Here is a 230,686-nt window from a genome sequence, read left to right on the forward strand (position 1 = left end):
CACCATCGAGTATCCACCCGCATATCCAGCGAGAGATAACACTCCCATTTCTCTGATGTTCGTATGGCATATACGGCAATCTTCATGAAATCAACTCCAATATCGAGACATATAAGTTGGTAAAAGGCCGAGTGCTGGTACGTTATTCAGAAGCACATGTTTCAAGATTTCATTTCTTCAGCTACCAACTCCTATGCTGAGACCATTACATTATGAAACAGATCCTTCTCACGATGCCCTATGTTGAAATCTGTCACCCCTTTCTTTTAGCTGCCTTATTCCCAATTCTTCAGGTCGGGTACACGTACTGCTACGAGGGACAGTCAATCACATGGAACCAAGATCGGAGTTGAGTGTAGGAGGTTCAGTGAGGTTCAGCCATAGGCAAAGTAAGAACAAACACGCTTGGATGTGGGAAAGCCGCTCCTCTCCCCAGAAATGCAAAAAACACACCCCTCGCTTACGCTAGGAGTGTGCTTCACGCCTTTAACAATATGAATACGAACCTGGTAACCAAAACAACTTGCAGATGTTTATCCCTGTACATATGGAATTCGAACAGCCTCCATCGGGTTTCTTAGATCGATCCGTATCACTTCTTCTTCATTCGGATCGGCATCCACTTCCCGTGATGCCGAACCATCGGACCTCCAAGTCCCATATACCAGTTCAATTCCGGACAAATGAGTCAATCTCTGGACAATCTTCAGTGTATCATCGTACGACTGATCATCAAGGACGGTGACACGCACGCGCGTCCCGCTCAGCAGGGCATACCATGAAAGGGCTCTCAAATACCATTCCACCTGCCGCTCATGGTTGGACGTGATCAGCACATAATGCTTAAGCCGCCCCGTTCCTTCACCGGCTCTTCTGAGTTGACGGGCATGCACGATATGAATCAGAGCTACAGCAATCCCGTACACCGCGAGTATCCACAGCAATTGGGCAACCATGAGACTCACCTCCTTCTCTTATCAACAATATATGCTGATCAGGAGGGGACGGTGACAGTGATGTAACCAGAGCCCACACGTAACTTAATGGGAACGGCTCAAACACCGTAAGAAGAACATCTGTCGGGTCGTTACCTTCACAGAAGACAGATTGCTTTTTGAAGTATGTCTTATTGCGATACCAAGAAGGCCTACTTCGAAGTTTATACATGCCTGATATCTTAAGAACAGCATCATCGATGTAAATTCACGAAAGACATACCGCATTCCTAATTAGATTTCCTTGCGATATCAAAAAGACCCCTACTTCGAAATTTATACTTTCTGATATCCTAAGATGGAATAACTATGACACCTTCACGAAAGGCCGACCTCGCTGAATAAGTTCTTCTTATCCTTATCAAGGTTGTTCAGCGTCGCTGAAATCTTATAACTCCATATCATAACAAAAAGGAACCGCCCTTGGCAGTTCCCTCCCTATGTAAGACGCGTCCGTGCATTCGGATCGGCGATTACAACGTCACCCAGCCATATTTGATCGAGTTGATAACCGCTTGCGTACGGTCGTCCACTTCCATCTTCTGCAAAATGCTGCTGACGTGGTTTTTTACAGTTTTTTCACTAATGAACAGGTACTCCCCTATCATCTTGTTGCTCTTGCCTTCGGCCATTAGTCTAAGCACTTCCGCTTCGCGCCTTGTCAATGGGTTATTCTCGCCTGCCACGAACTTGACTCCAGCCTCACGCGAACCGCTCTCAGCCATAGCGCCTGCTTCGTTTACATAAGTCATCCGGCGGAGCTGTTGAATGAGCTTGCCCGTAACTTTCGGATGGATAAATGCATATCCCTCATGTACCGAACGAATCGCATTAATCAGTGACTCGGCTTCCATATCCTTCAGGAGGTAACCGTTAGCTCCCTTACGGAGCGTTTCAAACACATAACTTTCATCGTCATGAATCGACAGTATGATAACTTTGATTTCAGGAAACATTTCACGTAGTTTCTCAGTTGCTTGAACGCCATTTTCGGTGGGCATGTTGATATCCATCAGCACGATATCCGGCTTCACTTCATTACAGAACTCAAGTACTTGAATTCCATCGCCGCATTCACCGATAACGTCAATGTCGTCCTCCATATTCAGTATACGCTTCAGACCCTCCCTAAACAGCTGGTGGTCATCCGCTAATAATACTTTTATAATCGTGTTCTCTTTTTCCAAATGTTCCATCCGATTACTCCTTTCTCTTTTCTACGTTCGTCGGGATATGAATCACGATCTTGGTTCCTTGATTCTCAGCTGAATCGATCTCCATTCTCCCTTCGAGCAGCTCAACCCTCTCCCGCATGCCAATTAACCCAAAGTGGTCCCTGCTTTTCTGCTCCAGCAAATCGACATTGAATCCCAGGCCATTGTCCTGTACAACGATTTTGACCAATTGCGCCTGGTACGTGATTTCAACAAGCACATAAGTCGGGTAAGCATGTTTTGCAGCATTCGAAAGTGCTTCCTGCACCAACCGGTAGATGGCAGCCTCCATCGCAGAAGAGAGACGATGCTCTTTTCCCCGTGTCTCGAAGATCGTGCGGATTTTCGATTTTTCTTCATAATCATGCACGTATTTACGCAACGTGGGGATTAATCCTAGATCATCGAGTGCCATTGGACGCAGATTAAAAATGACTTTTCGCATTTCCTCCAAGCTCGATCGAACCTGGCCCTTCAAATCTACTATTTCGTCCTGCACCATCTTAAATTCCTGCTTGGCGAGCATTCTTTCTACAATTTCCGTCCTAAGAACCAGATTCGCCAGCAATTGTGCAGGTCCATCATGAATCTCTCTGGAAATGCGTTTCCGTTCCTCTTCCTGCGCCAAAATAATTTTGAGACCAATGACCTGTCTGTTTTTCGCAGATTCGATGATTCGGGATACCTGCCCCAGCTCTCCGGACAAGTATTCCAATACCACGCCCATCTGAGATCCGATCGATTCTGCACGCTCCACGGAGTTCTCGACATTACGAACCCGCTTCTGCAGCTCATCTCGTCTTGCCTTCAGATACATTTCCTTTTCCCGGTAGATCATGAGGTCAAGCTGAAGCTGCGTTGCTTTCTCATACGCCTGCTTGATGTCCTCTTCCTTGTACCGGACAAAATCCCGGCTGACCTCGGTCAGCCGGATCCGGGAACGGCGGTAGTTCAGCTCCAGCTGATCTACCTTCTCTAAGGTTTCCGTCGTTTCTTTTAATGTCCGCTGCAGTTCATGATTGAGAGACGCGAGCTCCTGCCGCGACGCCTCCAATATTTCGAACATTTGGTATTTGCTGTCCTCCATCACTTTGATGGCATTTTTTATGACACGGTCGATGGCATCGGCTTGATAATCCACGCACTCTACTCCATTTCTAACGTTTCATATACATATCATACCATATCACGATTCGATCGTAACGGTCTTCGTGTTCTTGTCCCATTTTACTTTAAGGCCTAATTGCTCGGAAACGAGACGAAGAGGGACCAAAGTCCTACCACCTTGAACCATAGGTGCTACAGCCGCCGAACTGCGCTTACCGTTTAGAATGAATTCCTTCTTGCCGACCGTCAGTTCCATGAGCATGCCGCCCCTCAGGACACCCACCCGCTGAGCGGATTGGTTCCAGGTTGCTTGCCCGCCGAACGCGTCGAGCACATGCTTAATCGGAACGTAAGTCGTTCCATTCTTCAATATTGGTGCCGAATCAATTGCCACTTTCGAACCATTCAGCATCAGCGATTTTTGCCCAATGGTCATGACCGCTTTGCCTGTTGGAAGTCCTTCATTCCCGGATAGGGACGGCATCGTGAAGCGGATATCGTCAAAAGAAACAGCTCCTGTCAATGCACGCTCGTCCTGGCCTTCTTCCACGTTTACGACATACAAGCGCTTCATCTGTGCCGGGAATGCAATGTTATATCCGCTGAGATCGATGCTCAGTGTCTTCCAGCCGCTCCAATCAATTGCTTTTGCCAAGTCGACGTACACGGTTTTCCCATTATTGTCCTTGAGCTCGGCGCGCAGCCAGTTCAGGCTGTTATCTCCCTCCACATCGATGGTCATGGCCGTTGCCTGTGTAGGGATCACTTTGCCAGTTGCGCCATTCAACTCGGCGTAAGCGTACATTTTTTGTCCTAATCCGCCTGTCATATCATAAGTCAAGTTCAAGACTTTGGATGATGCTTTTGCTCCGCTACCATTTTGGATCGCTGCCGCCCCGGTAACTGCCGGCACATTGGTCGTGAACTTCACCGGGTAATTCACATTTTCGAAGTTCTCCCACGTGCTCTCGCCCGCCGCCGATAAAATAACGACCGTGCTAAAGCCGTCATAGCGTGCGATGGCGTAACCGACTTTCGTATTGCTGTTCACGGAGGATACGGTCAGGCGGCCGTCTTTCACGCTGCCTTTAAATCCGATAAACTCCCATTTCAGTGCACTGCTCGGAACCTCCAAGCTTTGACCGTTGCCTGTTACGGCCGTCACCGGCACGGAAACGCTCGTTCCAGCCTGCAGCGGTGCGCTTGATACGCCGGTTGTCAATGCAACAAGATCATCCGCGCCCAGCACCTTGACTTGCATCGTAGCTTTCGTGCTGCCGCTTACTGCCGTCAGTGTTGAGGTACCCGGCTTTGTCGCTTTAATGCTTTGTCCGTTGACCGCTAGATTGCCGTTGCTGGACTTCCAAGTCGGTTTAATCGAACCTGCCTCAATTGGATTATAGTAGGTATCATAGCCTTTCAGTTCATACGTGCCGATCTGGCCGATCAGGAGCGTGTTGCTTCCGCTTACTTTTAAGCCCTTCAAGCTGCCCTGAGGTGCCGTGGAGAACACGCCGAGTGCGTTAACGATGCTGCGCTGCGTGGTGCCGTATTCCGTATTGAAGGTCAACTGCGTGTTCATCTCGGCAAGTGGACGGTTTACCATCGTTGTCGATCCGCCGCCGTCCAGGTTCATTCCCTTCCATACGCCAACCTTCGTCATGAAATCCTGAAGCTGCTGCAGTGTCATGCCTTTGCTGTTATCGTTGCTCTCCGTAGCAATCAGGTAAGCGTAACGTCCGTCTTTAGAGTAACCAACGGCTGTACGTGCCCTGCTCCCTCCAATCGAATTCACGTTTCGAGAGAATGAAGTGGCCTTGCCGTTATCCACCAGAATCGTATGGCCGCCAATCATCATTTGGAGTGTAGTTGGGTCCAGTTCTTTACCTGATTTTTTGGACACCAAAGCATAATCGGCTTCCAGCCTCTGTCCAACTGCCAGATTTTGTTTCACGAACTCTGCAGCAGCACCATGGGTTCGTAAGATGTAGCTTCCCTCCGGTATCGCTGTTTGCAATCCTGCCATTACTGAAATATCGGTGATGACCCCATCCGTTACCATAACCTCCGTTGGCGTTGTCGAGCTGTTCTTAGGACGCTCAATAGCCTTCCATGCGCTGGTGTAGATATAAGCTGAATTCGCATGACTATACGTAGATCCGGTGCCCTCAGGAGCATAAGATGTTTTGTTCATGCCCGCGAGTGGGAGTGAGGCTCCATTTTCAGCTGTAATACTCCCCGAGAATGCAAACTCATCCAGAATTGGCGTTCCATCGTTTGTTACTCCAAAAGCATACATGCCTTTCAGTTCCGATGGGGTTGACATCAGCTGACCGTTCGATACTTGAGCACCCATCGGAGCCCCTTCGCTGCCAGTATTAAAAAAGTCACCATTAATAGCAGCTACCGCGCCGTTCTCCTTCGCCATTCCGCCCGTGCTTTGTCTCGTTGTAAATTTATTTCCTTGGCCAGTCATGACGTCCAATTTCACATATTCGTTGTTCAAATCCACCCGAATGACATTCGCCAACGATTTTGCGCCAGTGCTGTTGATATACTGATACTTCATCAATACCGCGCCGGAAGTTATGATTTCCTCACCGAGCTTCTTAGCCGATGTTGATGCCGCATAAGCTACCGAGGATGTTGGTAGATTCCCTATCACTGGTATTCCGCTGCTCAGCACAGGACCCACCCAGATGACTCCTGCCAATGTAATAATCAACCATTTCTTGCCTACACCAGATGTTGTAGACTTCAGTGTTTTCCCCTGACTAACCATGTAATCGTAACTCTCCCATCTCTCGTTCAACACGGATGCCGAACATATAAAGTCTCTAATTAATAGACTTCATTTTTGCGGAAAAGTTACGAATTTGTTATAAAAAAACACTTTCGCGTATCGTACACCAAGTCTTATACAATTTGTAGCGGCATTTTTTAGGAGTCTATGTAAATCAATCCTATGTTACTATATTTTCTTACAAAAGTAACTAGTTTGTCATAAAGTTTATTCCTCGTTTTCCATATATTCATCGGAAAGGCTAATAACGATGACGGGTGATCAGCTTTTTTAATTATTGCATTTTTGTCATTTTCTCCGGTTCAACTGTGTTAAATCTCTACTCATAATTAGAAAGAGAAACAGAAAAAAGGCATGCACCGATTTTTTTCAGAAGAAAAATTAAATCAGCACATGCCTAAATTTTATATCTGTTACATATCTTAAAATTACCTTAGTTTACGCCAGCTTGTTCTTTCAACGCTTCCGCTTTGTCTACGCGCTCCCAAGGAAGATCGAGATCTGTACGACCAAAATGTCCGTAAGCAGCGGTTTGTTTGTAGATCGGACGACGAAGATCCAGCATGCGAATGATTCCAGCCGGACGCAGGTCGAAGTTGTTACGCACAAGCTCAACCAGCTTCTCTTCGCTCACTTTACCTGTTCCGTAAGTATCTACACTAATCGACACTGGGTTAGCGACACCAATAGCGTAGGCCAATTGAATTTCGCACTTGTCCGCAAGTCCTGCAGCAACCAGGTTTTTAGCCACGTAGCGAGCCGCATAAGCAGCGGAACGGTCAACCTTTGTAGGATCCTTACCGGAAAATGCACCGCCGCCATGACGAGCGTAGCCGCCATAGGTGTCCACGATGATTTTGCGGCCTGTCAGACCAGCGTCCCCTTGAGGACCACCGATTACGAAACGGCCGGTAGGGTTAATGAAATATTTAGTTTCTGCGTCCAGCAATTCAGCCGGTACGACAGGAAGAATAACTTGTTCTTTAATATCCTTCTGGATTTGCTCCAGCGTTGCTTCTTCGGCATGTTGAGTCGATACTACGATCGTATCCACGCGAACTGGCGTATTGCCATCATACTCAACCGTTACCTGGGTTTTACCGTCCGGACGCAGGTATTCCAGCGTACCATCTTTACGAACCTCGGACAACCGACGAGCGATACGGTGAGACAATGCAATCGGAAGAGGCATCAGTTCAGGGGTCTCGTTCGTTGCAAAACCAAACATCAGACCTTGGTCGCCAGCACCGATGTTCTCAGTTTCCTTGTCCACTTGGGAAGGATCACGATTCTCCAGTGCAGCGTTTACCCCCTGTGCAATATCGGCAGATTGCTCATTCAGCGATGTCAACACCGCGCATGTATTGGAATCAAAACCGTATTTTGCACGGGTATACCCGATTTCCTTCACGGTATTGCGTACGATGGATGGAATATCCACGTATTCAGATTTAGTGCTAATTTCACCAATGACCAAAACAAGACCAGTCGCCACAGAAACTTCACAAGCTACGCGTGCGTTCGGATCGTTAGCCAAAAAAGCATCGAGTACCGCATCAGAAATCTGGTCACAGATTTTATCCGGATGTCCTTCAGTTACGGACTCAGATGTAAATAAACGTCGCCCTGTTAAAGACATGAGATCAACCTCCCATATGAATAGTATGTGATATATCAAGAGGTCCTACACAAAAAATGAACCTTTTCCGACAGGAAAAGGTTTGAAATGTACAATCCTCAACATGCATATTAACTTATTTGTTACCAGGTGTCAATCCAGTAAGTAAGCTGTTTTTCAAGGATTTTCTTGGGTTTTTCAATCATTTTAATCAAGAATAAGTTCCACTTGTAACTGAAAAACGACTACAGTCTACCGAAGAGACTTTCTTCAGCGTTTCGAACCAAACGTTTAGTGATCTCTCCACCAACGGATCCGTTATCACGGGATGTTAGATGTCCCCATCCAGGACGACGGCTGGAAGTTCCACCTCCGATGGTTCCTAACTCGGAACCAAATTCCGTATCGGCTCCATTGGAACCGCTACCATATCCTACAGGTAATCCAAACTCTGCTGCAATTTCGTATTTCATTTGCTTCAGCATTTCACGACTCTCCGGTACCACTTGACGGTTACGACTGCTGCGTGCCATGAAAATACACCTCCTGTATTGGTTTTTACAGAAGTATTATTTGTCGATTTCAAAGCACTCACACGTATAAAAGGTTGTCACAACTGGCAATAATTATAAGAGGAATAAGCCGGGCAAAAGTCCTCGCCAGACCCACTCGAGGATGAAGCGGTATCAGCAAATGTCTAACGCACCCTAGTTGCCGATCATTACTTAATGGTGTAGCCGCCGCGCACCATGACAATCAGATTACTGGTCTGTCCTTCTTTCACCTGTATGCCGCGACCTTCACGCGGGAAGGAAAGCAGATGGTTCTTAGGCGCTGTTTCACCGTTTAACAGGTCTTTACCATCCGTCAGATCTGCAACGCCGCTAGCGACTTCTGTGTAGATCACAGCATTACCCGAACGCACGATGAACTCCGTTCCTGCGTCGGCAATAAGAATCTTGTCTGGCTTCAGCGCAACGTTCTTGACTTCTTCAGTACTTGTGGATGGTTCTGTGGGATTTGTAGGATTTGTTGGGTTCGTAGATCCTCCACCACCGCCGTTCAGTGCCTGCTGGATTTGTTGATCTACGTAGCTTTTGGTGACGACCGGGTCGTCAGTGGTGCCGGGGGTGGTGCCTGCCCCGTCGGCGGGGGTGTTGAGGATGGAGCCCCCTATAAAACATACAGATAAAATAAAAACCAGAGATATAGTTCTTGTAGCTTTCCTCATTAGTACCTCCTACTTTGAGCTTATTTTTATAAATGAGTATCCTCTGACAAACAAAGGAGCCCATTCGCTGAATGGGCCCCTTCCGGGTAAATAATCAAACTTTTTAAATATTAATATTTACCAGTAGTTTGAATCTCAACGGAATTAGCTGCATTTCCTTTAGTATCAGTTACGAATTTGGAAGATGCAAAGTTAGGACCGGAGTAAATTTCTACCGTTTTGCCAGCAACATCACCCTCAAAAGTGATCGCAACTTGTTTAGTACCAACAGGTGCTACAGATGTTACTTTAACTTCCACTCCACCAACAAATACTTGGAAAGCAGTAGCATTAGCTTCAACAGTCAAAGCCTCGTCAAAAGTCAATGTAGCAGTAGTTTTATCACTAGCTTTCGCAAATACTACAGTGTCTTTTACGTAAGTTGGGCTGATCGCATCAGCGATAACAATATTACCAGATACTTTCAATCCGTTATAGTTAACAGATTGTGGGTTGGAAGACTTGACTCTGAGTTCCAGATCTTTCAAATCAGGTGCAAGAACGTTGCTACCTGTAAGGTCGAATGTAACATTCGCACCATTATGACTTGCAACACTCACATCATAAGTAACACCAGTAACTGTATTCTTAACTTCAAAGTCTCTTGCATCAACATAAGAGAGGTTTCCGTCAAACTCAGTTACGATAGTGTCCTTATCAGTTGCTTTAGCTGATTTGAAGGTAAGAGTTTGTTGTCCTTTTTCTTTAACACTTGTGTTCAAAACGTTACCAGAGATGTAATTTCCATTCGCATCGGCTACGTTGGTAACACGCAAACTAATCGGTTGTTTCACTTGGTTAGGAGCTGTTCCAGTGATATTTACATATCCACCCTCTACAGCCGGCAAGGAGATACGAATAGTTTCTGCATTAACTGCAGTTACCTCAGTGTTTACTGGCAATGGGCCATAAACACCCGATGTAACATCTTTATTGAAGTTGTATTTGTTAGCTTCCAGTGCACTTCCTGCACCATCAAGAGCCATCGGCTTGCTATAGTGAACAACGATATCCAGACCTGCAAAATTAGAATCGTTACCTGGATAAGTCACTTCATAGTACGAAGTAGCAAGAACTTGTGGTCTTTCGATGTCACCCAAGTCAATTGTTGTAGAGTACGGCAACATAGCGTTTCCGATTGCAGCTCTGTCACGAATGTTACTGATTTCCAATGTGTATACTCCGGAAGCCAATTGACCGATCGAAGTGATTTTCACTTTTTTGTTTTGGGAATTTGCTACAATAACAGGTTTATTTACTGGGTTACCTTTAGTAGTGAAACCTTTACCTGTAACAACTTTACCATCTTTATCTTTCAACACATAGTTAGCTGTGTTCTCAACATCTCCGAGATCTACAGCTTCACTAAATTCAACAGTGAACTCATGGTTATTTCCTTTAACTTCAGCAGAAACACCTACAACAGTTGGACGCTCAGTATCAAGCTCAGGAGTTACTTTAACATCGCGATTCGCGCTGTTATTGCTGTAGTCAGTAACGCCTTCCAGGTAAATTGTAGTTTCTGCCAGGCTGAGTTTGTTTGTACCGAAATCAACATATACCTTATTGTCTCTGATTGTAGCTTTACCTGTCTTACCGCTGGAAGTATGGTAAACCTTGCTTACAGATTTAATTGGCTCGTTGAACTCGATAGTAGCGGAACTCAGGTCATACGTAGTAGCTTTCACAACTTCTGGTGCAGTTTTATCTTCTGCAACCGTGAAGCTTTGAGATTCAGGCTGAATTGTGAAACCGGCATAGTCCTTAACATTGCGAACTGTCAATTCATGGTTACCAACAGCAAGCTCAGTGCTGATGATTGCAATGTTAGGGTATTGATATGTTACATAACCACTAACTGCTTTACCATCAACTTGGAAGTTAGAAGTAGAAACCACAGTCGATTGTTGTACTGGCTCAGAGAATACAACTTTAAATGCTTTCGTTCCAAGACCAACTACTTCTTTAACTTCTGGCAGTGTTGTGTCTACTGGAGAGAATTTAAGTGCTTCATTGAAAGTTCTGGATCTGTCAGCGTTTTTAACACCTTTAACATTGATGGTGTATTCTTTTTGCTGGTTCAGAACGCCGCTTTCTTGAGCAATAGTCAGAGTTACTGTTTTACCATCTTCGCTCAATTCAGCATTAGATTCAAAAGTAAGACCAGTGATGGAGTAGTTACCGCCATTCTCAGCAGTAGCTTCATCAACTTCACCGTCAAATGCTACAACAACTTGCTTCAGGTTGTTAGCAGACACACCTTGGATCTTAGTAGCTGCAGTTACAACCCAAGTAACGTTTTCAGTGTACTCGTAGTTGTTATGTGTAAATTTAACTTCTTGAGCAACGTTAGCTTTCAAAGCAGTTTCCAAAGTTACTTTAACAACTTCGTTGTTAGCAAGTTTGAATTCAACTACTTTGCCATCTTCTTTCACTTCGTAAGAAACCACTTTTGGTTTTTGTTGAGCCAGGTAGATGGAGTAAGCAACGTCAACCAGTTGGGAACGGGAAGCGTTAGCTTTAGGGTTAGCTTTAGCGTCTACCAAACCAGCGTTGATTGCCGCTTGAACATAACCTTTAGCCCAGTCAGAAGCGTTGTTGTTAGTTTCTGTTGGGATTTCAAGTTTTTGAGCAGTAACGAGAACCTTCGCCATTTCTTGAATGGTAATTTTACCATTGAAGTCGAAGATCATTTTCGTTGTGTTTTTACCTTCCATCAGACCAGCAGCGTATACTGCTTCTACATAAGGAGCTGGCCATTTGCTAGCCTTGTAGTTTTTGTCTTTGAAAGATGCTTTGCCTTGGATTGGCTCGAGACCCATGATGCCAACCAGAACTTTAGCAAACTCAGCACGAGTCATGTCTTTTTCAAGACCAGCAGTTCCGTCTGGATAACCAGTGAAGATCCCTTTTTCTTTCAGTACATCAAATTTCTGTTGTGTGTTAAGCGCATCGTCACCGAATGCAACAGAAGCAAACATGGAGAATGCCATTGCTGTAGACAGTGCTACGGATAAAATTTTCTTCATAACCTTTTTTTCTCCTCCTTGAATCATCACTTGATTATTTTCTTTAATTTGGTAGCTCTTATCACTCATTTGTCCTGCACCTCCTTTCTCGAGTTGAGCATAAATCATAAATGATGTCTGTGACGATATCACAGAATCTTGTTAACGAGAGAACACTACAAACTAGAATAGATTCCTAATCCTACCTAGGTATTATACAACGAGTCCCCAACACCGTAAAGAACATTTTTCTAATTAATAGACAATCTTCTTGTATCGGATAATCTTGGTTACCTCATTGGGCTCTACATTATAAACGTTTGGTTTTCCAAAAAGTTGCGGTGGTTGCAAAGTTTTTTTTAATTTTTTTTCAGAATTTACTCGTATCCTATAACAACCCCTCTTTTACATATTACGACAACAAAAAAAGACGCCCTCTGGGCGCCTTTGTAGAATACTAGCGAATCTTCATAGCAAGCTGGATAATTCGTGCACGCATCTCTGGATTGCTGTGCAGCGTGCTGTACATCTGATCGATCTCCGTTTTATTCGTACGATATGTCTTATCATGTTTAATTGTAGTATGTGACCATTGGATCAACGCATTCTCAGCCGCTGTCATTTCGTTAAATGAATCATGAAAGCCTGTCTCAACAACGAGTCCCTCCATGACTTCCTGAGTTATCTCATCATGAGCGGCACGAGCCAGCTCAATCTTCTTCTCCATCACTTTGGCTTTTTCCTCGAACTTGGTCTTCGCCTTCATGTAGTCGAGCTGCGCTTTTGATAATATCGGCTTCATAAATTCATCTTCACCCTCTAAAAATAGTATGTGCTTCCGCTATTGTAGCGTATTCTACATGAAATTACAAAACAATAGATATTGGTAAACGGTTTCCTGGCCTCTGATAACACCCATAAGATCTTGCTAATTATGCCATTAATAACCTTATTGATTAAAAACCGCGCATGAAAAAACGAGAGCACTGCCAATAGAAATTGGGCATCTGCTCTCGTTCCTTTTGTCATGCAAGTCCTTGCTTATTCATGTTTCTTACAGCATTTTGAGCTTGCTCATCATGCGTTTAACGACGGTTGCCGTATCTGCGCGATTCAGCACCGCATCCGGGTTAAAGTTGTAGGTTGGTTTTTTCTCTCCTTCTTTCAAGCTGTTCGCTACACCGGTTAGAATACCGGCTTTGCTTACCGCAAGAATGGCTGGATAAGAGTAATTCGACTTGATATTGCCTACATCTTCGAACTGCTTCTGAAGCGCTGCTTTGTCTTTTTCGATTTCACCCATCTTCAGATTCAGTGCGCGTGCAATCATGTTGGCCGCTTCTTCGCGAGTCAGTTCCATATTAGGAGCAAAGCTCCGTGGCGCAATGCCACGAATAATTCCTTTTCTGGCAGCCGTCTCGATGTAACGGTAATCCCACTGCATGCTGTTGACTACACTTTCCTGATAAATGTCATCAAAAGTGAGCTTGTTCTTATCGGTATCGTAATCCAACGGAATATCCAGCAGCTTTACTATAATAGTAGCTAATTCACCGCGAGTCATTGGATCATACACGCCGAATGCATCCGTCTTGGACGCCTTCATATATCCTCTGGCCAGCACCAATTCAATATCGTTGCGGGCCGTCTTATGCGAAATCGCATCAGAGTAGCTATAACGTAAGGATTTAACTGCGTAATAACCAAACCCCTTGAATGGTGCCGTAACAGTTTTCTTCTTGGCGTCTACTTTCCCGCCGATGTTGATCCACGTTCCTTGGGACGGGTTATACCACCAAATGCCCAAGTTGCTGGAAGCCGAGTTCACCAGTGCAGAATCATATTTCAATGTAATTGTACCTTTTTGAGACAGCTCCATCCAATTCTGCGGAATCAATCGTTGATGAAATTCGTTGCCTTTCGCGTAAGGATGTGCTGCTGCCTTTACATTAAAGTCCTCAATGTTGCTGCTGTAGGCATTAAGCGAACCTGCATCCAGCCAGTAGAGTGGTGATGAATATCCGAAATGGGCAGCCGGGGTGAACCGGAACGCATTGTTATTATCCCCTGGAATCAGGGACAGGCGTCCGTCCATTTCCACGCCGTTCTCGATTTCGCCAATCCGGTTGTAGGCTTTAATCGTACGTCCATCAATCTGGTTGGCAATGCCAAACAGGATGTCATGCTCGCCGAGCAGGTTAATCGTAGGCACTTCCGCTGTTGGACTTGATTTCGCCTGTTGAAGCACGGTACCTTTCGGCAAAGACAGCGATACGCCGCCTTTAAACACGGACACTTTGCCTGACTTCGAAATATTCGTTTTAAACTGAGAGCCTTCCGTTGCATCGTCTGTGTACGTTACAACGAATTGCCCGCTTGTCTTTTTGGTGCCTTGTTCGATCGTGAACTTGATTGTGTTTTTGCCGTTTTTCAGGTTCTTGACCTCAAGACGGAAAATGTCGCTGATTTCGGATTTCACCATTGGCGTTTTGCCAATCAGAATGGAGTCAGCTCCTTCAGCCTTGATGCTTACCTCTACAAAGTTCTGTTTCAGCACGCCTTCGTTCGGCAGTTTCGGAGACAGCACTTGGTAAGGTGCACGTTCGCGCGTGATTTCGATAGTATCGGTTGTTGTAACCGACTGATAACGCGAACCGATGCTGATTGCCTGCAAACCAACCTCTGGTAGTGCGAGCTCTTTGAACACCACGCGAGCCGAGCTGGAGTTTGCGCCATTGACAATGGTGAAGTACCGGTCGTAATCCGCCGGATTAATGGGATCCAATTGCGTCTTCAGGGCACCGCCCGAGAGAGTCCAGGTTCCTGCGTTGTTTTTGGTAAAGACTGCAAAGATCGTTGGCGTAGGATGACTGAGGTTCACCGTAATCTCATCGGTGTATTCCACCTCAAAGCGAAGACCCAGAGCCTTTTCATATGTGTTATAGGCATTCTCGGCCGTTTCTCTGAACAAGCCGTCCGGATCAGATTCCGTGGCAGAACCAACCGGGAATGGAATCATGTTCTTGATTACTGAACGCGTATCGCTAAAATAAAGCAGGGTAAGCTTTGTCGAGATTTTCCCGCTCTTGTCAGCGACAACCAAAGTATTCGGACCTGGAATCAACTGCAGGAATGTCGTATCTGCAAAGCTGAACTCACCATTACCGTTCACTGTCAGATCGCGAGTGTTACCATTCAAGGAAATGGTAAGTCCTGAAGTTCCCGTGTAGTTCACAATCCGTCCTGTTACTTGATTGAAATCTGAGCTGTTCTTAAACACCTGATTATTATACAAATTATAAATATCAATATAAGAAGAGGACAAGAACGTCACCGGGATGACTTTGGTATCGGAAACGCCCGATGCATTGCTGACCTTGATGATCAGATTTTGCTGACCTGTCGGCAGGTTCGTAATTTTGAAAACCGTGTGGCCGTTGTAAGTAAACTTCTGGGCAATCGTACCGCCGCCCTTGCTGGATTCAATCTCAACATTGCCTGCATTCACTTGTTCCACCATTAAGTAGACCGGCAGTTCATTCAGGACGGTGTCGTTACCGCTTGGGAAAATGGATTGAGATGTAGCCGATACCGTTCCGCCACTCTCCGTTACGCCGTATAGTTGGTACACCTGCTTGATTGTAGGGGCATTGACATCGCGATAAGTAAAGGTACTTTGCACGTCAAACCCAGAATTAGTGTCTTTTATATAGACCAAATACTCCCCGCTCTGAGTGATGCTAACCGAGCCATTCGTTGTAAAAGGATACATCAAGGTATTGCCTAGTACGCTTGCTGCACCTACAGTTGCAGTTGTGTTCATGATTGGCGTCGTTGACCCCACCGGAAATACGGCTACTTCAAGAGTTGGGGGCACAGCTGGGGTACCGGCAACAGGAGCATCTACGATAACATAACCGGAAATTGTGCCGTTAACATTACCTGTCACAACGGTCTGCCCATCGATATTTGTGCTTCCGATCTTCAGTTGATTGACCGTCAATGATCCTGTCGGATGATAAACAACCTGTCTATTAATAGTCTGGGATTTCGATTCGGAGTTCACTACGATCACGAGATCGTTGACACCCTTCTTCAACTGGATCCCCGCGGAGTAATACGTATCGCCACCGCCGGCATACATGGCCATGCCGTTAACCGTCACGCCTTTGGAGCCGTTGGTTGCTTTTACGGAGATACTAACGGTCTGCGTAGTAACAACAACCGGCTTGGAAGCATTCTCTTCCAGGACACGTCCATCACTGAGCGCTACTTCATAAACAGCCGGTACATCGGAGAACTTCACATAAGCTGTGGCACTCATCTGCTGACCTTGCGTGCTCATACCGGACACGATGATTTTATTCACGCCCTGATTCAATTGGACATTCAGGAATTGGAACGTGTTCGCTGCTTCGTCCAGAATCGGCTTGACACCTGTTCCGCCCGTGGTTGTGTCATCAAAGCGTTTAATCTCATACGAGATGGTATTCGGGTTAATGCCATTGTAGGTACCCGAAACCGTAATGGAATTCCGGTTCTCCGGTGTTGGGGAATTCGGATCCGTACTTAGATTGGAAAAGTGAAAATACAAGGCTCCATTTGCAGCTGAAGCCGGTAATGCCGGAATTAGGGAAAAGAACATAGCAATGGCCAATAACAGGCTTGCTATTGTACGGAAATTTTTCTTCAACGGTTGTGCCTCCTTGATCATTCGGACGTTGGAGTCCGTTTTGGGTGTTATGTCGTTCACTGGGTCCCCTCGCTTTCACTGACAGATTGGTTCTAACGCATAGTTCATATATCGGTCCCAAACATTCAATTATTTAGAAAAAATCACAAAAAAGCCTCACCCTTTTTGGGTGAGGCTGGCATGTCCGATCCGGACACATCATGAAAAAGAATAAGTTCTATTTGGTGCGGCTTTCGGGATTTGCCTTCATTCGCATCCGGTTGATCAGACCCAGAATCGGCCGTTTGGTCTTGCCGACCAGACCGATAATTTCAGCACCGATCTGCATGAAACACATCATGACGCAGATAACGACGAAGGTGACCCAGTTTGCTTCATACATGGCAGCCGAAGATTGAATGACGGCCAGTACGCCGAAAAATGCGGCAATCACGTAAATGATCAACACCGTCTGACGGTGACTGAATCCAAGCTCGCGCAGACAGTGATGCAGATGCCCCTTGTCCGGAGCGAAGATCGGTTTCTTCTGGATTTTACGACGGATGATAGCGAAAAACGTATCGGACAACGGAACGCCGATAATAATCAGCGGCGTAATGAAGGATACAATCGCAATCTGTTTAAATCCAAGCAGGGACAGCATCGCCAAACAGAATCCAAGGAATAACGAGCCCGTATCCCCCATGAAAATCTTGGCCGGATGGAAGTTGAAGAACAGGAACCCGATAATGCTGCCGAGAAGCAGCAGACATAGCAGAGCTACGGTGGTATTGCCCATCAAGACGGCCATGACCAGAATTGTGCCGATCGCAATGCCGGAAACACCAGCTGCAAGTCCATCCAGTCCGTCAATGAGATTAATCGCGTTGGTTACGCCGACAATCCAGAAGATTGTCAGTGGGATCGATACCCAGCTCTCCAGCATGGAGTACCGGTCCTGGAACGGTATATTTACAAAGTCCACGGTAATATTAAATCCGAATACAACTACGCAAGCAGCTGCAATTTGTGCCAGAAACTTCACTTTGGCCGAAAGTTCAAATCGATCATCCAAGGCTCCGATCAATACGATCATGGAACCGCCGATCAGAAATGCCTTCATAAAGTTGGCATCGCGAGCCGACAGGCTATCCGGAAGAAAAGGAAGAACTGCAATCAGTCCAAGAATAAAAGCCAGATAGATGCCGAGTCCCCCGAGTCGGGGCATGATCCGGGTATGAACCTTGCGGGCATTAGGAACGTCAACGGCACCAATCTTAACCGCAAACTTCTTCACAAGCGGCGTTAAGAGCAGGGCGAGCGTCAGCGATACGATAAACCCGATGATGTATATCATTAACATGTAATCATTCGACCCCCAATATTGTCTACCGGTTGAATTATACTCCCTTCGGGTCCAAAAACCAATACCAATTTCCGGTGAAATCCCGGATTTCCCCCACAGAAATGAGCCATTTAGCTCGATTTCGTTACGTTTTCTTTCTCGCGCAGCACTTTCACTATGAATTTCGGCAGCGCAAGCATTCTTTTGTAACGGGTGGGCTCCTTCAGAAGGCGGTAAAACCATTCGAGACGAAGCTTTTGGAATACTTTCGGCGCACGCTTCAGTTTGCCGGAGATAATATCGAAAGATCCCCCGACTCCCATAACAACCGGAACTTGAAGCGCTTGTTTATGCTGCGCAATCCAAGGCTCTTGGTTGTCCGCACCACGGGCGACAAACAAAATATCCGGTGAAGCTGCCCGAATCTGCTCGATGACGGCAGCATCTTCATCAGGTCCAAAAAAACCGTCCCGGTAGCCGCATATAATCGCAGCCGGATATTGCATTTGTAACCTTTCGGCAGCTTCCTGAATCACTTCGGCAGTAGTTCCCAGCAGAAAGAACTTCCATCTATAGGTTTCCCCGACCTTCAACAATTCATGTAACAGCTCAAAGCCGGTAACGCGCCCCTCCAGCGGTTCGCCGCCGACACTGGCAGCCCAGACGATCCCCGTCCCATCCGGAACGATGATTTCGGCACTTTGCATCATCTGTTTATATTCCGGATGGTTTACGGCCGTCATCACCATGATCGGATTCGCCGTTATGACATGGTGGGGCTGCCTTGACTGAACAGCCTCTGTCAGGAATTTCACCGTATCTTTCATACTAAGCTTGGAAAAAGGAATCTCAAACACCGATACGGTAGGAAATGGATAGGTCTGTTTCATGTTTATCATCCTCTATGGCGTAAATATTGGGCAATGTGGCGTGCAGGCAGCGCGGCCTCTTGTTTCAATACAGTAATCTGCTCGCCGTGCTCCGCTTTCCATGCGGCTGCATCGTCCAGCAGCTTCAGCATCTGATCCTTTAACGCATCTGCGTCAAGTGATTCACTGCTTCCCGCAGGTTCGCTGCCCAGCCGCTTCAAAAAGTGATTGATTTTCGGATCATAGGAAATTCCGAGCAACGGCACACGCTGATTCGCGGCATAGATCAGGCTATGCAGACGCATGCCCAATATCATATCACAACAGCCAACCTCTCGCAGCATATCCTGCGGCTGCTTCTCATCACGGTAGAAACTGATTTTCGAACCATTTTTGGAAATATCGCCAATACCGCTAGCAATAAACTGCGAAGCCTCAAGATCATCCGGCTGATGAAAAGGGAGAAAGCGAAGATGTACCGGACGCTGTGCGGCTAATGCCTTTAAACCTTCCGCAACAGCCTTCAGCTCTTTGCGTTCCGGATGCCAATATCGAACCGAAATACCGATAACCGGCAGAGGTCCTTCCCCTTCCGTGTCGCGATTTGATAATGAGGATTGCACTAAAGGTTCTTCGAATGATTCACGATGTTCTTCTATAGAAGAAACTGATAAGACATCGTTCTCTTCTAACCCCGATCCCGGGTTGAAATCACGCTGAACATCCACAACTTCTGGCAGCGGCAAGCCCATCACCGGATCGGGTACGACGTGAATGGCTTCCCCCGATATTCCCATCGACTGAAGCAGTTCACCTGACTGAATGTCACGCACCGAGATAAAGGTGCATTTTCGGAAGATCGAGCGAATCATCGGATAAAACAGCTTACGGTTGACCGGACCTACGCCCTGCGCATAAATAAACGTCGGTTTTCCGAGCCACTGCGCGATCTTGAGAACGCCCAGATAATACGGGATTGTCTTTGGGCTGGTAGCGTCCTGCAGCAAGCTTCCTCCACCGCTAATCAAGCCGTCACTGTCCTTGATTGCCTGTCGAACTTCACCCAGCTTCATTCGGTGTACGGACTTTACCCCATATGCCGCTGAGGTCCATTCCGGGTCAATGGAAAGTACCACGGTGTTTATATCAACTCCCGCAGCCTTTCCTTCCTGTTCCAGGGCCGTCAGGATGGATTTCAGGACCGCTTCGTCACCGCTATTTTTGAATCCGTAGTATCCGGAAATGACTATTGTCTTAGAAGTGGAGACCATCTTTTCCAGATCCTTTCTGCCACTTGCCATACCAATATCGCGATCAATCCGATAATCAAGCCGAGTCCAAGACCCAGTACAACGCGAATGGCCGAAATATAGAGTGGCGTGTGAATATGCGTGAATGTTCCGACCATCGACAGCTGCCCCATGACACCGATAATGAGCAGATAAACGGCATGACGGTATTTAAAGGACAGGAACACGCCGAGTACCATCATTGGATGAGCCAGCAAGAACTCCTTGTTACGCGGTCGTACGCCAAACGTATTTTCCAGGAATGTACGGAATGCCATTTCGATCGACGACACAGAGCCTGCATTACCTGTACGAGTGAGATAGTACCAACCGACAATAGCCACAATACCGGCTGCGATGACCCATGTCAGCGAGATCGGTGCTTTAAGCAATTTCAGGATTGAGCTATAAGTCGATCCGCCGCGATACAGAACCACGTAGATGGCAATGAGCCCAATCGGTGCCGCAGCCAGCAAGCTCACGCCTCGGAACTGATCCAGAACAAGCATGTAGGTTACATTGTTCAATAACGCCACAACGATCGGTACAGCTGCGAGCGACAAGATTGAGGTCTTTACCAATAGAACGATCGAATGGGTCACCCTTCTGCCAGAACTCATGTCCGGTATGCTCTGCTGCGTTTCATTGACTTTGCGAATCGCCAGAATGACGGCTACCGTTGGAGCACTGATCGCCGCAAATAAAGCCAAGGCCTGTTCAAGCAATGTTGGCTTCAATACATACAATCCCGCACTGCCCAAAAGCCCGATCACAAAAGCGGCAATCGTAAGGAACGGAATGTAATAGGAAATCATGAGCGTAATCAGAGCTACGGCTCCGACGACAGCCCCAAGCTTGAAGTAACGCTGCAAGGAAGAGTCGGTCACCTTAAACGGCTCTGCAGGACCCATGGTGAAACCATTGTCCTCGATCTGCTTAATGGCCTGCCCCATACCTGTCAAACTGTCAATCAGATTATCCAGCGGGTGAGTAACGGATGCTTTGGTCATATCCCGGCTTGGCTCCGCGTTTAAATAGAACATTCGAATGTTACGGTCTTTGGAAGCCAGAGCAAAACGTTCTCCAATAACCTCAGGCTCCAGATTAGCATCCCGCTCGCTTAAGGAATAAATACGGGCTACATTGTAATCTGTTAAAAAAGCAAGCTTCGTAAATCCTTTTTGCGGACGCTTGATATTCTCAATCGCCACGAGGCCGATACCGTGTTGATTCAAAAGCTCGCCAAAGGAATCCAAACTTTTCATGTCTTCATTATCGTTGAAGCCTCTTGCGGAATCACCTTCAAACAAAATTCGTTTTACGCCGTTGTCCGCAAAGTACGCCATCAGCTTCTCCATATACGCCTGGTCGTACGGAAGACTGTCCGACAGACGCGGCACAATGTTAAAGCCCTTCTCTCGCAGCATGCCAATGGTAATCGGGTCTGGAGACAGCGGTTTAATGACCGCATTGGAACGCGGAGTTTCCAGCACCAACCCATCCACTCCACGATCGAACTGCCAGGATCTTACCGGAATACCCAATCTCGTGTAGGTTTCTTCGATAATGGGTTTAATTAAAGTCGCGCTTTCCTCGTTCAGGAATGAAACATACGTAAAATTCTCGTTCGGGGAGACCGTCGTACCTGTCAGATCAGCGACCTGCTGCCCGTCATATACCGATATTCGCCGCGATTTCACCAGCTCGTCCAGCGTGCTTTCATAAAGTGCCATACTGATTACGCCAGCTTCTTTCAGGCGATCCAGCTGCTCAGATACAAAATCCTGCGGCTTGGATTGATACGCCGCGACATCCAACAAATCCCGATAATCAAACACCAGCTCTACATTCTTTGATGTTGATTCTGTTTGCAGTCGGTCATAACCTACCGGCAGGGCCGCTGCAACGCCAAGAACAACCAGAATCCACAGCCACTTGCGGGCTGCTGTGTTCCAGCGTTTCCAATTCTGAACCACGAAAGTACCTCCTCATCGAACCTATGGAAATTTACGATGGAGGGCAACAGCTCTTTTGGGCCTTGCAGCAACCATCGTAAATTCCCTTCGTTCTCTTCTCTCATTCAATGTATCTATGTTTAAGCGTCTACCCGGGCCATGACTTGATCCGAGAGCGATTGAATTTTGCGATTCGCATCGGCGAGGGATTCGCCGCGCACGGCAAAATACACTTTGATCTTCGGTTCGGTACCGGAAGGTCTCAGGCAGAACCAAGATCCGTCTTCAAGCAGATACTTTAACACATTTTCCTTCGGCAACCCGTCCAGGCCTTCGGCATAATCAAGCACCTGCTTAACCGGCACGCCTCCGACTTCTCCAGGTGGATTGTCGCGCCAATCGGACATCTTCGCTTGAATCTGGGCGACGCCATCCTTACCCTTGAGCGTCCGGGATTCCAGTGTCTCAAGGAAATAACCGAACTGCTCATACAGCTCCTGCAGCACATCGTACAGCGTCTTGCCTTGTCCTTTATAATAAGCGGCTGCTTCGCATATCAGCATCGAGGCCAATACGGCATCCTTGTCGCGGGCATAATTGCCAGCCAAATAGCCGTAACTCTCCTCATAACCAAACAGATACGTATGGCTGCCGGACTCCTCGAACTGGGTCATTTTCTCACCAATGTATTTGAAGCCTGTCAATGTATTCAAGACGGTGGCACCATAATGCTCGGCAATCGCCGCCCCCATCTCACTCGTTACGATCGTCTTGATAACCGCACCATTATTAGGCAGCTTGCCCGCTTCCTTCAATTGCCCCAGCAAATAGTGGATCATAATCGCGCCGGATTGATTGCCAGTCAGTACGACGTATTCGCCCTGGCTATTCTTCACGACAGCCCCCATACGATCCGCATCGGGATCTGTTCCGATCAAAATGTCAGCTCCGACTTTCTCGCCAAGCTTCATCGCGAGTGTAAAAGCTTCCCGCTCCTCCGGATTCGGGGATTTGACGGTGGAGAAGTTTCCATCCGGCTCGGCTTGCTCCGGAACGACATGAATATGCTTAAAGCCGATGCTCTTAAGCACGCGCTCTACAGGTGCTTGCCCTGTTCCATGGAGAGGCGTGAATACGATATGGATATCTTCGCCCAGCTTGGATTCGATAAGATCCCGGTTCACGCTGACACTCGCCACCGTATCCGCAAAAGCCTGGTCCTCCGCTTCGCCCAGCCAAACCAGCAGGCCTTGAGCCTCTGCATCAGCTTGAGACAGCCTCTTGACCGCAGAGAAGGAATCCACCTCCTGTATCCGGGCAATTACGTTCTCTGCTTCGTCCGGTACCAGCTGGCCGCCTTCACGGTTGTACACCTTATAACCGTTGTATTCCGGCGGATTATGGCTTGCCGTGATGACAATCCCTCCGGTAGCACCCAAGTGACGCACGCTGAATGACAATTGCGGCGTTGACCGCAAGGAAGGATACAGTTTCGCTACAATCCCGTTTCCGGCCAAAACCAAAGCAGCCTCTAACGCAAATTCCGGCGAGAAATGCCGGGAGTCATGGGCAATGACAACAGAAGGCTTGCCCTCCGCGGTGCCGTGAGCCTCCATGATATATTGTGCAAAGCCTTGCGTTGCGCGGCCTACCGTATATTTATTAATCCGGTTGCTGCCTGCACCGATAACACCGCGCAGACCGCCCGTGCCAAATTCCAGATCACGATAAAACCGTTCCTCCAGCTCTTTGGTGTCGTGCTCGAGTGAACGCAGTTCCTGTTTCGTCTCCTCATCTACATATGGATCATTCAACCAACGTTGTACCGTATCGATTGTTCTCTGACTCATCTCTGACATGAAAAAAAGTCTCCCTTCCTCATCCAAACAAGAATAGTCTGAAAATTACTCCTTATCCGCGAGAGCAAATATAATTTCTCCCTCGGCAACTACACGTCCATCCACTGTAGCGGTTGCTTTCCCTTTACCGATCATGCCCTTCAAACGAATGATCTCGACTTCCAGCCGCAGCGTATCACCCGGGACCACTTGCCCACGGAAACGGAAACCGTCAATGCCCCCCAAAAAGCCAAGCTTTCCCCGGTTGCTCTCTACATTAAGAATTGCAACAGCACCGACCTGCGCCAAAGCTTCTACAATCAGGACTCCCGGCATAACAGCATATTCAGGGAAATGGCCGACAAAAAAAGGCTCATTGATCGTCACGTTCTTGATGCCGACCGCTCGTTTGCCGTCCTCAATCTCCACAATTTTATCGACCAGCAAAAACGGGGGGCGATGGGGAATAATTTCTTGAATTTGTTTGATGTTCAACATAGTATTAAAATCCTCCTTATGTACGTACCCGCCAAGCATAGCGTTTGAAAAGGGTTGTTCGTTCCATTCGCTGCCGCTGTGCCGCTTTCTCAAGCCGCGGGAGGTATTATTTACGGCTGTATCATGCATTCTCTTGAGGTTTTCTTAACGAATTTCAGATCATGTGCATAAAAAGAAGGATCTGCGGAAAAAATGATGGATATCCTTCACCGCTGCAGAAGTGAAGGTTTTAGATAAGGGGCTTTCTCCCATCGGACACTTGTGTACGAGGAGAGGGCCCTTTTACATACATCCGTCCATTGTCATGAAATGACAAAGTTAATACGCAAGTCCCATCCCATTATACCGTTTAACCCCAAAAAAAGAAAACTCCCTTAAAGGGAGTTTGGCATCTTATCTCAAGACATTGTGTTCACCTTGACCTCTCGTCAAGGTGCAAAAATCAAATCAAAAACATGCTTCCATGTGCCCCATTCAAACACTTCACTGAGCTCCTGATCGCCGAGAACAACATATCCGAAGACCATGCCTCCGAATAATGCCAATACGAGCAATACAGGAATCATGATACGGACAGCGATTTTCCATCCGGATGTCTTGGATCGTTTTTTGGCGTTTGATTCACTCATGATGCCCACCTACCCTCGCATTGTGTTGGCAAGGTTCATCATGGTATCGCTTGAACTAAGCGCACGTGCCGTCAGCTGGTAGGCCCGCTGAACTTCCATCATTTTGGTCATTTCATCGGTCAAATTGACATTCGATTGTTCAATAAATCCGGAAAGCACCTTCGATTTCGGAGGCTCGCCTGGAGCCGACGGTGTCAAATCGAACACATCGCCTTCCGTCAAGCCGCTTCCTACGACGAACAGGTTATCGCCGACAGCAACCAAGCCCTCCGGACGCTCAAGCTCAACCAGCTTCAAGGTTGCATAAGGAGCCGTTCGACCCGTTGGGGTCTCCACGATAATCTGCCCTTTCTGGTTAATGGCAACTTTCCCCTTGGCCGGAAGCGAGATTGGATTATTGTTCACGTCAAGTACTGGATAGCCTTGTGAATTGACCAGCAGCAGGTTGTTTGGGTTCCGGGCATCCGGAGATACATGAAATCCGCCTTCGCGGGTATATCCAATTGCACCATCTCCCTGAACGGCAAACATGGCTTGTCCATGAATCATCAGATCGAGCGGATTACCGGTTTCCTTCATGCCCCCCTGCTCCATGTTCTGCACGACGGAAGATAGTCTCATGCCATACCCGAGTGTATAGCCAAGCGGTGTCGCGCGGCCCGTCCGGTCGAAGTCCTTATGATGCTGCTGAACCTGCGTCAGCACATCTTCAAAGGATCCCTCCTTTTTCTTATAACCAGCCGTATTGACGTTTGCTATATTGTCCGCAATGACATCCAATCGCTGCTGGAGGGCATTCATCGACACCATGGCGCTAATCATCGAGTTGTTCATCACTTACCTCCCGTGGGCTCACATTTTCATACAGCAGTTGTGCTGCCTGCCTACTTACAAACACGGCTTAGACTCGGCCGATCTCATTGACCGCCTTCTCCAGCGTTCTGTCGTAGTACTGAACGATTTTTTGGTTCGTTTCATACGCGCGCAGCGCAGCTGTCAATTCAACCATCGATTGCGTCGGATCCACGTTGGACCCCTCGATAAATCCCTGGCGGATGACTCCGTTATCACCGGGTGCCATAAAACGAACTTCCCCGTCCGGATCGGCCATTCGGAACACGCCATGACCTTCACGAATCAGTCCATGAGGCTCGCTCACGATACTTACTCCGAGAATGATGCCTGTCCCATTGCCTTCTGCGTCCATGATTTCTCCTTGCTCATTCACTGTAAAGTTACTCGCCGAGCCTGTCAATACAATCGGTCTGTTATTGTTATCCAATACCTGATAGCCGCTCTCGCTCAACAAGTTGCCTTCGGGGCTAACCCGGAAGCTGCCGTTACGGGTGTAACGGATATCCCCATTCTCATTCTGAACCGTAAAAAAACCTTCCGGCCGGTAGATCACCTCGCCGTTCTCATCCACGTATCTGCCGGAAGCATCAAATGGATAAGGTTGGCCCGTTGCCGGATTCTGTACCGCAAAAGAGGATACCAGCGCAAAGTCTGTTGTCTTGCCCGTTTCACGGAGCGCGCCTTCGGTATAAAGCGATATGCTCTCCTCAGCGTAAACACCCGTGTTGAACTTACCCAGCTTCCGTCCCGCATTCGTCGAATCATTGCCGCCGATCATGGAGACAAGCACTTCGGGGAACGAACGCTGCACGCTGTTGGTTGCCTTGTAGCCTGTCGTGTTGACGTTAGCGATGTTCTGCGTCACCGTATTATGTCGCTGCTCCTGGGTCATCATCCCTGAAGCCGCTGTATATAGACCTCTTAACAATGAAGGCACTTCCCTTCCATTAACGAATCATAACAACCTTAATCGATATAACGACCGCTACGATGACGGATTGTACTTCCAATCGCTGTTGTTTTTGGATTTCTTGTTACCATCTTGGATATGGTTGAAATCCAAAAACAAAGGCGAACGCTTCGCTTTTCCATTACAATTCCGCCCTCTCCGCTGTTATCAGCGTGTATGTAATGCGGAGCAGATCGCTAATTTCATCGTGGTGATTATACCGATTCATATCCATATTCATGTTGTTCCTATCATCTATATCGGAAGGTTAGAACTTTTTCTTTACGACCTTGTCCAAATTATCCAGCATAATTCCCGTTCCCTTAACCACACAATGCATCGGATCCTCCGCAACAAGCACCGGCACCCGCAGCTCGTCCGTCAACAGCTCGTCCAAACCATGAAGCAGTGCGCCACCGCCGGTCAATATGACGCCGCGATCGATAATGTCCGCCGACAGCTCCGGCGGGGTCCGCTCCAAAACGGATTTGGCTGCGAGTACGATCGATGACACCGGATCCCACAGAGCTTCCTGCACCTCTGCCGAAGACACCGTTACCGTAAACGGCAGTCCCGATACCATATCGCGTCCGCGAATATCCATCTCAGCTTGTCTACCGCCTGGACGAACCGTTCCGATAGCTACCTTCAAATCTTCTGCCGTCCGTTCTCCGATCAGCAATTTATATTTATGCTTCACATACTTCGTGATCGCCTCGTCGAACTTGTCCCCCGCCATTTTAATCGAAGAAGCGGTGACGACATCGCCCATGGACAGGACGGCCACATCCGTGGTGCCGCCCCCGATGTCCACAACCATGTTACCGCTCGGTTGGAAAATATCCATCCCTGCGCCAATTGCCGCTGCCTTCGGTTCTTCTTCAAGGAACACATCCCTTGCGCCGCTGCGCTCAGCCGCTTCCCGGATCGCCTTCTGCTCTACCGAAGTGATGTTCGTCGGTGCACAGATGAGGATTCGGGGCCGGCTGTGCCAACTGCGCGCGCCCACGCGATCAATAAAGTACTTCAGCATGGCTTCCGTTATTTCGAAGTCGGCGATGACCCCGTCCCTCAGCGGGCGGATCGCCGTAATGTTGCCGGGAGTGCGCCCGACCATGCGCCGTGCTTCCTCACCGACGGCAAGGACTCGTTTGGTGTCGGTCTCAATAGTGACAACGGAAGGTTCGTCTAACACTACCCCCTTCCCCTTTACGTGAATGAGCACGTTCGCCGTTCCGAGATCGATTCCAATATCCTTGCTCAACATCATGAAAAGCCCCCAAAGTGTTATTTTATGGTAAAAGAGTCTGTTCGCTGTACCGAACCATCCTTCGACATAATCTAGCAATCGATGATGATCTTCGGCAAAACAGGTCCCATATTTCGATCCTATACCAGCTTTTAACATATCATACTTTAGGGGAGGGATTCAACGTCAATCTAGTGACCTAAGCCCTAAAAATCAGGATTTCGCCGTGGCCACCGGTTCGCGGTTGCTGCCGGTTTTTTTGTACTTGATCTTGGTAGCTTCTCCGCCTCTCAGATGGCGGATGGATTTGTGGTATTCGAGAATGTGCTTCACCTGATCCGCCAGGTCCGGGTTGATCTCCGGCAGACGTTCGGTTAAGTCCTTATGCACCGTGCTTTTCGACACGCCAAATTCTTTGGCTATAGTTCGAACCGTATGCCTCGTTTCCACGATACAGCGTCCGATCTTAATGGTCCGCTCTTTGATGTAATCGTGCACGCTCCCGCCTCCCTACTGTGTGGATAGTTTGGTACATTATATGAGGGGCATGACGGGATATTCTCGGTTTCAAGGGGTGACAAGCTTACTTGGACCCATTTATTTTCTGGACATGCCCGTGACGGACAAGTCCAAAATGTCCAAAAAACAAGGCCCGGCAAGGGTTGGACTTGCCGTCCAAAACCGCAACAAAAAAAAAGACAGGATCACAAGATCCTGCCCTCTTCAAGTGCGCGGTGGGCGCATGGCTACAAAGAAATGAAATTATTTTTGCGGAAGTACGCTCACAGGGTTGACCAGTTTCCCGCCCTCATACACTTCGAAGTGCACATGGTTGCCGAGATCCTTCTCAAACTCACTGCGCCCGGCAGTCGCGATGGAATCGCCCTGCTTCACTTCAGCGCCTTCCTTCACTTTCACTTCGTTCAAGCTTTGGTACACGGTTTTCGTGTCACCTGACGTAATTTCCACAACGTTGCCATTAACCGGGTGATTCTCAACCCGGGTCACTTTACCAGTCAGTGCGGCACGAACTTCAAACATCGTGTCATCCGCAGCAGCCAAGTCGATTCCCATATTCGGCGTAAAGGTGTCATTATACTGCACCATTGCCTCTTGATGCGTTTCCGGGTTCGTCTCGTCAAAGTAAGGCTTGACGATGCTGACTGCCACGTCGTCGGCTACCGGCCAGATCATCGATTGCGCATTGGCCGTCACTTCTACAGCTTCTCCGTCATTGCCTTCGGTTGCAGCAGGCTTCTCCGAGCCTTGAACCGAATCCGATACGGTGGTTGCTTCCTCTTGTGGGTTCAGCGTCTTTTGGCTGGCGTCCTGGTAGACCCACACGAGGGTTAGTATAATTGCCGCTGCTGCTAAGTATGCTGCCGGGAACACCCACCGTTTGGATAATGCTTTCTTCCACGAAGATGACGGTACCGCCGAATCTCCTTGCACAGTTTTAGGAGTTTCTTCGTGGGGTTTACTATTTTTGTTCTGTTCATTCATTTGCAATCACCTCAGTAACCATTGTTACCGGGGGCAACTCTTTTATACGTTATCTAACTATTATTTTTTTGAAGAGAGAAGATTTGAAGTTTTGTCAAAAGAAATATTCGTATAGTAGTGCGCCAGAATCTCTTTCGCTTTGTATCCTTCGCGGGCCATGCCCTCTGCTCCGTATTGGCTCATGCCCACGCCGTGACCGTTGCCGTAGGTCGTTATCTCAATCTCGCCGTCTTTCATATGAAGGGTGAATTGGCTCGAACGAAGCCCCAGCTTCTCTCTCACCTCGCGACCGGTGAACTTTTTGCCGCCAACCCGTACGCTCTCAATTCGATGACCTTGCGTATACGAGAGTACTTTCAAAAAAGAAGCCCCCCCATCCCCGCCTGCCGATACCGGTACGGCTCCATCCGCCAGACCAAGCTTTCCTATGAATTCTGAGCGGGGCATCGTGATCGTTGTCTTGTACTTCGGTGAAATCTGTTTATCCCATGGACTCTCCACACTGCGCAGGTAGGGAATCTCGTTCTTCCAATAATCCTCTGAATTTTCGGTATAACCGTTACTGGTGGAGAAAAAAGAAGCGGTAATCGGCTGACCCTCATATGTCATCACCACTCCTGACGTTTCCTTTACCGCTCGCTGGAGCTTCGCCAGCTCTGCTTCCTTCCCGAGCCGCTGCCATTCCTTCGTAAGTTCGTCTTGGGCGATGTAAGCCTGGTGGCTGACCGTATCGGTCACCACGGCCTTGCCGTCCGGCACGCCGCTGCGGTCGCCGGACGCCAGCCGCTGCACGATATACGTCCGTGCCGCAATGGCCTGGGCCTTGAGTGCCTCCAGCTGGAACTCAGCCGGCATCTCGGCGGCCAGGACGCCGACGAGGTATTGTTCCAGCGGCAGTTCCTCCACGGTATCCGTCTTGGTTACGTAGACGGATACCGTGGGCTCTTCCGCCGCCTGCGGCTCGGCGGAAGGCAGCGGGCCAGACCCCGGCGGAAGCGGCTCTGGTGCGTTGTTGCCGGGGGCAACCACCAGCAGGGGCAGCGCCAGCGCCAAGGCCAACAGCACCGCCACCGCCCAGACGGCAGGGTGCACCCGCACCCGCCGCCTTCCGGCGGCCGGGCGCCGCGAGGCAAAGCCGCGGCGCCCCCAGCGCGCAGGCCGCACACGGAACGTGCGGCCGCCGCGCGGCACGCGGCCCGTTGCCGCTGGCGCGAAGCGCTGCGGCTCGGCCGCGGGATGCGGGCCCTGCGGCATGGCCGCCGGCCCGCCGGGGGCTGGCGCGGCGCCGTGCGCAGGCGCGCCAGCGGGGCTTCCGGGCGGCGGCGTATGGGCCGCCCGGGAGCTGTGGCCGGACTCGCCGAAGGCGTCCGGCGCTCTCCCCGGGCCGCGGTGCCCGCGCGGCCCTTCCTGTATATCCTTTTTATCCGGATTCGAATCACGGTTATGTTCTTCAGTCGATCCGGCTTTCTTCTCAAGTTCTCCGGGAAAGTCCCACTTCAATACGGGAGCAGCCGATCCTTCGGATGGTACCTGGTATGATTGAGGATTTCCTTCTTTCAAATCGTCTTTTGAATCAATCGCCCGTTTTTTTCCTGCAGAACTCACATTCACCCGAACCTTTGAATCTTTCATTGCACTTCCCTCCTGTGCCTTTTCCCCTGGTATATACTCTTGTACATGCTCCTACACGCTCTACTTATACTTATGAGACATGGGCATTTAATAGAACTATTCTAAGAGAAAGGACAAAATGCACATGGAGAAAGAACGCGGTCACTGACTGCAAGCAAGCTAGCAAAGAGTCTTTCATTCAAACGGAATCTCAACATAAGAGAATGAATGATATGCGCTATGGTGATGCATTACAAAAAAAGAAGGAGCTTTGCCTTATCGGCAAAGCTCCTTCTCCTGTACTCTATTGTGGTCTATCCTGAGTCGCCAGATTCATCGTGTTGTTTACACCCAGGTAGGTTGAACTTTGAAAACTTTTGCGTCTTCTGTTTCGCCTGCCACTTTTTTCGAAACCTTCTCCGAACTCTGGTCCTCCGTTGAAATACGCCAGATATCCGCGCCAAGTCCAGACAGCTTTTCCGCTAAATGAACATAACCGCGATCGATATGCTGTACGCCGCCAACTTCGGTAGTCCCTTCCGAGACGAGCCCGGCTAATATCAAGGCAGCCCCTGCACGCAGATCCGTTGCGGTTACTTTGGCTCCTTTAAGCTTAGCTCCGCCCGTAACGATCGCAGAACGTCCCTCAACCTTAATCTCCGCATTCATCAGCTGGAATTCATCCACATGCATAAAGCGGTTTTCAAATACCGTTTCCGTAACAACACTTGTACCTTCGGAAACCAGCAAAAGCGCCATCATCTGGGACTGCATATCCGTTGGGAAGCCAGGATAAGGCAAGGTTTTCACATCAACCGACTTTAATGGTTTGTCGGCGATAACGCGAATCCCATTCTCGTCCGGTTCAATGGTAATCCCCATCTCTTCCATCTTGGAAATAACCGGGCCAAGGTGGTCCGCAATGGCTCCTTCCACATATACATCCCCGCCCGTGATCGCAGCCGCAGCCATGAAGGTGCCTGCTTCAATCCGGTCAGGAATCACGTTATGCTTGACGCCATGCATCTGCTCAACGCCCTCGATCCGAATCACACCCGTGCCCGCACCGCGAACTTTGGCACCCATCGCATTCAGGTAATTCGCTAAATCGACAATTTCCGGCTCTTTCGCCGCATTTTCGATTACCGTAATTCCTTCAGCCAATGTAGCGGCCATCATAATATTTTCAGTAGCACCTACGCTGGCTACGTCCAAATAGACCTTCGCCCCACGCAATCTGCCATTGCTTTTAGCTTCAATATATCCTTGTCCGAGGCTAATCTCTGCCCCGAGAGCTTCAAATCCTTTTAGGTGTTGATCAATGGGTCTTGTGCCGATAGCACATCCCCCGGGAAGCGAAATCCGGGTTCGTCCACAACGTGCCAATAAAGGCCCCATGACCAGAAAAGACGCCCGCATCTTCCGCACCCATTCATAAGGCGCTTCACATGTCGTTATGTGCTCTGCATTCACACGTATCACTTCATCCTGATATGTAATGCCCGCACCAAGCGACTCCAATACTTTACTGATTGTAATTACATCGTCAAGAGGAGGCGCGTCAATAATAACACTTTCCCCAACTTCCCCTAGTAGAGAGGCAGCGATGATCGGAAGAACTGAATTTTTTGCTCCGCTGACTTTGACGCTTCCGGTCAGTCTTTTGCCACCGCGGACGATAAATTTGCTCATCATGGTTTCCCTCCGCGTCCATAATTGTCCTTATTGCGTGTGTTAGTAATTAGTTGTTGCTAATTCCCTAACTTTCATCTTAACATTAGTGATTTCCGCTAAACAAGCGATTTTTGAACTATTTATTACATCTGATACGGTGTCTACATCAGGAACCAGAAATCCAAGATGTGACCTTATGAAGCATCTGTTAACCGCAGTATGGACCTACGAAAGGTACCATGACCGACCAGCACTTGTCAATGCGTAACAATTACCGGGTGAACATTATAGTCCGGAAGTCATATCGTCCGCCCGATCAAATTCTTAAGATAAGTGTTAACATAATAAAATGCGTTTATTCGACATCTTCTTCCGAAGCAACCTAACAGAGATATAACCAATCATACCGCAATTAAAACAGACGAGTAAAAATCGCCAAACACATAACCTCATACAATAAATGCCCTAATCACTAGCTGCAAACACTTCGTGTTATGTACGGCGCTCATTCCCCGCGCTAAAACATATATCGGATCATTTGACTCCATGTTATATAGTCAATTAGGAATTCAGCTACAAATCGTCCAAGCACCACAGCCAGCAGCAAATGCAGCAGCTTTCCCTGCGGCCCCTTCGGATGACGGACAACCAAATCCAGCTTTACTTGTTGTAATGCCCACCAAGCCAGTGCAATACAGATCAGCGAAACGACAATAGACAGCAATCCGTTAACACCGACGGCACTGATTGAATTAGATAAATCCTGGTTCATACTCCCTCCTCCTTCATAAATTATCCTGTCCTGTTCAGGACCGACTCTTCTATAATACTTGGCTGGAGGCTAAGAATCCAGCACTTTCTATACGACATTTCCTCGGAAATAATAAAGTTTATCGACATTGCTCCAAAACGATCATAAATACGCTATTATAAGAAGTTTAAATCACCACTTCTTTCGCAACAAAAAATTATCCGGAAGCCATGAATCACTATAGTTTTGTATCTCAAGCTTCTATCTTATACCGATTTAATAACAAAAAAAAATCGGACTCTGAAATGTACAGTCCGAGTAAGTTTTAAATAAAAATTCACGTTTACTGCTGCGGAGCTTTTTTAGAAATCAGATGTTGCCACTTGAATCGTTCCGAAAGCCGGCAGTGCGCCTGTCAACAGAGCAGCAACCAACAAGAGCTCTACCGATAGCGTGAGACTGTTTACAGGTGGAATGACATAGGTGACAACCGGTGCATTAACTCTCGTTATGACCAAAGCAACAGGCCCGTCCGAGAAGTTGTTGACGGTTACGGACGCATTCACGCCACCAGCCAAATTCTCGTAATACGATTTACCGACTTCAGGTGCCAATGAGAAAATTTGTGTCGGGAGTAGATTAGCCATAAGGATGACCTCCCTTCTCTCTTTGATACTATATGTTATGCCAGTGAATCTATTAAAGTTCTAGATAGATGACATATGATAATCGGACATTTAATAGAGTAGCGACCTGCTGAATGCTTAATACACCTCAATTCAGGAGCTGCTATAGCAAAACGATTCTAGTATATTGCGTTAATGTTAAATATAAGAAAAACGAGAATCGACGTACTTTCACAGTAGACAGACCGCATGTAGAGGTAGTTTTCCTTACGATATTGTATCGTTCAGCTTCGCTGAAACCCTATGCATTCCGTAAACTAAAAAAAGACAGCTTGGCTGCAAGAATGCAGCAAGCTGTCTTGGTTTACCTATTAGTTCCGAGTCACTTTAATCCGGTTCATCGCTCTTTGCAGAGCCATTTCCGCGCGACGATGGTCAACTTCATCTTGTCTTCCCTTCGCATTCAGGCGGGTCTCCGCTCTTTCCTTCGCGGCTTCCGCACGCTCCAGATCGATTTCTTCCGCTTTCTCTGCGCTTTCCGCCAGGATGACAATCTTATCTTTGCGGACTTCGACGAAACCGCCTTGTACCGCAAACGGGGTTCTCTGGTTACCGATCTTCACATAAACTGGCGCTATCTGAAGCGGCGTAACAAAGGAAATATGACCAGGTAAAATGCCCAGTTCTCCCTCGACCCCACGCACCGTAACACTATTCACCTGCTCTGAGTAGACCAGGCGGTCCGGCGTTACGATTTCCAACAAAATGGTGCTCACTTCCATCCCTCCTCACCGTTTTCCGCAGAAAACTCGCGCAGCAGACCTCACAGACTCGCAAAAAGTACTGTTCCGGTCTGCCGATCACGGAGCGTCAGCTTACAATGTTTTTGCTTTTTCAACTGCCTCTTCAATCGTACCTACGAACAGGAAAGCCGCTTCCGGAAGGTGGTCATACTTGCCTTCCAGAATCTCTTTAAAGCTACGCACGGTTTCTTTAACCGGTACATATTTACCCGGGATCCCGTTGAACTGCTCGGCAACGTGGAATGCTTGGGAAAGGAAACGTTGAACACGACGAGCACGTCCAACAATCGCTTTATCTTCCTCGCTCAGCTCATCCATACCGAGAATCGCAATGATATCTTGAAGCTCGTTATAACGAGCCAAAATTTTCTTAACGCCTTGAGCAACGTTATAGTGCTCTTCACCAACAATTTCCGGAGCCAAGATACGGGAACTGGATGCAAGCGGATCTACCGCAGGATAAATACCCATCTCGGAAATTTTACGCTCCAGGTTCGTCGTTGCATCCAAGTGAGCAAACGTTGTAGCCGGAGCCGGATCCGTATAGTCATCCGCCGGTACATAGATAGCCTGGATGGATGTAACGGAACCTTTTTTGGTCGAGGTAATCCGCTCTTGCAAGCGTCCCATTTCGGATGCCAGCGTTGGCTGGTAACCTACCGCGGAAGGCATACGGCCGAGAAGGGCGGATACTTCGGAACCCGCTTGAGTAAAGCGGAAGATGTTGTCGATAAAGAGAAGTACGTCTTTACCTTCTTGATCACGGAAATATTCCGCCATCGTCAAACCGGTCAACGCTACGCGAAGACGGGCACCCGGAGGCTCGTTCATTTGACCGAATACCATCGCGGTTTTGCTGATAACGCCGGAATCGCTCATCTCGTGGTAAAGGTCGTTCCCTTCACGAGTACGCTCCCCTACGCCGGCGAATACGGAAATACCGCCGTGTTCTTGGGCGATGTTGTTGATCAATTCCTGGATCGCAACGGTTTTACCTACGCCGGCACCACCAAAGAGGCCGATCTTACCGCCTTTTTGGTATGGAGCAAGCAAGTCGATTACCTTAATACCCGTTTCAAGCATTTCTGCTTGCGTGGAGAGCTCATCATAAGCAGGAGCCTCACGGTGGATCGGGTTATTAATTTCGGATACTACGGCACCTGCGTTATCGATCGGCTCACCCAATACGTTAAATACACGGCCAAGTGTAGCGGAACCTACAGGAACCGTAATCGGTCTGCCCAAATCCACGGCTTCGATACCGCGAACGAGACCATCCGTGGATGACATCGCGATACAACGAACCAGATTATCACCCAAATGATTGGATACTTCCAAAGTCAAATCAACCGAGCGGCCGCCTTCCAGCGTTGCTTCAATCTTGACAGCATTAAAAATCTCGGGAAGATGACCGCGCTCAAATTCAATGTCAACTACAGCACCTGTAATGCTGACAACGCGTCCTTTTTTCATTGATTCGTTTTCCCTCCTACCCGCTCACCTCTAGCGGTGAACGATGATCGTAAAAGCGGCTTATTCATGACATGGCCGCATATCCGTAAAGTACTAAATTAAGAATTCAGAGCCGTGCATTATTGCTGAGCGTTTGCTCCGCCCACAATCTCGGAAATTTCCTGCGTAATGGCAGCCTGACGAGCACGGTTGTAAGTAAGGTTCAACTCGTTGATGATCTTGCTTGCATTCTTCGTTGCAGCTCCCATAGCAGTCATCTTCGCACCCAGCTCACTTGCCTTCGCATTCAGCATCGCACTGAAAATCAATGTTTCCGCATATTTCGGAAGCAGCACCTCAAGCACGCCTTCAGGAGACGGTTCATACTCATAACCCGTCAGGTTCTCGGCGCTACCAATGTTCTCCATCGGCAGAAGCTTGGAGATCTCCTGGAGCTGAGTCAAAGCATTCACGAATTGGTTATAGCACACGTATAACTCATCGATCTGACCCAGCTCATATTGATGAACCGCCGCGTTAGCGATGGTCTTAATATCTGCATAGGTCGGACTATCGGATAAATCGGTGAGTTCCTCAACAACCGGAAGTTCACGACGGCGGAAATAATCCCGTCCTTTACGTCCGATCACAAACAGGCAATACTCATCCTTGGACTGATGGCGTTCTGCGATGAAGTTCGATACTTTTCGCAAAATGTTGGAGTTTGATGCACCAGCAAGACCGCGGTCGGAAGTGATCACCAGATAACCGGTTTTCTTCACTTCACGCTTTTCCAGCATCGGATGGCTGATTCCTTTGGTTCCAGCAGCAATGCTGCCAACCACTTCTTTCAGCTTCTCGGAGTATGGAAGTGCGGAGGTTGCCTTCTCTTGAGCTCTTCTCAGCTTGGCGGCAGCAACCATTTCCATCGCCTTGGTGATCTGCCTTGTGTTCTGAACACTCTTGATCTGCCGCTTAATATCACGTAATCCTCTTGCCATGTTTTCACCACCTTAAAGCTTTGGCGAAGCCAAAGCTAACTTCGTAAGCAATCACCTAACTTTGGCAGAGCCAAAGTTACTTCGTACGCGTAGACTAAGCTTTGGCTAGGACCAAAGCCGTACCTTTTGTAAAAATCACTTTGGTCACAGCCAAAGCTACATTCCATATGATGAAAGAGGATGCCGGGCTTACCCCGGCTCCCCTCCTATTACTTACCTGAGGAGCTTAAACCGAAGCGGCAAAGCCCTTCTTAAATTGATCGATTGCCGCTTTCAATGCGTTTTCGTTGTCGGACGTCAGATCCTTCGTATCCGTAATGGATTGAAGAATTTCCGGTTTATTGCTTTCAATAAACGAAAGGAACTCGCTCTCGAAACGACGCACGTCAGCGATCTCGATATCATCGATATATCCTTTAACGGCTGCGTACAAGCTAACCACCTGTTGTTCAACGGACAACGGCTGGTTTACACCCTGTTTCAGGATTTCCATCAATCTTGCACCACGGTTCAAGCGAGCCAAGGTTGATTTGTCCAGATCGGATCCGAACTGGGAGAACGCCTGGAGCTCACGATATTGCGCAAGATCCAGCTTCATGCCGCCCGCAACCTTTTTCATCGCTTTGATCTGCGCGGAACCACCGACACGGGATACCGAAATACCGACGTTAATCGCTGGACGTTGACCGGAGTAGAACAACTCAGACTCCAGGAAAATCTGTCCATCCGTAATCGAAATTACGTTGGTTGGAATGTAGGCAGATACGTCAGAAGCCTGTGTTTCAATAAATGGCAGTGCGGTTAATGAACCACCACCAAGCTCATCGTTGAGCTTCGCTGCACGTTCCAGCAAACGGGAGTGCAGGTAGAAAACGTCACCCGGATAAGCTTCCCGACCCGGAGGACGACGGAGGAGCAAGGACAACTCACGGTATGCTGCCGCTTGTTTCGACAAGTCATCATAGATGATGAGTGCATGCTCGCCTTTGTACATGAAGTATTCACCCATTGCGCAGCCTGCGTATGGAGCGATGTACTGCAGCGGAGCCGGCTCAGAAGCCGAAGCCGTAACAACAATCGTGTACTCCAGTGCGCCATGACGGCGAAGAGTTTCAACAACCTGTGCTACAGTGGATTGCTTTTGCCCGATAGCTACATAGATACATTTAACGCCGTTGCCTTTTTGGTTCAGGATCGTATCGATCGCAACGGTGGTTTTACCCGTTTGGCGGTCACCGATGATCAGCTCGCGCTGTCCGCGGCCGATAGGTACCATTGCGTCAATCGCTTTAATACCTGTCTGCATAGGCTCATGAACGGATTTACGGTCGATAACGCCTGGTGCACTGCTCTCAACCGGACGGAACGCAGTCGCTTCGATCGGGCCTTTGCCGTCCAGCGGCTGACCCAGCGGATTAACTACGCGTCCAAGCAGAGCTTCACCTACAGGAACCTCCATAATACGTCCTGTACGCTTAACCTGATCGCCTTCCTTGATTTCGGAGTATGGTCCCAGGATAACGACACCGACATTGCTCTCCTCAAGGTTAAGCGCCAGGCCGAACACGCCGTTCTGGAACTCCAAAAGTTCCCCGGACATCGCGTTCTCCAGGCCGTACACGCGAGCAATACCGTCACTTACTTGAATTACCGTACCTACTTCAGAGACAGTGATATCGGATTTATATTCTTCAATTTGACTTTTGATTAAAGTACTGATTTCTTCAGGTCTGATACTCAACGTTTTCACCCCTATCTACTATGCTCGTCTATTAAAAGACTTTTCAAGACGTTCCAGCTTCCCGGCAAGGCTTCCGTCATAAAGCTTGTCGCCAATGACAACTTTCAGGCCGCCGAGCAAACTCTCGTCCACAACATTGGTCACCCGGATATTCTGATGTGCTAACTGCCCGAATTCCGAAGCTACCTGTTCTTTTTCCTGATCGCTAAGCGGGTAGGTGGAGTACACAGTGGCGTCCGCCAATCCTAAGCTCGCACCTTGTATCTTCACATAACTGTTCAGCAGTTCAGCGAACATTTCTGTACGCCCTCTGTCGAGAAGCAATTCGATCGTGTTCAATACAGGCTGCGATACCTTCCCTGCCAACGCCTGGCTGATTACGTTCATCTTCACGGACTGGGGAATATTCGGCGTGGAGATGAATTTCTGAATGTCGGCATCGCCTTCAATGGCATGCACAACAGCGCGCAATTCCTCTTCCACTTCCAGACCCTTCTGCTGCTGAGCCGCCACTTCGAACAGCGCCCGCGCATACCGCTTGGCTGCTACTGTATTTTGGCTCATGGTCTGCCTCCTACCTCTTTAAGGTATTGATCCACCAGTTCTTCTTGAGCTTTATCATTCTTTACTTCCCGTTCAATCAGCTTGGTAGCGATCTTCACGGAAACACTGCCGATTTCATTGCGAAGCTCTTCGACAGCTTTCTTCTTCTCATTCTCGATATCACGAACCGCCTCGGATTTCAGGCGAACCGCCTCTTCCTTAGCCTGTTCCATAATTTGCTCTGCTTGTTTGTTGCTAGTTTGTCTGGAACGCTCGATGATTTCGTGAGCATCTTGACGCGCTTGCTCCAGTGCCTTCTTCTGCTCTTCTACATAAGCAGTTGCCTGCTGACGAGTCTGTGCCGCTTCGTTCATCTGGCTCATTACCAGCTCACGACGCTGCTCCATGATGCCGAACAATTTGCTGAACGCAAACTTCTGAAGCAAAAAGTAAAGAATAAGAAACGCAAGAATAGTAATTACCATATTTTCCCATAGAATTGTCATTGAGGTCACTCCTTTCCATCAACACGAAGTGCGGTGCCTAACAAAACGAAGGCGCGGATGGCATCGGCCCTCCCCGCCAAACCGTTGTATTGTTATTAAGAGAACATGATCAAGAACGCGATTACAGTAGCCGCCAAAGGAATAACCTCTACGATACCAACACCGATAAACATCGTTGTTTGCAATTGACCACGTGCTTCTGGTTGACGAGCGATAGACTCAACTGTTCTGCTTACGATCATACCGTTACCCAAACCTGCGCCAAGGGCGCCCAGACCTACTGCAATAGCTGCTGCCAAAAATTCCATTGTTAAATATCCTCCTTAAAATTGTTTCAAAATTGAAATTTGGTGAAACTATAGAAAATATCTCTTTCGAAAAACACCGCTGTTACGGCGGATTCGTCCGAGTTGATCAATGCTCTTCGTGAATCGTAGTTTGCGAGATGTATACCATTGTCAAAATCGTAAAGATAAACGCCTGCAATGCACCAATGAAGATACTGAAACCTTGCCATGCAGCCATAAACGGAATGCCCCAGAAGCCGGTTTTCAGAATCACCGTGATCAGTACCTCGCCGGCAAAAATGTTGGCATAAAGCCGGATTGCCAGAGCGATAGGTTTTGCCAAGTTCTCAATGATATTGAGTGGCAGGAAGATCGGGAACGGTTCGATGTAATGCTTCAGGTAATGCTTGCGATTCAGCTTCAAGCCCAGGTAGTTCATGAGCACGAACACAACGATCGCAAGACCGGCCGTAACGGAAATGTCCGCTGTTGGCGACTTCCACCACAATACGTGGGCGTAGTGGCCATGTTCAAGTCCGAGTGTAGCCAGAATTGGCTGACCAAAGACTTCGAAGTTCTCCGGCAAGTCGGTGATAATTGAGAACGGCAGGCCCAGCAAGTTCGCTACAAAGATGAACAGGATCAGAGTAAGCCCCAATGATATGTAAGCTTTCCCTTTCTTCAGATCCATCGCACTCGCTACGACGCCTTGCACAAATTCCACTACCCATTCCATGAAGTTTTGCAGTTTGGAAGGGTTTTCGACAGATAGATTACGTACCGCCAGTCGACATAATACGAACACCACCACGCAGGTGACGAGAAGCATTAATACCGCTGAAAGATCAATATTCAATCCGCCAAGTTTGATAATCGGTGAATCATGCATAAAATTGTTTTCACCCCTTTCCAAGTTAGCGCTGATCAATGATTGTTTCTCAAACTGAACACAATGCTGACAGGAATGGTCAACAATTGGGGTATGAACAGACCGGCAATTGCACCGCCGAGGGATACCTGTTCGAGTTTTACGGCGAAGATTACAATCAGAAGCCCGATGCACAATCTCGTAATGAAGCCGAAGTTGTACTTTTTCGGTTCCGGATCGACAGCCAATTGCGCCAGCTGCTGCACTTTCATGGAGAGGAAGCGTACATTAAACAATCCCGCCGCCGTGCCCATGATCAACCCCATCAATATCGGGCGATATTCCGGATAGAGAGCCCATCCGAGAAACAAGGCAGACAATAAGAGTAAGGATACTCTAAATACAGCGTTCACAATGGAAGTCAAATCATTCACGCCTGCGCCCCCAAAAACTTTTTAATGAGAAGAGCGATATTCAAAATCCCTACAAAGAGCCCCGAAAGCGTACCAATGGCAAGCCACACTCTGGGCCCGTCCAAATGATTCATGAGCCATCGCCCGGTAAAAAAACCGATGAGAATGTAAGCGGCAAGCAAACCGCCTGCCCCGCTAATGTATAGCGCTATCAACCAAGGGTTATCTTGACTTTTCGGATTTTTCATATGAACCTCTAATCCCAACTCATTTTACTGAATATAACAAGAGTTTGTCAATGAATCGATTTGATGGATTTACCGTGTAAAATCGGCGTTTTGAGCAGTCTAAATTGCGCAAAACGCCGCGGTAACCGTACAGTTCAACTGTATGCTGTCCCCTTGCTCATCAGAATACGGTAAACTATACCTTTGTGAACATTCTGTGAAATTCTTCTGGACGCTCTTTTCGGATGCCGAAATGGTGCAAAATCGCATTGACAATTCGCTGTGAAGCTTGTCCATCGCCATACGGATTAGCAGCTTTGCTCATCTTTTCGTAGAGCTCCTGATCGGTCAGAAGAACCTTAATGCGTTCATACACATTCTCCTCCTGGGTGCCTACCAGCTCCAGGGTGCCGGCCTCAATGCCCTCCGGTCGTTCGGTCGTATCCCGAAGCACCAGCGTCGGCACGCCGAATGACGGAGCCTCCTCCTGCATGCCGCCGGAATCCGTAATGATGAAATGCGTATGGGTGTAGATATTGTTCATATCCACGACATCCAGCGGATCAATCAGCTTGATGCGCGGGTGATCCCCCAGAATGCGATGAGCCGGCTCTTTAACAGCTGGGCTCGGATGTACAGGATATACGATGGCAATATCCTCAAATTCATCGGCAATGCGCTTTACCGCTTCAAATATTTGACGATGCGGCTCCCCTTGGGATTCGCGCCGGTGTGCCGTCATCAGGATCAAGCGCTTGCCCTGCGCCCAGTCCAGAACCGGATGGGTATAACCTTCACGCACCGTGTACTGGAATACATCCGTAGCCGTGTTACCCGTTACATAAATGCGGGAATCCGGCTTGTTCTCCTTGCGGAGATTCTCGGCGGACCAGTCCGTCGGCGCAAAGTGAAGATCAGCAAGCACCCCGGTCAGCTGACGGTTCATCTCCTCCGGATAAGGGTTCAGCTTGTTCCATGTGCGCAGTCCCGCCTCCACATGGCCGACCTGAATCTGCTGCAGAAAGGCTGCATAGCTGGCCAGGAACGTTGTCAGCGTATCGCCGTGCACCAATACAATATCCGGCTTGGCTTCACGCAGAACAGGCTCAAGACCCTCCAAAACGCGCACGGTGATCTCGTTGAGCGTCTGACGGTCCTTCATGACATCCAAATCATAATCCGGAACAATCTTGAACACATCCAGCACCTGATCCAGCATTTGCCGATGCTGCGCAGTAACACAAACGACCGATTCGATATGCTCTGGGTGACGTTGAAGCTCTAGAATTAGCGGCGCCATCTTGATTGCTTCGGGGCGGACCCCAAATATCGTCATCACTTTCACTTTTGACATGTTTGAAAATACCCCTCTTTGCTTGTTTTCAAATATTCAAGACGTACGAGTGACTGGCTTGGCTCTTATTTCGTGCCGTACAGCCGATCCCCTGCATCACCAAGGCCCGGTACGATGTAACCATGGTCGTTAAGACCCTCATCGAGAGCAGCAACATAAATGTCCACGTCCGGGTGGGCATCATGGACAGCTTTCACACCTTCCGGTGCAGCCACGAGGTTCATCATCTTGATCTGGGTACAGCCGCGTTTCTTCAGCACGTCGATAGCAGCGATAGCGGATCCGCCCGTTGCGAGCATCGGATCAATGACGATCAATTCCCGTTCCGTTACATCGGTTGGAAGCTTCGTATAATATTCAACAGGCTGAAGCGTTTCGGGGTCACGGAACAATCCGACATGCCCTACCTTTGCCGCTGGAAGCAGCTTGACAACTCCGTCCAGCATGCCCAGACCGGCGCGAAGGATCGGAACCAAGCCGAGCATGCGGCCGGAAATGACTTTCCCTTGGGTTTCAGCGACCGGCGTCTGCACGGATATCGATTCAAGAGGAACCTCTCGCGTAATTTCATAAGCCATCAAAGTCGCGACTTCGTCTACCAATTCGCGAAAGTCTTTTGTGTTAGTCCGCATATCGCGGATAAATGTAAGTTTGTGTTGAATCAACGGGTGATCACAAATCACCAATTTTCCCATGTCTGGTCCCTCCGGTTTGAGTACAAATGTTATTTCAATATGGGCGTTAAATATTTGTGAGCTCCATAAATCCTGTCTATTATATCATTCCCTCTAGTCAATTGACACCTGCACGGGTCATGTTTTATTCCATGAGTTTTTGACCTTATAACGGAATCGGATCTTCTTCTGCCCTGAACCTAGGTTTTCCATTCTCGCCTATATTGATGCTAACCGCGAAAGGGCCTGACTGGGAAAATGAGAGCATAGCAATCTGGCCAGAATGTTCATAGCTCCTAAAAGGACCCCACCTGCATCAGGCGGGGTCCTCTTATCATAGGCTTCTTATGCGAAGGAAACTGTGATTAATATTTCATTTCAGCATAGAGAGGATATTGATCTGTAAGCTCAGCCACCAAACGGCCTGCTTTTTCAAGCGTTGCCTCGTCTTTCGGCTGCTTCAAAGTCATGGCAATAATTTTCGCGATGGTAACCATCGCTTGCTCATCCATACCGCGGGAAGTAACCGCAGGGGTACCAATACGGATACCGCTCGTTACGAACGGGCTGGTCGGATCAAACGGGATGGCATTCTTGTTCACGGTAATTCCGATGGAGTCCAGAACTTTCTCCGCGTCTTTGCCGGTGATGTCCAGATTACGGGTATCCACCAGCATCAGGTGGTTATCAGTTCCGCCGGAAACGATGTTCAGGCCTTCCTCGATCAGGGTATCGGCCAGCACTTTCGCGTTCTTCACGACATTCTCTGCATACGTCTTGAAAGACGGATCCAAGGCTTCGCCAAGCGCAACGGCTTTGGAAGCAATCACATGCATGAGCGGGCCGCCTTGGGAGCCGGGGAATACCGCTTTATCAATCGCTTGCGCCCAAGCCTTTTTGCACAGAATCATACCGCCGCGAGGTCCGCGAAGGGTCTTATGCGTCGTTGTCGTTACAAAATGGGCATGCGGAACCGGATTCGGATGAAGACCAGCCGCAACAAGTCCCGCAATATGAGCCATGTCAACCATGAACAACGCGCCTACGTCGTTGGCGATGGCTGCAAGCTTTTCAAAATCAATAATGCGAGGATAGGCACTTGCACCCGCCACGATCAGACGAGGGCGATGCTTGAATGCCGCTTTGCGGACTTCGTCGTAATCGATCAGGAACGTGTCTTCTTGCACGCCGTAGGCAACGAAATTGTACAGAAGACCGGAAGCGTTAACCGGGCTTCCGTGAGTCAAATGGCCGCCATGGGCCAGGTTCATGCCGAGCACGGTATCTCCAGGCTTCAGGGCTGCCAAATATACCGCCATGTTCGCTTGGGCACCGGAGTGAGGCTGAACGTTGGCATGCTCGGCTCCGAACAATTCTTTGGCGCGGTCACGGGCGATATCTTCCACGATATCCACACGCTCACAGCCACCGTAATAGCGTTTGCCAGGGTAGCCTTCCGCATATTTATTCGTCAGCACCGTCCCCATTGCTTCCATAACCGCTTCGCTGACAATATTCTCAGAGGCAATCAGCTCAATGTTGCTGCGTTGACGCTTCAGCTCCAAATCCATCGCTTCCAATACAGCCGGGTCACTCTTCCGCAAATGTTCCATCATGTTCATATCCTCCCATAATCAATCGTTATTTTTTCTTGCAAACTTAAAACTACAAGTAATCATCATTAAAAAAGCGAGTTCTCATTCGAATCAATCGCACAACGTGGAATCATCCGTCTGCTCAAGCCGGTACACCGCACGCTCTCCGCCAATCAGCTTCGGGCGGGTATATGCCGCAGTTACGCGCGCCTCCCCGATATAACGCTCGGTCGGCCGGAACGGAACCGCCACTCTCCGCAAATGCATGCCGATCAGCGTCTCGCCGATATCGACACCCGCATGGGCTTCAATCGATTCCGCAAGGCAGGGCTCCTTCATGCGGCGGTAAGCTGCGGAAGCCATCGACCCGCCCGCACCCGGAATGGGAACTGCCGCCACTTCCGTCAAGCCCAGCCGCTCGAGCAGCTCGCGTTCCATGACAAGCGCACGGTTCAGATGCTCACAGCATTGATAGACCACCGCGAAACCGAATTCCGTTTGAACCTCGGCAATGCCCTGAAGGAGCTGCTGAGCCGTTTCAAGAGCGCCGCCTGTACCGATCCGGCGTCCGACCACTTCACTGGTGCTGGCTCCGATGACCAGCACTTTACCCGGGCCTAAGACGGCCGCTTCGGCCAGTTCGCGGACAATACGCGCTGTCTGTTCGTTCAAGGAAACCTTGGAGATATCCGTCATGTCACAGTCCTCCCGATGATTTTTTCACAGAAGATGCTTCAATCCCATATCACGATAGCCGCAGCTGTATTACGCGTTCACTTATCGCGATACATTCTTCAGGTAACGCTCCTCTATGGCCTTGATCTTGTTCACGCGGCCGACATGGCGCTCGCCATGACTGAAATCCGTAGTCAGCCATGCGCTGACGATTTCGGCAGCAAGTCCAGGACCGACGACACGCTCACCGAGCGCAATCACGTTGCTGTCGTTATGCTCGCGCGTCGCTTTGGCCGAGAACACATCATGTGTCAAAGCGCAGCGAATGCCCGGCACCTTATTGGCCGCAATACTCATGCCGATCCCCGTACCGCAGATCAGAATGCCGCGGTCCGCTTCACCCGAGACGACCTTCTCGCACACCGGAAGGGCATAATCGGGATAATCCACGGAATCGGAACAGCCGCAGCCCAGATCCTCCACCTCGTGGCCAAGACCCCGAATGACTTCCACGATCTCCTCTTTCAGACGAATGCCGGCATGATCCGTACCCAATGCAATTTTCATCTATGAAAAACCCCCTCGTATGTTCGCTTTTGCGTTTTAGCTTGTTTCATTATAACCCAAATCGGGCGCAAAAGACGAAAAAAGAGCAGTCGGCGCACGTATTGTGCTCCAAATGCTCTTTGCCCAGGCGACCGGCCGTATATTCCGATGCTCCATCGTGGTTTCATCCACTTCGTCGCCAGTTACACCGGATCATTTGTTTTTCACCTTCATCTTAAAGCAATACCATGCGAAAGGCAAGTGGCTTTTTAGCCCAATGGCAGGCTTCATATCTCTAAAGGCAAGGCTTAGTTATGCCGATCCGCTTCCAGCTTGTCCAAAAGACGGAACAACGCCGTCCGTATCTCTGCGGCCGTGGCTTCATATTCCTCCCGCGAGCCCCCGAAAGGATCGGAGATATCGAAGCTTGGGATGCGCTGACGCAGCTCGATCAGACGCTCTCGGTCACGGTCGCTGACATCGCGGCCCAGAGATCTGGCCAGCTCAAGCGCGGCATACAGACTATCCTGCTCCCGCAGATCCTCCAGCACCCGGCGGTCATCCTCAACAAACTCTTTCAGCGTGTGCATCTTGTCTGCGGCGTGCGGGAACTGCCTTATAGCATACTGCTTATGCGACTGGGTCAGCGTCAGAATCAGGTCTGCCCACTCCACCAGGTTCGCGGTCAACGGTTTGGACACCAAGTGTTCCTGGATATCCTGGTCTCGCAGTATGGATTCCGCATGATGGGACATCGGCATTCCATCCACGGCCGAGACACCGGCGGACTTCGTTTCCAACGGGACGCCCCGTTGTTTGGCAAGCTTGCGCAGCATGCCTTCAGCCATCGGACTGCGGCAGGTATTTCCCGTGCAGACAAACAATATATTTTTCACGGTCCCATTCCTCCCGTTCGTAGGTCTTTGGGGTTATTGTAACAAATATTGCGTCAAAAGATAAACATGATGCCAAAGATGACCAAAATCAGTCCGCCCAGCATTTCACCGTACTCCCCCAGCTTATTGCTTACCTGACGGCCAAGCAGCAAACCGAGAATGGACAGCAAACCGCCCACGACCCCGAAGGAAATTACGATTAACAGCACATCATCCACAAACATTCCGAGCGAAACGCCTACCGAGAAGGAGTCGATGCTGACGCTAAGCGAAAACAGCAGCATGCCTAAAAATGCGGTAGGATGGATTCGCTGTCCCTCTCCGCCCCGCAGGGCGTTATACATCATATGCCCGCCCAGTAAAAGCAGCAGCCCGCCAGCAGCAAGCCCTGTGACGTGGCCCAGTAACATGCCAACATAGCGGCCGGCAAATAAGCCCAGCAGCGGCATCAGCATGTGAAACAACGCGATCATGAAGCTGATGCCCAGCATATGGCCTAAGCGCATACCGCCTCTCATTCCAACTCCGATTCCAAGCGAAAATGCGTCTAACCCGAGTGCAACCGCCATCAGCAGAATCGCCGCAAGCTGTCCCGATTGGACAGACGCCTCCAGCATGCCCATTCCCCCAAGTCCCATGGTCTTGTACACCATATGCGGACAAGGGGTAAATGATGCCAAAAGCCTTCAGCCGCAGCTCAATTCACGTCGATGATGTGGTGTCCCGCGGCCTTCAGCAGCCGGTTCATGACGGCTGCTCCAAGGCCTTGCTCCGGGCACGCTTCGGCCAGAATGAAGGTTGCGCCTTCGTCATCGAACCGGCGCAGGCCGGCATACAGCCGGCGGGCCGCTTCCTCCGGCGCGACCAGGCTGCCGAGCGAGACGGCAACGTCCGCGCGGTAGTGACCGATGTGCTCGTCGAACGACAGCACGCCGGTCACCTCCCCGCGTCGGGCGGCCGCCTCAAGCTCGGCCGCGATGCGTGCCGACACCGCGTCGGCACGCGGGCCCTGCACCACGCACATCGCACCCTTCGGTGCGTAGTGCGTGTACTTCATGCCCGGCGAGCGCGGCGCCGGGCTCTCCGCCTCCCCGGCGGCGCGATGCAGCGCCGGGTCCATGCGCACGCTTGCCGCAACGGAGGCAAGCTGCTCGGCCGTGACGCCGCCCGGGCGGAGCACCGTGACGGCGCCGTCTTCGCCGACTTGCACCACCGTCGACTCGACCCCCACCCCGGCAGGGCCGCCGTCGAGAACGCCGTCGATCGCCCCGGCCAAATCCTCCAGGACATGGCTGGCCAGCGTCGGGCTTGGCCGACCGGAACGGTTCGCGCTCGGCGCAGCCAGCGGACGCCCGGCTGCGCTGATCAAGGCCAGCGCCACGTTGTGATCCGGCATCCGCACGGCAACGGTATCGAGCCCTGCCGTCACACGAGGGGATACAGCACCCGGTTTAACGGGCAGTACCAGCGATAGCGGCCCAGGCCAGAACCTTGCCATCAGCGCCCTTTCTGTCTCATTCACATGACGGACCAAACCGTCAAGCTGAGTAAGCTCCGAAATATGCACGATCAATGGATTGTCCGACGGCCGGCCCTTCGCAGCAAAGACACGCTCGACCGCTTCCGTATTACCGGCGTCTGCGCCAAGCCCGTAGACTGTTTCCGTCGGAAAGGCCACCGTTCCGCCCCGCTCGAGCACCTGCCCCGCTTCCTCCAGCGCCTGCTTCGCCTCCTTCTCCAAACTCAAGCTCTCCCTGGAAAGCGAGTTCGATACATGCCACACTTCGGTTGAATTTACAGCAGCCTCGCGGAAGCCGTTATCCCGCTGCTGGCTAGGTTCCATGCCATTCCCGTTCTGTTCCATTCCTATCCCAAACTTTCTGTATATGAATTATATAAACTCTAACGCATGTGTTGCCTATGCCCCAAAATAAAAAGCGCTTTTCGTTCTTCAGTCCCGTGCCGGTTCCCATTCAAACCAGTCGCGCCAAAGAGAAAGCACTCTTCTAGAGGTTGTTCAAAAAGTCCGCTTTTGATAAGAAAACCAATCGAGGTCAATTCAAGGACGAGCGACATCGATTTAAAGGTAGGTTTTCTTGCGATACAGAATTTCATCAGCGTAGCAAGATAACTTATAAATTCTATATCTAACACGAAGCGAATCAGGAAGCAGCTCGGCATCGAATCTTGAATTCAGCCGGGCCTAAGTGGATGCTTACGAAGTCATGTTTCCTGCGGAAACATCTTAGGTGCTCACGTACCCAAAACAGCAGATGCTTTCGAAGGCGTTTTCTGCGAAAACGTGTAGCTCCGCTCCTCACTCCCTAGCTTCATCCAACTGAAGCGTTTTGAAAAAACGCACATCGGAAGCATAAACTTCGGTGCTGAAAATCCGACTTTTTGAACTCGCACTTCTACATCAAAGTTTATCATACCCGCTCAGGATTGAAAATCAACTCGCTTATAATCCTAAAACAAGCTTACCACCCAGTTCCAAATGCCAATGAACATATCCCACAAGAAGAAGCGGACCTCCGGTTCACTGTCGCCTGCATTCTTCGGCGTTTCCTCTTGGGAAGCCTCGCCGCCGGCCTCTGCTGAAACCGTTTGGATACCTGTGTCAACAGGCTGCGCCGCCGCATCCCCGCTGCCACCATCGATGAAACAAAGCGGCGGGAACAAGACGCACCACCAGTTCTGCCCTTGACCTTCGCCTAAAGTAATCCGCAGCGCATCGTAATCGCCGGCCGGATACACCGTGCCTCCGTATAACTTCGTCGGGAACGGCACGACGCCAAGCTCTACGGTGTAACTGTACGTAATCCCTCTTTTCTTCAACTCTTCACCCACCAATTGGCGGATTTCCGGAAGATGCTGCCGGGTTAATTCTTTGGCGTCTTCCAGACTTTGCGGGTTCTCCAGCTGCAGGACCCAGAGCTGCATTTGCTCAACGACCGAATCACGAATCTCTCGTTTGACCAGTTGATCGGACGGGCTATCGGAATTCGCGAGTATGCGAAGTCGTATCGATTCCTGAGGGATCGGACCGCCAACTACGGAAGCATCAATCTGCTGTCCTTCCCAAGCCATGATGACCATAAACATACAGGATAAGAGCACAACCATTTTTTTCACGATAATACGGAGGGTTTCACTATAATTTTTCATCTCGGACAACCGCCTCTCTATGAACGAAACTCTATGATGCTATCAGTATGTCCGCAGGTAAAAGATATAAACGTTAGAATCTAGCAATTTCGATAAAAAATCATAGATTGGTGCAGCATGAACCAAAAAAAGATGCGATCCCCATTCGGAATCGCATCTTCGGCAAGATCGGTTATTCAGTTCGTCTCATTTCCATACCCCACATTTTTTAACTAAAGATGGGGGGATTATTGAGCTTCCCGCAAAGGAAAGGTTACGCCTGCTTAGAAGCCGCCGGGCGATAGGCATGCGGATCCGGCATATCTTCCTCCACTTCCTGGCCATGCAGCTTGACGCTCATGGCGACCCCGAGACTCGCCATACTGATCACAAGGGACGTTCCCCCGTAACTGATGAAAGGCAGCGTAATCCCCGTCAGCGGCATTAAGCCGATAAACATGCCGATGTTCTCGAAGATCTGATATAGGAACATGGCCACGATCCCTATAATGAGAAACGGCCCCGCACGCTCCCGGGATTCCAGGGAGATCAGGATCAGCCGATGGATCAGGATGAAATATAACAGAAGCAGAACGGAAGATCCGATAAATCCGAATTCCTCAGCAATCTGCACAAATATGGAATCGGAGTAGGCGTAAGGCACTCTACCAGACTGGATCGACGATCCCTGCATGTAGCCCTCGCCGCTCATGCCGCCCGAAGCGATGGCAAGCTTCGCATTCGTTGTATGATAGCTTGCCTTGGCGGTCGCTTTCTCCGGATACAGCCACGGATCAATCCGTTCCACCCAGTGCGGCTTCAGTATTTTCGATTCCAGCAGCTCATCATGATAATGAATATAGGCCTGTGCGCCGCCGAAGGCCACGCCTGCCACAAGCGCAAGCCCAATGAGCGCATGGGAGAACTTGACGTTCCCGATCCAGAGCAGCCCCAGCAAAATGACGACATAACTGAGCGCGTTACCCAAATCATTCTGGGCCATGACGAGCACAAAAGGCACGAATGCCAAGAGTCCGATCGGAACTACGTCCTTCCAGAAGGACAGCAGCGGTTTGTTTTTGCGCACCAATACAAAAGAAAGGAAAATAATCAGGATCAGCTTGAACAATTCAGCAGGCTGTATACTTAAACTGCCAATGTAAATCCAGCCTTGGGCGCCGTTGATATCCTTACCGATAAACATAACGAGGACCAACACGGCCAATCCGCCCAAGTAAATATATTTGGCGTATTTAATCAACAACCGATAATCCAGCAGGCTTATGCCAAAAAAAGCAATAAAGCCGACAATGTAAAAGGCAACCATGCGGAGATGAGAGCCCTCAAATTTGGTGTCAACGGTTGTGCTGTATATCGACGTAATGCTGATACCCATCATCAAAACCAGTACGAAAACAATAACGTAATCCATCTTCTTAAATTTCTGAAGCATGCTTTATGGTCCCCCTGTGCCCGGAGCTGATCGCCCCCGGTTTGCCTATACAGGCATATAACGATTATTCGAAAAGAAAGTTTGACGCTGCTTATCGTTGATACAGACGATATCCGTTAAAAAAGCCTAACGGCAGCACTGCAATGTAGCGTTTCAAGGAGTATGCCTGCTAGCCCCTAATGATTTATTCTAAAAGATTTCCTCCTCTAATACAATTCACGGGCCCTCCTGTAGTTACCGGCAAAAAATACAAAAGAGATGCTGCTTTCAATAGCATCTCTCTGATTCTAAATCCCAATAAACCGAATCAAGCCTGTTTGGGCGGAGCGGAACGGTACGTTTGAGGATTAGGCATATCCTCCTCCACTTCCTGTCCATGCAGCTTCACACTCATGACGACTCCGAGACACGCCATGTTAATGATGAGTGAGGTTCCGCCATAACTGATGAAGGGCAGCGTAATCCCGGTCAAAGGCATCAATCCAATAAACATGCCGATATTCTCAAAGATTTGATACAGCAGCATGGCCACAATGCCAATGATTAGAAACGGACCCGCTTTGTCCCGACTTTCCAATGATATCAAGATCATCCTGTGAATGAGTATGAAATATAACAACAACAGAACGGAGGAACCAATGAAGCCATATTCCTCTGCAATTTGCACAAAAATCGAATCCGAATACGTATAAGGCACACGTGAGGATTGTACGGAGCTCCCCTGCAAGTACCCTTCCCCGCTCATACCGCCTGAAGCAATGGCCAGCTTGGCGTTGTTCGTATGATAACTCGCCTTCGCGGTAGCTTTCTCGGGTACCAGCCATGGATCGATCCGTTCCATCCAATGACCGCGGCTCTCCATGATTTTCGATTCTTTAATTTCATCATGATAGTGGATATAGGCCTGAGCTCCACCGAATGCAATCCCTGCTACAAGCAGCAGTCCGATAAGAGCGTGCGAGAACTTTACATTACCGATCCATAATAACCCAAGCAAGATGACAATATAACTTAGTCCATTACCCAAGTCATTCTGAACCATGACAACGGCAAACGGGATAAACGTCAACAGCCCAATCGGTACGATGTCCCGCCAAAAAGACAACTTCGCTTTGTTCTTACGGATAAGAATATAGGTGATAAATATGATCAGCACCAGCTTAAACAGCTCCGCAGGTTGGAAATCAACGATACCGAGATTAATCCAGCCCGTGGCATTATTTTTGGTCTGACCGATGAAGGAAGGCAGCAAAAGGGTTAATAACCCTCCGATGTATATGTGCAGCGCATATTTATTCCATAAACGATAATCAATCAAACTGAGCCCGAAAAAGGCTGCGAATCCGAGGATATAAAATATCGCCATCTTGATATGGTGTTTTTCGAATCCGGTGGTGTCGAGCGTGGCACTATATATCGATGTAATACTGACAACCATTAGCATCAACAGTACAAAAACGATAACAAAATCAATCTTCTTGAATTTCTGAAGCATGCTTTGGTCCCCCTGTGCCCGGAGCTGTAAACACTGATTTGCCGATTGAGGCCATGTAACGATCTGAACGACAACAACCCGTTTAACCGGCTCAGCCCATCATCTATTTTAAAAGATATTCATCCAGAACACAATTAACGGGATATTCCCAAGACATGCCTGTCAATGCCCGCCAAATCCGGCACCGTGACGATTTCCTTCCAGTGCCCTGCGCTCCGTAAAAGCTCTGCCACATCCCCGGCTTGGCCCATGCCCAGCTCAAAGGCAATCAGCCGCGGCGGCACTGACAGCAAGGGCAGCTGCTCCATCATGATCCGGTACGGATTCAAACCGTCCGGCCCGCCATCCAGTGCCGTTCGCGGTTCATAGTCGCGGACTTCGGGCTGAAGCCCCTCAATATCTTCCGCCGGAATGTAAGGCGGGTTGGAGACGAGGATGTCCGGCGTCATGCCGGCGAACGGCTCCAGCAGGTTCCCCTGCCGGAACTCTACATCGGCATTCAGATGCTTTGCATTACGCGCAGCAACCTCCAGCGCATCAGGCGAAATATCGCTCGCAAGCAAATCCCACGCCGTCTCCTGCAATGCCAACGTAATGGCAATGGCCCCGCTGCCGGTGCCGATGTCTATGGCCTTTAACCTTTTTGATCGCGGAGTGAGTTCCCGTCCATACTCCAGCACCGCTTCCACGAGCAGCTCCGTTTCCGGACGCGGAATGAGAACCGCCGACGTGACTTCAAACGGCCGGCCGTAAAATTCCTGCTCGCCGATAATATACTGCGCAGGGATGCCCTGCGCCTTGCGATTGATGACGTCCTCCAAGGCGTGGCGCCGGTTCGCCGGAAACGGCTCCGCAAGCGCCATATAATATGAGGTTCCCGACAATCCCAGCACATGCTCCAGCAGCAGCTGCGCATTCCGCTGCGGCTCCATCACCCGCATGCCATCTAAAAAAGAAGAAGCCTCCACAAAGGCTTCTCTTATGCTGCGCTGCGGCGTTAATTCAAATCTCGTCCGCTTCAAAGCGTTATACTCCTTTTTCCATCGCTTCAGCCTGCTCCGCAAGGGTCAGCGCCGAAACGATCTCTTCAATCTCCCCGTTCATCACTTGATCCAGCTTGTGAACGGTAAGTCCGATCCGATGATCGGTTACACGGCTTTGCGGGAAGTTGTACGTACGGATCCGCTCACTGCGGTCACCAGTACCTACTTTGCTCTTCCGCTCACCGGCATACTTCGCTTCTTCCTCTTGGCGCATCATATCAAAGATACGGGCCCGAAGCACCTGCAGCGCCTTCTCCTTGTTGGAGTTCTGCGATTTGCCGTCCTGGCACGTAGCCACGATCCCCGTCGGGATATGCGTTACGCGTACCGCCGACTTGGTGGTGTTAACGGACTGACCGCCTGCACCACTGGAGCAGAAGGTATCCACGCGGATGTCCTTGTCATGGATCTCGATGTCCACTTCTTCCGCCTCCGGCATGACCGCCACGGTGGAGGTAGAGGTATGGATACGACCGCCGGATTCCGTTGCCGGAATCCGCTGAACACGGTGCGCGCCGCTCTCGAATTTCATTTTGCTATATGCGCCGCGGCCATTAATCATGAAGATGACTTCCTTGAACCCGCCCAGATCGTTCGTGTTGACGTCCATCAGTTCAACCTTCCAGCCTTGAGTATCCGCATAACGGGTATACATCCGGTACAGGTCGGAAGCAAACAGCGCCGCCTCGTCGCCGCCGGCTGCGCCGCGAATCTCGATGATCACGTTCTTGTCATCATTCGGGTCCTTCGGCAGCAGCAAGATCCGAATCTTCTCCGCCAGCTCTTGCTCGCGCTGGGTAAGCTCCTCGATCTCCATTTTCACCATTTCGCGCATTTCGTCATCCAACTTTTCGCCCTGCATGGTTTTGGCAGCTTCGAGCTCTTCAATAACATTTTTATATTCAACATAAGCCTCATAAGCAGGCTGTAAATCGGATTGTTCTTTGGAATAATCCCTGAGCTTCTTGGAGTCATTAGCGACATCGGGATCGCACAACAGCTCACTTAACTTCTCGTAACGGTCCGCAAGGGATTGTAATCGGTCCAACAAAGGAATTCACCTCTCTAAGATATATTCCTGAAGATATGCCTTTTTGCACTCCATTTCGCATCAACAATGAAGTGTAAACGACTTTTTATTTTACCATGAAACGACGCATTTGACTAGCAGGCAGTTGACCGGGCTGAAAGGTTCTCCTCTTCAAAAAAACCACGGTCCCATGCACAAAGTGACATGGAGCCATGGCCTTTGAATCGTTCAATTGCTACACATTGAAACGGAAGTGCATCACATCGCCGTCATTAACAACGTACTCTTTGCCTTCCAGGCGTAGCTGTCCACGTTCTTTCGCGCCGTTCATCGATCCGGCCGCAACGAGGTCATCGTAAGCTACGACCTCCGCACGGATGAAGCCCCGTTCGAAGTCGGTATGGATCACGCCTGCCGCTTGCGGAGCCTTCGTTCCTTTGCGGATCGTCCAGGCACGCACTTCCTGCACGCCTGCCGTAAAGTAGGTGTACAATCCCAGAAGACTGTAAGCAGCCTTGATAAGACGGTTCAAACCGGACTCTTCCAGCCCCAGTTCCTCAAGGAACATCGTTTTGTCCTCGCCCTCAAGCTCGGCAATTTCGGCTTCAACCTTCGCGCTGATCGGAACCACGATCGCGTTCTCCGCAGCCGCGAAGTCACGAACCTGCTGTACATAAGGATTGCTATCGGCTTCCGCAACACCGTCTTCGCTCAGGTTAGCCGCGTACAGCACCGGCTTCAATGTCAGCAGGTGCAAATCGCGAACAATCAGCTTCTCATCATCGCTCAGCTCCACACTGCGTGCCGGTTGATCGTTGTAAAGAGCTTCCTTCAGGCGCTCCAGCAGTTCTACTTCCTGAGCATACTGCTTGTTGCCGCCCTTCATGTTCTTCTTCGCGCGGTCGATCCGCTTCTCCACGCTGTCGAGATCCGCAAGGATCAGCTCCAGATTAATCGTCTGGATGTCGCTGACCGGGTTCACTTTACCGTCAACGTGGGTAATGTTCTCGTCTTCAAAGCAGCGGACAACATGAACGATGGCATCCACTTCACGAATATGGGCAAGAAACTTGTTCCCAAGGCCTTCCCCTTTGCTCGCGCCGCGAACCAAGCCCGCAATGTCCACGAATTCAAAAGCGGTTGGTACCGTTTTGTTCGGTTGAACCAGCTCGGTCAGCTTGTCGAGGCGCTCATCCGGCACTTCCACAACACCGACGTTAGGATCAATCGTACAGAACGGATAGTTGGCCGATTCGGCGCCCGCTTGCGTGATCGCATTAAACAATGTTGATTTGCCGACGTTTGGCAAACCGACGATTCCTGCTTTTAAAGCCATTTATGTGACAACTCCTTATCAGGTTTACTTCTATATTTGTAAGTATTACACAGCTTCGGTTCTTATCGCCGAAGCTACTAGTCGTAAGCTAAACAATCTTATTAATTATAGCAGATACCCGATAGACTTCAACACGAATATACTGCCATCGCTTTAATGTAAATCCCGCCAATCACCCTGGCCATTTAAACGCGAATCAGCCGTTTGGTTGATTTCAGCGCATCGATATTCCCTGCGCCGATTCCGAACATCGCCGTCCGCAGCTCCAACTCCACCTGGGCAAGCCGCTGATCCAGCGCTTCCACCGATTCGACCGCTGATCCCAGGAGTCCACGCCCGAAGCCTGCCAGATCGGCGCCAAGGGTGAGCGCTTTAGCCGCATCGACGCCGCTCTGCAGCCCGCCGCTGCCGATAAGCGCACAGGTTGGCGCGGCTTCTCGAACCTCCACGATGCATTCCGCGGTAGGATTGCCCCACCCGGCGAAAGCCTCAGCCGCAGCGCGGCGAACCGGATCCTGGCTGCGGAATTTTTCAACCTGGCTCCATGAGGTACCGCCCGCACCAGCCACGTCGATGAAGGCCGCCCCTATATTGAGCAGGTTCCGCGCGGTTTCACCATCGATGCCCCATCCGACTTCTTTAATGCCGACCGGTACCGAAAGCGTACGGCACAGATCCTCAATTCGTCCAAGCAAACGGCCAAACCGGGTATTCCCTTCCGGCTGAAACACCTCTTGAAGTCCGTTTAAATGAAGGACCAGCATGTCCGCCCCCGCGATATCCACCGCCCGCTGACAATCGTCAAGGCCAAAGCCATAGTTCAGCTGCACCGCTCCAAGGTTGGCGATAACCGGAACGCTCGGCGCACTCTCCCGGACACGGAACGTGGGAGCAAGCTCTTCCTTCTCCACCGCGGCGCGCACCGAGCCTACCCCAAGTGCCCAGCCGCGCCGTTCCGCTGCTTCAGCCAGACGTCTATTGATCTCTCCGGTGGCTTTGCTTCCCCCAGTCATGGAGCTGATCAGAAATGGGGTTCGTACGGAAAAATTAAGAAATGCAGTGTCCAGCTTAATATCGCCAAAGTCGATTTCCGGCAGTGCGGAGTGACGGAAGCGGTAACGTTCAAAACCTGTGGTTACTCCCTCGGAGCCAACTTCTTCATTCAGGCATAAGCGTACATGCTCTATTTTCCGCTCGCCCGTAGGCACTTCCGGCATCAGCCTGCCCTCGGGGCTTTCCAAACCTCTGCCTGAAATGGTTTCAGCTGGTTTACCCGCGGTCTCTTTATGTTCTGAATTCATCCCGTACCTCCTTATCCACTTCGCTCATCCTTTAGATAAGCCGTATATAAGCATATCATTGGCATCAGGTTATTCCGCCGCATGACATGCACATCATCCATTAGCAAAAATATAACCGACTCGGTCTTGACCCATTCTACCGCATGTTTTGAAAAAACAAACCCGAATATCATTCTACCCCGGCTTCCTAGGGTCAACTCCGTCTCCATATCTCACACTTGCTGAATTGCAGAAACGAAGAGTGCGTCAGAACGGGACTTTCATGTTAATTAACGGTATACGACAGCGATAGGAGGATGGGCTATCTTGGGTTTCCGCCATTTCATTCATAACCGCAATTCAGAAAATCTGCCTACAACCGACGCAGGCAATCCAGGGACGCAGCTCATACCAGGGAAACCGAATACCAAAAGCTCCCGAACGCGAACAACGATTTTCATCTGCCTTGTCCTACTTATACTATGGCTCATCGGCGTGATGATCTATCAGACTCATAAGCCACTACCGAAGGGGATCTCCTATGAAAGCCCGCTGTACCAGAGCGACGTTAAAATGTGGACCGACCTGACGTACCCCGGACCGGACGGTCAACCGGTACATGATCGCGAAATCGGACCCCGCATCGGTCAAATTATCGACGAATCCCGAAAATTCCTGGTTATCGATATGTTTCTGTTCAACGGCTACACCCATAAAGGTCAGGAATTCCCCGAAGTCAGCGAAGAGCTTGCCCATCGCCTTGTTACCCATAAGAAGAAATATCCCGACATGGATATCTTCTTTATTTCCGATGAAGTGAATACCGGGTATGGCTCCTATTCGCTGCCGGAATTCGAGGCCATGAAGGCTGCTGGCATTCATGTAATCATGACCGATGTCGACCGGCTGCGAGACTCTACGCCCGCCTATTCTGCCGTATGGCGCACATTCTTCCAGTGGTTTGGCCAGTCGGGCCAGGGGACACTTCCCAATCTGATGGCAAGCGAAGCACCCGATATTACGGTGCGCTCCTATCTGAAGCTGCTGAACGTGAAGGCCAATCACCGTAAAGTTGTCATCAGCGAGAACACCGCGCTGGTCACATCAGCCAACATCCATGACGCCAGCGCGTTCCACTCGAACATCGCCTTCGAAACGAGCGGGGACATCATCGGGGATATGCTTGCAGCCGAGCAAGCCGCCGTTAACCTTACAAGCCCGATCAAACTGCCGGAGTATGAGCCGGGCTCTAAGCCAACCATGCAGCCTTCAGGTCAAGCTAACGATGTCGATGTTCGTTATTTAACGGAAGGGAAAATTTATAAATATGTTCTGGAGGCCATTGAGCAATCACAGCCTGGGGACACGCTCTGGATGGGAATGTTCTATCTGGCCGACAGCAAAGTCATGGACCAGCTTCTAAAAGCCTCGGACCGCGGCGTTGATATACGCATCATCCTGGATCCGAACCAGAACGCCTTCGGCCGGGGTAAGATCGGCATCCCCAACCGTCCGGCTGCTGCTGAGCTCATCAAGAAATCCAAGGGGGATATCTCCATTCGCTGGTACAACACCGGTACGGAGCAGTATCATACCAAGCTCATGTACATTGCCAAACCGACAGGCAAGTCCGTGATTACCGGCGGGTCAACCAATTTCACCAAGCGGAATCTGGCTGATCTCAATTTGGAAAACAACTTGTGGATAGCCGCACCTAAGGATCATCCGCTTACCCGGGACCTGGACCGATACTTTCATCGGATATGGTTCAACGAAGGTGCAGCCTTTAGTCTCGAAGCCGAGGCTTACCAAGGAGAAACGACATGGATGAAGGATATCCTGTTTAAACTGCAAAAATGGCTGGGTTTCACAACCTTTTAACAATTCCTTCAATAGTATGTATGTACGCGCATGAAGGGCCGGTCTAGGCCTGAATGGCCAACCTCCGCTTGGCCTATAGCAGAGGTGACATCAGTCGGGCGGCCGACTCCAGCAGCCGGGTCATGATTCTCTTTTTACGGGTATGATTGCGATCGTACAGGAGGGCGGATTCCAGGTCCTGCTCGAAATCGGATACCAGCCTGCCCACACTTTCCGTATGAACGAGTAAAGCATTAACCTCAAAATTAAGGTGGAAGCTCCGCATGTCCATGTTAGCCGTGCCAATGGTTGCAACCTCGCCGTCAACGATCAGCAGCTTCGAATGCATGAACCCTTTTTCATATTCATATACCCTTACCCCGGCGTCCAGCAGATCCGGAAAATAGGAATGGGAAGCCAGGAAGGGCAGCCATTTGTCCGGCTTCGACGGAAACAGAATCCGTACATCAAGACCGGACAGGGCAGCAACTCTGAGCGCGGTGAATATGTCTTCATCCGGTATAAAATACGGCGTAGCCAGCCAGACCGACTTGCGAGCCGACACAATCATGGAGAAGAAAATGTTCTTCAGGGCTCTTCGCTCATTGTCCGGTCCGCTTGCGATTATCTGAACGGCACCGGCACGACTCTCCAGTAAATCCGGTGAATAATAGATCGGCTCACTTGGCTGCTCTCCCGTCATGTACTGCCAATCCTGCAGAAAGACAACCTGGAGCGTTCTGACAGCCTCTCCTCGAACAAGCATATGGGTATCACGCCAGAAACCGAATGCCTTGCTGCGGCTTAAATACTCATCCCCTACATTCAATCCGCCTACGAATCCGACACTCCCGTCAATCACAACGATTTTGCGATGATTGCGGTAATTTACACGGCTCGTGAAGAAAATCGTCTTTGGACTGCCGAATACGGCGACCTGTACACCTGCATCCCTCATCTCCTGCAAAAAGGAAGGCGGCAGCTGCAAGCTGCCAACGGCGTCCACCATAAACCGCACGGCAACCCCCTCTCTCGCCTTCCGAATTAATATTTCCTGGATCTGCGTTCCGATCGCATCCGGACGGTAAATGTAATATTCCATATGAATGTGATGCGCCGCTTGTTCCAGCTCCGCAATCAAGGCTGCAAATGTCTCTTCCCCGTCGGTCAGCACCTTGGTATCGCTTGAGAAGGAAATCGGCGTGCGTGCCAGGCGGGTAGACAGCTGAAGGAGCTGCTGCACTTCGGGCTTAAAGCAGGAGATGTCCGGGGTGTTCTTGCGGAGCACTTCGCTGGTGTATACCAGAACGTCCTTACGTGCCTTTTTGTCGTATTTTCTTCGCTTGAAATAGTTCTGTCCAAACAAAAAATAAAACACAAGCCCCACGATCGGGACTAACGCCAAGAGCAGAATCCAGGCCATCGTGCTGGTGGGATGACGGTTCTCCATAAAAATCATGAAACCGATGGATACTACGGTTAGCGTGGAGAATATCCCGATAATGGTCCCGGTCGTCTTCCCGAAATAATCCAGGCCGAAATAATAAAACGCGAACAAAAGCGCGGTAATCAATACAGCCTGTATTCCCTTTCTCATATCGTATACCCCTTGTTATCGTTAATGTCTCTATGTATGTACGATGCTGGTCACACCATATTCTACATGATCTCCCTCAGGAACTAAAGACTGTTCTCCGCGAGCTGACAAGGAGCCGATGCCCCAAAATAAAATATTGACAATGGAAACGCCATTTGTTAAAAACATAACTAACGATCGTTAGTTAGGGGGAATGTTATGAGTGCCGCCGATATTAAGCAAGCCGCCCTTGCCCACTTTGCCAAAAACGGTTACGAAGGGGCATCGCTGAAACATATTGCTGACGACTGCGGGATCAAAAAACCGTCGATATACGCCCATTTTTCAAGCAAGAACGACTTGTTTCTGCAGGTGCTTCAGGACGTATTCCAGCGCCAAGAGCAATCGATGGTGGACTATTTCCTCGATCACGCGGATTGGTCGCTGGAGCAGCAGTTGCATGGATTTCTTGAAAGCCGCCTCCAAGCTTATCGCCTGGATGATGAAGTACGGTTCTTCTTGCGAATGGCCTTCTTCCCGCCAAGCGCGCTGTATGACGAAGTGATGGGGTTGGTATATCCATTGCTGGACCAGCAGGAGGAGAACCTGTCCAAACTGCTTGCCGCTGGCTGCCCGGTACACGGACGCATCATTCGTTATCCGCGTAATGCCGCGATTGCCTATATGACCTTGCTGGACGGAATTCATCTGGAAACCGTGTACGGCGGAGAGGAACGGGCTTTAAGGCGGCTTGTGGCCTCATGGCCTGTGTATTGGTTAGGTGTAACGAAACCAGGATTTAACCAGAAGAGTTAAAGTTTCCTGTTCTACGCATGATAAAGAGGCTTAAGAAGAATAGGAATCGGTAACCGTTAAGGGTTACTGTTGTTTTCATAAAAGGAGTGACATCATAATGAATCGCAACTGGATTTATGTGCTGCTTGGCGGATTGGTTGAAATCATATGGGTTATGGGTTTGAAGCATTCCTCCAACATCTGGGAGTGGCTTGGAACCGTAGCCGCCATTGCAGTCAGCTTCTATCTTATTATCGCGGCAGCCAAACGGCTGCCGGTCGGAACGGTATATGCCGTATTCACGGGAATCGGCACAGCCGGAACGGTCGCTTCAGAAATGCTGTTCTTCGGAGAACCGTTTAAACTGCTCAAGGTGCTTCTGATCTGCGTGCTGCTGGCAGGTGTGATCGGCCTGAAGCTGGTTACGGCTGATCATGCGGAACCGGAGGTGAGTAAGTAATGGCTTGGATTGCTCTTGTATTTGCCGGATTATTCGAAATCGGCGGCGTCATCGGCATCAAAGGCGTGTCGGAGCGCAAGGGATGGCAATATGTACTGATTTTGACCTTATCTTTTGCCGCCAGCTTCACCCTCCTCTCCTACGCCATGACCGTACTGCCTATGGGGACCGCTTACGCAATTTGGACGGGAATCGGGACGGTGGGCGGCGCCATCACAGGGATGCTCCTGTTCGGTGAACCGAAGGAATGGCGGCGGGTTCTGTTTATAGCCATGATCCTGTGCTCGGCCGTCGGCCTGAAATTGATCAGTTAATTACTTTTGTAAAATTTCATAAGTTTTCAGAACCTAACGTAAAGGACGACCGTAGTAAAGTTGAAACGGTCGTTCTTTTTCATATATAATAATTATTGACCTCATGGTCAATCCAAGAACCGAAAAGTTCTCAAGCGAGGTGAGCTATTGATTGGCTGATAAAACGGCAGAAAAACGACAGCAAATTCTCATCACTGCGATGCAGCTGTTTTCCGCGAAGGGCTCTTCGGTTACCTCCATGCAGGAAATCGCCGAAGTATGCGGGATGTCGAAAGGCAGCCTCTATCTTCATTTCAAGTCCAAAGAGGAACTGGAAAAGAGCATTTACGAGCATATCGCAAGCCGGATTAAAGATGAGATTCTCCGGGTCGACCACGATCCGCTTCTCGCGCCCAAGGAGCAGCTGCGCAAGCAGACGGAAGTGCTTCTGATCCATTTTCTGGAGATCCGGGAATTTCTCCTGAAGCAGTTCCATGATCAGATGCCGGGGAAACCGCCCTTTGACAAGGAAAACATGCGGCAGGAAATGCTGGCTGCATTGCAGTGGTTTAACAATAAGCTGAAATCCATTTATGGGCCCGAAGTAGAGCCATACACATTGGAAATCGGCATGTTTATGGGCAGTATGCTGGGTTCGTATATCCGCTTCCTGTTCATGCCCGGGTTCCATTTGAATGTGGGAATCACCGCTGATCACCAGATTCAGCTGCTCGATGATATTGTGGAAAGTATTCTGCGCAGACGGCCCGAGCCCCTGATCCCGATGGAGGCGGTGGGGCAATTGGGCCAATTATGCCAAACCGACATTCGTACAACTCGTCACCCGCTCATCGTCATTAAGGCGATGAAGAATGAACTAAAGAAGATTCAGGTAGAGACGGATGTCCGGGAAGATGCAATGGAGTCCCTCCATATTATGGAGAAGGAACTGCTTGCCCTCCAGCCCAGCCGGGCCGTTCTGAAAGGAATGCTTGCTAACTTGGAGGAGATCGAGGAACTTGAAGCCTTGTTTACGGAGCTGAAGGGCACCATTGTTACCGTGCTCGAAAGCTATCTGACACCCGGTGGAATGATGCAGGGAAATTAGTACAAGTTAGAGACATAGAGTTTTGGAGAGGAGAGAGAATCGCCTAATGAAAGGAATTATCAATTTCTCGCTGCGCAACAAGTTTGCGATCTGGCTGCTGACCATCATCGTCAGCTTCGGTGGGTTATACAGCGGACTGACGATGAAGCAGGAAACCATTCCGGATATTAATGTCCCATTCTTAAGTGTCACCGCGATCTATCCGGGCGCAGCCCCTGAAGGGGTTGTGGAGGATGTCACCAAACCGCTTGAGACGAGACTTCGCAATATTGACGGCGTCAAAACCGTAACCTCCACCTCCATGGAGAATGCAGCCAATGTCATGGTTGAGTTTGATTATGGTAGTGATCTGGACAACGCTACAGCTGCTGTTCGTGAAGCCATTAACGAGGTAAAGCTGCCTGATGACGCTCAGAAACCTACCATATCCAAATTCAGCATGAGTTCCATGCCGGTTGTCTCCCTAAGTATTGCGAACAAAGACAACATGGCATTGGATGAATTGACACGCATCACAGAGAATGACATCGTTCCGGAGCTGGAGGATTTGGACGGCGTTGCTTCCATCCAGGTAGCCGGACAATTCGTGAACGAGGTACAGCTTAAGTTTAATCAGGACAAACTGAACGAGCTTGGCTTGACGGAGGATACCGTCAAAGGTATCGTGCAGGGTTCCGCGCTGTACGTTCCGCTCGGCATGTTCGAAATGGACAAATCCCAGAAGGCCGTTGCTATCGATGGCGGCATTATCGGCATTGACGACCTGAAAAATATCGCTATTCCGGTTATTCCGGGCGGCGGTGCAGATGCAGCTGCCGGGGCCGGCGCTCCGAATGCCGGGGCAGGTCAACAACCATCGCAGCAGCCTTCCGGTGACGCAGCTGGGACCGGCCAACAAGGCGCTCCTGGAGCCGGTGCTGCTGCAGGCGGACCAAACGGTGCGCCTGCCGTTCCAACCGGCATTCCAACCGTAAAACTCAGCGAGATTGCCAAAATTGAAGTTATTGGAACCTCGGAATCCATCTCCCGCACCAACGGGAAGGAATCGATCGGTATCCAAATCGTGAAAGCCAACGACGCCAATACGGTTGACGTTGTCAATCAGGTGAAAGACAAGGCAGAAGAATTGAGAGGCCTCTATCCTGGCATGGATCTGACGATCATGCTGGACCAAGGCAAGCCGATTGAAGACTCTGTTCATACGATGCTTTCCAAGGCATTATTCGGCGCATTGTTCGCCGTTCTGATCATAATGGTCTTCCTGCGCAACATCCGTTCGACGATTATATCGATTATTTCGATTCCATTGTCCTTGCTGATTGCTGTGCTCTGTCTGAGACAAATGGATATCACCCTGAATATGATGTCACTCGGTGCCATGACCGTTGCCATCGGCCGGGTTGTCGATGACTCGATCGTCGTTATCGAGAATATCTACCGGCGCATGTCCCTCTCGACCGAGAAATTAACGGGCCGTGAGCTCATCAGCGCCGCTACACGTGAAATGTTTGTGCCGATCATGTCCTCCACTATCGTAACCATCGCGGTATTCCTGCCGCTTACCCTGGTCAGCGGTATGGTCGGAGAGCTGTTCATGCCTTTTGCATTGACGATGGTCTTCGCACTGCTCGCTTCTCTGGTCGTGGCGATTACGCTCGTGCCCGCTATGGCGCACAGCCTGTTCCGCAAAGGCTTGAAGAACAAACATGATCATGCGGAGAAACCGGGCGCAATGGCCCGCGGGTATCGTTCCATTCTGAAATGGACGCTGAATCACAAAGCCATTACATTCCTGGCAGCCATCGCGTTATTGGCAGGAAGCTTGTTCCTGACGAAGTACCTTGGCGTTAGCTTCATTCCGGAACAGGAAGACAAATATGCCATGGTGACTTATTCTCCTGAGCCTGGCGTGATGCTGGAGGATGTGGAGGAACGCGCATTAAAAGCGGAGAAATTGATTCTGGATCAACCTGGAGTCGAAACGATGCAGTACTCCATCGGCGGAAGCAATCCGCTTGGTATGGGATCAGCGAATTCCGGATTGTTCTATATTATGTATGACCCGGACACGAAAAACTTCGAAGATGTCAAAAAAGCGCTTGTCGAGGATCTTGCCAAGGAAGTACCGGACGGTACCTGGTCCAATATGGACATGGCAGCCGGCGGCTTTGGCGGCAGCCAGTTAACGGTTAACGTCTTTGGCGATTCTCTGGAGCAGATCAAGCCGGTGGCTGATCAAATTGCAGAGCTTGCCAACAAGGATACAGCCACCTTCGAGAATGCAGAAACCAGCTTATCCGAAGCGTTCGAGCAGTATACGCTGGTTGCTGACCAAGAGAAGCTGAGCTCCCTTGGCCTGACCGCAGGACAATTGGCAATGAAGCTGTCTCCCGTACGGGAACGTCCGGTCTTGACCGAAGTCAAAATTGAGGACAAGACTTACAATGTTTACATTGAGACGGACAGCAAAACCTATAAGAGCATCAAAGAAATTGAGAACGAAACCGTCACCTCTCCACTCGGTATCGAAGTGCCGATCAAGGATGTCGCCAAGGTGGAAAAAGGAACGACTCCTGACTCCATTATGCGCATCGACGGGAAAATGGTTGTGACCGTCACAGCCGATATCCTGTCCAGCGATGTTGGGTCGGCCTCCACCAACCTGGAGACTGAAGTGAACAAGCTTGAGCTTCCAGACGGCGTATCCGTCCAGTTCGGAGGCGTTACCGAGCAAATCAACGAAACCTTCGGACAGCTTGGACTCGCCATGCTGGCAGCCATCGCGATTGTATACTTTGTGCTTGTGGTTACATTCGGTGGCGGTCTCGCACCGTTCGCCATCCTGTTCTCGCTGCCGTTCATTGTCATCGGAGCCATTATCGGCTTGCTTGTTACAGGCGAGACATTGAACGTGTCTGCACTCATGGGCGTACTCATGCTGATCGGTATCGTCGTGACCAATGCGATTGTATTGATCGACCGCGTGATCCATATGGAACGCGAAGGCATGAGTACCCGCGAAGCCCTGCTTGAAGCCGGCGCTACCCGTCTTCGTCCAATTCTAATGACGGCACTCGCAACGATCGGCGCTCTCCTGCCACTCGTATTCGGTTGGGAGAACAGCGCAGGCATCATTTCGAAAGGACTCGGCATCACGGTTATCGGCGGTCTGATCAGCTCGACGCTGCTCACACTCGTGGTGGTACCTATCGTGTACGAGTTCCTGATGAAGTTCAGCAAGAAAAGAATCGAAGATTAATTAGAACATCAAAGCCCCGGCTTCCTACATTAGGAGGCTGGGGCTTTTTTTTGGATGACTATGATATTGTCCTGACTCGCTAATGTACCAGCACAGCTTCCCTGGAATGCTTCCACGTCTTCAGCATGTTCAGATCCTGTGCGAGGAACTCCTCGAGCAGACTGAATACCGACTGATAAAGCGGGCTTTCCGTGGAGCCCTTTAGATCCTTGCAGAGGGATGGCACCCATGACAACAGATGCTCCTCCAGAAACTTCTCTTGAACCTCCATCAATTGCAGCATGCTATGTTCACAATACGTATTGTTCAGCATACGGTCATGAAGCAGTGTCATAAATTCCAGTTCAATGGCTATATGATCGTCCGCTTCCCCGTGCAGTTTATTAAAGGCAACACCGACGGATGCATAACAATCGGCTAAATCCTGAGCGCATCCATCCTTCGTGTAATGAGACTTTGCCGCTTGACGCTGTTTGGACTGCTGAAGCAATCGGCGGTATTCCGCCCCTTCGTATTCGCAAATCCGAACCAATTCCTCAGGTGAGCGTCCACATAAATAGGTCATCAGGTCCGTACCGGCCTTCGAACACTCCGCAGCCTTGCTAATTCCGCTTCCGCGGCTCCATTCCGCAATCATAGACAAGCTGGGCCAATTGCCCAAAAAATCGATGAGCAGCTCGTAGACCGTACCCCGGTTTTCAAGCCATCTGTGACAGACGTCAGGCACCTCCAAAGTTTGAACAGGTGATATCGCCATATCGAACCTCCTATTGGTAACCTTTCTTGTTGGATGTGATATCCTTGACAGTATATCTTAGATGAACGTCTAATGAAAGCAGTTTGAAATGATTTCCGAAAATTTCGGAAAAATCAGGAAACTTTCGGAAATCTAGAATGTCACTACTCGCTTTCAAGGGGAGAAAGCTTTTGTCCACAGCTTCAATATACTGGATCCCGAAAGCGTTTTCTGTGATTCTTCTCACAAAAGAATGGCCGTTTTGCCGCAGCTTGTCCTGCCGGCATGACTCAAACGGTGCATTGACTCCCGTTCAGGGAATGGCTACAATGTGACCATGCATGCTATAAAGGGGGATTTCCATGATCGAACCGCTTAAAGATTCTTTCGGTCGGGTCCATGATTATATTCGTATCTCAGTGACGGATCGATGCAATCTTCGTTGTGTCTATTGTATGCCGGAAGAAGGGATGGAATTCCAACCACCCGATCAGATTATGAGTTATGAAGAGATCGCAGCGATCATGCGCGTCCTTGCCCCCATGGGCGTCTCCAAAGTACGCCTTACCGGCGGCGAGCCGCTGGTACGCAAGGATCTGGAATCCTTGGTCCATATGATTGCTTCCATTGAAGGAATTCAAGATATATCCCTGACTACCAACGGGATCATGCTCCCCTCCAAAGCTCGCCTGCTTAAGGAAGCCGGACTTACCCGAATCAACATCAGTCTGGATTCGCTTCATGAGGATCGCTACGCGCGCATTACGCGCGGCGGTCAAGTGCGTAAAGTGCTGGAAGGCATTGAAGCCGCTTATGAAGCTGGCCTGGATCCCATCAAACTGAACATGGTGCTAATGAAGGGCTTCAACGAAGACGAAATTCGCGACTTTATCGCGCTGACGCTCGATCGTCCCCTACATGTCCGCTTTATTGAATACATGCCGATCGGGCAAGCGTCCGATGCCTGGCGAGATTCGTATCTGCCGCTCAGCCGGGTATCCGAAGTGTGCCAGGAGGCGGGTTGGACTATTCAGGAAGAGCAGGGGCCATCCGGCAACGGACCTTCACGAAATATGAAGGTGGTTGGAGCTACAGGAACCTTCGGTCTGATCCATCCGGTCAGCGATCATTTCTGCGATTCCTGCAACCGCCTCAGGCTGACGGCTGACGGCCACATCAAGGCTTGCCTGTACTGGTCCGACGAATTTAACGTGCGCCGCGTCGTCGATGATCCTTCCGCGGTGGCAAACCTGTTCCGCAAAGCGCTGGGTTCCAAACCGTTGAATCATGAAATGGCGCTCGCGCTCGAGAAAAAAATGCAAAGCCATACCCCCACCGTCCGGCGTATGTCACAGATCGGCGGATAAACCGTCGGCTGTGCGTATAATAGCCGAAGGCAGTCATATGGTTGATATTAAAATCCCCGCCAAGCATTTAGCTGGCGGGGTTATTTTTTTATGATGAATACCGTTTCGTCGTGCTTTTGTACACCTTTATTCAGCTATAGAAATCTACTATCTATCCTCAGGCAAGTCCGCATTCATCAGGCCGGCTGCTGCCTCGTATTCCCCAGGCGTGTTCATATTAAATAAAATTTTGCGCGGATCAAGACCCGTAATTGCCTCTAATTGCTCCTCGTGCACGAAGACGGCATTCAGCTCCTGCACCCACTCCACCATGCGAAGTTGTCCCTTGTTCAGCCTGCGTTCAAGGCCTTCTACGATTTCTTTGCGATATGCCGCCAGCAGCGGATGCACCCTGCCTTCTACAACAGGAATTACAGCATCGGCTGTGAGCTGCTGATTCGCCAGATTCAGCAATCCCCGAAGGAAACGCTCATGGATATGGGGCATGTCGCACGCAGCGACCATATTCCATGTGCTTTGGGATGACTTGAGCGCTGCATGAAGACCCGCCATCGGGCCTTGCCCGACATAAAGGTCGGGAACGCATTCCAATCCGAGAAATTGATAAGACTCGGGGGTATTGGTGGATAGGATGACGCGGCCGCTAACCCCGTCAAGCGCCTGGACCGTTCGCTCGATCAAACTCATTCCCTGCATGGGCAGAAGCGCCTTGTTTCTTCTCATTCTCCGGGAGGCCCCGCCTGCAAGTACGATACCCGTCACCTGATCCGGCGAAAAGCCGACATCTATGGGTTGACCGCTCATATGTTCTACCCCCCTTTCTTACACGTTGTAAAAAAACTTGATTCAGTTTATAGGTTAATAAGCAGAATAATGGAAAATCATTTAAAAGATGGTTTGTATCCCTTTTCAATGCGTGATACATTGAAAGGGAAAGCGGCTTTTTTTCGATGCCGCGATTGTGGATTGTATTCGGTTTGAAAGGAATGACCTACTTGCGGAATATGGACAACGCCCAACCTTCGCTGATATCGCTCAAGCTGTTCAACTTCTTCATTTACGGAACCATGGTCATCTTCACCGGTTTCTTCCAGTTATATTTGCAAGACATCGGCATGAGCAAAATTGAAATCGGCAGCCTGATGGCGATCGCGCCATTTGTGTCCATCTTCGCCAATCCGTTCTGGGGATTCTGGGGTGATCGGGCGGCAAACATCAAGCGGGTGCTGCTGATCATGATGACCGGTACGCTGCTGCTGGTTCAACTTGTATTTCAGGCGAACACCTATGCAATGATATACATGACAATGATTTTCTTTTATTTCTTCCAGACTCCGATGTTCTCGCAGACAAATTCGCTGATTCTAACCTATATTGAGGGGACGCAGCAAAAGTTCGGCTCGTTCCGGCTATGGGGCTCGCTCGGATGGGCGCTGACGGCTATCGCTGCTGGGCCTGTCATCGACCGGCTCGGGTCGGGGCGCATCGCCATCGTGTTCTCGATTATGCTGCTGGTGGCGGCCGTGTTCATGTTTACGCTGCCCTCCATCCAGAAGACGACAGCATCGGCATCGGTCAGCCTTAGAGGACTCAGCAGGCTGTTCCTGAACTCCTATTTTGTCTGTTTTATCCTGTTAGGCATTATGGTATCCATTCCGAACACAGCCAATAACACTTTTATGTCCCTATACATCCTGGAGCTTGGCGGTACCAAGCAGATGGTGGGCCTTGCGATTTTCTTCTCGTCGATATTTGAAGTGGTGATCTTCATTCTGTTTGACCGCTTCCTGAAACGGAAAATCAATGTCCTGGTCGGCTGCTTGACGATTGTCAGCCTGCTCTTCGCCCTCCGCTGGCTGCTGATGGCGGAAGCCAACAGCGCGCTGGAGGTAGCCTTCATCCAGCTCCTGCACTGCGTAACCTTCGGCGGCTATTTCTATGTCGGCGTGCAGCTGACGATGCTGTTTGTGCCGACGCCGTATCGCGCTTCCGGACAAGCGATCTATACCTTAAGCTGGAGCGGCATATCCGGCGTCATCGGCGGTCTCGCCGGCGGCTGGATGTTCCAGAACTTCGGGGCGCAGATCATGTACCGGACCGGCACGATGCTTGCCATTGTGGGTGCCATCGGCTTTGGCTGGATGTGGTACAACCTTCGCAAGCACGGATATCAGCCGCTGCATCCGGACGATCCCGATAGCGACGAGATGGAGGAGTACGCTGTGAGTTAGATCGTGGTCTGTACGCAAGCCATTCAACAAGATGGTATCACCGTAAATATAACAAGACTCGAATGAATCCTGTAACGGGAATCTTCGAGTCTTATTTGCGTTATAGAGCATAGGAGACGTCTTCTACGCCGCCTATGCCGTTATCTTGATTTAGTTCTTCGGAAGCTGGAACGAGCTCTTCAGGGAGACCACGCGATTAAATACCGGACGTCCTGGCTGCGAATACTTCGAGTCGACGTTGAAATATCCGTGGCGGAAGAACTGGAACTTGTCCTGTGGCGCAGCATCCTTCATATTCGGTTCCACGAATCCCTGCACGATTTGCAGCGAGTTCGGGTTGATGTCGTCCAGGAAGGACTTCTCGGCACTTGCTTCTTCCGCTTCGCCTGCAACCTCCTGCATCAATTCGGCTTCTTCCTCTTCGTCCTTGAACAGCGGTTCGAACAGGCGGAATTCGGCAGGTACGGCCTGCGTGGCTTCCACCCAGTGAATCGTTCCTTTCACCTTGCGTCCGGTAAAGCCGCTGCCGCTCTTCGTCTCCGGATCATACGTGCAGTGGATCTCGACGACCTTGCCGTTCTCGTCTTTGATCACGTCATTGCACTTGATGAAATACGCATGTTTCAAACGGACCTCGTTGCCGGGGAACAAGCGGAAATATTTGCTCGGAGGATCTTCCATGAAATCCTCCTGCTCAATATAAATCTCGCGCGAGAACGGAATCTGCCGAATCCCCATCTCCGGATTCTCTGTGTTGTTCTCGGCATCCAGCCATTCGATCTGACCTTCAGGGTAATTCGTAATGACCACCTTCAGCGGGTCCAGCACAGCCATCGTACGCGGCGCCTTCAGCTTCAGGTCCTCACGGATAAAGTGTTCCATCACTTGGCGGTCCACCGTGCCGTACGCCTTCGAAATTCCCGTCTCAAACACGAAGTTTCGAATGGCTTCAGGCGTATACCCCAAGCGCCGAAGTCCGGAGATCGTCGGCATGCGCGGATCATCCCAGCCGTCCACCACATTCTCGTCGACGAGCTGCTTCAGTTTGCGCTTGCTCGTAACCGTCTGCGCCACGTTCAGACGACCGAATTCGTACTGATGCGGCGTGCTGTCCATCTCGCATTCCGTCACAACCCAGTCATAGAACGGACGCTGATCCTCAAACTCCAGGGAGCACAGGGAATGCGTAACCCCTTCAATGGCATCTTCCAGCGGATGAGCAAATGCGTACATCGGATAAATGCACCACTTGTCGCCTGTATTGTGATGATGCGCGTGAGAGATCCGGTAGATAACCGGATCCCGCAGATTAATATTCGGCGAAGCCATGTCGATCTTGGCGCGCAGCACGCGCTCGCCGTTGGCGAATTCCCCTTTGCGCATCCGCTCGAACAGATCCAGATTCTCTTCCACGCTGCGATCCCGGTATGGACTATTATGCCCGGGCTCGGTCAGGGTTCCGCGCGTTTCGCGGATTTGGTCAGCGGATTGGTCATCCACATAAGCTTTCCCTTTCTTAATCAGCAGCACGGCACGATTGTACATCTCTTCAAAATAATCGGACGCGTACCGCAGCTCTTCCCAATCGAATCCGAGCCACTTCACATCCTCCTTAATGGAGTTAACATACTCAATGTCTTCCTTCACCGGGTTCGTATCATCGAACCGCAAATGCGTCCGTCCGCCGAATTCATCGGCCAGTGTGAAATTGATCCATATGGCCTTGGCATGTCCAATATGCAAGTAGCCGTTCGGCTCCGGCGGAAAGCGGGTAACGATTTCCTTGACTTTACCGGACTTCAGGTCTTCGGTAATAACATTTTTTATGAAATTGGAGGGGGTGCCCCGATGGTTCTCCACGTTGATCAACCTTTCGTCCTGTAATTTCTGTCTATCTCCTGTATAAACGTGTTTCCCTTAAATATACCTGTAATGCCGCGATTGTTCAAGGAATTCGGCACCTCCGTGCCGCAAGTTGCCAGCTTGCGATGAGGATTCCGGCAAGCAGTCTGCTCCCAGCATCTAACCTGCGCACAGAGGATTCTCCCACAGCCGAAAATGCCGGCGAAAATCGTTTTGACGGGGGCTGGTCAATAGGGTAGCATGGAGAGAAAAACAGCTATGAAGGAGGCCTGCAATCATCTTATGAAACCTACCAAATTCCCTAAAGAACAACGCGAGCAGCTGATTGGACTGGTTCAGGAATACTTTGAGACCGAGCGCGGCGAAACCCTCGGCCATCTAGCCGCAGAGGGTGTTCTTGATTTTTTCACGGAGACCCTAGGGCCTCATCTATACAATCAAGCGCTCAGCGACTGCAGAACGGTTGTCAGTCAGCGTATGATTTCCCTTGAAGAAGATATTTACGCATTGGAGCAAAAAGTGAAGCGGACTCGTTAAAGTTACATACACTTCACGAGAGAACAAAGGAGATACCTTATGTTTGGATACACATTAGATGACCATGTTGAACTGCGCCCGCTTGCCATAGAGCATGCACGGGCGATGTTCGAGATTACCGATCGTTCCCGGGACCGCCTCCGCAAGTGGCTTCCGTGGGTGGATGCCGTCACCGAGGTCAACGATACCGTCAATTATATCAAAGGCGCCATGAAGCAAGCGGCCGAGAACGGCGGCTTCTCGGCCGGCATTTGGGTCCGCGAGGAGCTGGCAGGCACCATCTCGTTCCATGAGATCGATTGGAACAACCGCTCGGTCAGTATCGGATACTGGCTGGATCAACATTTCACGGGGCAAGGCCTGATGACAAGCGCATGCCGCGCGTTCACGGATCACGCGCTGATGCGCATGGGCCTGAACCGGGTCGAGATCCGCTGTGCAACGGCTAACCATCGCAGCCGGGCCATTCCGGAACGCCTGGGGTTTGTGCTGGAAGGAGTCATAAGGGAAGCGGAGAAGCTGCCCCAAGGCTATGTTAACCACGCGGTCTACGGCATGATTCAGAGCGAATGGAAGCGGATGAGGTAGCCTTTATATCCTGAACAAAACCGGCTTGAATCCCACGATAAGGACGCAAGCCGGTTTTGTTGTCTGTATGTGTTCTAGAATATAGGTCGACCATGGCCTAGAAGCTGGCAAGAACCATCGTCTCACTCCTGATTCTCCAGCAGGGTCTCCAGCCACTTGCCGAATTGCGTCTTCAGGCTAGCTGACAGCACATCGATCTCCAGCATGCGGGATAATCCGCGTTCATCCTTCCGTCCATCCTTCATCATTCGAAGCACGTCCAGCACCGTTATGCGGGAAGCATGGGACTCAAGCTGAACGATCGCAGAATCGGCACGTACGTCCCCTTCCTCCAGGACTCGAAAGTAAAACCCGCTGTAGCCCGTATTCAGCACTCTTGCCGGCATATCTTTCACGCCATGCTTTTGCGACAGCTTAAAGCAAGGATATCGGGGCTGGCTGACCTGTACCACAGCGTCGCCTATCCGGTATACATCCCCGATGTAGACCCGATCCTCCAGCATCCCCCGCAGCGTCAGGTTTTCGCCAAAGGCAGCATACTCCATCTGTTTGCCCAAGGAGTGTTTCCAATAAGGATAATGCTCGGAGGGGTACGCGCACACTGCCTTATCCACGCCGCCGTGATTGACGAGATCTGCCTGACCATCCCCTTCGAAATTCAATGAACTTAGGAACAAGGGACCCTCCACAGGCTGCTTATAGATTCCCGTGGACAGGTCCTTTCCCTGGTAATCAACCGTTACAGGCTTTCCCACATTCAGCGATACAATGCCTATGGTCATGGAAAATAACCTCCGCCTTCTTTTCTTTTCATCTACTATATGCAATAGCGTGTGCCCTTGTCCAGAAGCCGTTATAAGTGGCGGGCCAAATAACATAAGGCCAACCAGAAATCCCTGATTGACCTTAACATACGAAACAGCCCGGCAAGCTGCCGGACTGTTCAACCCTATGACCTTCATCTCTCTGCCGCTCGGTAACCGGCCTAGAGGGATATCATGATGTGGTCAATCATGATAAGAAGCAGCACATTAAGATATCATCGACGTAACGTCCATCCACATAAAACTCCTGAATCAGCCTGCCCTCTTCCTGAAACCCGCAGTTCCTGTAAAAAGCGAATGCGCCAGGATTGCTGGACAGCACCCGCAGCCTCAGCTTCGAAATGCCCTCCACGCGCGCCATATCCTTCACGGCATCGATCAGACGCTGCCCGATGCCCTGCCGTTGATAGGCAGGGTGAACCGCGATGTTCAGCTCCAGCACATGACGATTACTATGAAGGCTTGTGGGCGACCGGAATCCGATGTAACCGCACAGTACCCCCTCATGCAAGGCCACGAGCTGTGTGCCTGGCGGACAATGCAGAAGATAATGATCTCTTGAGTTCCACTCCAATGGGGCAGGGGCCGTATTGCGATCCCATACCAGTTCGTCGAGTTCCATGAGTGCAGCAGCATCCTTCATCTCGGAGAACCGGATGGTCAATGTCTCTTGACCGGTCTTCATCGCCATCCCTCGCTTTGATAACCATTCCCTCTATTATATCAGACCGGTTTGCTTCTTGCAGACGAGTTTCACGGGGTCAAGAATTATTGTTCATGAATACAGATGTAAATATCCACGACGCAACCGGTGTCGCCCTCTCCGGCCAATCGTTTGAAATCCGCGCCTGCAATACGAACGCCGCCTGTGCGATATCGGTTCCGGATCGTATCCGCTGCTACATCCTGCCCGTTAATCGTAATACGGGACCGCTCGGAATGATCCACGTGATAAATGAACGTTACCGCCACCCCCGCGTAGTTGAATTGGAACTCCAGGCCATCCAGCGTCTTCGGCAGGACCGGATCAATCACCAGGTCTCCTCCCGCTTCGCGAATGCCAAGCGCATTGGAAATCAACTGATTCATGTAGATCCCCGGACCGCTGGAATAAATCCGCCATCCGCCTTTGACAGGCACGCTTCCGCTCCGCAGCGCATCAAACGATTCCTGCGCTTCATAGCGCGTGTTGAACTTCCCGTCCGAGCTGCTGAAATACGCATTGCTCTGACGCAGCTCCGCATTCGACACAACCTCGGCAATGCCGATCGGGTTGATGCGCTCAAGCCCGCTCCAAACCTCGCTGCTCTTGCCGAGCTTGGCCATCGCCTCTACATAACGGATGTGCGCATGTACATATTGAAGGCCAACCTCCCGGCCAAAATTCGCCGCCTGCTCCGCCCGTTTAAAGTGCGTGCTGACTCCGCCGGCATATACGGCTGGACGGTTCATCAATCTCACGCCGTCCGGACAGAACAGCTGCTCACGGATAATCTCATAATGGCTTGCTGCCTGCTCCGGCGTCAGCAGCTCGCTGATCATGCTGCGCGTCATCGGAAGCAGCCGGTACTGGATTCCCGTTTCCTCATCGGACGGATGAAGCAGGAATTTGCTCTGCTCTTTGCTCTCCATATAGACAAAGCCGGGAATCACTTCAGAATTCAAAATATACGTATTGAAATCCCGCTGAATTCCTTCCGCGAGATCCCCCACGGCATCGGACATCGCTTGGTCCACAGGCCCCATGACCTGGGAGAACTGGTTCAAGGTCTGATAGGTCAAAGCCACCGTCCAGCTGCTGACCATGAACTGCTTCAGCTGCGCGTTAGCCGGCTGAAGCGTATCATCCCAGTCTCCGTCTCCATAAGAAGACAGATAGGTATCATGAAGGAAATGATTTTGAATATAGGCCATTTGCTTCTTCACATGCTCAAGCACGGTGTACGTCTGCTTCGTAAAATCGAAGCTGTGCTTTCTCGTGTATGGAACGGCCGACTCCAGGATGCTGTAATCGCTAGTAACGGCCAAATAATCGCCCAGCACCTTAAGCGGCCATACGATAATGTCGCCGTGGCTCTCTTCCTGCTGGATATGGGCGTACTTATCAAACATGAACCACTGCGGCCAGTTTCCGTCATCTTCATATTGGTGAGTGTATACCTCAAGCAGGATATCGCGAACCTGCTCGTATTTATGCGTAGCCATGAAATATTCAACAGGCCCTTGGCATACATCGCGTGTTCCCCACGCTGCGCCGCCATATTGTTCCAGGCCGTGCGGTACCGAATAGTGAACGAGCATGTTATGCGTATACCACCAGGCCAGCGCATTCACCTTGAACAAGCCGTCTTCCTGTCCATTCTTCAGGCTCAGATGGAACCCGTTCATGACTGACGCATAGAATGAGCGGTAACTTGCAATCTCTTCATCGGCTTCCCGCACCGCAAGCGGAGCGTTCGCTGCATCAAGGCTGCCTTGTACCGTCATGTTCCATTCCGCGCTCTCGCCAAGCTCAAGTACTGTTATGGAGGCACTGCCAGGCGCGATGTTGTTTGCCAGACAAGTTTCGTCCTTAACCTGCATATCGGCTCCCGTCACGCCAAGACGATAATGCAAATCTGTGTACACAGAAGCACTGAGTGAAGACGAATCGGCACGGAACGTCAGGCTACCGTCTTCCTGAATCATATGATAAGGAACTTCGTATTCGTTGACATCCATCGTGATCTGCATGGTGACCAGATAACGATAAGCCCTTCCACTCTCGGAACGAACTTGAAGCGTAACCTCCGGAGCCGCGGCAGACGTGAAGTTCGTAATGATTAGCATGTCACTTCCGGTCTTATAGTACCACCGTACATAGTTGAAGCCGATCTCGAACACGGACGGCATCGTCAACAGGCGGTACTCTCCGTCCATCTCCACATAAATCCGCTGACCAGATGTCTTAGGCACGTTCAGTGCATTTCGTGCATGACTCATCATTTTGTTGAAATTCGTGTTCCCCGTCACCAGCTGGGAATTAAACACGCCGTACATGTAAGAGGTTGTCGTGATGACAGGACTGCCCAGCTTCACATTGTTGCCGCTCATCAAGATATGGCCGTGCGGACGCTCTACGCGGAGCTCCTTCTCCTTCATGACGATATGCTCATAAGTATCCGTGAAGAACGAGAGCAGTTCTTCCCCGTCACGCTCCTCTTGGCGGCGTACAGGGTACAAAGCGTTCAACTCGTCTTCCGTCAGCGGCAATGTGCGCAGAGGCTCCCCGAAGCGCTCGGATCGCTCGATCCGAGGCAGGGAATTGCCCGTCTCCGTCAAGCGGCGCGCTTCAACCCGCTGCCACGCAGCCTGAAGCTCATCCTGGAATTCAAGCGTTGTGACTGCATCCGGATGATTCTCCTTAAACAGGCCGTAAAATACGAACCGTGCCGTGCCATTCAGCGTTACGCGAGGGGACTGCAGGGCGGTATAGGCAAACTCATATTGATATACCTCATTCGGCAGGCCCTCCTTGGATAAAGCCTCAGCCTGGTTCGTCTCTTTATAAGAAAGGCCAAAGAACTGAAAGCCATCCGTTCCATACCCCACCGTAGAAGTCAGCGCTCCTTGTTGAAGATAGGGGAATACGTCTCCCTGCGGCTGATTTTGACGGGAGCACACAACATACCCCAGATCTTCCTGCTTGAACACAGCATGGTCAATGTACTGGGACAAATAGGCCTCATTGTTACGAACGGCGCCCGGATGGGCGATGCCGATATCCTGCCCATACACGACGTCGGCTTGAATCCCTTCCCCCTGGAGCTCGACGTCCCAGAACCATGCGCCGGTATCCGTTGGGGTAAACAGAACCTTATAATCTACTCCCTTGACGCTGCCTTCCCATATCATCCGGTTATCCGCATGAGTGACCACGCTGTTGGAGTGCACCCCGAGCATAGGAACGGCCTCGATGCCGCTTTCGGTATGGATTCTCAGAAACAAATTGTTGAGGGCGCCATCAATCGAATTCGAGAGCAGCTGATTGATCATCGTCGTGCCGTAAGTGGCTTGATAAAGATCACCGCTAGGCAAAAAAGAAAACGTCAATTCTCCCGCCTGGAGTACCATCTTTGCATCGTTCATTACATGATTGGCTGTCACAAGTTTCACTTCCTATTCTGCATAAATGATGTTAGTCGTGTTATTTCCGAAGCCGAAAACGTCTGGTCTCCGTATCCCGGCTATTCTTTCCGACCATGATGTCGAACTCGCCCGCATCGCTGGTGAAAGACAAATCCGAGTGATGATAACGCAGCTGTTCTTCGGTCAGCGTAAACGTGATTTCCTGTCGTTCGCCCGGCTGCAGCAGCACCTTGCGGAAAGCCTTTAGCTCCCTGACAGGCCTAACGACCTCTCCTGATCGGTCGCGGACGTACAGCTGGATCACTTCTTCACCGGCCATATCGCCGGCATTCGTCACCGAAACCGTAATTTCAAGCGGCTGATCCGGGAACATTTCATCCGCCGACAGCGTCATCTTTCCGTAAACGAATTCCGTATAACTGAGGCCGAATCCAAACGGAAACAGCGGCTCATTCGGAATGTCCAAATATTGCGATACATAGCGTACCTGCGCATCGGGCGCATCCTTCGGACGGCCGGTATTAAAATGGTTGTAGTATACCGGCACCTGTCCCACGGAATAAGGGAACGACATGCTGAGCCGGCCGGAAGGATTCGCCTCGCCCGTCAGAAGTGCAGCTATGGCCGCCCCGCCTTCACTTCCCGGGAACCAGGCTTCCAGCACGGCCTCCGCTTCGTCCAGCACCCCATGCAGATCCAGCGGACGACCGTTGAACAATACGGCAACCATCGGCTTCTCCAGCGTTTTCAAATGCTGAATCAGCTCGAGCTGCGGTTGTGGCAGCGTTATAAACCCACGGCTGCCCGCTTCGCCGCTCATCTCGGAATCCTCGCCCAGCGCAAGCACAATCACGTCGGCTTCCTTTGCTGCCTTCATCGCCTCTTCCAGCTGCTGCCTGGTCATGGCGTTCACGCCGCAGCCTTCGGCCACCGTCAGCGCGCCGGAAGACAGCTTGGAGCGCAGTCCCTGCTCCAGCGTTACCGCGTCTTCTTTTGAGCCTGTCCAGGACCAGGGGCCAAGAATATCGCCGCTGGCAGCGAACGGGCCGATCAAGGCAACGCGCTGCCCGCCGCCCAGCGGCAGCAGGGAGTCGTTCTTCAGGAGCACGCAGGATTTCGCCGCAGCTTCCCGGGCCGCCTGTCGATGTTCCTCGCAGAACACAATCTCCCGTTCCGCCTGCGGATCAGCCCCCCGCACAGGGCGCTCGAACAGTCCAAGGCGCTTTTTCAAAGACAGAATACGCAGCACCGCTTCATCAATAAGGCTCTCGTCCACCCGTCCATCGCGTACCATGTCTGGTAAATGATGAACATAGCTGGACGTCATCATCTCGATGTCCACGCCCGCTTCAATAGCTCTTAACGCTGCCTCTGCCTCATCCTCCGCTACCCCGTGTGGAATTAGCTCTTTGACCGCTCCCCAGTCGGAGATCAGCACGCCCTCAAAGCCCCATTCGCGGCGCAGCAAATCGCGCATCAGCCGTTTATTGCCCGTAGCCGGTATGCCATCCACGGTATTAAAGGCGGTCATGACCATCTCGACACCCTCATCCAGCGCAGCCTTGTACGCAGGCAAGTAATATTCCCGCAGCTGACGCTCGGACATGTCCACCGTATTGTAATCGCGGCCACCTTCGCCTGCTCCATATGCGGCAAAGTGCTTCACGCAAGCAGCCAGCCGGTTAAGATCCCCGCTCAGATCATCCCCTTGGAAGCCTCTGACAAAAGCTCTGGCAAATTCACTGTTTAAGTAAGGGTCTTCACCGGTCGATTCCATCACCCGTCCCCAGCGGGGATCGCGCACCAGGTCCACCATCGGTGCAAAAGTCACATGCAGGCCGGATACCGCGGCTTCGCGCGCAGCGATTTCCGCACTCCGCTCCGCAAGGCCAGGGTCCCACGAGCTCCCCATGGCGAGCGGCACCGGAAAGATTGTTTTAAAGCCGTGAACGATATCGGCCATCATCAGCAGCGGAATTTTCAATCGATTTTTGCACAAATGTGCTTCTTGTACGGCTATCACTTCCTCCGCACCCGCCAAACCTAGCACGGAGCCGGCATTACTTACGATGTCATCGGTGATGCCAAGCGACTCCATCGGTCCTGTAATCTGCCCCGATTCTTGAGCACCTTCGAAAAAAGGGACGGCCAGTTGTATAAGCTGCGCAATTTTTTCCTCCAGCGTCATCTGCTCTACCAGAGAAAGTAGTTGTTGATCTGCCATTTCCCATCCTCCTTTGTCATTGCCATTCACTTTACAGTTAATTCGAAACGTTTTGATTTCCCCGAAAGCGATCAAAGAATCCCTGAAAATCATATATCTTATAAGTGTTTTAACTTAAAAATCAACAATTTTAAAAAAGAGGAAATCAGCACTTATCCGCGTATTAAATCGAAACGTTTCAATAAATGCGAACAAAAAATTCAGGGCAGGGGCAGCCAATCCAGCACCCGCTGAATTTTGCGATCCCAATATCCCCACTCATGACCACCGGGTTCTTCCTCGTAGGTGATATGAAGCCCCAGGCTGTCCGCATAGTGTCTAAAGGTTTGATTATCGTTATACAAAAAGTCTTCCGTTCCGCAGCACTGATACAACATCGGTTTATGGCCTGTATATGCCGCGAATTCCGAGGCTAAGAACAGTAAATCGTCCCGGCTTCCTCGCAATCGATCGACGCTTCCAAACAGGGTACGGATTTCTGCCTCCTGAAAGCCCGGTCCTGCAGCGCGGCTGGCGAGATCCAGCCCACCCGATAGGCTTGCGCCTGCCGCATAACGATCCGGATAACTCATGGCCAGCTTGAACGCTCCGTAACCCCCCATCGAAATTCCGGCGACAAAGGTATCTTCCCTTCGCCCGGACACCGGAAAGAACGACTGAACGAGCCGTGGAAGCTCCTCGCTCAGGAAGGTAAAGTAAGGCAAGCCGTTTGCCATGTCCATATAATAGCTTCGTCCGACTCCCGGCATCACGAGCGCGATGCCTTTATTCTCGGCATATCGTTCGATGGACGACCTGCGCATCCATTCGGTCTGATCCGCTCCTCGTCCGTGAAGCAAATAAAGCACCGGCAGTTTCGAAGAAGAACCGTACGGCAGCAAAGCGGCTTGCGGCAGAAAAACCTCTATGCCGGTAGACAGCTTCAGTGCTTCGGAATAAAAATCACACGTGATCCATGCCAAGTTCCTCATCTCCAATCCGGTCCATTAATTCTCTACTTTGCTCTTCCCTGCAGATGCCCGTTCCATCATTTCGGTCGTCAGCATATAAGACTGCTTCACGGATTCGCCGGCCAATATCTGAAACAGCAAATGGGCTGCAAGCGAGCCCGCCTCGCTCTTGGGCTGCTTGATCGTGGTTAGCGGCGGATTCACGTATTCGGCTAATTGAATATCGTCATATCCGATGACAGATACATCATCCGGCACCGATATCCCGCTCTCCTCAAAAGCCTTCAACCCTCCAATGGCCATCTCGTCGTTGCCGTAGAACACCGCCGACGGGAGCGCCCCCTGCATAATCATCATCTTGGTCGCATTGTAACCGCCCTCGCGCACGAAGTTGCCGCTGAGACGCCATTTCGACTGTTCCTCCAGCCCTGCCTCGGCAAGTGCCCGTAAATACCCCTGATAACGCAAATGGTTATCGTACGAATCTGACGAACCGCTGATGTATGCCACATGCCGATGACCGTTCTCAAGCAGATACCGGGTAGCCGTGTATCCTCCTTGTTCCCCATCGACCAGCACATTGACCAGGTATTCGCTGCACAATGGACGATCCATCACGACAATCGGAAATTGGGGACCCGAGGTCTCGATCAGAACTTCATCCCGGATATTAGGTGCAAGTATGATGGCACCGTCCGCCCTTTTCTCTCTCAAAAATTTAACCGCCGTTGAATCTCTGCCACCCATCGAACTGCAGGCGATCAGATCATATCCGTTGGTTAAAGCTACCTCCTGTACGCTTCGAATCAGCTCGGAATAATAAGGCCCGGATAGATCCGTCAGAATAAGAGCGATTGTCTTGGTGCGGCTCCGCTTCAAATCCATGGCAAATCCGTTCTTCCGATAATTCAACTGCCTTGCTGCCTCGAGCACCTTTGATCTTGTCTTGGAACTCACTCTGCTGTCGCCGCTTAACGCGTATGAAGCCGTTGACAAGGCGACTCCAGCGAGCTTTGCCACATCCTTAATCGTTGCCATTTCCTTACGCCCCTTCTACTACTTAAAAAACTCTATCTATTTTATTTCATGCCAGAGATCGTATATCCTTCAATAATATGTTTTTGGAAGAAAGAAAATACGATGATAATCGGAACAACCATAAATGCAGCGCCTGCCATCTGGAGGCCGAAATCAGATCCGTGCTGTCCTTTCAGAAGCTGCAGACCCACCGAAAGCGTATAAAGCTTTTGGTCATTTGCCATGATGAGAGGCCACAGGAAACTGTTCCAAGCGCCGATGAAGGCCAAAATCCCCTGTACCGCAAATACCGGCTTCGTGATCGGAACGATCAACTGGAAGAAAATCCGCAGCTCTCCCGCTCCATCCAGCCTCGATGCTTCAATCAGATCCGTAGGGATCGTGGACATGAACTGACGGAAGAGGAAAATACCGAATGCTCCGACCAGGCCAGGCAGCACAATACCCGCCATCGTGTTAGTCAATCCCATGGCATTAATCAGCAGGTAGACCGGAATCATGGTAACCTGTCCCGGAATCATCATCGTTGCCAGCACGAGATAAAACAGCTTCTTGTTGCCGGGGAACTCGTATTTAGCGAATGCATATCCTGCAAGCGCATTGAGGAACAGACCGACAAAAGACCAGAACACAATGATAAGCGTATTTTTCAGGTATACGATAAAGTCCAGCTTCGTAAATAAATCCACATAATTTTCAATCGTAAATTCTTTCGGTAATAACGTCGGCGGAACTGCCGTAAATTCATTTTCCGGCTTGAATGAGGACGTGATCATCCAGATAAACGGAATCATCATCAGCAGTCCTCCTGCAATGAGCAGCACCGTCATGACTGTTTTCTCAATTCTTTTAGCTGCCATACCCTGAGCCTCCTTCAGTTACGATACGAAAACATCGGTTGAACCTGAATCTTAATATTCGACATCTTTTCTCTTGACTGCGAATTGTACGACCGTTACAGCGATAATGATGATGAAGAGCACAAACGATCCTGCAGCCGCATAACCAAAATTGCTAAGCTGGAAGCCATTGTTATAAATAAAGAGGGCCATCGACATCGTGGAGTTCAGCGGTCCGCCCTTGGTCATAACCAGCGGCTCCTCGAAGAATTGAATCCAGCCGATCAGCGTCGTAATCGTGACAAAGAAGGTAGCAAAGCTAAGGAGCGGCACCGTGATGTACAACAGTTTCTTCCACTTGCTTGCACCATCGATCTCCGCCGCTTCATAATAGGAGCGTGGAATGCCCTGCAGCGCAGCAAGGAAAATGATCATATTGAGACCAATCGATTTCCATACGGCAAGAAGAATCAGAGATAACTTGGCAAGTGTAGGATCATTCAGCCATTGCTGTGCGGGAATACCAAACCAGGATAACATATGGTTAAAGAGGCCGTAATGGCTGTTATACAGGTATCCCCAAACAACCGCGACCGCCACAATATTCGTAATGGAAGGCATATAATAAACAACGCGGAATGTCTTAAACAACCATCCCGTGCCATAGTTAAGCAGCAATGCCGCACCCATGGCAAGCATAACGACAAGCGGAACACCGATAATAACATAGAACATGGTGTTAAACATCGATTTCAGAAAAACCGGATCTTTAAATACATTCATGAAATTATCGAAGCCGACGGCTTCAATATTGGAATAGTTGGCGAGACCCGCCAGGTCGATATTCGTGAAGCTGATGACAAGCGCAATGATGATCGGAATGATTGAGAACGTCATAAGCAGCACCAGTGCGGGCGCAATAAACATATAAGGATACTTATATTGGTTAAAGCGCTTGATAAAGTTCTGCAATGTCATTCACCTCCTGCAAGTGTGGGTTTCTCAATATAAGAATAACGCTCTTTGGAAGCAGTCAGGCTTGTTTCATCCTTCGAAGAAACAAGCCGGGCTGCGTTAAGACGCACTCTTATTTTTTGTTTAGAATTTCAGTAGCTTTCTGATTCAGAAGATCCATTTCTGCTTTGATGTCAGCGCCGCCAAGCGTAATTTTCTCAAATGCGGCAATGGCTTCTTGGGAGATAGCATCCCACTCCTTAATGAACGGAACAGGCTTAGCGCTTTCGAGCTGTTTTCCGAAGGTAGCAAAAATCGGATCTTCAAAGCGTTGGTCTTCCCATGCACTCTTAACAGCAGGTAGGTTTTTGGCCACATCATAGTTGGTCAGCTGCGATTCTTTTTCACTCATGAAGGATATGAATTTAACGGCTTCATCTGCATTTTCGGTTGTGTTGAATACCGACATGTTAGCTCCGCCGAGGAACGATGCATTGTTTTCTTTAGCTGGAAGTGTCGTCGTAGCCCATTTGCCTTCAATCTCAGGCGCTTTGTCTTTAACGCCCTGAATCATCCAAGGACCGCTGATAAACATCGGGAATTGCCCGTCTTTAAATGCGGCAAACAGATCCAAATCGCTGGCAAGCGGCGTCATACCCGTATCATAGAAGCTCTTCAGGTATTCCATGGCTCCCATGAATTCCGGCTCGTTAAAATGCGGGGTCCGGTTCTCATCGATCATATCGCTTCCATTCTGCCAAGCAAACATGGACAGATAGTTCATATCTTTAGCATCAATGGTGATTGCGTAATTGCCGTCTCCTCTAGCTGCCAGTTTCTTACCGGCATCCTTCATTTCATCCCAAGTCTTAGGACCTTCCGGATAGCCTACTTCAGCCAAAATGTCCGTACGGTAGAACAGTACGCGCGTTTCCACATACCATGGGATGCTGACAACCTTGTCATCATAACTCATGGTTTGCACAGCACCATCAAAATAATTTTCTTGCTTCAAGTTTGGATACTGTTCAAGATACGGCGTCAGATCGAGCAAAGCTCCAGCCTGAGCAAATTCCGGAATCCAGGTTGTTCCCATCTGCACGACGTCCGGGCCGCTTTTGGATGCAACCGCTGTAAGCAGCTTGTCATGGGCACTGCCCCAAGGAATCAATTGAACGCTTACCTTAACGCCTGGATTCTTCTCTTCATATTGCTTAATCAAGGTTTCGTCAGACGTATCACCCATCAGCCAAACTTTTAGTTCCTTCTTGCCTCCACCGCCTTCGCTACCTCCATCTGCTTTCTCAGACCCGCCCGAGCATCCGGCTAATACGACGGAGAACACCAGCAATGCTGCCAACGTCCACAATATTGATTTTTTTCTCATTCTACATTCACCCCGTTTTTAATGTTTACCACCATGCGAAACGTAATGCAAAACCCAATTGAAAGCACTTACTTCGAAACGTTTCGATTTTATTCGAAAAAATAAAGACGCCGGATAAAGGTTGCTTCTATAATCCTACTGTCTCTTCATTCCCCCTATAAAGCACCTTTCCATGGTTATCCTAGGGATAAACAGGCTGTTTTGTGTTCATAATAAAAAGATTGCTTGCTTAATTACTTTAAAAAACGCATTCTGTTTTGAAACGTTTCGACAAGTTCATTATAGCTCCCCCTGAGAGCGATTTCAATATCCTTTTTATTTTTTTGTAAGGCGTTTCTTTGACAAGTGGTGTAAGCCTTAAACTGTAGACAAAAAAAGCAGTAAGCCCCGAAGAAGGCCTGCTGCTTAATCCTATATCCTGAAATTATATCAACTATTAAAACTTCGACTATGCGTTAAGGTGACCTGCATTCTTGTCATGAGCGTCGTGATGAAGCGAGATGTACTTACTAATCCGGGCATGTACGGCAAATGACAGGAATGACAACACGGCAACACCTACAGCCAACCATGCCACCGGCGTCAACCCGCCGGCGTCATACATCGATCCCATCGCATAAGGCCCAATCACCCGGCCTGCGGCACCCATGCCCCCTGTCACGCCGATATAGAACGGAGCCGCTTGTCCTGCACGCTCCGAGATAAAAGCCGGAATCGCAGGCGAAATCAGCATCTCCCCCAATGTGGCCAGCACCATCGCAAGGATCATACCCGGATAACTGTGCACCGTCACAATGACGACATAAGCTGCCAGATAGAACAAAGCGCTTGCCGTCATCTGACTGCTCTCCGTACGGGCCGCCCAGCGCTTGATGGCATTCGTGAGCGGCTGCGCGGCAAAAATCAGGATCCCGTTCAGCGTCCATAAATATCCGTAAGCCGTCTTGGACATCCCCTCCGAGATGATGAACGGAGACACCCCTGTGTTCCAGATGGAATTACCGAACCACAGGAACAGAGAACCCAATCCCATAAAGAGATAGATTCGGGTGTTCCCGAGCAATGCCCAAGCCCCGGGGCCCGCCGGCAGCGGATTCTTGGGCTGGGGATGATGGGACCCTTGCGATACGCCCGTTCCGCCCAGTTTCGTCAGGTAGGACAGGAAGAAAATCGCAAATCCGAAGGACGTGACGCCGTTTAAGACAAAGCTTAAATGATACGATATCTCCGCCAGGAAACCGCTCATAGCCGTTCCCAAGGCTACGCCGATATTATTCGCAACATATATGACATTAAACAATTCGCCCCGCCGATCGGCAAACCGAAAGCCGATAAACGCTTGAATGGCCGGCATCGATATCGCGTTACAGAATCCGATGAAACCCATCATCGCGATGAACAAGCCCCATAATCCATTAATGAACGGAAGGGTGAACAGTCCGAGGGCATTCAGCAGCAGCGAGCCCACAATGAGCTTTTTCACCCCAACCCGGTGGTACAGCGCACCGCCAAGGAGTTGACCGGCAATTCCCCCCATGGACTGAATCAGTATGACAAAACCCGCATCCTTCATGCTGCGTCCCAGTTCATCGAATACATACATCGTTGTCAGCGGCCACATCAGGGACCCGCCTGCCGAGGCAACGAGACTTGCAACAAGAAAACCTTTTACTTCCTTAGGGTACTGCTCCAACCATTTCATGTTTATTATCTCCCAGCAGCCTCGCAGCAGTATATTTACGCATATAACCTAAAATAGCCCCACAAAGTGGAGCCTATGCTCCGATGCTTATTCCAAATACTTTGCGGGGACCCCAAAAAACTTTATAAATTCTAATATGTTAAAAAAAAGCCCGTGCGGGCTTTTTCTAATTATTCTTCAAAAAAGAGGCGAGCGCCATCTTTTTGCTGTCCCTATAATCCTGTAAGAATGAACATTGCTTGTCACTTCTTATCGCCCAAATCCTAGTATCGCTTGAGAGATCCATTTTTAGCAAGCACACTCATTGACGCTTTACCATAACAGCGAATGCCGGCCGCTATTCGTCATATTGACCCTTCCCTAACGAATCTCGGACACTCACTCGGATTTCCCGGCTGCAAGCGGCGAGGCCCTTCTTTAAACACGTTCGGAAGAAGGGCAGCTCGTCGAGGTATATTAGCATTACTGCCGCTTCACCTCGACCACCGTTGAGAAGAAGGTAGCCCCTTCACCCATATCCGACAGCCTGTCGGGTGTAAGGGCATTGGCGCGCTGCTTACGGCCCTCGCCTTCCCACCACAGGCCTTGGCTGACTACAGTGCCCGGCAGCATTTTATCCGTTACCTTGGCCCGAACTTCATAGGTTCCGCGGTCGTTGTATACCGTAACCATGTCTCCGTCCTCTATACCGCGTTCCTCTGCATCCTCTGAATGGATCTGCAGGGCTGGCTCCTTCTCCAGCTTCTGATGCTTCTCCACATTCGCAAAGGTCGAATTCAGGAAGTTGTGGTTCGGCGGCGAAATGAACATGAGCGGGTATTTGTGCCCGCGGCCGCGCCTTACCCCGTCATAACCTTCCTTGAGCGGCACGTAGGTCGGAAGAGGCGGAAGACCTGCTTCCTCCAACTGCGCGGAGTATAGCTCGATCCGGCCCGAAGGCGTCGGCAAACGATCCAGATATGTTTCAAGCGGCGTCATGTCAAGCTTCACATAACGCTGTTCCTTTAGCTTGTCCAGCGTGACGCCGTTCAGATAAGGATTATCCGGGAAGTCGAGCGCTCTTGCCATCATCTCCTCTTCCGTCTCATGGAAGGCCGGGTCAGTGAACCCCATAGCCCGCCCCAGCATGGAGAACAGCTCTACATTGCTCTCGCTCTCCCCAAGCGCCGGAATGACCGGCTCCTGCAGCTGAATGTACTGATGCCAGTAGGAAGCGAACAGGTCGGTATTCTCGAATGAGGAGGTTGCCGGGAGCACGATATCCGCATATTTGGCCGTATCCGTCAAAAACAGGTCATGCACAACCGTAAACAGATCCTCCCGTGCAAACCCTTCCCTTACCCGCTCGGTGTCGGGAGCTACAACCAGCGGATTGCTGCAATAGACAAAGACCGACTTAATCGGTTGTTCGGTCATGGTAAGCGCCTCGCCGATCCGGTTCATGTTAATCGTCCGGGCATCCGGATTCGGCCGGAGATCGGGACGTTCGAGCGCGTCGCTGTCCATGCTGTTGTAGCCGCCATTCGATTTGGCGGCCCCTCCGCCCCGCTTCAGCCATTGTCCGGTCAAGGCCGGAAGCGCCGCGATGCTGCGCACCGTCAAGCCGCCATTGTCGTGATGCTGAAGGCCGTTACCGATATGAATATAGGAAGTATCTGCCCGGCCGTACAGCTCGGCCAGCTTCTCGATATCCTCAACTGGAATTCCGGTAATGGAGGATACATGCTCCGGTGTATAGTCTTTCACATGCTCACGCAAGGCTTCATGACCGATTGTATACTGCCGGAGGAATTCCTCGTTCACCATCCCGTCACGGAACATGATGTGCATGAGACCGACGGCCAGTGCCGCATCCGTGCCCGGAAACAGCGGAATGAACCAATCCGCCCATTGCCCCGTCTGGTTCTTATGCACGTCGATTACAATGACCTTGGCACCGGCCTTGCGCGCTTTCTCTGCCAACACCACCTGATGCATATTGGTGCTGACGATGTTGCCGCCCCAGACGATGATGACATCGGCATGGACGGTATCCTCCGGGACGGTGCCTCCATTAAACCCCATAACGGATTTCCAGCCCTCATTGCCTGCGGAATTACAGATCGACTGCTTCAGGCGGCTGGCGCCCAGCCTGTTGAAGAATCTCCGATCCATGCCGTCCACGCTCAATATCCCCATGTTGCCGTAGAAGCTGTAAGGCAGAATGCTCTCAGAGCCATGCTCCTCGATCAGCTTCTTGTAGCGTTCGGTAATCTCCTGAATCGCTTCATCCCAGCTGATTCGCTCGAAAGCCCCCTCGCCCTTGGGCCCTATCCTCCGCAGCGGATAAAGCACGCGCTCCGGATGATACACCCGATGTGCCATATTGCGGACTTTATTACAGATGGCTCCCTGCGTAATCGGATGATCCCGATTACCGGTAACCTTCACGATTTTTCCGTTCTCTTTATGCAGCAGCAGGCCGCAAGTATCGGGACAATCCAACGGACAGACCGCCGGAAACACGCCGTTTTCCTGATGTATCATCGCTTCAGTCATTTCGTTCATTCCCCCTTGTACACGCTGAATCATATCCCTTTATCTTAAAAGAAAATCAGATCTCCAGTAAAGTCTTACATTTTTTTCTGCATCAGTGATTCACTCTACTTCCTTCCGGGTATATTCCTATCAAGAGCAACGAAGAGGAGCCCAGACCCTTTCTCTTCCTTGCCGAATCATGGACCACTCCCAAAAAATTCGCCATGCCCATGTCTCCTCCCCCGAGACCGGCATGGCGAATTTGTTTGTACAGCATTACTGTATCGTAGAGATATGATTATTACGACGGTGCCTTACCATTTTAAAAAATAGCGGGCTTGTTCCCTGCGACTTATACAAGGAATCCGCTCCGCCAACAACGTTAAAAAAGCTGCGATCATCCGATCCCTATTCTTAAGGGAGCGGTCGATCGCAGCTTTTTTTCTCCGCCTTTGCTTACCAGGCTTCTGGATATCAAGAAACATTTTGCGCAGAATGAACCTGTTGAGCAGTGCCGGTAGCTGGCGAAGACGACAGCGCCGCATCTTGTTCACCGCGAGGAATGTCCTCAACCTTATCATTCTTCTTCAAATATACGGTCCCGTAGGCAGCTCCCACAAACAGCGCGCCTCCGACGAAATTGCCAAGCCATACCGGAATAAAGTTTATCAGATACTCACCCCAGCTGTAATACCCTTCAAATATCGCTGCGGGAATGAGGAACATGTTGGCCACCACGTGCTGAAAGCCGATGGCTACAAACGCCATCGTCGGAAACCAGATCCCGAGAATTTTGCCGCTCATCTGGTCCGATCCGTAGGACAGCCACACGGCGAGAGCTACGAGCCAGTTGCAGCCGATACCCGACAAGAAAGCCTGCAGGAAGCTGTCATCCAGCTTGTGTCCCGCCATGTCCACCAGCTTCTCCAGATAAACGCCGCTGCCTGTCAGACCGGTCACATGACCGAAGAAGTAAGCGACGAACAACGCCCCCGCCATATTGCTTACCGTGACGAGAGCCAAATTCCGCATCATCTCCATCGTGGATATCCGCTTCTTGAACCTGGCCAGGGACACGGCCATCATGTTGCCCGTCAACAGCTCTCCGCCTGCGAGCAATACAAGAATCAGTCCGACAGGAAATATCGCCGCGCCTATAAAACCGGCGATGCCTCCCCAAGCCTCAGACGCCCCGGAAATCACGCGAATATCCAGCAAAAAGCCGAGCGCGATAAAAGCACCCGCCAAAAATCCTAATATCATAACGTTCATGGCGGAGTTATGTGCTTTTTTTACCCCGTTCTCCACGGTGATCTCCGCAATGCGATCAGGTTTGTAATAGGCCATGGCCGCTCCCCCATTTCTCCCGCATTCCGTCCTGAGAATCTCTCGAATGCAGCTTCTGATGTTTCTGTTACAGTTACCCATATTGTACCGCAGCCTACTAAGCAAGAACGTGAATTATATCACGACCATGTGCGTCAGGTTCGGACCTCCTTGTATCCTGGCTGGTTGATCACGTTTTAGATCGAGCATTCGTTCGATCCGAGCCAGCGGTACATATAAAAAAATGCGGTGCCCGGAGATAATCCCGACACCGCTTGGTTGGTGCTTTTACCAGCCCTCTTGTTCTAAACCAGCAAACTTATGCCAGTTTACAAGCAACACGTTCTAAACCAGCAGCATATGCCAATTTATCAGCAACATGTTCTAACCACTATCCCTATGCCTCGGCGACAGTCTCTACCCTAACAGGCGTTTCCTTTTCCTGAGCCGGAACGTTCGAGATCGGAAGCTTCATGCTAATCAAGGACGACAGCAGGAAGAGCGCGCCTGCCGTAAAATACACAACCACAATGGAGGTTACCGACATATACCATCCCGTAAACCCGGAGCCGATGAGCAGCATACCGGTAAACATCGGCGTCATCACGCCATTCAGCCGACCGATGAATTTCTCTTCCACCTGCTGCATCATCACGGCCATCAGAACCGTCTGCGCCATTGCCATCAGCACCCCGGTTGCGAAGCGCATCGTGCCGGTCAGGATCGGCCACTGGGACAGCACCTCGACAAAGGTCGAGAGGCCAAGGAAGGCAAGCCCGGCGAACAACAAGTAGTTGCCTTTCACTCTCCCCGCAATGACAGCAGCCAGCACGCCGCCAATTAACATGCCTAGGCCCTCTAGCGCAGTAAACCACTGAACGCTGGACATTGACAGCTGTAAACGCTCCGTGATGACAAAGATATCAAGCGGCTGAACAAGTCCACTGCCGAGCGCCAATAAAACGTAGACCACCAGCAGCACCTTCAACAGCCGACTGGAACCGATATAAGTGAAGCCGGCCTTCATGTCCTTCATAAAGGAACCGGTCGATTCCGAATTGTTAGAGGGTTCATCCACACTGGAAGGAAGAAACATTAGCACAATCGCCGAAGCGCCGAATAGAACCAACAAGCTGATTAATGATGCCTGCAATCCAAAAGCTTGATAAATCGTCGTACCGACCATCGGTCCCAAAATGATGAACAGCGACATCGAGGTCTGGGACAAAGCCGTGGCCGCGGGCACATGCTCATCCGGCAAGCAGCGCTTGATGATCTTCATAGACGAAGGCTGCGAGAATTGGGATACGACAGCCGAGACCAGGGTCACCGCAAACACGGCCTGCCAATATCCCGCATACACAACAAACAGGATAAGCAGTATGGAGAAAAAGCTTAGAATGTCTCCCCAGATCATCGTTCGCTTGGGGCGCCAACGGTCCGCCAGCACGCCGCCAACCATAGAGATCACAAAGATCGGCGCGTATTCAATTACGGTAAGCAGCGATACGGCGATCGGGTCATGGTTGCTCTTTTCCATAATGAAGAACAACAGTGCCATGTTGCGGATCCAGATCCCGATATTTTGCATAAAATCCGAAACCATCAGCAGCACGAACGCGCGGTTGCCAAACAAATGCCTCATGTTTCATCCCCCTAAGAAAACCGACTATTCGGTTTAATTATATATGCGGAAACGCCCACCCGCTTGCAATCAACAGAAGCGTTTCCGATAAATCCTTCAAACACTACGATCCTTGGCTCGATAAGACACCGTTTAAAAATAACGCAACTCCCTTGTGGTATAGCTGCCTTGATTCCTCCTGAGACCGTTCGTAGTACGAAACCGACAACCCGTCCAGTAGCGATCCGAAGATAACGGCTATTTCGTCGATATCCTCTGCCGCTATCCGTCCCTCGTACGCTCCCTCCGCTAGAATCTCGCGGTAGAGCGTACGCGGACCTTGAAAGATCGTCAGGATCTCACCCACAATCGTTTTATTCTCCGGCTGATTGATATAGAATTCCTCCGCGATCTTAGTGAGCGGATTCTGGAAGTCATCGACCATATGATCGGCAATGCCATACAGCTTCTCCTCGAAGCTGGCGTAACGGGCTTTTTTATCATTCCAGGCTTCCATCCATTCCTGATTCTGCTTCGCCAGCAGCTTGACGAACAAATCTTCCTTGCTCTCAAAGTGATAGTAGATGCTTCCCTTACTGGCACCCGTATACTTGACCAGTTCATCCATGGATGTTGCTGCATACCCGCGCTGGATGAACAGTTCCTTTGCTTTATCCAGAATCATGTCCCGCTTTCGCTGCGCTTTTTCTGAAGACATCGACGTAAGCACTCCTTGCTTGGAAATAATAGTCCGGAATTCACGTACCAAAACCTGATTCTCTTAATAAACATAAATCTGTGAAGATGATGAACACCGCTCACAGCTAAAAAACCGACTGTACGGTTTAATCATACTGAAAACATTCCCGCATGTAAAGCAGCGTCTTCACAATCACATCGAAAAAAGGACCTTGCCTAAGCAAAATCCTTTCATCATTCGTACATCCGAAACCAATATTATTTTTTTATTCCACTGCCCAAATGGCTCTTCCTTCTTTCATCGGATCGCCATAACTCAGCTGCAGTCCCTTAACTCCCTGCTTCACTTCGTACGGTATTTCACCTGTCAGCTCGCCGCCTGGGGCAATGGTACCGTCCAGCATTTTCACGTCATCCGTAATGGGAACCGTATAGTTAAGATCGCTCGAATCCGTCAGGGAAAAAGATAGCGCCGAAGAGATGACCAGCGGCTCCTGGCCATTGTTCTTCACGGTAATGTCAACCACCTTAAACGTATGGCCGGGCTGGGGCTTCAAGTATTCATCGCCTTCGGATTCGCGTACGCCGTTCAGCGTAATGACCGTGCCGTGATAATCCACCGTATCGCCCACCGCGGCAGGTTCGCCGATCGGCTTCACCTCTGCGTTGTCGGCCGGTTGGTCCTCATCTTGGGTTGGTTCCGCAGGCGGCTGCTCTTCAGACGTCCCCGTCTGAGCTGTCCCCTCACTGTCCACAACAGCCGGCGGAGTCTCTGCGGGCGGAGCAGCCTCATCATTGGAACAAGCCGCCGTCAGCAGCATGGAGAACAATACAGCCGAGGCCAGCATTACTTTTTTATTCATACTTTATCCTACCTCCTGAAAGTCGATATCTACATGTCCGGATATTTTCCAATTCGCTGTCAAAATCCATAATCCTTCAAAAACAAGAAAAAGACCCCCTAATCAGGGAGTCTTCTTGGTAAAAGGATTACGAATGTACCGGTGTTTTCGTTTCGACCGCCGGCAATGCCTGCAGTCCAGCCGTGTTAAGGAAATTCCACGGTTTGTTGTAATGCGGCTGGAAGAAGAAGTCGATGAATGCCAATTGATCAATCGTCATCCGATTCTGTATGCAAACCGACAGCGTGTTAATGGATTGCGTCATATCCACTTTGGAAATGACCTGTGCACCAAGCATCCGGCGGCTGTCTTGCTCATATACCACCTTCAGCGTAACCTCTTCGAAGGTAGGCATGAATTCCGGACGGTAATGATCCGTAATAGTAACCGCCTCCACCTTCAAGCCTTCGTCCTTGGCGGCTCCTTCGGTTAATCCCGTCGAGGCTATGTTGTGTTCGTATATTTTCAATCCCGACGTACCTTGCGTTCCCATATATGGGGTTGTCGGCTGCACAAGGTTGCGTGCAACGAGCGTGCCCATCCGGACTGCGTTAGTAGCCAGTGGAATGTACATCATTTTACCGGTCGGGTTATAATGCACAGAGCAGCAATCGCCTGCTGCATATACATCCTGCTTGCTGCTTTGCATATATTGATCGACGACGATGGCGCCATTTTTCAGCATCTCCACCTGCCCCTTCACCAGCTCCGTATTCGGACGGAAGCCGATGCAGAGGATCACGAGATCCGTGTCGATCTCACCTTTGTCGGTGATGACCTTGTTCACCTTACCATCCTCGCCTTGGAAAGAAGTCACGGTTTGACCCAGGGCCATCTCAATCCCTTTTTCACGGAAGGATTCCTCGATCTTGCCGCTAAATTCAGGATCCAGATATTTGTTTAGAATGCGGTCGGCACTATCAATCAGCGTAACCTGCTTCCCGTTCTGCTGGAAGGCTTCAACCAGTTCCACGCCGATATAACCGGCGCCGACAACCGTAATGTGTTTCGCTTCCTGCGCTTTTTCAATGATCGCATTGGAATGATTGTAGTTTTTGCAGAGCAGAATATTATTCAGATCGATGCCTTCAAGCTTCGGTACGATTGGCCATGATCCGGTTGTGATAATCAGTTTATCATAGGCATCATCAAAAATTTCCTGTGTGACCAGGTTCCGAACTTTCAAGCTTTTCTTATCCGTATCCACCGAAATGATCTCATGCTTCATCTTGGTTTCAACACCCAGCTCGTCGAGCTTCTGAGGCGAAGAGTAGAACAGACCGTCAGGGTCTTTCACAACGCCTCCAACGTAAAGCGCGATGCCGCAAGACAGGAATGAGATGTTATCATTGCGTTCATAAACGGTGATCTGTGCTTCCGGGTAAAGTTTGGCGGTATTCACGATGGCGGACGTTCCTGCATGGGTACAACCGATAACTGCTACTTTCATGGTTTTTCCTCCTCCAAGTATGAAGCTGTATATTTGATTAAGATGAGCTCTTTTGCCTGGATTCATGCTTGGTAACGCTTGTTGAGCATGAATGTGGTGACTGGTAATATTATTTGTGAATGTTTTCACTTCATGCCTTTATTATAATGTGATTAATTTCACAGTTCAATAGGTAATTGCATTATTCACACATTGTTCATAATTTCACATAGTTGGAATGATAAAAGATATTGACCTAAAGTTTATGATGTTCTCATCGCTAATACTAAGATTAGATCAAGAATACAGGTTCCGTATCAGGGTAAGCTATAAGAGTCCAGCCTCATGAAATTCAAGCATTCACCCTATCCTATACGTTCTGCCTTGGAGGATCTTGCTTAGACTGGTCTACCGGAATGTGCCATGAAAATAAAAAAAAGACTGTTCTCCCCAGAGGAATATCCCCGAAGAAAACAGCCCTGTTGATGTAATCGTTACTTTCTGCCACTAGCCAAGCAGAGATTCAATGGCGCCCTTCATCGATTCCGGCGTATCTCGCGGTTCGAATCGCTGAACCACCTTGCCCTCGCGGTCTACCAGAAACTTTGTGAAATTCCAAGCGATCTCTCCGCCTTCGTTCGGTCCTGGCTGCTCGGATTTTAAATATTGAAATAACGGATGCGTTTCTTCCCCGTTCACGTCAATCTTCGCAAAGATTGGGAAATTCACGCCATAATTCAATTGACAGAATGATTCGGCCTCTTCACTTGTACCCGGCTCCTGTCCGCCAAACTGATTGCACGGGAAACCAAGAACCTGCAGTCCTTGCTGGCTATATTGGTCATACAGCTGCTGAAGCTCTCCATATTGCGGCGTAAGTCCGCACTGGCTTGCCGTATTTGCAATAACCAGAACCTTGCCCGCATACTGATCGAGCGAGACTTCCTGACCCTTGGTATTTGTTGCATGATATTCGTAAACTGACATCTTCGAATCCCTCCCGGCTTTGTTTTGAATGGATGGCATGCTTCCAAGCTCTACAGCCTAGCCAATCTCCTTCCATCATATCGAATAAATCGTCTTAAACCAAATTTTAGCCCAACGCCTCTACCCCACAGCCCGGAAATCCATTATGATGAATGTATAACCTCTTCAAACAAAATTTACATAGGCTAATAACAGCTGTTTAATCAGCAAGTAAGCAGGGTAATGATTTAAGGTTTGGAGACATATTGCAATATTCCGTAATTCAACAATTGTAAGTGAGGAAAAGAAATGAAACTGTATCCCGAAATGTTTATATCCCCATGGCATCTCATTGTCATTGTGCTGGCACTGATTGCCTTCATCGGCTTAATCAAAGGGGGGTATGACCGAAAGACCGTGCTTCGCAGCACAGGGTTATCGACGCTGGCCTTCTATTTTATACTGACGATCCCCATTGGTCTTATCACCCAGGAATCGCTTTACAAAAAAGAAACGATGCTGACCGATTTGGATCAGAATTTTGAGGACAAGAAGGCGGGTTCCGAGCTCCAAAGCTTTGAAGACTACATCGTGGTCCATGCTGGCGCCTATAAAAACGAGGATGATGCGGATATTGAGATCTATGCCGGGAACTACCATGAGAGCCAATCCTTTCATGGTCACATCACCCTTTTCGTGTACGATAAGAACGATGATGAAGTCTTCACCGAGATGTACAAGAACGTGACCCTCGCCCCCGGCGAGAAGAAGAAGCTCGACACCGCCTTTACCAGCCAGCCTATGGAAACCTACAGATACCGATACGAAACGCACCCCCAAATGTGAAGGGTGCGTTTTCTCGTTTTCGTATTAAGTTGACAGATGGTCTCCGGGCTGGATCCCCGGCTTATCGTTTTCAGGAAGAGGCTGATACGCCCCCGGCATCGGCGGCAGATTCTTTGCATCCCGACCTTTGCGCACATGCCGGATACCCAGATAGAAGAGACCGACCACAGGCAGTGACAGCATCGCTATAGCAAGGAGTATGCTGGACATTTGGTACGAGGGATCCGTTTCGATCTCGGAAAAATCCAAAAACATAAACGATATAAAGGTAATCAACGAGAACATGATGATCTGGAGCCAGCGCATCCATTTCACCAGGAAGAAGAACAGGATCGCGGAGATTGCAACAAGTAAAATGGGAACTAACGGCTGTTCCGGGTCTGCGTTACCCAGCTCTGCCTGGCGCGTCAGCCAATAACCGATAGCGAACTGAACCGGAAAAATCAGCCAAGCCAGCAAACCGGTTCCACGGAAAGCCGATCTTCGCTTTTGCAGCGCCTCTTCGTACTCGAGGAGTTTCATCTCGTATTCCAGCTGATTAAGCTCCTCTTCCGTCAATTCCCGGTCTTCCTCCTCATTTTCCTGTACCAGACGGTCCAGGTAAGGCCGGAATTGCCGCTCCATATTGCCATCAAATTCAGCACGCTCTAAATCCTCGTCCTCGCGAAGCAAAGACGCAACCGATTCATCCCCAAGATCATGAATGATGATAGAAGTCAGATATAAAGGAATGTCCCTTCTGCCAATAACCTCCAGCCACCGGTTGGCCTCCATCGGATCCGTGAAAGGAATGGCCACCGCCCGTTCCGTCTGCCCTTCTCCCGCGACCAGATACATAATCGGCATTAACTCCGCCATAGGCACGGATTCGGTCATTTTGCTCTTCTTATAAGCATAACTGAATTGAAAGATGTATCGACCATAGTATATTTCCTTGATGTCACCGATTCTAAGGCTCCCCTTCAGGGAGTCTTTCGTTTCCGGGTCCCATCTCTCATATTCAATAAAATCTTCGTATAACAAATACTCGTCCAGATGCGTATTGTTCCAGATATGCCCTTTCAGGCTTCTGGACAGACGAATCATCATGAAGATACCGGCGGGTATGGCAACCAGACTCATCCAGGTCCAGACATTGGCCCAGAGGTACAGCAGCATCAAGGGACCCAGTGTCAGCGCTAGGCCAAGCAGTATTCCCAGCACGTGCATTTCAAATGTAATCACCCAATAAAAAGGCTGCATCTTGGGCTTTCTCTGCTCATGAATCACCAGAGACATTCAGGCAACTCCCTCCTACTATTCTTTCATTTGTTTCTATGGCTCACATGTAACGAGGACATTGGGGATCAAGATTGGAGCAGTTCGCAGGATGTACCAAATAGTATGTTAGGCCAACGATAGAGCGTGCGTCCGGCAGTGCGACAAAAGAGCTGTAATTGCAAGTCTTGCCGGGCGATGGAGCGGCGTCCCGCGTTCACTCGAAGTCTAACCTAACGGACTCAGGAGACCTTATTTCGCAAAAAATGGGGTTTTAAGCGAATCGAACGGACAGGAGATCCGTTATTCATCTGGAAAGACGATATTTCGGCTGTTTTCAGGCCAAATAACGGCTCTGGTGTCCGCTATAACGATAAATGGACCTCATTACAGGGAAATAACGTATCTGATGTCCGTTAGCCTCGGCGTTCAGTGGGGTTCTGGTCATCGTCATAGCGATTACGTTACACCTAGGTACCATTTGGATTGCACCTAGATACCATTTCATTACACTCATATACCATATCGTTGAACTTAGATACCATATCGTTGGATCAGATACCATATCGTTGGACTCAGATAGCATTTCATTGGACTCAGATACCATTTCATTGCACCTAGATACCATAACATTGCCCCAGATACCATATCGCTTGCGCACCTAGATACCACATCATTGCACCGCACCTCGATATGATACCGAAGGCGGAGGCGAATCAGCACGTCTAGCTTGCATGCATATTATGTATTGAAATTAATATCCACCCCTACATTCCTACTTCCCTACATCCTTACAAGTATGTTAATTACTACTCTTGAACCCAAAAATCCTTCCACGGCAAGTCAGCCGGGAAGGATTTCCATCTCACGCTTTGCCTTATTGAGCCGTTCGTTTCTGAGCCAGCTTCACAAGCAGATGAGCCAGCTGATGCTGCTCCGCTTGGGTTCCGACCTTCCATAACTCCTGAAGAAGCTTCTCTTCGGAATTACGGGGCTCCTCGTTTGCAGCCAGATAACCAGCCACCTTTTCTGCTGCCTGCGCCAGCTGCTCTTCTTTCAACCCAATGCTCTCGGCAAGCTGAATTCGCTTGTTCAAATAGGATTGGAAGGCATCAAAATCGGCCAGGATTCTCTCCTTCTCCCCATCATCAATCCGGTCCATTGCGTCACTGACCTTACTCACATCCAGCTCACCTTGCTTGTTCACTACATGATTATGTTCAGACATGGTAACGCCTCCTTGTCATTGACTGGGTAACGCTCTCTACTTAAACGGGATCTTCCGGATTGAAACAGATGCTTCCTGAAATTTTTCTGGAACCCCTAGCGGCTGCGCCCACCGCGCCGGCCACCACTCTGGTCTCTTGCTGCGCGTCCTTCAGAGGATCGGGTACCGCCCTGTCCGCCGCGACCGCCTTGATTTCCACGACCCTCGGTTCTGGACGGTCCACGGCTGCCGCCGCCGCGTGTTCCGGCCTGTGATCCACGGCCTTCGCCTGCACGTCCCCCGTCACGACTGCCACTGCTGCGACCTGCAGCCGACAATGGTCCGCGTTCCTCGCCTGCACGCCCGCCGTCACGGCTACCACTGCTGCGGCCTCCAGCCGCAGATTGTCCGCGACTCTCGCCTGCACGGCCGTCCCGGTTTCCTGCCCGTCCGGTCCCACGTTCATCTCTGCGTGACGATCCGGCCCTTCCTCTGCTCTGCTCGCTGCCGCGGCTCCGCCCGGAACCCGTACCGCGATCCGCCCGGCTTCTGCCTTGGCCGCGTTCCTGATCGGCTTCAAGCGAAGAGATGTTTCTTGCTTTTCCCGGTCTGCCTGTATCTCTGCCTGAGCCGCCCGTGCTTTCCCGAAGGCCTCCAGCACTGGAATCATAGCGGACTCGCTTCAAGCGCAGGGAAATTCCTTCCTCGATGCGCTGTAGATCATTAAGATCCTTACCGGCAGCAAACGTGATAGCCATTCCGTTTCCACCGGCCCGTCCGGTCCGTCCGATACGATGGATGTAACTTTCAACATCATGAGGCATATCGTAGTTAAAGACATGCGTCACGCCCTCTACGTCAAGCCCTCTCGCGGCAACGTCCGTTGCCACCAGCAGCTGCAGCTTGGCTTCCCGGAACCGCTTCATTACCGCTTCCCGCTTCGCCTGGGACAGGTCACCGTGCAGCTCGTCCGATTGATACCCATGGGCAAGCAGCGCTTCATTCAATGTTGTTGCTCTGCGCTTTGTCCGGCAGAAGATAATCGCGAGAAATGGGTTATGCTCCTCGATCATCGCACGCAGGGCATCCTGCTTGGAACGGTCCGTACACTCGACCACAACCTGCTGGATCTGCTCCAGCGGAATCGGGGAAGCCCCCTTAATGACGATATCGACGGGGTCTTTCATATAGTTGCCGGCAAGCTGCTTCACGCCGGCAGGCATCGTCGCCGAGAAGAGCATCGTCTGGCGCCGATACGGAAGTGCATGCATCAGTGCTTCCACCTCATCCAGAAAACCCATGTGCAGCATCTGGTCGGCTTCGTCCAATACCAGCTGTTTGACGCCGCCCAGCTCAAGCGTGCCCCGGCGTAAATGGTCCAGCAACCGGCCCGGTGTTCCGATGATCAAATGTCGGCCGCCTTCGAGCTTGCGCAGCTGTTTCTCCACGTCCTGACCGCCATAGACCGCCAGAATTTTGATCCCGTCCGGCTCGCCGGCCGTCAGCTTCTTGGCTTCTTCCGTAATCTGCAATGCCAATTCCCGTGTCGGCGCAATAATGAGCGCCTGCGGGTACGCCCGCTTCGGATCGATATGCTGCAGAATCGGCAGCATGAAAGCCAGCGTTTTACCTGTGCCGGTCTTTGCCCGGGCGATAACGTCCTTCCCTTGCAGCAGCAGCGGGATACTCTCTTGCTGTACCGGAGTCGGCACCGCAATTCCCTGCTCTTTCAGTTTCCGTACTCTTTGTTCGTCAATGCCCAGCTGTTGAAAGTTCGGCAAACGTTCCACCTCATTTAAATTATTTAGCATCTGTTGCGTCAAATCGATTGGATTTAGCAAACAAACATACTTACATATAAGTCCGACAAAATGTCGATCGAATTCGTTCTAAGAAGAACGAACGTTGTCGTTGTAATTCTTTTCAACTGACAAAAGATCCTGACTTTGGTAATGTCAATGATATAGATATCCAGTTTACACCAGATAAAGGAGGTGTCCCCGATATGCATACCATGCAGATCATACTGTCAGCACTCATCCTGATGATTCTGTTCGGCCTTATCAATCTGATGATGAATTATATTTCAAGACGCGACGGGGAGCCTATCGTACCCTTACGGAAGAAGCTGTGGCTTGTCCCGCTGTTGTCGGCCTTTATTATTATACCGTTAGAACTCTTTGCGATGTTATACGCCCGGTGGTTCCCCATATCGGATCCATCCGGATCAGGTGAAATCCTGGCTTACGACGGTCAAGGCGTATGGCTCGGCTTCTCGCTCACCATCCTGATTGGGTTCCTGGTCTTCGAAGGAATCCTTCATCCTTTGGTTATCACCCTGCTAAGGCTGCTGCTTCGCAAGGATACCTCCATCTATATCAAACAGGCGGTTACCGTTGTGACCGACACGGTTCTGCTGTACATAGCGTCTCTGATTGTGCCCGGCATTCCTGTCGGCGGCTGGCTGCAAGCGCTTCTCATTGCCCTATTCTTTCACCTCATAGAATGGATCCTCATCGGGGTCCAGACTTGGGTACAGCAGCGCAAACGGGCAAGAGCCGAATCTACCTAGAACCTGCCGGATTTGAAAATGGCATATAGCAGCCATGCAACCATGAGCAAGGCTACAATGAATCCGACTTCAATCACGGGGAAACTCCACAGCATCATCGGCTCTCGACTGAGCGATGAACCGATAATCAGACCTACCATGATGATGCTGAAGGCCAGAAGCACAATGCTGAAGGAGAGCCGGTTACTGATCTGATCCAGCTTGCGCATCAGGGTTTGCAGTTCGGGAACACTGATCTCCACCCGCAGTTTCCCCTTGCTGATCAGGGCCGACAGCTGCCTGGCCTGTCCGGGCAGATCAAGCAAACTCTCGGCAAGTCCGCTTACCCCGTCCAGCACCTTCCTGCTGATCCGGCGGGTATTATACCTCTTCTTCAACAGCTTTCGGCCAAAAGGCTCCGCCATATCGATAATGCTCAGACTCGGGTCCAGCATCTCGATGACCCCTTCGAGCGTCAGCAATGATTTGCCAAGCAGCGTCATATCCGGTGGCAGCATAATCCGGTGCCGCTGAGCAACGGCAAACAGATCCGTCAATGCCTTACCGATACGCACTTGAGCGAAAGGCACATCATAATACTCTCCCCGCAGCCGATCCATATCTGACCGGAGCGAATCCATGTCGCAATCATCCGGGATCAGTCCCATTCTGGAAATCGCCCGGATCATCCCTTCCGAATTCCGCCGCATCAAGGCAATAATGAGCCCGGACAGATGGTCCTTCATATCTTCGCTGAGGTGACCCACCAGCCCAAAATCCAGAAAGACCAGCTTGCCGTCCTCTCGGACAAGTAAATTCCCCGGATGAGGGTCGGCATGAAAAAATCCCTCAATAAAAATCTGCTGCAGCATGCCATCGATCAAATGTTCAGCGATCGCCTTCAGATTATGTCCCTTGTCCACGATCTCCTGCCTCCGGCTTAAGGTGAGGCCATCGACATACTCCATCATCAGAACTTTAGATGATGTGTACTCCCAATAAATCCGCGGAATGCGGATATATTCATGCTCCGGCATCTGGGAGGCTATCTTCTCTGCGTTTCGGGCTTCATGGCTGTAATCCAGCTCGGCCATCATCGCTCTGGCAAATTCGTCAACGATCCGGTCCACGCGGTACTGCTTTACCCATTCCCAGTGGCGTTCGGCAATCGAGATTAAATCCCGCAATATCTCCAAGTCACGGCCGATCATTCGGGCTACCCCGGGCCGCTGAACCTTGATCGCTACATGCTCTCCGGATTTCAGCTTCCCCGCATGGACCTGCCCAATCGAGGCGGCAGCCAGCGGTTTGTCTTCAAACTCACTCAACACTTCATCGATCGGCATACCCCACTCTTGCTCAATCAGCTCCCTTGCGCTCGTAGAAGAAAATGGAGGCACCCGCTCCTGCAGCTTCACCAATTCCTGGATAATATGGTCCGGCAGCAGGTCCGATCTTGTACTCGCCAACTGTCCGAGCTTCACAAAGGCAGGCCCAAGATCCTCAAGCACTCGCCGAATGCGTTCCCCGAGCGTAATCGTCTCCGGCTGTTCCCTGGAACTCCAGCGGACAGGCAGCGACAGAACATGAAACAGTCCCATCTCCTCCACCATATAGCCAAAGCCATGACGCATGAGCGCCATGGCGATTTCCCGGTAACGTCCGGCATGTCGGATTCGGACCGCCATCTATTCCTGCCGCGATCCTTCCAGTTCTACAACCTTCTTCTCCAGAGTAGCAATGCGCTGTTCCAGGCTGGCGACATCACTCTCTTTGGGAACATCCAGATCGGACAATACACGCTGCACCTGTTCATAAATATAGTTCTTGATCTGCGACTGCTCCTCTTCGCCGCGTTCGACGAGACGGTTCACAAGCGCTTTGGACTCCGCAGGAGCAAGCTCCCCGCGTTTGACCAGATCATCCACGATTTTCTCTACTTTTTCCTTGCTGACCACGGTAAGGCCCAATCCTAACGAGATGGCTTTCTTAAAAAGATCACTCACGGTACATCCCTCCCGGTCGTTGTCTGGTTCCATTATAACCTTTAACGCGGGTAAAAACATCTATCCTTGGACTTGCTTTCATAAGTATAGGGAAGCTGCCTTATCAATTTCCCCTGATTTCACATGAAATATGAGGGCAATCCGGAATCGGATACAAGAAATTGCACTCCAGCCATGCTTATTATGTAAAATGCAATTAAAAAAGCGAACATGCGGGAAAGTAAATGATCCCGCATGTTCGCTTTATGGTGTTATCTCATGCAGAAGAAGAATGGCTTAGTCGTCATCCCCGTCATGATCGTCGCGATCATCATGATCCCAATCATCATGGTCATCATGGTTATCGTGGTCATCATGGTCATCATGGTCATCATCGTCGTCATCATGGTCGTCGTATTTCTCATACTCTGCCTTGATCACTTTACCGCTGATCGCATGGACTTCTACGTCGGATGATCCGTTTGCTGTCTTCACTTCGACGTCATACACCCATCTGCCGTCATCTTGGTCCAGATCCACTTCCACAGCCGTACCGCCCTTAGCGTGTTTAACTGCGATAGCGGATGCCTTGCCGGCACCGATCAGATTGCCTGGAAGGTTATCACGATCATCATCGTCATCCCGGTCCACTCTTACACCAAGGGATTTGCCGGTATAGGCATCAATCCATACATCCACGTCCCGGTTATTCTGCTGGATCTCCACATCGTACACCAGCTTGCCCTTTTTCCGGTCTATATCAATGCTCTCCACTTTGCCGCTGGCAGCAGCCAGTGCCAATTGTTCCGCTTTTTCCATTCCGATCAGCTGCTGCTGTTGCTTCGCTGCTGCCTGAGTTCCCGCTGCAGGCGTCTGTCCTGATCCCGCCGCCTGTACAGCGTTATAACCGTATACTCCACTCGCCGCGATAGCTACGGACAGTGCGCCTGCCCACCATATTTTCTTCTTCATCATCTTACGCCTCCTCATGATTCTCTCCTGTTGATCTCTACAAAACCAATATACCGTCTCAACATGAGAGCTTTCGGAGAGAAAGATTAGAAAACGATGAGAAAACGCGGACAAGACCTCTCATTTATTCATCGTCGTCCTCATCATCCCAAGTCACCGTCATGATCTTACCGGTAATGGCATGGACTTGAATGGTCGCTTCGCGCCCGTCCGCTCTCTCAATCTCCACCAGATAGTAACGGCTGCTCTTACTCTCGCGATATTCCACATCCTCCACCGTTCCCGGTACTTTCTCTAAAGAAAGCTTGATCGCATATTCTTTGGTAATCATCGTTGCAGGCGGTTCCGAAGTGCCGCTTCCGTTTCCGCTTTCCCTGCCCGCAGCTCCCTCCCCTGCTCCCTTGCCACCGTTATCCGTTGGCTCGGAAGGAGGAGTGTCTGGATCCGGTTCCGTTGGCTGATCCGGCTCCCTTGGCCCACCCGGTTCAGGATCTGGCTTCACAGCGGTCTTATCCCGCTGCTCTATGGACACGATATCGCCTTGACGGGCATCCACCGTCATCTCATACGTTCCGATAGCCGACTGAAGCTCTAATCGATACACCCCGCCGTCCAGCGCGGTCTTCGTTATTTCGCCGCCAGGATATTGGGAGAGCACCTCCTCCACCACTTCATCCATTGACATAGCGGAAGTAGAACGGCTAAAAGGACTCCATACCGCATTCACAATAATCATAACCGCTACCAGCATTACGATACCCAGCAGCAGACTGACTTTTTTACGCATCGAATCACCTCGGATACAATCTGTCTTTACCGTCAGTATAGCGCAGCATGGTTAGAATACGATGAGAAAAAGGAACGTTTTAGCCTTTTATTCCGATTCTTGCAGCCGGATCGTGGCGGTTGTACCGACACCCGGCAGGCTATCCAGCTCAATCGAAGCCGAGATGGCCTCAGCGATATCCTTCGCCAAGGATAAACCAAGACCGGCCCCCCCGCCCCGGCGGGTACGAGCCTCGTCCACCCGGTAGAAACGGTCGAACACGTGCTCCAGCTCCTCCTTGGCAATGCCGATTCCGCGGTCGATGACCCGAATATAAACCTCTGATGGCTTTCTGCCAACCTGAATGACAATATGTTCGTCACTGTACTTGCGCGCATTATCCAGTAGAATGAACAAGAGCTGCTTGAGCCTGCGGCTGTCCGTCCAGCCGAGAACCTCGCCATCGGCTTCAACCTCCACCGTGCGGTTATAGGCATCGCGAAAGGCACGCGCGGAAGACTCCGATAATGCCACGAGATCCACCTGCTCCATCTCGACCTGCCATTGATCCTGATTGCGGGCAAGCAGAAGCAGCTGCTCCGTCATCTCCTTCATCCGGATCGCTTCCGAATGGATCGCTTCAACGGATTCCATGAACAGCTCCGGCCGGTCCAGACCTCGCCGCTTTAACAAACTTGCGTAGCTCTCGATGATGGTAAGAGGGGTCTTTAACTCATGGGAAGCGTTGGACACAAATTGCTCCTGCCTCGCATGATTGCTCTCCAGCAGCGTTATCATGTCGTTGAACGCAGCCCCCATCTCCACCAATTCATCCTTGGATTTCTCCTTCAGCTCGATTCGCCGGAACCGTCCGCTTTGCCGGATCTCTCGCATCGTACGGATCAAAGCCGTAATCGGCTGGACGATCAAACGTCCCAATATCCGCGTCGAAAGGATGACCGGAATCAAGGCAATCGCGGTTACGGCAACCAGTACGATGCGCAGCACTTGGAGCGTCTCCATCGTAGCGGCAAGACTGCGGGCCACCTGTATATTAACCACGACCCCGTCTCTCCAGATGATAGGGAGGGAAACCATCGTATATCGGATATTATCATACTCGACGACCTTCACCTGCTTCTGCTTATCGTACGGCAGCTTAAGATCATCCATATCCTCCCCGGAGGAAGTCACTGAAGTGGACGGATAGCCTTCATCCGGCCCGAGCAATTGAATCTTCCCGTCCAGAGGGACATAGCTTCGTAGAAGATCGCTCGCCGGGATCGTATCCGCGGCTTTGGCCATTTCCCGCGAAATTCTGGAGTCCTCCGCTTCCGCTTGCTCCAGCTGGCTGTCCACCGTCATTTTGCTGAACACATAGTACACGGATAAGTTCATGACTATCAGAATGGCCGCCATCAGCACCGACGAATAGAGGTGGATTTTACTGCTCAGCTTCATGGGGTCTCTTTGAGCACGTAGCCGACGCCGCGGACGGTGTGAATGAGCTCATATGCGCTGTCATGATCGATCTTCTTGCGGACATATCGTATATATACATCGACGACGTTGGTGTCGCCGTAATAATCGTATCCCCATACGGCAGCGAGAATCTGCTCGCGGTTCAGCACCTGCCGTTTGTTCTTCAGTAAATAGACGAGCAAGTCAAATTCACGCGGCGTCAGATCGATCCTTCTGCCATCGCGAATGACTTCCCGCGTACCTTCGTTCAATTTCAAATCCGCTGCCGTAAGCCACTCTCCTGCCGCCTGCTCTTCCGGATCCTGCTTACCCTGAAGCCGCAGCGCAGCACGAATCCGCGCCAGCAGCTCTTCGATCTGAAACGGCTTCGTTATATAATCATTGGCTCCTAGATCAAGCCCCGATACTTTATCCTCAACGGAGCTCTTGGCTGTCAGCAGCAGCACGGCCGTGTGGGAGTCATGGGCACGGATGCGCCGCAGCAGCTCAATCCCGCTCATCCCGGGGAGCATGACATCCAGCAGAATTAAATCCACGTCCTGACTGCGGTATGCCTCCAGCGCATCCAGCCCGTTGTCTGCCTTGGTCACCTGATATCCTTCACTCTCCAGCTCGATTTCAAGCAAACGGGATATTTTCGCTTCATCCTCAACAATTAATATCTTCCCGCTCAAGCGCGTCCCTCCTACCGATCCTATCGAAATGGCTTCTTAACCTGGAACGCGTGCAGCCCACTTGGCCGCTTGCGTAATCATCAAACGCAGCTGAGGCTTGAGAAAGGACGGCTCGTGGTGGCCCGGCATCAAGAAAACCACGCGTCCGATGCCATACGTATGGCACCAGGCGGCAGGCCACTGCTTGCCTTCATATTCATAATGCAGCAGCACGGTTTTTTCCGTAAACGGACTGAATATGAAACGGTAAGGCTCCTCATCGAGCACAAAAGGCTCCACGCCTTCCGTAATATCGTGATCGGTCTCCCCAGGAACGAAATACAGCTTCTCCATGGGCGGGTGTCCGTCAAAACGGGCGCCGATCAGCTGCGCCAGCTCATAACGATTGGCCAGCGTAACGCCGTTATGAATCACGAGCAAGCCGCCGCCTCCGCTTACGTAAGACAACAGGCCTGCGGTCTGGCGGGGCGAGACGCGCTCATCCCATAGGTCGCTGTAGGCGATGCAGAGCTCGTAAGGGTAGAGATTGCTTTCATGCAGCATTTTATGATTTTCCGTGCACTGCACGGTGAACATGTCGTTCAGCAGGTGTGTCACTTGTTTATCGATGCCTTGCAGCGGATGAAACTTCGGGTGGGTGTAGCTGCCAAGCAGCAATGCTTTTCTCTTATCCATCGGTCATCCTCCTATTTACTACTCAATATTTCACATGATCCTTATGAACATGCATGAAGAAGCTGGCATGGAATGAAATCTCCCCAACTTCATTACGCTATATCATGACATTATTCTTGGCTTTGAGCAAAGTAGCGGCCAAGCGCCACCATCATGCTGCCCATTCGCTCTTCCTCGGGAACCACCATGCGTTCAATGCCTTCCTCGCGAAGCCCCTGTGCCGTAACCTTACCGACAGCGGCGGCCAGAACCGGTCCGCGGAATGCCTCAAGCACAGCCTCCAGCTTGCCGTGGGCACGTGCATAATCCGCAAGAAAACGGAACTGGGGCGCGCTTGTAAAAGCAACCGCATCAACCTTCCCGCCCACAATTTCGTTCACGAGCTGCGAAACATCCTCCTCCAGCGGCGGAATGTGCTTATACGGCAGGATCTGCTCTACTACCGACCCGCGACTCTCCAGCCACTCCACCAGCTTAGGGGCAGATTCGCCGTGCAGCTGTAGAATGACCCGCTTGCCCGACAAGTCATGCGGCGCAAGTGACCGGATCAGTCCCGACGTACTGCCATCATCATCTCGGACGACCGGCGCCAACCCGCGTTTTTTCAGCGCATTTGCCGTTTTGTACCCTCTTGCCGCAATCGAGGTGCGCTGCAGCGTTTCATTCAATGTATCCAAAAGGCCCATCTGTTCGGCCGTATCATAAATGGCCTCCAGGCCGATTCCCGTCGTAAATATCGCCCACGGTGCAGGCGCTTTGAGCCAAGCTTCGATCGAACGGCGCAATACTTCATCATCCAAAAATACGGTTCCCTGGGCCGGACGAAGCAGCGCGGTTCCTCCCATCTTCTCCACCAGCTTAGCCATGTCTGCCGCCTTGCGCGGACCAGCCAAAGCGACGATCCGATCTTTCATATGCTGTGCCATGTTATATGCCCCACTCTCATCATTTCTAGCTTGTGGATCCGTTAATCTTACGCTTCTAGCAGTTGACTCCAGTATAAAGGCCCTGCTCCTATAGATAAAGTCACTTTGGTCTTATTCTTCAAAAAGCCCCCCTTTCCTGCCATAAACCAAAAAGCAGCAAAGGAATATAAGTTCCTTTGCTGCTTCAACATGAAATATTCGAGGCATACTTCACGCCCCGGAAACTCTTAAATCTTAAAGCGTTTCACCATCTCCTGCAGTTCTTCCGCTAGCCGGCTTAAATCTACAGCAGACGCGCTCACCTCTTCCATGGAAGCAAGCTGTTCCTGAGAGGCAGCCGATATCGTCTGAGTCTGGCTGGACGTTTGCTCCGACACCCCGCGGATATCTTCAACGGACTTTTTCGTGGAAGCTGTATCTTGAGCCAATTCCTTAGCCGCTTTCGAAGTGGTTCTTACCTGGCCGGACACCGTATTCACGGCCTTTTTGATACGAGAGAAGGAACGTCCGGTCAGATCCGCTGCGTCAACGCCGTCCGACACCTTCTGCCTGGCGGCTTCCGTCACCCCCTTGGTTCGTTCCACTTCCGCAAGTATCCCTGCAATCAGCCCTGATATGTAATCTGCTGAGCTTTCCGACCTTTGGGCAAGCTTACGGATTTCGGCGGCCACAACCGCAAATCCTTTGCCCTGCTCCCCGGCTCTCGCAGCTTCGATCGAGGCATTCAGCGACAGTAGGCTCGTCTCCTTGGCAATGTCGGTAATGGCCGAAGCGATTCCGCCGATCTCCTCGGTCCGCTCAGACAGCTGATGAATAACCCCATTCAGATCGTTCATCGCATGATCGATATCCTGCATCGTCGCTGCTGCGGTAATCACCGTCTTGTTCCCTTCCTGGGCCAATTCCTCCGTCTGGTTCATGGCGTCTGTAACCTTCTCCAACACTTCCGCAATCTCATCCGCATGCCGGGATACTTGAAGAATGCGCTTCAGAATCTCCTCCGCGGCGTTCAACTGGCGTTCGCTGCCAGCGGCAACCTCCTGAATGGAAGAGGTGACATGCTCGACAGCGCTTGTATTTTGCAGGGCGCTTGCGGACAATTCCTCGGAAGATGCGGAAACATTCTCCGTCATAGCCTTGACCCCGTGAACCATGTCTCTGAGACTGTCCACCATCTGCTGGAAGTGATCGGCCAATTCGCCAATCTCATCTCGCTTGAAGCCTTTCATGCGAAGCGTCAGATCCCCCCCCGCTTATGACTTCGGTCGCTTGGCGCATACGCCGGATTGGCTTGATCACTGAGCTTACATTCCAAGTCACCAGAACTAAGGCGGTTAGCAGCGACACGGTCATGACCACAATCATCGTATGGCGGATGCCATTAACCGCGTCGTCGACTTCCTGAACATACATGGTCCCGGCAATTTTCCAGCCGGTTCGTTCATTTGTAATGTAATTCAATTGTTTCTCCATGCCGTCATGAACATAGTGAAAATGACCGGTCGGCTGCTCATACATCTTGGAGATCCAGGTTTCCTCGGCCAACGCGTCCGTCCCTGCTTCATAATCGGGGTGAAACAAATATTTGTAGTTTTGATCCAGCACCATCGTGTAGCCTTCTTTACCTACCTGTACCTCGACCAGACTCTGGATGCTGCGGAGGTTGAGATCAATGCCCACGACGCCTTTGCCGTCAGGCAGCATCTGGGCGATCGTTACAACAATCAGTGAGCCTGCATTCGAAGCATAGGGGGCTGTAATAATCGGTTGGCCCGATGCATTCATTGCCTCCTGGTACCAACCGGTTTGTCTAGGGTCATAGCCCGGCGGCAGCTTTTCACTCGATGCCTTGATAATTCCAGCCTGCGCCGTACCGATAAATACGTCCACCGTCTCCGGATGAAGTCCCAAGTACTGCTTCAGTGCATTAATAGTTGAACCTGCTTGCGCTTTAAGCTCCTTGTCGATTTCCGTGGACTTCATCGTGGTGCTTAAATAATTCAGGTCATCAAACTTGGATTGCAGCGTGTGGTTAATAATCTCATTCGCCATATCGACGCTCAGCGATGCACTGCGCAGAATTTCATCCTCGATCGTTCCCTTGGCGTCACGGTAGGTGATAAAACCGATTGCGCAACTGGGCACAAGGAGCACGAGGAGAAATGTGAGGATCAGATTTCTTCGAATACGATTAGCACTTTTTTTCTTCATGGGTTTCTTTCCTTTCTAAACTGCAGTGAATCTCGCCTGTCTTCTATAAAAATACTCCCTTCAACTTATCGGCATCTCTTGGACCATTCATTATGCAGTGTGTATAGGTAATTAATTCCATAAAAAAGAGGGATACCCCTGTTAAACGGGTACCCCTCTTGTCGGCAATCCTAGATCACCGTTTATATAAAGGCCATCCATCCTGCACAGCGAAAACAAAGATGGCTGGCTCTTATAAGTTCTGATTACGTTACTTCGGCTGATTGGAAGGTATGAATGCGCTCAGGTCTACACCAAGCCCTGCAGCGAGTCTTGCGCCATACTCGGCGTCCGCACGGTAGAAATTGCATACGGCACGAAGCTGAATATCGGATTTGACCTGACTCAGGTCATCAACCAGATTGCGGATCAGATGATCCTTCTCCTGCTCGGTAAACGAACGGTATAACTCTCCGGCCTGTGTGAAATCATCCGTTTTCTCGATACGCTGGCGAACGACACGCCCGATGAGCGGTGCCTCGCTTTCACTTACAGACGGATCTTCCACAGGTCCTGTTGTATAGCTGTTCGGCTCATAGTTGACCGGTGATGGATCTTGTTTCACATTCATCAAGCCATCGCGTTGATGATTACGTACAGGCGCATATGGGCAGTTAATCGGAATTTGCAAATAATTCGCACCCAGTCGATGACGCTGCGTATCCGGGTAAGAGAATAACCGGCCTTGCAGCAATTTATCCTCCGACGGCTCGATGCCAGGCACCAACGCACTTGGGGAGAAAGCGACCTGCTCCACTTCGGCAAAGAAGTTCTGCGGATTGCGATTCAAGGTCATGGTGCCGACCGTTACGAACGGGAAGCGATCCTCCGGCCAGGTCTTTGTAGGATCCAGCGGATCAAAGGACAATTCATCCATTTCTTCCGGGGACATCAACTGCACCTGCAGACGCCATTTCGGGAAATTCCCGTTTGAGATGTGCTCATGAAGATCACGGGTGGCGTGATTGAAGTCCTTGCCCTGGACTTCGACCACTTCATCTGCATTCAGCATATTCACGCCTTGTGCGGACTCCCACTTATATTTAATGTAGGTCACTTTGCCTTCGCTATTCACCCACTTGAAGGCGTGAACGCTGAAGCCATCCAACTCGCGATAGTTCGCCGGTGTGCCGTGATCGGAGAACACCCAGGTCATCATATGCGTGGATTCCGGGGACAGCGTCATGAAGTCCCAGTACCGGCCGGGCTCCTGGATGTTGGTCTCCGGCGAAGGTTTCAAGGAGTGCACCATATCGGGGAATTTGATCGCGTCCCGAATAAAGAAGACAGGGATATGGTTCCCTACAATGTCATAATTGCCTTCCTCGGTATAGAACTTCACGGCAAATCCGCGCGGGTCGCGTGCTGTTTCGGGTGACCCCGTTCCATGAATAACCGTGGAGAAGCGAACGAACACAGGAGTTTCTTGACCGATTTCCTGCAGGAATGCCGCTTTCGTATATGGCTTCATGTCATTCTCCACAACAAATGTGCCGTGTGCACCTGCCCCACGCGCATGAACGACGCGCTCCGGAATCCGTTCACGGTCGAAGTGGGCGATTTTTTCGATCAGATGGTAATCCTCAAGCAGCGTTGGTCCGCGGCGTCCCGCCGTTTTGGAGTTTTGGTTATCTCCGACCGGAGCCCCTTGATTGGTTGTCATTCTATCCATATATGAACCCTCCATCATTTCTATAATTGATTTTAGACTGAATCTAAATTTATGAATTGATTGTATCATTGGAGAATCCATTGGATCATGATTGTCGGATGAGTGTTATATGACCCTTTTATGATCGTAATATGAAGTTCGGATGAACCCTTCTAGAGTGCGGTGAATGAACAAAAAAAAGAGAGGGGGATTAGTCCGCCAGGCGGTATCCCACTCCTCTAACCGTTGCAATATAGCGCGGGGCTCCCGCGTTGTCGCTCAGCTTTTTACGCAAGCTTTTGATATGGACATCGACCACATTGCTGCCGCCCATAAAATCCGTATCCCAAATTTTGCACATCAGGTCCTCACGCGTGCATACGGCTCCTTCGCTGTCCAGCAGGAGCATCAGCAAATGATACTCTGTCTTGGTCAAATGGATCGGAGTGCTGCCCCGGTGGATCGTCATTTTATCCCGATCAATGGATAAGTCTTTATACACGAGGCCTCGCATGACCTCTTCTCCACCTGACAATCCGGCAGCCGGTGAGAACAATCGGATGGTTCGCTGCACCTGATACATCATCGTCTCTTTGGAGCGGGCAGGCCATACCATGAGCTCTTCGTTCAACAGGCTTGAGCCCGCATTGCTCATTAATTCTTCCCCTACAAGGTACAGAATCGGAATAGAGGAATGCTCGGGCAGCAGGAGCTCCTTCTCCTTGTTGAACGCCGCCATATTCCGGCAGCCCGTCATATCGGCAATAATCAATCCTGTATTGAGTGCCGACTGAAGACGCGGTTCCCATTTGCGGAACATCATCACCTCAAAGCAGTTCTCGGTCAAGGTAATGAACATTTCATTCACCCGTCCGGGAGAACGGCTTAATAACGCAGCCCGCAGGGTTGTGGGACAAGCATCCCCTATCGCCATCGGCGTCGTCGGACGTACATACAGGTTGCCGGTCTGGAAATCAGGAAACGAATAGACCGTTCCCAGTTCCGTCATTTCTTCCGTTTGGTTTGACATTCTGGACACACCCCCCCGAATACGACGTGAGCATGATGGATGACGTAATTGGTTTCACTGGCTACCGTAGCAGCCCAATCCTCTGGCACCTCCGTCATGACCTCGTCCACTTTACCGCAAACTTCACAAATAATATGTTGATGCTCGTCAGTACGGGCGTCGTACCGGCTCGCGCTCTCGCCCAGCTTCAATTCTCGAATCAGCTGCTTATCCGTCAAATAACGCAGGGAATTATAAACCGTCCCGTACGCCAAATTATATCCTTTCTCCACCAGCCGGTTCATGATATCCGCAGCAGTCGGATGATCATGCGATTCCCGAAGGACATCGTACACCGCTTGGCGTTGTGTCGTCAGATTTAAAGATTTCAAGGTATTCACCCTTTTAATTTATTTTTAGATCAAGTATAAATCCTATTCTCCTCAAGGTCAACATCCCTTGCCGAAATTGCCGCTGGTAATCTTTAAGATTTCTTTAGAATCAATTAAAAATTCCTTTAGCTTGTATGGTTAGAATTAGAACATACATAAACGATGAAACGTATAGCCCGCCAAAGGAGGCGATCGACCGCCATGGAATCCATATCCCAGCATCCCCGTCAAGTACCGTCATCCCCTGAACGATCCCGGCAGCAAACCGGCACGATTCGAAACAAACGAATAAAGCGCCGCAAGGGAAGAACACGTTTAGGTCTGCTCCTTCTGCTGTTTCTCGTCATTCTGTTGGTCGTGTTCATCGCGAAGATATTTATTCCGCCTCCCATTAAAGCGAGCTCGGCCATCCTGATTCATGCAGATACCGGCCGCGTGCTCTATGCGATGCATGCCGATCTCCCCCTTCCTCCCGCAAGCATGTCCAAAATGATGACGGAGCTGCTGGTGCTGGATGCCGTTCGTTCCGGGCAGCATGCTTGGGACGAGAACGTGCCGATTAGCCGATATGCCGCAGAGGTGCCCGGTTCGGCCATCGGCATGCGTGAAGGCGAACACTACACGCTGAGGCAGCTGTTCGAAGCGCTCATTATTCATTCGGCCAATGATGCGGCTGTAGCTATTGCAGAGCATCTCAGCGGGTCGGAAGCCCGGTTCGTGGATACCATGAATGCCCGGGCGAAGGAAATCGGCCTTTCTGACCGGACCGTATTCGCCAATGCATCTGGTTTGCCTGCCGCCGACCTGGCTCCTTTTACCGAAGCCGCCTCCGAAGGGGATACCGTCATGACGGCCAGGGATTCGGCCATGCTGGCCAGATGGCTGGTGAACAAACATCCCGATCTGCTCGAGGTAACGAGTCAGCGCGATTTGCCTGTACCGCAGAAGAAGCTTTCCCTGCATACCACCAATCTCATGCTCCCTGGCGAGCCACATTCTTACGAGGGTAATGACGGATTTAAGACCGGGTATACCCGCTCTGCCGGGTATTGCTTTACTGGAACGGCGTCGCGTGGTGGGAACCGACTGATATCCGTCGTGATGGGAACCGGGGATGCCGATCAGCGGTTTAAGGAAACCCGGAAGCTGATGGATTACGGATTCGATCGTCAAGGCATTTTATCGAATCTCGTCGCCGGCCTTTTTAAATGATTATTGTACGAAAAACTCGCTATTTTTGAAGACAAAGCTGCACTTTATGCGGTTGATTTAGGGTACACTGTTCGTATGGAATCATCGTTTCCAATGGATGATTTACTGGAGGATATCACAATGAGAAGCGTATTAATCGTAGATGACGATAAAGAAATATCCGGGCTAATCTCCATTTATCTGGAGAATGAGGGTTACCGCGTAATCCAAGCCCATGACGGGGAGGAAGCACTGCTGGCGATGGCCACGCACGGTGGTACGGTGGATCTCGTGATTCTCGATGTCATGATGCCAAAGCTGAACGGGATTGACACCTGCCGCAAAATCCGGGAAACCTCGTCCATACCCATCCTGATGCTGAGCGCCAAGAGTGAAGACATGGATAAAATACTGGGGCTGATGACCGGCGCGGATGACTATATGATCAAACCGTTCAATCCGCTGGAGCTGACGACTCGCGTCAAAACACTGCTGCGGCGCTCCACTCTGTACAATGCCGAACTGCTTCGGGAGGACAGCGACCGGATCCAGATCGACGGGCTCGACATTAACCGGACAACGCATGAAGTAACGGCCAATGGCAAAGCGATCTCTCTGACGGCTAGAGAATTCGAGATTCTGTATTTGCTTGCCCGCCAACCGGGGAGAATCTTTAGCGCCGAGGATATCTTCCAGCAGGTCTGGAAGGAGAAATATTACGTCTCCAATAATACGGTTATGGTGCACATCAGCAACCTGCGGGACAAGCTCGAGAAGGAGCTGGGTTATAAGCTCATTCAAACGGTATGGGGCGTCGGGTACAAAATCCATGCGTAAGCTGCAATGGAAGATCATCACGCTGTTTTTTGTCGCTGGTGCCCTGACCCTGTCCATATTGTTCTTCGCGCAGCAGATCATCCGATTGATCGGCCGGGAATACTGGAAGGAGCCCTGGGTAAACACCCTATTCAGTGTTGATCGTATTCTGGAGGATTTCTTCGGTTTTCCCATCATCCCGACGATCATCGGCATCGTGCTGTTTATCTTCATGGTATTGCTCCTGAGCCAGGGCACCATTCGTCAAATCAATCACTTAATGGAGGGAACCAAGCGTTTGGCAAAGGGCGAATTGGATCAAGAGATTATCGTTAGCTCGAATGACGAACTGGGCCAGATGGCAACGCAAATCAATCAAATGGCCAAGCAGCTGAAGCTATCACTGGCAGAGGAGCGCATGGCGGTCCAGTCCAAGAATGAGCTGATCAGCAACGTATCGCATGATCTGCGTACCCCTCTCACCTCCATCATCGGGTACTTGCGGCTGGTCAATGAAGACCATTACAAGGATGAGGTCGAACTCCGGTATTATACCGATATCGCGTACGATAAGTCGCTGCGCCTGGGCGGACTCGTGAACGATTTGTTTGAATACACCCGGATGGGGTACTCCCCGATAAACCGGGTTGACATTAATTTGGTGGAGCTGCTCGCACAATTGGCCGTGGACTTTTCGCTAACCGGGCAGCAGGAAGGAGTACAAGTCATCTTCACGCCTGAAACGGAGAAAATCATAATCTCCTCGGACGGGGATAAGCTGATGCGTACCTTCGAGAATCTGCTGTCCAATGCGGTACGGCACGGGCGAGAGGCCGGGGTGGTGGACTTGAAGGTATCAAGTGATGCGAAGTTTGCCATTGTACAGGTAATCAATTACGGTCCCCCGATCCCTCCATATGCAATCCCCCATCTGTTCGAGCGGTTTTACCGAGCGGACGAATCGCGCACTGATCAAACCGGCGGCTCCGGGCTTGGCCTGGCCATCGTAAAAACCATCGTGGATGCCCATAACGGCACGATTCAGGTAACCAGTAATACGGAACGGACGATGTTTGAAGTTCTGCTGCCTTTAGAGGCTCCTCCAAAATTAACAAAATAAAACATTTAATATTCGACATACAATTCCATTTTCCGATAAAATAAGGGGTGAATGTCTTCATCGCCTTGCCGTCTTGCGCAGGGTACATGAAAGGAATGATCCCCCATGACTAATATACTGTTCACCAACTTTTGTATATTTGTGACTTTCCTTTACCTATCCGGACTGCTGTCCAAAAAATATGTGGCCGGCGTTGTGACGCCGTCTATCAACGTTAAGATCAACGCAGGACTGCTCTTTGGCATTTATGGGATCATCCTGATGTACTATTCGTTCCCGATTGACCCCCGGTTTTTCGCGGATTTGCGGCATCTGGCCATTGTCGTGATTGCCAGCTACTTGGGCTGGCTTCCGTCTCTGATTGCCGGCGTGCTGATTGCACTCGGGCGGCTGCTTCTGTTCGGCATGTCCGCTTCCTCTGCCGTTGCAGGAGCCGGCATGCTGCTGATCGGCATCATCTGCGGGATGCTTTCTCGTCTCCATTGGGAACGTTTAGGCAAAATGCTGCTCATGAGTGTATCAAGCATGCTGGTGCTCCTATGTATTATGTGGATGAATATCCCGGACCACCACAAGGTGTATACCGTCTTCACGCAGCACCTCATCATATCGATGCTCGCCACGGTGGTCATCTACATGCTGACCGAGTATATTAACACGTCCAATCAACTATTTCTGCAGATGAAGAAAAATGCGGAGACGGATTACTTGACCAGTCTTCATAATTTGCGCCAGTTCGAGCAGCTGTTATCAGAACGTTTTCTCGAAGCCCAGCATTTCAGCGAACGGTTGGGTGTTCTTGTCGTGGACATTGATCATTTCAAAAAAATAAACGACACCTACGGCCATTCGGCCGGAGATGCCGTTTTGCAGCAGCTCAGCAAAGTGCTGAGGGAGCATTCCCGTTCTTTTGACGAAGTTTCCCGCAACGGCGGGGAAGAATTCTCGGTGCTGGTCCCGGAAGCGACCATCGACGAGACGGCCGCTATTGCGGAACGAATCCGGGCCGCCGTAGCGGACCATATCTTTGTCCTGGAAGACGGAACCAAGATTCAGATCACCGTGTCGATTGGAGTTGCTGTACACCCCGATACGATTCGGTCGAAAAATGCCAAGGTGCTGCTTCAGCAAGCGGACCGCGAGCTGTACCGCGCCAAGGACAGCGGGCGCAACCGCGTATGCTCCGCTCCAGAAATCAATGACCTGATCCTTTCTTAATTCGGATCCGCCTTCAGTATTTCTTCAATGGCAGTCAGCGTATCCGGAGACAACTTCATGCCGGAGGCCTTCACATTCTCTTCCACCTGCTCCGGACGGCTGGCACCCACCAGCGCACTGGCTACGTTGTTCTGACGCAGAATCCAGGCTAAGGCCAATTGGCCGACGGTCATACCCAGCTCGCTTGCAACGAGACCCAGAGCCTGCACCTTCTGAATGCGGTCTTCACTCATTTTGAGCCGGTCGGCTCCAATCTTCGATGCGCGGCTGTTCTCCGGCACGGCTTGCTTGGAGGCATACTTGCCAGTCAGAAGCCCTTGAGCTAGAGGAGAATAGACCACTTGTCCAATGCCCTTCTTCTCGCCTAAAGGAATGATCTCCTCCTCGATCTTGCGCTCGAACATATTGTACAGAGGCTGATTCACCACGATGCGGTCCAGCAAGTACCGGTCCGCAACGGCCAAAGCCGCTTCCATCTGGGCCGCAGTCCACATGCTGACTCCGATGTAGAGCACCTTACCTTGCCGGACAAGGTCATCCAGCGCCCTCAGCGTTTCCTCTAGCGGTGTTTCTTCATGATATCGATGGCAGTAATAGATGTCGACGTAATCGGTACCCAGCCGCTTCAGACTCGCATCGCACTGCTCTCTGATATGTTTGCGGGAAAGTCCCTGATCATTGGGTCCGTCCCCCATCTTGCCGAATACCTTCGTGGCCAGGACATAGGATTCCCGTGGGAAAGCTCTCAAGGTTTCCCCGACGACCACCTCAGCCGCCCCCTGGGCATACACATTCGCCGTATCAAAAAAATTAACGCCGAGTCCATATGCGGTTTGAATCGACTTCACGGCATTCTCCCGTTCCACATATCCCCCGTACGTCAGCCAGCTCCCGAGACTGATATCGCTAACCTTCAGTCCGCTTCCGCCCAATCTTCTAAATTCCATATGTGAAACCTCCTTCATACAAGATAGATGCTTTCTATATTGTAACATCTTCCTGTACGATAGACAGATATGCCTTGTCTAACGTTTATACCCGGTCGACTTTATCCTTAACCTGACCGATACATTAAACTTGATATGGGGGTAAATGGCACGCCATTCCTCCATCTCCGTCTGATTGTTCCAGTGCGTACCTCCATATCGGAGGCCGAAACCCAGCGGGTCCAGGCCTGTTTTTTGAATCTTCTCCAGCAGGTTTTTTACCGATTGGGAAATTTCCTTGCTAAATTGCTCTTCGATCTTACGCAGAGCCTTCGGATCCAGTTGTTCGGGATCCTCCTTCTCCTCCAAAATCGCCGTGATCCGAATCTTGTAGTCAATGGTTTCTTCCCCAGATTTATCCGTTATGATCTTATATCTAGCCCGGGTCCTGTCCGTATTCACTTCAAGCAATTGGCCCTCAACCTTCGTCCCGAAATTGGTGCTTAAGTTCCGAAGATCAAGCAGGTTATACAGCCTGGTTTCCTCCTGATTCAGAATCACCTTCACCTTGTTCTTATCCATCAAAGCTACCTTGTTGATATTCAGAACTTGGTCGCCGCTCGTTTCCACGACGGGCATAACCGGATCTTCCCCTTCCTCCATCATTCGGCGGGTCAGATCGAAGGAGTATGTCTTGGTAATGAAAGGGGATTCTGTCCCCTCTTCACTGAGCGCCAGAAATATCGCGTTTCCGGCGATCCGCTCCGTTGGGGGATCAGCCTTTAATATAGCTTCTGCCGTAGGGATGGCAACCGCCGGATACATCAGCAGCTGCATGTCTCGCCTCCGAACAGTCCAGTCTTGAATTTTACTGATATTTTCCCGGGCATATGCTTCGCCGTACATGACCCCCTTGCAATGTCCAAAGTCAAGCTCCTTATCCACTTTGGATTTGACCTCCCTGATCGCTTCGGCTATGCTTGTCGCTTCCTGCGTAATAAGGATTGACTTCTTATCCCCGGTCTTCGGGTCTCCCGAAGGAATCGCGATTTTGAAGCTGAATCGGTTCATGTCGGGGTTCTCCTTCGAGACATCAATACCGATAGACACGACAAAAAGTCTGAGATCGATATCCCTAAAATCACATCCCGACAGTAACAAAAAAGAGCAGCACATGAGCCAGACCAGCCATCGTTTCAGGTCCTTCATGCCTTCTTCCTCCTTTTCCTCCATACCGCATAGAATAACAGGGCAATGAGCAGGAACTCCCCTGCGAACCGGACATCCAGAAAGACAATCGCCATATCATTTAGTATGTATTGATTCACGATAAACGACGTGCCGAAGGTAATCAGGGAAAAGAGGAGAATCACCCACCATTCGATTTTCCTCCTTTTCGTCATCGCTTCGCCCTTATCGACCTTTAATCCGAAGCTTCCCAGAATCAGTTCCTTACCCACATGCCAGTGAATGATGGAATTCACGAGGGAGAGGCACATATACACCACGTAGAAGACATAAATCATCCGTTCAATGATGAAATAACGAATCCGTAGCGAGTCTACCGTCGAGAAGGCAGGGTACACGTGTCCACCGGCGCCTGCAGCGCCCAATATGCCGATGGGTGCAAAGATCGAAACCAGAAGGGTAAGCAAACTGAATACTACAATAGCCCATACATGACGCACTCTGAATCGGTGAAATATCCGATTGAATACCACCATGTTCACGTAGCCCGTAAAAATAAAAGTTGCCGCCGCCACCGTTTCATAATTGGGCATATTCCACGCATAGGTAATGATTTGCCTTACGGCATCCCAGCTGAAATAAGGATTGCTGAAGATACGCCATGACATATAGGCGATAATAGGCACACAGATGTACAGAATCATCTCCAGGGCATAGAGAATCGACTCGGAATCCAGCCTGGCACTAAGTCCAACCACCACCAGAAATCCCATCAGAACAATATAGGGAGATACATCCGGACTAATGTAGCGGGAGGTAATATCAACAAAACTGACCAAGGTGATCACGCTGGAGAAAAACCACGCGAGTCCGTATAAAAAAAGCAGGATGCCGGATATCCACTTGGACATAACCGAGTGGAAAATCTCCGGCAGCCCTTGTCCCGGAAATTTCTGAATCAGTTTCACGAAAGTAAACAACAGGAAGGCGCCAATTGGAATGGACACGAGAATCGACATCAGCGCACCGTCAAAGCGATCCGTAATCAAGATGCGAGGGACATAATTAATCAGGTTGATGGTTGCATTGAGCAGGAAGAGGTAATAAAAATATTTATTTCTAACCACTTCGCTGATCTCCTTTCTTATTCCAGTCCACAGCAAACATCTTCAAGTATGGTTTGCCGAAGGACCTGAGGCTCGTAAGATACATGATCATGGCCACCATGCCTAAAACGATGCCGACCAAGCCGAAGAAGGTGGCCAGTATAATGAACAAATACTTCGTGACACGGATGCCTGAGCTCATCATCGTTATCGGGATCACGAAGTTTGTTATTGCAACCGCGGAAACCAGAATGATCATGATGTTACTAACCAATCCCGCCTCCGTAGCAGCGGTTCCCAGAATGAGACCCCCTACCGTGGTAGCGGTCTGACCAATCGCTTTGGGCAGCCGAACACTCGCCTCCGTCAGAAATTCCATCGCGAGCAGCATGAAAATCACTTCGAAGAAGGACGGATACGGCACCGTAGCCCGGCTTCCCGCAATAAGCAGCGTAACCTGCATCCTCAATATTTCCGGATTGTAGGAGGTGAAGGCCACATAAAGACTTGGCATCAGCACGGTGATAAACAAGGCGATATACCGTATTCCCTTGAGAAACCAGCCGATTGGAGGAAGCTGTATTTTGTCATCCATCGCCGTGAAGAAATCATTGAATATGGCCGGCAGCAGAAGCGCATACCCCGTTGAATCCATCAACACCGCAATCTTTCCTTGAGATATATTCAATACGGCCCGGTCAGGGCGTTCGGTTAGCATGAGTGTTGGATACAAACGAAACTTAGGGTGCATCGTGTGCCTCTCAATTTCGGAGGCCGATTGCACAATATCTGCTTTGAGCTCGGACAATCGCTTTTTAAGCTCCTGTAATACCACTTCCTCCACTTTGCAGGCATCGTACATAATGATGATTCGGGTCTGTGATATTTTACCAACGGTCATGAATTCCGTCTTTAAATTGGCGGTTTGGTAACGGTGACGAATCAGGTTCAGGTTCACCTCGATATTTTCCGTAAACGAATCATCGGGACCCTGAATGACGTTCTCCGTACTGGCAGGCTGAATGGCGCCTGCATTAACCAATACGGCGTCAAACAGAAGCACGCTGTCCCGGAGAAATATGGCAACGCAGCCCCTTAGTATATTACGGAGCAATTCCTGTTCATCTTTCGGTTCCACGCTTGAGGGAAAGGACCGGAGGAATTGGTCATATAGATCCAAAGATTTCAGCTCATAAAAACGGTTTATCAAATTTTCGTTAATCATGATGGGATCGCACATGCTCTTAAGATAAATCAATAACGCGTGCTCACCTTCATTCTTCAGCTCGCGCTGCTCGATGTCCCCGACATTACGGAGATGTTCTTGCAGACACTTCTTGGCATCCTCCGCCTTTAAATATGGTCCGCTGGTCATGTTACCACCCCTCATTTCACTAAATTCCGAATCTCACGCTGTTTCCTTAGGTTCTGCACAAATGTCCCAAATTATTTACAATCATCCAGAAAACGTAAGAAAGCAGCGAATCGAAATCAGCTCGTTTCTAATCATTCCCATGTGGTAATAATGAAGACAGAGTCTGAGTTTAAGGGCAAGACCCCTAGAAACTGAGGAGGAATCGTGAATGAACCCATCCAATTCATCGTACCAAGGGCTACCGCAATACCCGGTGTCGCTGTGGAGAGCGACTACCGAACTGCCCGACTTCCCACGCTTGGCCGAGGATATTGAAGCGGATGTGGCCATCGTCGGAGCCGGCATAACCGGAATCACCACAGCCTATCTGCTGGCGAAGGCAGGTAAAGATGTGGTCGTCGTCGATGCAGGCCGCATTCTGAACGGAACAACAGGTTTTACAACCGCGAAGGTAACGGCACAGCATGGGCTGATCTATCATGAATTTTTGAATCATTTTGGAGAGGAGAAGACAAGGCACTACTACGAAGGAAATCGCGAAGCGATCGAATTCATTCGAGATATTATTGGCGGAGACGAAGGGAAATTCGGGCTGAAGCTGGAGGATGCCTATATCTACGCACAACAGGAGGACAAGTATCTCACAAAGCTCGAGGATGAAATCAAAGCTTATGAGAAGCTCGGCATTCCGGGAGAATGGCAGGACAGTCTTCCTCTGCCTATGCGGATTCGGGGAGCCATTAAGATGCCTGGTCAGTATCAATTCCATCCTCTGCAATATCTTAAACATTTGACCGAACAATTTCTGAAACTCGGGGGGCGGATCTATGAGAACACGACCATGGATGAAAAGGCCGAAACCGATGGACCGATTACGCTGCTAACCAAACGGGGCGGACATCGGATCACTTGCAATCACGCAGTGTCGGCATCTCATTTTCCGTTCGTTGACGAGAAAGGATTGTTCTTCACGCGGCTGCATGTGGAACGCTCCTACGCCATTGCTGTCAAACCCGAAACCGCCTATCCGGGAGGGATGTATCTAAGCGTAGACCAGCCAACGCGTTCCTTGCGGTCAGCTTCTTATGACGGTGAGGAGCTGGTTATCGTCGGAGGTGAGAATCACCCGACGGGCCGCAGTATCTGTACCCATCAGCATTACGAAAATCTGGAGCTTTTTGCAGGAAAGCTGCTGGGCGCTTCTGCCATTCCGTATCGCTGGTCGACTCAGGACCTGATCACACTGGACAATATGCCTTATATCGGGCCGATCACGTCCAATCAAGACCGGATCTTTGTTGCGACAGGCTTCCGGAAATGGGGAATGACGACTGGTACGCTAGCCGCAAAGATCATTAGCGATCAAATTCTGGAGAAAGAGAACCGTTACTCCGAGGTGTACAGCCCGTCCCGCTTCAAAGCGGATCCGAGCATCAAAACATTCGTCGTCCAGAATGCCTTGGTTGCGAAGGATTTTGTGGCCGGCAAGGTGGAATTATCCCACGCCGATATAACCGAGCTAAAGGCCGGCGAAGGCGCAGTCGTCCGCCATAACGGTCAGCGCGCCGGGGCTTACAAGGATGATCAGGGGAATCTCCATCTCGTGGATACGACCTGTACCCATCTCGGCTGCGAGGTGGAATGGAACGAGGGCGAACGCTCATGGGATTGCCCATGTCACGGATCACGCTATCGCTATAACGGCGAGGTGCTTGAAGGGCCGGCCATTGAGCCGTTGAAGCAGCTGGACCCGGAGAGTTGAGCTGAAGCGCGATCCCTCAATGGCGCCTTACCTAAAAAAGAAGTGAAGCCCATCCGAGCTTCACTTCTTTTTTATAACATGGGGCAACACACCAGAAACAACCTAAATCCAACCAAAAATAACATATTTCTGGTATAAGCTTACACATCGTTTACAGGAGGGACAGCCAATGGTTCTAGGCCCTGAGTATTTGGATCGAATTGAAGAGGACGTCTCGGAGAAAAAAGCGCAGGAGAAGCTGCGCGGTATCCGGCAGCAAAGCCTGCTTAGTGATTTTTTAATGACCCTTGCCGCTGCAGGTGCCTTCATTGTGGTGGCTGCCATCTTTGGTTTTATTTTGTATAACATACGATATTAGAGACCCTTCAACATGCCTCCAAGGTAGTAAATCACGGATGTTTATAGTTTCTTACAATTGCAAAAAGGCACCCTGACGGGTGCCTTTGTTATGTTATGACCTGGATCTGGATTACCTTTGCAGGCCTAAGCGATTTCCGGCGCCAGCTCCTCGCGGTATGCCGCAAGCGACTGATCCACGATGACCTGTATGAAATCGGGATCGATATCCTGGATCCAAGGCATGGCGTTATTCCAAGCATTTTCCTCGATTTGAAGCGCGAGCTGCCTCTGATCCCATTCATCCACCGTTCGATCCATCCGGTCGCACAGCTCTGTCAGGGTCATGTCCATTGAATGGCCCAGCTCATGTGCGAATACCACCGCAAAATAGGCATGAAACGGCTCAAGCGTGCCAAACAGCTGCAAACACTGCTGGCGTATGACTTCGGTATACATGGTCACGCTGTGCGAATGCATCACATATTTTCCGCCGATTAACCGGCCCCCTGGAAAATACGCCTCCATCTCCACGGTGACACTGCTGCCCGACCGACGTAGAAGCTCTTGCGTAATTCGGTTCAGTTCGGACTTATTCAATAATGATCATGGCTCCCTTTAAAGATATAAACATAAACATCATTATAAAAGAACCATATGAAAATGCAATAACAAATATGCCTGCCGGCTTACTCCGAGCCTGTCAAAAGCCTTAAGCGGCGCGGCTTGACGGATACGGCCGCAGGCGTTCATATCTATTTCCCCGTCCGTGTCGGCCTTCATGGGCCGATCCGTTATCAGCTTGATGGAGGCGGCCTTTAGTCAAAAAAAGAAGACCCGCTTCATTCGAATGGGTCTTCTTGTTATAACATTCCTTGCCTCGCTATCCAGCCTCATGCTGGTCGCTGAATTGACTGTTATACAGGTCCGCATAGAAGCCGCCTTGAGACAGCAGCTCTTCATGGGTTCCCTGCTCGATAATGCTGCCCTTGTTCATGACCAGAATCAGGTCCGCATCCCGGATCGTGGACAGTCGATGCGCTATGACAAAGCTGGTGCGGTCCTTCATCAGCTCATTCATCGCTTTCTGGATATAGAGCTCCGTTCGGGTATCCACGCTGCTGGTTGCCTCGTCGAGGATCAGAATCGATGGATTAGCCAGAATGGCACGCGCAATCGTAAGAAGCTGCTTCTGCCCCTGCGATATGTTGGAGGCCTCCTCGTTTAATACGGTATCGTAGCCGTCCGGCAGTGTCCGAATGAAATGATCCGCGTGAGCCGCTTCCGCTGCAAGGATGATCTCTTGTTCCGTGGCGCCTTCGCGTCCATATCCGATATTCTCCCGGATCGTACCGTTAAAGAGCCATGTATCCTGCAGCACCATCCCGAACAGGCTGCGGAGTTCACCGCGCCGAAGAGCCGTAATATCCGTGCCGTCTATCGTAATCTTGCCCTGATTCAGCTCGTAAAACCGCATCAACAGATTAATGAGTGTGGTTTTCCCGGCGCCGGTCGGTCCGACGATGGCGACCGTTTGCCCGTGCTTCACGTCCACATTCATATCCTCGATCAGAAGCTGGTCCGCTTTATAGCCGAAGCTCACATTCTCGAAAGACACATCGCCAAGCGGCTTCTTGAGCGCTGCCGGAGCTGTGTGCTCGGACACTTCTTCTTCCTCATCCAGCACTTCAAATACGCGCTCTGCCGATGCGACGGTGGATTGAATGACGTTTGCGATATTCGCAAGCTGGGTAATCGGCTGCGTGAATTGGCGTGAATATTGGATGAATGCCTGAATATCCCCGATCTCAATCGCTCTGCGGGTAACCAACACCCCGCCGACGACACTGACGATCACATAACCGATATTTCCGACAAAACCCATCAGCGGCATAATGGTACCCGATATAAACTGGGCTCTCCAACCGGCATCATAAAGCTTGTCGTTGACCTCATCGAATTGCTCCATGGACTGTCGTTCGCGGCCAAAGGCCTTCACCACTTTATGACCCGTGTACATTTCTTCCACATGTCCGTTCAGCTCACCCAAATGCTTCTGCTGAGCCACAAAATGCTTCTGCGAGCGCTTGGCAACCACAATCGTGACCACCACGCTAAGCGGCAAGGTCAGAATAACCACCAACGTCAGCAGCGGACTGATCGTGAGCATCATCACGATGACGCCGACCAGCGTGACAACGGAGGTAATCATCTGCGTCAGGCTCTGCTGCAGCGTACTGCTGATATTGTCCATATCGTTGGTCACCCGGCTCAGCGTTTCCCCATGCGTCCGAGCGTCAAAATATTTCAGCGGCAAACGGCCGAGTTTATTGTAAACATCCTTACGCAAATCATACACGGTCCGCTGGGCCACACCAGCCATAACATATTGCTGGATGTATGCAAATAGAGAGCTTAAGAGATATAAGCCTGCAAGCCAGAGCATGATCGTCCGAATAGCGTCAAAGTCGATCCCGGCACCCGGAACGCCTTGCATCTTGGCCATGAAGCCTTTGAACAGGATCGTGGTCGCATCCCCTAATATTTTCGGGCTCACGATGCTGAATATCGTACTGAGAATAGCTGCAATCAAAACGATCAGCAGCTTGCCGGTATGCGGTTTGAGATATCGCGTTAACCGGCGAAAAGTGCCTTTGAAATCCTTGGCTTTCTCCCCCGCCATTCCGGGCCCGTGCGGGCCGCCAAAGGGACCGCCAGGTCCCCGGGGATGTCCTCCCCGTTTCTTCTCACTCATGCGATCTCCTCCTCTGACAGCTGCGAGGTAACGATTTCGCGGTACACATCGCTGGAAGCCATGAGCTCCTCATGCGTGCCGATGCCGGCAATGCGTCCCTCATCCAGCACGATAATCCGGTCAGCGTCCATGACGGTGCTTACCCGCTGAGCGACAATCAGAACGGTAGCTTCCGTCGTTTCCTCGCGGAGCGCTGCCCGAAGATTGGCATCCGTCTTGAAATCCAGCGCCGAGAAGCTGTCGTCAAACACATAAATCTCAGGCCGTCGAACCAGCGCCCTAGCAATCGAAAGCCGCTGTTTCTGGCCGCCGGATACGTTGCTGCCGCCTTGCGAAATCTCGGCATCGTATCCGCCCTCCATGGAGGCGATGAAATCGGCGGCCTGAGCAACCTTCGCTGCATACCGGATCTCCTCGTCTGTTGCATCTTCTTTACCGTAGCGGATATTCTCCGCGATGGTACCGGTGAAGAGCAGCGCCTTCTGCGGCACGAATCCGATTCGGCCCCGCAGGTTCTCCTGCATCATGTCCCGGATATCCGTACCATTGACGAGAATCCGCCCCGAGGAAACGTCATAGAAGCGAGGGATCAAGCTGATCAGCGTCGATTTACCTGAGCCGGTTCCGCCGATAATTGCGGTGATTTCACCCGGACCGGCACGGAAGGAAATATCGGATATGGCGGGCTCCTCTGCACCCGGATAATAGAAGGTTACATCCTGAAATTCGATCGAGCCGTGCTCCACGCCGGTAACGGCCGGCTGCTTCGGATCATGGATCTCCGGCATCATGTTCAACACCTCATTGATCCGAACCGCCGATGCCTGTGCACGCGGAATCATGACAAACATGACGGATAACATGATGAGAGAGAACATGATCATCATCGCGTATTGGAGAAATGCCATAAGGTCGCCGACCTTCATATACTCGCCTTCTATGCGGTGGGCTCCGAACCAGACAATCGCCAGCGTGGCAAAGTTCATGACCAGCATCATGACAGGCATCATCGCCCCCATGATTTTATTGACTTTGATCGAAGTGGCCGTCAGGTCCTCGTTCGCGTCGTTAAAACGGACGGTTTCATGGTCCATCCGGTTGAAGGAACGGATGACCCGGATTCCGGTCAGATTCTCCCGCAGCACGCGGCTCAGCGTATCAATCTTTACCTGGATCGCTTTGAAGAGTGGAATCCCTTTTTTGGCGATGAGGAAAATAGCCAGTGCCAGAATCGGCAGGACGATTAGAAGAACCGTAGTCAGTCCCGGGTCTCTTGACACGGCCATCACAATGCCCCCGATACACATCATCGGTGCTATCGCCATCATGCGCAGGATCATGATCGTGACCTGCTGTACCTGCGTAATATCGTTCGTTGTACGGGTAATCAGGGATGCCGTACCAATCTTATCGAATTTCTGCAGCGTGAAGTTCTCCACATGGGAGAAGACGCGTCCCCGAACAATTTTCCCGAATCCCGTAGCGGATTTGGATGCCAAATAACTCGCGGCAATAGAGCACACCATGCCCCCTGCTGCTACCAGGAGCATAAAGCCGCCCACACGCCAAATGTAAGGCACATCTCCCTCAACGATGCCATAATCCACGATGTCCGCCATCAAGGTCGGCAAGTACAGATCAGACAAACATTGGAAAAATGTGAACAGCAGGACAAAAATGACCGCGGTCCGGTACGGTTTCATGTAGTGAAACAGTTTTAACAAATCTCCCACCCCTACTCGTTGTCTGATGTCGTTTCATTCGTTTTGCGTTTTTGCTCGTGAAAATGATACACCTTCGTTAACAGCTCCGTCAGTTTGACGCTGTCCTCTTCTCCCAGAAAATCCACCAGCTCGTTAAAGTTGTTCTTGACGTTCTGATAGGTTTCCTGGACAACGCGGTTCCCTTCCTCGGTAAGCTGTACGCGCACCGCACGTCGATCCTGTACATCCATCACCCGTTCCACCAGACCTTTGCTCTCCAGAGCGTTAATAAATTGGGTGATCGTGGGTGACGTAACATTCATCATGCTGCTGATTTCGGACACTTTCATACCGGGGCCGTCAGGCTCGATATGATGTTTGAGTCCCATCAGAACGCGGATCTCGCCGGGCGTATAGCCGGAAATCAAGTGCTGATCCCATTCCTGCTTGTGGAACATGCGAATGCTGTACAAGAGCCTGCCGGCGACGCTATCCTCTCGCCTGCCGCCCTTCATGCACAGCCCTTCTCGCGATTCTCTTTCCTCTTTCCCGTGGTTCTCATTATGTAAATCTGGATGTTTATCCTCTGCCATGGTCCACCTCTTTTCTGCAACCACTTCAATAAATAGATAGTCTGCCAATTTATTTGGTTACCTAACTATATACCTGAAAGAAGGCCGAAGTCAAATCGACTCCGGACCTCCCGTAACATCCATTATTCGTCATCGTACAGGAGCTGCTGGAACGCCCCCTTTCGGTCTCTGTCGCTCTTCCGTGAGGTCTTGCCTGAACTCTTATTCTGACGGCGGGTGCTGACCCTCTCTTTACGGGCGATATGGGCCATTTCCCGCTCCGTCTTCTTGTAATTCGCGTATCGTTTCGGATCCAGTGTTCCGTCCAGGAGCGCTTCCTGAACCGCACAGCCGGCCTCCGTCTCATGACGGCAATCATGGAACCGGCACTGCTGGGCGAGCGTGGCAATGTCCGCAAAGGTTGCCTCAAACCCTTCCTCCGAATCCCACAGCTGCAGCTCCCGCATGCCCGGCGTATCCACCATAATCGCGCCTCCCGGCAGCACAAAGAGCTCTCGATGCGTCGTCGTGTGCCGTCCCCTAGCGTCCTCTTCGCGTATCCCTTGAACCCGCTGCATCTCCTGACCTGACAGCCAGTTCAGGAGGGTGGACTTACCGGCCCCGGAGGTACCCGTAATCGCAACCGTCTTCCCCTGCACCAGATAAGCCTGCAGCTGCTCCTTCCCTTGATCCATCAAGGAGCTCACCGCATGAACCGGCACGCCCGGTGCAACAGCCTCTACCTGCGCGACATAATCTTCCGGCGATTCACATAAATCCGCCTTGGTAAGCAGAACGACTGGTACGGCTCCGCTTTCCCAGACCGCAATCAGATAGCGTTCAATTCGGCGAACATTAAAATCCTTGTTCAGCGCATTAATGATAAACACAGTATCCATGTTTGCGGCAATGATCTGCTCATCCGGGACGCTTCCCGCTTCCCTGCGTGTCACCGCGGACTTTCGGGGGAGTAGCTGATGAATGACGGCACGGGATTCCCCTTGCAGCGGCTCCACCATAACCCAATCGCCAACAGCGGGAAAATCGCTTTTGCTGGCTGCTTCGTATTCGTATTTGCCCGTGACCATCGCGGACTGCTCTCCCTCTTGCGTAATAATGCGGTATTGCTTCGAGAATTGGGCTGTGATGCGTGCAGGTACCAGGGCTTTATCCTGCTGCGGGATCTGCCCGGCCATCAAACTCCAATGTTCATTCCATCCATAGGCTTGTAGCATGGTCATGTCTTGTTTAGTCAAATTCGTTATATCCCCTTATCGTTATTGGATTGGTTGTTATCAAACACAAAAAAAACCGCAGATTTGTATCCGCGGCTGATCTGAATCTATGCAAGAAGAAGGCATTAATCCCCATACAGCCAAGCCGTTAAAGGTCATTCCAAGCCCCTTGCATAGACACAAAAAACCCGCAGGATACCAAGCACGGTCTCCTGCGGGGCTCTTCAGTATGGAGTTAAAGACAAGTATAGCTACATGCCTTATACCCCTATACCATTAGAATTTCCCGTCCAAAGAGACCAACGTCAATGCGACCCATCCACTATGCATCATAACCATCTGACATCAGCCTCCTTCAGCTTAATTAATATATCCGTATTATAGAGTTCGTATTTCCAAGTGTCAACATCTCAAGAAAAAATTAGATGCGCCTGTAATGCCTCCACTCCTCCGGCAGCAGCATTCCGTACTGGCGATTCAGAAAGCGGTCATCCACGAGCGTCAGCGTCCCGCTGTCCTGCTCCGATCGGATCAAGCGACCTCCGGCCTGCAGCACTTTGTTCATGCCCGGGTACACATAGGCATAATCGTATCCCCTCTTGCCGGTGCGGTCGAAATAATCCTTGATGATATCATTCTCGAAGGATAGCTGCGGTAATCCAACACCGATGACCACGACGCTCGAAAGCCGTTCTCCCTTCAGATCGATGCCTTCGGAGAAAATCCCCCCCATCACGGCAAAACCGATCAGCGGATCTTCCGCATCCGCCTGGAAGGCATTCAGGAATGCCTCCCGCTCCTCCTCGCTCATCCCATGCCCCTGGAGCAAGGTACGCGCTCCCGGATTCATTCGGGCAAACGCCTCATGAATATCCTGCATGTAGGGATAGGACGGCAGGAAGATCAAGGTATTCACCGGCTTTTCCTGAACCAGTGCACTCAGCATCCGGACGATGGCCTCGCTATTGCGCTCCCGATCCTTGAAGCGCGTCGATAACGGCAATATTCGAACATCCAATTGCTCGGAAGAGAAGGGGGAGGGAATCGAGAGGCTGTAGTCCTCTTCCTCCGCTCCCAGCATGTCGCGATAATATCCGAGCGGCATGAGTGTTGCCGAGAAGAATACGCTGGAGCGGTAGTTTTTTCCCGCTTGCTGGAGCAAATAAGAAGGGTCCAAACAAAACAGCTTGAGAAACACCTCGCTCTGACTCATCTCCGCATACGTGACAAAACGGTCGTCATACAGCTTGGAGATGCGCAGATACCCCTGCACGGCAAAATAGCACTCCAGTAGCGCATCGGCCTCATCCCCGCTCTTGCCGGTCATCAGTTCGGCCTCCGCCTGGAGCGAGAAATCCTCAAGCAGCTCAACCATCATCTCTGGCTGCTGGGACCCGACAATCCGCTCTTCCTCCCTACTAACCTTGCGCAGCACTTTAAAGCGGTTATTCACCCGCTTCGCCGCGTTGTATAGTGCGGGATTGCTCTCTTTGTAAGCTCGTTGCAGCTCCAGAAAAGCCGATTTATTCAGCTCGGCCGAGAACATTCCCCGCGCCCGATCTACCAGATTGTGAGCCTCGTCAATAAGCAGCACGCTGCGTTTCTTCACTTCCTCCGGCATTCGCTTGAAGGATACGCGCGGGTCGAATACATAGTTGTAATCGCAGATGACGGCATCGGCTGCATACGCGGCATCCAGTGAGAACTCAAACGGGCACACCGTATGCTTCCGGGCGTACTCTTCAATAACGGGTCTCGTGATCAATGTTTCATTCGAGAGCAGATCCAGTACGGCGCCGTTAATCCGGTCATAGTAACCCTCCGAGAAGGCGCAGCCCATCTGACTGCAGCCTTCCGCTTCACGGAAACAAATCTTGTCCTTCGCCGTCAGCGTGACCGTGTGCATGCAGAGTCCTTGACGCTCCATACGCGCCATGGCTTCCTCCGCGGCGGTTCGGGTGATCGTCTTGGCCGTCAGATAAAAAATCCGCGACAACAGGCCCTCGCCGATCGCTTTAACCGAAGGAAACAGCGTGGATATGGTTTTCCCTATGCCCGTCGGCGCTTTGGCAAACAATCTTCGACCTTCCCCGATACTTTTATAGACGGCCCCGGCCAGCTTCCGCTGCCCCTCGCGGTAGGCGGGAAAGGGAAACTTCAATTCGCGGACGCTTTGATCCCTCCGCTCGCCATGCTCCCGCAGCAGGTTGGCATAAGGCGCATAAGCCGCCACGATCTCCAATACAAAGGATTCCAGCTGAGCCAAGCTCCATTCCTGTTCGAACTGCTTCCGCTCTCCGCTCGGGACTTGGAAGTAGGTTAATCTCACCGCCATCTTCGGAATCCCCTGCTGCTTCGCGTACATATAGGCATACATTTTGGCCTGCGCCCAGTGAACCGGGTACGTGTGCTCCGTAATCTCGCCCAAATCGCCGGAGGTCGACTTGATCTCGTCAATCATCATCCGCTCTTCCTCTTGAATCAGACCGTCGCAGCGACCTTCCACCACAAAGAGAAGATCCTCGTAAGGAATCTCCACTTCAAGCTGAACTTCCTTCTGATCGTTCTCACCATAGTCGCGCTGCACCTGTTGATGCGCCCGGGTCCCTTCGGTCAGGGATGTCGCCGTGCGAAAACCCGAGGTAATGCTGCCGCTGCGAAAGACGTATTCCACCAGCGGCCTGACGGATATTTGGATAGTATGAGGCATGATGGTCTCCTTCGTTCATGTTCTATGAAGGATATTATACCAAACATTCGTTCCTGAAAGCGAAGCATCTACCTTCATTCAGCAACAAAAAGCGTGCAGACGGCATCCTGACAGGATGGCGTTCTGCACGCTGTATGCAACATATGCTTACGGGGCTTTCTTCTGCATCTGATCCAAACTCTTGAACTCGTACCCCCGATTCCTGGCTTCGTCGATGATCCGCCCAAGCGCCTCGGTGTTGTCCTTGGAGATCGAGTGCAGCAGGATCACAGCGCCCGGGTGGAGCTGCGCGGTGACCCTATCATAAGCATACTGCGCACCGCGCTGGGACTTCACGTCCCAATCCATATACGCGAGCGACCAGAAGACATTGGTATAACCCAATTGTTTGCTGGTGGCCAGCGACCGCTCATCGAAAATGCCGCGCGGCGTACGCAAATATTTCATATCCGGCTGGCCGGTTATGCGCATAACCTCTTTCTTCACCCGCTCCAGTTCCTCGGTCAGCTTCTCTGCCGAGATCGTGGTCACATCCGGATGATTCCAGGAATGGTTGCCGATAATATGGCCTTCCGCCGTCATCCGCTTCAGCAGATCTTCCTGTGTCTTTACGTAGTGTCCGGTCACGAAAAAGGTGGCGGGCACCTTCTTCTCTTTGAGCGTATCCAGGATACGCGAGGTATATCCGTTCTCGTATCCGTTATCAAACGTAAGATAAAGCTCCTTCTGCTCGGCATCGCCCATGAAAATCGCGTCGTATTTTTGCAGGAGCTCCTTAAAGCCCTCCTCGTTGATGGAGGGCAGCTGGCCATTGACGCTTTTTTTGAACCCAAAATGAAACGGGCCGCTTCCGCCCGCCAAAGCCGCTCCGGCGATGGACAGCATGACCGCCAAGCTCATAAGAAGCATAAGGGCCGGACGAAGGATACCACGTTGCTTCATATCCGTTCTCTCTCCTTCATTGTTGTGATATGGATCGACTCCCCTGATGAAAGACCTGCCAAGGGTAGCATCACCTAATATCCCACAAATCGGAGCAAACTATGTGTTGGCCAGCGAGGACTCGAATACCGGATTCAGCGGGGTCTCACGTGATCTTGATCAATCGGCCCTTCTGATGACTCTGCAATGCATACTCGATCATGCGGATCACATTGCGGGCTTCTTCAGGCTGGACGGGTAACGGGCCATCCTTCTGAATCGCTTCGGCCAGTCCCTGATAAAAGGCCTGGTAGCGGCCCGGCAGCGTCTCAATCTCGCCCTGAACCGCAAGCCCGCTCAGCTCGGTAGCAAGCTCCCCATACTGATCCGGCTGATCTTCGCCCCAGCCCGCATCCCCCGGGTGCATCCCCTGCTTCAGCTGGCCTTCCTGAGGGTCTGTTCCATACTTCAGGAAGCTTCCTTTATCCCCGTGCAGCTCGAATTTCGGGCCGGCTTGCCGGACCAGCGAACCGGAATGCAGAATAACACGAAACGTTTTGTAACCCAGCACCAGATGAAAATAATCATGGGTTTTGGACCCTTTGCGCTCCGTCCTCAAATCCGCCCACAGCGTCTCCGGCAGACCGAACAGGAACAGCGCCTGATCAAGCAGATGCGAACCTAAATCGTACAGAATGCCGGACCCGGGATTTCCCTGTTCCCTCCACCGCTCCGTTTGCACCTCCGGACGGTAGCGGCTGAACTGCGCCTGATAAATGGAAAGCTTGCCGAGCGCCCCCGTCTCCAGCAGATTGCGGACGGTCAGAAAGTCATTGTCCCAGCGGCGGTTATGATATACCGTCAGCAGGACTCCCTTCTGCTTGGCAAGATCAATCAGCTGGTCCGCTTCGGCGGATGTTATGGTAAACGGCTTCTCGACGACCACATGCTTACCAGCCTCGATGGCTAACCGGGTATATTCATAATGCGTTGCATTCGGACTCGTAATGATGACAACATCAATATCCGGATTAGACAAAAGCTCATCCACGCTATCGACAACTGCCGCATCAGGCAAATCCTTATGAACCTTGTCCGGATCTGATGACACAACCGTGTGGACTTCGTAATCCGGCACGCTTCTCAGGATAGGTGCATGAAACACCGACCCGGACAGGCCGTAGCCGATGATTCCCGCTTGTATTGCCATAAAGCAAGCCTCCTCTTCCCATGGTTCTATGTTGATTCGATATGTATCGTTTTGATTCCTTGCAACATCTTAACATTCCGCAAATATTTTACAACCTCAAATGGTAAAGCCGCCTGCACATTAATCACTGTGCAGGCGGCTTTCTTTATTGCCATAGTTAAATGATAACCTGGAGACCGCTCTCGACCTAGCGAATTTTAGTAAGGATCCGCCTCATGGCCCATGCGATTTGCATCCTCTACCGCCTGCTCCCGTTCGTTCTCGTTCGAGCCCTTTCTGGCCTGCTCGAGTCCTTCCCGCACGCGGCGTCCATAATCCTCATCCGCATTCGTGAAATATTCCACCATCTTGTCTTGAATCCGAATATCGCATTGGATAAGCGCACCCACCAGGTTGCTAATCAATTCGTTTCGCTCCCATTCCTCAAAGGCTCTGTACGTATCCCCGGCCTGCTTGAAGTCCAGCGTACGGTCCAGCTTCTGCCGGACGAGGTTGGCATTATAATGGGGCTGATGCGGCTTCGCCGTCTGCGCGGCTTCCACCAGACCGTCGGTCATGGACGGCTCGTAATCCACATGCGGGCTTTGCCCTGGTGCCTTATCCACGTAATAAGACATCTGCCCGCCGCGCTGATTGGTAGCGACCCGCTTCTTTGGCGCATTGATCGGCAGCTGCAGATAGTTGGTGCCCACCCGATGCCGCTGGGTATCCGAGTAAGAAAATGTGCGACCTTGGAGCATCTTGTCGTCCGAGAAATCGAGCCCATCCACCAGCACGCCCGTGCCGAAGGCCGCTTGCTCCACTTCGTTATAGTAGTTTTCCGGATTACGGTTCAGCACCATTTTGCCTACCTTCAGGAACGGGAATTGATCTGCCGGCCACAGCTTGGTTGCATCAAGCGGATCGAATTCCAGCTCCGGATGCTCATCATCGCTCATAATTTGAACGCATAGCTCCCATTCCGGATAATCCCCGCGTTCAATGGCCTCATATAAATCCTGTGTCGCGTGGCTGTCATTCATGGCCTGGATCTTGTTTGCTTCTTCCTGGGTAAGATTCTTAATGCCTTGCTTGAGCGGCTCCCAATGGTATTTGATCAGCACGCTATTGCCCTCTGCATTGACCCATTTGTATGTATTCACACCAGAGCCCTGCATTTGGCGGTAGTTAGCCGGAATGCCCCATGGGGAGAACACAAACGTGATCATATGCGTCGCTTCCGGGGAACGGGAGACAAAATCGAACATGCCGACAGGACCCGGAACGTTGGATGCTGGATCAGGCTTGAACGCATGGACCATATCCGGAAATTTGAGCGGATCGCGGATAAAGAATATTTTCAGGTTGTTGCCGACCAGATCCCAGTTGCCTTCTTCGGTGTAAAATTTCACGGCAAACCCGCGCGGATCCCGAAGCGTTTCCGGTGAGCCGGCACCGTGGATGACGGTTGAGAACCGGACAAACACCGGTGTGCGCTTGCCTTCAACCTGAAACAGCTTGGCTCGGGTATACTTCGAAACAGGCTCGTCGCCCACTTTCCCGTAAGCTTCGAAGTAACCGTGAGCTCCAGCACCCCTTGCATGCACGACGCGCTCCGGAATGCGTTCACGGTCAAAATGCGTGATTTTCTCCAGATAATGATAATTCTCCAGGGTCATCGGACCCCGATTCCCTATTGTTCTCACATTCTGATTATCCGAAATAGGATGTCCCTGACGATTAGTCAGCGTATCCTCCCGCTCCGTCTCGCCCCGATTCTCGGCGTATCCTGCCCGTTCTTGGTTTATTCCGTTATTAGCATCATGATCTTGGCCACTCACGAATGACATTCCTCCTTGGATATAAGGCTTGTAAAATGGGTTCTCTTTACTATGGATATTATGTCCAAGGAGTGAAAATGTATGAAATGCCCTTCAATTTATAACAAAGTTATTCATGCTCGCCCAGGAGGGAACGCGTAAAGCTGATCCATTCCCTGACGGCAAAGGACAGGTACCGGTCCTTCCTCCAGATCATTCCAAGCTGCCAGGGGATCGAGGGATTATCCAGCGGTAGTATCGTCACGCGCGAAGAATCGATTTCCTTACAGATCGTCTCCGGGAGCAATGCAATGCCCAGATTGGCAGCCACCATGCCGCTGATGAGATCCCACTGCGAGCTTTCATAGACCACCCTTGGCTCGAAGCCCGCGCTGACGCATTCGCGGATAATCCGGTCATGCAGCGTAAAGTCCTCTCGAAACAACACAAACGCCTCGTCGGCAAGCTCATTCAGGTGCACATGATCTCTGCCTGCCAGCCTGTGGGATGGATGGACGAGCAAATTCAGCTTCTCTTTCACAAAGGAATAATAGTGGAATACATCCTCATTGACCGGCAGCACCGCGACGCCGATATCCGTCTGACCGCTTTCCACATCCGCTTCGACCTTCTTGGCGCCATCCTCAATCAGCTGAATGGTAATCTTCGGATATTCCCGGTGGAACTGCCCGATCACCTCCGGGAAAAAGCTGGAACCTACCATAGGCGGAAGCCCGATACGGAGATGGCCGCGCTTCAGGTTCATGAGATCCTCCAGCTCGGCCGATACCCGCTGAAAGGAATCCACCATTTGCTGCGCCTGCTGATACATGATATGACCCGCGTCCGTCAGCTCAATCCGCTTGCCCTGCCGATAAAACAAGGTTACGCCCCACTCGTCCTCCATGTTGCGAATCGTTTTGCTGATCGTTGGCTGCGTAATATACAGCTTCTCGGCAGCCTTGGTGAAGCTTTGGTTCCTCGCTACCTCAAGAAAATACTCCAGGTGCCGTATATCCATCCGATAGTCCCTCCGGTTTCTTCTATGTATAGATAAATGGAATGCACATCATTCGATATATGCATTTTACCTATGAAAATTATCGTTGTAAAATTTCATTACCAATGAAAATAAAGGAGGCCGGTCATGATACACATGATGAAAGGAACGCTCCAAGTGGCCGGTTTCATGCTTCTCTCCTTAGGGATGGATCAACTGGCCGCTTGGCTGAATATAGGAATTCCGGGCAGCATTCTCGGAATCGTTGTTGTATTCATACTTCTCGAAACCAAAGTCCTCCGCCTGGAGTGGATCGAACTTGGCGCCAATTGGCTGCTCGCCGAATTGCTGCTGTTCTTCATCCCTGCTGCGGTCGGCATCATGAAATATTTCCCTATGCTGGAGGCCGAAGGGCTCCAGATTCTAGCCGTGGTTTTGTTCAGCACCGTCATTGTGATGGTTAGCTCAGGACTAACCGCCGGCTTCATCTCATCCAGAAAGGAGCGAAAAACACCATGAACATCCTGTTGACGGTAATTCTCGGTTTATTGTTAACGATCGGGATTTATGGGGGGGCCAAAAGACTTTATCGCCGCCTGCCAAAGGTCTATTTATCTCCGCTCCTTATCACCCCTGTACTGATTGTAGTGATATTGACACAAACGGGGGTATCATACGAATCATACAATGAAGGGGCGCAGTGGATCAGCAAGCTGCTTGGACCGGCTACGATCGCTTTTGCCGTGCCTTTGTACAAAAACTTCCAAACCCTTAAGAAGCATGCAGCCGAAATTATGCTCAGCGTGCTGACCGGATCGGTACTCGCGATGATATCCTCTGCATTTCTCGCAAAATGGATGCACCTGAACAGCTCGCTGGCGACCAGTCTCGTGCCGCGCTCCATAACAACGCCCATTGCCATGAACGTCTCGGAGGTCATTGGGGGGGTGCCTAACATGACCGCCGTCTTTGTCATTATGACCGGGATTCTAGGCTCCATGATCGGACCGGCGGTCATGCGGATCTTCCGGATTCGGGGCGATATCGCAAGAGGCGTGCTGTTTGGAACCAGCGCTCATGGAACCGGCACCTCCAAGGCATTCGAATTCAGCTCCCTTTCGGGGACGATCTCCAGCATTTCGATGATCGTCGCCGCTCTCTTCACCCTCGGAACCGCGCCACTGATTATGTCCTTTCTTTATTAATATTGCTAAAACCCTGACAAAACCGGCGATGGCCGGTTTTTTTGGCTGTCTATTTCATGTTGTTATAAGAAGCTTGGGACTTACTTTAACTCTTTGACAACCTCCTCCGAAGAGGTCATAATTAGTTCTGTTCATTAGTTTTGTAAAATAAATGGTATACGGAATGTATATCAACAGTAAGAATAACGTCTATCGATTCTTAAATAACGAATGGCCGCTGGAGTTTTAGAATTAGGTATACCGCGGCATTGAAAGGAAGGCGATACAGGTGTTCTCCACCTCGCGGTTTCGGTTAACGATTACGAAGCCTTTTATATTTTTCTCTGTCATTATGCTGCTCAAAAGCTACGTAGCCTGGATGGTCATTTTTGATGATGTCATGCCATGGAAGCCGCTCATTACGGAAATTCCTTTTATTTGGCTTGTGTTCAGCTTAATCGAATGGTTCGCTTCCAAGCGAAAGCTCGCTGCCTATATGAGTGTTAACTTATTGCTGACCGCCATATTCTTCGCAGCCATTATGTATTATAAATACTACGGTGTCATTGTTACGTATCACGCGCTGGAGCAGGTCAATCAGGTAACCGCGGTAAGCAATAGCGTATTCTCCTTAATGGACCCTTACTATCTGCTGATCTTCACGGATATCATCGGTATGTTTTTTCTATTATGGCGCAGTGACCGCGTCAAAAACTGGAAGGTTCGGCATGCCAAGAAAGAAAAGCGCAAGATTATCCCTATTGTTTTCGTTGTCTCTTTAATGCTGTGCCTGTTCCAGATTATGCCGAACCGCGCAAGCATGAACGAAATCGTCAAGGCGCAGGAAATGGGCATTCTTAACTATGAGGCCTATACGATTTTCCAGCAGGAGAACAAAGAGCTCGTGGATGCCAAGACCATCACGCAGGATAAAATCAACGAATTGAAGGGCCTCGGAGCGGCTGATCAGGAAGCCTTGCTCTCGGGTGCAGCCAAAGGGAAGAACCTGATCATTATCCAGATGGAATCCTTCCAGGAGTTCTTAATCGGATTGAACATTGATGGCAAAGAAATTACGCCTAACTTGAACAAACTCGCCAAAGAGAGCCTATACTTCCCGAATTTCTATCAGAATGTCGGCCAAGGTAATACCTCGGATGCCGAGTTTGTGGTGAATACATCCTTCTACATTCCGCCACGGGGAGCGGCTACGCAGCATTATGCGGACAGAGTTCTGCCGAGCCTGCCGAGATTGCTGCAAGGGGAAGGTTATGATACTGCCACTTTCCACACCAATGTGGTGGAATTCTGGAACCGCGGGGAGCTGTACAAAGCCCTCGGTTTCAACCGTTATTACGATAAAGCATTCTTCGGTGATGAAGATAAGCTATTCTTCGGTGCATCGGATGATGCCCTGTATTCCAAAACCGCCGCCGAGCTGAAGAAAATGAACGAAGCCGATAAACCGTTCTATAGCCATGTCATTTCCATGTCGGCTCATCATCCGTTCACGATTCCCGAAGGCAAATATCGGATGACGCTGCCGGAGCGATATGAAGGCACCTTCGTCGGCGACTACATCCGCTCGCAGAATTACGCCGATGATGCGCTTGGTAAGTTCATTGAGCAGCTGAAGAAAGACGGCGTGTGGGATAACAGCCTGGTCGTTCTGTACGGCGACCACCTCGGACTGCCGATTTATTCCTTGGACAACAAGGATAAAGAGCTGATGCACGAAATTTATGGCCGTGATTATAACTCCGGCGATATGATCAATATTCCGCTTTTGATTCACGGAGAAGGCATTCAGCCGGAAGTGAAGGAGCAAGTCGGCGGACAAATCGACCTCTTGCCGACAGTGACCAACCTGCTCGGCGTATCGATGGACAATCAGCTTCATTTCGGTCAGGATCTGTTAAACAACACCGAGAATAACTTGCTGCCGGAACGGTATTACCTTCCTTCCGGTACCTTTATTAACAATACGACCCTGTACATTCCGGGAATCGGCTTTGAGGACGGAACCAAGCATCCGCTTCCGAACGCGGACGAGAAGAAGATCCAGGCGACCAAGGAAGAGTTCGAACGCGCACTGCAGTTGCTTCATCTGTCGGACAGCTATATCAGACAGCTGCCATACCATAAATAGCCCGTTGCTTAATGGGACAACTCTTTCGGATCATCGGAGGGTTGTCCTTTTTTGTGCTTGGCAGAGAATCGCCGGCAACCCTTGATGCATAAGGCTTTATACACCCGAGGGCGACGGTTATTTGACATAGTGGCTTACTTTTTCTTATGATTAATAAGAAAAACTCTATCGACGTACTTTCACAGTAGACAGACCGCGTTTAGAGGAAGTTTTACTTGCGATTATCGAATTTGTTCAGCTTCGCTGAAAACTATAAATTTTATAATCTTAGCAATATACCTTGTTTTGAAACCCGCATTCGTGGTGAAATTACGTACAACAACTTAAATGACTCATACTCATACGCTGACAATTAAGCCATATATTTTTATGAACAAATCGATTATGAATTGTAGGAGTGACGATCCGACTTGGACCCCATACGAAGGATAAACAGAATTATATGTTCAACACTTGGCCTTCTTCTGATTGCTTCCTTTACGCATGTTCCCCTGGTGGACATCACCGATTCCGCTACGGCTACGCAGGGAATGGAAGCGTCTGAAGGGACTCTTCCATCGCCAACGCCGGTACCCAAGAGCCCGGAACCCGTTCGGTTGATGCTGGAGTCGAAACGCCATGTGTCTCTGCTTTCCTTGCATAACGTTACATGCCGCACGGATACCGATATGTTTCTGCTCCTCAAGCACATGATGCTAGACCCTTTAAAATTCCGGTCGAATTATGTTGACAGCCATGCATAGTAAGTGATGGTTATTAAAAAACTAATTCGGATCAGATAAAAAAGGATGTGTTTTGTTTGGATGACAGTATAGGCTTAAATTTATTCTTAGTCGCTGTGCTTATCGCAGCTACCGCTTTTTTCGTTATGACGGAATTTGCTATCATAAGACTTCGTCCCAGCCGGGTAGACCAATTGGTAATGGAAGGGCGTAAAGGCGCGCTTGCCGTCAAAAAGGTCACTTCGAATCTGGATGGATACCTGTCCGCGTGTCAGCTGGGAATTACCATTACGGCACTCGGTCTCGGCTGGCTCGGGGAACCGACCATCGAGAAGATTCTTCACCCGGTGTTTGATAACTTTGCAATTCCTGCGCCCATCGCATCGCTCATCTCGTTTTTGCTTGCATTTATTATCATGACTTATATTCACGTCGTTATCGGTGAACTTGCGCCGAAGACGATTGCCATTAATAAAGCGGAAGCCGTGTCGTTCCTCTGTGCGACACCTATTATCTGGTTTAACCGGATCATGTACCCGTTCATCTGGTTGCTGAACGGATCCGCCAACAAGATCGTTCGTCTGTTCGGCATGCATCCTGCCAGTGAGCACGAAGAAGCTCACTCGGAAGAAGAGCTCCGCATGATTCTGAGCGACAGCTATGAGAGCGGAAAGATCAATCAAGCCGAATACGGTTATGTAAGCCGAATTTTTGCTTTTGATGATATGCTTGCCAAGGAGATTATGGTACCCCGTACCGATATGATCTGCCTGTATGTCGATAAGCCGCTTGCCGCCAATCTGCAGATCATCAAGCGCGAGCAGTACACCCGTTTTCCGGTTGTACGCGGTGACAAGGACCAGATCGTCGGCATGGTGAACACCAAGCAGTTCTTCCTGGAGTTCGATGACAATTCCAACATCGACTTGACCAAGCTGATTCATCCGGCCATGACGGTATCCGAAGCGATTCCGATCAAGAAATTGCTTCGGAAAATGCAGCAGGAAGGCACGCATATGGCCATCCTGATCGATGAATACGGCGGCACCTCCGGGATGATCACCATCGAGGATATTCTGGAGGAGATCGTCGGCGAGATCCGCGACGAATTCGACGAGGATGAAGAACGCGAGTTGACCCAGCCTGAGCCGAACCGCATTATTGCCGACGGCAAGGTATCCATTAACCGGATCAACGACCTGCTTCACACCGACCTGAGCACCGATGATCTGGATACGATCGGCGGCTGGCTGTACGGACATAACTCCGAGCTTGCTAAGAGCGATACATGGAGTTACGGTGACCTGACGTTTACTGTCATCGAGAAGAAGACTCACCGCTACACGAAGCTCCAAATCGTTAAAGAAACAGCTGAGGCAGCTGCCGAAGCAGCAGCGGAAGAAGCAGCTGCCGTCGCGGCCGCAAGCGAAAACAACGAATAGATACCAACTAGCCAAGCCGCCATGCAGCCCTTACCGGGTTATGCATGGCGGCTATTCGTATGACGGAATAACATTTTAACACTTTAATAAGTTATAACTCTGCTGTAATATAGAAATAATCTAATTTCATACATATGGGGGGCAGCAAGTCATGAATCGTCAAATCGCTATCATTGGAAGCAGCGGCGGCAATCTGTACAATCTCGGCGGCAAAGACCCGCTCAAGCTGCTGGATGAGATATTGATGCAGCTGGAGAGCGCAGGCCTGTCCTGCGGGGCACTGCAGTTTATCGCTGCCCAGGTCTCCATGGATGCAGCCAAGGATACAACCCCTGCTGCGCTTTACAGCTGGAGCATTTCTCAAGGGGAGCCGGTCGTTATCGCGGAAGGTACGCTTCGGCAGGTCAATCAAGCGGCTGAACGGCTGGACCGGGAGATTGCCGAGCAGATTGAACTCGGCGAAATCGACGGCATTATCGTTATGAGTGCCGACCCTGAGGGCAGTAACCGGCACGCCATCGAGGCTGCTGCCAAGTTCCGGTTGCCCGTGACCGGTACTGGCGGAACTTCCATGGCCATTATACAGACCAAAGGCGCGCATGTCATCGCCGCCTCGGGTACAACCGGAACCACCAACCGAACCCGCGCGGTCACCTTTGTTACTTCCCTCAGCAAGCATTGGCGGCTTACATACCGGCCGGTCATCGGAAATGCAGCCGCGAACCTTCACGGGGCGTCCGGAAGCTCGTCGCCATGGCGGAGAATCAATATTCGAGGCACTATGATGGCATCCCTCCCCGGTTTCATCGGCATGGCCCTGATCCTGGCAGTCAGCAAAATCCCGGGGTTATCCTCGCTGACCGAGGTGTTTGATCTATTGATCAAGGCGCTGCCGGTCATCGTCGCTGTCATCGCAGCCAAACAGGTATCCGAACTGGACGAGGTATCCATCGTGGCAGGCATCGTCGCAGGCGTCCTCTCCGTAGAGGGGGGCATTATCGGAGGCATCATTGGCGGAATTGGCGCAGGAATCATCGTCCATTACATATTCCGTCAGTGCGTGGAGTGGCGTTTCCCCGCAACCACGGTCAACATTGTTGCAGGCGGTATATCGGGACTGATTGCCGGTCTGCTCGTTTATTTCCTCATTGCACCGATTGCGCTGAGTGCAGGGCAAGGCATCCGCTTCCTGATCGAAACGCTTGTCTCCTGGAGCCCGGCTATAGCCGGATTGATTGCAGGCCTGCTGATCTGGCCCGCGATCATTGGCGGCGTTTATCATGCGGCTATCCTGCCGATTGTACTGCTGGAGATGGAGACAACAAGCAACAGCTTCCTCGGCGCGGTCGATATGGTCGGTCTGGTGATGGTGTCCGCAGGAATCACGCTGGCCAATATTATCGCCCCGCGTGATAAGGGAGAAGCAGCCGTAGCGGCTCCCGGGTTTGCCATCAATATGGGTTTTGGCACCTTCGTTGAAGCCGCCTATCCCTTCATGTTTTCAAACAAGCTTGTGTTTGCTGGAGCGATTGCTTCCGCAGGTCTTGGCGGCATGCTCGTCGGTCTATTCGGCGTTCGGGGAACCGCTTACGTGCCGTCCTTCATCGGTCCCATCACATCGAATAACACCGTTGGCTTCTTGATCTCCATGGCAGCCAGCATGCTCTGCTCGTTCCTGATTACGTTCTTCGTAAACAAACTGTCCGGTTATCGGGATGCGAAAAACACCGTGAGCATGTAGGATATGGTCAGTTCCAATATGCAGGATTTTAGCTAACCAATTGGCCCGAAAAAGAGTTTATAATAATAGATAGGCTCCTATTTAGATGCCTATACCCATTCGGAAAACGGAAGGAGGTTATTATGATCGTGAAATTCAGAAGAATATCGCTGTTCGCACTGACAAGTGTCCTGCTGGCCGCTTCGCTAGTCTGGAACAGCGAACAAGCAGCCGCTAACGATGCAGAGGACTATTCCGTGAAGGCGGCAGGCACCCCCATGACAAACGTTCTTGTTCACAAAGGCAAAGCGTACGTTCCGCTCAAGTCCTTAGCCGATGCAATGGGGTATGAAATTTCCTATACGCTGAAGGAAGAGTTGGACAACTTTCATCAATATGACGTGAAGGCTGCGAACAATCCCCCGGTATCGATCTGGGGCAACGACAGATGGGGGTATACGATCGTTCGGCGGGCAACGCAAGAGATGAACGTGAACGATATCGACATTTATAAGCCGGCCAAGCTATGCCCCGAGGAATCGGATCATTGCAAGCTTGATGAGAGCAAGTATAACGGCCCTCTTTTCATCAAGAACACCCTCTACGTACCTGTCCGAGACATGGCCACAGCCTTAAATCTGAAGCTGACCATGAAGAAGACCCAGAAAGGGCGCATCATTCATCTGTCCCAGCGCTGAAGCTCCTATTCCCCCTAACGAATAAAAAAGCCAGGCAGAGTCACAAACTCCGCCTGGCTTTTAATCGGAATAGAGGTCATCCAATCCTCCAATTTTTCCATACTCCTCATTCCAGTCCTCTGATTTCAATGTCATCCGTGGACGTGATTTTCGAAATATCAAACTCTCTGAAAATATGGGTGCTCTGTTTCCCGTTCATATCCAAATCCTGCTCTAGCTTCTTCACACGGTCCGGCGTCTTCAAATCCGCCCCATAATATTCAATGTGAAGGTCCGTCTCCCCCGGCACCGTCACCGAAGGCAGCCGCCGAATCAGCTCCAGCACCCGTTCCTTCTCCTGCGCCAGATTGTCTGCCGTCAAATCCGCGAATACGATTAATCGGATATTCTGACTTACATTTCCACCGGCATTTGCGAGTTGGTTATAATTACGCTCAACCGTGTCGATATCGGCGTTGACAAAGGCATCCGCAAACGCCTGATCCGGATAGAGCTCAGCCAGCAGAGGTTTCAACCGGTCTCTCAGCTGCTGTCCCCAAAGCAGATTCAAATATGTATCATTCGATATGCTGGGAGGGCTGGCTTCATTACTGCTAAGCGTGAATTCCAGCTCAGGCGACTGTACCGGATGGGCTCTCAGATTGTATGAGCCGATGGCCCAGGTATAGTCCACGTCCGTTACCTTAAAGGGTTCGTTATACTTCTCCTCCAGATAGGACTCTGCCGCTTCTTGAACCACCCGTTTCTCCGCGGCCGTCTTCATGAAGGGAGCCGATCCATAGGTATACCCTGCGTATACGGCCCCGGCGAACAAGGCCAGTCCGATCACCGTCCGCACGATGATTTTCCAAGGAGAGGAGAGTTGGCGCCTCCGCTTCTCGTCGAACATCGGTTTCTTGGGCGATCGGTAGTTGAAGTAAATAACCGGTATTATCAGACCTATAATATGAAGCCCAATAGCTATCGGACCAATCAGCATGCCCAAAAATCCCAATGTCATGAAAAAAATAAACAAAGCCGCTCCCTGAAGCGCCATAAGCAGCGTTCCGCCTATAATCATGCCCGGCGTCCCGATATAAAACATCCCGAGCCCGGTGCAGATCAGAGAGAGCAGCGTGGCAATCCATTGATGTTTCTTCAAGTTATCATCCGTCCTTCATGCAAATGGTTTGTCAATCATGGTTAATATCCTGACACCCTATTATAACCGCTGCGGAGCTTGGAAAAAGAAAAAATCTAAAAGACCAAAACCCATTTCACCGTGGTGAAATGGGCTGGGGTCAACCGAGGCGTGTTTTCCGATCAAGCTCCAAACATGAGCCCTTACTCCTTCGGATGGATCATTTCTTCCGGACGAACGATCCGGTCAAAATCCTCTCCGCTTAACAGCCCGCTTGCCAGAGCCGCCTCGCGAAGCGTTGTCCCTTCTTTATGCGCTTTTTTTGCGATGGCCGCTGCATTCTCATATCCGATATGCGGATTCAGCGCTGTCACCAGCATCAGCGACCGCTCCATATTCGCACGGAGAACGTCAAGGTTGGCTTCGATGCCGACCGCGCAGTTCTGGTCGAATGAATCCATCGCATCCGACAGCAGGCGTACGGACTGCAAGAAGTTATAGATGATGACCGGTTTAAAGACATTAAGCTCAAAATTACCCTGGCTTGCTGCAAAACCGATCGTGGCATCGTTCCCCATCACTTGGCAGACCACCATCGTCAGTGCTTCGCTCTGGGTTGGGTTCACTTTCCCTGGCATAATAGAGCTGCCCGGTTCGTTGGCAGGGATCGAGATCTCGCCAATCCCGGAACGAGGACCGCTTGCCAGCCAGCGGACGTCGTTGGCAATCTTCATCAGATCGGCAGCCAATGCCTTCAGCGCCCCATGGGCAAATACAATCTCGTCATGGCTGGTCAGCGAATGGAACTTGTTGCTGGCCGACGTGTAGCTTTTTCCGATCTGCATGCTGATTTCAGCTGCCGTCATTTCTCCGAATTTCGGATGCGCGTTAATGCCGGTGCCGACGGCAGTACCGCCAATAGCCAGCTCACGCAGCGGTTCTACGGCGGAAGCCAGCATCAATTCACACTTCTCGAGCATCCGATGCCAGCCGCTGATTTCCTGTCCGAGGGTCAGCGGTGTGGCATCTTGAAGATGCGTGCGGCCGATTTTGATCAGGTCCTTATATTCATCGCTTTTCTTCTCGAGCGTTTTCTTCAAGCGGCGCAGCGCGGGCAGCACATGATCTTCCACGGCCACGACCGCGGCCATGTGCATCGCTGTCGGAAACGTATCGTTAGAGCTTTGGGATTTGTTGACGTCGTCGTTGGGATGAACGCGCAGGGCGCTGTCTTTTTGCTCAAGCAGCTGATTGGCCCGATTCGCAATGACTTCGTTCACGTTCATATTGGATTGCGTGCCGCTGCCGGTCTGCCATACCACCAGCGGAAAATGCTCATCCCACTTGCCGGCCACAATCTCGTCGGCGGCGGTCGTAATGGCATCCACTTTATCTGCGTCCAGCTTGCCAAGCTTGCCATTCACAATGGCCGCGCTTTTCTTCAATATCGCAAACGCCCGAATGATTTCCTTCGGCATCGTTTCGGTTCCAATCCGGAAATTCTCGGAACTGCGCTGTGTCTGCGCTGCCCATAGCTTATCCGCAGGCACTTTAATCTCACCCAGGGTATCCTTCTCAATACGATAATCCATCCCAACTTCCTCCTTTAACTTCCTTGAATATAAGCGCTTAATATTCCATCCCCCCTATTATGACATAGACTTGCCCAAGAAAAAAACAGACCGGATGCACAGCTGCGACTTTCATACGAACAGCCTTGACTCGGCTGCCTTCTAGGCTCGCTTGCTCGCCGTCATCTCACATGAAACAATGGCAGGTATCACACGATTCGCTGTGCTTCTTCAATCAAGCTAACGTTACTATTCCGGCTTCACAACAGCCACTGGAACCAGCGAGCATGCCCATCCGTCCGCGCGACCGTAAACTCGCTTCGCACGCCCCCGAGGATATAGTCCGCATGAAGATCGCCATCCTGCATATTGTTGTAGACATGCACGATATCGCGGACGCTTCCGATTTCATTCAAGTGATGCAGCAGCTTTTGCTTGGACGCCTCCGGAATCTGATTGGCCACATGCGTATGAAATACGCAAATAACGGCCCCCTCCGGGATGCCCTTCACGATATCGGGAAGTAGCGCGGTCCCATCCCCTTCCAGGAACTGTATCCCGGCCTGCTGCTTCAATACCTCCGCCGCATGCTCCAGCATGGATACCCTGTCGTGATTACCCGGCCAGATTAAAGACCGCAGCCACAAAAAGTGCTCCGGATTCCGCACGTCATTCACATGCAGATCGATCCCCATCCGATAGACGACCGGGGGAATGGAAGCTGGCAGGAACGGCGTCCGACCTCCCCTGATCTCCGATGTAATATGAACCTTCGACCCCGCCAGGCCGTAACGAACCGCGTCTCCATAGGAGTAGCTGTACTGATCCCACAGCAGCTGCAGTCCGGCACTGGTGCCTAGCTCCACCAAGGCAAGCGGCTTACGGACCTTGTCATAGATCGAGCAGAACACCGGATACAAATACGCACAGCGGCGGACTTCGTTTGTCTGCACCCGTTTACTCTCCAGAATCCTGATAATAGCTGCCTGATGCTGCAGCACAAATGAACGAAAATAGGGATAACAGGAGCTCATTTCCTTCGGATGCTCCACAATACCGGGGTAATACGCCCTCAGTTCCGGCCCCTCACCCTGTAGCAGCAAATATTGAACGGCGCCAAACAGCATATTGGGGACAGGCTGGCCTGCAGGAACAAACGCAGCGACTTGCAGCACCTCTTCATCATCGGCTATATGGCGAGCCAAGTACTCATAGAACACACTGGATCCCGGACATTCCCGTTCAGCAAAATGATGAAACACGTTGACCAACTGTTTCGATTCCATCCTACACCACACCCCTAAAGTTGTAATTAACCCTTTATCCTGCTTAAGACTAATGTTACATCTTTCCAGAAGGCGCGTGGATTCTGATCTTTTATCAGGCTTATAACAAAAAAAGAAGGCAACAAAAAGAAGAACCGCTCTCCTGAAAGGGCCGGTTCTTCTGCAGGCAAATCGCTATGGCTGTTTATATCGCCGGACGATCCAAACGGTACAAGTTCCGATACCGCGGATATCGCTGCATCAGCTCATCATGGGTACCCCGCATGACGATTTGACCGTCTTCCATGAAGAGAATCTCATCCATTCGCTCCACGCCGACCAGATGATGCGTCACCCAGATCAAGGTCCGGTCCTGCAGGCTGGCGAATATGGTGGACAGCAGCTCCCGCTCGGTTTTGGGATCCAGCCCGACCGTAGGCTCATCCAGAATGACAACGGGTGTTTTCTGCAGCAGGATTCGGGCCAAAGCCACGCGCTGGCGCTCTCCTCCGGAGAAACGCTGCCCGGCTTCCTGCATGCGGGTGCGAAGACCTTCCGGAAGGGAAGCCACCAACGGTTCTAGCCGTGCCAAAGCAACCGCGTCCCGTATTTCCGCTTCCGTGGCATCCGGCTGTCCGAGCCGGATGTTGTTTGCTAGCGTCGTATCGAACAAATGCGGACTCTGGTTCAACACCGAAATAACGGAAGATATCTCATCGCCAAACCGCACTGAATCCACTCCGCCTAAAGTCAGACTGCCCCCTGAGGGTGCCAGCACACCCTGAATCAGCTGCAGCAGGGTGGATTTACCGGCACCGGAGCGTCCGATGATGGCTACTTTGGCGCCGGGAGCAATATCCAGGGATACATCCATTAATGTAGACCCATCCCTACTCACACCGGATCGATACAGTCCGGATTCGCCGCCTGCTGCCTGATCATAACGGAAGCTGACGCCATCCGCCTTCACATGAACACCGCTGCTTATGACCGATTCGATCTCTCCCTTATTCAGCTGTTGCCCCCGATTCCGCTTCCCTTCAGATGTTTCGGCGCTTTCGATTGCCTGAAGTCTCGCGACCGATTGGCCGTACTGCGGAATCCGCTCCACGGCTTCGGATACCGGCAGGAATGCGTCCATTAACGGGAACACAACCAGCACAAAAGCCGCGATTAGCGTAACATCAATCGAGCCGTCCGCATACTGCCTTCCTGACCAATACACCATCGATACCACCGTCACGGCAACCACACATTGGCCGATAAAAGCCCGAAGACGCGACCAGCGCTTAAGCGAGCGGTCGGTCCGGTCGACCTCGGCTTCATGCGCCTCATAACCGGTCAGGAATTCCGTCTGCCGGCCGCTGACGTACCATTCATGAATGCCCAGTACCGCGTCGGTCAGCTTTTGGTAGAGGTTGCTGCGGGCCTGCTTCATCTCCCGGTTTTTCCGTTTGGTGAGCAGCAGGGAGACCAGCGGCAGTACCAGAATCAGCACCGCTACATATAGCGCGAGCAGAAGGGCAAATGCCGGGTCAAACAGGCCGACGGCCAGAATAACCCCGGCGTATAACACAAGCGCCACAATCGATGGAAAGACCGTTCGGATATAGACGTCCTGCAAATACTCGATATCATCGGAGAGCACGCCAAGCAGATCCCCGGTGCGGTACCGGGAGGACAAGCGGAGGGCTTGCGGTTCGAGAATACGGTACAGCCGCAGGCGCATCTGGGACAGGATGCGAAGAATCGTGTCATGCCCCACCAAGCGCTCCATGTAATGGATGACCGCGCGTCCGATGCCGAAGGTACGAACCCCTACGGTCGGCACGTATACCATTAGGATATTTTCCGGTCGCAGGGCAGACTTGGAGATCAAATACCCGGAGGTGAACATCAGCATCCCGGCGAACAGGATCGTGAGCACGCCAAGCATCACAATCAGCAGAAAACGCCAGAAGTTTGCCGTTACGTAAGGCCGAAACCACGATTCCTGCTTCATTGTAATCCCTCCATCTGCGATGTAATTAAGCCGTAATAGACACCCTGCAAGGCCATAAGCTCCTCATGGGATCCCGTTTCCGCCACCCGCCCCTGATGCAGAACGAGGATGTAATCCATATCCTGCATCCAGTGCAGTCTGTGCGTCGCGAGGAATACCCACTTATCTTGAAAAAGGGAAAGCATTGTCTCCTTCAGCTCGTATTCCGTCTCAATATCCAAATGGGCCGTTGGCTCATCCAGCAGCAGAACCCGCCTGCCGCCGAGCAGCGCTCTGGCCAAGGCCACGCGCTGTGCCTGACCGCCGCTTAAAGCGCGTCCGCCGCCGCCGATCATCTCCGCGAGTCCGCCGGGCAAGCTTTTTACCAGCTCCGACAGGCCGGCCGCCTCTACCGCCGCTTCCACTTGAGCCCTGGACGCCTCCGGCGCATAAAAGCGCACGTTCTCCTCCAAGGTTGCCCCGAACAAATACGGCTGCTGCGGCATGTAGGTGACCTCCGACCGCCACTCGGGCCGGTTCCAGTCCTCCAGCCTCACGCCGTTCAGCGCCATCGCTCCCGATGTTGGCACCATAAATCCGCCTAACAGCTCGATCAACGTGGATTTGCCGGCCCCGCTCTCCCCGACGATACCGATTTTGCGTTGACCCGGTATCCGGAAGCTGACATTCTCCAAGGAAGCCGGCCCTAACTTTTCGTGTCTGAGGCCGATTCCGGACAGCTCCAGCACGCTGCCCTTTTCCCATCGGAATGGTGGCTGCGGTCTGCGGCTGGGATCAGAGAAATTATTTTGAATTTTAAATGTTAGGCCCGTTGGGGTCCGTTCCATCGTTCCTGCTGCCGAGGTTTCAAACGCTTCGGTCGGTTCGAATGGACCCGCGTCGTTGACCGAACCCTCCGCAGCAACAGGCCCCGTGCTATCTTCCGATTCCGAACGCCCCTTCCGGCCCTCCCGAATCATGGATTGCATCGCCTCCCCTGCCTGCTTGCCGTCCAGCGTGGCGTGGAAGTCCGCTCCGACCATGCGCACCGGCAGGAAATACTCCGGTGCCAGGATCAGGATGAGCAGTGCGGGCAGCAGCTCCAGGCTGCCGTTAATGAGGCGCAAGCCTAAGTTTACCGCAACAGATGCCACGGACAGCATCGTAAAGAAATCCAGCGCGAAGGACGACAGAAAAGCCACGCGCAGCGTCCGCATGGTAGCTGCACGATACCCCTCGCTGACCTGCTGTATGCTCTCGCTGTGCTTGCGGCTCTGTCCAAGAAACTTCAGGGTAGTCAGACCTCTCAGGGAATCTACAAAATGATTGGACAGCATCCGGTAGGATTCCAGCTGCCGCTCGGTCTGCTTTCTCGCGGCAAGTCCCACGAGGATGAGAAATACGATCAGGATCGGCATGGTCACCAGCAGAATAATGCCCGAAATCCGGTCCGTCATGAACACGTACAGCCATACCAAAGCCGGGGTAATGCCCGCCCCCATCATGCGCGGTATGGTCAGCTCCGCATATTTGCGGAACTTGCCGATGCCCTCCAGCACAAGCGTAACCACATTGCCTGTTCCTTCCGACCGGACAAAGGACGGCCCATTCCGAAACAGCTCATTAAGCAGCTGCTTCCTCAGGCTCGTGCCCGTCTCCTCGGCAAAGCGCTGCGCGATTCCTTGCTGCACGGCCGAAATGCCGTGGCGTGCCAGAAATGCAAGCAGGAACAAGGAAATGGTCTCCCCCTGCTCCTGCAGCGTTGATCCCGCAAACAGGGCGGATACGGCTTCCGCCAGCCACTTGGCTTGCAGGAGGATGGCCATGCTCTGTGCCAGGGTACATACGGCGACAAGGAAGAATACCGTCTTGGCGCCTTTGTATCCCAGCAGATCTTTTCCCATCAGTACTCCAGATGCTCCTTCTCATGTACCCGTTTGTGGAAAACGAAGTAACTCCAAATTTGATAGCCTAATACGAATGGCAGCAGCGTTACCGCCACAATCGTCATAATCTTCAGGGAATACGGTCCGGAGGCCGCATTATAAATGGTCAGGTCAAATGCTGCATTGATGGAGCTGACCATCACGCGCGGGAACAAGCCCACGAACACGGACGTTACCAGCAGGGCGATAACCGCCCCGGTCATCCCGAAAGCCCAGCCGTCCCGCTTGATGTTCATGAAATATCCGCCCAGCAGGAATGCGAGCAAAGCCAGCACCAGCAGCACGGTTAACATCACGCCACGCTTCTCGAAGATATCGGTCATGAAATACGTCATCACCCCGAATGCCACGAACAGGGCCGCTACGGGAAGCAGGAGTCTCCGGGCCATACGGCGCGCCCGTTCCTGAAGATCCCCCATCGTGCGCAATGTTGTGAACATCAAGCCATGCAGCAGGCAGAGCATCACCATCGTCAGTCCGCCAACCACAGTATAGCCATTCACAACATCAAACAATCCGGCATGCAGCTGCATCTCCTCGTTAATGGGGAGCCCCTGAATCAGGCAGGCAAAAACAACGCCGAGCAGGAATGGCGGAAGCACGCTGCCGGTGAAGATCGCACCGTCCCACACCCGTTTCCAGCGGACATCGCCCACCTTGCCGCGGAATTCAAAGGCCACCCCGCGTCCGATCAAGGCCAGCAGAAGAAAGACAAGCGGAATGTAGAATCCGCTGAACAGCGTAGCATACCAGTTCGGGAAGGCGGCGAACATGGCGCCGCCTGCCGTCAACAGCCAGACCTCGTTGGCGTCCCAGAACGGGCCGATCGAGTTGATCAGCACCCGGCGCTGGGTATCATTTTTGGCCAGCAGCTGCGTGGACATCCCGACCCCGAAGTCGAAGCCCTCCAAGAAGAAGAACCCGATAAACAATACGGCAACGAGCACAAACCACAGTTCGTTAAGAGACAGCATTGTAGCCCTCCTTATTAAACGGATCGCTTGCGTGGTGGTCATCTTCCTCCGCCGCATACGGTCCTTTCTTAATGACTTTGATGAACAGATACGCCATGACGGCTGCCAGCACCGCATAAATAGCGGTAAACATGATGAGCGAGAACAGAATCGAGCCGGCGCTGACGTTCGGTGAAACACTGTTCTCCGTGGTGATCAGTCCGAATACCGTCCAAGGCTGGCGGCCGATCTCCGTCATGATCCATCCCGACGTATTGGCAATGAACGGCAGCGAGATGCCGAACAGCATCAGTCTGAGGAACCACTTACCGGCCTTCTCGACCTTTTTACGCAGCATCAGCCACGCTCCGTACAATCCCAGCAGAATCATGATGCTGCCGGCGGCCACCATAATCCGGAAGCTCCAGAACGTAGTACGGACCGGCGGGATATAGTCTCCAGGGCCATACTCCTGCTCATACTGTGCTTGCAGCTCCTTCATTCCGATGACTTCCCCGGAAAATTTGCTGTAGGACAAAAAGCTGAGCAAATACGGGATTTTGAACTCCATCGTATTCTCCTGCTTATCCGGATCAATGGCCGCAATGACCGTCCAAGGCGCAGGATCGTCACTCGTTTCCCACAAGCTCTCGGCTGCGGCCATCTTCATCGGCTGCGTATCCACCAGATACTGCGCCTGCTGGTGACCGAATACTGCTACCAGAATGGAGGTGATGAGGCCAATCACGATGGCGATGTGAAATGATTTCTTAAAGAAATCCAAATCCTGCTTCTTCAACAGCTTGTAGGCACTCACACCTGCTACGAGGAACGCCCCGGTTGCCAAGGCTCCGAAGATCGTATGCGGGAACTCCACCAGCAGCTGACCGTTCGTAATCAGTGCGAAGAAATCGTTCATCTCCGCCCGCCCATTGTTCATCTCGAACCCGACGGGACGCTGCATGAACGAATTCGCAGCCAGAATCCAGAAGGCGGACATCAGGGTCCCGAAGGACACCAGCCAGATACTGAGCAGATGGACCTTCTTCGATAAACGGTCCCAACCGAATATCCACAGTCCGATAAACGTCGACTCGAGGAAAAACGCCAGCAGAGCTTCGATGGCAAGCGGTGCGCCAAACACGTCTCCGACAAAGCGCGAGTAATCCGACCAGTTCATGCCGAACTGGAATTCCTGCAGAATCCCTGTCACAACCCCGACCGCAAAATTAATCAGGAACAGCTTTCCCCAGAACTTGGCCATTTTCTTGTAGACTTCCTGACCTTTAACAACATACATCGTCTCCATGATGGCAATCAGAAACGCCAATCCGATGGACAACGGTACGAAAATAAAGTGAAAAATGGTTGTCGATGCGAACTGAATTCGCGCCAGCATAACCGGATCCATATCAGATACCCCTTCCTTTAGCTCACGTGATCACTTCAAATTTGATTCTTTTTGTATTGTCGCAGACCACGTCACAAAGGATTGTGATAAACATCACAATACCAGGACTGAAACCGGGGCAAAAAGTTATAAATTTGTGACGAAAATCACTAAGTGAACAACGGTATAACTGAGTACCGAAAAAATGGAACCCGCTCGCTTTCTCTGCCCGCGGCCAAAACTTTGTATTTACAAAAAAGCAGGTTCGCCATCAGGCCAACCTGCTTCGATATATCTGCACCCTTATTGAACCGCGCCAATCTCGGTCTCGATGAGCTTGAATTCCGTTACGTCCGCGATCCCGCGGTTGGTAATGCGAATTTCCGGAATCACCGGCAGCGCAATGAGCGAGAAGGTCATGAACGGGGCATGAATGAAGCATCCGAGCTCCTTCCAAGCCTCCTCCAAAGCAGCGACTTCCTCCGCTACGATCTCAACCGGACGGTCCGCCAGCAAACCGGCAATCGGCATCGCCACCTTCGCCAGCACCTTGCCGTCCCTTACCACGATCATGCCGCCTCCGCACGCCGCCAGCTCATTCGCCGCGAGTGCCATATCCTCGGCATTCGTGCCCATCACCAGCAGATTGTGACTGTCGTGCGCTACCGTGGACGCAACCGCGCCGGACTTGAGTCCGAAGCCGCTCGCAAAACCGAGTGAGATTTGCCCGGTTGCGCTGTGGCGCTCGATGCATGCCAGCTGAACCACGTCTTGATTCAGGTCCGGCTGGATGACGCCCTGCTCCACGGAGAGCACCGCGGTCATTTTGGCGGTACGGGCGCTGTTCTCGATGACGCGCACCACATTCACTTCCGTGCGCGTTGCATTGAATTTGCTGCGCAGCAGAAAGTCATCCGCAGTAAGCGAACGCTGCAGCCGAACCGAATTAAAGGCTTTTTTCGGGTATTGATATACCGGGAACGCCTTCACGAGCCGGCCGTTCTCTGCAACCACTTCGCCATCCGTGATCACAACAGAAGGTACCATGCTCAACAGATCATCAATCAGCAGAATATCCGCCGTTTTGCCAGGTGAAATGCTGCCAAGCTCCATGTCCATCCCGAAATAACGAGCGACGTTGATCGTTCCAAGCTGGATCGCCGTAACCGGGTCCACGCCCTCTTCCATAGCGCGGCGGACTACATGGTTCATATGTCCGAGTCTCAGCAGCGTCTGCGGATACACATCATCCGTAACCAGAGAAATATTGTCTGTACGAACCTTATCTTCCGTTATGACCTTAACAACTTCCTTCACATCCTGCCAAGCCGAACCCTCGCGGATCATCAGGTGCATGCCGAGGCGAACCTTCTCCAAAGCCTGCTCTCGGGTTACCGTCTCATGATCGGAGCTTACGCCGGTTGCCATATATGCCTGCAGCATCCGGTCATCCTCGGCCGGAAAATGCCCCGTCACCGTCTTGCCCGCACGCAGCGTGGCCTCGATCTCTCCGCTCATGGTCGGATCGCCGTACACGACGCCCGGAAAGTTCATCACTTCGCCAAGCCCGGCGACACCGGGCCAAGTCAGTCCTTCCTCAATGTCGGCTACGCCCAGCTGCGCCCCTGCATCCTCCAGATCAAACGTCGCCGGTACGCAGGAAGGAATGGTGGTGAACACCTTCATCGGCAGCTGCTGCCCTTCCTCGTGCATCCAGCGAACACCCTCCATGCCGAATACGTTGGCAATCTCATGGGGATCCATATAAACCCCGGTCGTTCCGCTAACGATTGCCGCCTTGGCAAACTCGGTCACGGTGAGCATTGTGCTCTCCACATGCATATGACCGTCGAGCAGACCAGGCGAGATAAACCGGCCATTCGCTTCGATCACCTGCGTCCCTTCCCCAATCGTATGATCGGCGTTGCCGATATAAGCGATGCGCCCGTACGCCATCGCCACGTCCATCCGTTCCTGAAGCTCGCCCGTGAACACATTGACCAGCGTGCCGTTTTTGATGACCAGATCGGCTGGCTCTTGTCCTAACGCAACCTTCCCCAGCTGCCGGCTGACCTCGTATCGTTTCTGTCTCTGGATTGAACTCATGATGATTGCACGCTCCCCTTTTATAATTGAACGGTAAGAATACAAAATCGATCCGCTGTATAACACGCCAAACACCCCGGGCAGCGTATCTGCCCGGGGTGCCTGTACTTATATCCATAGAGGAAGAGAAGTCCCGTGCATCAGCAATGGTATGCTATCTAGTCTGCACATCACCTCATCCGTTAAAACCTGCTGGATTCCAATCAAGATGATTTTCTAGCCCGGCTTCAATAATTGCGAAGCTGGGCTAGGTGGTGAGATTCTCATACCTTCATGTAGTCAAGTCATTTACGGTAACCTGGTAGAAACGCCTGGGCCCTATTCCCCGGCATATACATCAAGATTTGATTTTGAAAAAAACGTACCCTTCCATTCTTTTCGTTTCATTTGTTGTATGAATTATAATCCTCCTGCCCGAGAAGTCAAGCCATTGGAAGGAACTGTACATCTCACCCCTGCCGCTCAAGCCAATTTCTGTCCCATTCTCTGTACACGCTCAAGCCAATTTCCGTCCCATTCTGTGTACACGCTCAAGCCATTGCTTTCTTGCCACTTCAGGCATTTTGCGAAGCTGTGTAATGTTCGTGGCACGCACACTGCCTACGCCGCAAAACTTCAGAATGGAATGTTTCATCATTTGATGCCCCGGCTGGCCGAGATAGAAACGGTAGTAGACGTACGGCGAATCCATCGTGACGATCAGACGGGCCGTTTTCCCTTTGAGCAGCTGCTCCGGCAAGGGCGAGTTCCGGCGGTACTTAAAGGCAAAGCCCGGCAAAAACACCCGGTCGATGAACCCCTTTAGCAGCGCCGGCATGCCGCCCCACCAATTCGGGTACACAAACACAAGGTGATCCGCCCAAGAGATCAGTTCCTGCGCTTTTTGCAGATCCGGCTCCAACGGTTGTTCACCCTTATAGCCGCCGGAGAGATTCAGGTCGAACTCCATCTCCGCAAGCACGAGCTCCCGCACCTCCGCCCCGGATTCGGCCGCCCCCCTCGCATAGACCTCTGCCAGCTGGCTGCCATAGCTGTTCGCAATGGGATTGCCTTGAATAATTAAAACCTTTTTCATATGTTTCTTCCCCCTCATAATTTGGTTAACAATCACTAACCTGATGGTAAAAAGAAAAGGTCACGCCGGACCTTTTCCCAAACCTGTTAATGCCAATAAATGCGCCGTCACTTCAGGTGCCAGCGGCGACAAAGGTTCCTCCAGCTCCCCTTGCATCGTTGAGATTGCCAGCTGGCTGAATGCACCGATGATCAACACAGCGGTTAATCGCGTATTCTGCGGCGGAATATCCCGCTGCAAGACCGCCTGCTCAAGCAGATCATGCAAGGCGTCCAGCGGCTGGCGTCCTCTGCTCTTGAGCACCTCCGTAAACAGCTCGTGATGCTGGGATAAGAGCAGCAAGCCGTATTTATCCTCGTCATACGAAGCCAGTACCCGGGTGACGAGGGCCGACAGCCGGTCTGTAAACAAGCCGGGGCGGGACGCATAATCATCCACCAGACGCGTATAACTGCTGCAGTATTCCTCGAACGCCTCCGCTGCCACGGCATCCTTATTCGTAAAATGCTTATAGATCGCCGCATCCGTTACGCCTGCCGCCGCGCCGATCTCCTTCACCGATACGCCGTCCACGCCCTTCTCGGCGAAGAGCTTCATGGCAGCCTGCAAAATATCCTTCTTCTTGCTATCGAAATGTGGTTTCTTTTTCATGCTCATATCATAAGTCAACACTAACCAAATTGCAATAACCAATGCAAAAAAGAGGCCCCCCCCCTTACCTGGAGTGCCTCTCCATTCATATTTCTTAAGCTTCCCGTCGCCTAAAACGCAAGCTCAGCCTTTTTTGGCCATGGGCTCAATCTCATGCCATGCTAAACTCCGGCTTCGACGGGAGCCGCCTTTACCTTTTTGCCGTACAGCAGCATAAGCGGGATGCTGATCCCAAATGCGCCGGCAACTAGCAAGAACGGAATTCTCGGATCGACACCATATGCCCAGCCGCCAATGATGCCGGATGGCGAAATGACAATAAGGATGAGCACCTGGAGCAGCGCGAATATTTTGGCGCGGTTCTCATCGTCTATGGCATTGGCCACCGCAGTCTCCAAGTATGGGTACGTCATCATGGTGCCGATTGCGGCAATGACGGTGCTCAAGCTCAGCACCAGCAGATCCCCTTGCGGCGCAAACACCAGTATGACATTGGACAATACCGATATAACGAACCCCCATACCATCGTCCGGTGCACATGCTGCTCCCCGATTCGGGGCATGATCCACCGCATGAATATGAGCATAATAACGGAGGAGAATGCCGGGAAGACCGAGATCAGGCCGCTGCCCAAATGCAAATATTCCACCATGAAAATGGAGACGTAGGTTGTCTTCACCGTCATCTGAAAATTAAATAATATATACACGCCGAAGATCATTAGCAGCAGCGGATTTCCGAGCATGCTCTTCATCACCGAAGCATAGTCGGACATCCCTTCCCGCAGGCTCATTGCCTTCGTTTCTTTCATCTTGCGGTAACCGATATCCGTCTCCCTTGTCGCATAGTGGCGCCCGATGAACTGGATCGTCATCAGGATACAAGCCAGCACGAACATGATGCGCACCCCGGGCACCAGCGTGAAATGATACACCAGCAGCCCTCCAATCGGTGCAAACAAGCCGCCGACAACACTAATCAGCTGCAGCAGCGTAAAGACATAGGTCCGCTCCTTCGGCGCGGTGTCCTCCACCAGCAGACAGTAAAAGGCGGTATGCGGCACCTTCTGAAAGCCGTTGATGACGGCCGCGACCACAAAAAACCAGAAGTTCTGCGAGACCGCCCAGAGCAGCGTAGCCACGGTCCAGCTTAGTACGTCGAAGTACAGCAGCGCTTTTTTTCTGCCTAAACGGTCCGTTAAATACCCGCTGAGAAACGAAGAAAGCACCTGCACAAGCAAACCGATGGAGGTAATCCAGCCGATTCCCGTCTCGGTTACCCCAAGTTGGTACATGTAGATCGAGGTGTACGTCGTGAACATGCTGTAAGGGATAAGAAACAGCGGCTCGTAAACGAGACAGCCTCGCGCATTGCCAGTCAATTGCCGAAACGAAGTAGAACCCATAATATCCTCCGGACCTGAAGTGTAGTCGTTGCTTAGCCATTATAGCGCAACCGGGCCTGCAGCAGGATAGGAATGTTGAAGGATTTTTGAGGCGATTCGGGAAATGCCGATCCAATCAGCAAGGTTACTCCTTGCCGCGCTCAGCAGCCCCCTCACCTTCTTGTATGGAAGCCTCAGGCAATAGTACGGTGATGGTTGTTCCTCGGCCCACTTCAGACCACACATTTACCCGGCCCCGATGCGCTTCGACAATCGCCTTGGCGATGCTCATCCCGAGTCCCGAGCCGTCCATGCTCTCTTCGGTATTCGTTCCCCGGTAGTAACGCTCGAACAGATTGCAGCGGGTCTCTTCGTCCATCCCCACGCCTTGATCCGCAACCACGATCGCCGCACCGCCGGGACGTCTCTCCACCCGGACCTCAACGTTTACCCCATCCGGATTATGCTTCACGGCATTCGTGATCAGGTTATCCATCAACCGCTGCAGCCACTTGGCATTGCCGTCGACGAGCAGCGCCCCTTCGCCGCCGATATAGTTAAAATTCGCATCCAGCGTGGCATCATTGACGTATTTCAGCACGCAGCGGCGCACCAGCTCATTCAGGTCAAGCCGGGTCAGCTCCTGGGGGCGGATCTCGCTTCTCAGACGGAAGACGAGCGAGAAATCATTGATCAGCTCCAGCATGTAGTCCCCTTTTTCCCGAATCACCGTTCCCATCTCCCGCAGTTCCTCCTGACTCCAATCCTGCGGTGCATTCTCAAGCATATAGCCGTAACCCTGGATGGAGGACAACGGCGTACGCAAATCATGCGATATCCCGGACATCCATTCTTCCCGATTTCGATCCAGCCGCTCCCGTTCCCGTTCGGTTTCGGCCAGCTGCTCCGCCATTTTATAAAAGGAATGGATTACTTCCTTGTACAGCCTGTAACGAGTACGCAGCTTCCCGTTCTTCCGGAACACCCGCTTCCGGTCCTTCGGCGTCAGCACTTCCTCGTAGTCTCCGCTCCCCATCCGCTCAAACCACCCGGTAAACAGCAGCAGCGGCCGGCTGTACCGATATCCATGCCATATGGCGACCCCTAGTGACAACACAAGCACGCAGACCATCGTCCATAACGCCACGCGGATCAGCTCGTTCATCAACGGCCTTTTCTCCAGCGCCTCGTCCTGCGGCGTATGATATACCCAGGTGTTGCCGCTGGCCGTATCGCGATAGACCGCGATATGCGTGGAATACGTGCCCGGCTGCTCCTGCATCGTAATGATCTCCAGCGGGTGGTAGCTTACCTTATCGTCCGAATCGGTTCCAATCGCTTGGACAACGCGGCCCTCCCGGTCAATGACATGCAAATAACCGCCTAGACCAGCCAACTCGCGTCCGAGCTCCTCTTCATCCTCCGGCCTCACCCTGCCGCCGTCCTGATAATGCGCATACCATTCCCGAAGATGGTCCGAACTCACATCGATACGTCCGATCAGATACAGCAGCGGTTCTTCATAGGTCAGATCCATCTGCCAATCCATCGTGTACTCGCCGAGACGGCGTTCCTCCTTGATCTCGAGCAAGGTGCTTACCGAGTAATCCGACGGAACGTCCGGAGCCGTATTGGTGGAATGAATCACGTTTCCGTCCATATCCACCACTTGCAGCCACATATCCTTCTCTTGAAGCAGGAGCTTCCACTGTTCCTGCAGCAGAACCTTCCCTTTCTCTGTTACCGTCTCCGTCACAATGCCTTCCAATACGCCTGCAGTAAAGTTGCGCTTGATCTCTTCGTCACCGATATGTTTGATCAGGAAGAATAAGAGCACGATCAGGAAGCAAAACATAAACGCCGAGAACGCAATTAATTGGTACGTAAAATGAAAGGCCAGCCTTCTGCGCAGCCTCATCGGGCTTTCTCCTTAACCAGCTTGTAGCCGAGCCCCCGGACCGTCAGCAAATATTGCGGGTTGCTCGGATCCTCCTCGATGCGTTCACGGATGCGACGGATATGTACCATGACGGTGTTGTCCTCGCCCATGCCGTCGATGCCCCACACGGCTTCGTACAGCTGCGACTTGGAGAATACGACCCCCGGATGCTTGCAAAAATAAAGCAGCAGTTGAAAGACCTGCGCCGGACAAGGCATAGGCTCTCCCAGCACCGTAAGCTCCCCGGCGGATTCATCGACCTTAAACCGGCCGAAATCCCATGCGCGCTGTATCACCGGCTGCTCAGCCGACACGGTTGCCCCGATGCCGCCACGGCGCAGACGCGCCTTGATCCTTGCGGCGATCTCCAGTGGATTAAAGGGCTTGGTGACATAATCGTCCCCGCCCATCGCAAAACCGGTCAGCACATCCAGATCCGACGCTTTGGCCGTCAGAAACAGGATGTGCGGACTGCCATAAGAACGGATCTGCGGACAGAGATCAAATCCCGTGCCGTCCGGCAGCATGACATCGAGCAGCACGATATCCGCTCCGTGTGCAGCGATTTCGCTAAGCGCCTCCTTACAGCTGGAAGCCGTATATATGCGGTTAAAGCCTTCCTTGCGCAGCACCATCTGCAGCATTTTCACAATGGAAGGTTCGTCATCTACAATTAAAATTCGTGTTTGATCCATTTTATCCTCACCCGACATTTATGCTAGCACAACAACCTTAACAGGAGTTAAACAAATGCGGGAAGAGTTAAGAAAAAGTTAGGTTGCCGTTTCCGAGTTATTTCATTTCGAGCTTTATACTTGGTGTCAGAGGTGATTGACATGAATTCAAATAAACGTTCCACGGCCGTGGATGCGATACGCGGCTTGAGCTTGCTCGGCATCTTGATGGCCAATATGCTTATTTTTCAATACGGCATGTTCGGCAAAGATGAGCTGCATTTCTTCCAGCCATCCACGCTGGATCTGATTAGCCATGACATGCTGAAAGTATTCGTAGAGGGCAGCTTCATGCCGATCTTCACATTCCTGTTCGGTTACAGCATGATCAAGATGCGGGAAAGCCTGATCGGCAAAGGGCTCAAATACGGACGCAGCTTTTTCCGCAGGTCCGTGCTGCTGATCGTTCTCGGTTTGCTCCATTCAACATTCATCTGGGAAGGCGATATTTTGCTGTTTTACGGAGCGATCGGACTCTTCCTGGTGCTGTTTGTGAAACGGAAGGCCAAAACAATCCTGATCTGGGGGATCCTCTTACTCGCGCTGATGTCCCTCCTCGGATATGGCTCCATGGAGCCTACGGCAGGTGAAGCCGAGCGTATGGAGAATTATGTGAAGCAGTCTATTGAGGTATACGGTAATGGCACGTACAGCGAGATTCTGAGCTTTCGTTCAACTGAGGAAATGCCCATCGACCTTCCGGACTGGCTGATGCTGCTGGTCATTCTGATTGCTCCGCTAATGAGCGCGCCGATGTTCCTGTTTGGTATGGTCGCTGCCAAACGCGGGCGCTTCCTCCATCCTTCCATGGAGATCAAGCTGTATTTAAGATGGTCACTGCTCGTACCGGTAGGGCTTGGACTAAAGACCGCAGGGGTTATGCTCGGCTCCACCCACGGCTGGAGCGGCATCTTTACGATGCTTGGCGGACCTCTGCTCGCGCTGGGTTATATACATCTGTTCGCTTCCCTATATGCCTTCTCATCTAAACAATCGGTCATCATCCGGGCGTTTGAAGCGGTTGGGCGGATGTCGCTAACCAACTATCTGACGCAAAGCGTTGTGTGTGTACTGATATTCTACGGATTCGGGCTGGGCATGTTCGGCAAGCTCGGCGTGCTGCAAGGAGCGCTGCTGGCCATCCTGATCTATGCTGTACTGGCAACGGGCAGCCTGCTCTGGTTGAAGCGATTCCGCAGCGGCCCGATTGAACGGCTGCTGCGCATTGGCACCTATTGGTCATGGAGCGGCAGGGCGAAACCCAAAGTCATGACGCCGGCTGCCGCCGTACCTGCGGCAGAGTTTCCGGCAGAAGGTCCTCCGGTGACTTAAGTATGCCGCAGCTTTGGCTTGAAGCCGGGGAGCCCCGGCTACGAGGCTCTTGTGGCTCTTGTGGCTCTTGTGGCTCTTGTGGCTCTTATGGCTCTTATGGCTTTTGTGGCTCTTGTGGCTTTTGAGGCTCCCTAGCTCCTAAGATGAAATCGGCCCTTCCGTTCAGGTATAATGGACATACAGGCAAGGGGTTAGACATTTTTGGAATTTATCCGGTCGTTATCGAAGGAGGAATCTAGCATGCTGGTTGTTACAAACTCGATTAAGGTTAAACCGGGCTTCGGACAAGAAATTGCGCAGCGATTCGCTGAAGCGAAGGGTGTCCAGGAGATTGAGGGATTCGTGCGGATGGAAGTATGGCACGAAGCCAAAGAAGGCGCAGAGGCAGAGGAACTGAAGGTCTCTACGGTATGGGAAGACGAGGAGGCGTTCAAACGCTGGACTTCCAGTGAATCGTTCAGGCAATCCCACGGTCAGGGCCGGAATGAGAATATTTTGGGCGCTTCCTTGAACAAATATGAGCTGTTGATCAGTCATAAGTAGTAACATGGAACGGGTTTTCACCATAAATACCCCGCCTGGGCGATTGCCTGTGGCAGGGTATTTTTTTGCCGTGATATGACAATTGCCTTCTCCATTCATTCCGTTCACGATCCCTGTGAAACAATAGGGACATACCTCAAGGCTCCTGATCGTTTATCATGTACCCCGGCAGCAATTCAGGGTTGTGGGATCGACCCAGCTCAATCATGTACTTGTTCAGATCGTTCAACTCGGGACCCGCCAGTACATACGATTGTCCATCCACCTCAAACTCGTTCGCCACGCGAACCTCCTGCTCGCTCTGCACGACGTCCATAAAGAACAGAAATCCCGGTTTCTCGTTATCTGTGATCCGCTTGGCTTGAAGATTGTCCACTCGCTCCATAACCGGTTCTATGTCCTGCTTCTGATCCAGCACCATCCGTGTGCCATCCCCATAAACCACATGAATGGCCTTCACCTTCGCCGCATCCAGCATCATCAGTTTCTTGACGGAGTACAGGCTCTTGTCTTCAGACCCCGCATCCTCGTCGAATCCGCTGCAGCCGACCATACCCAGAACAACGATAATACCAACCATCATGATGAACGCGAGCTTACTGGACATCCCTTCATCCCCCCAAACGGAAATCTCACCATCTGTATCCATTCCAAAGTCACCAAATATGATCACAACGAAATGGTTATATTAAGCATGATCAGGCATTGCCTTACATTCTGAGCAAAAGGAGCTTACGTCATATGGAAAGCACTCACGATTTTGTGGAAAAAATGAACGAGAATGCGGAAAAGGCCCGCCGCAACAAGGAAAATCACGGCAAAGGAACGCCAAGCGACAAGCTGCCGACCAAGCAGCACGGCACCAAGAAGTAAAAATGACGCATACCGCGATCCTCACAGGATCGCGGCTATGATATCAGCAACGGTTCGAACACCGGTTATCTGTGTTTCCCTATTACATACGATTTACAGTCCGTCGGATGCCTGCTTCAGCAAGGAGCCAAGCGCATCATAATCGACCTGCTGCCCGGACGAAATTTTGATGGTCCTTCGCTCAGGCGGTCCCTCAAACAACGCTTCAGGCCAATCCAGGCCATCCGCATTGAAAATGGTAAAGCTCACAGCTCCCTTCGCAACGCTGATCACGGCTGCATATTTTCCGTTTTTCAGAAAATGGGGCTTTTTGTATTGAAGCCGTTCCGAAACGTCCGGAATCGTGCTGTGCACAAGCTCCCGAAGCCGCTCGCTGACCTCCACCTTCCAGGTATCACTGATGGCTGCAATGTAATCCGTAACTTCTTGATTCATCTTATTGGCTCCCTCTTTATCGTAATATGGTATTTTTCCAACTCAACCCTGATGAACCATCTGCCAGGTCATGCCGTACCGGTCCACCACTTCACCGTAGTAGGCTCCCCAAGGCTGCAGGGCAAACGGATATTTCTCGGTCCCCCCATCGCTAAGGTGGCGATAAGCGGCGCGGGCGTCTTCCTCGTGATCAAACGTGATGGCCATACCCATGCTCGTGCTCTTGCCGGTTTCCTGAAACGCATCGGTGAGGATCAGCTTATTGCCGCCAGCCAGCGTTAACGACATGTGCATAACCTTATCCAGATGGGCTTCCGGTATGCCCGGCATGTCCTTGAAGGTAGTCAACAAATCGATCTCTCCACCCAGCGCTTGCATGTAAAAATTCGCCTGACCTCTTGCATCCTCCGAAATAATAAAAGGTACCATTTGTGCTTGCATGTTCATCTTCCTCTCGGTTTTATTTGTCAATATCTAAATGACGAACGAGATTTTATGTAATCGACACAACTTCATATTTATTTTAAAAATTATTCCGAAAATTTTCTTCAGTTGTCTTAGGACTCCGCTGACAGGCAATCTGCCGCACGGTTAAGCAGCAGGGCACGTTCCCTCATGTTATCCGTCAGCGATGCGGCCAGCTTGAACTCCGCGCAGGCTTCGTCCAGGCGCCCCAGCTTGAAGAGCAGGTCTCCCCTTACGCTCGGGAGGAGATGGTATCCCTTCAAGGCCGGCTCGCCACCTAAAACATCCACGATCTCAAGCCCGATCTCCGGACCGAAAGCCATGGAGAGGGCCACGGCCCGGTTCAGTTCCACGATGGGCGAAGGAGAAACCTGAGCCAAGGCCTCATATAACGCGGAGATGCGAATCCAGTCGGTCTCTGCCGCAGTGGGCGCTCCGGCATGACAAGCGGAGATGGCAGCCTGTATGGCGTAAGGTCCCGTCATTCCACCCAATCGCTCGATCCGATCCAGAGCGGCAAAACCGCGCCGAATCAATAAATAATCCCACAAGGCCCGATTCTGATCCATGAGCAGGACAGGCTCCCCCTCCGCATTGACCCGGGACTTGAACCTAGAGGATTGAAACTCCATTAAGGCAACCAATCCGTGCACCTCGGCCTCCGTCGGCGCGATCTCTGCCAGCACCCGCCCGATCCGAAGCGCTTCCTGGCACAGCAGCGGACGAATCCACTGGCTGCCCGAAGACGCTGCGTACCCCTCATTAAACATGAGGTAGATGACCTCAAGGACCGACGACAACCGCGGTTTAAGCTCGGCTCCCTGAGGAATCTCGAATGCCACCCGGGTCGCCGACAGCGTCCGTTTGGCACGAACGATTCGCTGCGCAATCGTCGGTTCTGGCACAAGATAGGCGTGAGCAATCTCCGCTGTCGTTAATCCGCCGAGCAAACGCAGCGTCAGAGCTACTCGCGCCTCAGGGGAAAGAACCGGATGGCAGGTCATGAAGATCAGCCGCAGAAGATCATCGTTCACTTCCCCCGCCTCCGGTACCTCCATATCCGAATCCATCCGGGAATCCATTTCGCGTCCGAGCAGCTCATACTTCTGATCGCGCACCTTATTCCGGCGCAGCAGATCCAGCGCTTTGCGCTTCGCAGCGGTCATGAGCCATCCACCGGGATTATCCGGTATTCCGTCTATCGGCCAGTGTTCCAGCGCAGCGATTAGCGCTTCCTGAGCAAGATCCTCAGCGATCCCGACGTCACGAACCATTCGAGTCAGGTAGGCAATGATTTTGGAGGATTCGATTCTCCAGATGGCATCGATCGTACGATGGGTATCTGCCGCTGACATTACGGATTCTGCCTTTGAATGTGCTCACGCATTTCGTATTGTTTAGCCTGCGCTTCCGGATCCTGCGTCAGCTCTGTCGGTTCAAAGACCTGGCGGAGCTCGATCTGGCCCGCACCGAAGCCGTGTGGATCCGGCATGCGTTTAGCCCACTCGATCGCCTCTTCCCTCGTCTTCACTTCGATCAAGGTATACCCCGCGATCAGTTCCTTCGCTTCCGTAAAGGGGCCATCGGTAATTTTCGGCTTGCCCCCCGGCTCCGGATAAGATATCCGGATGGCGCCTGAGCTTGGATGGAGGCCATCGGCAGCAAGCAGCACGCCCGCTCTGGCCAGCTCCATGTTATACCTCATCATGGCATCCAGCTGCTCTGCGCTTGGCAGTACGCCTGCCTCGGAATCCTCGGTTGCCTTTACAATCATCATAAATCTCATCCTTATTCCCTCCTGGTTATCAAGACTAAACTTAAAATTTTCGTTCTATGCTTAACCAACGAATAGAGTGTCCCCTAATCGACAAAGGCGTCAACATTTTCAAAAAAATAATAGGTTACAACCATTTCGTTACTGGACCGTGTATTCCTGTTAAAAAAATTCAGCTCCATGAAAAAAAGACCAATCAAGGCAAAACGCTTGATTGGTCTATGGAGAAGATCATGTATGTTATGGAAAGTGGCTGCTCGCAAGCCGCCCCGCAGCTCGCGTGCCAAAACCAAATCTTCATATGCAGCAGAACATCCAGCCCCGGATTGCCGAGCAAATTACAGCATTCTTCAAGCTGCTCCGCGATTCGCCACAGGATGCTCTGTAATTTTCACGAATATTAGAACAGGAGATCGCCGTATCGGCACCGAAATGATTAGCTACCATTTCTCATGAATGCGGTGATCTTCTATGGATACTAACATTCCGAACCGGATCCATATTATCGGCTCCGTCGGAAGCGGTAAAACGACACTTGCCAGGACGCTGTCCGCCCAGTTGCACATTCCTTATTACGAGCTCGACAATGTGGTGTGGGAGCGAGCCGAGCCGGATGATATTCGGAGGAGTGAAGCAGACCGGGATGCGATGTTACTAAGTATCGTCAACAAGAAATGCTGGATCATCGAGGGCGCTCACCTTAAATGGGTCAGTCCCAGCTTCCGCCGTGCAGATCTTATCGTATTCCTGAAACCGTCCTATTCAACAATAACCTACCGAATCATCACAAGATTCATCAAGCAGCGACTGCGACTTGAACAGGCGCACTACACCCCCACCTGGGACATGTTCAAAAAAATGTTCGAATGGAGCGCAATTTATCAGCGGCAAGGCAAATATCAGATTCAGGGTACGCTCGTTGATTATCCCGGCAAAGTAGTCGTCGTAAAAGACCTCAAACAGCTGAAACAACGTCTCGAACAGTGGAGGTCGTCAATAGAACAGCAAGAAAGGACCTCCGGTTAACCGGAGCTCCTTCTCACTTAGAAAATATCCATGCTCAAATACCGCTCTCCCGTATCCGGGGCAATGCAGACAACCCGCTTCCCTTCCCCCAGCCGCTTCGCTACGCGAAGAGCAGCGAATACCGATGCGCCGGAGGACGGTCCTACCAGAATTCCTTCCCTGCGAGCCAATTCCCGCACCGTTTGCAAGGCATCCTCATCGGCGATCTGGATGATCTCATCATACACGCCCGTATTCAGAATCTTCGGTACAAAGCCTGGACTCGTGCCCACCAGCTTGTGCGGTCCAGGCTGTCCGCCGGAGAGCACGGGTGAGCCCTTCGGCTCGACTACCGCGATGTGCAGGTTCGGCAAGGACTTCCTCAGCTCTTCCCCGGTTCCGGTTACGGTACCGCCCGTTCCCGCCGTCGCCACGAAGGCGTCAAGCCGACCTTCCATCTGCTCTAATATTTCCGGCGCTGTAGTCACCCGGTGAATGTCCGGGTTGGCCGCATTCTCGAACTGCTGCGGAATGAAGCTTCCGGGAATCTGCTCCTTGAGCTCCAGCGCCTTGGCAATCGAACCCGGCATGCGTTCGCTGCTCGGTGTCAGCACGACCTCCGCCCCGTACGCCTTCAATAGATTTATCCGTTCCTTGGACATATTGTCCGGCATAATCAGGATAGCCCGGTAACCCTTAGCGGCCGCAATCATCGCCAGGCCAATGCCGGTATTCCCGCTTGTTGGCTCAATAATGGTACCGTTCGGCTGGAGGAGTCCTTGTTCCTCCGCGGTATGAATCAGATTGTACGCCGCGCGGTCCTTCACGCTGCCGGAAGGATTGAATCTCTCAAGCTTTACATAGACATCGGCAGCGCCTGAAGGCACTAGGCGCTGAAGTTTCACCATTGGCGTCTGACCGATCATATCCACCACACTGTTATAAATCTCCATGATGTTGAAACTCTCCTTTATATATGAAGTGAAAGCATTCTCCACTAAACTGAATTTCTATAAAGACAATAAGCTTACTCGGATTATAACAAAAACGTCAATCGACGTACACTCTCAGAAGACAGACCGCCTTTAATTGATGTTTTTCTCGCGGGCCAGGCTCGCCGCTTCCGTATGAATGTATGGTATGCTATCCAAAGAAAATAACGATCGGGCTCCGCCCGGAAGACAAATTCTTCCACGGCCTTGTGCACGATCCGCATGTTAGAGGAGGCGCAAGAAAGCGTGAATATTCCGCTGTCACTACCTGAAGATCAACCCGTTCTGCTGCTCGACCGGACCCATGATTTATCGCATCAGGACGTACTGTCCCATTTTGCGCTGGACGAGCTCCTATGCAGGATGACCGGAGATGGCGGGCCAGCCATCTGTCATCTGTGGCGGCATCCGCGCGCTTTTGTGATGGGCGTGCGCGACAGCCGCCTCCCTTATGCGCCGCAAGGAGAAGCCATGCTTCGCTCTCTCGGCTATGACACTGCCGTCCGCCATTCGGGCGGTGCTGCCGTACCCTTGGACGCTGGCGTGGTGAACCTGTCCCTCATCCTCCCCTTTTTCTCTACGGGACCCGCGCCTGACTTTCATCAGGACTTTGAAATCATGGTGGAGCTGATCCGGGAAGCCCTCCGCGGCACCGGACAGAACGTAGATACCGGCGAAATTGCCGGTGCTTTCTGCCCGGGAACGTTCGATTTAAGCATAGGCGGCCTTAAATTCTGCGGCATTGCCCAGCGGCGGCAACGTAAAGCGTTCATTATCCAGGCTTTTATCATCGCCGAAGGTTCGGGCAGTGAGCGCGCCCGGCTGGTTCGTTCCTTCTATGATATTGCTGCTGCGGGAGCAGAACCCAAGCAGTATCCTCTGGTAGAAGCTAACAGCACCGCCAGTCTTGAAGAGCTTACGAGCATCGGCACCGGCCAGAACGCCGTGCACACGTTTATAGCCGCGGTCAAAGAGGTCATCCGCAGCTGGCAATCTGGCAAGGAGCTGACAGAGGCCGCTTCCAAGTTTACGATGCCAGGCTCTGAGGAGATCCGTAATATGGCTGAGCAAATGCGGCAGCGCTATAACCTTAATTAAACATAATAAAGAACCATATAGGCTAATTAATCAGTCTATATGGTTCTTTATATTCTTTTATTTTGCAGTACTGACGGGAGCATGCAACAGTTCTTGCATTTCTTGCAGATACTCAAGAGACGAATAAACAAATTAATGGACACTAGATCCGTTATTCCGAAAAAAACAGCAACTTTCCCCATACTTTCGGACTCAGAATCCGCTATCTACTATAAATACCACGATTAACAGCCATATTCTATGTAATAACGAATCTGGTGTCCTCATTTAACCCCAAACCCACCAATCGAGACATAATAGCGGAACCTCTGTCCTCAAATCATTGCAACAGTCAACACGCTTATGCAGCGCCTGGTATTCCGCGGACAAACAAACCTCGCCCTATCGATACAATCCGTCCATCAATCCATTCGCGTCCTTCGATTCATTCTATCCGTTCGACACAGTAGGCTGATCGTTACGAATCGGTCGGTCGATCCACACAATCCATCCATCCATCAATTCAATCCAATCCATTCACCCTAAGACCCAAATAACTGAATCTGTTCATTTTGGCACCATCACCTGGAAGTTAGGCCAAGTTATTAAGATTAGAACCGTGTATCACACCAAGATTACTTTATTTTTACAATTACACCATTCACCGATGATATTCCCTTAACACTTCCCCTATAAACTTGTCCTGATGGCAATTTATACATTAGGGGTGGATAAGCTTGAATAAAACGATGGACCGCAAAACGTTTCTGTCTTATCTGGGTACGGGCGCAACCGCATTGGCAGCCGCTTCCGCAGGCTTAGGTGTACTGGAAGGGAAGGCTTCCGCCATGTCCGGAACCGCAAATCATCTGTTCGGATTCAAAACGAATCGGGTCAGCGGCTACTTCGAGCCAATCGAACCAACCAAAGCAGACCAGCTCGTCCTGCCCAAAAACTTCAAATATGATGTCATTGCGGCTTTCGATGACGTAATCAATCCGGCTGGCGAAAAATTCGGCTCCGGCTGCGATTATAACGCATTTTTCCCGATTAAGGGCTCCAATGTCCGCGGCCTCCTGGTCAACAATCACGAGTACTCCACCATCTTCTCGATCGGACCTGTGAAGGACGGGAAGATGACGGCAGATCAAATCCATAAAAACCTGTATTACCAAGGTATGTCAGTCATTGAAGTATACCGCGACGAGAAGGGTGTATGGAAAATGGACACCACCTCCACCCATGCCCGCCGTATCAATGGCTTCAGTAAATTCGAAATCACCGGCCCGGCCAAAGGCATCCCTGCCCTGAAAGGCGCAACGACGGCTACAGGCACGTTTGCCAACTGCTCCGGCGGCGTGACGCTCTGGAACACGGTCTTATCTTGCGAAGAGAACTTCGAGGACACCGCGGCGGTTTCGAACCTGCCGGATACGCATTACGGCTGGGTCGTCGAAGTCGACCCATTCGATAAATCCTTCCTGAAGAAACACACCGCCCTCGGCAGATTCAATCATGAGAATACCGCGATGGGGCTTGCCGCAGACGGCCGGGTCGTTGTCTATATGGGCGACGACAAGAAGGATGCCTGCGTTTATAAATTCATCAGCAAGAACAAATATGACAAGAGCAAAGGCCGTGCCAATTCCGCGCTTCTGGAAGACGGAACCCTGTACGTTGCCAACCTGAAATCAGGCAAATGGATGCCGGTCACCTTGGAAGCTGTAAACAAGGCCGCCGCAGAAGATAAAGAGGCCCAAGCTAAATTCAAATCCCAAGGCGATGTGGTCACTTACTGTCAGGAAGCTGCGCGTCTTGTCGGCGGAACACCGACGGACCGTCCGGAGGACATCGAAATCTCACCGTTTGATAACACGGTGTTTGTCTGCCATACGAACAACGACAATCATGGCAACATTCACGGCCATATTACGCGCATTTTTGAAGCGGGCAACGATCTGGGCGCTATGGAGTTCGACTTTGAAATCTTTGCAGCCGGCGGACGCCAATCCGGCTTCAGCTCGCCGGACAACCTGGCGTTCGATTCAAACGGCGATCTGTGGGTCGTAACGGACATCTCCAGCAGCAGCCAAAACAAAGGTGTTCACAAATCCTTTATGAACAACGGACTGTTTGTAATTCCAACAAGCGGGCCGGATCAAGGGGTCGCGCTTCAATTCGCCTCCGGTCCGGTAGAGTCCGAGCTTACCGGTCCCTTCTTTACACCCGACGAGCAGACGCTCTTTCTGTCCGTTCAACACCCGGGCGAGAATACGGAGGACCTCAGCAAACCAACCAGCACATGGCCTCACCGTTCCGGCGAAAACATGGCGCGCTGCGCTGTCGTAGCAATTAGCGGCTTCAAACTGGAATAATACCAATCGAAAGGAGCGAGGATCATGCCGTTTGGCAATATCGGAATTGGCGGTTTAATTCTTATCTTGATTATCGCACTCATCATATTCGGTCCATCCAAGCTTCCTGAGCTCGGTCGCGCATTCGGGCGGACCTTAAGCGAATTCAAGGGCGCAACCCGTGGCTTGATGAACGGAGACGACGAGAATGGAAAAAAAGACGATGCTCCGCAACCTGCTGCAGCGGTCAATAAGCAGAACAGCTAATCCGAACGACCAGAGCGCGATCGAGCATCTGGAAGAAATGCGGAAGCGCCTGATCCGCACCCTGATTGCGTTTCTCGTCGCGATGGTGGCTGCCTTCATCTACGTCGAGAAGATCTATCACTGGCTGGTACGAGGCATGGACAAGCAGCTCGTTCTGCTCGGTCCCTCCGAAGTAATGTGGGTGTATATGATCATAGCGGGCGTTGTGGCCGTCACCGTCACACTTCCCATTGCCGCTTATCAAATATGGCGGTTCGTGCAGCCGGCGCTGCCGGATGGGACTCACCGCTCGGCCGTGCTGCTCATTCCCGTGATCAGCGTGTTATTCATTGCCGGCATCTGCTTTGGATACTTCGTGCTGTTCCCGATGGTGCTGCAGTTCATGCAGCGTATGGCCGAAGGGGCATTCCAAACGATGTACACCGCGCAAAAATACTTCACGTTCATGATTCATATGACCGTTCCATTCGGATTCCTGTTCGAAATGCCCGCCATCGTCGTTTTTCTGACAAAGCTAGGCATCGTGAATCCGCATCGGCTTGCCAAGATGCGCAAATCAGCCTACTTCCTGCTCTGCATCGTGGCCGTCACCATCACGCCGCCGGATATCATGTCCGATTTGATCGTGATCGTCCCGCTGTTCCTGCTGTACGAAATCAGCGTTTCGATCTCCAGATTCATCTATCGCAAGCAACTGCAGCTCTCTCAAGCAGAGGGCAGCGCAACCTAACACACGTCCGTTTCCCCCGAAGTAGGACGGAACCTTGAAGAACCCGTGACTGACAACCTAAGCAAGCAGGTTGTCAGTCACGGGTTCTCTTTTGTATTCATCACGTTAGATAATGTGACACCTATACTGAGATATCTAGTAAAAATGGATTGACACCTTGGATACATTGCTATAGTTTTACTTTATAGTAAAGAATTCATCTTATATATCACGATGATTATGTATTATATCCTAGGGCTTCTTCCATATTGAGTATAATTTGTAATATATATGTTATGAATAATTACATTTGAATCATCTGCCGAAATCCCTTGGCTCCATCCTTTGTCTCTCCTATTCATCTGCGTCCATGGGCTCGTTACATCAATCCCTGAGCTGAGACTTTTGGCATGATTCCACTAATTTTTAGAAATGATCCATTGATTTATTAGTCGAGTTCTCCTAGTATTTTTAGTAGAAACATCTAACGGTTTGGCATTTGGGCCATCACTTCGCCATCATTTATGATAGCGCTACCAGTTTCTACAAGAAAGAACGACTATCGACTTTCATTCTAGAGAAGACAGACCGCGTTTAGAATGTTGTTATTCTTGCGATATCAGGTAGGCCATGTCTCTGAGTTTATACCTCTGATATCTTAAAGAAACACGTCTATTAACGGACTTTACAAAATACAGACTGCGATTAGAGGAAGTTTTTCTTGCGATTATAGAATTTGTTCAGCTTTCAAACCTTATCATTCTATAATCTAAAAAACGGGAGGTTGCAGATATGAAATGGAATCACTTCAAGTCCAAGCTTCTGCTTAAATACACACTGTCCTACATCTCCATTTTTCTGATACCTCTTGTTATATTAACTATCATTATTTATCACAATGCCGTGAATACGCTCCGTTCCGAGATCGAGCAGACCAACGTCAATCAGTTGACCCAGGCTAAAACGGTCATCGATGAGCGCATGAAAGAACTACAGGACATTGCCTTTCGAATCGCCTACGATGAGCAGTTGACCCGTTATTGGACTCACCATCCTTATTACAGCCGCGAATCTATCGGGGCCTTGGTCAAATACAAAGCCACCAGTTCCATCATTGATGAGCTGTTCCTGTTCTTCCGCGGAGATAACAGCATTTATTCGTCACAGGGCTTTGAGAATCTGAACGTCTTCACCGACCGCTACAAATTCAACAGCTGGAACGAAACGGAGATGGTTCGTGATTTAAACTCCGTCCCGATTCCGACCATGCGTCCGGCGGAGCAAGTGGTTCAGGGAACCAAAACTCAAAATTCCATGCTGGCATACCTTGTGCCGATCGCACCTAACAATACGCCCGCTCATGGAACCGTCATGTACCTGATTCATGAGTCCAATCTGACCGGATTGATCGACTCCATCCTCAGCGACTACCATGGGATGACTTATATATTCGATAACTACGGGCAAGTGCTGGCCGCCAACTACCAAGGCGAAACCATTACCGAGCAGGAAGTCAGCGCACTGTTCGCGCTTGAGCCCGGAACGCACAGCCTTTCCTTGAACCAAGAGCCGCATTCGGTTGTATCCGTCAAATCCGATGCGGGCTGGACTTACGTCACCGCGATGCCAAGCAACCAATTTTTCAGCCGCATCGTTCATATTCGTACCTTTGTAATTCTGGTATTCTCCTTTGTGGTCGTGATGGGCACCATTCTGGCGATAATGCTGGCCCGCAGACAATACCATCCGATTTCAGACTTAATGGAGTTCATCCGGTTGAAGAATGACCCGGAACCGTCCACATCCAGCAACGAGCTGGAATGGATCAAGAAAACGCTGCACGACTACAGCCAGCGTGTCGATCTGCAAGAGCCCTATGCGCGGAATCATATTCTGCTCATGCTGCTGAAGCATGGCCATACCGGTGAATTCCCCTCCGAATTCACCGAGAAGCTGGGCATCCGCTTCAGCCGATCCCATTATTTTGTCGTGACCATGGGGTGGGAGTCGCACGCCCTTCCCATTGGCGACAATCCGGAGCGGCGGCCCGTCATGCAGTTCATGAACGATGTGGACCTGCCGGCCTTCTCCGCCTATGCCTTTGGAGTGGAGCTCCCACAGCCCGATCAGCTGGCCCTCATTGTCGGATTCGATGCGGAAACCGGGCATGAAGCGAGCCTTAACGCCCGTATGGAGCCGATCGCCCTGGCCTTGCAATCGATGGCGGCAGAGCACACAGGCGTCTCTCCTGCGATCGGGGTAGGCAACCGCTACAGTTATCCGGAGCAGCTGAATCAATCCTTCATTGAAGCATCAACCGCTTTGGAGGCATCCATGCTGCACGGACAGGGCAGCAGCACCTTTTTTAACGCGCTTTCCGGTTCCGGCGCACAGGATTCATCCTTCTGGGTCCCTAAGGATGTGCTGCTGAAGCTGGTTCAGAGCTTGAAGCAGGGCAGTTACGACGTGGCGGTTCAGATGGTATCCACCGCATTAAATAACCTGAAGACGGAAATGCCGTCCGTACCGCTGCTGCGCTGCATCTGCTTCGATATTCTGAACACGATGCTGAAGACGGCTTCGGAGCTTGGCATCCATCATGTGGTCAATCAGCTGCCGCGTGTCACCTCCTATGACTCGCTGGAGGATTTGGAGAAGAAGCTGGCAGGCCTTGCCGCTGAAATCTGCGCCCATGTCGAGGCGAAGAGCGAAACGGAAGAAAGCTCCCTGATGGACGAAATCGTCGCTTATATCGACGCCAATTTCACGGATTATGACCTCAGTCTGGGTACGATCTCGTCTAAATTCTCCATCTCTTCATCGTATTTCAGCCGCTCCTTCAAGGAGAAGATCGGCATGAACTTTACCCAGTACATCTGGCAGAAACGGATGGACGAGGTGATCCGGCTGCTGCTGCACACCACCGATCCATTAAAGGATATCATCACCCGGGTCGGTTACCTGGACACGCCAAACTTCATCCGCAAATTCAAGAAAGAGACGGGATACACGCCCGGTCAATACCGCAAAATGCACAGCCCCGACAGCGCCGCCGTTTCCACGGATGACGACGACGAGGAGTACATCGGCTAACGTTTTCGTAAGTCGGCGTCGGCAAGCCCGTCGGATTAGTTACGCCTGATAAATAGAAACCTCCCCTGAGAATGATTCAGGGGAGGTTTTCGTATGACAAAAGTTTGTAAGTCCATCAACGAGCAATCTGATCGTTTGCTTCACATACCGCCAGCTTTTCCTATTTCCCGGCCGAATTGTCTTGAAGTCCTTGATGCATAGCATCCAACAGGCGATGAGTTGAATCACACCCGTATTCCCAGAACATGATCCCAGCCAAGCCTTGTTCCTTCACATAATCGCATTTGCACTGAATCGATTCCTCATCGTCATATGAAATCAGGCTGGAGCCATTAAAGAGGTACGGTGCACAAGCTTCCTCATCCCAATAACGAATGTAGCCGTTCTTGTTGATGTAATCCGCAGCCAGCTCGGCAAAGGCCGGACCATAGCCGCCTGTGCTGCCGGCCATTTGGTGAAGGCCGTGGTTCCGGTCCGGAACCTCGTTCCATACACGGGAATAGAATGCGGCACCGATGACGATCTTCTCCTTCGGAACACCCGCGCGAACGAACAGGTTCACGGAAGCATCCGTGCTGATTCGGAACAGATCACCGGTTGGCGTGTACAGATTCGTATGATGTCCGGTCAGAACCTGAAACCCGCCGCGCATATCATAGGTCATCAGCTGGACGAAATCGAGGTACTGCTGCACCTCAGCCATCTCCGTGCCGTCTACATAGTACTGGTCAGCCCCTGCCGCTATCGTGAGCAGATAATGACGGCCATCCCGGGAGCCCTTGGCATCCAGCACCTCCCGGATCGTCTTCAGCAGCAGGGTGAAATTCCGTTTATCATCAGGACTCGACCCTATGCCGGCCTCACCGTAACAAGGATACTCCCAGTCCAGATCGATCCCGTCAAAAGGGTATTCCTCCAGCACCCGTACGGCGGATGCGGCCATGCGCTCCCTTCCGCCTTCGGTTGAGGCGGCTTCAGAGAATCCACCGGCGCTCCAGCCGCCAACAGACAGAAGCACCGTAAGATTCGGGTGATCCCGTTTGATGTTCCGGATAGCTTCGCCATTCTTCAAATGCTCGGTGGTGATCTCATCATTCTTGACATGACCGAAGGCTACGTTCAGATGCGTTAACTTCAGCAGATCCTCATGCGTCATGTCGGGAAGAACCGAATCGACGGCGTAACCCGCCACAATATACTTCGTCATTACTCTTCACTCCGATCCCTTCTAGGGTTGTAATATCGCGGTCGCAATCTGCAGGGCTTCCTTCCCGGTGCCGATCTTATATCCGGAAGCCGAATAACGGATTTGATCCTGACTGTCCAGGACGAACAGATGAGGATAACCGGCTTCATGGGCTGCTGGATTCGGGATGAAGCCCGACAAGGAAGCATAACTGGAATCCCGTACAAAAACGGTGCGTGCCGGCAGCTTCGGATAGCTGGCCGGATCAAAGGAAGCCGTCCATTCCGCATCCCCGATCATCAGCACAATCGGCAAGCCCAGCTTATCCAGCGGCTCGGCCAACTCGCTGAGCTCGCGGAGCAGATGCTTGGTCGGCTCCCGCTCCGGTTCGATCCAGGCAGCAAGAGCACCCTCGGATCCCAGAAGATCCTTAAGATTGGCTCCCGCTCCATCCAATCGGGTAAGCGCACTGCCCGGAGACAGTGTACCAAGCACCGGAATGTCGACCGCCGTCTCACGATAGGTCAGCGCCACGCGCGCGGTGTCTCCGGCACGCACGGTAAAGTACGTGAAGCGCACTCTTACCGTTCCGTCCTTCAGCCGGATGCCCGACGTTAGGCGGTACGAGCCCGGCTCAACCTCATACGGCTCATCGTAAACCTCGGTGCTGCCATAAGGATACACCAGCGTTTTGTACACGCCGTCTTCCAGGCGGGCGAAGGTAAAGTTCTCGGCATAGGATGCAGCCGGCGTGTCCTGCGAGCCTTTCGGGTCCCTGAGGAGCTGCAGCATCCCCCAGCTTGAGCTCTCCTGATTCCGCGGCAAGTTCAGACGGAAGATTGCATCTTCCCAGCCTCCAGCACATAAGTACTGCGGCTTCTGCTCGCTCGGATGCAGTCGGGCAGGAATCCCCAGACTGCGGCATACCGCCACAAACAGGATGTCCAGCGACTGCTCGTCTCCCTTCATGAGACTGTATGTGCCTGCCGGATTTCCCTTCCCCTTCAGGTTAGGAAGATCGTCTGCATATATATAACCCCTCTCCAAACGCCCGGCAAGCGCAGAAGGATCCTTCCTGAATGCCGCTGCCTCCGCAGCCGTAAAGGCATCACCGAATACGCGTCGATACGGAACCAGCATTTCATAAGAAACCCGCGGACACAGAATGTACTTCACGAAGGTATCCTCATCCCACTCTCCACGCTGAGCGAGCGCACCCATCAGATGATCATCCAGCGTCTGCCGGAAGGTATCAATCAAATCCTTTTCGTTCAGCGACTCCAGCAGCCGAAGCGGCCACTCGCCATAATCGCCGGCACGCTCCTCCAGGATCGCGGCGATTTCCCTGCTGTTGCCCCTGGCTTTTCGAATAACGTCCCACACCCGCTCCGGAGGCAGTCCTGATGTCTGGGCCATTGTGAATGCCTCTTCTTCGCTCAGGAATGTACCCTCATATTCGGTCCGGACCTTCGTCCCTTCCTCCAGACGGCGGTTATGAGCCCGGATCTTCTCTTCCGGCAGCGCAGACGCGACATCTCCTTCTCCTTCCGGCGGAGGAACCATATCGAAATCCACGGTCCCTGACGGCTGTTCGGATGAATCAAGCACAAATTCGATATGTTCGCCGTCCTGGGTCTTGAACAGGACTTCACTCCACTTGCCGCCGCTGACCACGCGAACCAAGAGGTCGCCATAACCGGTTTTAAAGGAAGCCTTCCCTTCCTCATCGGTCTTGATTTCGGCAATCGGGTAAAATTCAGCCATATTATACAGCTCAAATCGAACGCTTGCGCCGGATACGGGCTCTCCCTGCTTATCCTTCACGCTGACGTAAAGGGTGCGGGCCGGCGCATAATTCTCCAGTAAATTAATCTCTGTAAATCCCTTTTCATTGAGGGTAATATCCTCCGGTCCGGGATAATCGGCAAAAATTCGCGTATTGATCAGCATCGCCCTGCGTGCCGGCGGACTAAACCAGCCTTGATTCAGGCGTGCTTCCGGTTCACATGCCCCGATGTAATACCACTGGCCGTCCGCCCATGCTTCTACCCAGGCATGGTTGCTGTCACAATGTGCCCAGCGCGGCGTATAGACCTGACGCGCGGGGATCCCGATGCTTCGAAGAGCGGCCACCGCCAGCGTGGACTCCTCGCCGCAGCGTCCGCGTGCGTTTCGGATCATCGTCAGCGGTGAAATCGTCCGCAGATCACTGCCGATGTAGGTCGCCTTCTCATGACACCAATAATTAGTTTCCAGAATGGCATCCGCCATCGATAACTTCGCCGTCCGTTCGGCCAGTTCGTTGAAGAGAATACCGCGGAAATCCTCAATATTCTCCGTATTAACCCGGTACGGAAGCACAAAATGCAGGAACAAATGATCCGGCACACGCTCGCCCCAAGGCACTCGCTTACGGATGTCCAATGCTTGACGCACATGACTCAAGAACAATTCCCCATCATAGTCGGCCATGTCGTTTACCGGCATGTAGGCAAACAAATATTTCAGGGCCCAAGTTTCTTCTCCAGTCAGCTCCTGCTCAAAAACATGAAACAGCTGATCTTTGCGGGCTTCAGCAAAGACTACCTTCTCCTGGAACTTTTGCTCGATCCGCTCCATTGTCAGCGAATCCAGCGAGAACACCGCGGTTTGGCTGGTCATCCTTAAGCTCACTCCTTCCATAGCTTTCCGTCTTCCCGAATGCAGATTAGAGCCGTACCGTCCGACGAAGGGGCGCTAATCTGGAACAGGCTGCGGGTCGTTTCAATCACAGGCTGGATGCTCCATGAATCCTCGCCCATGAGCTGCTTTGCATCCTTCGTAAATTCACCGTGGGCTTCATAATAATTTCGCTGCCGGTAATAGAGCCTCCGCAGCTCCCACTTGATCCGTTCGTCTTCCGGAAGCGTGAACGGCTGGCGTTCCTCGCCATCGGCGAATACGACGTAACCCCACAGTTCCGGGTAATGCATATTGATGATGCCCATAGGCGACCATACCCAATTGTCCTCCGGATAAGGCTGGCCTGTCTCCGGATTCAGCACCTTGCGATATTCGCCGTCCTGTACCTCGGTCTGCCATTCCACGCGCGAGAAGTTGACGCGCCAGAACTCACCCGGCGCAGGACGGCGCCCGCCTTCGGCACATTCCTTGAGACTAGCCCAAGGAATCGCCACCTCCACGCTCCATTTCCGGTTATCGGCGCCCGGTCGGTTCAGTTCTCCGTCGATAAACACCGCCGTCTTAAGACCGCTGATGTCCCAGCCGTTGACCGGAGGTCCGCCATCCCGGTACGGTTTCACGAGCAGCAAGTCCCACACCGTGTTCAAGGCATTGATCTCGAATTCATAATATTGATGGCTGTCTCCGTCCGGATCAATGAATATTTCAAAGTCATTATCATAAAAAATAACCGAATCGCGTTCCGTCAGCGTCGCCCATATCTGATCCTCGATCAGCTCCGCGGCAAAATAGAAATACTCGTCGTCCCACAGCATTTTGACCCGGGTCCGTTTCCCCGGCTTTGGACGAAGATCCCCTTCAATATCAACGAAATCGTCCGTCCACTCCGCCGCATCCCAGAACGCCTTATCCACGCGGCCGTCCAGCACGAGCGGCTGCCCCGCACGCTTGCATATATAATGCTTGGGAGCATACTCAATCCTTGGCTCCGGCACACCACTTCTGTTCATGTCATTCTCTCCGCTTCATAAGGGAGGCTTAGCACCTATTAAGGCGTCCCTCCCCGTGATGGTTAGTTATGCGTGACAACGGCTCCCGAGCCGCCATACATCTCCAGCTCTTCGTCAAACTCCAGCTTAAGAACCGTCACCTGCTCATGCGCGTCTTCAGGAGTCATCTTAATCCACGTCGTCCCCGGGATGTTGAACCAAGGCACGCCCCCATGGATCTCGTGTGCAAGCTCCTTGCCCGAATGCAGCACGGTAATTTTCTTGATCGGGTTGCACAGCCCCTTGATGCACACATTCTCTTTCGGATCGTCATAGACAAACAGGTACAATGTCTTTCTGTCCTCGGAAATCGTGCTTCCCCCCAGATAATAGCGGGTCATAATGCCTTCGCCCGTTCCGAATACAGCCTCCTCGTGGGTCCGGATCCACGCGCCCAGCCCAAGCAGAATGTCCTCCTGCCTTGGATCGATGGTGCCGTCCTCGCGCGGACCGATATCCAGCAGCATATTGCCGCCCATCGAGATGCAGTCGCAGAACATCCGAATGATCTGGTTCAATGATTTGTATTTATGATCGGTCGGCACGTAGCCCCACGAACTGTTGATCGTTGTGCAGAATTCCCAAGGTCCCTCCGGTCTCGTGATCGGAATGCCCTGCTCCGGCGTTTTATAATCACCGTGGCCCTGCAGCCGTGAGTTGATGATGATATCCGGATTGAAGGATTGCAGGTAATGCTTGAACTCCGGCAGTTTCCACTGCTCGGCACTCCGTTCCCAGTCGCCGTCGAACCACAGCAGATCCACCTTCCCGTAATTCGTCAGGATCTCCCGCAGCTGGTTGTTATTAAACTCCAGGAATTTCTGCCACTTCTCCTGATCCTGAACACCGTCCACGGGACTGGTGTGCGGGTTGACGCTGCTGAGATCCTCCGGTACCCGTCCTCCTTCAAACACGCTTGGATAATCCGGATGCGACCAATCGATTAGAGAGAAGTACATCCCCAGGTGAATACCCTTCTCCCTGATCGCTTCCGCATACTCCCTCACGATATCCCGATTGGCCGGCGTCCGCTTGACCACGTTGAGATCGCTGTACTGCGTATCCCACAGCGCAACGCCATCATGGTGCTTCGTTGTCAGCACGGCATACCGGGCGCCGGATTTCTCGATCAAATCCGCCCATTTCTCCGCATTGAATTTCGATGCCGTAAAACCGTCCAGCTGCTTCATGTACTCGTCGTACGTGATTCTCCCATTATAGAAGGACCAAGATTCCGAGACTCCGTCCACGGCATAGATGCCATAGTGAATGAAGATGCCCAGCTTGGCTTCTTCGAACCATTTCTGCATATCTGTCCACACCTCTTCTTGAAGTCCTTGTAAGTGAAAAATATGTTTATATAACCCGCCTCTTAACGAAACCGCAATACATGCGCGATCGGCGCTAGCCCCTGACGCTCCTGATCCGGAAGACGGACCGCGACGCCATCGTCCGTGCGGCGATAATCCAGCGCCTCCTGACCCCCGACCAGATCAATGCGGCCGAACGCCGTCTGAATCGGAATGTGTAGCTCCTCAGGGACGGCTTCTTGCTCATTTCGATACAGATAGATGGCGTAGGTCGCATCGCCTTTTTGGGTAAACTGGACCGCGCCGGAGGAATACGGCTCGCAGATGCGTGTGCCATAGATGGCCTCCCCATAGACTTTCAGCCACTCTCCCATGCCCTTCATTCGTGAAATGGCCGTCTCGGGCAGCCTTCCGTCCGGCTGCGGGCCCACATTGAGCGCTAGATTTCCGCCTTTGGCCACGATCTCGACCAGCAGGTGAATGAGCTGACGCACCGTTTTATAACGATCCTCGTAGCGGAAGGAGAAGGAGGTTCCCATCGTGATGCAGCTCTCCCAAGGCACATGAAGGGCACGCTCAGGAAGGGTCTGCTCCGGCGTGATCAGATTCTCGTAAGGCCCGCCGACCGTGCGGTCCGCCGAGAGAAGCCAAGGCTGAATCTCACGCGCCTTCTCTACCACTTCGCCCAATCGGATATTCTGGTCCCGGTAATCGTTCACCCAGCCTGCATCCAGCCACAGCACATCGATGCGGCCGTAACGGGTCATCAACTCCATGATCTGCTCATGGGTAAACTGGACAAACTGCTCCCACAGCCAAGGATATTTCTTCGGATCGTAGCTAGGGCCGCGAGAAGTGAAGCTCCCCGCTTCCATTCCCGGCGCCCAGTAGTATGGGGTATGCCAATCGGCCTTGGAGAAATAGGCAGAGATGCCGAGCCCCTTGGCACGGAATGCATCGAACAGCTCCTTCGTGATATCGGCGTGTTTATGCCTATGGAACGGACATTCCGGTCCCGTAACACGGTAATCGGTCGTATGCGTATCCCACATGCAGAATCCGTCATGATGCTTGGTGGTAAAGTTCAAATATTTGAAGCCGTTATCGGCTGCCAGGTCAGCCCACAGATCAGGCTGAAAGCGAAGCGGGTTGAAGGTCTTGTTCAGATCAAAATACTGCCGTTTAAGCTCCTCCGCATCGATGTCCCAGTCAATGCCGTCACGCGACCAGTCCGCGTCTTTATCGCTCAGCGCCCACGATTCAACAAGGCCCAGCTGGGAATACGGCCCCCAGTGCATCATCAGGCCCAGCTTCTGGTCCTTGAACCATTCCAAGCGTTCCAGAAGCAGCGGATCCTCCGGCTTGACCCATTTGTCCTCACTGCTGAAATTGTGCACGCCCTGCTCCACTACCGCTTGCTCTTCCTCAACCAGCTTGTTCTCTGACATGGTGTACCTCCAATAGTCATTTGTCATAACGATATCTTTAAAGATCATTGGAACGGGCTTCGCCTGCCCCTTAAAAACAATAGCCAACCCCCGGTCATGAAGCGACCGGGATACGTTGGCTCTTTGTTTTTCATATATGCATCTAATTATTGCTCGGCGTTCCAGCGATCATATGCGCCTTGGTAAAGCTCGACGAGACGGTCGCTGCCCATTTTCTTGACTTGTGCGACGTATTTATCCCAATTCTCAAGCGGCTCTTGGCCTGTTACGAATTTGGCTTCCATCTGTTTCACGTACGTTTCCAAATCGGACAACAGCGCAGTTGCCTCGCTCTGCTCTTCATTCGTCAAATAAACGTTAGGGAATGGCGATTTTCCGATCGGTACCAGCTTCTCTTGATTCTGCTGATCGATCCACTCATCGAATTCGGTGCGAAGACCTTTCGCAACATCCGGATCATTGACGCCAGGTGTCAAAATACCGTAGTTCGGCGTGATTTTGCCGCGATACTCCTCACGATCACCGCCGCCCGGCACTGGGAGCCATTCTTTCACGCGGTTTGCCTCATCCTTGAATTTCCACAGGGTGCCTTCCGGTCCTTGGTTAAACAGCGTGGCGCCTTCATAGCTGTACAGGTAATCGATCCAGCGCATGGTCGCTTCCGGAGCTGGGTTGCTGCTCGAAATGGCGAATGTGCCTCTTGCCGACATACCAGGATGCATGCCGTATACCGGAGAATCGGCGATTTCACTCTTCACCGGCGTCATGAGCGGATGCTCGCTGCTAGGCTCGCCGCCGAGCGTGAAGTACGCATGGTAGTCGTTAAACAGGGCCAGCTGATTGTTCTCACCCTTGGCTTTTTTCTGATCGCCTGTTTGCGAGAAGGTTTCATGATCCAGCAGCTCTTCCTTCCATAGACGGTTCATGAACGTCAGATAGCCTTTGTAACCTTCTTCCTGATAAGGGTAGTGCACTTTCCCATCCTTGTCGGAATAGATTCCTTCGTTGTACATGCCCCAGAAGCCGAAGAAGTACATGCGCAGGTCATCCAGCTTGACGGAAGTCAGCGGAATCTCGTCTTTCTTTCCGTTTCCGTTAGGATCTTCTTCCTTGACGCGTTTCAAGAATGTATATAATTCTTCAGTAGTCTTAGGTTCGGACACGTTTAGCGCTTTTAGGAACTTGCCGTTGTACCACATCGGGCCTCTGTACCATACGGCGGCCTTGTCGACGAATGGCAGGGCATACATATGTCCATCCGGGGTCGTGAAGGATTTGCGGACATCTGGGTTCTCGTCCAAAATCTTTTTGATGTTCGGTGCATAACCTTCGTCAATGTACTTCTCCAGCGGAATGAGGATACCTTGGCTGCCGTAGGTCACCTGCTCAGCCGGCTTCAGATCGGCCGCATAGAACATATCGGGCAAATCGCCGCTCGCAAACACCAGATTTTTCTTCGTTTCAAAGCTGTCAATCGGAGAAAGCTGATATTCCAGCTTGATGCCTGACAATTTCTCCATCTCTTGTAGTACGGGCATCGTATTCCAATCGGCTACACCGGCATCCTGTGACATGACCGTCAGCGTGATCGGCTCATCCACAATCGGGAAACCTTCCTTCTTTACCCCTTCCGTGCTGGCTGTCCCGGACGGTGCTGTAGCAGCGCCATCTCCTTTAGGTGAACCACAGGCTGCAAGCATTGTTGCTGAGAGGGTGAGGCAGAGTAAAATAGATGATGCCTTGCGAAGCTTTTTCATGACAACAACTCCCCTTTTTTGGTGTGGATTGTATGGTTTAAGATCAGCCCTTAACGGAACCAATCATAACACCCTGCACAAAGTAACGTTGAAGAAACGGGTAAACTGCAATAACCGGAAGTGTCGCAACGATAATGACCGCATATTTGACCAGTGCGGCAATTTCCGCTTTGGAATTCATCGCTGCTGCGGATGAGGCGTCAATCGCCCCGCCGCCCTGTGCTGCCATCTCCTGAAGAACCAGGATTTGACGAAGGAAGAGCTGAAGCGGGTACTTCGCGGCATCATTCAGATAAATCATGGCACTGAAATAACTGTTCCAATGTCCGACGCCGTAGAAAAGTGCCATGACGGCAATAATCGGCATCGAGAGCGGCAGTACGATTTTGATGAATAATCGGAAGTTCGTACAGCCGTCGATATGGGCCGCTTCCTGAAGCTCCTTCGGAATGGTCGATTGGAAGAACGTCCGGGACACAATAATATTCCAGATGGACGCAGCTCCCGGCAGAATTAGTGCCCACATGCTGTTGACCATGCCAAGATCTTTAACGAGCAGGTAACTTGGAATCAGTCCCCCGCCGAAAAACATCGTAACCAGGAACACCGCCATAAAAAATCCTCTGCCCACAAAATCGGAGCGGCTTAGCGCATAGGCTGCAGGCAGCGTAACAATCAGATTCACGATCGTACCTATCACTGTATAAATAATCGTGTTCTTGTAGCCAATCCAAATGTTGGCATTCTCAAACACCCGGGCGTATCCATCAAAAGTGATCCCTTTCGGAATCAGCCACATTTCACCTGAGCTTACGTACTTCGGATCACTGATCGAGGCGCTGACAATGTACAGCAGCGGGTACAGTACGATGATCAGTGCAATCGTCAGATAGATGTAGTTGCATAGCAGGAATAATTTATCCCCTTTGCTTTCCCTTACCGTGGATGACATATGTTATTCCCCCTTCTACCACAGGCTGTTTTCGCTGGTGCGACGAGCGATTTGGTTCACCGCAATCAGCAGAATCGCATTAATGACCGAATTGAACAATCCGACGGCGGTAGAGAAGCTGTACTGTGCGTCAACCAGACCGGAACGATAAACAAAAGTCGAGATGACATCGGAAGAGCTCATATTCAGCGGGTTCTGCAGCAGCAGGATTTTCTCGAATCCGACACCCAAAATGCTGCCCATGTTCAGGATCAACAGGATGGTGATCGTAGGTACAATCGCCGGAATGTTAATATGCAGAATGCGTTTGAATCGGCTCGCACCGTCCACGACAGCAGCTTCATGCAGCTGCGGATCGACACCCGACAAAGCAGCCAGATAGATAATGGTACCCCAGCCTGCGCTCTGCCAGACGCCAGACAGCACGTACACAGTCTTAAACCAAGCGGGATCTGTCAGGAATTGCGGCGGCTGAAAGCCCAGCATTTCCACAAAATTTACGATCATGCCGGACGAAGGCGACAAGAAGGTAATGATCATACCGGACATAACAACGACTGATATAAAATGCGGCGCATACGTGACGGTCTGTACCGTACGCTTGAAGAATGAATCCTTCACTTCATTGAAGGCCAATGCCAGAATGATGGGCAGCGGAAACCCGATGGCCAGCTCATATAAGCTGATGCTTAAGGTATTCCATAGCAAGTCCCAGAAGTAATAAGAGTTAAAGAAGCGTTCGAAGTGGTCGAATCCGACCCACGGACTTCCCGTTATTCCCAAAGTCGGAATGAAGTTTTTGAAGGCAATTTGGATCCCGTACATCGGGCCATAATGGAAAATGACAAAATACAGAAATGCCGGAGCGATAAACAAATACAGCTCCCAGTTTCGAATCATCCTCCTCCATAATGTATTTTTCTTACGATTCGGCATCGTGTTAACCGATAAGCTTTGCGTCAGGGCGGATTGACCATCTTGCTGCATAGGTTGCCCCCTCCTTTTCTAATGAAAATCCGGCCATTTTTTTTCGGAAAAGCACCCCTGTTCAATGTAAAAAGAAAGAGCCTTCCTGACCACACATGCCTTAGCGTGCGGCTTGCCCGCTTCGGAAATGTTAACGCTTACATCCCAAGTGTATGGACTGCCGCATGATCCGTAAATATGTCATTTCTATTGTCTGTTCAAAACAGCTCAATGTACTGGTATGACGGGCTTTTTACGTCCCTCCCACTCTTGCCATTGTCGTTTTCAAGCAGGAAAACATGTGGTTTTTGACCCCTTCCCCTCCGGTAAATTGTCATCCAGGCCAATGGGATGAGCCTTGACAGATGTCATATCTGACCGTAAGTTGGAAAAATAAACCGCAATAGCAAAACTGACATATTCTAAAAGAAATGAGGTATTACGCATGCAGCCATCCTCCTGGATTTTAGCCGGTTACGTAGGGCGCAAGGTCTTGTCCACAATCACGACCGAAGATGCCAAGCGGCTCACTCACTTGAATATCGCTTTCGCCCATATCCAAGAAAACAAGATTACGTATACCGATACAAACACCATTCACGAGATCCGGCGCCTGAAAGCCGTCAACCCCCGGTTAACCGTTCTGCTGTCCGTTGGCGGCTGGGGCTCTGATGGATTCTCGAAAGCTGCAGCCACGCCCGAAGGAAGACAAAGCGTGTGCGAGTCGGCGATCAAGCTGCTACAAGAGTTTCCTTTTGACGGCATTGACCTGGACTGGGAGTATCCATGCTACTCGATTGCCGGAACGGCCGCATCACCAAGCGATAAGGAGAACTTCACGCTGCTCCTGAAGGAGCTCCGGGAAACGCTGGATCAGTACGGACGAGGCAAGACGCACTATCTGCTCACGATCGCAGCCGGGGCGGATCAATATTATATCGATGGCACCGAGATTAGCGAGATCCACCGCTATCTCGATTTCATTCAGCTGATGACGTACGACATGCGCGGCGGATTCCAGACGCTGACGGGCCATCACACCAACCTGTACACCTCAACTGGCGATCTGTTCCGAATCAGCGTCGATGCCTCTGTCCGCCTGTTCACGCTTGCCGGCGTGCCGCGCGAGAAAATCGTGATCGGGGCCGCATTTTACTCCAGAAAGTGGAAGGACGTGCCGGATGTGAACAACGGTTACCTCCAGATCGCTCCCTCCACCGGTGGTTATGGTCCGACCTATACCCAGCTCGCAGCCGAATATTTCAATAATCCTTCCTATAAAAGGTACTGGGACGACGAAGCCAAAGCGCCTTATTTATTCGATGGCAGCAGCTTCATTACTTACGATGATGCTGAATCTTTGACTCATAAATGCAAATACATACAGGATCAAGGCTTGGCTGGTATTATGTTCTGGGAATACAGCTGTGATGCGTCACACAGCCTGCTGGATGCCATGTATAAGGCATTCCACTCTTAAACAGAGTGGGGACCTGCCTGAGTTGTATCGGTTTCACTCCCCTTCATGTGTCTTTATTTCGCTATTCGTTCGGACTCTTTTCTAATGGTGAAGGAGTCCTTTTCATTTCATTGCTTACGCAAAACGAGGATGTCGACAGATAACACGTTATGTTTCCTATCATGTCGCTAACTTCGGATTGCTGCGCTGCAATGGCTTGGCTTTATTCTAGGAGTTCCTTCCGAACTCCGTAAATATGTCGTTTTTATCTTTAACTATAGAGCATGCAAAGCCTCATAAACACTGGAAATTTCATACTGTATATGTTGATCTTGCACCTGACATGAGGATTACAATTCACTGACAATCTTGGATTTTGGACAGAAAAAAAGCCATTCCTGAACACGGAAAGGCTTTTTTATCTATGAGGGTATGGATATTTCTCAAAAACTATGTCATTTTTATGTGAATAAATATAACTTATCTAGCTGTATTTCGGTCGTCATTCGTAACATCACCAAAGAAGCGGATCGAGTACAATGCACACAGACCGACAATCGTATAGATGATGCGGGAGCCGATGGAGCTCTGTCCACCAAACAATGCAGCTACCAGGTCGTATTGAAACAGGCCGACCAGAAGCCAGTTAATGCCTCCAACAATCAATAACAGCAAAGCTATTGTATTAAATGTTCTCATCGTTTAACCCTCCTTACGTCCGATTTTTACATCATTCGTTACATGTTTGTTCATCTATGATTTTAGTATCTATTTTTAACCAATTATTGCGTATGTAATCATGTCCGAACAAAAAAACATCCCCTTAACGGGGAAGCTCTTGCACCGGGATCGTTCTCTTCCTTTAGACCCCCTTGGGGAAACCGCGTTTATGATGTAAAAGCTCGAGAAACACCTCTACAGCCTTGGTATGATAAGGTGTCTTCTGTGTAATCCATGAGAACTGCCGTGCCACCGGTCTGCCATTCGGTACCAGCATATGCAGCGTTCCGAGCTGTACCTCCTTACGCACTGCCCATCGCGACAGCAGCGTGACGCCAAGGCCTGCCTCCACGGATTCCTTGATCAGCTGGGTGCTTCCGAACTCCACGATATGCTGAGGGCGAATATGATACCGTGAGAACATCCGCTCCGTTGCCTCGCGGGTGCCCGATCCGGCTTCCCTGACAATCCAGGTCTCATCCGCAAGCTCGGAGAGCGATAGCTCCTCCAGATGATCATACCGCCCGTCCCGGGGAACCATCACCAGCATCTCATCCTCGGCAAAGGCCTCGATATGCAGCTTATCATCCTGATAATCTCCCTCCACGATGCCGATATCCGCCTCATGGCGCAGTATCATCTCCGCCACCTCCGTGGTGTTCCCGATCATAATCGATGGGCGGATCAAGGGATAATGTTCCCTCATATAAGCGATCAAATGCGGCAGCATATATTCCCCGAAGGTGTAGCTGGAGCCAATGGACAGATTGCCGCTCGCCCGATGCATCAAATCATCTACAAGCGTGTTCATGCGGGTGTACAGACCCAGAATATCCTTCGCATGATGATATACAATCTCTCCGGCTTTCGTAAGCCGGACATATTTATTGCTTCGCTCCAGCAGCTTGGTGCCCACAGACCGCTCGAGCGCTTGAATATATTGGCTTACCGCGGGCTGTGTCATCAGCAGTTCCTCCGCTGCACGGGTAAAATTCCCCTTCTCTACCACCGTAACGAATACCTCCAATGGTTGATCCACGCTTTTGGCCTCCTTCGTTCGCAATATCCACGAATGGTTATGAGTTATATTACCATAACATATCACTTATGATGATCATCATAATGATTTATTTTTCTTATCCAACGGAAAGGGATACGATGGGTTCAGACCAACCGAACGAATCGGAGGTTACATTTTATGACAGAGCCAGCCTATTCCAAATCACAAGAACACGTCCATCGTCTGGTTCGATGGACACAGCATACGCTGCCCGCCGCAGCAGGCGGCATTGCCTTTACCTTTGTCATCGCTCTCATCGGTTACTTATTAGCAAGCGTACCTGGCCTTGGCTACCTCGGCCAGCTTGCCTGGGCGATTCTCATCGCCGCGTTATACCGGCAGCTGCGCGGTTACCCGGAGAGACTGCGTGTTGGAATCCAATTCACGGCCAAGCGGCTGCTGCGTCTGGCGATCATTCTATATGGCTTAAAGCTGAATATCGGCATTGTGTTCCAGCAAGGCCTCGGTTTAATGATGAGGGATGTTATCAGCGTCGTGTTTGCCATCGGTCTTACGCTGCTGATTGCCAAATGGCTGAAGGCCGATATGTCCTTGTCCCTTCTGCTCGGTATTGGAACCGGCGTATGCGGTGCGGCAGCTATTGCCGCCGTATCCCCGATTCTCAAGGCGAAGGAGAAGGACACTGCGCTTGGGGCTGGACTGATTGCCTTTCTTGGAACCATCGTCGCGATCGGCTATACCGTCGTCCAGCCGCTTCTTCCTTTAACGGACACCCAGTATGGCGTTTGGTCGGGCGTCAGTCTTCATGAAATCGCCCATGTGGCCCTGGCAGCTGCTCCGGCAGGTGAAGATGCCCTTGCGATTAGTCTGCTTGCCAAGCTTGGACGCGTATTTCTGCTCGTACCGCTCAGTATCGCGCTTATGGTTTGGATGAAGCGGACCGGGCGTCTACAGAGCCAAACACGGATGGAGTTTCCCTGGTTTCTGCTTGGTTTCATCGCAGCGAGTTTAGTGGGAAGCTGGGAATTCACCGGACAACCGATCATTCCCCTGCCGATCAAGGATTGGATTTCTCAAGCGGCCTCCTTCATTCTTGCCATGGCGATGGTGGGACTTGGCCTCAATGTCCACTTGAAGGATATACGCGGTGCCTGGCGGCCGCTGCTGGCCATGTCCATCACCACCGTGCTGCTGATCCTGCTTACTTATGTCATGTCATAAGCAAGCGGGACGCAGCCCTTGTGTACAAAACGGAAAACCATCCCCTGCGACAGTTTCCCGGCAGGGGATGGAGTTTTTGTGGTGAATAGCCTCATGCACCATTCCTCTATCCTCTAACGTTGAATTCAAGTCATATTAGGATGGCTGCCAATACGACAACCCCTGTCTTTTTCTTTCCATTTTAGGGTAAAACTAAATGTAAGCGGTCGGCCCATTTCGGGTGGAAGGTTTAACTCCCCTGCTTTCTTGGGTATTTGAGCTTAGTATGCAGTAAACATGCAGAGCTATCATGATAGAGGAGATGGAAGTATGCAACGAAATCATACGATTATGCAATTCTTCGAATGGCATGTTGCAGCCGATGGCTCGCACTGGAACCGACTCAAGAACGCAGCCCCGGAGCTGAGCAAGGCGGGAATCGATGCGGTATGGATTCCGCCGGTGACAAAAGCTACGTCCGCAGAGGACAATGGCTACGGCGTATACGACCTCTATGATCTGGGAGAGTTCGATCAGAAAGAAACGGTTCGCACGAAATATGGAACCAAGCAGGAATTGATCGATGCCATCGCTGCCTGCCACAAGAACGGAATTGCCGTCTATGTGGATCTGGTCATGAACCATAAGGCGGGCGCAGATGAGACCGAGAGGTTTCAAGTTGTACAGGTCGACGAGATGGATCGGACCAAGGATATATCGAAGCCATTCGAGATTGAGGGCTGGACCAAATTCACCTTCCCTGGCCGAGGGGATCAATACTCCTCGTTCCAATGGAATTTCACTCATTTTAACGGTACCGATTACGACGAAATCAGCAAACGCTCAGGCATTTACCGGATCGTCGGCGAGAATAAATCATGGAGCGATAACGTTGACAATGAATTCGGCAATTACGACTACTTGATGTTTGCCAACCTTGATTACAGCCATCCGGATGTACGCAAGGAAATGATCGCATGGGGCAAGTGGCTGGTGGATACGCTGCAATGCAGCGGATTCCGGCTGGATGCGATCAAGCATATTAACCATGACTTCATTAAAGATTTTGCCACTGCCATGAAGAAAAAGCGCGGAGATGATTTTTACATCGTGGGCGAGTTTTGGAATCCCGAGCTTCAAGACTGTCGAAACTTTCTGGATACGGTGGATTACAAGATCGATCTGTTTGACGTGTCTCTTCATTATAAACTCCAAGCGGCTTCCAAAGCCGGCCGTTCCTTTGATCTGCGCACGATCTTCGACGATACACTCGTGCAGTCGCACCCGATGAATGCCGTCACGTTTGTGGACAATCACGACTCGCAGCCGCAGGAATCGCTCGAATCCTGGGTGGAGGATTGGTTCAAGCAGAGCGCTTATGCGTTGATTCTGCTGCGAAAAGACGGTTATCCTTCCGTTTTCTATGGCGATTATTACGGAATCGCCGGCGATAAACCCATTCCCGGCAAAAAGGAAGCGATTGACCCGCTGCTGTATGCCAGAGCGAACCGGGCGTACGGCGAGCAGGATGATTATTTTGACCACCCGAATACGATCGGCTGGGTCCGCTGCGGCATTCAGGAAATCGAGCACTCCGGCTGTGCGGTGGTCATCGCCAATGGCGAAGCCGGGGATAAGCGGATGTTTGTCGGCAAGCATCGAGCCGGAGAGGTATGGGTAGATCTGACCCATACTCGGAAGGATCGGATTACGATCGGCGAGGACGGTTTCGCTCTTTTTCCGGTGAACGGCGGCAGCGTATCCGTCTGGGCTCACCCGGATATTCCCGTAGAAGCGTAAGCAGCGGCATTTTACACAATCGAAAAAACCGAAAGGATCGGTTTCGCCAGGCACTCCTAATGTGTAGGAAAGCACCTGGCGCAAACCCTCATCCTTCCGGTTTTTCGTGTTAACGGCCACGCACCGATCAGCCTTTCACCTGATAACGACGGCGCAGGCCTTCGCCTAACAGGTTAAACGTGATGATCAGCAGCATCATGGCAAATGCGGGATACACAACGAATTGGAACTTCCCTAGCCAGATGTCCGCCCGATGCTTGGACAGAATCGTGGCCCAGTTATACCCGGTCTCCACGAATTCCATGACATAATAGTTAACTTCCTTCCACTCATGACCAAGAAAGATGTTCACGATCGCAAGCTGGCCAAGCAGGAGCATGACCTTTCCCATATCCAAACAGAAGTTGACAATCACCTCGGGGAACATGACCGGAATATAGTAATTTTTCGTCAATGTCCTCGTGCGGAGTCCTAACGCGGTTCCGGCCTCCATGTAAGGCTCGCTTGCCATCTTGTGGGCATGCTGCTGAATCGTAATCGCAACCCGGCCGGCCTCAACGCTGGCCAGAATCAGAATGGCCCAGCCCATCCGCTGCTGGGAGAAGAGAAAGAATGGCAGTGCAAGCAGCAGAGCCGAAGCGAATACCGGCGGCAAATAGGAGCACAACTGGTTCCAAAAGGTGATGAGCCGGTGGGTGAACCCCTTTTTCTTGCGGGCAATCAATCCCAGGGGCACCCCGATCGCATATCGGACAGCCGTAATCGCGAGCACCAGCAGGATCGTATCCTTGGCGGTCACCACCAGTTTACTCAGGTTATCGACCCCCCTCTTATCCGATCCAAGCCAGTTCTTTGAGGAAGGCTTATAGGGCGGGAGGGTCAGCTTCTGCTTCCCGTCCTTCATCACCCATCTGGAGGGTTCCTTCTTCAAATCCTTATCAATGAAGGGCATGTAAGGCCCCGCCAGCATAACGAAAACAAAGAAAGCAAGCAAAATACCGCCTATCCATAAAGGGACATTCTTCAAGACGACTCACCTCGTATCTTTATCGTGGATCAAAGTACTTTCGTGCCGAATGACTGATCCATTGGACGATCATGAACAGCACCATGAAGGAAAATGCGATATAAATAATGACACCCGGTTCATAATTGCCGCCGGTGCCGCTGAACGTATTGAAATCCAGCGCCTGAAACAGTCTCCACGCCGCCCCTGGATAGTTGCGGTAATATTCCACCACGAGCAGGTTGGACAAGATGAAGACGAGCAGGCCCGGAAGATGGGTCAGGATGGTCGCGATGCCGTTGCGCAGCATATGTTTGTAGACAACCTTTCGGTCGCTAAGCCCTTTGGCTTTAGCCAGCAGTATGTACATCTTGCCCTCCTGTGCGAGCAGCGAGGCCGACGTGATCCGGGCTATGAAGAATATCGGGTAAATCGAGACGAGCAGCGAAGGCAGCACGAAGGCCTCCCAGCCGTCAACCGCAAAATAACGGATAGCCGGTACATGCTTAACGAGCACCCACTGGGCGATCAGCATCAGGAAAAAATCCGGAACGGATTGGAACAGCCATGTCGTCCAGTGTCCCAGCACGCTAAATTTGGTCTTGGACAATTTGTAGTCCAGGACTCCCTTCAGAATACCTAACACGAATCCTATCAATAAAGCAGATACAATAACGAGCAGGCTTTTGCCGACGGCTCCGAAAGCAGCTGCTTCCGAGGACTGGTCGATATACCGCGATTCTCCCAGCGTTCCGTTCTGAATGGCATTTGCAAAATAATCGCGAATATACGTAACATACTCACCCAGATCAAAGGAATAATTCGTCACCCACAAATTGCTGTCCAGCGAGAGATTCAAATCCCTTGGAACCAGGACAATGAGGACGATAAATATAAATGCGAGCAGGCCGGTTACCGTCGTTTTGAGCATTTGTGTTCTTAATCTCATAAAGTCCTCCCACACATAATTTCAACAGTACCCTCTTGTCTTATTTGCTTACATACTTATTCTACTACTACCATATATCTCCTGAATTCGTCCAGATGAAAGCATAAAATTTCACTCCTTATATTTCCGCATCATGTATTGCATTCCAGTTTTTGTCATAAATATAACATATAACTGCCGCTGCGGTTTCTATCAAATTGCAATCCATAACGAAAGAATATACTCTGATTGTATATACATCTCATTGGAGGAGGTTCTACGGCGATGTCCATCTATGAATATGAAGTAAAAACGATACGCGGCGAGTCCCAAACGCTTGAGTCTTATAAAGGCGACGTCATGCTCATTGTCAATACAGCAACCAAATGTGGCTTTGCCCCTCAATTCGACGGTCTGGAGAAGCTGCACCAAACCTACCGCGATCAAGGATTGGCCGTTCTCGGCTTCCCCAGCAGTCAGTTCATGAATCAAGAGCTGGAGGAGGACTCCGCGATCGAGGAAGCCTGCAAGCTCAATCATGGCGTCACCTTCCCCTTATTCTCCAAAATTGATGTGAACGGCACGAGTGCCCATCCGCTCTACAGGCATCTGACGAGTGAAGCGCCCGGCACACTCGGCATTAAAGCGATTAAATGGAACTTCACCAAGTTTCTTGTGGACCGCAGCGGCAAAGTGGTCAAGCGCTTTGCGCCAACGGATACTCCGGAGAAAATAGAAGCGGATATCAAGAAGCTGCTATAAATGCATGGAAACACCCATCCCCATATCCTTTGGAGCTGGCAGTTCGAATCAAACCGGAGACCCCGGCAAATGCAGGCAGCCGATTCGGATAAAAAAAGGGCCTGCCCGAGGTCTATCGACCTTGGGCAGGCCCTTTATGTTATGTGGTCCGGCATTCTTAATGCTTTCCCATTGCATCCTTTGTATGCTGGCTCCTCGGTCAACTCCCTATTCGGGAGAGCCGGGCTGTACGATCTTATACCGTGTGCGGCAGCTCGCGCACCCAGACGGCCATTTCATTCTCGCCGCGGTTGCCCCATAAATAGTACGGAATAGCCTTTAATGATGCGGGAAGCCTCTTTTTCGGAGAGGAACGATACAGTTCATCACCCCAATCATCAGATTCTTCAAGCCATCCCTCCCCTTCAATGACAACGGCTCCGCCAAGAAGATCCGGATCGAACCGGGAATGAAGCTTCGGATCGCCTGCGAGCGACAGCGAGGATACCGGCGCTCCATGATCTACGCTCTCCAAGCAGTATACGAGCGGCCCGCGCTGAATCGCGGCCTTGCCAGCATTCCCCCGTATGTTAGGATTGGCTCTTACTTGATGGATCTCCATGGAGAATGCCATTTCCACGGTGTCCCCCGGTGCCCACACTCTCTTCACGTAGGCATAGCCGTCTTGGGCAATATCCTCCACGGTCACCTCTTGCCCGTTCACCCGCATAACGGCTTTGCCGCGCGACCAGTCCGGGATGCGAAGAGCGACGGTCCACTCGACTGCCTGCTCAGGCTGAATCGTAAGCATAACATTCCCATCCCATGGCAGCGCGCTGGTCTGGGTTACCTTCACCGGCACGTTCTCGAACCGGACCTCGGCTTCGCCGCCGATGTACAGATGGGTATATAGCGTATCGTCATTCATCGTATACACGTATTCACCCAGCGACGCCAGCAGTCTCGCCACGTTCGGCGGGCAGCATGCGCAGGCGAACCAGCCCGGCCGAACCGGCTTCACATGGAACTTGCCCGGATTATGACGGCAGGCCGTAGGCCATACCTCAAGCGGATTTACATAGAAGAAATGACGCCCGTCCTGAGCCATGCTGCCAATGACCGTGTTGAACAGCGCGCGCTCCATCACGTCCGCATACTCCGATTTGGGTGACAACTGCAGCATGCGCTGGGCAAAAAAGATCAGCCCGATGGATGCGCAGGTCTCCGAGTATACGGTATCGTTCGGCAAGTCATAATCCGTGGTAAACGCCTCGCCGTGATGGGTGGAGCCGATCCCCCCGGTGATATACATCTGTTTACGGACCATGTTATGCCACAGGGTAACGCAAGCTTCAAGCAGTGCGGGGTCTTTCGTTCTGGCGGCTAAATCCGCCATCGCCGTATACATGTAAACGGCACGGACCGAATGCCCAACCGCCTCCTTCTGCTCCCGAACGGGCAGATGGCTCTGATGATAAGCCAAATGCGGTGCGTGCAATACCGAGCGATAGAAGGATTTCTTCCCGCGTTGTTCCCACTCTTGAAGGAAGAAGTGGGGTTCTGTCCCGCGCTCATCTATGAAATACTGACTCAGACTCAAATATCTCGGCTCTTGGGTTACCTCATACAATTTGACAAGTGCCAGCTCAATCTCCTGATGGCCGTCAAACCCATGAATTTTCCCATCCTCGGGTCCAAAGACGGTATCGATGTAATCCGCCAAGCGGCACACCACATCCAGCAGCTTTCGCTTGCCCGTCGCCCGGTAATGCGCAACTCCGGCTTCTATCATGTGGCCGGCGCAGTACAGCTCATGGCAATCCGTCAGATTGGTCCAGCGCTTCTCCGGCTCCTTCACCGTAAAATATGTATTGAGATAGCCATCCGGCTGCTGGGCAGCGGCCACAAGATCGATCAGTTCATCTACCTGCTCCTCCAGCTTCGGATCCGGATGAATGGCAAGCGAATAAGCCGCAGCCTCAAGCCATTTGGCGACATCGCTGTCCTGAAACACCATGCCGCCATATTCCCCCTCGTCCCTGCCGGCAGCAATTCGAAAATTGGACACGCCATAGCTCGGTTCCACGCCCGGAATTCGGTCATGGAGGGCTTCATATTGGTATGGGATCACCACTTCCCTTACCAGCTCTATGTAACGGGACCAGAAAGAATCCGTCAGTTTCACTTGCTTAAGGGGGACGGCAGCTGAACGTGAAGTAAGAGTTATCATCTTGGATATACACTCCTTTTGGGATTCGAATGATAAAGCCTCGACACTTCCCATTCTACGTTCTATGATAGGATGAAAACGATAACAAAAATGACCTAATTTCTTATACAATCTCACACTGCCTTGGAGGTGATACCGTGACAGAACGGAGCACTCTTTCCTTTCCTTCTCTGCCACTGCCCTTCTTCCTTGAATCAGGCAAAACACACTATATGCCGGGAGAGTTGCATCCCAACCGGAGAAATCTTGGCGTCTACGATCTCATCCTGGTGCAAAGCGGCTGCTTGTTCTTGGCGGAGGAGGAAACGCAGTGGACACTATGTGCGGGGGATATGGTCGTATTATTGCCGGATGCTTACCACTACGCGGTACAGGGGTGCCAGGAGGAGACCTCCTTCTATTGGCTGCATTTTCAGTCCGCGTCATCGAGCACTGCCGATCATGAGTCGATCTCACACAATATCAAGCTGCCAAGACAAGGTCCTATCCCTTATCCGGAGCAAGCCTATCAACTGTTCGATTCCCTGCACCTGCTGGCAACGGAACCGAGGTCCACGGCATTTTGGAGGGAACAAACGCTGTTTATCGAGCTGCTGGAGCTGCTGGACCCGTCGAGATCGGATCAGGAACAATCGCGGGTGCGTAAAATCGCGGAGCAGGTGGAGTCCTATATCAAAATGCATTACCGTGAGCCCATCAGCAACGCACGTTTATCATCCGACCTGCATTTCCACTACAATTACTTGACGCGCTGCATGAAAGAATCGCACGGCGTAACGCCAACGGAATATCTGCTGCAATACCGCCTGGACCAGGCGAAGCGGCTGCTGCTGACCACCCAGTGGTCCATGGCTCGAATTGCGGAACATGTGGGGTTTCAATATCCGCCCTATTTCTCCCGCCGCTTCTCCGCGCGTTTCGGCCTATCGCCGTTGCAATTCCGAAAGCAGTACACAGAGTAAGAAGTAGTATGGAGCCTCGGGATGCGTATTGCCATATTCTGCTGTTCAGATTAGCTGTTGGGATCCGCATGTCCTTATTCGGGGATCATCGAGCTGACGATGCGTTGTCCGCGCAAAAAAGAGACGGACCCTTCACGGGCCCGTCTCTAATGAATCGATTGCGTAATGTTACGCTTCATTCGGCAGATTAAGCTGCCATGATACGCCGAACTTGTCTGCGATCCAGCCGAATTTTTGGCTAAAACCATAGTTATCCAGCGGCATCATCGCACCTCCGCCATCAATTAATGCCCCATACATCTTATCGATCTCCGCTTCCGATTCGCAAGTCAGGTAGATGGAGAAGGAAGGCGTGAACGTGAAATCATGCTTCACATTGCTGTCGATACACATGAACGTTTGCCCCTTCAACGAAAAGGTGGCATGCATGACGCTTCCCTCGGTTCCCGGCTGATTAGGGCCATAACGGGTGATGCTGGTTATTTCGGAATCCTCAATAATGGAAATGTAATGGTTCATGGCTTCTTCGGCATTACCTTGGAACATTAAAAACGGGGTTGCACTCTTCATGGACAAAACACTCTCCCTTGTTCATCTGATTAGGATGGATAGTTCATCTTTCCTGTCTCAAGCAGCTGCTTCAATCCCTCAAACATATAACCCCATCCATGTTCGGTTTGGGTATGATATTCCGTGAGCGCCTTCTCGATATCCTCCGCGGTCCATTCTTCCTCGTGAGGAACAACGATCTCTTGCGTGAATGTCATCTCGCATCCCGCATCCACGGCTTTGAACTCGACCGTGATTTGGTCCACGGTTTCACTGAACTGGGGCATCCTGAAGGTAAGCACCAGCTTGTGAGGCCGATCTATTACAAGGTACTCCCCAATGGCCCGGTACTCCTTGCCTTCCCGAACGTCAACAATCTCCCAAGTTCCGCCCACGCGAGGATCATTACGGGCGATCTTATTGGTCGTTTCCAGCGTAAACAACCATTTGCGCATCATGTCGGGGTTTAACCAGGCATCAAATACTCGTTCCGGCGCTACCTCAAACAAGCGTTTCATGACCAGCGTGGTTGTAGAGGCATTCTCCAATGTAAATCATCCTTGTCGTATTAAAAGTGGTATTAGGTTCGACCTGTTTCCCTACGTTCTCATCGTTGTCCAGTATGTTCAGCCGTATTCCTGTTAATGTTCCTCCTTCTTCGCTTTGTTCAGCTCGCGTTCCAATGCATCAAATTGCCGGGTCCAGAATCGCTCGTAGAATTGCAGCCATTCCAGCGCCCTGCTCATGACGCCCGGATTGAGACGACAGGTATGTGTCCGCCCCTGAATGGATCGATCGAGAAGGCCAGAACGCTCCAGCACCTTGATATGCTTGGAGGCTGCCGCAAGCGACATGTCAAACGGCTCAGCCAGCTCGGATACGGTCATCTCTTGCGCCGCGATCATGCGCACCATCTCTCTTCGGGTCGGATCAGCCAATGCGTGGAAGATGTGATCCAGTTGTTCTTCGTTATTATGCTCAACCATATGGTTAACTATAATGGATGGAACTCACAAAGTCAACCATTCGGTTGAATATTTAGCAATAAAAAAAGCCAAACCCTCCTACTTAAAGGGCCTGGCCGCGATAATTCTTTAACTTAGTCCTGCTCCGATAACTCTTTACGCTCGCCGCAGCATGTTTTATCCGATAACCTCATCAAGCAGCCGCTCCAGCTCGCCATAACTCGCAACGGTATGCTGCGGTTGATGCTCCGATTCCGGTCCAACGCTCCGGTGATTGAACCAAACCACATGCCAGCCTGCAGCCAGTGCGCCAACCACATCATTGCGCCACGAATCGCCGATGTAATAGGAGCTCTCCGGCTCCGTGCCGGTCAGCCGGTTCACATGGTGGAATATCCGCGGATCAGGCTTGTCCCAGCCCACGGCTCCGGATACGAACAGCCGCTCCTCCGGTATAAGGTCACCCAGCTGCATAGCCGCGATTTTGTTCATCTGGTGTTCTGCCGGACCATTGGTGATCAAGCCAACGACATGCCCGGCATCCGTCAATTTCTTAAGAAGCTCCCGGGCGCCTTCAAACATCGTGATGTTATACTGCCGGTCCAGGTAGGTTTGCTGTACCGCCTCAGCCTCCTTGAGAGTCAGCTGTATGCCGAATTCGGCCAACGCGAATTGGAAACGGCGCCTGCGCATATCCTCAACCGCTTCCACATATGCCGCCGTGCCAGCCCCTCCGAGCTCTACAGACAGCTTGTCGCTGTAATAACGCATCCGGTGATAAGCGGCTTCATAAGGAAACGCACCATCAAGGCAGGCAACTTTCTGAACGGCATCGCGAAAAGGCGCCAGATGGTCATACAATGTATCATCCACATCGAAGAAGATTCCCTTCGGTGAAATTGGTGTCTTCATATGCATCCCTCTTCCTCGTTCGATCTCTCTATTGTACCCGCATCGGCACCACCCGGGTCAAGCCTATCTGTTAATAAGTTCCTTTCCTATGATATGATGGAATTAGAGCGGCAGGACACATCAGGTGGAGCATGCATCCTGAGTCGCAGCAGCCAAGACCTCCAATTGCAAGGCCCGATTTATGTACCCGGATAAGGAGATGAATAATGATGACCAAGGATATGACCGAAGTGTGGAGTAAGGATTTCGTTCCCGAGGGCAACCGTGCCAGCAACGTGGACCGTTTCACCGGCTTTGAGGATACCTATGATCAGCATCGCCCCGAAGCTCCCCAGGAGGTTGTCGCCCTGCTGACAGGATATTTGGAGCGCAAGCCCTCTCTCGTTGTCGACTTGGGATGCGGAACGGGACTATCCTCGTTTGCATGGAAAGACGCAGCGGACCAGATCATCGGCGTTGAGCCGAATGACGATATGCGGGGCAAGGCCATCGCCAAACTGCAGTCGCTGCAGGAAGAGGCTGACGGCAGCCACGGTGTGCAGCTTGCCGACATCAGGTTTGTCTCCGGCTATTCGAACCAATTGGCACTCCCGGATCAGTCCGTGGACATCATCACCTGTTCCCAATCCTTTCACTGGATGGACCCGGCCAGCACGTTGAAGGAGGTTTCCCGCGTTCTGCGTGAGGAAGGGATATTCGCGGTATATGATTGTGATTGGCCGCCGAGCCTGACCTGGAAGGTGGAGCAATCCTACCATGAACTAATTGAATGGGCAGAGGCCACCATCGACCGCCATGTGGAGGCACAGGAAAAGGCCTATAAAGGGAATAAGAACGAGCATCTGAAGCATATCCGGGAGAGCGGAGTGTTCCGGTTTTCCAAGGAGATCGTATTCCATCATATAGAGCCGTTCACCGCCGAACGATATACCGGCCTTGCCGTCAGTCAAGGCGGTATCCAGACCGTGTTCAAGCTAAAACAAACCGAATTGAACGATAAAATCGCACAGTTCCATGCGCTGGTCGAGGAGCACTTCCAAGGGCGGACACTTCCCGTTATGCTCAGCTACCGCATGCGGCTTGGCATTAAATAAAGCAAGGAGCATCAATAGGGATAATCCCATGGTCCTCGCGCATCCTGCGGGGGAGGATTGAAATATACGGGCGCGGCTAAGGGGTTTCGGGGTCACCCGAACCATCTCAGCGCGCCTTTTTCAACCTTCATCATTCTAATGTATGAAACGTCACCCCGGCTCGCGGTTACGAATCTCATCCGGGGCCACATGGGCAATGGCCTGCATCGTCTCGAATCGGCCGCTTGTGCCGACTTTGCCGGATAGCAGGGTACCGAGAATACCGCCAGCGAAACCAATCGGAATGGACACAATACCCGGATGCTTGAGCGGGAAAATCGCTTCCGCCCGGATCCAGCCGGCCCCGGGATCCATCACGTTAGGCCCCACGGCCATGAGCAGCAAGGAGGATACCAATCCGGCCGCAATGCTCGACATGGCCCCATACGTATTAAATCTCCGCCAAAATAGCGTGAACAGCAGCACCGGCAGATTAGCCGAGGCCGCAACCGCGAACGCAAACGAAACAAGAAATGCCACATTCAGCTTCTGCGCGCCGAGGGCGAGCACAATCGAAGCGGTGCCAACCCCGATGGCCGATAGCTTGGCCACTCTCATCTGCTGCGCCTCGGTCGCCCGTCCTCTGCGAAAAATGCTGCTATAGACGTCATGAGCAAATGCGGAGGATGCCGTCAGTACAAGCCCCGAGATCACGGCCAGTATGGTTGCGAAGGCAACAGCCGATACAAAGGCCATTAAGAATTCGCCACCCAATGCGCTTGCGAGCAGCGGCGCCGCCAGCTCAACCCGCTCCGACAAAACGGACCAATCGACGAAGGCAGCCGCCCCAAAACCAAGAAAAATGGTCATGGCATAAAAGATGCCGATCGTAAACGTTGCCGTTTTGACCGAAGAACGGACCGTACGCGGATCTTTTACCGTGTAGAAGCGGGCAATAATATGCGGAAGTCCCGCTGTCCCTAACACCAGCGCCATATTAAACGACAGCATGTCGAGCGGGTGGTCGAACATATTACCCGCCATCAGAAACTGCTCCTGCAATGGGGTCGCCCGCTTCATCGCTTCGAATAAGCCAAGCAGATCCCAATCGAATCTTGCCAGCACGATGAGACTCACGATAAAGGTGCTGCTGACCAGCAATATGGACTTGACGATCTGCACCCAGGAAGTCGCGAGCATGCCGCCGAATGTGACGTAGACGGTCATTAAGCCTCCGACCAGCACGATGGCGAGCGACGTTTCCAGCCCGAACAGCAAATGGACGAGCCACCCGGCACCGACCAGCTGGGCAATCATGTAGAAGACCGTAATCATCATGTTGTTGACGGCAATACATCCGCGCAGCCGTTTCTCGCTGAACCGGACCGCCACCGCATCCGCCATCGTATACCTGCCCAGGTTATGAAGCGGCTCGGCTATGATGTACTGCACGATCACATAAGAGGCAAGAAAGCCGATCGAATAGAAAAAGCCGTCGAAGCCGTACACCGCAATGGAGCCCGCGATGCCCAGGAAGGACGCCGCGCTCATATAGTCACCGGAAATGGCCAGGCCGTTTTGCAGCCCGCTCAGACGATTGCCCGCTGCATAAAAATCATTTGTGCTCGTTGTCCGCCTAGCGGCATAATACGTAATCATTAACGTGCCGACCACAATCGCCAGAAAAAAAACGATGCCGGATATGTTCATTTGCATGCCTCCTTCCACTTGAGCCTGAAAGTCATGTTATTTCTTTATTTTACGATAAAATGACAAAAAAAGGGCGATCCGCAGTGCTGCCAAGCAGCTGGATACCCTTTTTGGTCAAAGAATTGAAGCCGGATTACGCGCCCGTATTGGCCTTGACCAGCACTTCGGCATACTTCGCTTCATCCTTGGAAGAGGATAACAGCGTGCCGATATAAGCTGCCAGAAAGCCAAGCGGAATAGAGATGATGCCCGGGTTGCTCATCGGGAAGATCGGATCGCCAATCAAAATTGCTTTTCCGGCCGGATCCCATATATTCGGACTTAGCGCCACAAGAATCACCGTGCTGATCAACCCTGTCAGCATCCCGGTAACCGCGCCTGTCGTATTAAACCTCTTCCAGAACACCGTGAACAGGATGACCGGTAAATTCGCGCTGGCCGCAACAGCGAAAGCGAGCGAGACAAGGAATGCCACGTTCATCTTCTGGGCGAACAACGCGAGCAGAATGGAGACAATGGATACGCCAATCGATGCGTACCGTGCCATCTTCAGCTGCTCCTTCTCCGACGATTCGCCGCGGCGCACGATTTGGCCGTAGAAATCATGGGCGAAGGCCGATGCGGCGGACAGCACAAGGCCCGTCACCACCGCGAGGATTGTCGCGAACGCAACCGCCGAGATGAGCGCGAACAGGAAATCGCCGCCAATCGCCTTGGCCAGGAGCGGGGCAGCCATGTTGCCCGCTTTATCGACCTCGGTAATATCCGCTGCGCCTACAAAGGCGGCAGCCCCGAAACCGAGAAAGATCGTCATGACATAGAAGATGCCGATAATCCAGGTAGCGTATACCACGGAGCTGCGTGCCGTCTTGGCGTCCTTAACGGTAAAGAAACGGGTCAAAATATGCGGCAGCCCTGCCGTGCCGAGTACGAGCGCAAGGTTGAGCGACAGCGTCTCCAGCGGGATTTTGTATTTATTCCCCGGGTTCAGGAATGCCTCCTGCAGCGGCGTGGCCGTTTTCATATGATGGAACATCTGGGTCAGGCTGAAATCGAATTTGGCGAATACGATCAGCGAGATGATGAACGTGCCGGCCATGAGCAGCACGGCTTTCGAGATTTGAACCCAGCTCGTGGCATGCATGCCGCCAAAGACAACATAGATCGTCATGAGCACGCCGACAATCAGAACGGACGTGACATAGTCCAGTCCCAGCAAAAGCTTAATCAGTGCGCCTGCCCCCACCAGCTGCGCGATCATGTAGAAGATGGAGATGGAAATCGTATTGAGTGCTGCCACGCCGCGCACTTTCTTGTCGGAGAAACGAGCGGCAATCATATCCGCCACCGTATACTTTCCGAGGTTCCGAAGCGGCTCGGCGACAAGGTACAGCACCACCAGGTAAGCTACAAGGAAACCGATGCTATAAAAGAATCCGTCAAAGCCGACTAACGCGATCGAGCCTGCGATGCCAAGGAAGGAGGCAGCAGACATATAGTCGCCGGCAATGGCTGTCCCATTCTGCCAGCCCTTGAGCCCTCCGCCTGCCGTATAGAAATCGCTCGTGTTGGTTGTTTTCTTGGCAGCGTAATACGTTATGATCAGCGTGAGCAATACAATTCCGCAAAACAACGCGATAGCCATAGTCGATTACGCCCCCATATCCTTTTTAATATCGTCTACCATACGGTCAAACTGGGCCGCCTTGCGGGAGTACAGGATGCACAAGACCCATGTCATGACAAACTGCGCGAATGCAAATACCCATGCCCACGAGATCGTGCCGATCGCAGGGTGGTTCAACACGTCGGTGTACGAAGTGAGAATCGGCAGCGCAAAGTAAAACAGAAGAAAAAAGATGGTCATCGGAATAATGAACCGTTTCTTGCGGGAGAGCAGCGTTTTGAATTTTTCAGAATGCCATACTTCGGTATAGCTTTTTTCTTCCATTGCCTTTCCCTCCATTAACGACAGGATTCTGTGGCGTCTCCCATGAATGAAAGCGCTTTATAATGATTATATACAGGAGGATTGCCCGCGACCACAGCTCCTGCGCGAAACGTCCGATAGGGTGCGCGAAAGGGCGGATACGCCGCCTGAACCGGGAGACAATCACCCCTTCCGCGCTTCTCCCTATGCGTCTCTTAACAACCGGAACAAATCCTTGGCGGCCTCTCGCGACAAGGGAATCATTGTCCGCTGCTCATCCTTTAGCACAATATTGTAAGCGCCGTTCTGCCAAGGGGACAGCTCCGCGATCCGGTTGACGTTAACCAGGTAACTGCGATGAGGACGAAAGAACGAGTAACCCGCGAGCTTTTCCTCTAGCTCCTGCAGCGTGCTCTTGCTCGTAATCCGCTGGCCTTCCGCCGTCCAGATACAAATGACCCGTTCCTCTCGCACCGCGTACAGGATCGCCTCGGGATCGACGAGCACATGTTTGTCCCCATCATCGAATAACAGCTTTCCGCGCATGCTGCGGGGAGCAGCCTCAGTGGAAGGATACGAGGCTGCCTGTGGGGCGACATCATAAGCTTCCTGCTTTTGGGGGGCTTGCCCTTCATGAACCCTGCTGCGTATTCGCTGCAGGGTTTCCTTTAATCGCATATGGCTGTAAGGCTTCAGCAGATAATCAATCGCATTCAGACCAAATGCCTCGACAGCATACTCGTCATAGGCTGTCGTAAAGACAATTAGTGGCGAGATCGGGGAGGCCTTCAGCATTCTTGCAGCCTGCAATCCTTCCAGCTCCGGCATATGAACGTCGAGAAAGACGACATCCGGCTGCCGTAAGGGAACCAGCTCAAGCAGTTCCCGGCCGTTCGCGGCATGAGGAAGCAGCTCGATATCAGGCTCCTGTTCCAGCAGGTAAGCCAGCTCCTCCCTTGCCAATCGTTCGTCTTCGGCTATCATCGCCTTAATTCGCTTCACGGTACCGGCTCCCTTCCGATAGACTGCAGGGGATGCTGAAAGATATACTGCAGCCGCCCTCTGCAAGATTTTCTACGATGAGTCTGGCCTCCTTGCCAAACATGCTGATTAAACGCTGATTGATATTGTAAATGCCGTTTCCCGTACCCTCGCTGCCGATGATCGGCTGTTCGCCGAGACTGTCCAGCAGCTCAGGCGAGATGCCTGCCCCGTTGTCCCGCAGTTGTACAACCGCCAGATCGCCCGCCCGCTTTAGGGTCAACTGGATGAGGCCCCCGCTCGCCTTATCGCGCAAGCCGTGCTTAATGCTGTTCTCTACCAGCATTTGCAGTGTCGCAGGCGGAATCATAAGCTCGCCAAGCACCGGATCCAGCTGGCATTCAAACGTGAACTGATCCTCGAACCGGATTTGAATAATGTCCAGATAGGCATTCAACAGCTCCATTTCCTCACGAATGGTCGTTCTGCGGGAGGCCATGACCTTGACGTTCAAGCGCATGAACGCCCCCAGCTGCATCGTGGCATGCCTTGCCAGCAGCGGATCGCTCCGGATCAACGAATGGATCGCGTTGAGCGTATTGAACAGAAAATGCGGATTGATCTGCGCCTGCAGAAGCTTAAGCTCCGCCTCTTTCATTAAATGGCTCATCTTCTCGTGGGCCGTGGCCCCGAGCTGATAGGAAATGAGCTGCCCAAGCCCTTGGGCCATCACCAGCTCGACGCGCCGAATATCCTGCGGCCGCTTGAAGTAGAACTGAATGACGCCTACGATTTGGCGACCCTCGAACATCGGAACAAGAATGGCGGCGCCGAGCGCCGGATGACGGGGCTGAATATCTTCCGCATTCTCTATGATCCGAAGCTCGCCGGTCGCAATGACTTTCTTGGTTAAGTCGGATGCGATCTCTTCTCCGGGATCAATGGTACGACTGGCGGCCCCGGCATGGGCCAGGAACCGCTCCGTATCCGTAATGGCGACTGCCGTTGTTTTCAGCTCGCGCAGCAGCAAGGTGGCCACGGCCTGAGCCGTTCGGTACGTCAAGCCCTGCTTCAGATGCGGCAGCGCCGCTTCCGCGATATGGAATGCCTTCTCCGTCTCATACGCCGCTGCCCGCTCTTCCTCGGTGAGCGCAACCCGCAGCATCGTCGTGAAGATCGCAATCGATATGCTGTTGGTCAGCACCATCGGCAGGCCGATCAGGTTGACCAGCTCCACCGCGCGGTCCGGCTCATCCGCACAGATCAAAATAACGCCCATGTGCAGGATCGGGGCGAACATGCCGACGAATAACGCTTTTGCCGGCGAGATCACCCGCTCCTGCGAGAAGAATCGGGCCACGCCCCCCGCCAGGGCGCCCGTAAGCGGTACGGCGATCGCCCCTGCCAGCCCCGTGTAGCCGCCGATATACAGGAGATGGGCTCCTGCCAGAAGCCCGCCCCCGATGCCAACGCGGGGCCCGCCGATTAGCCCGCCAATCACAACGCCGACCAGGGCGGAATGGGCCAGGGCTTGTTCCTCCGTCAGCCGCACCAGCCAGAAGGAGGAGCTCGACTCTCCATTCTCCACGACAACGCCCGCGTATGCCCCGAGGATGCCGAAGAGACCAAACAGACAGGCATAGATGAACATTCGCGTGCCGGACATCTCTTTGCGGTCCAGCAATTGGCGGAACAACGGAATTCTCGTCAGTATAAAAGTCAGGATGAGCAGCATGCCCATCCGTTCGAACAGATGCAGCGTCAACTCCTGCATGGACATCCCTCTTCTTTGATGGACTGGGAATCTTCATCTGACGGTCAGTGGACGATATCAATAGATTGGATAGAAGTGAATGCGGTTTCATTTCATGCAGTAAAGATTATATAGCACAGCGAGGATTTGGACAATAAAAAGGAATAAGATGAAACTTATGTAAAAAAATTCACGCAGAGATCATGTTCTCAGGGCATTCAAAAAAAACCGTATCCCGCGGTTAGGCGAAAGATACGGCCAGTAAGCATCTGCAAGCCAAAACATCCGAACATGTTCCTCATCCTGATGGGTTACGTCTCTTTGGAATCACGAGATTTTACGACGAGCCGGTCGAATTGGGTCTTCCAGCTCTTCTCCGGGTTATCGACCACTTCCGAATAACCTGATTGGTCACCTCAGACAGCAGCAAACCCAGCGCGATGGCGCCTGATATCATGAACGCTTGCGCCCCGAGCTGGACGGCCTGATCGAATTGATTCTGGGCTACATGGCGAAGGGCATTATAGGCGACTCCGCCCGGTACGAGCGGGATAATCCCCGACACGCTGAACACGATAATGGGCGTCTTATATTTTTTGGCGAAAAAATGGCTGATCATCGTCACGCAAAAAGCCGCAAACACGGTAGCCGTCACCGGCTCAACCATCAAGTTCTGCAGCAGAATGTAGAGCAGCCAGCCCACCATACCCGCAAACCCGCACTGCAGCAGTGCTTTTTTGGGTACGTTAAATAGGATCCCGAAAGCTGCCGAAGCAACAAAACTCGTAATGAGCTGCTGTATATAAAAGATTGCCACCATCTTCACCTCCACTCACATATCTCTTAGAATGACAACGTAAACGCAATGCCCGCGCCGATGGCAAAAGACGTAACAAAAGCCTCCGCGCCTTTGGACAAGCCGGATATCAGATGCCCCGCCATTAAATCGCGGATAGCATTCGTGATCAGCAAGCCCGGCACCAGCGGCATCACGGAACTGATAATGATCATATCCAGCTGATGGCCGAATCCGTATCTGACCATCCAAACGGAGGTTATGCCGATGACCAGCGCTCCCGAGAATTCGGCGAAGAATCGCACCGGTATGACCCGATGCATGAATACAAAGCAGGAGAAGCCAAGACCGCCCGCAATGGCCGCCGGCACGAAATCCGGCCAGATGCCGCGAAACATAATGAGAAAGCAGCCGCTTGCGATCGCGGACAGGAGAATCAACAGCCATGTCGGATAAATCGCCTGCTCATGCTCGATTTTCTCAAGCGCCCTGTGTGCCTCTTCAATCGTCAGCTCGCCGAGGCTGATGCTCCGAGACACGCTGTTGACCTGATGGATCTTATCGAGATTGGTTGTCCGATCCGAAATACGAATGAGCCGCGTAATATGCTGAGGCTCCTCCACCGAGAAGATAATCCCGGTCGGAGTCATATAGCTGTGGCTGTTCTCCACGCCGAAAGCCGCAGCGATCCGCATCATCGTATCCTCGACCCGATAGGTTTCCGCACCGCTTTGCAACATAATTTTTCCTGCTAACAAGCAAACCTTGATGATGTCATGCTCCCGCTTCAACAAGTCATTCAAAACGGCAATCCTCCTGCTGAACACATTCCGATTCAGAATCTTTGCCTATATTATAGTATCATTACCATGATCAAGCATAGGATATGCTTTAAAGCAGCACTGCGGCAGCTGTAATCGTCCTGTACAAAGCCATCCTCCTACACAAAAAGCCCCCCGAATGATCGGGAGGCTTCACTACATTGTATCCTCGGATTTCGGCTTAATAGGCACCGCGGATGTGCGTGGCTACCTGCTCCTGATAAAAAAGCGCAAGGCGCTCCTTCTCTTCCATACTGAACGAAGGCACGTCCAGCGTGCCCAGATTGTCTTCGATCTGGCGGACGTTGCGGAAGCCGGGAATCACGGCGGTGACCTCGGGACAGTCCAGAATCCATCGCATGGATGCACGGGCCATGTCGCCTCGGCCCTCGGCAATCCAAGCGAGCTCTCTGGCGAGCTCAACCCCTTTTTCGAACCGCAGGCCGGCAAAGGTCTCGCCCACGTTAAACTGCTCCCCGTTCGCATTGAAATTCCGGTGATCCCCTTCGCTGAAGGTGGTGGTCTCCGTAAATTTCCCGGTTAATAGACCACTGGCAAGCGGTAAGCGCACCAGAATGCCGACGCCCGAGGCTTTGGCTTTCGGGAGCAGCTGGGCCAGCGGTTTTTGGCGGAACAGATTGAAGATAACCTGCAGCGACCTTACGCCAGGTACCCCCAGGCAAAACAAACCTTCCTCCACCGTCTCCACGCTGACGCCGTAATGCCGGATTTTCCCCTCGGCCTGCAGCTTGTCCAGCACTTCAAACACTCGCCCGTCCTTCAACACCTCGAAGGGAGGGCAGTGAACCTGATAGAGATCAATCCGTTCACGCTGAAGCCGCTTCAGGCTGTTCTCGCAATAACGACGGATCGACGCTTCGGAATAGGTCTGAAGATCGTGAATATCACCCGCTCGGCAAAACTTGGTGGCGACATGCACAGAATCTTCCTTCCCTTTGGTTGCGCGCGCGAGCAAATCCTCGGCATGCCCATCGCCATAGACGTCGGCGGTATCGAAGAAGTTCACGCCCTCGCCGATGGCGCGGTCCAATCCCTTCAAGGCTTCCTGATCATCGGTCTGCCCCCATGAGCCTCCGATCGCCCATGTGCCGAAGCTGACCTCGCTAATGTGAAGCTCCGTATTTCCCAATTGTCTGTAATTCATCGACGTTATAGCCTCCTCATCCAACTGCCATACTAGTTCACACTACTAGACTAAACGTTAAATCGCTTTCATTCAATCCATATGTCATATATCTATTTCATCGGGGATCGTTGACAAATGATTCCATCGTCTTTATAATTACAATCATCATATAACCAACGTTGGATATCCAGTTATAAAATTCCTCTTCACATACACATCCTAAGGAAGTGACTCAACATGACCAACCTCATCCTGCTTTCATTCCTGCGCCAGCGTCCGATGCACGGATATGAAATCCAGCAGCTCATTCAGGCCAGCCGTATGGACTTGTGGACGAATATACTGTCCGGCTCCATCTATTATGCACTTAACAAGATGGAAAGCGACGGGTTGATTGCAGCCACTGCTGAAGAGCGGACCGGTGCGAGACTTCGCAAAATTTACAGCATCACGGATGAAGGCGAGAAGTTATTCCAGAAGATGATCCGTGAAACCTTGACGCTTCCTCCCCACACTGTCAAATCCGACTTTTCGCTCGGTTTGGTGTGGATCGAGAACATTCCAAAGGAAGAAGCGGTGGAATTGCTGCAGCAGAACCTCAAGCAGGTGGAAGAATCGCTGGCACAATGGCGTTCAGGTAAAAAAATCAAGGGACAGTACGGCTTATCCAAAATCGCCCTGGCCACCTTCGATAATGCGATCTCGGTCCTGGAACAGGACATCGCCTTTCTCAACAAGATCATAACACTCGTTCAAGAATAAGCCTCAGCATCCGCTGCGGCTTTCATTTCCGGTCAATACCCAACATTGGATATATAATATTGGTTAATAAGGAGCGTGAACACGAGATGATGTTACCTACTCTCATTCAAGCGAAAGGATTAAGAAAAACCTATGGTCAGCGGACAGTCGTATAGGATCTCCGGCATCTGGATGCCCCTTCTGATCCTCGCGGGCTTTACGATCCTTATCCTCGGCCCAGCCGCATGGACCTTCCGCTGGGATGCGGAGCATCCTGCCGGATGGAAGCAGGGAAGTGCGAAGAAAGCGGCCTCGATGTAACAGCGCACAAAAATCCGAAGAGCCCCTTGTATAAAAGACATCTCATGCGGTATACTGAACAACAATATCAACATCAGGCCGATGAAGAGCTTCCAACTCCGAGGCGTTCTCGTCAAGGGGATCCGATCCTTTAACAGATCAGCCATCCCCCTAAGTTAACCGGACCCGCCCGTTACCGCGGAATCAAAGTGGATTGAATACGGACCATTTCTGTTTCTGATGAGGTTACGGTTCAATCAATTTGGGTGGCACCGCGAGCGCATAAGCGTCCCTCGTCCCATATGGACTAGGACGCTTTTTTATTTTTTTTCAGAAAAAGGAGCGCGGTGATCATGCTAGATATGAAATGGATCCGAGAGAGCACAGAGAATCAGGAAGAACTGCAGCGAGTAGCTGACCAGAAAGGCATTGCCCTGTCGGTTGCTGAACTTGTCCGGCTGGATGACCAGCGTCGGACGCTGCTGCTGACCGTGGAGGGATTGCGGCAGCGTCGCAATGCCATCTCGCAGGAGATTAGCACGCTCGTGCGGCAAGGCGAACAGGAAGAAGCCGAGCGGACGAAACAGCAGGTCAAGGACATCAATATGGAGCTTGATGGGCAGGAAGAGTTATACCGGGAGGTTGACGACGCCTACAACAAGCTGCTCATCCTTGTACCGAATATCGTTTCGCCGGATACGCCGGTCGGAGCTTCGGATGAGGACAATGTAGAGATCAGACGGGTTGGCGAGCCCCCCGTGTTTGATTATGAATACAGGGATCATGTTACGCTCGGCGAGCTGCACCGGATGATCGACATTCCCCGCGGCGTCAAAACCGCCGGCACGCGCAGCTACTACCTGACCGGCATCGGCGCAATGCTGCATCGAGCCGTTCAGCAGCTGGCGGTGGATATGCTGGTCGCCAAGGGTTTCACCCTTATGGACGTACCGTTAACCGTAAGGACGGAGGCCATGCAGAATACAGCCTTCTTTCCGCTTGGTCAAGATCAGGCTTTTCAAATAACGGAGCAAGATAAGTGGCTCGTCGGTACGTCGGAAGTGCCGTTGGTATCGTTCTATAGCGGTGAAGTCGTCGATGTGGCGCAGCCGATTCGCCTGGCAGCAGCATCGCTGTGCTTCCGGAGCGAGGTCGGCTCGGGCGGCCGGGACGTCCACGGCCTGTACCGGGTGCACCAGTTCGCGAAGGTGGAACAGGTCGTTCTCTGCGAAGCCAGCACGGAAGCCTCGGAACAGCTTCTACAAGAAATCACGGCCAATGCCGAGCAGCTGCTGCAGAAGCTCGAATTGCCTTACCGTGTCGTTGCCGTCTGTACCGGGGATATGTCGCAAAAAACGTACAAGCAATACGACATCGAGACGTGGATGCCAAGCCGCGGGGCTTATGGGGAGACCCACTCGTCGTCGAATCTGCTCGACTTTCAGGCGCGTCGCTCGAACATCCGCTACCGGGACGCGGAAGGCAAGCTGCGCTACTGCCACACCCTGAACAATACGGCTGTGGCTTCGCCGCGAATTCTTATCCCGCTGCTGGAGAACCACCAGCAGGCCGACGGCTCGATCCTCATTCCGAAGGCACTCAGACCTTACATGAACGGGATGGAGCGGATTGAGCCTCCAGCCGATTTAGTCATAGGATAAGCTGCAGTACGAATAGGGTGCGAATCCGGCCCTGTCATCTGAGACAATCCATCCGCAACGAAGCATAAAGGCAGCCGGTGATCCGGCTGCCTTTACTCTTGTTTATGTTCTATGGTCCGTTATACTGTCCTCGCCAAACCTTGCTGCTGGACTGGAGTATCCCGTTCTATTCGAACGGCTCGTCAATTCGACTAACCCGGGTTTTTACTCTTCCCCGTATTCAGCCGTCAGCTGATCGTAATACAGCACCCCGGCCTGCTTGTTGTTCACATTCTTCTCTTCCATCGCAATGTTGCGTACCGTAATCGGGAATAGAGTATCCTGTGGCACATCCAAGCTCACATAACGCCATTCCCCCGTCCAGTTCGTACCGCCAATGGAGGTGAAATTCCACAATTTATTTGCCCCGCTTCCATCCGTAACGCCAAGCCGCAGCTGATGCATGTTCCCGTCGCCATAGACCCAGAGCCCGATACGCTTCGGCTTGCCTTCAATAATACGGCCAGGCTGGCCTGCCGCATTCAGCAGATTCACATAGGCTGCTGACGTTCCTGATGTTCCGGTCAAATCATATTTCAGCTTCCCGGACGACTGTCCGAACTTGACCATGTCCGGTTCCGTCACAAGCGAAAGCGCAACAGAGCCTGGAACCGTCCGCACTTCGGAAGCTGTGATGCCATCCAGGTCCTCGAACGGTTCAATAACCGGGGATGGGCCTACGTGCACCTCAGCCGTTGCGGAATGGTCACCATACACGGCGGTGATCGTACCTTGTGCATCTCCGCTTCCCGCCGTGAATACGCCATCTGGACTAATGGAGCCGATCGCGCCATCCACAATCCACGAAGCCTGATTCGCTGAAAGCTGAATTTCTCTGCCTTCGGCGTCATACGCCTTCAATGACAAGGCCTGAACCGAACCGGGCTCCGCAACAAACGAGTCGTGAGAGAGCGCGATTCGCGCAATCCCGTTCGTCACGGTGACATCGACTGTTTGCTGTATGCCGCCTTTCGTGTGCACCTTGATTTGACCTGAGCGCTCCTTGGTACCCGCCGTAAATACGCCGTTATCGTCCACCTTGCCAATGCCGCCGTTGACCACCCACTTCAGATCCTTCGCGGAGACAGCTACCGGATTATAGTTCCGGTCGATTCCCTTCGCTTCAAATGAGACCTGGCTGCCCGGCGCCACCTGAACTTGGCGGTTCGATGACAGCACCAGCCCATCCAGCTGCTCGGTTTCAGCGGTTGATACAACGATCAATGCATTGCCGACCGGCCGTTCCGATCCATCCGACGGTACATTGAGCAGGGATGCAGCAGGATCTCCAGGCTGGCGCACATAATAGGTTGATGAACCGCCTCCGTCAATGTTGATCGCATTCACCGCACCCAGCGATTGGAGATACCTCGCTTCCTCTTCAAAGGTCATGCCGTCGGCGTACCCCGGCATCCGGCCGTCGGCCACAACGATGATCAGCTTGCCTTCCGCCGTCACGCCCAGCATCGTGCGCGGATGGCGGTCAAGGTTAACGGCTTCCCCCGGATCGGTAATCTGGGTGGGAATTTCCCCGTCCTTCAGGAGAATCCGACCCAGCGTAGAGTTCCCGGAAATGACCTCATGCGCCTCATTGATTCCTTTGTCGAAACTGACGGATATTTCAATATTATCCCCGGCAGCAAGGGCATTCCGTACCCAATCCGCCTTCGTGCCCGTTGCCGAGAGAACATACTGTCCCTCCCCGATCAACGTATCGGCGCGGTCGCCGATCGACTGGACCACAGCTTTAACCGGCTGACCCGCAACCAATTGCTCCTCCTCTACACCAAGAACCACCTCTACGCCTCCAGCCGGCGTACGCGTAGAAGCACCGAATCGGCTCGTGAACAGAAAGGCCCGGTCATTGTGGGAAGGCACCCGGGTCCGGTTGACCATATCGATGTCGAGTGCCATTCCGCTCCCGGTCCGAACAACAGCGGTCATCGTCACATTTTCTTCGATATGTACACTTCCGTCCGCCAGAATATACATGAGCGCTTTGATGGAGCCCGGGGAGGAAATTAACTCGCCATTCGATATCTGAAGCCCTGACGGCACGCCAACGGAGCTGAAGAAATCGCCATTGACCCCGCCCACCACGCGATGCCCCATCGCCTCCTGTTCGCGGATCATATAACCGACGGTTTCACCTCTGGAAACCTCCATCCGGGAGGATACGGCTTGAACCTGAATATGCGGAGACTTCGGATCGACCTCCATCACCTGAATCGCCTGCCGGGAGTCCGGCTCATCCAGCGTGATGCTGGTATGCTTCACGCCAGGCGCCGCCATGTAAGAATATTCATCTGCAACAGTAGCCTGCAATCCCTCAGCATGTACCTTTACGGGCTGAAACGGTATCGATACGCTTCCTGCAACCAACACAGCGGACAGCAGCAGTAGGCTTAACCAATTCTTCACTCGTGATTGGATCATCATCGTAAATCCTCTCCTTCGCAGTCAAGATTATATAGTCTTTACCGTGCTATTCTTTATTTCGCCTCCTTTTTTACATTTATCGTTTAGCATACATGCAGAACTGGAGCGCAATAATCAATTTAATTGATTAATTGTATTATAAGAATATCCGAACGATGATGGCAATCTTTTTTTTACTTAGATAGGCTCGGAAAGTATATATTAGACGGAGGTGTGTCTGGCTTCTCTGGAGGTTCATGGATGTATATTTTTCTTTAGATTATCGATGCCATATATTTTCAGCGAAGCTGAACCATTCGATAATCGCAAGAAAAATTTCCTCTAAATGCGGTCCGGCTTCTGTGGAGGTTCATCGATGTATATTTTTCTTATCGATTAAGTAGGTATATAATGTTCGTTATATAGGGATACCAACTATCGATAAATAGGTTTTATATTTTTCGGCATCCACCCAGACGGGTGTCTTCTCCCTATATAACAACTTACCGTGCAGCGCACGAATAAGGAGGTCATTCCAAATGACAGAACCCCATCTTGATCATACAGCGCCCAAAACGCTTCGCGATATCCCTATTTCCATTCTGGATCTCGCCCCGATTACAGCAGGCAGCACCGCTGCACAGTCGCTGCAAAATACGCTCGATCTGGCCCAGCATGCCGAGAAGTGGGGGTATAACCGCTACTGGCTTGCCGAACACCACAATATGCCTGGAATCGCCAGCTCGGCCACTTCGGTCGTCATTGGCCATGTCGCCGGGGGCACGAGCAAGATCCGAGTCGGAGCCGGGGGCATTATGCTGCCGAACCACGCTCCCTTGGTCATAGCCGAGCAGTTCGGCACCCTGGAATCGCTCTATCCCGGCCGGATCGATCTCGGCTTAGGTCGTGCGCCGGGATCGGATCAACTCACATCCCGGGCGCTTCGCCGCGGTCCCGGCAGCGACGGCCAGGATTTCCCGGACCGCCTCGGCGAGCTGCGGAATTACTTCCAACCCACCTCGGGCTCGTCCATGCGCGTCCGGGCGATTCCCGGGGAAGGTCTGCATGTACCGATTTGGCTGCTCGGCTCCAGCGGTTTCAGTGCGCAGCTGGCAGGTCAGCTGGGGCTTCCGTTCTCATTTGCGAGCCACTTTGCCCCGGATTATCTGATGGCCGCGCTCGACCTGTACCGCACCAGCTTCCGTCCTTCAACCGAGCTGAACAAGCCTTATGCCATGATCGGCGTGAACGTGATCTGTGCCGATACCGATGAGGAAGCACAGCGCCTGGCTACCTCGCCGTACCAGCAGTTCCTGAATATCATCCGCGGCCGCACCGGCCAGCTGAGTCCGCCGGTGGACAGCATGGATGATCTATGGAACCTGCAGGAGCAGGCCATTGTGAAGCGCCAGCTCAGCTTCTCTGCCATCGGCAGCCCCGCAACCGTCCGCGCGCAGCTGGAGCAGTTCCAGCAGTCAACGAATGCGGACGAAATCATTGTCGCGGCCGCCATCTATGACCATGAGGCGCGCCTGCGTTCTTATGAGCTGCTGGCGGAAGTCGTCGGCATCAAATAATAGTACACCAAAAAGACCAGTCAAACCCGGTATTCCGGTGCTTGACTGGTCTTTTTTTATATATTACAGCGTCAATCCGCCATCAATCGTAACCAGCGAACCTGTCATGTAGCTGGAGCCTGGGGAAGCCAGGAAAGCAACCACGTTCGCGATTTCATCCGCCTCAGCCGGGCGTCCCATCCGCATGTTGCCCAATTCCTCAGGCACGTAGCCCCCTTCCGTGAAGGACTTGGCTACCGCTGCCGTAAGCGGCGTCTGAACGCCGCCCGGACAAATCGCGTTCACGCGAATGCCCTGCTTCACATATTCCAGCGCTGCTCCCTTCGTCAAGCCCACCACCGCATGCTTGCTTGCCGAATAAGCGGCTGCACTGTGCTCGCTGCGAATACCCGCGGTGGAAGCGGTGTTGACGATATGTCCGCTGCTCTGCTCCTTCATGACTTTCAACACATACTTCATGCCGAGAAAAGCGCCCTTGACATTCACGGACATTTGACGGTCAAATTCGTCCTCGTCGATATCATCCAGCATCGAAAACTTCTGCACGATGCCTGCATTGTTGAAGAAGAAATCGATTCGGCCGTAAGCTTCGACCGCCCTGTTCACGTAGTTCTGGACATCTTCAGTCTTCGTCACGTCCGCTTGCACGAAGATGCCCTCTCCGCCCTGCTCCTTGATCAAACGCAGCGTTTCTTCGCCGGCTTCCTTGTTAAAATCAACGAGCACTACCGCTGCACCGTTCTCTGCCAGTTTCAAGCTGCTGGCTCTGCCGATCCCGCTGGCTGCGCCGGTAATGACAGCGATCTGTTTGTTATCGGACATGAAACAACACTCCTCTTGATGAAAATATAAAATTAGTGCTAACCGAGTTTGTATCCCTATCGGTTCTGTCGTCTATAGCCTATAAATACAGGTCAATGGAAAGCATGACTTACTTCGCGAAATATCCGCCGTCAATCGGCAGCTCAACGCCTGTAATATAGGAAGACTCATCCGAAGCAAGGAACAATACGCCGCGTGCGATATCTTCCGCTTTGCCCAAGCGTGGAAGCGGAGTCTGGGATTGGAACCACTGCATCATGTGCTCATCCTTGAACAGATCCACGGTCATTGGCGTTTCGATGTAGCCAGGGTGAACCGAATTGCAGCGGATGTTATGCTTCGCAAAGTCCACGGCCGTGGCTTTGGTCAGCATGCGTACCGCGCCTTTGCTTGCCGTGTAAGGACCGGCGCCGCTGCCCCCTGTCAGGCCGGCAATGGAGGAGATGTTGACGATGGAGCCGCCGCCGGCTTCGATCATGTGCGGAATGACATATTTCTGACCGAGGAATATGCTCGTAACGTTAATCGACATCGTCTTCTCCCAGCCCTCCACCGTCAAATCCATGAACGGCGTTGCATTGGAGACACCGGCATTGTTGACCAGAATATCGATTTTGCCGAATTTTTGAACGGTCTCGTCCACGACACGAACCCAGTCTTCCTCGGAAGCTACATTATGCTTGAATCCGATCACTTCGCCGCCAAGGGCTTCAATCTCGGCTACGACGTCTTTGATCTTGTCTTCCTGTAGGTCCGTAATCGCAACCTTGGCTCCCTCCTGCACAAACAAAAGAGCGTCAGCTTTACCCATCCCACCTGCTGCACCTGTAATGATTGCTACTTTATTGTCTAATCGCCCCATGGGAAACCCTCCTGAATATTTTTAGTTGTTGGTTTGGCTATCTTCTTTGGACTGCCCGATCTTTAGCTGCAAATGTTCAATCATCTTCTCGTACGAAGCGATTAAGACATCCACCTCCTGATCCGAGAAATCCGACCATAAGCCCTCATTCAATTCACGGTACTTCGCAATCATTCGGGCTTCAACCTCACGGCCCTGCTCCGTAATCTTAAGATAAACCTGACGCCTGTCCTCGCTTGACGCCACCCGTTCGATATAACCCTTACTGACCAGTTTGTTGCTCAAGTTGGTCACTGCCGATAGCGTAACATTCAAGGCATTGGCAAAATACGAGCTGGTCTGCTGCCCCTCATACGCCAAGGTCTGAAGCACGTAGTACTGCGGGCCGGTCAAATCATTGTCCAGAATCTTGGCATAGTTCGCCACAAGCGTCATCATCTGACGGGCAACCATGTTAGATATTTGTTCCCTCTTATCCAGTTTCATCACCTCGATGCACAACGAAGTCCTTATAGATATATTACAAATTTAAATAGTTAAAAGCTTTTAACAATATAAATTGTATACCCTTTCACATCGATCGTCAACCACGATAAAATGCCCAGTATGGTTGTTATTCCCACTGTCCTCATCCATAAAAGAACAACATAAAAAAGCTCTCGTGTCGCAATTAGAGAAGACAAAATGCGTTCGAAGTTGATCTCGCTTGATCGATCCAAGCAAGGATTCCAGTGGATAGCGTGTTCTAATCTATAGAAAAAAAGAGCACCCTCAGGTGCTCTTGAAAGTATATCCATCCTCGTTTCGGCATATCCCGTTCACCATAAGGTGATGCCTGCTAAGCCTTTCGTTTATCCTGCCGTATCCATCCGCGCATCCAGCGTGAGTTGACGCAGCTGCTCGAGCGTCATGCGATCCACGAAGCGGGAGAACTTCTCTTTTTTTTTGCCGTTCTCCTGATAGACGGCGATCAGCTTCAAGATGATCGGAGCCAGCTGATCCGGCACTAAATCCGTGTGCAGGGGCTTCGCCAGAGCAGCCTTCAACCCTCTCGGCTCTCCACCAACATAGATATCATAGGTATTCCTCATCTTAATCACGGCAATATCTTTCAGCAGCGGTTCGCTGGTACCAAGCGCGCATCCTGCGTAACCGATCTTTAGCGGATTGGGTACAGGATGATCGGCGATCGCTTCATCCAGCATCTTTGCAACATCCAGTCCCGAATCCTCCGCCCCCCGGCAAAAGTTGCAGGTGATCAGGCTCTTGGAGACAAAGCCGGCGGGATGAACCTGAAGTCCGGCAGCTTCCAGCTTCACCTTGGCTTCTTCCACCCGCTCTGCATCCATCTCCACGTAGAGCTGCTTAAAGGTAGTCATCTCAATGCGGGCGTCCTCGCCCACAATGGAGCCCAATACGGCCAGCTGATCCGGGCGGAACAGCGTTCCGCCCACTTCAAAGCCGGGTGTCACTGCAAATTTTTGCATGGCCAAATGTCTACACTCCCATCAAGTTACCCAAATATCGTTCTCTTGCTCGGTTACCAATCATACTCTATATAAAAGGTCTGCCAGCTTTCGTTATACCTTCATCCGCTGCAGGCGAAGGGCATTCAGCACGACCGATACAGAGCTCAGTGCCATGGCGGCCCCGGCCACCCAAGGTGCCAGAAGCCCGATGGCGGCAATCGGAATGCCAAGCGAGTTATAGCCCAGCGCCCAGAACAGGTTTTGACGGATGTTGCTCATCGTCTTTCGGCTCATGTAGATGGCATCCGGAATACTGTTCAGGTCGCCCTTCATCAGCGTAACGTCAGCAGCTTCCATGGCCACATCCGTACCTGTGCCGATGGCCATGCCGATATCGGCAACCGCAAGGGCCGGCGCATCGTTAATGCCGTCGCCGACCATGGCGACCTTCTTACCCTGCTGCTGGAGCTTTTTCACTTCATCCGCTTTGCCTTCCGGCAGTACCTCGGCACGCACATGGTCGATGCCGACCTGCTTCGCGATGGCCTGTGCCGTGCGTTCATTATCCCCGGTAATCATAATGACCTCGATGCCCATTTCTTTCAATCTCGCTACGGCAGCACGGGATGTCTCCTTGATCGTATCTGCCACAGCCACAAGACCCGCATATTGGCCGTCTACAGCCGTCAGCATGGCAGTCTTGCCTTCAGTTTCAAGCTCCGACATTCTGCCGAGGATCGCATCAATCGGCACGTTATGCTGTGCCATCAGCTTGCGTGTGCCTACCAGTACCTCATGTCCTTCCACGCTGGCACGGATGCCGTAGCCTGGAATGGCTTCAAAATGCTCCGCAGCCGGAAGCCGCGTTCCTTTTGCTTCAATCCCGGCCACAATCGCTTCGGCAAGCGGATGCTCGGAGCTCTTCTCAGCTGATCCGACCAGACGAAGGAACAGCTCTTGATCAAAGTTATGAACTTCCACATCGGTCAACTCGGGTTTGCCTTTCGTGACCGTTCCTGTTTTGTCCAGAATAATCGCGTCAATTTTGTGCGTGGACTCCAGATGCTCCCCGCCCTTGAACAGAACACCCAGCTCTGCAGCGCGGCCCGAACCCGCCATGATCGAGGTCGGCGTAGCCAGACCCAACGCACACGGACAAGCAATAACCAGAATCGCGATGGCAATTTCTAACGATTGCGCGAAATTACCAGGCGTTACCCAGAAGTACCATACGAGGAAGGCAACAATCGCAATGCCGACCACGATCGGAACGAAGATGCCGGAGATGACATCAGCGACCCGCTGAATCGGAGCTTTGGAGCCTTGTGCTTC

At 51.4% G+C, this 230,686-nt stretch carries 197 protein-coding genes and 2 riboswitches (2 of these 199 only partly in view); of the genes, 44 read left to right on the forward strand and 153 right to left on the reverse strand.

What is annotated here, in order from left to right; translation table 11 throughout:
• The 52 genes from ACQKPA_RS13455 to fni all read right to left on the reverse strand — a co-directional run.
• Positions 1-86 carry the beginning of a helicase-related protein gene (locus ACQKPA_RS13455; protein WP_427492954.1) on the reverse strand. Its footprint begins 1,813 nt before the window's first position, so 86 of the gene's 1,899 nt are visible here — the first part of the coding sequence; it begins with the start codon at positions 84-86; the stop codon falls past the left edge of the window.
• Between the two features lie 447 nt (positions 87-533).
• Positions 534-956: a hypothetical protein gene (locus ACQKPA_RS13460; RefSeq protein ID WP_427492956.1), complete on the reverse strand. Its 423-nt coding sequence runs from the start codon at positions 954-956 to the stop codon at positions 534-536.
• Between the two features lie 512 nt (positions 957-1,468).
• The gene (locus ACQKPA_RS13465; protein WP_071219809.1) at positions 1,469-2,191 is read right to left on the reverse strand and encodes a response regulator; all 723 of its coding nucleotides are present in this window, start codon (positions 2,189-2,191) and stop codon (positions 1,469-1,471) included.
• A 4-nt stretch (positions 2,192-2,195) separates the two neighbouring features.
• A complete protein-coding gene (locus tag ACQKPA_RS13470; protein ID WP_127596369.1) occupies positions 2,196-3,350 on the reverse strand; it encodes a sensor histidine kinase in 1,155 nt (384 codons plus the stop codon).
• A gap of 45 nt (positions 3,351-3,395) precedes the next feature.
• Positions 3,396-6,098: a stalk domain-containing protein gene (locus ACQKPA_RS13475; RefSeq protein WP_427492959.1), complete on the reverse strand. Its 2,703-nt coding sequence runs from the start codon at positions 6,096-6,098 to the stop codon at positions 3,396-3,398.
• 454 nt (positions 6,099-6,552) lie between these two features.
• Complete coding sequence (gene metK / locus ACQKPA_RS13480; RefSeq protein ID WP_100540938.1) at positions 6,553-7,758, reverse strand: methionine adenosyltransferase; 1,206 nt, start codon at positions 7,756-7,758, stop codon at positions 6,553-6,555.
• 224 nt (positions 7,759-7,982) lie between these two features.
• Positions 7,983-8,270 carry a small, acid-soluble spore protein, alpha/beta type gene (locus ACQKPA_RS13485; protein ID WP_427492961.1) on the reverse strand — a complete coding sequence of 96 codons (288 nt, stop codon included), beginning with the start codon at positions 8,268-8,270 and terminating at the stop codon, positions 7,983-7,985.
• A 188-nt stretch (positions 8,271-8,458) separates the two neighbouring features.
• Positions 8,459-8,968 carry a hypothetical protein gene (locus tag ACQKPA_RS13490; protein WP_427492963.1) on the reverse strand — a complete coding sequence of 170 codons (510 nt, stop codon included), beginning with the start codon at positions 8,966-8,968 and terminating at the stop codon, positions 8,459-8,461.
• 110 nt (positions 8,969-9,078) lie between these two features.
• Positions 9,079-12,105: an Ig-like domain-containing protein gene (locus ACQKPA_RS13495; protein ID WP_427492964.1), complete on the reverse strand. Its 3,027-nt coding sequence runs from the start codon at positions 12,103-12,105 to the stop codon at positions 9,079-9,081.
• 367 nt (positions 12,106-12,472) lie between these two features.
• Positions 12,473-12,817: a hypothetical protein gene (locus ACQKPA_RS13500; RefSeq protein WP_100540942.1), complete on the reverse strand. Its 345-nt coding sequence runs from the start codon at positions 12,815-12,817 to the stop codon at positions 12,473-12,475.
• Between the two features lie 252 nt (positions 12,818-13,069).
• Complete coding sequence (locus ACQKPA_RS13505) at positions 13,070-16,708, reverse strand: S-layer homology domain-containing protein (RefSeq protein WP_427492966.1); 3,639 nt, start codon at positions 16,706-16,708, stop codon at positions 13,070-13,072.
• 217 nt (positions 16,709-16,925) lie between these two features.
• Positions 16,926-18,050, reverse strand: a complete 1,125-nt coding sequence (locus tag ACQKPA_RS13510) for a glycosyltransferase family 4 protein (RefSeq protein WP_427492968.1) — start codon at positions 18,048-18,050, stop codon at positions 16,926-16,928.
• Positions 18,051-18,163: 113 nt separating this feature from the next.
• Positions 18,164-18,922, reverse strand: a complete 759-nt coding sequence (locus tag ACQKPA_RS13515; protein ID WP_427492970.1) for a WecB/TagA/CpsF family glycosyltransferase — start codon at positions 18,920-18,922, stop codon at positions 18,164-18,166.
• 5 nt (positions 18,923-18,927) lie between these two features.
• Positions 18,928-20,172: a polysaccharide pyruvyl transferase CsaB gene (csaB, locus tag ACQKPA_RS13520; RefSeq protein WP_427492972.1), complete on the reverse strand. Its 1,245-nt coding sequence runs from the start codon at positions 20,170-20,172 to the stop codon at positions 18,928-18,930.
• Positions 20,148-22,166, reverse strand: a complete 2,019-nt coding sequence (locus ACQKPA_RS13525; RefSeq protein WP_427492974.1) for a DUF5693 family protein — start codon at positions 22,164-22,166, stop codon at positions 20,148-20,150. The genes csaB and ACQKPA_RS13525 overlap by 25 nt, the downstream gene beginning before the upstream one ends.
• Positions 22,167-22,285: 119 nt before the next feature.
• A complete protein-coding gene (locus tag ACQKPA_RS13530; protein ID WP_427492976.1) occupies positions 22,286-24,004 on the reverse strand; it encodes a phospho-sugar mutase in 1,719 nt (572 codons plus the stop codon).
• A gap of 45 nt (positions 24,005-24,049) precedes the next feature.
• Positions 24,050-24,481, reverse strand: coding sequence for a 3-hydroxyacyl-ACP dehydratase FabZ (gene fabZ / locus ACQKPA_RS13535; RefSeq protein WP_427492978.1), 432 nt, complete (start codon positions 24,479-24,481; stop codon positions 24,050-24,052).
• Positions 24,482-24,909: 428 nt separating this feature from the next.
• Positions 24,910-25,110: a DNA-directed RNA polymerase subunit beta gene (locus tag ACQKPA_RS13540; protein WP_009594210.1), complete on the reverse strand. Its 201-nt coding sequence runs from the start codon at positions 25,108-25,110 to the stop codon at positions 24,910-24,912.
• A gap of 9 nt (positions 25,111-25,119) precedes the next feature.
• Positions 25,120-25,944 carry a flagellar hook-basal body protein gene (locus ACQKPA_RS13545; protein WP_427492980.1) on the reverse strand — a complete coding sequence of 275 codons (825 nt, stop codon included), beginning with the start codon at positions 25,942-25,944 and terminating at the stop codon, positions 25,120-25,122.
• Between the two features lie 67 nt (positions 25,945-26,011).
• Entirely contained in the window at positions 26,012-26,893 is an 882-nt protein-coding gene (locus ACQKPA_RS13550; RefSeq protein WP_427492982.1) for a flagellar hook-basal body protein, read from the reverse strand.
• 289 nt (positions 26,894-27,182) lie between these two features.
• Positions 27,183-28,181 carry a rod shape-determining protein gene (locus ACQKPA_RS13555; RefSeq protein WP_063479709.1) on the reverse strand — a complete coding sequence of 333 codons (999 nt, stop codon included), beginning with the start codon at positions 28,179-28,181 and terminating at the stop codon, positions 27,183-27,185.
• 195 nt (positions 28,182-28,376) lie between these two features.
• Complete coding sequence (gene spoIIID, locus ACQKPA_RS13560; protein WP_009594246.1) at positions 28,377-28,661, reverse strand: sporulation transcriptional regulator SpoIIID; 285 nt, start codon at positions 28,659-28,661, stop codon at positions 28,377-28,379.
• Between the two features lie 264 nt (positions 28,662-28,925).
• Positions 28,926-29,666, reverse strand: coding sequence for a peptidoglycan DD-metalloendopeptidase family protein (locus ACQKPA_RS13565; RefSeq protein WP_427492985.1), 741 nt, complete (start codon positions 29,664-29,666; stop codon positions 28,926-28,928).
• A gap of 60 nt (positions 29,667-29,726) precedes the next feature.
• Positions 29,727-31,298: a stage II sporulation protein D gene (gene spoIID, locus ACQKPA_RS13570; protein ID WP_427492987.1), complete on the reverse strand. Its 1,572-nt coding sequence runs from the start codon at positions 31,296-31,298 to the stop codon at positions 29,727-29,729.
• 324 nt (positions 31,299-31,622) lie between these two features.
• Positions 31,623-32,969, reverse strand: coding sequence for a UDP-N-acetylglucosamine 1-carboxyvinyltransferase (gene murA, locus ACQKPA_RS13575; RefSeq protein WP_181469847.1), 1,347 nt, complete (start codon positions 32,967-32,969; stop codon positions 31,623-31,625).
• 499 nt (positions 32,970-33,468) lie between these two features.
• Entirely contained in the window at positions 33,469-33,723 is a 255-nt protein-coding gene (locus ACQKPA_RS13580) for a DUF1146 family protein (protein WP_100540952.1), read from the reverse strand.
• A 341-nt stretch (positions 33,724-34,064) separates the two neighbouring features.
• The gene (locus ACQKPA_RS13585) at positions 34,065-34,349 is read right to left on the reverse strand and encodes a hypothetical protein (RefSeq protein ID WP_427492989.1); all 285 of its coding nucleotides are present in this window, start codon (positions 34,347-34,349) and stop codon (positions 34,065-34,067) included.
• A 350-nt stretch (positions 34,350-34,699) separates the two neighbouring features.
• Positions 34,700-35,104 (reverse strand): F0F1 ATP synthase subunit epsilon, encoded by a 405-nt coding sequence (locus tag ACQKPA_RS13590; RefSeq protein ID WP_100540954.1) that lies wholly within the window; start codon positions 35,102-35,104, stop codon positions 34,700-34,702.
• Positions 35,105-35,203: 99 nt separating this feature from the next.
• Entirely contained in the window at positions 35,204-36,604 is a 1,401-nt protein-coding gene (gene atpD / locus ACQKPA_RS13595) for a F0F1 ATP synthase subunit beta (RefSeq protein WP_071218873.1), read from the reverse strand.
• Positions 36,605-36,723: 119 nt separating this feature from the next.
• On the reverse strand, positions 36,724-37,584 hold the full coding sequence (gene atpG / locus ACQKPA_RS13600) for an ATP synthase F1 subunit gamma (RefSeq protein ID WP_071218872.1): 861 nt from the start codon (positions 37,582-37,584) through the stop codon (positions 36,724-36,726).
• Between the two features lie 226 nt (positions 37,585-37,810).
• The gene (atpA, locus tag ACQKPA_RS13605) at positions 37,811-39,325 is read right to left on the reverse strand and encodes a F0F1 ATP synthase subunit alpha (RefSeq protein WP_427492992.1); all 1,515 of its coding nucleotides are present in this window, start codon (positions 39,323-39,325) and stop codon (positions 37,811-37,813) included.
• An 18-nt stretch (positions 39,326-39,343) separates the two neighbouring features.
• Positions 39,344-39,889, reverse strand: coding sequence for a F0F1 ATP synthase subunit delta (locus ACQKPA_RS13610; protein WP_071218870.1), 546 nt, complete (start codon positions 39,887-39,889; stop codon positions 39,344-39,346).
• Positions 39,886-40,374 carry a F0F1 ATP synthase subunit B gene (atpF, locus tag ACQKPA_RS13615; protein WP_100540959.1) on the reverse strand — a complete coding sequence of 163 codons (489 nt, stop codon included), beginning with the start codon at positions 40,372-40,374 and terminating at the stop codon, positions 39,886-39,888. Before atpF ends, ACQKPA_RS13610 begins: the two co-directional genes overlap by 4 nt.
• 95 nt (positions 40,375-40,469) lie before the next feature.
• Entirely contained in the window at positions 40,470-40,682 is a 213-nt protein-coding gene (atpE, locus tag ACQKPA_RS13620; RefSeq protein WP_007128780.1) for a F0F1 ATP synthase subunit C, read from the reverse strand.
• Between the two features lie 106 nt (positions 40,683-40,788).
• Positions 40,789-41,550 (reverse strand): F0F1 ATP synthase subunit A, encoded by a 762-nt coding sequence (gene atpB / locus ACQKPA_RS13625; protein WP_113059550.1) that lies wholly within the window; start codon positions 41,548-41,550, stop codon positions 40,789-40,791.
• A 35-nt stretch (positions 41,551-41,585) separates the two neighbouring features.
• Positions 41,586-41,963, reverse strand: a complete 378-nt coding sequence (locus ACQKPA_RS13630; RefSeq protein WP_427492995.1) for an ATP synthase subunit I — start codon at positions 41,961-41,963, stop codon at positions 41,586-41,588.
• Positions 41,960-42,190 (reverse strand): AtpZ/AtpI family protein, encoded by a 231-nt coding sequence (locus ACQKPA_RS13635; protein WP_076323976.1) that lies wholly within the window; start codon positions 42,188-42,190, stop codon positions 41,960-41,962. Before ACQKPA_RS13635 ends, ACQKPA_RS13630 begins: the two co-directional genes overlap by 4 nt.
• A 175-nt stretch (positions 42,191-42,365) precedes the next feature.
• A complete protein-coding gene (gene wecB / locus ACQKPA_RS13640; RefSeq protein ID WP_427492998.1) occupies positions 42,366-43,523 on the reverse strand; it encodes a non-hydrolyzing UDP-N-acetylglucosamine 2-epimerase in 1,158 nt (385 codons plus the stop codon).
• A gap of 65 nt (positions 43,524-43,588) precedes the next feature.
• Positions 43,589-44,218 (reverse strand): uracil phosphoribosyltransferase, encoded by a 630-nt coding sequence (gene upp / locus ACQKPA_RS13645; RefSeq protein WP_006213103.1) that lies wholly within the window; start codon positions 44,216-44,218, stop codon positions 43,589-43,591.
• A gap of 344 nt (positions 44,219-44,562) precedes the next feature.
• The gene (glyA, locus tag ACQKPA_RS13650; RefSeq protein WP_071218864.1) at positions 44,563-45,813 is read right to left on the reverse strand and encodes a serine hydroxymethyltransferase; all 1,251 of its coding nucleotides are present in this window, start codon (positions 45,811-45,813) and stop codon (positions 44,563-44,565) included.
• A 90-nt stretch (positions 45,814-45,903) separates the two neighbouring features.
• Positions 45,904-46,488: a TIGR01440 family protein gene (locus ACQKPA_RS13655; protein WP_427493000.1), complete on the reverse strand. Its 585-nt coding sequence runs from the start codon at positions 46,486-46,488 to the stop codon at positions 45,904-45,906.
• A gap of 81 nt (positions 46,489-46,569) precedes the next feature.
• Complete coding sequence (gene rpiB / locus ACQKPA_RS13660) at positions 46,570-47,034, reverse strand: ribose 5-phosphate isomerase B (protein WP_427493002.1); 465 nt, start codon at positions 47,032-47,034, stop codon at positions 46,570-46,572.
• A 114-nt stretch (positions 47,035-47,148) separates the two neighbouring features.
• Positions 47,149-47,230, reverse strand: a riboswitch (ZMP/ZTP riboswitch).
• 91 nt (positions 47,231-47,321) lie between these two features.
• A complete protein-coding gene (locus tag ACQKPA_RS13665; protein ID WP_427493004.1) occupies positions 47,322-47,909 on the reverse strand; it encodes a low molecular weight protein arginine phosphatase in 588 nt (195 codons plus the stop codon).
• A 53-nt stretch (positions 47,910-47,962) separates the two neighbouring features.
• Positions 47,963-48,526 (reverse strand): manganese efflux pump MntP family protein, encoded by a 564-nt coding sequence (locus tag ACQKPA_RS13670; protein ID WP_427493563.1) that lies wholly within the window; start codon positions 48,524-48,526, stop codon positions 47,963-47,965.
• Between the two features lie 80 nt (positions 48,527-48,606).
• Entirely contained in the window at positions 48,607-49,773 is a 1,167-nt protein-coding gene (locus tag ACQKPA_RS13675; RefSeq protein ID WP_427493006.1) for an L-threonylcarbamoyladenylate synthase, read from the reverse strand.
• A 605-nt stretch (positions 49,774-50,378) separates the two neighbouring features.
• Positions 50,379-51,077, reverse strand: a complete 699-nt coding sequence (spoIIR, locus tag ACQKPA_RS13680; RefSeq protein ID WP_427493008.1) for a stage II sporulation protein R — start codon at positions 51,075-51,077, stop codon at positions 50,379-50,381.
• Between the two features lie 253 nt (positions 51,078-51,330).
• The gene (locus ACQKPA_RS13685; RefSeq protein WP_216534430.1) at positions 51,331-52,509 is read right to left on the reverse strand and encodes an FtsW/RodA/SpoVE family cell cycle protein; all 1,179 of its coding nucleotides are present in this window, start codon (positions 52,507-52,509) and stop codon (positions 51,331-51,333) included.
• A gap of 307 nt (positions 52,510-52,816) precedes the next feature.
• Complete coding sequence (locus tag ACQKPA_RS13690; RefSeq protein WP_427493010.1) at positions 52,817-54,004, reverse strand: FtsW/RodA/SpoVE family cell cycle protein; 1,188 nt, start codon at positions 54,002-54,004, stop codon at positions 52,817-52,819.
• A gap of 134 nt (positions 54,005-54,138) precedes the next feature.
• A complete protein-coding gene (gene prmC, locus ACQKPA_RS13695; protein ID WP_427493012.1) occupies positions 54,139-55,026 on the reverse strand; it encodes a peptide chain release factor N(5)-glutamine methyltransferase in 888 nt (295 codons plus the stop codon).
• A gap of 4 nt (positions 55,027-55,030) precedes the next feature.
• The gene (prfA, locus tag ACQKPA_RS13700; protein WP_071218854.1) at positions 55,031-56,098 is read right to left on the reverse strand and encodes a peptide chain release factor 1; all 1,068 of its coding nucleotides are present in this window, start codon (positions 56,096-56,098) and stop codon (positions 55,031-55,033) included.
• Positions 56,099-56,312: 214 nt separating this feature from the next.
• Positions 56,313-57,413, reverse strand: coding sequence for a redox-regulated ATPase YchF (ychF, locus tag ACQKPA_RS13705; RefSeq protein ID WP_427493014.1), 1,101 nt, complete (start codon positions 57,411-57,413; stop codon positions 56,313-56,315).
• 185 nt (positions 57,414-57,598) lie between these two features.
• Entirely contained in the window at positions 57,599-58,714 is a 1,116-nt protein-coding gene (gene fni / locus ACQKPA_RS13710; RefSeq protein ID WP_427493016.1) for a type 2 isopentenyl-diphosphate Delta-isomerase, read from the reverse strand.
• A 306-nt stretch (positions 58,715-59,020) separates the two neighbouring features.
• Between fni and ACQKPA_RS13715 the strand changes: the two genes are divergently transcribed.
• On the forward strand, positions 59,021-60,574 hold the full coding sequence (locus tag ACQKPA_RS13715) for a phospholipase D family protein (protein WP_427493018.1): 1,554 nt from the start codon (positions 59,021-59,023) through the stop codon (positions 60,572-60,574).
• Between the two features lie 73 nt (positions 60,575-60,647).
• On the opposite strand, the gene cls is transcribed toward ACQKPA_RS13715, so the two are convergent.
• Positions 60,648-62,150, reverse strand: a complete 1,503-nt coding sequence (gene cls / locus ACQKPA_RS13720) for a cardiolipin synthase (RefSeq protein ID WP_216534420.1) — start codon at positions 62,148-62,150, stop codon at positions 60,648-60,650.
• A 198-nt stretch (positions 62,151-62,348) separates the two neighbouring features.
• Between cls and ACQKPA_RS13725 the strand changes: the two genes are divergently transcribed.
• The 5 genes from ACQKPA_RS13725 to ACQKPA_RS13745 all read left to right on the forward strand — a co-directional run bounded on the left by ACQKPA_RS13725 (position 62,349) and on the right by ACQKPA_RS13745 (position 68,044).
• Positions 62,349-62,945 carry a TetR/AcrR family transcriptional regulator gene (locus ACQKPA_RS13725; protein WP_427493020.1) on the forward strand — a complete coding sequence of 199 codons (597 nt, stop codon included), beginning with the start codon at positions 62,349-62,351 and terminating at the stop codon, positions 62,943-62,945.
• Between the two features lie 97 nt (positions 62,946-63,042).
• A complete protein-coding gene (locus ACQKPA_RS13730) occupies positions 63,043-63,384 on the forward strand; it encodes a DMT family transporter (RefSeq protein WP_427493022.1) in 342 nt (113 codons plus the stop codon).
• Complete coding sequence (locus ACQKPA_RS13735; protein ID WP_427493024.1) at positions 63,384-63,698, forward strand: DMT family transporter; 315 nt, start codon at positions 63,384-63,386, stop codon at positions 63,696-63,698. Before ACQKPA_RS13730 ends, ACQKPA_RS13735 begins: the two co-directional genes overlap by 1 nt.
• A 151-nt stretch (positions 63,699-63,849) precedes the next feature.
• The gene (locus ACQKPA_RS13740) at positions 63,850-64,785 is read left to right on the forward strand and encodes a TetR/AcrR family transcriptional regulator (RefSeq protein ID WP_427493026.1); all 936 of its coding nucleotides are present in this window, start codon (positions 63,850-63,852) and stop codon (positions 64,783-64,785) included.
• A gap of 46 nt (positions 64,786-64,831) precedes the next feature.
• A complete protein-coding gene (locus tag ACQKPA_RS13745) occupies positions 64,832-68,044 on the forward strand; it encodes an efflux RND transporter permease subunit (protein ID WP_427493028.1) in 3,213 nt (1,070 codons plus the stop codon).
• Between the two features lie 79 nt (positions 68,045-68,123).
• Here ACQKPA_RS13745 and ACQKPA_RS13750 read toward each other — a convergent pair whose 3' ends face one another.
• Complete coding sequence (locus tag ACQKPA_RS13750; RefSeq protein ID WP_194539955.1) at positions 68,124-68,801, reverse strand: TorD/DmsD family molecular chaperone; 678 nt, start codon at positions 68,799-68,801, stop codon at positions 68,124-68,126.
• Positions 68,802-69,142: 341 nt separating this feature from the next.
• Here ACQKPA_RS13750 and moaA point away from each other — a divergent pair, with 341 nt between their 5' ends.
• On the forward strand, positions 69,143-70,147 hold the full coding sequence (moaA, locus tag ACQKPA_RS13755) for a GTP 3',8-cyclase MoaA (protein ID WP_216534412.1): 1,005 nt from the start codon (positions 69,143-69,145) through the stop codon (positions 70,145-70,147).
• Positions 70,148-70,294: 147 nt separating this feature from the next.
• Here the strand turns inward: moaA and mobA are convergent, their stop codons facing one another.
• Positions 70,295-70,951 (reverse strand): molybdenum cofactor guanylyltransferase, encoded by a 657-nt coding sequence (mobA, locus tag ACQKPA_RS13760; RefSeq protein ID WP_427493031.1) that lies wholly within the window; start codon positions 70,949-70,951, stop codon positions 70,295-70,297.
• Positions 70,952-71,097: 146 nt separating this feature from the next.
• Between mobA and ACQKPA_RS13765 the strand changes: the two genes are divergently transcribed.
• Complete coding sequence (locus tag ACQKPA_RS13765) at positions 71,098-72,378, forward strand: MFS transporter (RefSeq protein ID WP_427493033.1); 1,281 nt, start codon at positions 71,098-71,100, stop codon at positions 72,376-72,378.
• A 150-nt stretch (positions 72,379-72,528) separates the two neighbouring features.
• Here ACQKPA_RS13765 and ACQKPA_RS13770 read toward each other — a convergent pair whose 3' ends face one another.
• A complete protein-coding gene (locus ACQKPA_RS13770; protein ID WP_427493035.1) occupies positions 72,529-74,247 on the reverse strand; it encodes a glutamine--tRNA ligase/YqeY domain fusion protein in 1,719 nt (572 codons plus the stop codon).
• 276 nt (positions 74,248-74,523) lie between these two features.
• Here ACQKPA_RS13770 and ACQKPA_RS13775 point away from each other — a divergent pair, with 276 nt between their 5' ends.
• Both ACQKPA_RS13775 and ACQKPA_RS13780 read left to right on the forward strand, forming a co-directional pair.
• Positions 74,524-74,778 (forward strand): DUF2164 domain-containing protein, encoded by a 255-nt coding sequence (locus ACQKPA_RS13775; RefSeq protein WP_071218900.1) that lies wholly within the window; start codon positions 74,524-74,526, stop codon positions 74,776-74,778.
• A gap of 39 nt (positions 74,779-74,817) precedes the next feature.
• Complete coding sequence (locus tag ACQKPA_RS13780; protein WP_113059576.1) at positions 74,818-75,366, forward strand: GNAT family N-acetyltransferase; 549 nt, start codon at positions 74,818-74,820, stop codon at positions 75,364-75,366.
• A 122-nt stretch (positions 75,367-75,488) separates the two neighbouring features.
• On the opposite strand, the gene ACQKPA_RS13785 is transcribed toward ACQKPA_RS13780, so the two are convergent.
• The 17 genes from ACQKPA_RS13785 to ACQKPA_RS13865 all read right to left on the reverse strand — a co-directional run bounded on the left by ACQKPA_RS13785 (position 75,489) and on the right by ACQKPA_RS13865 (position 98,896).
• Positions 75,489-76,148 (reverse strand): MOSC domain-containing protein, encoded by a 660-nt coding sequence (locus ACQKPA_RS13785; RefSeq protein ID WP_427493038.1) that lies wholly within the window; start codon positions 76,146-76,148, stop codon positions 75,489-75,491.
• A gap of 229 nt (positions 76,149-76,377) precedes the next feature.
• Positions 76,378-76,875, reverse strand: coding sequence for an N-acetyltransferase family protein (locus ACQKPA_RS13790; protein ID WP_427493040.1), 498 nt, complete (start codon positions 76,873-76,875; stop codon positions 76,378-76,380).
• An 83-nt stretch (positions 76,876-76,958) separates the two neighbouring features.
• On the reverse strand, positions 76,959-80,336 hold the full coding sequence (locus tag ACQKPA_RS13795) for a GH36-type glycosyl hydrolase domain-containing protein (protein WP_427493042.1): 3,378 nt from the start codon (positions 80,334-80,336) through the stop codon (positions 76,959-76,961).
• Between the two features lie 40 nt (positions 80,337-80,376).
• Positions 80,377-82,542, reverse strand: coding sequence for a glycoside hydrolase family 3 N-terminal domain-containing protein (locus ACQKPA_RS13800; protein WP_427493044.1), 2,166 nt, complete (start codon positions 82,540-82,542; stop codon positions 80,377-80,379).
• Positions 82,543-82,742: 200 nt separating this feature from the next.
• Positions 82,743-83,504, reverse strand: coding sequence for an alpha/beta hydrolase (locus ACQKPA_RS13805; RefSeq protein ID WP_427493046.1), 762 nt, complete (start codon positions 83,502-83,504; stop codon positions 82,743-82,745).
• 24 nt (positions 83,505-83,528) lie between these two features.
• On the reverse strand, positions 83,529-84,530 hold the full coding sequence (locus ACQKPA_RS13810) for a LacI family DNA-binding transcriptional regulator (protein ID WP_216534396.1): 1,002 nt from the start codon (positions 84,528-84,530) through the stop codon (positions 83,529-83,531).
• Positions 84,531-84,571: 41 nt separating this feature from the next.
• The gene (locus ACQKPA_RS13815) at positions 84,572-85,390 is read right to left on the reverse strand and encodes a carbohydrate ABC transporter permease (protein ID WP_100540992.1); all 819 of its coding nucleotides are present in this window, start codon (positions 85,388-85,390) and stop codon (positions 84,572-84,574) included.
• Positions 85,391-85,441: 51 nt separating this feature from the next.
• Positions 85,442-86,329: a carbohydrate ABC transporter permease gene (locus tag ACQKPA_RS13820; protein WP_427493564.1), complete on the reverse strand. Its 888-nt coding sequence runs from the start codon at positions 86,327-86,329 to the stop codon at positions 85,442-85,444.
• A 127-nt stretch (positions 86,330-86,456) separates the two neighbouring features.
• Positions 86,457-87,710 carry a sugar ABC transporter substrate-binding protein gene (locus tag ACQKPA_RS13825; RefSeq protein WP_427493049.1) on the reverse strand — a complete coding sequence of 418 codons (1,254 nt, stop codon included), beginning with the start codon at positions 87,708-87,710 and terminating at the stop codon, positions 86,457-86,459.
• Positions 87,711-88,158: 448 nt separating this feature from the next.
• The gene (locus ACQKPA_RS13830; protein ID WP_427493051.1) at positions 88,159-89,412 is read right to left on the reverse strand and encodes an MFS transporter; all 1,254 of its coding nucleotides are present in this window, start codon (positions 89,410-89,412) and stop codon (positions 88,159-88,161) included.
• Between the two features lie 462 nt (positions 89,413-89,874).
• Positions 89,875-91,950 (reverse strand): molybdopterin-containing oxidoreductase family protein, encoded by a 2,076-nt coding sequence (locus tag ACQKPA_RS13835; protein WP_427493053.1) that lies wholly within the window; start codon positions 91,948-91,950, stop codon positions 89,875-89,877.
• 453 nt (positions 91,951-92,403) lie between these two features.
• Positions 92,404-93,276, reverse strand: coding sequence for a formate/nitrite transporter family protein (locus ACQKPA_RS13840; protein ID WP_427493055.1), 873 nt, complete (start codon positions 93,274-93,276; stop codon positions 92,404-92,406).
• 376 nt (positions 93,277-93,652) lie between these two features.
• The gene (locus ACQKPA_RS13845; protein ID WP_427493057.1) at positions 93,653-94,900 is read right to left on the reverse strand and encodes an MFS transporter; all 1,248 of its coding nucleotides are present in this window, start codon (positions 94,898-94,900) and stop codon (positions 93,653-93,655) included.
• A gap of 103 nt (positions 94,901-95,003) precedes the next feature.
• The gene (locus ACQKPA_RS13850; protein WP_427493059.1) at positions 95,004-95,597 is read right to left on the reverse strand and encodes a TetR/AcrR family transcriptional regulator; all 594 of its coding nucleotides are present in this window, start codon (positions 95,595-95,597) and stop codon (positions 95,004-95,006) included.
• A 247-nt stretch (positions 95,598-95,844) separates the two neighbouring features.
• Positions 95,845-96,441 carry a DUF4352 domain-containing protein gene (locus ACQKPA_RS13855; protein ID WP_427493061.1) on the reverse strand — a complete coding sequence of 199 codons (597 nt, stop codon included), beginning with the start codon at positions 96,439-96,441 and terminating at the stop codon, positions 95,845-95,847.
• 127 nt (positions 96,442-96,568) lie between these two features.
• A complete protein-coding gene (locus tag ACQKPA_RS13860; protein WP_427493063.1) occupies positions 96,569-97,930 on the reverse strand; it encodes an FAD-dependent oxidoreductase in 1,362 nt (453 codons plus the stop codon).
• Between the two features lie 486 nt (positions 97,931-98,416).
• A complete protein-coding gene (locus tag ACQKPA_RS13865) occupies positions 98,417-98,896 on the reverse strand; it encodes a glutathione peroxidase (RefSeq protein ID WP_427493065.1) in 480 nt (159 codons plus the stop codon).
• Positions 98,897-99,184: 288 nt separating this feature from the next.
• Between ACQKPA_RS13865 and ACQKPA_RS13870 the strand changes: the two genes are divergently transcribed.
• Positions 99,185-99,721: a hypothetical protein gene (locus ACQKPA_RS13870; RefSeq protein ID WP_427493067.1), complete on the forward strand. Its 537-nt coding sequence runs from the start codon at positions 99,185-99,187 to the stop codon at positions 99,719-99,721.
• 24 nt (positions 99,722-99,745) lie between these two features.
• Here the strand turns inward: ACQKPA_RS13870 and ACQKPA_RS13875 are convergent, their stop codons facing one another.
• The 3 genes from ACQKPA_RS13875 to ACQKPA_RS13885 form a co-directional block, all read right to left on the reverse strand.
• Positions 99,746-100,999, reverse strand: a complete 1,254-nt coding sequence (locus ACQKPA_RS13875) for a hypothetical protein (RefSeq protein WP_427493069.1) — start codon at positions 100,997-100,999, stop codon at positions 99,746-99,748.
• 856 nt (positions 101,000-101,855) lie between these two features.
• Entirely contained in the window at positions 101,856-102,206 is a 351-nt protein-coding gene (locus ACQKPA_RS13880; protein WP_427493071.1) for a DUF3243 domain-containing protein, read from the reverse strand.
• Between the two features lie 95 nt (positions 102,207-102,301).
• Positions 102,302-103,996, reverse strand: a complete 1,695-nt coding sequence (locus ACQKPA_RS13885; RefSeq protein WP_427493073.1) for a DEAD/DEAH box helicase — start codon at positions 103,994-103,996, stop codon at positions 102,302-102,304.
• A 194-nt stretch (positions 103,997-104,190) separates the two neighbouring features.
• Here ACQKPA_RS13885 and ACQKPA_RS13890 point away from each other — a divergent pair, with 194 nt between their 5' ends.
• Positions 104,191-104,757: a hypothetical protein gene (locus ACQKPA_RS13890; RefSeq protein ID WP_427493075.1), complete on the forward strand. Its 567-nt coding sequence runs from the start codon at positions 104,191-104,193 to the stop codon at positions 104,755-104,757.
• Here ACQKPA_RS13890 and ACQKPA_RS13895 read toward each other — a convergent pair.
• The 13 genes from ACQKPA_RS13895 to ACQKPA_RS13955 all read right to left on the reverse strand — a co-directional run bounded on the left by ACQKPA_RS13895 (position 104,754) and on the right by ACQKPA_RS13955 (position 117,518).
• Positions 104,754-106,424, reverse strand: a complete 1,671-nt coding sequence (locus tag ACQKPA_RS13895; protein WP_427493077.1) for an ABC1 kinase family protein — start codon at positions 106,422-106,424, stop codon at positions 104,754-104,756. The two genes, ACQKPA_RS13890 and ACQKPA_RS13895, sit on opposite strands and share 4 nt — an antisense overlap.
• Positions 106,425-106,742 (reverse strand): phasin family protein, encoded by a 318-nt coding sequence (locus tag ACQKPA_RS13900; protein WP_071218823.1) that lies wholly within the window; start codon positions 106,740-106,742, stop codon positions 106,425-106,427. It lies immediately after the preceding gene.
• Between the two features lie 276 nt (positions 106,743-107,018).
• On the reverse strand, positions 107,019-107,696 hold the full coding sequence (locus tag ACQKPA_RS13905; RefSeq protein ID WP_427493079.1) for a PepSY domain-containing protein: 678 nt from the start codon (positions 107,694-107,696) through the stop codon (positions 107,019-107,021).
• 121 nt (positions 107,697-107,817) lie between these two features.
• On the reverse strand, positions 107,818-108,480 hold the full coding sequence (locus tag ACQKPA_RS13910) for a PepSY domain-containing protein (RefSeq protein ID WP_427493081.1): 663 nt from the start codon (positions 108,478-108,480) through the stop codon (positions 107,818-107,820).
• 87 nt (positions 108,481-108,567) lie between these two features.
• Positions 108,568-109,920, reverse strand: a complete 1,353-nt coding sequence (locus tag ACQKPA_RS13915) for a sensor histidine kinase (RefSeq protein WP_427493083.1) — start codon at positions 109,918-109,920, stop codon at positions 108,568-108,570.
• Positions 109,917-110,615, reverse strand: coding sequence for a response regulator transcription factor (locus tag ACQKPA_RS13920; protein ID WP_194539985.1), 699 nt, complete (start codon positions 110,613-110,615; stop codon positions 109,917-109,919). Before ACQKPA_RS13920 ends, ACQKPA_RS13915 begins: the two co-directional genes overlap by 4 nt.
• A 36-nt stretch (positions 110,616-110,651) precedes the next feature.
• Positions 110,652-111,290, reverse strand: coding sequence for a ThuA domain-containing protein (locus ACQKPA_RS13925; protein WP_427493086.1), 639 nt, complete (start codon positions 111,288-111,290; stop codon positions 110,652-110,654).
• A 110-nt stretch (positions 111,291-111,400) separates the two neighbouring features.
• Complete coding sequence (locus ACQKPA_RS13930; RefSeq protein ID WP_427493088.1) at positions 111,401-112,216, reverse strand: uroporphyrinogen-III synthase; 816 nt, start codon at positions 112,214-112,216, stop codon at positions 111,401-111,403.
• Positions 112,217-112,443: 227 nt separating this feature from the next.
• Positions 112,444-113,445 carry a methyl-accepting chemotaxis protein gene (locus tag ACQKPA_RS13935; protein ID WP_427493090.1) on the reverse strand — a complete coding sequence of 334 codons (1,002 nt, stop codon included), beginning with the start codon at positions 113,443-113,445 and terminating at the stop codon, positions 112,444-112,446.
• On the reverse strand, positions 113,423-114,427 hold the full coding sequence (locus tag ACQKPA_RS13940; protein WP_427493092.1) for a cache domain-containing protein: 1,005 nt from the start codon (positions 114,425-114,427) through the stop codon (positions 113,423-113,425). The genes ACQKPA_RS13935 and ACQKPA_RS13940 overlap by 23 nt, the downstream gene beginning before the upstream one ends.
• 250 nt (positions 114,428-114,677) lie before the next feature.
• A complete protein-coding gene (locus ACQKPA_RS13945; protein ID WP_427493094.1) occupies positions 114,678-116,138 on the reverse strand; it encodes a catalase in 1,461 nt (486 codons plus the stop codon).
• A 190-nt stretch (positions 116,139-116,328) separates the two neighbouring features.
• Positions 116,329-117,147 (reverse strand): winged helix-turn-helix domain-containing protein, encoded by an 819-nt coding sequence (locus tag ACQKPA_RS13950; RefSeq protein ID WP_427493096.1) that lies wholly within the window; start codon positions 117,145-117,147, stop codon positions 116,329-116,331.
• The gene (locus tag ACQKPA_RS13955; protein WP_427493098.1) at positions 117,123-117,518 is read right to left on the reverse strand and encodes a Fur family transcriptional regulator; all 396 of its coding nucleotides are present in this window, start codon (positions 117,516-117,518) and stop codon (positions 117,123-117,125) included. Before ACQKPA_RS13955 ends, ACQKPA_RS13950 begins: the two co-directional genes overlap by 25 nt.
• Before the next feature lie 201 nt (positions 117,519-117,719).
• On the opposite strand from ACQKPA_RS13955, the gene ACQKPA_RS13960 reads away from it, so the two are divergent.
• From ACQKPA_RS13960 to ACQKPA_RS13975, 4 genes are all read left to right on the forward strand, one after another.
• Positions 117,720-118,730 (forward strand): D-alanyl-D-alanine carboxypeptidase family protein, encoded by a 1,011-nt coding sequence (locus ACQKPA_RS13960; RefSeq protein WP_427493100.1) that lies wholly within the window; start codon positions 117,720-117,722, stop codon positions 118,728-118,730.
• A gap of 120 nt (positions 118,731-118,850) precedes the next feature.
• Complete coding sequence (locus tag ACQKPA_RS13965; RefSeq protein ID WP_427493102.1) at positions 118,851-119,546, forward strand: response regulator transcription factor; 696 nt, start codon at positions 118,851-118,853, stop codon at positions 119,544-119,546.
• Positions 119,539-120,645: a sensor histidine kinase gene (locus tag ACQKPA_RS13970; protein WP_427493103.1), complete on the forward strand. Its 1,107-nt coding sequence runs from the start codon at positions 119,539-119,541 to the stop codon at positions 120,643-120,645. Before ACQKPA_RS13965 ends, ACQKPA_RS13970 begins: the two co-directional genes overlap by 8 nt.
• A 105-nt stretch (positions 120,646-120,750) precedes the next feature.
• Entirely contained in the window at positions 120,751-121,863 is a 1,113-nt protein-coding gene (locus tag ACQKPA_RS13975) for a GGDEF domain-containing protein (protein ID WP_427493105.1), read from the forward strand.
• On the opposite strand, the gene ACQKPA_RS13980 is transcribed toward ACQKPA_RS13975, so the two are convergent.
• From ACQKPA_RS13980 to ACQKPA_RS13995, 4 genes are all read right to left on the reverse strand, one after another.
• Positions 121,860-122,810 (reverse strand): aldo/keto reductase family protein, encoded by a 951-nt coding sequence (locus ACQKPA_RS13980; RefSeq protein WP_427493107.1) that lies wholly within the window; start codon positions 122,808-122,810, stop codon positions 121,860-121,862. The two genes, ACQKPA_RS13975 and ACQKPA_RS13980, sit on opposite strands and share 4 nt — an antisense overlap.
• 78 nt (positions 122,811-122,888) lie before the next feature.
• Positions 122,889-123,998: a Ger(x)C family spore germination protein gene (locus tag ACQKPA_RS13985; RefSeq protein ID WP_427493109.1), complete on the reverse strand. Its 1,110-nt coding sequence runs from the start codon at positions 123,996-123,998 to the stop codon at positions 122,889-122,891.
• On the reverse strand, positions 123,995-125,104 hold the full coding sequence (locus ACQKPA_RS13990; protein WP_427493111.1) for a GerAB/ArcD/ProY family transporter: 1,110 nt from the start codon (positions 125,102-125,104) through the stop codon (positions 123,995-123,997). Before ACQKPA_RS13990 ends, ACQKPA_RS13985 begins: the two co-directional genes overlap by 4 nt.
• Positions 125,097-126,458 carry a spore germination protein gene (locus ACQKPA_RS13995; protein WP_427493113.1) on the reverse strand — a complete coding sequence of 454 codons (1,362 nt, stop codon included), beginning with the start codon at positions 126,456-126,458 and terminating at the stop codon, positions 125,097-125,099. Before ACQKPA_RS13995 ends, ACQKPA_RS13990 begins: the two co-directional genes overlap by 8 nt.
• A gap of 208 nt (positions 126,459-126,666) precedes the next feature.
• Here ACQKPA_RS13995 and ACQKPA_RS14000 point away from each other — a divergent pair, with 208 nt between their 5' ends.
• Positions 126,667-128,220 (forward strand): FAD-dependent oxidoreductase, encoded by a 1,554-nt coding sequence (locus ACQKPA_RS14000; protein WP_427493115.1) that lies wholly within the window; start codon positions 126,667-126,669, stop codon positions 128,218-128,220.
• Positions 128,221-128,389: 169 nt separating this feature from the next.
• Complete coding sequence (locus ACQKPA_RS14005; protein ID WP_427493117.1) at positions 128,390-128,578, forward strand: hypothetical protein; 189 nt, start codon at positions 128,390-128,392, stop codon at positions 128,576-128,578.
• Positions 128,579-128,703: 125 nt separating this feature from the next.
• On the opposite strand, the gene ACQKPA_RS14010 is transcribed toward ACQKPA_RS14005, so the two are convergent.
• The 10 genes from ACQKPA_RS14010 to cidR form a co-directional block, all read right to left on the reverse strand.
• Positions 128,704-129,156 (reverse strand): hypothetical protein, encoded by a 453-nt coding sequence (locus ACQKPA_RS14010; RefSeq protein WP_404564116.1) that lies wholly within the window; start codon positions 129,154-129,156, stop codon positions 128,704-128,706.
• A 283-nt stretch (positions 129,157-129,439) separates the two neighbouring features.
• Entirely contained in the window at positions 129,440-131,311 is a 1,872-nt protein-coding gene (locus tag ACQKPA_RS14015; RefSeq protein ID WP_427493119.1) for an ABC transporter ATP-binding protein, read from the reverse strand.
• Complete coding sequence (locus ACQKPA_RS14020; RefSeq protein ID WP_427493121.1) at positions 131,308-133,035, reverse strand: ABC transporter ATP-binding protein; 1,728 nt, start codon at positions 133,033-133,035, stop codon at positions 131,308-131,310. The genes ACQKPA_RS14015 and ACQKPA_RS14020 overlap by 4 nt, the downstream gene beginning before the upstream one ends.
• A gap of 11 nt (positions 133,036-133,046) precedes the next feature.
• A complete protein-coding gene (locus ACQKPA_RS14025) occupies positions 133,047-133,607 on the reverse strand; it encodes a MarR family winged helix-turn-helix transcriptional regulator (RefSeq protein WP_427493123.1) in 561 nt (186 codons plus the stop codon).
• 122 nt (positions 133,608-133,729) lie between these two features.
• Positions 133,730-134,842 carry a ribosome small subunit-dependent GTPase A gene (gene rsgA, locus ACQKPA_RS14030; protein ID WP_427493125.1) on the reverse strand — a complete coding sequence of 371 codons (1,113 nt, stop codon included), beginning with the start codon at positions 134,840-134,842 and terminating at the stop codon, positions 133,730-133,732.
• A 400-nt stretch (positions 134,843-135,242) separates the two neighbouring features.
• Positions 135,243-137,531, reverse strand: coding sequence for an ATP-dependent DNA helicase (locus tag ACQKPA_RS14035; protein ID WP_427493127.1), 2,289 nt, complete (start codon positions 137,529-137,531; stop codon positions 135,243-135,245).
• A gap of 147 nt (positions 137,532-137,678) precedes the next feature.
• Positions 137,679-138,473, reverse strand: a complete 795-nt coding sequence (pdaA, locus tag ACQKPA_RS14040) for a delta-lactam-biosynthetic de-N-acetylase (protein WP_427493129.1) — start codon at positions 138,471-138,473, stop codon at positions 137,679-137,681.
• Between the two features lie 145 nt (positions 138,474-138,618).
• Complete coding sequence (locus ACQKPA_RS14045) at positions 138,619-139,662, reverse strand: oxidoreductase (RefSeq protein WP_427493131.1); 1,044 nt, start codon at positions 139,660-139,662, stop codon at positions 138,619-138,621.
• Positions 139,663-139,859: 197 nt separating this feature from the next.
• A complete protein-coding gene (locus ACQKPA_RS14050; RefSeq protein ID WP_427493133.1) occupies positions 139,860-141,482 on the reverse strand; it encodes a catalase in 1,623 nt (540 codons plus the stop codon).
• A gap of 109 nt (positions 141,483-141,591) precedes the next feature.
• Complete coding sequence (gene cidR / locus ACQKPA_RS14055) at positions 141,592-142,482, reverse strand: cidABC operon transcriptional activator CidR (protein ID WP_427493135.1); 891 nt, start codon at positions 142,480-142,482, stop codon at positions 141,592-141,594.
• 126 nt (positions 142,483-142,608) lie between these two features.
• On the opposite strand from cidR, the gene ACQKPA_RS14060 reads away from it, so the two are divergent.
• The 6 genes from ACQKPA_RS14060 to ACQKPA_RS14085 all read left to right on the forward strand — a co-directional run bounded on the left by ACQKPA_RS14060 (position 142,609) and on the right by ACQKPA_RS14085 (position 150,376).
• Positions 142,609-142,980 (forward strand): CidA/LrgA family protein, encoded by a 372-nt coding sequence (locus tag ACQKPA_RS14060; RefSeq protein WP_427493137.1) that lies wholly within the window; start codon positions 142,609-142,611, stop codon positions 142,978-142,980.
• Positions 142,977-143,666 carry a CidB/LrgB family autolysis modulator gene (locus ACQKPA_RS14065; RefSeq protein WP_427493138.1) on the forward strand — a complete coding sequence of 230 codons (690 nt, stop codon included), beginning with the start codon at positions 142,977-142,979 and terminating at the stop codon, positions 143,664-143,666. The genes ACQKPA_RS14060 and ACQKPA_RS14065 overlap by 4 nt, the downstream gene beginning before the upstream one ends.
• A gap of 268 nt (positions 143,667-143,934) precedes the next feature.
• On the forward strand, positions 143,935-145,794 hold the full coding sequence (locus tag ACQKPA_RS14070) for an LTA synthase family protein (protein WP_427493140.1): 1,860 nt from the start codon (positions 143,935-143,937) through the stop codon (positions 145,792-145,794).
• A gap of 799 nt (positions 145,795-146,593) precedes the next feature.
• A complete protein-coding gene (locus ACQKPA_RS14075) occupies positions 146,594-147,958 on the forward strand; it encodes a hemolysin family protein (RefSeq protein WP_427493142.1) in 1,365 nt (454 codons plus the stop codon).
• 151 nt (positions 147,959-148,109) lie between these two features.
• Positions 148,110-149,699, forward strand: a complete 1,590-nt coding sequence (locus tag ACQKPA_RS14080; RefSeq protein ID WP_427493144.1) for a PTS sugar transporter — start codon at positions 148,110-148,112, stop codon at positions 149,697-149,699.
• A 122-nt stretch (positions 149,700-149,821) separates the two neighbouring features.
• A complete protein-coding gene (locus tag ACQKPA_RS14085) occupies positions 149,822-150,376 on the forward strand; it encodes a hypothetical protein (RefSeq protein WP_427493146.1) in 555 nt (184 codons plus the stop codon).
• A gap of 106 nt (positions 150,377-150,482) precedes the next feature.
• Here the strand turns inward: ACQKPA_RS14085 and ACQKPA_RS14090 are convergent, their stop codons facing one another.
• The 13 genes from ACQKPA_RS14090 to ACQKPA_RS14150 all read right to left on the reverse strand — a co-directional run bounded on the left by ACQKPA_RS14090 (position 150,483) and on the right by ACQKPA_RS14150 (position 168,453).
• Positions 150,483-151,517 (reverse strand): hypothetical protein, encoded by a 1,035-nt coding sequence (locus ACQKPA_RS14090; RefSeq protein ID WP_427493148.1) that lies wholly within the window; start codon positions 151,515-151,517, stop codon positions 150,483-150,485.
• A 182-nt stretch (positions 151,518-151,699) separates the two neighbouring features.
• Positions 151,700-153,088: a class II fumarate hydratase gene (gene fumC / locus ACQKPA_RS14095; protein ID WP_427493150.1), complete on the reverse strand. Its 1,389-nt coding sequence runs from the start codon at positions 153,086-153,088 to the stop codon at positions 151,700-151,702.
• A gap of 239 nt (positions 153,089-153,327) precedes the next feature.
• On the reverse strand, positions 153,328-154,353 hold the full coding sequence (locus ACQKPA_RS14100) for a DUF2332 domain-containing protein (RefSeq protein WP_427493152.1): 1,026 nt from the start codon (positions 154,351-154,353) through the stop codon (positions 153,328-153,330).
• Between the two features lie 184 nt (positions 154,354-154,537).
• The gene (cydC, locus tag ACQKPA_RS14105) at positions 154,538-156,334 is read right to left on the reverse strand and encodes a thiol reductant ABC exporter subunit CydC (protein ID WP_427493154.1); all 1,797 of its coding nucleotides are present in this window, start codon (positions 156,332-156,334) and stop codon (positions 154,538-154,540) included.
• Positions 156,331-158,217, reverse strand: coding sequence for a thiol reductant ABC exporter subunit CydD (gene cydD, locus ACQKPA_RS14110; RefSeq protein WP_427493156.1), 1,887 nt, complete (start codon positions 158,215-158,217; stop codon positions 156,331-156,333). The genes cydC and cydD overlap by 4 nt, the downstream gene beginning before the upstream one ends.
• Positions 158,217-159,233 carry a cytochrome d ubiquinol oxidase subunit II gene (gene cydB / locus ACQKPA_RS14115; protein WP_427493158.1) on the reverse strand — a complete coding sequence of 339 codons (1,017 nt, stop codon included), beginning with the start codon at positions 159,231-159,233 and terminating at the stop codon, positions 158,217-158,219. Before cydB ends, cydD begins: the two co-directional genes overlap by 1 nt.
• Positions 159,220-160,623 (reverse strand): cytochrome ubiquinol oxidase subunit I, encoded by a 1,404-nt coding sequence (locus tag ACQKPA_RS14120; RefSeq protein WP_427493160.1) that lies wholly within the window; start codon positions 160,621-160,623, stop codon positions 159,220-159,222. The genes cydB and ACQKPA_RS14120 overlap by 14 nt, the downstream gene beginning before the upstream one ends.
• Positions 160,624-160,905: 282 nt before the next feature.
• Positions 160,906-162,708, reverse strand: a complete 1,803-nt coding sequence (gene ade, locus ACQKPA_RS14125; RefSeq protein WP_427493162.1) for an adenine deaminase — start codon at positions 162,706-162,708, stop codon at positions 160,906-160,908.
• A gap of 256 nt (positions 162,709-162,964) precedes the next feature.
• Positions 162,965-163,066: riboswitch (purine riboswitch) on the reverse strand.
• A 138-nt stretch (positions 163,067-163,204) separates the two neighbouring features.
• Positions 163,205-163,783, reverse strand: coding sequence for an NAD(P)H-dependent oxidoreductase (locus tag ACQKPA_RS14130; RefSeq protein ID WP_427493164.1), 579 nt, complete (start codon positions 163,781-163,783; stop codon positions 163,205-163,207).
• 60 nt (positions 163,784-163,843) lie between these two features.
• On the reverse strand, positions 163,844-164,434 hold the full coding sequence (locus tag ACQKPA_RS14135; RefSeq protein WP_427493166.1) for a TetR/AcrR family transcriptional regulator: 591 nt from the start codon (positions 164,432-164,434) through the stop codon (positions 163,844-163,846).
• A 161-nt stretch (positions 164,435-164,595) separates the two neighbouring features.
• The gene (locus ACQKPA_RS14140; protein WP_427493168.1) at positions 164,596-165,840 is read right to left on the reverse strand and encodes an MFS transporter; all 1,245 of its coding nucleotides are present in this window, start codon (positions 165,838-165,840) and stop codon (positions 164,596-164,598) included.
• A gap of 124 nt (positions 165,841-165,964) precedes the next feature.
• Positions 165,965-167,737, reverse strand: coding sequence for a sensor histidine kinase (locus ACQKPA_RS14145; protein WP_427493170.1), 1,773 nt, complete (start codon positions 167,735-167,737; stop codon positions 165,965-165,967).
• Complete coding sequence (locus ACQKPA_RS14150; RefSeq protein ID WP_427493172.1) at positions 167,734-168,453, reverse strand: response regulator transcription factor; 720 nt, start codon at positions 168,451-168,453, stop codon at positions 167,734-167,736. The genes ACQKPA_RS14145 and ACQKPA_RS14150 overlap by 4 nt, the downstream gene beginning before the upstream one ends.
• 141 nt (positions 168,454-168,594) lie before the next feature.
• On the opposite strand from ACQKPA_RS14150, the gene ACQKPA_RS14155 reads away from it, so the two are divergent.
• Positions 168,595-169,824 carry a DUF418 domain-containing protein gene (locus ACQKPA_RS14155; RefSeq protein ID WP_427493174.1) on the forward strand — a complete coding sequence of 410 codons (1,230 nt, stop codon included), beginning with the start codon at positions 168,595-168,597 and terminating at the stop codon, positions 169,822-169,824.
• Positions 169,825-170,064: 240 nt separating this feature from the next.
• The gene (locus ACQKPA_RS14160; RefSeq protein WP_427493176.1) at positions 170,065-170,367 is read left to right on the forward strand and encodes an antibiotic biosynthesis monooxygenase; all 303 of its coding nucleotides are present in this window, start codon (positions 170,065-170,067) and stop codon (positions 170,365-170,367) included.
• 136 nt (positions 170,368-170,503) lie between these two features.
• On the opposite strand, the gene ACQKPA_RS14165 is transcribed toward ACQKPA_RS14160, so the two are convergent.
• Positions 170,504-170,974 (reverse strand): hypothetical protein, encoded by a 471-nt coding sequence (locus tag ACQKPA_RS14165; protein WP_427493177.1) that lies wholly within the window; start codon positions 170,972-170,974, stop codon positions 170,504-170,506.
• A gap of 134 nt (positions 170,975-171,108) precedes the next feature.
• On the opposite strand from ACQKPA_RS14165, the gene ACQKPA_RS14170 reads away from it, so the two are divergent.
• Complete coding sequence (locus ACQKPA_RS14170; RefSeq protein WP_009590359.1) at positions 171,109-171,240, forward strand: DUF4023 domain-containing protein; 132 nt, start codon at positions 171,109-171,111, stop codon at positions 171,238-171,240.
• A 93-nt stretch (positions 171,241-171,333) separates the two neighbouring features.
• Here ACQKPA_RS14170 and ACQKPA_RS14175 read toward each other — a convergent pair whose 3' ends face one another.
• The 4 genes from ACQKPA_RS14175 to ACQKPA_RS14190 form a co-directional block, all read right to left on the reverse strand.
• Positions 171,334-171,675 carry a DUF1801 domain-containing protein gene (locus ACQKPA_RS14175; protein WP_427493179.1) on the reverse strand — a complete coding sequence of 114 codons (342 nt, stop codon included), beginning with the start codon at positions 171,673-171,675 and terminating at the stop codon, positions 171,334-171,336.
• A gap of 42 nt (positions 171,676-171,717) precedes the next feature.
• The gene (locus ACQKPA_RS14180; protein ID WP_427493181.1) at positions 171,718-172,116 is read right to left on the reverse strand and encodes a VOC family protein; all 399 of its coding nucleotides are present in this window, start codon (positions 172,114-172,116) and stop codon (positions 171,718-171,720) included.
• 116 nt (positions 172,117-172,232) lie between these two features.
• Positions 172,233-173,495: an RNA polymerase sigma factor gene (locus ACQKPA_RS14185; RefSeq protein WP_427493183.1), complete on the reverse strand. Its 1,263-nt coding sequence runs from the start codon at positions 173,493-173,495 to the stop codon at positions 172,233-172,235.
• The gene (locus ACQKPA_RS14190; RefSeq protein ID WP_009590355.1) at positions 173,495-173,926 is read right to left on the reverse strand and encodes a YciI family protein; all 432 of its coding nucleotides are present in this window, start codon (positions 173,924-173,926) and stop codon (positions 173,495-173,497) included. Before ACQKPA_RS14190 ends, ACQKPA_RS14185 begins: the two co-directional genes overlap by 1 nt.
• Before the next feature lie 202 nt (positions 173,927-174,128).
• Between ACQKPA_RS14190 and ACQKPA_RS14195 the strand changes: the two genes are divergently transcribed.
• Both ACQKPA_RS14195 and ACQKPA_RS14200 read left to right on the forward strand, forming a co-directional pair.
• Positions 174,129-174,302: a hypothetical protein gene (locus ACQKPA_RS14195; protein WP_427493185.1), complete on the forward strand. Its 174-nt coding sequence runs from the start codon at positions 174,129-174,131 to the stop codon at positions 174,300-174,302.
• An 83-nt stretch (positions 174,303-174,385) separates the two neighbouring features.
• Positions 174,386-174,940, forward strand: coding sequence for a DNA topology modulation protein FlaR (locus tag ACQKPA_RS14200; RefSeq protein ID WP_427493187.1), 555 nt, complete (start codon positions 174,386-174,388; stop codon positions 174,938-174,940).
• A gap of 17 nt (positions 174,941-174,957) precedes the next feature.
• Here the strand turns inward: ACQKPA_RS14200 and cysK are convergent, their stop codons facing one another.
• Positions 174,958-175,872 carry a cysteine synthase A gene (cysK, locus tag ACQKPA_RS14205; protein ID WP_427493189.1) on the reverse strand — a complete coding sequence of 305 codons (915 nt, stop codon included), beginning with the start codon at positions 175,870-175,872 and terminating at the stop codon, positions 174,958-174,960.
• 285 nt (positions 175,873-176,157) lie between these two features.
• Between cysK and ACQKPA_RS14210 the strand changes: the two genes are divergently transcribed.
• The 5 genes from ACQKPA_RS14210 to ACQKPA_RS14230 all read left to right on the forward strand — a co-directional run bounded on the left by ACQKPA_RS14210 (position 176,158) and on the right by ACQKPA_RS14230 (position 183,411).
• The gene (locus tag ACQKPA_RS14210) at positions 176,158-177,009 is read left to right on the forward strand and encodes a lipoate--protein ligase family protein (RefSeq protein ID WP_427493191.1); all 852 of its coding nucleotides are present in this window, start codon (positions 176,158-176,160) and stop codon (positions 177,007-177,009) included.
• 728 nt (positions 177,010-177,737) lie between these two features.
• Positions 177,738-179,363 carry a PhoX family protein gene (locus ACQKPA_RS14215; protein WP_427493565.1) on the forward strand — a complete coding sequence of 542 codons (1,626 nt, stop codon included), beginning with the start codon at positions 177,738-177,740 and terminating at the stop codon, positions 179,361-179,363.
• A 24-nt stretch (positions 179,364-179,387) separates the two neighbouring features.
• Positions 179,388-179,609 carry a twin-arginine translocase TatA/TatE family subunit gene (tatA, locus tag ACQKPA_RS14220; protein WP_071218765.1) on the forward strand — a complete coding sequence of 74 codons (222 nt, stop codon included), beginning with the start codon at positions 179,388-179,390 and terminating at the stop codon, positions 179,607-179,609.
• Positions 179,566-180,339 (forward strand): twin-arginine translocase subunit TatC, encoded by a 774-nt coding sequence (gene tatC / locus ACQKPA_RS14225; protein WP_113057790.1) that lies wholly within the window; start codon positions 179,566-179,568, stop codon positions 180,337-180,339. Before tatA ends, tatC begins: the two co-directional genes overlap by 44 nt.
• A gap of 771 nt (positions 180,340-181,110) precedes the next feature.
• Positions 181,111-183,411, forward strand: coding sequence for a helix-turn-helix domain-containing protein (locus ACQKPA_RS14230; protein WP_427493193.1), 2,301 nt, complete (start codon positions 181,111-181,113; stop codon positions 183,409-183,411).
• A gap of 160 nt (positions 183,412-183,571) precedes the next feature.
• Here the strand turns inward: ACQKPA_RS14230 and ACQKPA_RS14235 are convergent, their stop codons facing one another.
• The 8 genes from ACQKPA_RS14235 to ACQKPA_RS14270 form a co-directional block, all read right to left on the reverse strand.
• On the reverse strand, positions 183,572-184,618 hold the full coding sequence (locus ACQKPA_RS14235; protein WP_427493195.1) for a glycoside hydrolase family 18 protein: 1,047 nt from the start codon (positions 184,616-184,618) through the stop codon (positions 183,572-183,574).
• Positions 184,619-184,639: 21 nt separating this feature from the next.
• Positions 184,640-187,258, reverse strand: coding sequence for a transglutaminase domain-containing protein (locus ACQKPA_RS14240; protein WP_427493197.1), 2,619 nt, complete (start codon positions 187,256-187,258; stop codon positions 184,640-184,642).
• A gap of 8 nt (positions 187,259-187,266) precedes the next feature.
• The gene (locus tag ACQKPA_RS14245; protein ID WP_427493199.1) at positions 187,267-188,289 is read right to left on the reverse strand and encodes a carbohydrate-binding family 9-like protein; all 1,023 of its coding nucleotides are present in this window, start codon (positions 188,287-188,289) and stop codon (positions 187,267-187,269) included.
• Between the two features lie 62 nt (positions 188,290-188,351).
• Entirely contained in the window at positions 188,352-189,638 is a 1,287-nt protein-coding gene (locus ACQKPA_RS14250; RefSeq protein ID WP_427493201.1) for an alpha-L-fucosidase, read from the reverse strand.
• Positions 189,639-189,700: 62 nt separating this feature from the next.
• Positions 189,701-191,086, reverse strand: a complete 1,386-nt coding sequence (locus ACQKPA_RS14255; protein ID WP_427493203.1) for an alpha-L-fucosidase — start codon at positions 191,084-191,086, stop codon at positions 189,701-189,703.
• Positions 191,087-191,232: 146 nt separating this feature from the next.
• On the reverse strand, positions 191,233-192,843 hold the full coding sequence (locus ACQKPA_RS14260) for an extracellular solute-binding protein (RefSeq protein ID WP_071218757.1): 1,611 nt from the start codon (positions 192,841-192,843) through the stop codon (positions 191,233-191,235).
• A gap of 43 nt (positions 192,844-192,886) precedes the next feature.
• Complete coding sequence (locus ACQKPA_RS14265; RefSeq protein WP_071218756.1) at positions 192,887-193,795, reverse strand: carbohydrate ABC transporter permease; 909 nt, start codon at positions 193,793-193,795, stop codon at positions 192,887-192,889.
• Between the two features lie 15 nt (positions 193,796-193,810).
• The gene (locus ACQKPA_RS14270) at positions 193,811-194,782 is read right to left on the reverse strand and encodes an ABC transporter permease (protein ID WP_071218755.1); all 972 of its coding nucleotides are present in this window, start codon (positions 194,780-194,782) and stop codon (positions 193,811-193,813) included.
• Between the two features lie 424 nt (positions 194,783-195,206).
• Between ACQKPA_RS14270 and ACQKPA_RS14275 the strand changes: the two genes are divergently transcribed.
• Positions 195,207-196,241, forward strand: a complete 1,035-nt coding sequence (locus tag ACQKPA_RS14275) for a glycoside hydrolase family 18 protein (protein WP_427493206.1) — start codon at positions 195,207-195,209, stop codon at positions 196,239-196,241.
• Between the two features lie 459 nt (positions 196,242-196,700).
• Here the strand turns inward: ACQKPA_RS14275 and ACQKPA_RS14280 are convergent, their stop codons facing one another.
• Together ACQKPA_RS14280 and ACQKPA_RS14285 are read right to left on the reverse strand one after the other, a co-directional pair.
• Positions 196,701-196,919: a DUF378 domain-containing protein gene (locus tag ACQKPA_RS14280; RefSeq protein WP_071218753.1), complete on the reverse strand. Its 219-nt coding sequence runs from the start codon at positions 196,917-196,919 to the stop codon at positions 196,701-196,703.
• Between the two features lie 163 nt (positions 196,920-197,082).
• Positions 197,083-197,979 carry a LysR family transcriptional regulator gene (locus ACQKPA_RS14285; protein ID WP_427493208.1) on the reverse strand — a complete coding sequence of 299 codons (897 nt, stop codon included), beginning with the start codon at positions 197,977-197,979 and terminating at the stop codon, positions 197,083-197,085.
• A 159-nt stretch (positions 197,980-198,138) separates the two neighbouring features.
• Between ACQKPA_RS14285 and ACQKPA_RS14290 the strand changes: the two genes are divergently transcribed.
• Both ACQKPA_RS14290 and ACQKPA_RS14295 read left to right on the forward strand, forming a co-directional pair.
• Complete coding sequence (locus tag ACQKPA_RS14290) at positions 198,139-199,182, forward strand: YeiH family protein (RefSeq protein ID WP_427493210.1); 1,044 nt, start codon at positions 198,139-198,141, stop codon at positions 199,180-199,182.
• 309 nt (positions 199,183-199,491) lie between these two features.
• On the forward strand, positions 199,492-200,961 hold the full coding sequence (locus ACQKPA_RS14295; RefSeq protein ID WP_427493212.1) for an alpha-amylase: 1,470 nt from the start codon (positions 199,492-199,494) through the stop codon (positions 200,959-200,961).
• Positions 200,962-201,088: 127 nt separating this feature from the next.
• Here the strand turns inward: ACQKPA_RS14295 and ACQKPA_RS14300 are convergent, their stop codons facing one another.
• Both ACQKPA_RS14300 and ACQKPA_RS14305 read right to left on the reverse strand, forming a co-directional pair.
• Entirely contained in the window at positions 201,089-201,988 is a 900-nt protein-coding gene (locus tag ACQKPA_RS14300) for an ABC transporter permease subunit (protein WP_427493213.1), read from the reverse strand.
• Positions 201,989-202,007: 19 nt separating this feature from the next.
• Positions 202,008-202,916: an ABC transporter permease subunit gene (locus tag ACQKPA_RS14305; RefSeq protein ID WP_427493215.1), complete on the reverse strand. Its 909-nt coding sequence runs from the start codon at positions 202,914-202,916 to the stop codon at positions 202,008-202,010.
• 264 nt (positions 202,917-203,180) lie between these two features.
• Here ACQKPA_RS14305 and ACQKPA_RS14310 point away from each other — a divergent pair, with 264 nt between their 5' ends.
• Entirely contained in the window at positions 203,181-203,657 is a 477-nt protein-coding gene (locus ACQKPA_RS14310) for a glutathione peroxidase (RefSeq protein WP_427493217.1), read from the forward strand.
• Positions 203,658-203,892: 235 nt separating this feature from the next.
• On the opposite strand, the gene ACQKPA_RS14315 is transcribed toward ACQKPA_RS14310, so the two are convergent.
• Positions 203,893-205,866: a glycoside hydrolase family 127 protein gene (locus tag ACQKPA_RS14315; RefSeq protein ID WP_427493219.1), complete on the reverse strand. Its 1,974-nt coding sequence runs from the start codon at positions 205,864-205,866 to the stop codon at positions 203,893-203,895.
• A 137-nt stretch (positions 205,867-206,003) separates the two neighbouring features.
• Between ACQKPA_RS14315 and ACQKPA_RS14320 the strand changes: the two genes are divergently transcribed.
• Positions 206,004-206,828 (forward strand): helix-turn-helix transcriptional regulator, encoded by an 825-nt coding sequence (locus ACQKPA_RS14320; RefSeq protein WP_427493221.1) that lies wholly within the window; start codon positions 206,004-206,006, stop codon positions 206,826-206,828.
• 168 nt (positions 206,829-206,996) lie between these two features.
• On the opposite strand, the gene ACQKPA_RS14325 is transcribed toward ACQKPA_RS14320, so the two are convergent.
• The 4 genes from ACQKPA_RS14325 to ACQKPA_RS14340 form a co-directional block, all read right to left on the reverse strand.
• Positions 206,997-207,398 (reverse strand): VOC family protein, encoded by a 402-nt coding sequence (locus ACQKPA_RS14325; protein ID WP_427493223.1) that lies wholly within the window; start codon positions 207,396-207,398, stop codon positions 206,997-206,999.
• Positions 207,399-207,427: 29 nt separating this feature from the next.
• Positions 207,428-207,925 (reverse strand): SRPBCC family protein, encoded by a 498-nt coding sequence (locus tag ACQKPA_RS14330; RefSeq protein WP_427493225.1) that lies wholly within the window; start codon positions 207,923-207,925, stop codon positions 207,428-207,430.
• 93 nt (positions 207,926-208,018) lie between these two features.
• Entirely contained in the window at positions 208,019-208,363 is a 345-nt protein-coding gene (locus ACQKPA_RS14335) for an ArsR/SmtB family transcription factor (RefSeq protein ID WP_260064750.1), read from the reverse strand.
• Between the two features lie 156 nt (positions 208,364-208,519).
• Complete coding sequence (locus tag ACQKPA_RS14340; RefSeq protein WP_427493231.1) at positions 208,520-209,260, reverse strand: HAD family hydrolase; 741 nt, start codon at positions 209,258-209,260, stop codon at positions 208,520-208,522.
• Between the two features lie 203 nt (positions 209,261-209,463).
• Here ACQKPA_RS14340 and ACQKPA_RS14345 point away from each other — a divergent pair, with 203 nt between their 5' ends.
• On the forward strand, positions 209,464-210,348 hold the full coding sequence (locus ACQKPA_RS14345; RefSeq protein WP_427493566.1) for a class I SAM-dependent methyltransferase: 885 nt from the start codon (positions 209,464-209,466) through the stop codon (positions 210,346-210,348).
• Between the two features lie 150 nt (positions 210,349-210,498).
• Here ACQKPA_RS14345 and ACQKPA_RS14350 read toward each other — a convergent pair whose 3' ends face one another.
• The 8 genes from ACQKPA_RS14350 to ACQKPA_RS14385 all read right to left on the reverse strand — a co-directional run bounded on the left by ACQKPA_RS14350 (position 210,499) and on the right by ACQKPA_RS14385 (position 219,483).
• On the reverse strand, positions 210,499-212,037 hold the full coding sequence (locus tag ACQKPA_RS14350; RefSeq protein WP_427493233.1) for a solute symporter family protein: 1,539 nt from the start codon (positions 212,035-212,037) through the stop codon (positions 210,499-210,501).
• 133 nt (positions 212,038-212,170) lie between these two features.
• A complete protein-coding gene (locus tag ACQKPA_RS14355) occupies positions 212,171-213,682 on the reverse strand; it encodes a solute symporter family protein (RefSeq protein ID WP_071218739.1) in 1,512 nt (503 codons plus the stop codon).
• A gap of 6 nt (positions 213,683-213,688) precedes the next feature.
• A complete protein-coding gene (locus ACQKPA_RS14360) occupies positions 213,689-213,988 on the reverse strand; it encodes a DUF485 domain-containing protein (RefSeq protein ID WP_427493235.1) in 300 nt (99 codons plus the stop codon).
• A gap of 183 nt (positions 213,989-214,171) precedes the next feature.
• Complete coding sequence (locus ACQKPA_RS14365) at positions 214,172-214,969, reverse strand: LytR/AlgR family response regulator transcription factor (protein WP_427493237.1); 798 nt, start codon at positions 214,967-214,969, stop codon at positions 214,172-214,174.
• Positions 214,956-216,722, reverse strand: coding sequence for a LytS/YhcK type 5TM receptor domain-containing protein (locus tag ACQKPA_RS14370; RefSeq protein ID WP_427493239.1), 1,767 nt, complete (start codon positions 216,720-216,722; stop codon positions 214,956-214,958). The genes ACQKPA_RS14365 and ACQKPA_RS14370 overlap by 14 nt, the downstream gene beginning before the upstream one ends.
• Before the next feature lie 316 nt (positions 216,723-217,038).
• The gene (locus ACQKPA_RS14375; protein WP_427493241.1) at positions 217,039-217,521 is read right to left on the reverse strand and encodes a threonine/serine exporter family protein; all 483 of its coding nucleotides are present in this window, start codon (positions 217,519-217,521) and stop codon (positions 217,039-217,041) included.
• A 23-nt stretch (positions 217,522-217,544) separates the two neighbouring features.
• Entirely contained in the window at positions 217,545-218,300 is a 756-nt protein-coding gene (locus tag ACQKPA_RS14380) for a threonine/serine exporter family protein (protein WP_427493243.1), read from the reverse strand.
• A gap of 199 nt (positions 218,301-218,499) precedes the next feature.
• A complete protein-coding gene (locus tag ACQKPA_RS14385; RefSeq protein ID WP_427493245.1) occupies positions 218,500-219,483 on the reverse strand; it encodes an aldo/keto reductase in 984 nt (327 codons plus the stop codon).
• Positions 219,484-219,702: 219 nt separating this feature from the next.
• On the opposite strand from ACQKPA_RS14385, the gene ACQKPA_RS14390 reads away from it, so the two are divergent.
• From ACQKPA_RS14390 to serS, 3 genes are all read left to right on the forward strand, one after another.
• Positions 219,703-220,227, forward strand: a complete 525-nt coding sequence (locus tag ACQKPA_RS14390) for a PadR family transcriptional regulator (RefSeq protein WP_427493247.1) — start codon at positions 219,703-219,705, stop codon at positions 220,225-220,227.
• Between the two features lie 132 nt (positions 220,228-220,359).
• Positions 220,360-220,527 (forward strand): hypothetical protein, encoded by a 168-nt coding sequence (locus ACQKPA_RS14395; protein ID WP_427493249.1) that lies wholly within the window; start codon positions 220,360-220,362, stop codon positions 220,525-220,527.
• Positions 220,528-220,859: 332 nt separating this feature from the next.
• The gene (gene serS / locus ACQKPA_RS14400) at positions 220,860-222,167 is read left to right on the forward strand and encodes a serine--tRNA ligase (RefSeq protein WP_427493251.1); all 1,308 of its coding nucleotides are present in this window, start codon (positions 220,860-220,862) and stop codon (positions 222,165-222,167) included.
• A gap of 204 nt (positions 222,168-222,371) precedes the next feature.
• On the opposite strand, the gene ACQKPA_RS14405 is transcribed toward serS, so the two are convergent.
• A complete protein-coding gene (locus tag ACQKPA_RS14405; protein WP_427493253.1) occupies positions 222,372-224,645 on the reverse strand; it encodes a phosphodiester glycosidase family protein in 2,274 nt (757 codons plus the stop codon).
• 518 nt (positions 224,646-225,163) lie between these two features.
• Between ACQKPA_RS14405 and ACQKPA_RS14410 the strand changes: the two genes are divergently transcribed.
• Positions 225,164-226,201, forward strand: coding sequence for an LLM class flavin-dependent oxidoreductase (locus tag ACQKPA_RS14410; RefSeq protein ID WP_427493255.1), 1,038 nt, complete (start codon positions 225,164-225,166; stop codon positions 226,199-226,201).
• Positions 226,202-226,264: 63 nt separating this feature from the next.
• Here the strand turns inward: ACQKPA_RS14410 and ACQKPA_RS14415 are convergent, their stop codons facing one another.
• From ACQKPA_RS14415 to ACQKPA_RS14435, 5 genes are all read right to left on the reverse strand, one after another.
• On the reverse strand, positions 226,265-227,023 hold the full coding sequence (locus tag ACQKPA_RS14415; protein ID WP_427493257.1) for an SDR family NAD(P)-dependent oxidoreductase: 759 nt from the start codon (positions 227,021-227,023) through the stop codon (positions 226,265-226,267).
• A gap of 109 nt (positions 227,024-227,132) precedes the next feature.
• Positions 227,133-227,885, reverse strand: coding sequence for an SDR family NAD(P)-dependent oxidoreductase (locus tag ACQKPA_RS14420; protein WP_427493259.1), 753 nt, complete (start codon positions 227,883-227,885; stop codon positions 227,133-227,135).
• A gap of 21 nt (positions 227,886-227,906) precedes the next feature.
• Positions 227,907-228,371 carry a MarR family winged helix-turn-helix transcriptional regulator gene (locus ACQKPA_RS14425; protein WP_427493261.1) on the reverse strand — a complete coding sequence of 155 codons (465 nt, stop codon included), beginning with the start codon at positions 228,369-228,371 and terminating at the stop codon, positions 227,907-227,909.
• A gap of 365 nt (positions 228,372-228,736) precedes the next feature.
• Positions 228,737-229,378, reverse strand: coding sequence for a nitrite reductase (locus ACQKPA_RS14430; protein WP_427493263.1), 642 nt, complete (start codon positions 229,376-229,378; stop codon positions 228,737-228,739).
• Positions 229,379-229,465: 87 nt separating this feature from the next.
• Positions 229,466-230,686: the 3' portion of a heavy metal translocating P-type ATPase gene (locus ACQKPA_RS14435; protein WP_427493265.1), read on the reverse strand. The gene runs 1,209 nt beyond the window's last position; 1,221 of the gene's 2,430 nt are visible here — the last part of the coding sequence; the start codon falls outside the window, past its right edge — the gene reads right to left on this strand; its stop codon occupies positions 229,466-229,468.

Source organism: Paenibacillus sp. NPDC093718 (assembly GCF_050279985.1).
Classification (GTDB): Bacteria; Bacillota; Bacilli; order Paenibacillales; family Paenibacillaceae; genus Paenibacillus_AQ.

Bases quoted from the DNA above. Each gene is read 5' to 3' on its own strand.
- ACQKPA_RS13460 (WP_427492956.1), bottom strand. From the start codon at position 956: ATGGTTGCCCAATTGCTGTGGATACTCGCGGTGTACGGGATTGCTGTA.
- ACQKPA_RS13465 (WP_071219809.1), bottom strand. From the start codon at position 2,191: ATGGAACATTTGGAAAAAGAGAACACGATTATAAAAGTATTATTAGCG.
- ACQKPA_RS13475 (WP_427492959.1), bottom strand. From the start codon at position 6,098: ATGGTTAGTCAGGGGAAAACACTGAAGTCTACAACATCTGGTGTAGGC.
- metK (WP_100540938.1), bottom strand. From the start codon at position 7,758: ATGTCTTTAACAGGGCGACGTTTATTTACATCTGAGTCCGTAACTGAA.
- ACQKPA_RS13485 (WP_427492961.1), bottom strand. From the start codon at position 8,270: ATGGCACGCAGCAGTCGTAACCGTCAAGTGGTACCGGAGAGTCGTGAA.
- ACQKPA_RS13490 (WP_427492963.1), bottom strand. From the start codon at position 8,968: ATGAGGAAAGCTACAAGAACTATATCTCTGGTTTTTATTTTATCTGTA.
- ACQKPA_RS13495 (WP_427492964.1), bottom strand. From the start codon at position 12,105: ATGAGTGATAAGAGCTACCAAATTAAAGAAAATAATCAAGTGATGATT.
- ACQKPA_RS13500 (WP_100540942.1), bottom strand. From the start codon at position 12,817: ATGAAGCCGATATTATCAAAAGCGCAGCTCGACTACATGAAGGCGAAG.
- ACQKPA_RS13510 (WP_427492968.1), bottom strand. From the start codon at position 18,050: ATGTTAATGATATACATCATCGGGTTTATCGTATCGCTGACGCTCGCC.
- ACQKPA_RS13515 (WP_427492970.1), bottom strand. From the start codon at position 18,922: ATGAAACAGACCTATCCATTTCCTACCGTATCGGTGTTTGAGATTCCT.
- csaB (WP_427492972.1), bottom strand. From the start codon at position 20,172: ATGGTCTCCACTTCTAAGACAATAGTCATTTCCGGATACTACGGATTC.
- ACQKPA_RS13530 (WP_427492976.1), bottom strand. From the start codon at position 24,004: ATGTCAGAGATGAGTCAGAGAACAATCGATACGGTACAACGTTGGTTG.
- fabZ (WP_427492978.1), bottom strand. From the start codon at position 24,481: ATGTTGAACATCAAACAAATTCAAGAAATTATTCCCCATCGCCCCCCG.
- ACQKPA_RS13540 (WP_009594210.1), bottom strand. From the start codon at position 25,110: ATGAGTGAATCAAACGCCAAAAAACGATCCAAGACATCCGGATGGAAA.
- ACQKPA_RS13545 (WP_427492980.1), bottom strand. From the start codon at position 25,944: ATGAACAACTCGATGATTAGCGCCATGGTGTCGATGAATGCCCTCCAG.
- ACQKPA_RS13555 (WP_063479709.1), bottom strand. From the start codon at position 28,181: ATGTTGAGCAAGGATATTGGAATCGATCTCGGAACGGCGAACGTGCTC.
- ACQKPA_RS13565 (WP_427492985.1), bottom strand. From the start codon at position 29,666: ATGAATGAACAGAACAAAAATAGTAAACCCCACGAAGAAACTCCTAAA.
- spoIID (WP_427492987.1), bottom strand. From the start codon at position 31,298: ATGAAAGATTCAAAGGTTCGGGTGAATGTGAGTTCTGCAGGAAAAAAA.
- murA (WP_181469847.1), bottom strand. From the start codon at position 32,969: ATGAGCAAATTTATCGTCCGCGGTGGCAAAAGACTGACCGGAAGCGTC.
- ACQKPA_RS13580 (WP_100540952.1), bottom strand. From the start codon at position 33,723: ATGAACCAGGATTTATCTAATTCAATCAGTGCCGTCGGTGTTAACGGA.
- ACQKPA_RS13585 (WP_427492989.1), bottom strand. From the start codon at position 34,349: ATGGCTAATCTACTCCCGACACAAATTTTCTCATTGGCACCTGAAGTC.
- atpD (WP_071218873.1), bottom strand. From the start codon at position 36,604: ATGAAAAAAGGACGCGTTGTCAGCATTACAGGTGCTGTAGTTGACATT.
- atpG (WP_071218872.1), bottom strand. From the start codon at position 37,584: ATGGCAAGAGGATTACGTGATATTAAGCGGCAGATCAAGAGTGTTCAG.
- ACQKPA_RS13610 (WP_071218870.1), bottom strand. From the start codon at position 39,889: ATGAGCCAAAATACAGTAGCAGCCAAGCGGTATGCGCGGGCGCTGTTC.
- atpF (WP_100540959.1), bottom strand. From the start codon at position 40,374: ATGACAATTCTATGGGAAAATATGGTAATTACTATTCTTGCGTTTCTT.
- atpE (WP_007128780.1), bottom strand. From the start codon at position 40,682: ATGGAATTTTTGGCAGCAGCTATTGCAGTAGGTCTGGGCGCCCTTGGC.
- atpB (WP_113059550.1), bottom strand. From the start codon at position 41,550: ATGCATGATTCACCGATTATCAAACTTGGCGGATTGAATATTGATCTT.
- ACQKPA_RS13635 (WP_076323976.1), bottom strand. From the start codon at position 42,190: ATGAAAAATCCGAAAAGTCAAGATAACCCTTGGTTGATAGCGCTATAC.
- wecB (WP_427492998.1), bottom strand. From the start codon at position 43,523: ATGTCAAAAGTGAAAGTGATGACGATATTTGGGGTCCGCCCCGAAGCA.
- upp (WP_006213103.1), bottom strand. From the start codon at position 44,218: ATGGGAAAATTGGTGATTTGTGATCACCCGTTGATTCAACACAAACTT.
- glyA (WP_071218864.1), bottom strand. From the start codon at position 45,813: ATGATGGAACATTTGCGGAAGAGTGACCCGGCTGTATTGGAAGCGATG.
- ACQKPA_RS13655 (WP_427493000.1), bottom strand. From the start codon at position 46,488: ATGACGGATATCTCCAAGGTTTCCTTGAACGAACAGACAGCGCGTATT.
- rpiB (WP_427493002.1), bottom strand. From the start codon at position 47,034: ATGAAAATTGCATTGGGTACGGATCATGCCGGCATTCGTCTGAAAGAG.
- ACQKPA_RS13670 (WP_427493563.1), bottom strand. From the start codon at position 48,526: ATGCTGGAGGCGTCTGTCCAATCGGGACAGCTTGCGGCGATTCTGCTG.
- ACQKPA_RS13675 (WP_427493006.1), bottom strand. From the start codon at position 49,773: ATGGAACAGAACGGGAATGGCATGGAACCTAGCCAGCAGCGGGATAAC.
- spoIIR (WP_427493008.1), bottom strand. From the start codon at position 51,077: ATGAAAAATTATAGTGAAACCCTCCGTATTATCGTGAAAAAAATGGTT.
- ACQKPA_RS13685 (WP_216534430.1), bottom strand. From the start codon at position 52,509: ATGCTTCAGAAATTTAAGAAGATGGATTACGTTATTGTTTTCGTACTG.
- ACQKPA_RS13690 (WP_427493010.1), bottom strand. From the start codon at position 54,004: ATGCTTCAGAAATTCAAGAAGATTGATTTTGTTATCGTTTTTGTACTG.
- ychF (WP_427493014.1), bottom strand. From the start codon at position 57,413: ATGGCTTTAAAAGCAGGAATCGTCGGTTTGCCAAACGTCGGCAAATCA.
- fni (WP_427493016.1), bottom strand. From the start codon at position 58,714: ATGAATTCAGAACATAAAGAGACCGCGGGTAAACCAGCTGAAACCATT.
- cls (WP_216534420.1), bottom strand. From the start codon at position 62,150: ATGAGAAAGGGAATACAGGCTGTATTGATTACCGCGCTTTTGTTCGCG.
- ACQKPA_RS13725 (WP_427493020.1), top strand. From the start codon at position 62,349: ATGAGTGCCGCCGATATTAAGCAAGCCGCCCTTGCCCACTTTGCCAAA.
- ACQKPA_RS13730 (WP_427493022.1), top strand. From the start codon at position 63,043: ATGAATCGCAACTGGATTTATGTGCTGCTTGGCGGATTGGTTGAAATC.
- ACQKPA_RS13735 (WP_427493024.1), top strand. From the start codon at position 63,384: ATGGCTTGGATTGCTCTTGTATTTGCCGGATTATTCGAAATCGGCGGC.
- ACQKPA_RS13745 (WP_427493028.1), top strand. From the start codon at position 64,832: ATGAAAGGAATTATCAATTTCTCGCTGCGCAACAAGTTTGCGATCTGG.
- ACQKPA_RS13750 (WP_194539955.1), bottom strand. From the start codon at position 68,801: ATGGCGATATCACCTGTTCAAACTTTGGAGGTGCCTGACGTCTGTCAC.
- moaA (WP_216534412.1), top strand. From the start codon at position 69,143: ATGATCGAACCGCTTAAAGATTCTTTCGGTCGGGTCCATGATTATATT.
- mobA (WP_427493031.1), bottom strand. From the start codon at position 70,951: ATGAGCGGTCAACCCATAGATGTCGGCTTTTCGCCGGATCAGGTGACG.
- ACQKPA_RS13765 (WP_427493033.1), top strand. From the start codon at position 71,098: ATGCCGCGATTGTGGATTGTATTCGGTTTGAAAGGAATGACCTACTTG.
- ACQKPA_RS13775 (WP_071218900.1), top strand. From the start codon at position 74,524: ATGAAACCTACCAAATTCCCTAAAGAACAACGCGAGCAGCTGATTGGA.
- ACQKPA_RS13780 (WP_113059576.1), top strand. From the start codon at position 74,818: ATGTTTGGATACACATTAGATGACCATGTTGAACTGCGCCCGCTTGCC.
- ACQKPA_RS13785 (WP_427493038.1), bottom strand. From the start codon at position 76,148: ATGACCATAGGCATTGTATCGCTGAATGTGGGAAAGCCTGTAACGGTT.
- ACQKPA_RS13790 (WP_427493040.1), bottom strand. From the start codon at position 76,875: ATGAAGACCGGTCAAGAGACATTGACCATCCGGTTCTCCGAGATGAAG.
- ACQKPA_RS13800 (WP_427493044.1), bottom strand. From the start codon at position 82,542: ATGGCAGATCAACAACTACTTTCTCTGGTAGAGCAGATGACGCTGGAG.
- ACQKPA_RS13810 (WP_216534396.1), bottom strand. From the start codon at position 84,530: ATGGCAACGATTAAGGATGTGGCAAAGCTCGCTGGAGTCGCCTTGTCA.
- ACQKPA_RS13815 (WP_100540992.1), bottom strand. From the start codon at position 85,390: ATGGCAGCTAAAAGAATTGAGAAAACAGTCATGACGGTGCTGCTCATT.
- ACQKPA_RS13825 (WP_427493049.1), bottom strand. From the start codon at position 87,710: ATGAGAAAAAAATCAATATTGTGGACGTTGGCAGCATTGCTGGTGTTC.
- ACQKPA_RS13830 (WP_427493051.1), bottom strand. From the start codon at position 89,412: ATGAAATGGTTGGAGCAGTACCCTAAGGAAGTAAAAGGTTTTCTTGTT.
- ACQKPA_RS13835 (WP_427493053.1), bottom strand. From the start codon at position 91,950: ATGACTGAAGCGATGATACATCAGGAAAACGGCGTGTTTCCGGCGGTC.
- ACQKPA_RS13840 (WP_427493055.1), bottom strand. From the start codon at position 93,276: ATGGCCTATTACAAACCTGATCGCATTGCGGAGATCACCGTGGAGAAC.
- ACQKPA_RS13845 (WP_427493057.1), bottom strand. From the start codon at position 94,900: ATGAGGCATTTGTTTGGCAACCGCGCGTTCGTGCTGCTGATGGTTTCG.
- ACQKPA_RS13850 (WP_427493059.1), bottom strand. From the start codon at position 95,597: ATGTCTTCAGAAAAAGCGCAGCGAAAGCGGGACATGATTCTGGATAAA.
- ACQKPA_RS13855 (WP_427493061.1), bottom strand. From the start codon at position 96,441: ATGAATAAAAAAGTAATGCTGGCCTCGGCTGTATTGTTCTCCATGCTG.
- ACQKPA_RS13860 (WP_427493063.1), bottom strand. From the start codon at position 97,930: ATGAAAGTAGCAGTTATCGGTTGTACCCATGCAGGAACGTCCGCCATC.
- ACQKPA_RS13865 (WP_427493065.1), bottom strand. From the start codon at position 98,896: ATGTCAGTTTACGAATATCATGCAACAAATACCAAGGGTCAGGAAGTC.
- ACQKPA_RS13870 (WP_427493067.1), top strand. From the start codon at position 99,185: ATGAAACTGTATCCCGAAATGTTTATATCCCCATGGCATCTCATTGTC.
- ACQKPA_RS13875 (WP_427493069.1), bottom strand. From the start codon at position 100,999: ATGTCTCTGGTGATTCATGAGCAGAGAAAGCCCAAGATGCAGCCTTTT.
- ACQKPA_RS13880 (WP_427493071.1), bottom strand. From the start codon at position 102,206: ATGTCTGAACATAATCATGTAGTGAACAAGCAAGGTGAGCTGGATGTG.
- ACQKPA_RS13885 (WP_427493073.1), bottom strand. From the start codon at position 103,996: ATGCTAAATAATTTAAATGAGGTGGAACGTTTGCCGAACTTTCAACAG.
- ACQKPA_RS13890 (WP_427493075.1), top strand. From the start codon at position 104,191: ATGCATACCATGCAGATCATACTGTCAGCACTCATCCTGATGATTCTG.
- ACQKPA_RS13895 (WP_427493077.1), bottom strand. From the start codon at position 106,424: ATGGCGGTCCGAATCCGACATGCCGGACGTTACCGGGAAATCGCCATG.
- ACQKPA_RS13905 (WP_427493079.1), bottom strand. From the start codon at position 107,696: ATGATGAAGAAGAAAATATGGTGGGCAGGCGCACTGTCCGTAGCTATC.
- ACQKPA_RS13910 (WP_427493081.1), bottom strand. From the start codon at position 108,480: ATGCGTAAAAAAGTCAGTCTGCTGCTGGGTATCGTAATGCTGGTAGCG.
- ACQKPA_RS13915 (WP_427493083.1), bottom strand. From the start codon at position 109,920: ATGAAGCTGAGCAGTAAAATCCACCTCTATTCGTCGGTGCTGATGGCG.
- ACQKPA_RS13925 (WP_427493086.1), bottom strand. From the start codon at position 111,290: ATGGATAAGAGAAAAGCATTGCTGCTTGGCAGCTACACCCACCCGAAG.
- ACQKPA_RS13930 (WP_427493088.1), bottom strand. From the start codon at position 112,216: ATGGCACAGCATATGAAAGATCGGATCGTCGCTTTGGCTGGTCCGCGC.
- ACQKPA_RS13935 (WP_427493090.1), bottom strand. From the start codon at position 113,445: ATGAAAGGCTTCAAGCGAGATGAGATTGGCGAATTGGCCGATCACTTC.
- ACQKPA_RS13940 (WP_427493092.1), bottom strand. From the start codon at position 114,427: ATGAAGAAAAAAAGTGCTAATCGTATTCGAAGAAATCTGATCCTCACA.
- ACQKPA_RS13945 (WP_427493094.1), bottom strand. From the start codon at position 116,138: ATGGATAGAATGACAACCAATCAAGGGGCTCCGGTCGGAGATAACCAA.
- ACQKPA_RS13950 (WP_427493096.1), bottom strand. From the start codon at position 117,147: ATGTCAAACCAAACGGAAGAAATGACGGAACTGGGAACGGTCTATTCG.
- ACQKPA_RS13960 (WP_427493100.1), top strand. From the start codon at position 117,720: ATGGAATCCATATCCCAGCATCCCCGTCAAGTACCGTCATCCCCTGAA.
- ACQKPA_RS13965 (WP_427493102.1), top strand. From the start codon at position 118,851: ATGAGAAGCGTATTAATCGTAGATGACGATAAAGAAATATCCGGGCTA.
- ACQKPA_RS13970 (WP_427493103.1), top strand. From the start codon at position 119,539: ATGCGTAAGCTGCAATGGAAGATCATCACGCTGTTTTTTGTCGCTGGT.
- ACQKPA_RS13975 (WP_427493105.1), top strand. From the start codon at position 120,751: ATGACTAATATACTGTTCACCAACTTTTGTATATTTGTGACTTTCCTT.
- ACQKPA_RS13980 (WP_427493107.1), bottom strand. From the start codon at position 122,810: ATGGAATTTAGAAGATTGGGCGGAAGCGGACTGAAGGTTAGCGATATC.
- ACQKPA_RS13985 (WP_427493109.1), bottom strand. From the start codon at position 123,998: ATGAAGGACCTGAAACGATGGCTGGTCTGGCTCATGTGCTGCTCTTTT.
- ACQKPA_RS13995 (WP_427493113.1), bottom strand. From the start codon at position 126,458: ATGACCAGCGGACCATATTTAAAGGCGGAGGATGCCAAGAAGTGTCTG.
- ACQKPA_RS14000 (WP_427493115.1), top strand. From the start codon at position 126,667: ATGAACCCATCCAATTCATCGTACCAAGGGCTACCGCAATACCCGGTG.
- ACQKPA_RS14005 (WP_427493117.1), top strand. From the start codon at position 128,390: ATGGTTCTAGGCCCTGAGTATTTGGATCGAATTGAAGAGGACGTCTCG.
- ACQKPA_RS14015 (WP_427493119.1), bottom strand. From the start codon at position 131,311: ATGAGTGAGAAGAAACGGGGAGGACATCCCCGGGGACCTGGCGGTCCC.
- ACQKPA_RS14025 (WP_427493123.1), bottom strand. From the start codon at position 133,607: ATGGCAGAGGATAAACATCCAGATTTACATAATGAGAACCACGGGAAA.
- ACQKPA_RS14035 (WP_427493127.1), bottom strand. From the start codon at position 137,531: ATGCCTCATACTATCCAAATATCCGTCAGGCCGCTGGTGGAATACGTC.
- pdaA (WP_427493129.1), bottom strand. From the start codon at position 138,473: ATGAAGCAACGTGGTATCCTTCGTCCGGCCCTTATGCTTCTTATGAGC.
- ACQKPA_RS14045 (WP_427493131.1), bottom strand. From the start codon at position 139,662: ATGGCAATACAAGCGGGAATCATCGGCTACGGCCTGTCCGGGTCGGTG.
- cidR (WP_427493135.1), bottom strand. From the start codon at position 142,482: ATGGATATACGGCACCTGGAGTATTTTCTTGAGGTAGCGAGGAACCAA.
- ACQKPA_RS14060 (WP_427493137.1), top strand. From the start codon at position 142,609: ATGATACACATGATGAAAGGAACGCTCCAAGTGGCCGGTTTCATGCTT.
- ACQKPA_RS14065 (WP_427493138.1), top strand. From the start codon at position 142,977: ATGAACATCCTGTTGACGGTAATTCTCGGTTTATTGTTAACGATCGGG.
- ACQKPA_RS14080 (WP_427493144.1), top strand. From the start codon at position 148,110: ATGAATCGTCAAATCGCTATCATTGGAAGCAGCGGCGGCAATCTGTAC.
- ACQKPA_RS14085 (WP_427493146.1), top strand. From the start codon at position 149,822: ATGATCGTGAAATTCAGAAGAATATCGCTGTTCGCACTGACAAGTGTC.
- fumC (WP_427493150.1), bottom strand. From the start codon at position 153,088: ATGGATTATCGTATTGAGAAGGATACCCTGGGTGAGATTAAAGTGCCT.
- ACQKPA_RS14100 (WP_427493152.1), bottom strand. From the start codon at position 154,353: ATGGAATCGAAACAGTTGGTCAACGTGTTTCATCATTTTGCTGAACGG.
- cydC (WP_427493154.1), bottom strand. From the start codon at position 156,334: ATGAAGCAGGAATCGTGGTTTCGGCCTTACGTAACGGCAAACTTCTGG.
- cydD (WP_427493156.1), bottom strand. From the start codon at position 158,217: ATGGGAAAAGATCTGCTGGGATACAAAGGCGCCAAGACGGTATTCTTC.
- cydB (WP_427493158.1), bottom strand. From the start codon at position 159,233: ATGCTGTCTCTTAACGAACTGTGGTTTGTGCTCGTTGCCGTATTGTTT.
- ACQKPA_RS14120 (WP_427493160.1), bottom strand. From the start codon at position 160,623: ATGGATCCGGTTATGCTGGCGCGAATTCAGTTCGCATCGACAACCATT.
- ade (WP_427493162.1), bottom strand. From the start codon at position 162,708: ATGAGTTCAATCCAGAGACAGAAACGATACGAGGTCAGCCGGCAGCTG.
- ACQKPA_RS14130 (WP_427493164.1), bottom strand. From the start codon at position 163,783: ATGAAAAAGGTTTTAATTATTCAAGGCAATCCCATTGCGAACAGCTAT.
- ACQKPA_RS14135 (WP_427493166.1), bottom strand. From the start codon at position 164,434: ATGAAAAAGAAACCACATTTCGATAGCAAGAAGAAGGATATTTTGCAG.
- ACQKPA_RS14140 (WP_427493168.1), bottom strand. From the start codon at position 165,840: ATGGGTTCTACTTCGTTTCGGCAATTGACTGGCAATGCGCGAGGCTGT.
- ACQKPA_RS14145 (WP_427493170.1), bottom strand. From the start codon at position 167,737: ATGAGGCTGCGCAGAAGGCTGGCCTTTCATTTTACGTACCAATTAATT.
- ACQKPA_RS14150 (WP_427493172.1), bottom strand. From the start codon at position 168,453: ATGGATCAAACACGAATTTTAATTGTAGATGACGAACCTTCCATTGTG.
- ACQKPA_RS14155 (WP_427493174.1), top strand. From the start codon at position 168,595: ATGAATTCAAATAAACGTTCCACGGCCGTGGATGCGATACGCGGCTTG.
- ACQKPA_RS14160 (WP_427493176.1), top strand. From the start codon at position 170,065: ATGCTGGTTGTTACAAACTCGATTAAGGTTAAACCGGGCTTCGGACAA.
- ACQKPA_RS14165 (WP_427493177.1), bottom strand. From the start codon at position 170,974: ATGTCCAGTAAGCTCGCGTTCATCATGATGGTTGGTATTATCGTTGTT.
- ACQKPA_RS14170 (WP_009590359.1), top strand. From the start codon at position 171,109: ATGGAAAGCACTCACGATTTTGTGGAAAAAATGAACGAGAATGCGGAA.
- ACQKPA_RS14175 (WP_427493179.1), bottom strand. From the start codon at position 171,675: ATGAATCAAGAAGTTACGGATTACATTGCAGCCATCAGTGATACCTGG.
- ACQKPA_RS14180 (WP_427493181.1), bottom strand. From the start codon at position 172,116: ATGCAAGCACAAATGGTACCTTTTATTATTTCGGAGGATGCAAGAGGT.
- ACQKPA_RS14185 (WP_427493183.1), bottom strand. From the start codon at position 173,495: ATGTCAGCGGCAGATACCCATCGTACGATCGATGCCATCTGGAGAATC.
- ACQKPA_RS14190 (WP_009590355.1), bottom strand. From the start codon at position 173,926: ATGAGATTTATGATGATTGTAAAGGCAACCGAGGATTCCGAGGCAGGC.
- ACQKPA_RS14200 (WP_427493187.1), top strand. From the start codon at position 174,386: ATGGATACTAACATTCCGAACCGGATCCATATTATCGGCTCCGTCGGA.
- cysK (WP_427493189.1), bottom strand. From the start codon at position 175,872: ATGGAGATTTATAACAGTGTGGTGGATATGATCGGTCAGACGCCAATG.
- ACQKPA_RS14215 (WP_427493565.1), top strand. From the start codon at position 177,738: ATGGACCGCAAAACGTTTCTGTCTTATCTGGGTACGGGCGCAACCGCA.
- tatA (WP_071218765.1), top strand. From the start codon at position 179,388: ATGCCGTTTGGCAATATCGGAATTGGCGGTTTAATTCTTATCTTGATT.
- tatC (WP_113057790.1), top strand. From the start codon at position 179,566: ATGCTCCGCAACCTGCTGCAGCGGTCAATAAGCAGAACAGCTAATCCG.
- ACQKPA_RS14230 (WP_427493193.1), top strand. From the start codon at position 181,111: ATGAAATGGAATCACTTCAAGTCCAAGCTTCTGCTTAAATACACACTG.
- ACQKPA_RS14235 (WP_427493195.1), bottom strand. From the start codon at position 184,618: ATGACGAAGTATATTGTGGCGGGTTACGCCGTCGATTCGGTTCTTCCC.
- ACQKPA_RS14240 (WP_427493197.1), bottom strand. From the start codon at position 187,258: ATGACCAGCCAAACCGCGGTGTTCTCGCTGGATTCGCTGACAATGGAG.
- ACQKPA_RS14245 (WP_427493199.1), bottom strand. From the start codon at position 188,289: ATGAACAGAAGTGGTGTGCCGGAGCCAAGGATTGAGTATGCTCCCAAG.
- ACQKPA_RS14250 (WP_427493201.1), bottom strand. From the start codon at position 189,638: ATGCAGAAATGGTTCGAAGAAGCCAAGCTGGGCATCTTCATTCACTAT.
- ACQKPA_RS14255 (WP_427493203.1), bottom strand. From the start codon at position 191,086: ATGTCAGAGAACAAGCTGGTTGAGGAAGAGCAAGCGGTAGTGGAGCAG.
- ACQKPA_RS14260 (WP_071218757.1), bottom strand. From the start codon at position 192,843: ATGAAAAAGCTTCGCAAGGCATCATCTATTTTACTCTGCCTCACCCTC.
- ACQKPA_RS14265 (WP_071218756.1), bottom strand. From the start codon at position 193,795: ATGTCATCCACGGTAAGGGAAAGCAAAGGGGATAAATTATTCCTGCTA.
- ACQKPA_RS14270 (WP_071218755.1), bottom strand. From the start codon at position 194,782: ATGCAGCAAGATGGTCAATCCGCCCTGACGCAAAGCTTATCGGTTAAC.
- ACQKPA_RS14275 (WP_427493206.1), top strand. From the start codon at position 195,207: ATGCAGCCATCCTCCTGGATTTTAGCCGGTTACGTAGGGCGCAAGGTC.
- ACQKPA_RS14280 (WP_071218753.1), bottom strand. From the start codon at position 196,919: ATGAGAACATTTAATACAATAGCTTTGCTGTTATTGATTGTTGGAGGC.
- ACQKPA_RS14290 (WP_427493210.1), top strand. From the start codon at position 198,139: ATGACAGAGCCAGCCTATTCCAAATCACAAGAACACGTCCATCGTCTG.
- ACQKPA_RS14295 (WP_427493212.1), top strand. From the start codon at position 199,492: ATGCAACGAAATCATACGATTATGCAATTCTTCGAATGGCATGTTGCA.
- ACQKPA_RS14305 (WP_427493215.1), bottom strand. From the start codon at position 202,916: ATGAGATTAAGAACACAAATGCTCAAAACGACGGTAACCGGCCTGCTC.
- ACQKPA_RS14310 (WP_427493217.1), top strand. From the start codon at position 203,181: ATGTCCATCTATGAATATGAAGTAAAAACGATACGCGGCGAGTCCCAA.
- ACQKPA_RS14315 (WP_427493219.1), bottom strand. From the start codon at position 205,866: ATGATAACTCTTACTTCACGTTCAGCTGCCGTCCCCCTTAAGCAAGTG.
- ACQKPA_RS14325 (WP_427493223.1), bottom strand. From the start codon at position 207,398: ATGAAGAGTGCAACCCCGTTTTTAATGTTCCAAGGTAATGCCGAAGAA.
- ACQKPA_RS14335 (WP_260064750.1), bottom strand. From the start codon at position 208,363: ATGGTTGAGCATAATAACGAAGAACAACTGGATCACATCTTCCACGCA.
- ACQKPA_RS14340 (WP_427493231.1), bottom strand. From the start codon at position 209,260: ATGCATATGAAGACACCAATTTCACCGAAGGGAATCTTCTTCGATGTG.
- ACQKPA_RS14345 (WP_427493566.1), top strand. From the start codon at position 209,464: ATGACCAAGGATATGACCGAAGTGTGGAGTAAGGATTTCGTTCCCGAG.
- ACQKPA_RS14350 (WP_427493233.1), bottom strand. From the start codon at position 212,037: ATGAACATATCCGGCATCGTTTTTTTTCTGGCGATTGTGGTCGGCACG.
- ACQKPA_RS14355 (WP_071218739.1), bottom strand. From the start codon at position 213,682: ATGGCTATCGCGTTGTTTTGCGGAATTGTATTGCTCACGCTGATCATA.
- ACQKPA_RS14360 (WP_427493235.1), bottom strand. From the start codon at position 213,988: ATGGAAGAAAAAAGCTATACCGAAGTATGGCATTCTGAAAAATTCAAA.
- ACQKPA_RS14370 (WP_427493239.1), bottom strand. From the start codon at position 216,722: ATGCAGGAGTTGACGCTGCATCTGTTCGAACGGATGGGCATGCTGCTC.
- ACQKPA_RS14375 (WP_427493241.1), bottom strand. From the start codon at position 217,521: ATGGTGGCAATCTTTTATATACAGCAGCTCATTACGAGTTTTGTTGCT.
- ACQKPA_RS14385 (WP_427493245.1), bottom strand. From the start codon at position 219,483: ATGAATTACAGACAATTGGGAAATACGGAGCTTCACATTAGCGAGGTC.
- ACQKPA_RS14390 (WP_427493247.1), top strand. From the start codon at position 219,703: ATGACCAACCTCATCCTGCTTTCATTCCTGCGCCAGCGTCCGATGCAC.
- ACQKPA_RS14395 (WP_427493249.1), top strand. From the start codon at position 220,360: ATGGTCAGCGGACAGTCGTATAGGATCTCCGGCATCTGGATGCCCCTT.
- serS (WP_427493251.1), top strand. From the start codon at position 220,860: ATGCTAGATATGAAATGGATCCGAGAGAGCACAGAGAATCAGGAAGAA.
- ACQKPA_RS14405 (WP_427493253.1), bottom strand. From the start codon at position 224,645: ATGATGATCCAATCACGAGTGAAGAATTGGTTAAGCCTACTGCTGCTG.
- ACQKPA_RS14410 (WP_427493255.1), top strand. From the start codon at position 225,164: ATGACAGAACCCCATCTTGATCATACAGCGCCCAAAACGCTTCGCGAT.
- ACQKPA_RS14415 (WP_427493257.1), bottom strand. From the start codon at position 227,023: ATGTCCGATAACAAACAGATCGCTGTCATTACCGGCGCAGCCAGCGGG.
- ACQKPA_RS14420 (WP_427493259.1), bottom strand. From the start codon at position 227,885: ATGGGGCGATTAGACAATAAAGTAGCAATCATTACAGGTGCAGCAGGT.
- ACQKPA_RS14425 (WP_427493261.1), bottom strand. From the start codon at position 228,371: ATGAAACTGGATAAGAGGGAACAAATATCTAACATGGTTGCCCGTCAG.